This window comes from Nonomuraea sp. NEAU-A123, assembly GCF_018603905.1.
In the GTDB taxonomy this organism is placed as follows: Bacteria; Actinomycetota; Actinomycetes; order Streptosporangiales; family Streptosporangiaceae; genus Nonomuraea.
In genome coordinates this window covers 1-228,219 of the sequence record NZ_JAHFZZ010000004.1, presented here as the reverse complement: position 1 = coordinate 228,219, position 228,219 = coordinate 1, and the positions used below count along the sequence as shown (strand labels likewise).

Sequence of the window (228,219 nt, the reverse complement as noted above, 5' to 3'; positions counted from 1 at the left end):
TGGCCTGGCCCACGGACGCGACCACTGACCTGGTGGAAGATTTCATCGGCATCGTCCGCGGCCGGACCGCGAACAGCTCGCGGGGCCGTACCCCCGCCTTCCCTGCGGAGGAGCGGACACAGCGGCAGGCACAAAAACCACAGAAGCCACGAAAGCCCGCACAGAACACCTCCAGCCGCCGGGCCGTGCCGGCCAGCCGCAAGAAGAAGGGCAACCGGCCACGGTAACCGGGGACCCGGCAATATCCCGGCCTTTACGACCAGCGACCCAGATCAGGGGGCTTCGCTTCCGAACGGCGACGGACGTTCCCTCTGGATCCCAGAAAAGCGCCGCCACCCGCAGTGGGTGGCGGCGTTCATGGTTCACACGTCAGCCGCAGTGTTCGAAGGGGCTGTTGTAGGTGGCCGTACCGGCCTTGCCGCCCCACTTGACGCACTTGTCCGCCGCACTGGCGCGTACCGGACCCGCGTAGTAGGTGAAGTTGCCGGTGTCACTGGCCCGTGTCTTGCCCTTCACCTCCAGGTAGGCGCTGGCCGCGGTGGCCTTGCCGAGGGAGGTCGCCTTGATGGTGGCCACGCAGTTCTGGCCCTTGGCCGAGTTGAACAGCAGGTAGACCTTGCCCGCCGTGCCCAGGGCGGCCGAGTCGATCACCTTGTAGCCGCTGCCGCACACCGACGCGGCAGTGTGCGGGTTACCGCTGCCGCCTCCTCCGCAGTTCTTGGAGGTGAGCGTCTGGTTCGGGTAGCCGAACGTGGCCCCGTTGAAGACGGCCTTCTGGATGTTCGACGGGTAGCTGCTGCCCTTGCGGATCTCGAAGTGCAGGTGAGGCGAGATGCCGTTGCCCGGCTTGCTGGTGTTGCCGACCGCGCCGATCTTCTGGCCCTGAGTGACCTTGGCGCCGGCGGCGACGGCGCGCGAGTTCAGATGCGCGTAGAAGGACGTCCAGCCGCCCCCATGGTCGATCTTGACCAGGTTGCCGTAACCGTTGACCGAACCCTGGTGGGCCGAGATGACCACGGTGCCCGCGGCGGCGGCGACGACGGTGTCCCCGAGGTCGGCGTTCGCCGTGCTGCCCCGGTTGAAGTCGATCTCATATGACCGGTGAGCGCTGCTGCCGCTGTTGTTACCGTTCCACGACTGGCCGCAGGGGAAGGGGAGCTGGAAGCCCGGGGCGGCCAGGGTCGATACCTGCGGCCCCTCAACCTGGTTCGGGGGGTCGTTGTTGTCCGCCCCGGAGGTCGGCGTGGGGGTGGGTGTGACGGTCTTCGTGGCGGTCGGTGTAGCAGTCGGCGTCGGACCGGCCTCGGCCCCCGTCGTGCTCGCTAACGCGCCCTGACCGGACGCGAGGCAGACAAACAGGGCGAACCCAACCGTGAGTACCCCTTTGGGTCTCATACGAAATCCTTTCTACGTGTGCCGGGGACGAGGCTTGGCCGGCACCGTGCGTTGTCTATGAGGTCGTTCGAAACGTCTCTTGCTGGAGATCAAGAGTGTGGATGAGCCGTACAGAGAACATCCAAAACCTGCATAGAGGGCCAACCGCTTCGGACACCTATTGGTCACCGTCAGTCACCGGAGACCGGGAGATGAGGGGTTGACCTGCGGTTCGCGCTCACGCTGCGGAGCCGGTACGACCAGGCGGCACGCGGGCGAAAGATGTGCGCGGGGCCACCAGATCAGGCCATGATCAACGGCTTCCGGACGGTACCCCGGGCCGTGGTGGCGGCCTGAAACGACCAGAACCCCGCCATGTCGGGCGACCGCCCCCAGCGGGCCTCACGCGAGTGGCACGCCCGTACCGACGTACACGCCACTCCACCCGCGCCAGCCACTCACCAGGCGCCCTTCGAGATCATTTCGGAGCCGAGGCCCTCGCCAGAGGCTCTATCTATGGCGGCGCAGCAACACCATGGCAAGCCAAATGATGGTGGGCAGCAGAAGAAGCAACACGATGAGGCCAACCCCGAGAGCGATCTCAACGTCGGTCACCGGTCCACCCGAGAGATCATCGTCCACCCCGCGAGGCTATCCGCATCACGTCGATCGGGAACTCGTCAGGCCGCGCGATGCTCGGACAGCCGGCTCCGGGGCGCCGGGCTCTTTCGGCGGCGACGCGTCTGGAGGCGCCGAATCGGAACAGGACGAAATGTAACCAGAACCCGAGCAAATATAACCAGCGCATGGTTACATTTGCCTATGAGCCAGAGCGTGAACGAGTTGGTCGCACGTCTCCGCACGGCCGGAGGCGACTACGACGATGTCGAGGTCAAGTCGGCGGCAGGAGGGCTGCCGCAGTCGCTCGCCTCGACTCTGAGCGCGCTGGCAAACCATCCAGGCGGCGGGACGATCATCCTCGGCCTCGACGAGGCCACCGGCTTTCGTCCGATACAGCTTTCAGATCCGCAAGCTCTCAAGCAGGGCCTCGCCCACAAGGCTCGCTCGTTCTCGCCGCCTGTCCAGCTTACGATCAGTGACGCGGAAGTGGATGGGGCACCGGTCATCGTCGCCAGGGTGCATGAATGCGATCCGTCGGCCAAGCCGTGTCGGATCACGGCGTCGGGTACGGCATACATGCGGGGGTACGACGGGGACTTCCCACTGTCGGATTTGGAAGAGCAGGCATTCCTGGCCGCCCGGAAGCCGCCGCTCTTCGACCGGCAGCCCGTGACAGGCGCCACCCGCGAGGACCTTGATAGCGACCTTGTCGCAGCGTTCCTACGTTCGGTCCGCGAACGGGACCCCCACGGCCTGGGCCGTTTCCCTGACGATGCCGAGTTGCTGCGGCGGGCCGGAGTTACCCTGCCCGACGGCACTCCGACCGTCGCAGGAGTGTTGGCTTTGGGGGTTCATCCACAGGAGTGGTTTCCGCGCTTCGTCATCCAGGCTTCGGCAGAGCCATTGCCGACCGATCCCGTAGGATCGCGGGCTCGGAACCAGACAACGATCACTGGGGCCATTCCACGGATGCTGGAAGAGGCCCTGAACTGGGCACGGCGAACCTTTGACACCAGCGTCGTGTCAGCGCCGGACGGTACTGTTCGTGATCAGCCCGCCTATCCATACATCGCATTTCGCGAGATCATCGCGAACGCTCTTCTCCATCGCGACCTCGATCATTGGTCGGCTGGCATGGCCGTGGAGGTTCGGCTCCGTCGTGACCGGCTGATCGTCTCCAACCCGGGCGGCCTGTACGGCATCACGGTCGATCGGCTCGGCCGGGATGCCGTCACCTCAGCACGCAATGCGCGACTCGTTGCGATCTGTCAACACGCTCGCACACCAGAAACAGGCGCGCGAGTGATCGAGGCGCTGGCAACCGGCATTCCGATCGTGGCCGATGCCCTGGCAGAGGCCGGGCTTCCACCTGCGCGTTACATCGACGCCGCCATCCGATTCACTGTCGTCCTACGGCAGCAGGCGGTTCCCGTCATCCGCCCGGGCGACGACCTGAACGAGACGGAGCTACGCGTCTACGACACCTTGGCGGCCGGGACACGCAGTGTCGCTGACCTCAAGCAGGAACTAAACCTGTCCGCACCCAACATCCGCAAGGCACTCCGCGAACTGAGATCGAGAGGACTCGTCGAGCAACTGGGGGGCCAAGGACGGCCGACAACCTACCGGAAACTCTCGGAGTAGAGGGACGCTGATATCTTTGCACGCCGGTACGCCCAGCGAGACAAGATAGCCGCTGATGCCCAGTTGAACGACGACTGATCAGGTCAATCTCGTCGATGACGGCGAGCCTCTCATGTGCTCGCGTGCGCGAGCCAATGGCACGAGAGGCCCGTAGCGTGATCGCTGTGGGACTTCTTGATGCAGGTGGGCGGTACTGGTATCGAACCAGTGACCCCTCGCTTGTAAGGCGAGTGCTCTACCGCTGAGCTAACCGCCCCTGATCGGCACTACACCTTACGACACCAACGGCTCCGCTCGCACATCCATAACCCACCCGGCCCCCAGGTCGTCCCTGCCGGCCGCGCGCCAGCCCAGCAAGGCCGCGCCGAGCATGCCCGCGTCGACGCCCAAGGCGGCGGGCAGGAGGGGTGGGGCGTCGCGGAAGGCGAGGCGTTTGACGAGGCGGGTGCGGACGGGGTCGAAGAGGGCAGGGCCCGCCTCGGCCAGGCCGCCGCCCAGGACGATCATGGAGGGGTCCAGGAGCAGGGTGTACGTGGCCAGGGCCAGCGAGAGGGCCTCTACCGCCTCGTCCCACACCTCCACGGCCAGGGGGTCGTCCGAGGAGACGACCTGTTCGGCGCGGACGTCCTCGAGGCCGGAGCGGAGGCTGTAGCGTCTGCCGACCGAGGCCGCCGACGCGTACGTCTCCAGGCAGCCGAACTGGCCGCACGCGCACTGCTCGCCGTCCGGGAAGACCGGGATGTGGCCGATCTCGCCGCCCCAGCCGGAGGAGCCGCCGTACGGCTGACCGTGGACGATCATGGCGCCGGCGATGCCCGTGCCGATGGGCAGGAAGAGGAAGTCGGGTACGCCGCGGCCGGCGCCGAGAACGCTTTCCGCCAGGCCGCCGGTACGTACGTCGTGACCGAGCATGACCGGTACGTCGAGGGCGGTGAAGTCGGAGGCCGGCACGTCACGCCAGCCGAGGTTCGCCGCGTAGACGGCCACGTCTTCGGACACCAGCCCCGGCACCGCCAGGCCGACGCCTGCCGGGATGCCATCACCGGAGGCGGCCAGGTGGCTGATGAACTCCCGGATGGCGGCCACGACGGCTTCCGGGCCCTCGGCACGCGGGGTGGGGCAACGCTCGCTCAGGAGTACCGCGCCGGACTCGCTGACCAGACCGCCCTTCATGGACGTGCCACCGACGTCGAGCGCCACGACGAACGAACTCATTGCAGACACGCAGCAGACGATAGCGCAGCTCAGCAAATGTCCGGAAAGCTGAGACAGCCACCCCGGGTCAGGCCCGGCCGAGCACCCGATTCAGTGCCGCCTCGACCTCGGCCGACAGCCCGGGCGGGGCGCCCGACCCCGCCATCGCGTCCGATCCCACGAACGCGTCCGCCCGTGCCAGTCGTACGGACCCGCAGGCTCTGCACTCCACCTCGCCCAGCCGGCAGATCAGCGTCGTGGACCCGCACGTGCCGCAGGCCTCGAGGTCGAGGTCGTGCAGCCGTTGACAGTCCGGGCAGATGAGCACCTGGGTCTCACGGCGAACCCCCCGCTTCCACGGGCTGGCGCCACGGACGGGGTCCGTCTGCCGGGCCCCGCAGCGGTAGCAGGGCATCGTTTCCTCCGTTAAGAAATGTCGGCGAGTGCCTTGACATAGTCGGCGACGTCACGCGCCTTGCTGGCCGGATTGACCACCGACCACCGGATCACGCCCGCGCCGTCGATGATGAAGGTCCCCCGCAGAGAGACCCCCTTCTCGTCATCGAACACACCGTACGCCCGCGCGACCTGTCCATGTGGCCAGAAATCGGAGAGTAGAGGGAATTCGTAACCCTCCCGATCCGCCCAGGCACGATGCGTGTACAGGGAGTCGACCGAGACGGTGAGGAGCTGCGCGTCGACATGGAAATAACGCAGCGCCGACAGCTCCTGATGGCACACGCCGCTGAAGGCAAGCGGATAGAAGACCAGCACGACCTTCCTCCCCCGGAAGTCTGACAGCTTCACCGGAGTGCCGTGCTGGTCCCGCAGTTCGAAGTCTGGAGCAAGGGCGCCGACCTCGGCAGGACGTTCGTTCACACACGCCATCCTGCCGCATGGCAGGCGCTCAGGCTCCCTAGCGTCGGCCCTTCGGCGAGACCAATCTGGTCCCTGACCAATCAGGCGCGGCGGAGATGCTGCTGGTCTGCGAGAGACCCGCGGTAGCGGCATCCTCCCCGATGTCGCTCGGCTCCACATGGCCGTCGCGCCCGGCCTTGGGAGTCAGCAGCCAGATCTGGCCGGCTTCGGCGAGAGCTCGCATGGCGTTGGTGAGGACGTCGAAGAGATCCCCGTCGCCGTCGCGCCACCACAGCAGCACCACGTCGACGACGTCGTCGGTCTCCTCATCCAGCAACTCGTTACCGGTCAGGTCCTCGATGGAGTCGCGAAGCTCGTCGTCGACGTCCTCGTCCCAACCGATCTCCTGCACCACCTGACCCGGCTTGAGGCCGAGCCGTTCGGCCAGGCCGCGCTCACTTTGCGCCTGACCCGCGGTCGCGCTCACGTTTATCCCTCCTGCTTGAGTGGCCCCGCATATGCGGTTTATCGCTTCGGGACAGTCCACACGCTGTGACCCTTAGTCGTCAACGGTCGCCACGGGTACGGCCGCAGACGGCCTGAATCAATCTGACAAAAACGACAGGCGTACCTGGCGTTGCGGGTTGTCGACGTTGAGGTCGACGAGTGCGATGGACTGCCAGGTGCCCAGCGCCAGCCGCCCGCCAAGCACGGGGATGGTCGCGTACGGCGGAATGAGCGCGGGCATGACATGTGACCTGCCGTGACCGGGCGACCCGTGGGCGTGACGCCACCTGTCGTCGGCCGGTAGCAGGTCGCGCAAGGCGGCGACGAGATCGTCATCGCTGCCCGACCCCAGTTCGATCAGTGCGACCCCGGCGGTCGCGTGCGGGACGAAGACGTGCAGCAGCCCGTCTTCCCCCAGAGCCCGCACGAAGTCCGCGCATTCCGAGGTGATGTCGTGCACCGTCTCCCGTGAACCCGTGGCCACGGAGATGAGCTGAGATCTCACACACGAATCCTACTTAGGTACGACGACCGCATCGGGGCCGGGAAACACCAGGCCTGTGTGCCCGTCGTCGAACCGAACGATGTACGGGGGTCCGCCGTCGGATCCCTTGACCTCGATGATGATCCCGTTGCGGTCCCGCTCACCGACGGTGTTGCCGTGCACCAGGAGCCGATCGCCTATCGTCGCGTTCATACCTCCACACTCGTACGCGGACGCCCGTACGGAAAGAGGCATATCCGCCTCCCTCTGAAGGCGGAGGGAGAATCATGACCGAACCGTTACAGTGCACCCTCGCGCCCCCGCCCGATCGCCCCCGCGCGAGTGCCGCCATCTCCCGTCGGGGACACTCTCAAGACGTGCACGGCGAAATTTCGTAGCTTTTCCGTACTTGTTAAATTGGCCGCCGCCTGTAACCTTGGCCCGGGATTCGTCCTACCATCGGTGGTCTAGGCCACCGATCGTGACCCTGCCAGCAGGGACACCCTGGTTACCCGCCAGTAGAGATGCACTTTCTACGGCAAGCGACCAGGATGGAAGGCGACCCAGACCAGACATCAGTCATCCTCGGAAGGCGAGACCCAGTGGCTTCCGGACGCCAGCGATTCTCGATCATCAGCGACGGCCTACCCAGCCAACTGCCTGATGTCGACCCCAGTGAGACCAACGAGTGGCTCGAGTCCCTCGACAATGTGGTCAAGACGGAGGGCCGCAGCAGAGCCCGCTACCTCATGCTCCGCATGCTGGAGCGGGCTCGCGAGCACCAGGTCGGCGTGCCGGGCCTGCGCAGCACCGACTACATCAACACGATCCCGCCGGAGCGTGAGCCCTGGTTCCCCGGCGACGAGCACGTCGAGCGGCGGATCCGCGCCTACATCCGCTGGAACGCCGCGATCATGGTGTCCCGCGCCAACGCGCGCACCAACGTCGGCGGCCACATCGCCACCTACGCCTCGGCCGCGTCCCTGTACGAGGTGGGCTTCAACCACTTCTTCCGCGGCAAGGACCACGGCGAGTCGGGCGACCAGGTCTTCTTCCAGGGCCACGCCGCGCCGGGCATCTACGCCCGCGCCTACCTGGAGGGCCGCCTCAACGAGGCGCAGCTCGACGCGTTCCGGCAGGAGCTGTCGCACGGCTTCCACGGCCTGCCCTCCTACCCGCACCCGCGGCTCATGCCCGACTTCTGGGAGTTCCCGACCGTCTCGATGGGCCTGGGGCCGATCGGGGCGATCTACCAGGCGCGGTTCAACCGCTACCTGCTCAACCGCCAGCTCAAGGACACCAGCCGCAGCCATGTGTGGGCGTTCCTGGGCGACGGCGAGATGGACGAGCCCGAGTCGCTCGGCGCGATCGGCCTGGCCGCCCGCGAGGAGCTCGACAACCTCACGTTCGTCATCAACTGCAACCTGCAGCGGCTCGACGGCCCGGTACGCGGCAACGGCAAGATCATCCAGGAGCTGGAGTCCTACTTCCGCGGCGCCGGCTGGAACGTCATCAAGGTCGTCTGGGGCCGCGACTGGGACCCGCTGCTGGCGGCCGACGTCGACGGCGTGCTGGTCAACCAGATGAACACCACGCCCGACGGCCAGTTCCAGACCTACTCCGTGGAGTCCGGCGGCTACATCCGGGACAACTTCTTCGGCGGCGACCCGCGCCTGCGCAAGATGGTCGAGCACCTGTCCGACGACGACATCCGCAAGCTGTCGCGCGGCGGCCACGACTACCGCAAGGTCTACGCGGCGTTCAAGGCGGCCCGCGAGCACGTCGGCCAGCCAACGGTCATCCTGGCCCAGACCATCAAGGGCTGGACGCTCGGCAAGGACTTCGAGGCGCGCAACGCCACCCACCAGATGAAGAAGCTCACCAAGGCCGAGCTGAAGGAGTTCCGCGACCGGCTCTACCTGCCGATCCCCGACTCCGCGCTCGAAGGCGAGCTGCCCCCGTACTTCCATCCGGGCGAGAACGACCCCGAGATCGAGTACATGAAGGAGCGCCGCGCGGCCATGGGCGGCGTGCTGCCCAAGCGCGTCACGCGCGCCAAGCCGGTCAAGCTGCCCGCTGACAACGTCTACGAGCAGTTCGGCAAGGGATCGGGCAAGCAGCAGGTGGCCACCACGATGGCCTTCGTCCGCCTGCTGAAGGACCTGATGCGCGACAAGGAGATCGGCCACCGGTTCGTGCCGATCATCCCCGACGAGGCCCGTACGTTCGGCCTCGACGCGATGTTCCCGACGGCGAAGATCTACTCCCCGCACGGCCAGACGTACGAGGCCGTCGACAGGGAGCTGCTGCTGTCGTACAAAGAGGCCGTCCAGGGCCAGATCCTGCACGAGGGCATCACCGAGTCGGGCTCGATGGCCTCGGCGATCGCGGCGGGCACGGCCTACGCCACGCACGGCGAGCACATGATCCCGATCTACATCTTCTACTCGATGTTCGGCTGGCAGCGCACCGGCGACCAGATGTGGCAGATGGCCGACCAGATGGGCCGCGGCTTCCTGCTCGGCGCGACGGCCGGCCGCACCACGCTCAACGGCGAGGGCCTGCAGCATGAGGACGGCCACACGCCGCTCATCGCCTCGACGAACCCGGCCGCGGTCTCCTACGACCCGTCGTGGGCCTTCGAGGTCGCGCACATCGTCAAGGACGGCCTGCGCAGGATGTACGGCGAGGCGCAGGAGAACGTCTTCTACTACCTGACCATCTACAACGAGCCCTACACGCAGCCCCCGCAGCCCGCGGACCTCGACGTGCAGGGCCTGCTCAAGGGCCTCTACCGGTTCGCCGAGAGCCCGCGGACGCAGGGGCCGAAGGCCAACATCCTGTCGTCGGGCGTAGCGGGGCCGTGGGCCGTCGAGGCCCAGCGGCTGCTGGCCGAGGACTGGGGCGTGTCGGCCGACGTGTGGTCGGCGACCTCCTGGACCGAGCTGCGCCGCGACGCCCTGGAGTGCGAGGAGCACAACCTCCTCAACCCCGACGCCGAGCCGCGCGTGCCGTACGTCACCCAGGCCCTCTCGCAGGCCAGCGGCCCGTTCGTGGGCGTCAGCGACTACATGAAGGCCGTGCAGGACCAGATCGCGCAGTGGGTGCCGGGTGACTGGTCCTCGCTGGGCACCGACGGGTTCGGCCTGTCCGACACCCGGTCGGCGCTGCGCCGCCACTTCCACGTCGACGCCGCGTCGATCACGCTGGCCGTGCTGACCAGCCTGGTCAAGCGCGGTGAGCTCGACGGCGAGGTGCTGCGCGAGGCGATCGCCCGCTACCACCTCAAGAACGGCGTGACCGAGGCCGGTGGCGCGGAGAGCAACGACACCCAGTCGATGGGCGTCTGAGCGCACCACGACAACGACGGCGCCCTCGCGGAAGATCTTCCGCGAGGGCGTCGCCCTTTCTGGCCGACACGCTGGAGAGGGGTACGTGCCACCTCGCTCCGTTGGTACGGACTCGCGTATTGTGGGGAAAACTTCCCCCTGAGAGTCCGAGGGGGAGATGGAATTGCGACGCGTCCTAGCCGCTGTCACGCTGGCCACAACGGCCGCCGCCTGCATGAGCGCACCGGCGAAGCCGGCCGTCGACGGGGATGTCGGCGCCGCCCAGCAGATCGCCTGGGGACCGTGCACGGACATCAAACGACCCAACGGCCAGAAACCGGCCAGGCAGGACACCTCCGTGCGTTGCGGGAAGCTGGCCGTGCCCCTCGACTACGCCGAACCCAATGGCGACAAGATCGAGATCGCGCTCATCAAGCTCCCCGCCACCGACCAGAGCAAGCGGCTGGGCTCGCTGGTGTTCAACTTCGGCGGTCCGGGCGGCTCCGGCGTCGACACCCTCGACCAGGCCGCCAAGTCGCTCACCAGCCTGCGTACCCGCTATGACCTGGTCAGCTTCGACCCGCGCGGCGTCGAGCGGAGCTCGGGGGTGCGGTGCGGCGACGGCGCGGAAATGGACAAGTTCGTGTCCCTCGACACGCTGCCCGACACCGAGCAGGTCCGTGAGAAGGGCGACGCGGCCAACAAGGAGTTCGCCGAGCTCTGCGAGAAGGACTCCGGCAAGATCCTGCCGTACATCGGCACGGTCAACGCCGCCCGCGACATGGACCGGCTGCGCGCCGCGGTGGGCGACGCGAAGCTCAACTACTTCGGCATGTCGTACGGCACGCAGCTCGGCGCGGTCTACGCCACCGAGTTCCCCAAGAAGGTCGGCCGTACGGTGCTCGACGCGCCGCTCGACCCCACGGTCACGTTCGAGCAGCGCACGCTGGCCCAGACCCGCGGCTTCCAGCAGGCGTACGAGAGCTTCCTGAAGGACTGCGTCAAGGACAACTGCGAGGTCGGCAAGGACGTGGCGACGGCCAGCGCGAACGTCGACCGCCTGATGAGCAGGCTCGCCGCCAAGCCGCTCAAGGTCGGCGATCGGGACCTCACCCAGGGCCTGGCCTCCACCGGCGTCGCCGCCGCCCTCTACTCGCAGTTCGCCTGGCCGTTCCTGGGCAACGCGCTCGGCGCGGCGCTCAAGGGCCAGGGGCAGGCTCTGCTCTACCTGGCCGACTCCTACACCGGCAGGTCGCCGGAGGGCACGTACTCCACGCAGATGACCAGCTTCCCGGCGATCACCTGCGTCGACACCTCCGAGCGGCCCGACCAGGCCACGCTGCGGCGCACCGAGGACGCGGCCGTGAAGGTGTCGCCGCTGTTCGGCAGCGAGGGCGCGGGCGGGCTGTGCAGCGTCTGGCCGGTCAAGGGCAGCGATGAGGCCAGGCACGTCGACGCGACGGGCTCGGGGCCGATCGTGGTGGTGGGCGGCAAGGGCGACCCGGCCACCCCGTACGAGTGGGCGCCCAAGCTGACCGCGCAGCTCAAGACGGCCACGCTGGTCACCTACGAGGGCGAGGGGCACGGCTCGTACCTGTCGGGCAACAAGTGCGTCAAGCGGTTCGTCGACTCCTACCTGCTGGCCGGCAAGGTGCCCGAGAAGGGTGCCTCCTGCAAGGCGGTCTGATCTAGGCTCGGTCGCGTGACGGACTATTGCTCACAAATGGAGCTCGAGACCGCCCGGCTGGCCGAGCTGGCCACCGGCGCCGATCCCGGTACCCCGGTGCCGCCCTGCCCCGGCTGGACCCTGGCGGACCTGATCACGCACGTCGGCTCCCTGCACCGGTGGGTGGCCCACATCGTGGAGACGCGGCGGCAGGAGCCGATCTGGCCCCGCCAGGTGCCCAACGGCCTGGCCGAGGGGCAGCGCGGCGATCCGGCCTGGCTGGTGGCGGGCGCGCGGGAGCTGGTCGCCACGCTGCGGGCGACGGACCCGGACACGCCAGTCTGGACCTGGGGCGACGACCGGCGCGCGAGCTGGTGGGCCCGGCGGATGGTGCTCGAGCTGGTCGTCCACCGCTGTGACGCCGAGCTCGCGGCCCGCGTGGAGCCCGTCGTCGCCGCGCCGGTCGCAATCGACGGGATCGAGGAGCTCCTGGACTTCCTGCCGCACGCCTCCTGGGTCACCAAGCAGCTGGCGGAGCTCGGCGCGGAGGGGGCCACGATCCACCTCCACGCCGGCGACGCCGACGGCGAATGGACCCTCACCCAGGGCCCGGCGGGCCTGATCACCTGGGCGCGGGGCCACGCGAAGGGCGACGTCGCGGTCCAGGCCCCGGTGAGCGACCTGCTGCTCATGTTGTACGGCAGGCGCTCCCCCGACACGCTGACCGTCCACGGCGACCGCGCCTTCCTGGACCGCTGGCTGACGGCCGCCTCGCTATGACGGGTGAGGCCCTATGACGGAGTGAGGCCCTGGACGCGCCGCCACTCGGCGGTCGGCAGCGTGTCCAGGGCGGGTGACCGCTCGCCGGAGCGGCTCGCGCGCGTGCCCGGTCAGCGGGGAAGGTGCCTTCCTGGGTGCACGCTCGGCCGGGTCACCTGCGGTGGAAGATCCCGAAGAGGTTGCCCGAGCCGTCCTGAAGGTAGGCGAAGTCGGTGCCCGCGCCATCACCGATGACCTTCGTGACCACCTTGCCACCGAGCGACTCGGTCTCACGGCACTTCTGCTCCACGTCGGCCACCTGCACGTGGAAGATCGCGTGGCCGGGGAGCTCGCCCTTGGTGTTGTAGAGACCACCACCGGGCTGCTCACCACCGGGATAGCCGATCATCCGGTAGTCGATCGGGCCGCCCTCGGAAGCACCGAACGTCCAACCGAACAGCCCGCCGTAAAACTGCTGGGCACCTTCGGGGTCGTCGGTCGCGACCTCGAACCAGGTAACCGTGTTGTCCATAGTCGTCTCCCTTGTTTCTCGAACAGGACAACGATCTAACGGCCAGGCGACAACCCTATGTCGGTGTTTTCGATTGATTAATCGAGCATCGTGCCGTGCACGATCATCTCCGGAACGTCGGGGGCGAACCCTTCGAGCGGCCGGTCGGGGCAGCGCTCGGCGGTGACCGAGGCCGCGGCGATCCGGTCGAGCCGGAAGACCCGCACGTCATCGCGCAGGCGGCACCACGCCACGAGATACCAGAAACCGCCGCGACCGCCCAGGTAGACCCCGGGCTCGACGTCGCGCGAGGTCAGCGCCCCCTTCGCGTCGGCGTAGTCGAGCCTGAGCACGCGGCGGCGCAGCAGGGCCTCCTCGATCGCCCGGGAGATGCCCTCGGCGCCCAGCGGCTGGATCTCGGCACCCGGCTCGGGCGGCTCGGCGACCATCTGCACCCGTCGCGCCAGCTCCCTGGCCAGCTCGCCCTCCGGCCCCGGCATGGCCGCGACCACCTTGCGCAGCGCGCTGCGCGCCTGCCTGCCGAAGGGCTGGTCGCCCGCCCGGCTCAGCGCCACGGCGATGGCGACCGCCTCGGCCGGGGTGAAGTTGAGCGGGGGCAGCGACATCTTCTTGTCGATCGCGTAGCCGCCCTTGCGCCCCGGCTCGGCGTAGATCGGCACCCCTGACTCCTGCAGCGCGGTGATATCACGCTCGATCGTGCGCGCACTGACCTCGAACCGCTTGGCGAGCTCCCGGGCGGAACGGCAGCGTGGCGAGATCGCGCGCAGGTCCTCGACGAGCGCGTACAGCCGGTCGGTACGGTTCACACCCGCGACGTTACGCCGCGCCACCGACAATCGCGCGCCCCAAGCCCTTACCAGGCAGGCGATCCCGGTTCAAGCGTGACGCGCCGACAGAATTCAGGCGCGACGCGCCAGCAGATCGGCGAGCGGCCAGGTGTTGACGATCCGCGCCGTCTCGATGCCGCACCGGGCGGCGCGCTCGCAGCCGTGGCGCTGCCAGTCGAGCTGGCCGGGCGCGTGCGCGTCGGAGTCGATCGCGAAGTCGCAGCCCATCTCGTAGGCCAGCCGCAGCAGCCGTTTCGGCGGGTCGAGCCGGTCGGGCCGCGAGTTGATCTCGACCGCCACCCCGAACCGGCGGCACGCCTCGAAGACCAGCTCGGCGTCGAAGTCCGACTCCGGCCGGACCCGGCCCCGCCGGCCGCCCGCCTGCACGACCCGTCCCGTGCAGTGGCCGAGCACGTCCACGTGCGGGTTCGCGATCGCCGTCACCATCCGCCGCGTCATCTCATGGCCGCTCATCCGCAGCTTGGAGTGCACGCTGGCCACCACGACGTCGAGCCGTTCCAGCAGCTCGGGCTCCTGGTCGAGGGTGCCGTCGAGGTTGATGTCGACCTCGACGCCGGTCAGGATCCTGAACGGCGCGAACCGCTCGTTGAGCCGTTCCACCTGGTCGAGCTGCCTTCTGAGCCGGTCGGCTGACAGTCCGTTGGCCACGGTCAGGCGGGGCGAATGGTCGGTCAGCGCCCAGTACTCGTGGCCGAGCGCCGCGGCCGCCTCGGCCATCTCCTCGATCGGCGAGCCGCCGTCGGACCAGTCCGAGTGGCTGTGCAGGTCGCCCTTGAGCGCCGCCCTGAGCGCCGCGGTCTCGTCGTCGAGGTCGGCGCCCTCGGTGGCGCGCATCCGGCGCAGGTACGTGGGCACCTCCCCGTCCAGCGCCTCGGTGACCGCCAGGGCAGTGACCTTGCCGATGCCCGGCAGCTCGGTCAGGCCGCCCACGCGTGCCAGCCGTACCAGCTCGTCGTGGGGCAGCTCGGAGACGACGGCGGCGGCGTTGCGGAAGGCGCGTACGCGGTAGGTGGGCTCGCCGGCCCGTTCGAGCAGGAAGGCGATCTCGCGCAGCGCCTCGACCGGTGTCATGCGTTGATACGTACCCAACCCAATTGCAAGCCGCCGGTTGTAGACATTGAACCGGCAGGAGCTGCGCCGATAGGCTGTTCGGCCAATGAAAGCAGGAGCTTGATGGGATACTCGCCGCCCGTGCCGCCTCCCCCGCCGGAGGCCCCCAAGCGGTCGAAGGCGTCGAAGGTGATCACCCTGTCCGTCCTCGGCGTCGTGTCCGTCCTCTTGGTGGGCTACTGCTCGGCCCAGAACGACGACGACGTGACCGCCGACTGCGTCGACATGAACAACCAGCTGAGCGACGGCTCGTACGAGATCGTCGACGAGTCCCTCTGCGACGATGACGACAACGGCTCCACCCACTTCTACGGCGGTTCGCGCGGCGCGTACCACTGGTACTACGGCGGCACCAGGGTCGGCACGCGCGTGCGCGCCGGCACCAGCTACCGCCCCTCCGACGTGAACATCTCCAGCCGCAACGGCCACTCCATCCAGCGTGGCGGCTTCGGCAGCCGCTTCAGCGGCGGAGGCTGACGGTGCGGCGCGAACACGGCACTCCCAGGGACGGCTGGGAGAAGACGATCGAGAGCCAGGGCCTGGCCTACCACCGAGCCGCCCACCCGGATGGACTCACCCGGCCCTACTGGGACGAGTCCATCCACTACGTCTTCTCCCTGGAGGAGGTGGAGGAGCTGGAGGAGCAGGTCGAGGAGCTGCACGGGATGTGCCTGCGCGCCGTGGAGCACGTCGTCTCGACCGGGCGCTACGCCGACTTCGCCATCCCCACCTGGGCGGAGGAGGACGTGGCGCGCTCCTGGGAGCGGCGTGACCCCCACCTGTACGCCCGCTTCGACCTGCGCTACGACGGCACCGGCCCGGCCAAGCTGCTGGAGTACAACGCCGACACGCCCACCTCGCTGGTCGAGTCGTCGGTGGCGCAGTGGTTCTGGCTCAAGGACGTCCATCCCGACGGCGACCAGTGGAACTCCATCCACGAACGGCTCATCGACCGCTGGCGCGAGCTGACCCTGCCCACGGGGCCGATCCACTTCGCCTGGACGAACATGGACGAGACCGGCGAGGAGGCGATGACCCTGGCCTATCTCCAGGAGACCGCCGAGCAGGCCGGGCTGAGCACGGTCGCCGTCGCCATGGAGGACATCGGCTGGGACGCGCTCAACCGCCGCTTCGTCGACGTCGAGGAGCGGATGATCCGCTCGGCGTTCAAGCTCTACCCGTGGGAGTGGATGCTGGCCGACCCGTTCGGGCGGCACGCCGTACGGCACGCGACCTGGATCGAACCGCTGTGGAGGACACTGCTGTCGAACAAGGCGCTGCTGGCCGTCCTCTGGGAGCTCTACCCGGACCATCCCAACCTGCTGCCCGCCTACCTCGACGGCCCCCGCGACCTCGACTCCTACATCGCCAAGCCGCTCCTGGGCAGGGAGGGCGCGTCGATGCGCATCGTCACGCCGGACGGCACCCAGGAGACACCCGGCTCCTACGGCCAGGAGGGCTACGTCTTCCAGGGCTTCCACGCCCTGCCCGACTTCGAGGGCGAGCGGCCGGTGCTCGGCGCCTGGGTGATCGCCGACAATGCCGCCGGATTGGGTATCAGGGAGACTACAGGCCTGATCACCGACGACACCTCTTCCTTCGTACCTCACCGAATCGAGCACCCATGACCCTGCTGGAGACCCTCGCCCGCGGCGCGGGCGCCATCGCCGCCTACGCCGCCGTAGGCGTCGTGCTGCTGATCGTCGGCTTCTACGTGATCGACCTCGCCACGCCCGGCAAGCTGAGCTCGGTCATCCGCACCGAGCGCAACCCCAACGCCACGCTGCTGGCCACCTCGGCGCTGGCCGCGGTGGGCCTGATCGTCGCGGCCTCCATCTGGTCGTCGGGCGGCCGGCTCACCGAGGGCCTGGCCGGCACCGCCGTCTTCGGGCTGGTCGGCATCGTGGTGCAGACCGTGGCCATGCTCATCTTCGACAAGCTGGTCGGCATCTCGGTACGCGACCTGGTCAAGGAGCCCGAGCTGCAGCCGGGCGCCCGGCTGCTCGCCGTCACCCATGTGGCCATCGGGCTCATCACCGCGGTCGCGGTCATCTGATTCGACCTGGCACTCTAGGAGGCGTGACAGACCGGACCCGGGAGGACACCACGCGCAGGCTGGAGCGGGCCATGGGTTCGCTCGGCACGGCGGCCATGGCCCGCATGGACGATCAGCTTTCGTGGTTCCGCGCCCTCAGCGCCGAGGACCGCTCCTGGGTGGGCCTGGTGGCGCAGGCCGGCATCGCCGCGTTCGTGGAGTGGTTCCAGCACGCGGGCGAGAACCGGCCCACGCCCAGCATCGAGTTCTTCGGCACCGCGCCACGCGAGCTGAAGCGGTCGATCTCGCTCCAGCAGACCGTCGACATCGTCAGGATCGTCGTGGAGGTGGTCGAGGCGCAGACCGACGAACTGGCCGCGCCGGGCGGCGAGGACCAGCTCGAGCAGGCCATGCTCCGCTACACCCGCGACGTGGCCTTCGCCGCCGCCCACGTCTACGCCCGCGAGGCCGAGGCCAGGGGGGCGTGGGACGCCCGGCTGGAGGCGCTGATCGTCGACGCGCTGGTGCGCGGCGAGGTCGACGACGGGCTGCACTCCTGGGCCGCCGCGCTGGGCTGGACCTCCTCCCCCGTCGTCGTGATCGCGGGCCGCGCCCCCGAGGACGACCCGCGCGCGGTGATCGACGGGCTGCGCGAGAAGGGCCGCCGCATCGGCATGGACCTGCTCGCCGGGGTGCAGGCCGACCGGCTGATCGTGATCGTGGGCGGCGCCAACAGCGTGGACGCCGCGGCCAAGCAGGTCGTGGCCCGCTTCGGGGAGGGCTCGATCGTCATCGGCCCGGAGGTGCCCGACCTGCACGCCGCCGCCAGATCGGCCAAGGCGGCGCTGGCCGGGCTGAAGGCGTCGTCCGGCTGGCCCGACGCGCCCCGCCCGGTGCACGCCGAGGACCTGCTCGCCGAACGGGCGCTCGACGGCGACGACGACGCCAGGGAGCAGCTCATCGAGAACGTCTACTTGCCCCTCGCCGGCACGCCGCTTCTCGATACGCTGGCCACGTACCTGGAGCAGGGCACCTCGCTGGAGGCCACGGCCCGGCTGCTGTTCGTCCACCCCAACACCGTCCGCTACCGGCTCAAGAAGATCACCGAGCTGACCGGCTACCAGCCGACGGAAGGCAGATCGGCCTTCACCTTGCAGGTGGGGCTGATTCTCGGCAGGCTTTCGGAGAGCGCCGTTACCTGGCGGGCCCTAACGTAACAACGCCGAAACCCCCACTGTAGGATTCCTACAAATCTCCTTGGATAAAGTTCGTACGGATCCTTATCCGCGTGTCGGACTTCTACAGGGCAGTGTGGATTTTGTGCTTGTACTCGTCGCTCCGGGCCAAGGTGCCCAGACACCAGGCTTCCTGACACCCTGGCTCGAACTCCCCGGCCTCGCGGATCGACTGACCGCGTGGTCCGAGGTGGTGGGCCTCGATCTGATCACGTACGGGACCAAGGCCGACGCCGACGAGATCCGCGACACCGCGGTCGCCCAGCCCCTGCTCGTAGCCGCCGCGCTGGCCGCGGCCGAGGCGCTCGGCGCGACCCCCGACCTGCTGGCCGGCCACAGCGTCGGCGAGTTCGCCACGGCGGCGCTGGCCGGGGTGCTGACCCCCGAGCAGGCCCTGACGCTGGTACGCGAGCGCGCCCAGGCCATGGCCAAGGCCGCCGCCGTCACCGAGACCGGCATGACCGCGGTGCTCGGCGGCGTGGAGGCCGAGGTGCTGGCCGCCATCGACAAGCACGGCCTGACCCCCGCCAACGTCAACGGCGCCGGCCAGATCGTCGCCGGCGGCACGCTGGAGCAGCTCGCCGCCTTCAAGGCGGACGCGCCGGCCCGGGCCAGGCTGATCGCGCTCTCCGTCGCGGGCGCCTTCCACACCGAGCACATGGCCCCGGCCGTCGAGCACCTGCGCACGGCCGCCGAGGGCATCGCCCCCGCCGACCCGCGGGTCAAGCTGCTGTCCAACGCCGACGGCCAGGTCGTCACCGACGGCGCCCTGCTGATGCGGCGCCTGATCGACCAGGTCAGCAACCCCGTCCGATGGGACCGCTGCATGGCCACGATGGCCGACCTCGGTGTCACCAGGATGATCGAGCTGCTGCCGGGCGGCACGCTGACCGGCCTGGCCAAGCGCGGGCTGCGGGGCGTGCAGACCGTGGCGCTGAAGACCCCAGACGATCTCGACGCGGCCAGGGAGCTGACCAAATGAGGATTCCGGACATCGCCCCGGGCGCCAAGGTGCTGGCCCTCGGCCACTACCAGCCGTCCAATGTCGTCACCAACGACGACCTGGCCAAGACGATGGAGACCAACGACGAGTGGATCCAGTCGCGGGTCGGCATCAAGGAACGCCGGGTCGCCGGTCCGGCCGAGTCCGTCGAGGACATGGCGACGCAGGCCGGTGGCAAGGCCCTGGCCGCCAGCGGCCTGTCGGCCGCCGACATCGACCTGGTCATCGTCGCCACCTGCACGCTGGAGACGCAGATCCCCAACGCCGCGGCCGTCGTGGCGCACCGCCTCGGCATCCGGTCGCCCGGCGCGTTCGACGTGAACGCCGCCTGCGCGGGCTTCTGCTTCGCGCTCGGCGTCGCCAGCTCCGCGATCCGCGCCGGCTCGGCCAAGAACGTGCTCGTCATCGGCGCCGAGAAGCTGTCGCAGTGGATCGACTGGACCGACAGGTCCACCGCCGTGATCTTCGCCGACGGCGCGGGCGCCGCGGTGGTCGGCCCCTCCGACAAGCCCGGCATCGGGCCGGTAGTCTGGGGCAGCTCGGGCGACAAATCCGACGCGATCATCATCAACGACCGCCACGACTCCCTCCACCAGGAGGGTCAGACGGTGTTCCGCTGGGCCACCACCGCGCTGCACCCGGTGGCCAAGGAGGCGTGCGAGCGTGCCGGGGTCGACCCGTCGGAGCTGGCCGCCTTCGTGCCTCACCAGGCCAACCTGCGCATCATCGAGGCGATCGCGCGTAAGCTCGGCGCCGACCAGGCCGTCGTCGGGCGCGACATCGTGACCGCCGGCAACACCTCCGCCGCGTCCATCCCGCTCGCGCTCTCGCGCATGCTGGAGCGTGGCGAGGTGCGTTCGGGTGAGCTCGCGCTCATCCTGGGCTTCGGCGCCGGCCTGACCTATGCGGGTCAGGTCATCGAGATTCCGTAAGATCCGGTACGGCTCCGTTCCGTACTCATCAGAACTTGTACGGCGGTAGCCGTACAGAAACCAGATAAACCAAAGGAGAAATAGCGACATGGCTGCCACCGAGCAGGAGATCCTCGAGGGCCTCGGCAAGATCATCAACGAGATCACCGGGATTCCGGCGACCGACGTCACCCCCGAGAAGAACTTCGTGGACGACCTCGACATCGACTCCCTGTCCATGGTCGAGATCGCCGTGGCCGCCCAGGACGAGTTCGGCGTCGAGATCCCTGACGACCAGCTCAAGAACCTGAAGACGGTCAAGGACGTTCTCACCTTCATCCAGAACTGACCTCAGTCATCCACTGATCTCAGTTCCCAACTGATCGACAAGGAGCGCGAAACGTGAGTGCAAACCGGGTACGTGTCGTGGTCACCGGGCTCGGCGCGACGACGCCCGTCGGTGGAGACGTCACCTCGACCTGGTCGGCGCTCCTCGCCGGTCAGTCGGGAGTCAAGGCCCTCACCACGGACTGGATCGACACCGTCCCCGTGAAGTTCGCGGGGACGGCCGCGGTCGATCCGACTGAGGTGCTGCCCAGGCCCGAGGCCCGCCGCCTCGACCGCAGCGAGCAGTTCGCCATGGTCGCGGCTCGGGAGGCCTGGGCCGACGCGGGCGCCCCCGAGGTGGCGCCCGAGCGGCTCGGCGTCGTGGTGTCCTCCGGCATCGGCGGCATCACGACCACGCTGACCGCCTACGACACCTACAAGGAGCGGGGCTGGAACCGGCTCTCGCCCTTCACGGTGCCGATGCTGATGCCCAACGGCCCGGCCGCCTGGATCGGTCTCGATCGCGGCGCCCAGGCCGGCGTGCACGCCACCGTATCGGCCTGCGCGTCCGGCGCGGAGGCCATCGGCTACGCGATGGACATGATCAGGTCAGGCCGCGCCGACGTGGTGGTCGCGGGTGGCACCGAGGCGGCCATCCACGGCCTGAACGTGGCCGCCTTCGCCGCCGCGCGCGCCATGTCCACCCGCAACCACGACCCCGAGGGCGCCTCGCGGCCGTGGGACCGCGACCGTGACGGGTTCGTGCTGGGCGAGGGCGCGGGCATCATCGTGCTCGAGTCCGAGGAGTACGCCAAGGCGCGCGGCGCGCGGATCTACGCCTACGCGGCGGGCGTCGGCTACTCCGCCGACTCCCACCACATCACCCAGCCCGAGCCGGGGGGCCGGGGCATCAGCATGGCCATGACCCAGGCGCTCACCGACGCGGGCATCACCGGCCACGACGTCAAGCACGTCAACGCGCACGCCACCTCCACCCCGGCCGGCGACGTCATCGAGGTGCAGGCGGTGGCCAAGTCCATCGGCACCCACCCGCTGGTCACCTCGACCAAGTCCATGACCGGCCACCTGCTGGGTGGCGCGGGCGGCATCGAGTCCGTCTTCACGATCAAGGCACTCCAGGAGCGCCTCGTACCGGCCACCATCAATCTCGACAGTCTCGACGACGGCATCGAGGTGGACCTCGTCTACGGCGAGAACCGCCCGCTGCCGGAAGGCGACCTCGCCGCGGTCAACAACTCGTTCGGATTCGGCGGCCACAACGTGGCGGTCGTGTTTAAGGGGGCTTAAATGACCGTGCTCGACAATCGGGTCGTGACGCAGGGCTCCGATCAGGAGCCCGCCGACCCCCGCGATCCGGTCGTCCGGCTGACCGCGCTGCTCGACGAGGGCTCGGTTCGGCTGATCACTCCTGAGGACAGAAGCGGCGTACTCGCCGCCATGGGCCGCGTCGAGGGTGTCCCCGTCGTCGCCTTCTGCAGTGACGCCCGCTTCCAGGGCGGCGCGATGGGCAGCGAGGGCTGCGAGCACATCGTGCACGCCTACGACGTGGCCGTCCGTGAACGGGTGCCGGTCATCGGGATCTGGCACTCCGGCGGTGCGCGACTCGCCGAAGGCGTCGAGTCGCTGCACGCCGTCGGCCGGGTCTTCAGCGCGATGACCAAGGCCTCGGGCGTGGTGCCGCAGATCTCCGTGGTCGTCGGCCCCGCCGCCGGTGGCGCCGCCTACGGGCCGGCACTGACCGACCTGGTGATCCTGGCCGACTCGGGCCGCATCTTCGTCACCGGGCCCGACGTGGTCCGCAGCGTCACCGGCGAAGAGGTCACCAGCGCCGCGCTGGGCGGCCCCGAGCCGCACAGCAAGCGCAGCGGCGTCGTCCACATCATCACCAAGACCGAGACCGACGCTCTGCTGCGCGCGCGGCAGCTCGCCGTGCTGCTCGGCCACCAGGGCCGGGTCCGCACCACGGGCATCGACGAGGTCGACTTCTCCACGCTGCTGCCCGAATCGGCGCGGCGTGCCTACGACGTCAAGCCGCTGGTGAACGGCCTGCTCGACGAGCCGGGCATCGAGCTGCACCCCAAGTGGGCGCCGAACATCGTCACGTCGCTCGGCCGCCTCGGTGGCCGGACGGTCGGCGTGATCGCCAACAACCCCATGCGGCTGGGCGGCTGCCTCGACGCCACGTCCGCCGAGAAAGCTGCCCGCTTCGTTCGTATGTGTGACGCTTTCGGCGTCCCATTGGTTGTCCTGGTGGACGTGCCCGGTTATCTCCCGGGTGTCGGACAGGAGCACGACGGCGTGGTCCGCCGCGGCGCCAAGCTGCTGCACGCCTTCGCCGAGGCGTCGGTGCCGCGCATCACGCTGGTCACGCGCAAGGCGTACGGCGGCGCGTACATCGCCATGAACTCCCGCGCCCTGGGCGCCACCAAGGTGTTCGCCTGGCCGACGACTGAGATCGCGGTCATGGGCGCGGTCGCGGCGGTGCGCATCCTGAAGCGGCGCGAGCTGGCCGCCGCCCCCGACGAGGAGCGGGCCGAGCTGGAGCAGCGGCTGGCCGACGAGCACGAGAAGCTGGCGGGCGGGCTCGAGCGGGCGCAGCAGCTCGGCGTGATCGACGAGGTCATCAAGCCGGAGGAGACCCGGGGCGCGATCGCCAAGGTCCTCGCCCAGGCCACCCCGGCCAGGGGCGCCCACGGCAACATCCCCCTGTAGGCATGTGAAAAGGGGCCCCGCACCTGATGGGTGCGGGGCCCCTTTTTTACGTGGTCAGGCGGCGCGTGTCTCAGCTCCGCGTGTCTCAGCGTCTCAGCTCCGCGTGTCTCAGACGGCGGCGTGCAGCCAGCGGACCGGTGCGCCGTCGCCCGCGTACCTGAACGGCTCCAGCTCCTCGTCCCACGGCCGGCCGAGCAGCTTGTCCAGCTCGTCCTCCAGCACCGCGCGTCCCTGGGTGGCCATCAGCATCGCGGTGCGGAGCCGGTCCTCGGGGATCATGATGTCGCCCGCGGCCCCGACGACCGCGCTGAAGGCGCCGAGCGTCGGCGTATAGGCATGACGGGACCCGTCGACCCCCGCTGACGCGTCCTCGGTGACCTCGAACCGGATGCGCTGCCAGCCCATGAGGGAAGAGGTGATGGCCGCCGCGATGCCCGGGCGGCCTTCCCACTCCGCCTGCGCCCGCAGGACGTTGGGCGCGGCGGGTTGCGGCGTCCACGTAAGGTCCACGGGTACGCCAAGAACACCCGCGACCGCCCATTCGATATGAGGGCACAGCGCGGGCTGAGCTGAGTGGACGTAAAGCACGCCACAAGCAGACACCGGACCTCCCGATTCGGTACGAGGTGCGCCTTCCCCAACGGCCTCGCCCCGGGATGATCACAAGTGACTAGGGAGAGACTACCGTCGGTCGCAACCGGGCACCAGAGGGGGGCCATACCAACTTGGTGCGGCAGGGGCGTGTGACACACGGGTGAGCGCGGAAAGATACCCGCTCATGGACATCCAATCTGTCGGCGAGTCGCTCATCCGGCCAGGTCAGATACTGGCCGACCGCAGCGCGCTGTCCGTCGCGGCTCGCTGGACCCAGGCCGTCGCCGACGCCGACGGCGTCTGCGTGATCCATCTGTCGCCTGGCGTAGACCCCATCGAGATCACCATGGACTTGCGGGAGCACGGCTTCCGGGCCTCCCCCAACCATGTGCTCGCCGGACAGCCGTTGTTCTGGGGCGGGCCGGCGTCCCGGCCGTTCCCTTCGCCGCCCGTGCCGTACAAACCGGGCAGAGGGCGCTCGCCCGTCGTCGTGGGGCTGCTCGACACCGGGATCGCCGAGCACCCGTGGTGGGCCGACAGCGACTGGTACGAGGATCAGCCGAGGGATGACGCCGAGCTGCTCGAGGGCCGCCAGGCGGGCCACGGCACGTTCCTGGCCGGCCTGCTGCTGCGGCAGGCGCCGGGCGCGGGGCTGCGCGTGTGGCGGGTGCTCGACGGGGACGGCGTCGGCGACGAGGCGGGCGTGGTCCGCGCCCTGAACCGGCTGCGCGACAACCCACCCCCGATCCTGAACCTGTCCTTCGGCTGTCACACCTTCGATGACCGGCCGCCTCCCCTGCTGAACGACGCGCTGCGGGGCCTGCCGGACACCGTCGCGGTGGCCTGCGCGGGCAACACCGCGAGCGACCGGCCGTTCTGGCCGGCCGCGCTGCCCGACGTCGTGGGCGTGGCCGCGCTCGACGCGACGCAGGAGCACCGGGCGCCGTTCTCCGCCTACGGCTCCTGGGTCAACGCGTGCGCCCGTGGGGAGTGGCTGGCCAGCAGCTTCCTGGAGCGCGACGAGTTCGCCGGGTATGCCGTCTGGAGCGGCACCTCCTTCGCTACGGCCCTGGTCGCGGGCACGATCGCCGACGCCGCCAAGGACCTGCCGGCCAAGGAGGCCGCCGGGCGAGTCCTTGACCCTGAGACGACCCGGCAAATTCCCGATCTGGGAGTTCTCATCAGGTCGAGTCTGTAGAGTTTACGCTCAGTCCTCGGCCAATCACGAGGAGGCAGGGTGGCCTCCTCGTCCGTCACGGCGAAGGAGGCCGCATGCACGAGCCACGCGATCCGGCGGAGCTGCTCAAGGCCGCGGCCGAAGACGACCAGACGGCCTGGGACCAGCTTGAGTCCAGGTTCGGGCCGCGCATGTGGGCAGTCGCCCGCGCGTGCGGGCTGAACGCCACCGACGCGGCGGACGCGGTCCAGGGTGCCTGGCTGCGCCTGCTCGAAAACCTGCACACCATCAGGGAACCATCAGGCGTCGGCGCGTGGCTGGCGACGACCACGCGTCGTGAGGCGCTTCTGATCATCAGGAAGGAACCACCCGGATTTCCCTCCTTCGACGTCGTGCACGACCCTGATCCGGCGACTGTCGTCCTGGAGGCCGACGGCAGCCGCCTGCTGTGGAAGACGGTCTCCGCTTTGCACGAGCCTTGCCGCACCCTCCTCCAGCTGGTGGCGACGGATATGGGGAGCCAGCAGGTGGCGATGCGGCTCGGCATGCCCGTGGGCGCCGTGGGTCCAACCAGGATCCGGTGCCTGGAAAAACTGCGCACCCTGATCTCACTACAGGAGACGGTGCAATGATCAACGATGAGTATTTCCTGGCGGCTCTCCGGCTCGCCGCCGGGAGTGATCCGATCCCTGGGCATGTTTCCGCCGCCGCACGTGATGCCTTCGGACTCCGGGTCTCGCAAGCGGTGACCGCCGCGCCTGCCGACTGCGCCGCAACCCGTGGCGTACGAGGCGGCGACGGTCCCGGCATGGTCCGCTTCGTCGCGGCCGGCCTCACCTTCGATCTGGAGGTGACGGTGGGCGACGGGCTCATCGACGTCGCGGGACAAGTGTTCCCGCATCCTGGCGAGGGCAGCCACGTCGATGTGAGGACCCCGCATCTGACGCTCACCAGGCGTCTTGCGCGAACGGGCCAGTTCGCGGTCACCGGCCTGCCTCCGGGCTGGCTCAGTGTGGTCTGCCACCGGCCCGGTCTCGCACCCGTCCAAACCAGGTGGGTGCGCATCCGCCCATGATCACGCGGGAGCCAGGTACCGCGTCCCACCCCCTGGCTCCCACTCCTCCCCTACGAAGCCCAGGGCGCCATGATCGCAACACAGGACGACCGTTCCGCTCCCGACACCATCGGGCTTGGGGGCACGGCCGCTCCCGATCGCATCGTCCCCCGCGAGCCCGCCACACTCGGCGACCCGCTGGTGGTGGCGGCTGAGATGGCGGTGCTTCGTTCGGTGGTCGATCCCGAACAGGCCCTCCACGCCGGCCGCACCGTCCTGGCCGCCGCCCAGGCAGTGGGCTGCGTCGACGCCGCGGTGGTCGCCCTCAGAGCGATGGCGCTGGCCGCCCGCGAGCTCGGCGATCTCGAAGCCGCCGAAGCCCACCTCCGGCAGGCCATCGCCACCCCCGGCATCCCGCGCCAGCGCATGGCCCAGGCACGGCTCTCCCTGGTGACGGTACGCACCGAACGCGGCCATCCCCTGCAGGCGCTCCGGGTCGCCGCCCTGGCCTGGGCCGACCTCTCCCGGCTCGACCGGGCCAAGCTCGACACCCAGCGCGCCGTGGCGCTCGCCCACCTGGGCCGCTACCAGGAGGCCATCGCCTCGTGCGACCGCGCGCTCCAGGTGCTGGTGGTCGCGCCGGGCACCATCGACGACCGCCGCTTCCTGGCCGGCGGCCTGCTCAACCGCGGCCTCGTCCACGCCTACCGGGGCGATTGGGACGCCGCCACCCGCGACATCACCGCCTGCCTGGAGATCTCCCGCCACGCCCGGCTCGACCACCTGGCCCGCCTGGCCGCCGCCAACCTGCCCTTCCTCGCCGTACGCCGGGGCGACATCACCGGCGCCTTCGCCCACTACCGGGCGGCCGAGAACACCCTGTTCGGCTTCCCCGAGCGGCTGGCCACGATGCGGGCCGACTTCGCCGGGGCCTTGCTGGCCGCGCACCTCCCCGGCGAGGCGAGGGCGCTGCTCAGCCTGGCCGTACCCGATCTGGAGTCGTCCGCCGCGCTGGTGGCGCTGGCCGAGGCGCGGCTGAAACTGGCGCAGGTGGAGCTGCTCACCGGCGACGCCCGCCGCGCGCTGGCCGTGGCCGAGCAGGCGGCGGTCGAGCTGGCCGAGCAGGACCGCGTGTCATGGCTGCCGCTGGCCAGGGAGGTCGTGCTGCGTGCCCGCCTCGCGCTGGAGGGCTCCTCACCCGAGCTGCTCGAGGAGCTGATCGCGTGCGCCGACGACCTCGAGAACGGTCCCGCCTACCTGGCGGGCGCCGCCGCGCTGCGCCTGGTGGCGGCGGAGGCCGCGCTGGCGCTCGACGACCATCCGGCGGCGTCGGCGCAACTGGCCCGCCTCACCGCGCACGCGCAGCGCGGCGAGCGCTGGGTGCCCGCCGGGACCCAGCTCACGTCACTGGCCTCGGAGTTGCAGGCCAGACATCTCGCGCAGACGTCACAGATCCCGGTGCTGGTACGCCAGCACGCCCTCGCCTTGGAGTCCGCGCTGCAGGAGGACGTCACCCAGGCGTTCCGCGCGGTCCACGACGGGCTGACCGAGATGGGCGGCAGCATGGAGTCGTTCGACGACCCCTCGCTGCGGGCGCACGCGGCGCGGGCCGGTGAGCGGCTGGCGGCGTTCGGGCTGGAGATGGCGGTGCGTGACGGGTGTGCCGAGGAGGTGTTCGACTGGGCGGAACGCTGGCGGGCGGTGGCCGCTCCCGCGCACGCCTGCGGGCTGGCCGATCCCGGTTCCGTGCGGGCCGGGCTGGGCGGGGCGGCGCTGGTCGAGTTCGTCACCGACGGCTCCTCGCTGCTGGCCGTACTGATCACCGGGGAGCGGCTCACGCTGCGGCGGCTGGGCAATCTGCGGCCCATCCGTGAGGCGCTCATCCGCCTGCGCTACTCACTGCGCCGGGCCGGGTTCGGCGACGGCGCCGCCGCCGACGCCCAGGTCGAGCCCGCCGCGGCGGAGCTCGAACGCCTGCTGCTCCGGCCGCTCCAGACCGAGCTCGGCGACCGGCCGCTGATTGTGGTGCCCGCCGGTCCCCTGCACACGGTGCCGTGGACGGCCCTGCCGTGCCTGCGTGATCGTCCGGTGTCCGTGACCGCCAGCGCGTCCGCCTGGCTGGAGGCCGGGCAGCGCGCCGCCGTACCCGCCGAACGGCCCGTGATGATCGCCGCGGCCGGGCCCGGGCTCGCCCACGCGCGCGCGGAAGTCGAGCAGGTGCTCGCCTGCCATCCCGGCGCCCGCGAGGTGCCCGCCCGCTCCGGCGCCGTGCTCGCCGCGCTGACCAGCGCCGACGTGCTGCATCTCGCGGCGCACGGGGTGTTCCACGCGCGCAGCCCGCTGCTGTCGGGCATCACGCTCGCCGACGGGCAGCTCATGGCGTACGACCTGCTCGGGCTGTCCCGGACGGCCCGGCTCGTGGTGCTGTCGGCGTGCGACTCGGGAATGGCGCACACGCCCACGGACGGCGCCCCGCTCGGGCTGGCCGGGACGTTCCTGTCCAGGGGTACGGCCTGCGTCGTGGCGGGGATGGTGCCGGTGCGTGACGAGGAGGCGATGGCCGTGATGACCGCGTTCCACGGTCTCCTGGCCGACGGCCAGTCCCCCGCCTCGGCCTTGGCTTCGGCCTCGGCCAAGACGGGAGCGCTCGGCTTCGTCTGCTTCGGCGCGGGCGACCGGACTTACACACGGAAACGCGACCGACCACCGACCCCGTAATGCGGGGGTCATCTGGTCGGCGCGCCGATAGGGCGACGGGCCTGGCCCATCACTGATCCGGTCGGCGCGCCACTCAGGCAGCGGAGGCTTGGGCTGTCGCAGCCGGTCAGGTCACGAAGCGTCAGCCTGTGGCGATCGGTCGTGAGGGGTCGGCGACCCACTCGGACCACGAGCCCACGTAGAGTGCCGCGGGCAGGCCCGCCACCTCCAGGGCCAGCACCTCATGCGCGGCGGTGACGCCGGAGCCGCAGTACGCTCCGGCCGGCATGCCCTCGCCCACCCCGAGCGCGACGAACCTGTCGCGCAGCTCGGCCGCAGGGCGGAACCGGCCGCCGGGGCCGATGTTCTCCGTGGTCGGCGCGCTCACCGCACCGGGCACGTGCCCGGCGACGGGGTCGATGGGCTCCACCTCGCCCCGATAACGCTCACCCGCCCGCGCGTCCAGCAGCACCCCCGACCTAGCGAGCGCCCCTGCCTCGGCGGCGCTCAGCACCGGCATCCCACCCGGCCTGGCGACGAAGTCACCGGGCACCACCTCGGGCGTCTCCTTGACGATCGGCAGTCCCGCGTCGGCCCAGGCGGGCAGGCCGCCGTCCAGCACCCGGACGTCCTGATGCCCGAAGTAACGCAGCGCCCACCACGCCCGCGCCGCGGCGGTCGACCCCGTGTCGTCGTACACCACCACCGGCCGTCCCCCGGACACCCCCAGCCGCCGCATCGTGCTCTGGAAGTCGTCCGCTTCCGGGAGCGGATGCCGCCCGGCCGTTCCGGGCGGCGCGGCGAGGTCGGCGTCGAGGTCGCAGTAGACGGCGCCCGGCACGTGCCCCTCGCGGTACAGCTCGATCCCCGGAGGGCCACCGAGCCGCCACCGCACATCGAGCACGGTCACGCCGTCCAGCGCGGCGAGTTCTTCGGGCGTGATCAACGGACTCATCGGCCGCTCACCCCAACCCCAGCGGCGATCAACGAACTCATCGGGTGCTTACCTCCAAGAGCGGTACGTACTGTTCGGCGGTCGTCATCGAGCCGTGGTAGCCGGTGAACAGCGCCTCGATCGGATGCGCGCCCGGCGCCGTGATGGCCAGCCCGGAATACGGGACGGCCACGACGTCGCCGATGCGCCCCGCCCATTCCGGCCGCACCCGCGGCCCGAACCAGCCGGACTCGACCGCCTCCTGCCTCGACACCACCCAGGCCTTGCCCGCCAGGGTCTCACGCCATGCGTCGAGCACTTCGGAGGCGGCCCCCGGTTCGGCGTACACGTGCCTCGCCCTTGCCTCCCCGCCGAGCATCGCCACCCCCCGGCTCAGCGCGGGCTCGGTCTCGGCGTCGAGCTTCTCGGTCACGTTGACCATGCCGTGGTCGGCGGTGATGTAGAGGGCGGAACCCGGGGGCAGGTCCGCGGCCAGGCGTTCGGCCATCCGATCCACGATTTCGAGCTGACCCAGCCACTCCTCGCTGCCCCAGCCGGTCATGTGGCCCGTCGCGTCGAGGTCGCCGTAGTAGACGGTGACGTGGGCCCGCGGCTCGGCCATCGCCGTACGTACCCTGGCCACCCGCTCGTCGACGGTCTCGGCGGCCAGGTAACGCACGCCGCGGTAGACCGCCTCGGTCAGCCCGCTCCCCTCGAACTGGGCCGGCGCCACGTAACCTGCCGCGATGCCCGCGGCGGCGGCGCGCTGGTAGACGGTCTCGGCGGGCTGCCATTGGCCCGGCTCCATGAACGCCCCGCCGGGCAGCGTCCACCGCAGGCAGTTGAACAACTGCCCGGTCCCCGGCACGGCCAGCACCATCCCCAGCATGCCGTGCTCACCCGGCGGCACACCGGTGCCCAGCGAGCACAGACTGGTGACGGTGGTGGCGGGGAACCCGGCGGTGAGCGTGGTCTTGGCGGCGGCGGCGAGGAACGGCGCCCGGTCGGCGTGCGCGCGCAGCGCCTCGTCACCGAGCCCGTCCACGAGGAACAGACAGACGCGGTCGGCGGGGGCGAGCTGGAGGGGGTTCGGCTCGTCCATCCCCAGCACGGCCAGCAACGCATTCGGCAGCTCCGCCAACGACGCGGTGCCGTAACGGGGAATCAGTGGCGCGTTTCCACCCATGCCGCTCCATTCTGTTCGTCGCCCGAGAAGTTCGATCTTGTATGACGCTCCCGCCGTACGGCGCTGATCACCGCCAAACCCCTGAACCCCGACGATGTTGTACGGCACGGCCAAGTGAGCGCCACCCACCGCACGTGGCTGAGGGGCCTCCAGGAATACGGCCGCTGAACCCGCACGTGGCTGGGCGTCGTTACGTGCGTATTCTTGGCCGTCTTCTTCGCTTGATCGGCTGGGCGCCGCACATGCCGTGCGGGACCGTTCGTGGGGAATGTCCGGCCGGTGTGCCGGCACACACGCACGACCGCGGGGGCACCGTCGGGTCGGCGCTGCTGAGCTGGAAAGGTCGCGTGGGCACGGCCGCGTGAGAACGACCACGCGGGGGCGGTCCCGCCGATACCGCCGTGGGGACAGCGCAGAATGGGCGCGGTCGCGTGCAGACCGCCGCAGGAACACTTGCGCACCATCGGGCGGGCACCATGGCAGGGACACCACCGCACGAACACGATCACGTGGACACCACCACAGGGACGGTCTCACATGAGCACGGTCCCGCAGGCGCCGCCGAAGGGACAGTGCCGCTTGAGGCGTCTCCGGTGGGACACCGCCCCTTGAGCACAACCCCGTGGACACGGTCGCGTGGGCATGACCACAAGGACACCACCGCATGAGCACCACCGATTGCCACCTCAGGGGAGCACCGGTCTGTCGCAGAGGTGCCCTTGTGGGCGCGATGTCGTGGAGTTGGTGTGCCGGGGTTCGTGTTGTGTGCATGGGTCTTGACCTGGTGGCACCGAGAGGGTGGGCGCCTGGGAGTGGCCTGTCAGGTTGTGGCGCGGGCGGTGGCTTCCGAGAGGGATTTGGCGAAGGCGAGGACGTGGGTGACCGCTTCGGGGCCGTCGGCTGCCTCGCTCACCCGGAGCGAGAGGTCGTCCGCGGTGATGGCGCCCGTGTAGCCGTGGTCGGCCTCGCAGTTCTCGTCACCGCAGGTGGCCGGTTCGAGGTCGACGTGGGAGATCGCTCCCCAGCCGATCGTGAGCGTGGCCTCGGTGGGAGGGACGCCGGGGACGTAGGAGGCGGGGTCGGGGACGACGCGGGTGACCGCGACCGACTGGACGCGGCTCAGGCGTACGGCCTCCGTGGTCGTGGAGGCGTGCGAGGTCGAGACGCCTTCCACCGCAGGGTGTTCGTCGGTGTGGCAGACCAGCAACCTCGTCGTCGACAGCACTAGGACGGTGACGTGCCTGCGCACTTCCATCGCGGGATCGAAGGTGGCCTCATGGTGGACCACGAACGCGGTCACAGCCTCCTTGCCCAGCGCGGATTCGACCGCATCGGTGACGAGGTCGGGGTAGTAGCCGCTGCGCTCGATCGCTTCACGCAGGCCCGCGGCTGAGACTCGGGTTTCCCTCATGGGTCCATCCTGCCAGGACCGCGCAGTGCACTCACCCACCAGACATAACGCTCTATAACGTCTTTTATCCCGTTATCTACGTGCAGGGCCGTGTGCAATTCCCGGACGCTGCATTGCGCCTCATCAGTGCCGCTGTGCCGACATCTGGAGTGACAAATGGTGAAATTTCATAGAAATGAGGTTTAGCCAGCCGCCGAGACCCCCCCCTGCGGGGTGCGGGGTGCGGGGTGCGGGGTGCGGGGTGCGGGGTGCGGGGTGCGGGGTGCGGGGTGCCGGGGCTTACCTATTTGCCAATACGGCAAGGAACTTTGTCATTTCGGTGGATGCGGGGTGAGAGTACGAGGCATGACTACACAAAACCTGCAGTCCCCGGCCGCCGATTCCGTACGTCCGGAGCGGTGCTATGACGTCGTGGTGCTCGGGGGCGGAGCCGCTGGGCTGAGCGGGGCGCTGGCTCTGGTGCGGGCACGGCGTTCGGTGCTGGTGATCGACGCCGGGCACCCACGCAACGCCCCGGCGGCCGGTGTTCACAACTACCTGTCGCGTGAAGGCACTTCTCCCGCTGAGTTGCTGGCATCGGGGCGTGCGGAGGTGAGCGGGTACGGCGGGGAGTTCCTGGAGGGGACCGTCATGACCGCTGAACGCCTTATGGGCGGGGGCTTCCGTGTCGTCCTCGACGACGGGACCTCGGTCGTGGCGGATCGGCTGCTGGTGACCACGGGCCTGGTCGACGAGCTGCCCGAGGTGCCGGGAGTGGCCGAGCGGTGGGGGCGGGATGTGCTGCACTGCCCCTACTGCCACGGCTGGGAAGTACGTGATCAGGCGATCGGCATCCTGGCGACCGGGGTGATGGCGGTCCACGCGGCCTTGATGTGGCGGCAGTTGAGCGCGGACGTGACGCTGTTCTCGCACACCGCGCCCGAACCCAGCGACGAGGAACGCGAGCAGTTCGCCGCCCGCGGCATCTCCGTCGTCGAAGGCCAGGTGACCGGCCTGGAGGTCACCGGCGACCAGCTCACCGGCGTGAACCTGGCCGACGGGCGGGTGATCCCCCTCCAGGCGCTGGTGGTCACCCCGCGCTTCACCGCCCGCACCGACGTCCTCGTCGGGCTGGGCCTGGAGCCGGTCGAACTGGAGGTACGTGGTCACGTGATCGGCAGCCACATCGCCGCCGATGCGACGGGGGCGACCTCCGTGCCCGGGGTGTGGGTGGCGGGCAACGTCGCCGACCCGATGGCTCAGGTCATCGGCGCCGCCACGGCGGGGTTGAAGGCCGGAGCGGCGATCAATGCCGATCTGATCGCACAGGACACCGCTCGTGCCGTTACGGCGTACCGCGCCCGGAAGCCGGCCGCACACGATCCGTTCTCCGCCGAGGTGGAAGCAGAGCTGTGCGAACGCGTTCTCGGCGATCGCCGCCACGGCCTGTGACAACGGAGGCCGTGGCACGCCTCCACCGCCACGGCCTACGCCACCGCCGTACGCCTCCGCCGCCACTTCGCGGGCAGCGGACGGTGGGAGACCCTTGGCTGCGGGGGACCGCCGGGCGGCCGGACACTGTCGGATGGCTGGACACTGTCGGATAGCGGGGCAGGCCGGATGCGGGGCAGGCCGAGCGGGGGTTCTGGGTGGTCGGCGGGCTTACCGGATCGTCGCCAGGCCGATATTTCACTTTCTAGTGGGAATCATGCTCTTTCGGGAAGGGCCGGGTGTCAGGGGAGGCCATCATGCGCGACCGGACACGGACACGGGCGCTGGGCGTCTGTCTGGTGTCAGCGTTCATGGCCGGGCTGGACGTGAGCATCGTCAACGTGGCGCTGCCCTCGATCCGCGCGGGCCTGCGAGCCTCCGAGGACGGTCTCCAGTGGACGGTGTCCGGATACGCGCTCACGTTCGGGCTGCTGCTCGTGCCGGCCGGCCGGCTCGGTGACGCGCGCAGCCGCCGGGCGATCTTCATGGTCGGCGTCGCCCTGTTCACGGTGGCGAGCGCGGCGTGCGGGTTCGCGCCGAGCATCTCGGTGCTGCTGGTGTCCCGCCTGGTGCAGGGGATGGCGGCGGGGATGCTGAACCCGCAGGTGTCGGGGCTGATCCAGCAGATGTTCCGCGGCTCCGAACGAGGGCGGGCGTTCGGTGCGCTGGGCGCGACGATCGGCGTGTCCACGGCGCTCGGGCCGCTGATGGGCGGCGCGCTGGTCTCGGCCTTCGGGCCTGAGCACGGCTGGCGTTGGGTCTTCCTGGTGAACCTCCCGATCGGCATCGCTCTCCTCCCCCTGGCCTACAAATTCCTCCCCGCTCCGCGAACCGACCTGCCGCGGCGGCAGGAGAGCCTCGACCCGGTCGGCGTGCTCCTTCTGGGCACAGGCGTGGCCGCCCTGCTCCTGCCCTTCATCCAGCAGCACCAGTGGCCGGGTAACACCAAGTGGCTCCTGCTCCCGGCCGCGCTGCTCGTGCTGGCGGGATTCGTGATCTGGGAACGGACGTACCGCAAGGAACCGCTGGTCAACCTGGGGCTGTTCGCCAAGCGCTCGTACAGCCTCGGCACCGCCATAGCGCTCTTCTACTTCGCCGGATTCACCGGCATCTTCTTCATCTTCACCCTGTACCTGCAGAGCGGCCTCGGCTACAGCGCGCTCATGGCCGGGCTGTCGATCAGCCCCTTCGCGGTGGGCTCGGCGGGCGCGTCGGCGGCAGGCGGGCGCCTGGTCTCGCGAGCCGGTCGCCGCCTGGTGGCCATAGGGCTGGTCACCGTACTGGCCGGACTGGGGGCGACCATGGTCGCGACCATGCTGGTCCCAGGCGCGGGGGTGGGCGCGGCGACGGCGCTGCCTCTGCTGGTAGCCGGGGTGGGCAGCGGCTTGGTGATCGCTCCCAACCAGGCCATCAGCCTGTCGGAGGTCCCCCCGGAGCAGGGCGGGAGCGCGGCCGGAATCCTTCAAACGGGCCAGCGCCTCGGCTCGGCCATCGGCATCGCCGCCGCGGGGTCGGTGTTCTTCGGGGCGCTGGGGCAGGGCTGGCCGACCGCGTTCCGGCATGGCCTGGGAGTGGTGGCGCTGTCCGTCTCGATCGCGCTGGCGGCGGCGCTGTACGACCTGACCCGCGAGTACGCCGACCGCCGCAGGCTCCACTCCGCCCCATGACCGGCCACCGCGTCCCGCGCACGAAAGGAAACTTCCATGGGCCGATTCCGGGACGCCGGTGACCTGAATTCTTCTTGCCTGGCCTGGTGAGGGCCCCGATCCAGGAAAAGGGGTTTTCGCTAAGGATGTACTGGCGCGTTATATAGCGACCGGCCGGCATGGCGCTCGCCGCGACTCTGGTCCCGCTCTGTGCCGTTATTCGAGGGACGACCGTGCTCTGGTGCACCTACAGCGGTTTCGCGACCGTGTTCACCGGCGAAGTCGATTACGGCAGCACCGTGCGGAACGTGTCCTTCCAATTAGTGGGGTCGAGTTTCAGCAACCAGAACGTCTACAAGGAGCACTACGACAACCCCTGCAACTGTTCGCGCATGACCTCGGCCAGCCGGTCGAGGGCTTGTCGGGCACGATGAAGCCGGCCCCGCCCGTCAGCAGAAGTCTCATGATCCGATCGACACCCGGCTGTGGTCGCTCAGCAGCATCCGGTGGGTCGAGGGCCGCCCCGACGTCACGTAGGCGTTGCGCCCCACGATCGAGCCGTCGATGTCGCCGACCTCGTGGATCTCCGCGTCCTCCAGGAGGATGGAGTATCCGATCTCGCTCTTGTGGACGATGCAGCGAGGCCCGATCGACGTGTACGGGCCGACGTAGCTGCCGGACACCGTCGCGTCCGCCCCGATGATGATCGGGCCGACGAGCCGCGAACGGGACACCATGGCCCCGCGCTCGACGATGACCGGCCCGGTGATGGCGGTCTCGCCGTCGACCTGGCCGTCGATTCTGGTCTCGATGTCCTCCAGGAGCGCGGCGTTGCAATCCAGGAGGCTCTCCGGCCGTCCGGTGTCCTTCCAGTAGCCCGTGTGGACGTGCGCGCGCACGTCACGGCCGTCGGTGACGAGTTTCTGGATGGCGTCGGTGATCTCGCGCTCGTCGCGATGGCTCGGCTTGGTCGCGCGTACGGCATCGTGAATCGCCGGCGAGAACGCGTAGACGCCCACGATGGCCAGGTCGCTGCGCGGAGCGGGAGATTTCTCCTCCAGCCGGGTCACCCGGTCCTCGACGCCCAGCTCCGCGACGCCGTATTCACGCGGGTCGGCCACTTTCGACAGCATGACGGTGGCGTCGGCGCCGGACTCGCGGAACCTCCTGAGCACCTCGTCCAGCCCGCCGCGCACGATATTGTCCCCCAAATACATCAGGAAGTCGTCGGCGCCGAGATAATCGCCGGAAATCAGCACGGCATGGCCCAGGCCGAGCGGCGCAGGCTGCCGGATGTAGGTGATTCGCAGGTCAAAAGCCGAGCCGTCGCCGACCGACTCGCGGATCTGCGCCTCGTGATCGCCGACCACTATTCCGACATCGGTTATCCGGGCGTCGCGCATTGCCTCGAGGCCGTGCCAGAGAATTGGCCGGTTCGCCACCGGGAACAATTGTTTCGGAATCGCGTGGCTCAGCGGACGCAAGCGCGTCCCGTGGCCGCCCGCGAGCACGAGGCCTTTCACGAGCACTCCTCTATTCGATGGATTCCGAAGCACAGGATCGCCAATGGCGCTTGAAATTCGCTCGAAACTCACGCGACAGAGGGCTGCGGGCCGTCGTAACAGGCTTCACGCGCCGCTCTGGTTCGCGCTCCGTCTCCTGAGCGGTCAGGCCAGTCTGCGGGGGCCGCCGTCCGGGCGGGGGCCGGGTGGGGTGCGGATCGTGGCCCGGGCGCCCAGGATGATGACGCCCTCCCTGCCCACCAGCACCTGGTCGAGGTCGAGGCGGGCCACCTCCGGCAGGTCGTTGGCCAGGCGGCCCACCCTGACCAGGAGATCCTCCAGGGCGTCGACCGCCACGGGCGGGTAGCCGTACTCGCCGAACAGCAGCGGGGCCGCGCGGACGGAGCGCACCAGCCCGGCGGCGTCCTCGCCGGCGAGGGGCGCGAGCCGGAAGCCCTGGTCGAGGAGCAGCCGCGCCGTCACCTCGCCGAGTCCGAAGGAGACGATGGGCCCGAACGCCGGGTTCTCGGTGACGCTCACCACGGTGGGTACGGCGGGCTGCGGCGCCATCCGCTGGACCGCCAGCTCCACATCCTCCCCGAACTGCTCGGCGAACTCGGCGTAGGCATGCCGCACACTGTCGGGCCCCGCCAGCCCGAGGCGTACGGTGCCGGCCCGGCGGGCGGCCTCAGGACCGGCCACCTTGAGCACCACCGGCCAGCCCAGCCGTTCGGCGGCCGCGACCGCCTCGTCCGGGGACCGCACCGCCTCGGCCGGCCAGACGCTCAGCCCATAGCAGGAGAGCAGCTCCGCCACGTCGGCCGCCTCGGCCTCGACCGACGGCCCTGGCTCGGCGAAGAGGCTCCGAGCTGACGCCACAGCGGGAGATTCCACCGCGGAAGGCGCGTCGGCGGTGGCCTCCGGATGGAGGGCGCGGTGGATCAAGGCGCGGGCGCAGTGCGGGTCGATGTCCGGCAGTTCGGGCGGTGGCAGCGACGGTCGTGCGCGCCACCTGGCGTACCGGACCACGTGCGCCAGCGCCCTGACCGCCTCCTCCGGCGCCGCGTACGAGGGGATGGACCCCCGCGAGGGCACGGCGCCCACCCGCAGATCGGGGTGCATGCCGAGATGCCCCTGGAAGGTGGCGAGCACCGGCTTGGCCGAGCCCTGCGACACCCGCAGCAGCTCGGCCGCCACCTCCGCGTCCTCGCCCGGGATCGGCGGCATGTAGATCACCACCACCGCGTCCACCGACGACGAGCCGAGCCGGTCCGCGAGTGCCGCACCGAAGGAGGAGGCGCCGGCGCCGGCGCCCAGGTTCACCGGCGGCAGGGGCTCCAGGCCCGCGGCGACGCACGCGTCGGCGGCCAGCAGGCCCAGGGCGTCGGAGTTGGTGACCAGCCCGACCCGGGGACCGGCGGGCAGCGGCTGGTAGGCCAGGAGCTGGCCCACGTCGAAGAGCTGGATGAGGTCGTCCACCCGGATCAGCCCCGCCTGCGAGAACAGCGAGCTGATCGCCGAGTCGGGCAGCCCGAGCGCCTCGGCGGAGTGACTGTCGGGCGTCCCGCCGCTCTTGACCACCACGATCGGCTTGCTCCGCGCCAGGCGCCTGGCCAGCCGGGTGAACTTGCGAGGATTGCCCAGCGACTCCAGGTAGAGCAGGATCACCTCGGTCGAGGCGTCCTCCTCCCAGTACTGGAGCAGGTCGTTGCCCGACACGTCGGCCCGGTTGCCCGCCGAGACGAACGACGAGATGCCCATCCCCCGCTGCGCCACCCGCTGGAGCAGGGCGGTGCCGAGCGCGCCCGACTGGCTGAAGAAGCCGACCCGGCCCCGGCCGGGCACGGTCGCGGCGAGGGTGGCGTTGAGCTTGACGGCCGGGTCGGTGTTGGCGATGCCGAGGCAGTTGGGCCCGACGACGCGCAGGCCGTACGCACGCGCGATGCGCGCCAGCTCGTCCTGCCGCTCCCTGCCCTCGGTGCCCGTCTCGCCGAACCCGGAGGAGACCACGACCAGCCCGTGTACGCCCTTCTCTGCGCACTCCTTGACCACCTCGACGACGCCGGCGGCGGGCACGGCCACCACGGCCAGGTCCACCTGGTCGTCGATCGCCGTCACGCTCGGGTAGGTCCGTACGCCCGCCATCGCCCGTACCTCGCGGTGCACCGGGTAGACGGGGCCGCTGAAGTCGGCGGCGAGCAGGTTGCGCAGCACGGTGTGGCCGACGCCGCCCGGCTCGCGCGAGGCGCCGATGACCGCGACCGAGCCGGGCGCGAGCAGCCGGGCGATGGATCTGGCCTCGGCGCGGTGTTCGCGGGCGGTGGTGACCTCGGTCGAGGTGTCGGTGGGGGTGAGGTCGAGCGTCATGCGGACGACGCCGTCGGCGAAGCGGCTCTCGGCGGTGTATCCGGCCTGGCGCAGCACGCCCATCATCTTCATGTTGGCGGGGAGCACGTCGGCCACGAAGCGTTCGATGCCGCGTTCGCGGGCCGTGGCGGCCAGGTGCTCCAGGAGCACCGAGGCCACTCCCCTGCCCTGGTGGGCGTCCTCGACGAGGAAGGCCGTCTCGGCCTCGCCGGGGCCCGTCCGGTCGTAGCGGATCACGGCCACCATCTCGGTGCCGATGGTGGCGATCAGCGCGACCCGGTCGACGTAGTCGACGGTGGTGAACCAGGCGACCTCCTTGTCGGAGAGCCGTGGCCTCGGGCCGAAGAAGCGGAAATAAATGGATTCGTCGGAGAGCCGGGAGTAGAAGGCACGCAATCGGTCGGCGTCGGCGGGCTTGATGGGGCGCACGTGAGCGGTGCCGCCGTCGGCCAGGACGACGTCGGCCTCCCAGTGGGCGGGGTACTGAGCCTCCACAGTCCCGAGCGTAGACCGCATCCCGGATGACGAGCTCCGCAGGGCCTATTGGGCAACGCTTGTGCATCGACTGCCCCCCTGTGTCCGGGGTACGCCCCACGGGTAGCCCGGAAGCTGTTAGTTTTGCCGTGGCCAGGCTCGTTCTGAAGGCAGCAAGGTGGTGGCATCATGACGCGGGTCGTCGTGGTGGGCGATCTCATGACCGACGCGGTCGCGCGCGCCCGTTATGCACTCGCCAGGGCGAGCGACACTCCGGCGATCGTGACGATGCACGGCGGTGGATCAGGGGCGAACATCGCCTCCTGGCTGGCCGTCGAGGGTGCCGAGGTGGCCTTCATCGGCCGCCGGGGCGCCGACATCACCGGTCGAAACCGTGACATGGAGCTGATGGGCTACGGCGTGGACGCCCGGCTCGTCATGGACCCTGAGCGGCCGACCGGCACCTGCGTGGTGCTCGTCACGCACAAGGGTGAGCGGACGATGCTCTCCGACCCGGGCGCCAACGCGGCGCTCTCGCCGGAGGACCTGCCCCGCGATCTGTTCGGTGGGGGTCATCTGCATCTGTCCGGCTACACCCTGATCAACGAGGGGTCCCGCGACGCGGGGCTGGCCGCGCTCGACATGGCTCGCCGGTCCGGGATGTCGATCTCGGTCGACTGCTCGTCGTCCGCGCCGTTGGAGCGTACGGGTGCCGAGCCGTTCCTCGAGTGGACCAACGGGGCCAAGCTGCTGTTCGCCAACGTCGACCAGGCGAAGGTGCTGACCGGCCGCGACGATCCCGAGGCCGCCGCCAAGGTGCTCACCGCCTGGTTCCCGCAGGTCGTGATCAAGATGAACGACGAAGGCGCGCTCTGGTTCGGCAACAGCCGCTCCGAGCCGGTCCGGGTCGACGCCGAGCCGGTCGATCGGATCATCGACGGCACGGGAGCGGGCGACGCGTTCTGCGCCGGATTCCTGCCGCCGTGGCTGGAGGGCAAGCCGCCGTCCGAGGCGCTGACGGCTGGCTGCCACCTGGCGGCACAGGCGATCTCGCACCTGGGAGCGCGTCCGCGCCTCTAGTGCGATCTTTCCGGCGCCCTTTATCGTAGGAGTCCCGAAAAAGGACGATAAGGAGCCGGATGCTGGGCGTGCGTCCGTTACGGCCAGGCGACCCTGTGTCGGTTGGTTCCTACAAGGTCATCGGGTTCCTCGGCGAGGGTGGCCAGGGCAGCGTCTATCTGGGCACCTCACCGACCGGCGAGCGGGTGGCGATCAAGCTGCTGCACGCCAGGTTCGCCGACGACGAGCAGGCCGTACGACGCTTCCGCCGCGAGGCTGAGGCCGCTCGGCGGGTGGCCGAGTTCTGCACGGCGCGGGTGCTCGAAGTGGGCGCCGTCAACGACCAGCCGTACATCGTCGGCGAGTACGTGGACGGCCCGTCCCTCCAGCGCCAGGTGTCCGGGGAGGGCCCGCTGCGGGACCAGGCGCTGGTACGGCTGGCCATCGCGACCGCCACCGCGCTGGCCGCCATCCACCGGGCCGGGGTGATGCACCGCGACTTCAAGCCGAGCAACGTGCTGCTGGCTCCCGACGGGCCCCGGGTGATCGACTTCGGCATCGCGCGGGCGCTGGACGTCAGCCAGAGCCTGACGACCAGCGTGGTGGGCACGCCCGCGTACATGGCGCCGGAGCAGTTCCACGGCGAGCCGTCTCCGGCCAGCGACGTGTTCGCGTGGGCGGGGACGATGGTGTACGCGGCCACGGGGCACAGCGCGTTCGGGTTCGGGGCGCTTCCTGTGGTGATGCACCGGATCCTGAGCATGGATCCGGACCTGTCGGGGGTGCCGGAGCCGCTCAGGGCGCTGCTGTGGACCGCGCTGGGCAAGGATCCCCGGCGACGGCCCACGGCGGAGCAGGTGCTGGGCGAGCTCATCCGGTCGAGCGCCCCACCACCACCGGTCGCGGCGTACCCGCAGACCGCACCACCCGGCTCGGCCCACCCACAGCCCCCGGCACCCGGCTCGGTCTACCCGCAGCCCTCGGCACCCGGCGCGGTCTACCCGCAGGCCGGCTCACCGGCGGGGCCTCGCTGGGAGTCCGGGCCGCAGGCGCCTTCGCCGTACCGGCGACCCTCGGGGACGGACCCCGGCGGCGTCACGCCCGTGACCGCGCCGGGCGCCCGGCGGCGCGGTGTGCTGGTGTCGGTGGCGGCGGTGGCCACGGCGCTCATGGTGGGCCTCGGGGTGTGGCTGATCCCCCGCGTCATCTCCCTGACGGGACCGGGAGTGGGGCCGACAGACCCGGCCACCACGGCGCCCACCGGCTTCGACGCCGCGGTCACGGCGGTCGCGAACCCGTCCACCAAGACCGGCGGCACCCTCCGCCTGACCTCGGCCTACAGCCTGGACTCCACCGATCCGGGCAACACCTACTATCCCGACGTGATGAACGCCATCCGCCTCTACGGCCGGTCGCTGACGATGTTCAAGCCGGTCCCCGGCAAGGCGGGCACCGAACTCGTTCCCGACCTGGCCGAGTCTCTGGGGCAGGCGAACGACGGCGGCAGGACGTGGACCTACCGGCTGCGTAACGGCGTGAAGTTCCAGGACGGCACGCCGGTCACCTCGGCGGACGTGAAGTACGCGGTGCTGCGGAGCATGGACGACGCCTTCGACAACGGTCCCACCTATTTCGACACCATGCTCGACCTGCCCACCGGCTACGAGGGACCGTACAAGTCACCCAACGCGAACACGGACTCGGCCATCCAGACGCCGGACGACCGCACGATCGTGTTCCACCTCAAGAAGCCGTACGGCGCCTTCGACACCATCGTCCAGTTGCCCGAGACCGTCCCCGTGCCGCGGGCCAAGGACACCCACGACAAGTACCGGTACGCGGTGACCTCGTCGGGACCGTACATGTTCGACAGCGCGACCGACACCAAGATCGTCCTGGTACGCAACCCGAGCTGGGATCCCGCGACCGACCCGAACCGCAAGGCCCTCCCCGACCGGTACGAGCTCCAGTACGAGCTGCCCGCGGCCGACGCGCGCACCAAGCTGCTGAACGGCGACTCGGAAGTCGGCTCGCCGATCGCGGACCTGGACTCGGCCAACGTCTACGGCAGCCCGGCGGTCAAGAACCGCGCCGACGCCCCGGTCGGCACCAAGATCCACTATCTGGCGATCAACCCGCAGGTCCCGCCGTTCGACAAGGTCGACTGTCGCCGCGCCGTGATCCGCGCCCTGGACCTGACGACGATCAACCTGGCCTTCGTCGGAGGGCTGAACCAGGGCGGCCAGATACCCAACTCGCTCGTGCCGCCGTTGATCCCCGGCACGCACGCGCTCCTGCCGGACCTCACGCCGTCCGGCGACGGGGACGCGGCCAAGGAGTCACTCAACGCCTGCGGCAAGCCCGGCGGGTTCACCACCACCTACATCTACCGCGACACCTTCGGCGAGTCCGCCGCCGCGCAGGCCGTGCAGGCGTCCCTGGCCAAGGTCGGCATCAAGATCCAGATCCGGGGCTTCCCGCTCGTGGACTTCCACGCGAAGTACGGCGGCAATCCCGAATACCTCAAGCAGGCGAACGTCGGCCTGATCGCCAGGGCGTGGGTGCCCGACTGGCCGGACGTGGAGTCGTTCGTCACCCCGCTCGCGGACAGCAGGGAGATCCTGGAGAAGGGCCACTCGATCAACGTGAACGTCCGCCTGTCCGCGCTCGACGCCCTCATCGACACGGCCAGGCAGGAACCCGACGCCACCACACGCGCCCAGCGCTGGAGCGAGGTCGAGCAGAAGCTCGCCGACGAGGCCCTGCTGGTGCCGCTCTCCTGGGATCGCACGCTGCTCGTACGCGGCAAGAAGGCGACCAACGTGTGGGTCAACCCGGTCTACGCCGGCTATGACCTGCTGACGATGGGCGTCAGCTGACCGTCGCCAGGGCCAGCGGCAGCACGGCGGGGGCGCCCGCGTGCCGTACGAGGGCGGTGGCGAGCGTCATCGTCCAGCCGGTGTCGATGCGGTCGTCGATCAGCAGGACCGGACCACCGCACGCCGCGATGGCGGCGCCGACGTCCTTCGGCATGGCCAGCGTCGCCCTGACCGCCTGAACCCGCTTGGCGCTGTTGAACTGCTTGCCCGGCGAGCCGTCGCGGTAGCCGAGCTCGCCCAGGTAGGTCAGCCGTCCGACCTGCGCGAGCCGCTCGGCGAAGCCGCGCACGAGCAGCGGCCGCGACGCGGACGGCACGTTGACCACGGCGATGGGCCGCTCCCGCCAGTCCCAGGCGGACAGCACCTGGATCACGGCCTTGAACATGTCGTCGGCCATCGGCCCGTCGGCGCCGTTGAACAGCTCGCGCAGCCGGTTGCCCCAGCCGATGTCGGTGAGCCGCCCGAGCACCCGCCCCGGCTCGGCGCCGAGCTCCGGCTTGATCCGGCCGGACAGGTCGGACAGGCCGGTCGGCCACTGCCTGCGGGCGTCGACCTCGACGCCGGGCCTGGTCAGCCGCTCGCGGGCGCCCGCCACGGCCTGCTCGGCGATCTCCGGCGAGCGGTGGTCGCCGGTGCAGTTGTCGCACCTGCCGCAGGGGCCCGCCGTCTCGTCGTCGAGGTGGCCGCGCAGGTAGCGTTCGCGGCACTCGGTCGTGGTCAGGTAGCCCAGCATGGCCTCCTGCTCGGCCTTGCGCTCGCCGGCGATGCGGGCATAGCGCTCGGCGTCGTAGTCCCACGGCCGGCCGGTCGCCTCCCAGCCGCCCTTGACCCTGCGTACGGCGCCGTCGACGTCGAGGACCTTGAGCATCATCTCCAGCCGCCCCCGGCTGAGGTCGACGGCCGTCTCGAGCGCCGGGGTGGACAGCACGCCGCGCTCTTCGAGTGCCTGGAGCGTGGCCCGCACCACCGGCTCGGGCGGGAACGCCAGCGAGGTGAAATAAGCCCAGATATCACGGTCTTCGGTGCCGGGCAGCAGGATCACCTCGGCCCGCTCGACCCCGCGCCCCGCCCGGCCGACCTGCTGGTAGTAGGCGACGGGCGACTGCGGCGCCCCCACATGGACGACGAACCCGAGATCGGGCTTGTCGAACCCCATCCCGAGCGCGCTCGTCGCCACCAGCGCCTTGATCTTGTTGTTGAGCAGCGCCTCCTCGGCGGCCAGCCGCTCGGCGGGATCGGTCTGCCCGGAGTAGGCGGCCACCTCATAGCCCTGGTCGCGCAGATATCCGGCGATCTCGTGGGCGGCGGCCACGGTCAGCGTGTAGATGATCCCGGAGCCGGGCAGCTCCCGCAGCGCCTGGGACAGCCACGCCAGCCGCTGCTCGGCCGTCGGCAGCCGCACGACGCTCAGGTGCAGGCTCTCCCGCTCCAGCGGCCCGCGCAGGACCAGCGTGCCCTCGCCCATCTGCTCGGCCACGTCACGCGTCACCCGCGCGTTGGCGGTGGCGGTGGTGGCGAGCACCGGAATGCCGGGAGGCAGCTCGTTGAAGAGCGTGGCGAGCCTGCGGTAGTCGGGCCGGAAGTCGTGCCCCCAGTCGGAGATGCAGTGGGCCTCGTCGACCACGACCAGGCCCGCGCTCTCGGCGAGCTCGGGCAGCACGTTGTCGCGGAAGTCGGGGTTGTTGAGCCGCTCGGGGCTGACCAGCAGCACGTCGACCTGCCCCTCGGCCACCTGCGCGTAGATCTCCTCCCACGCCTCGGGATTGGCCGAGTTGATGGTGACGGCCCGGATCCCGGCCCGCTCGGCGGCGGCGATCTGGTTGCGCATCAGGGCGAGCAGCGGCGAGACGATGACGGTGGGCCCCTCGTCGAGCTGACGCAGCAGGGCGGTGGCCACGAAGTAGACGGCCGACTTGCCCCAGCCGGTGCGCTGGACGACGAGCACCCGGCTCCGGTCCACGACCAGCGCCTCGATGGCGGCCCACTGGTCATCACGCAGCCGAGCGTGGTCACCGGCCAGCGCTCGCAGCCGAGCCTCAGCCTCTTCACGCAACATCGCCGAATCGGGGGCGTCAATCATGTGGTCCTTGTTACCACCTCCCACCGACGTTTGGCGCCAACGGCACCGCACGGGGCTCTGCGGGCAAACCTCTTCTTTCTGTTACGGCACAGCCGCACCCACCGCCACCCGCCGCACATGGCGGGTGGCCTCCAGGAAAACGGCCGCTGAACCCGCGCGGGGTCGGACGCCGTTACGTGCGCATTCTCGGCCGGTGGCGGCCAGCGGCTCGGCCAGCGGCCACGAGTGTCGCCTGCCCCAACGCCGGGTTCAGCGGCCGTTTCCTGGAGGCCCTCAGCCACGTGCGGCGGGTCCGTAACGGAAACGAATCTATTGGTGTTCCGGGAAGGCGTTGATCGTGACGCGGTGCATGCGGCGGCGCTCGGTGTAGTCGGCGACCGCGTAGTGCTGCGTGGGGCGGTTGTCCCAGAACGCCAGCGTGCCCGGCCGCCAGCGGAGCCGGAGCTGATACTCGGGCGACCGGATGTGGTCGATCAGCAGGGGCAGCAGCGCCTCGTTCTCCCGGTCGGTCAGCCCGACCAGCCGGGTCGTCGACGCGCGGTTCACGAACAGCGCCTTGCGTCCGGTCTCGGGGTGTACGCGCACGACGGGACGTTCGAGCGGCGGCCACTTCGCCTGGACCTCCGCCAGGTCGAACGGATGCCCCTTGGAGATGGCCTTCTTCATCGACATCGTGATGTCGTGCACCGCCGTGAGCTCGTCGCAGAGCCGCTGGATCGACGGTGAGAGCGTCTCGTAGGCCAGGTAGGTGTTGGCCCAGCACGTGTCGCCGCCCACGCTCGGCAACTGGACGCAGCGCAGCAGCGACCCCATCGGCGGCGTCGGCTCGAAGGTGTTGTCGCTGTGCCACTCGTCGCCGCCCTCGCCCTTGGGGTCGGTCTGGTCGAGCACGTGGATCGGGCTGGCGCTGTCCTTCTTGAACGCCGGGTGGTTGAGCGTGCCGAAGTTCAGGGCGAACTGCAGGTGCTGCTCGTCGTCGAGTTCCGTGTCCCGGAAGAACAGCACGAGGTACTTGAGCCAGCCGGCCCGCAGGGTCTCGACCTGTTCCTGGGACAGCGGCTTGCGCAGGTCTACACCTGTCACTTCGGCGCCGATGTGCTTGGTCACGGGATGGAATTCGATCATGACGCCTCCGGAAGCGTGTGTGCCGCTTATTTCCGAACGTAACGCCCAAGCAATTGCTTGGTCAAGCACACTTGTTCCGACCGGCGCCCCCGATGCGTCGCGGGCACTCAACTTTCTTCGGCACAATGTTCGACATGGCCCGACGTACGACTGCACCCCCACCCGAGGACTTCGAGGAGCGGATCGTCGACATCGACGTCTCCTCGGAAATGCGCGCAAGCTATCTCGAGTACGCCTACTCGGTGATCTATCAGCGTGCGCTGCCCGACGCGCGCGACGGTCTCAAGCCCGTGCAGCGGCGCATCCTCTACTCGATGAGCGAGATGGGTCTGCGTCCTGAGCGCGGCCACGTCAAGTCCTCCCGGGTCGTCGGCGATGTGATGGGCAAGCTCCACCCGCACGGCGACGGCGCGATCTACGACGCCCTCGTCCGGCTGGCGCAGCCGTTCTCGATGCGCCTGCCCCTGGTCGACGGCCACGGCAACTTCGGCTCCCCGGACGACTCGCCGGCCGCCATGCGTTACACCGAGGCCAGACTGGCCCCCGCGGCCATGCTGATGGTCGAGTCGCTCGACGAGGACACGGTCGACTTCAAGCCCAACTACGACGGGCAGGAGACCGAGCCCACGGTCATGCCGTCGGCTTTCCCCAACCTGCTGGTCAACGGCACGACCGGCATCGCGGTCGGCATGGCCACCAACATGGCGCCGCACAACCTCGCCGAGGTCGTGGCCGCCGCCCGCCACCTGATCAAGAAGCCCGACGCGACGCTCGACGAGCTCATGCGCTACGTGCCCGGCCCCGACCTGCCCACGGGCGGCTCGATCATCGGCCTGCAGGGCATCCGCGACGCCTATGAGAGCGGCCGCGGCACGTTCCGCATGCGCGCCAAGTGCAGGGTCGACCAGATCACTCCGCGCCGCAAGGGTCTCGTCGTCACCGAGCTGCCCTACAACGTCGGCCCCGAGCGGGTCGTCGCCAAGATCAAAGAGCTGGTCACCAGCAAGAAGCTGCAGGGCATCGCCGACCTCAAGGACCTCACCGACCGGCACAAGGGCCTGCACCTGGTCATCGAGATCAAGAACGGCTTCATCCCCGAGGCCGTGCTCGAGGAGCTCTACCGGCTGACGCCGATGGAGGAGACCTTCGGCATCAACAACGTGGCGCTCGTCGACGGCGAGCCGCGCACGCTGGGCCTGCGTGAGCTGCTGAGCGTCTACGTCAACCACCGGCTCGAGGTCGTGCGCCGGCGCTCGGAGTTCCGCCGCCGCAAGCGCGAGGAGCGCCTGCACCTGGTCGACGGCCTCATCATCGCGCTGCTCAACATCGACGAGGTCATCCAGGTCATCCGCACCTCCGACGACTCGGCGCAGGCGCGCGCCCGGTTGATGGAGGTCTTCGACCTGAGCGACATCCAGGCCGCCTACATCCTCGACACGCCGCTGCGCCGCCTGACCCGCTTCGACAAGCTGGAGCTCGACCGCGAGAAGCAGACGCTGAGCGAAGAGATCGCCGAGCTGTCCGGGATCCTGTCGTCGGAGGCCCGCCTGCGCCAGGTGGTCTCGGGCGAGCTGGCCGACGTGGCCAAGAAGTACGGCACGCCGCGCCGGACCGTCCTGCTGGAGGCGTCGGGCGCGACCCGCACGGCGGCGGCGGTGGTGGACCTGCAGGTGGCCGACGACCCGTGCCTGGCGATGCTCTCCTCCACCGGGCTGCTGGCGCGCACCTCCGACGCCTCGCCGCTGTCGGGCGGCGACGAGCGCGCCGCGCACGACGTGCTGGTCTCCGTGGTCCGCACCACCGTCAGGGGCGAGGTCGGCGTGGTGACGTCGGCGGGCCGGTTGATCCGCGTCGCGGTGGTCGATCTGCCGACGCTGCCACCCTCCGCGAACCCGCCGTCGTTGTCGGGCGGCCATCCCGTCTCCGAGTTCGTCGCGCTCGAGCCGGACGAGACGGTCGTCGGGCTCGGCTCGCTCGACCCCGACGGCCCCGGCCTGGCCGTGGGCACCCTGCAGGGCGTGGTCAAGCGGGTGGTGCCCGACTATCCGGCCAACCGCGACGACTTCGAGGTGATCACCCTCAAGGAGGGCGACAGCGTGGTGGGCGCCGTGGAGCTCGAATCCGAGGAGCACGACCTGGTCTTCATCTCCTCCGACGCGCAGTTGCTGCGCTTCCCCGCCTCTCAGGTACGCCCACAGGGACGTCCGGCGGGCGGCATGGCCGGCATCCGGCTCGACGACGCGGCCCGGGTGGTCTGGTTCGGCGTGGTCGATCCGGCGCGGCCGTCCCAGGTGGTGACGGTGGCGGGCTCGTCCACCGCCCTGCCGGGGACTCAGGTCGGGGGCGGCAAGGTGTCGGACTACGCCGAATACCCCGCCAAGGGGCGGGCCACCGGCGGGGTCCGGGCCCAGCGCTTCCTCAAGGGCGAAGACGTGCTGCTGCTGGCCTGGGCGGGGCCCGCGCCGGCCAAGGCGGTGTCCTCGGTGGGCAAGCCGGTGCCGCTGCCGGACGAGATCGGGCGCCGCGACGGGTCGGGCGTCCGCCTCACCAACACCATCGGCGCCGTCGGCGGCGCCCTGGCCGCCGGCCCGGCCGACTCGTCCGACCAGAACGACTCCACCGACTCCGGCGCTCCGGCTCAGCCGGAGGAGGAGACGCCGCTGTTCTAATGTGCACCCGCCCGGCCCCCCGAAAGGGCCGGGCGGGGTTGTCATAAAACGCTCCCGTGACACGATCCCCTCTAGGAGAGAGCGCTCTCTCTGCTCTTGGGAGGAACCGTGTTCCGATTAAGGACCCCGCTATGGGCGGCGCTGGCCCTGGTAGCCGCTCTGGTCACCGCGCCTGCGGCCCAGGCCGCCGCCGAACCGCTGACCGTCACCGACTTCGAGGCCGCGACCCTGCCCGCCGGCGTCTCCGCCTGGGGCAACGACAGCGCCTCGACCCCGACCCTGGCCGTCGAGCCCGACGCGACCCGGCCCGGCGCCCCCGCGACCAACCGGGTGCTCAAGGCGGTCTACAACGTGAGCCAGTGGGGCGGCTGGTCCCACGACCTGACGACGGCTCAAGACTGGTCCGCCTATGAAGGCTTCTCCTTCTGGGTCAACGGCACCGGATCCGGGCAGAAGATCTTCTTCGAGATCAAGGACGGCGGTGGCGGAGCGGGCAGCGCCGAGCTGTTCGAGTCGTCCTTCACCGACGACACGGCCGGGTGGCGGCAGGTGCAGGTGCCGTTCTCCGGCTTCACCCGCCGCGCCGACTACCAGCCGGGCGGCGCCCCCACCGACGGCGAGCTCGACCTGGTCGCCATGTGGGGCTACTCGATGCGGCTCCCCGCCGCCTCGGGCACGCTGTTCTGGGACGACGTGCAGGTGTACGGCACGGCCCCGCCCCGGCCGGTACGGCTGGCCACGGACAAGCCGGTCTACCCGGTGAACGAGAAGGGCACGGCCGAGGTACGCGTCTCGGTCACCACGGCCACCGGCGGCCCGCTCCCCGCCGACCTGGCCGTCGGCTACCGCACCGGCACCGGCACGGCCACACCCGGCCAGGACTACACGCCGGTCGAGGGCACGCTGACCTTCCCCGCGGGCACCGCCTCCGGCTCGGCCAAGGCGTTCACGGTCAAGACGCTGGGCGACGGCACGGCCGAGGTGGCCGAGACCATCCCGATCGAGCTGTCCGGCACCGGCACCAGACCCCCGGCAGAGGCCCCGGCCATCGTGATCAACGCGCACGGCCTGCCGTACCTCGACGCCCGTAAGCCCGTCAAGCAGCGGGTCGCCGACCTGCTCGGCCGGATGAGCACCGCGGAGAAGGTCGGCCAGATGACGCAGGCCGAACGCCTCGCGCTCGGCTCGCCGAACGACATCGCCACCTACCTGCTCGGCTCGCTGCTGTCGGGCGGCGGCTCCACCCCGCCGTCGAACACGCCGAAGGCGTGGGCCGACATGATCGACGGCTTCCAGTTGCGCGCCCAGCAGACGCGGCTGCAGATCCCGCTCATCTACGGCGTCGACGCGGTCCACGGGCACAACAACGTGGTCGGCGCGACGATCTTCCCGCACAACGCCGGCCTGGGCGCCACCCGCGACGCCGCGCTGGTCGAGCAGGCGGGCAAGGTCACGGCGAAGGAGGTCAAGGCCACGGGCGTCCCGTGGGACTTCGCGCCGTGCCTGTGCGTGTCGCGTGACGACCGGTGGGGCCGCGCGTACGAGTCGTTCGGCGAGGACCCGGCGCTGGTGTCGCGGATGACCACGATCATCGACGGGCTGCAGGACAACGGAGTGCTGGCCACGGCCAAGCACTACGTCGGCGACGGCGGCACCACGTACGGCTCCTCGACCGGCAACTACAAGATCGACCAAGGCGTCACCCAGCTCACCAGGGAACAGCTCGCGGCCATCCACCTGGCGCCCTTCGCCGAGGCGGTCAAGCGCGGCGTGGGCAGCGTCATGCCGTCGTTCTCCAGCGTCGACTTCGGCGACGGGCCGCTCAAGATGCACGCGCACAAGGAGCTGATCACCGACGTGCTCAAGGGCCGGCTCGGCTTCAAGGGCTTCGTGATCAGTGACTGGCAGGCGATCGACCAGATCCCCGGCGACTACCCGAGCGACGTGCGCACCTCGATCAACGCCGGGCTCGACATGATCATGGTGCCGTACGCGTACCCGCTGTTCACCAGCACGCTCAAGGACGAGATCGCGGCCGGACGGGTGCCCACGGCGCGGATCGACGACGCGGTCGCCAGGATCCTGACGCAGAAGTTCCGGCTCGGCCTGTTCGAGCACCCGTACGCCGACCGTTCCGGCATCGGCGACGTCGGCTCGGCCGCGCACCGCGCGGTGGCCCGCACGGCCGCCGCGAAGTCCCAGGTGCTGCTGAAGAACGAGGACCGGCTGCTGCCGCTGCGCCGCGACGCCAAGGTGTACGTCGCCGGGTCCAACGCCGACGACATCGGCAACCAGACCGGCGGCTGGACGATCACCTGGCAGGGCTCGTCCGGGCCCATCACCCAGGGCACCACGATCCTGTCGGCGATCCGCGGCCGGGCGGCCTCCGTCACCTACTCGGCCGACGCCTCCGCGCCGCTGACCGGGCATGACGTGGGTGTCGTGGTGGTGGGCGAGAAGCCGTACGCCGAGGGCATGGGCGACGTGGGCGTCAACGGGCACACGCTCGACCTGTCGGCCGCCGACCGGGCGGCGATCGACCGGGTGTGCGCGGCGATGAAGTGCGCCGTGCTGGTCGTCTCCGGCCGCCCGCTGCTGATGGGCGACCTGTCGAAGGTCAAGGCGCTGGTGGCGTCGTGGCTGCCGGGCACCGAGGGCGCCGGGGTGGCCGACTCGCTGTTCGGGGCCGTGCCGTACACCGGGCGGCTGCCGTTCACCTGGTTCCGTACGGCGGAGCAGGTGCCGATCAACGTGGGCGACGCGAGCTACGACCCGCTCTACCCGTACGGCTGGGGCCTGCGCACCGACCGGGCCCGCGACCGGCTCAAGGCGGCCCACGACCGGCTCGGCGGCGGTGACGGGGCCTCCAGGGCGGCTTCGGCGGCGCTGCTGGTGGCGCTGCTGGACAACAACTGGAACGCCGACGGCTCGGTGCGGAACACCCGCGTCGTGCTGGGAGCGCTCGGCACGGCGGCCGCGCTGCTCGACCGTTCGACCACGGACGCCTACGCCCAGGACGACGCCGTCGTCTCGGTGGCCAGGGACATAGCCCAGGCCACCGGCAGGCGGCCCGACCTGCAGGCGTCGGCCGACCACGAACTGGCGGCCGGCGACGTACGGAAGGCGGTGGACCTGCTGACGCAGGCGGCTCGCTGAGACACGGACCGGCTCCTGGTGTCGGCGCGCCAGGAGCCGGAATCCGCCGTCAGTTGTCCCGGCAGAGGCAGAACGGGTGGCCTTCCGGGTCGAGGAAGACGCGGAAGGAGTCGTCCTCGCTCGGCTGGTGCTCGTGCTTGGTGGCGCCGATCTCCAGGACCGCGGCCTCGGCCTTGTCCATGTCGCCGACCGTCACGTCAATGTGCGCCTGCTGGGGACGCTCCGCACTGGGCCAGACCGGCGGCCGGTAGTCGGCGACCTGCTGGAAGGCCAGCCGTGCGGGCGCGCCGCCCTTGCTGACAACGGCCCACTCCTCGTCGGACCCCTCCAGGATGGGCCAGCCGAGCAGCCGCGAGTAGAACCCAGCCAGCTCCATCGGGTTGGCGCAGTCGAGGACCGTCGTGCGGAACTCTGCGATGCCGTTCATCTACCTACCTCCGGAAATCCCTTTAACTACCCCCCACCAACACGAAACCGTTCCCACGGTGAGGTACAGGCGACAATAGATGCCATGGCTGCCAACTCCTTCATGGTCCCCCTCGGTTCCCCAGCGCCCGATTTCCACCTGACCGCCATCAACGGCGGCAGCGTCTCCCTTGCGGATCTCAAGGACTCGCCCGCCATTCTCGTGGCGTTTCTGTCCAACCACTGCCCCTATGTGCGCCACATCGAGCAGGGCCTCGGCGTCCTGGCCACCGACTACGGATCCAGGCTGTCGATGGTCGCCATCTGCAGCAACGACAGCGTGAACTACCCCGACGACGACCCGACGCACCTGGCCGAACAGGCGAGGCGCGCGAACTTCACGTTCCCCTATCTGCTCGACGACACGCAGGAGACCGCCAAGGCGTACCGGGCGGCGTGCACGCCCGATTTCTTCCTGTACGACGGCGCGTTCCGGCTGGCCTACCGCGGTGAGTTCGACGACGCCCGGCCCGGTAACTCCGTACCGGTGACGGGCTCCTCGCTGCGCGCGGCGATCGACGCCCTGCTGGCGGGCGAGCCGGTGAGCGAGGAGCAGAACCCGTCGCTCGGCTGCGGCATCAAGTGGAAGCCGGGCAACGCCCCCGTCTGACGGTGGCAAGGCGGTCGGGCGGTCAGGCTGAGGTGGCGATGGCGGCCGGCAGGGCGAGCAGGAGTTCGTGGGGCTCGCCCTGCCAGCCCCGGATCAGCCGATAGCCGGCCTCTCCGGGGTCGAAGTCGTCGCAGCCCAGCGGACCGAAGCAGCCGGCCTGGTCGAGCAGCGTGAGGAGCGGGTCGTCGTCGGGGAGCCCGCTCGCGTAGGCGGCCGCGTCGAGGAGCGCCAGCGCGCACTTCGCGTTGCGGCCGTCGTCTCGGGTCTCCACACGGTCGAGGCGGCGCCGGGCATGGGTACGCAGGTACGCGGCGAGCGATTCGGACCTACTCACGACAACCTTCTTCGATCACGTTCTGGACTGTGTTCACACATAGGGCGTTCATACGGTGGGCTACGACATCATCACGCAAAGTGAGGGTCGCGCGTGGGACCTTGGGCTACTCCGGCCGTGTCGCCACCCCGGGAAACACCACGAAACGGGTATGAGGGATCATCTGTCCCATGAGTGCGTTCGACGACCTGATTGCCGGTAACGCGAAATATGCTGCGAAGTTCCGGAACTCCGAACTGACCGGCCGGGCGGCTCGTGGACTCGGCGTGGTGACCTGCATGGACTCCCGCATCGACCCTCTGGGACTGCTCGGCTTGAAGCCGGGCGACGCCAAGATCCTGCGGAACGCGGGCGCGCGCGTGACGGACGACGTCCTGCGCACCCTCGTCCTGGCCGTCTACCTGCTCGGCGTCGAACGGGTCCTGGTGATGCCCCACACCGACTGCGGCATGTCCAAGGTCACGGACGCCGACGTGCACGAACTCACCCAGCGGCACGGCGTCGACACCCGCAGCCTGGAGTTCCACACCGTTCCCGACCAGGACGCGGCCCTGCGCCACGACCTGATGCGGATCAACTCCTCACCCTTCCTGCCCGAGGGGCTGCCGGTGGGCGGTGCGATCTATGACGTGCACACGGGCAAGCTGATGCCGGTCGACCTGACCTGACCGTCCGTTTTACTCGATTACTCTGCGTTTTGTGATAAATATCGCACCAAAACGATCTCGCACTTTGCCGGACTGCCGCCTGTGATATTCCTGTGACCCGTCGGCGATCTTGTTCGCCGCGACAGAACGGGGACGTCATGTTAACGATCAATCCGGCACCGCCCAACGATCGGTGATCGTCGCCGGGGGTCAGACCCCCGCCGACGCCCTGAAGTCAGCGCATTCACGCGCTACTCCACATCCACCGATCGTTAGGACGTAGATTTGCGCAAGTCTCTCAACCGTTCCATGGGCCGTCTGGCCCTCGGACTGAGCGCCGTGACCGTACTCACCGGCGCCACAGCCTTCCCGGCCTCGGCCGCGGCTCCCACCGGCCAGAGCGCCGAGGAGATCGCCTTGGCCCAGGCCGCCGCGGACGGCCAGCCCGTACCCGTGCCGAGTCTGTCGGACGAGTCGAGCACCACCGTCGCCAACCCTGACGGCAGCCTCACCGCGACCATCACCTCGGGCCCCTCCCAGGTGCAGCAGAACGGCCAGTGGGTGCCCATCGACACCTCACTCGTCGCCGACGGCGCGGTCCTGAAGCCGCGCGCCTCGCGCGCCAAGGTGGAGGTCTCCAACGGCGGCGAGGGCACGCTGGCCAAGATGACCGACGACGACGGCCGCGTGTTCTCGCTCAAGTGGCCGACCGCGCTGCCCAAGCCGGTCGTCAAGGACAACGTCGCCACCTTCACCGACGCGGCGGGCCCGGGGGCCGACCTCGTCGTCACCGTCCTGCCCACGGGGTTCCGCCACGACGTGGTCCTGCGGGAGAAGCCGTCCGGCCCGCTGGAGCTGCGCATTCCGGTGCAGACCGAGGGCGTGGATCTGTCGGAGTCCGCCGAGGGTCGCCTGCTCCTGACCAGTACGGCCGACGACAAGGTGGTCGCTGCGGCGCCGCAGCCGGTGATGTGGGACTCCAAGGGGCACGGCAAGCCCCGCGGCGACTCGCTCTCGAAGATCGACACCACGGTCGAGACGCAGAACGGCACCAAGGTCCTGGTGCTCAAGCCGGACGCCAAGTTCCTGGCGGACCCGTCGCGCGTCTACCCGGTGACCGTCGACCCGGTGATCACGCTGCCCAGCGTGACCGACACCGACGTCGCCACCTCCTGGGCGTCGCACCCCGGTGACCCGATGATCATCGCGGGCACGATGCCGTGGGAGAACGGCCAGGGCGGCGACGTCATGCGCAGCCTGGTCAAGTTCGACACCCACAAGCTGACCGGCAAGCGGGTGCTCTTCGCCAACATGGCGATGTGGAACCTGGAGACGAACGCCTGCGGCCTCGTGGTGGGCTCCGGCCTCACCGCCCAGCGGGTCACCAGCTCTTGGGACGAGACCGACCTGAACTGGGACAACAAGCCCACGACCACCACAGAGGGCCAGGTGACGAACCGCCAGGGCCGCGGCCGCACCTGGACCGCCCCGTGCGCCGGGGGCGCCGGGTACCTGTCGTGGCCGGTGACCTCCATGGCCAAGGCGTGGGCCTCCGGCGCCGCCAACTACGGCGTCCAGCTGAAGGGCGCCAACGAGTCGGAGGCCACCAACTGGCGCGCCTTCGCCGCGTCGGAGAACAAGGACGAGGGCGTCAAGCCCCCGACCCTGACGGTCATCTACTGGCGCTGACCATCTGACGGTCAGCCACTGGCGCTGACCACCTGAAACACCGAAGGGGGCCGGGATTTCCCGGCCCCCTTTCGCGTGTCCGGACCTGGCCGGGTCAGCTCGACGGGCCGGCGCGCATCTGCTCGACCTCGTCGTGGAACACGGCCTGCGTCCGGCTCATGAAGTCGGTGATCACCTCAAGCTGCTCATCGCTGTATTCACTCAGCGATTCGCGCCAGGCCTTGAGCAGCGGCGTGAACACCGGCGCCACGTCCACCGCCGCCCGCTCCAGCACGAGCGTCACCACGACCTTCCGCCGGTCGGCGTCGTCCCGCTCCCGCCGTACATACCCCACGGACTCGAGCCGGTCGATGACCCCGGTGACGGACGCGGTGGTGATCCCCGCGCGCCGCGCCAGCTCGCTGGCGGTCAGCGGCCCTTCACTCAACAGGTTGAGGCAGTGGAGATCGGTGGTGTTGATGCCGATGCGGACCGCGGCCGCCTGACTCATAGAGACCGACAGCACGTTGGTCTTGCGCAGCGCTTCCAGCAACGCGGTCACCAACGCCGCACGTCTTGACATCGCCCACCAAACTCCTTAACGTTCCAAGTGTCTAGGAAAACTAGAGATATCTGTTTCTAGTTACTAGCCCACCGAAAGGATATACCGATGAAGGACGTCGTCATGCGCCTGTACGACGAGGTGCTCAACCAGGGCAGGCTGGACGTAGCCGACGAGATCATCGCCAGCACCCTCTCCACCGCTCCCGACGACCCACCTGGCCCGGAGCGCGTCAAGCAGATCTCCACCCACATCCGCTCAGCCCTCCCAGACATGCACTTCGACGTCCAGGACATGATCGCAGAAGACAACAGGGTTGCCACCCGATGGACCCTGACGGGCACCCACACCGGCACCTTCTTCGGCGTCCCGCCGACGAACCAGCCCGTGGAGATCAGGGCCTGCGTCATCTTCGAGTTCAAGGACGACCAGATCACCAACCTGTGGCCGGTCATCGACACCAGCGCCTTGCGCCCCGCCTAGTCTCGTGCCGGCAGAGGCCGGAGGAACGGACCGGCTTCTTCCCGACCCTCCGCCTCCGCGGTTACAGCTTCTGTCCAGCCTTGTCGACCACGCCGACGGCGGTGCGGGTGAACATCATCCAGACCGTCCCCTTCTCGATGCTCCACTCCACGTAAGGGGGCTCGGGAACCAGCTTGCCGTTCTTGACGGTGAACTGCTTCGTCCCCGGCTGCGGGTATCGCATCTCGTGATCCGCGATAGCGGTCTCGCGCCGGCCCCGGTAGGCGTAGGTCGCCGGGTCCAGCAGGATCTCGAACTTGCGCCACCCGTCAAGGACGCGGGAGACCGACAGCGCCGGACGGCCCTCGACGTCCAACGCCGACTCGTCCACCTTCACACCGGGGAGCTTGGCCATCGCCTGGAAGATGGCCGCCTCCTGGGCCGGGGGGACGATGTTCTGGTGCAGGGTCACCTCGAACCGCTCGAAGACCCAGCCATCCTGATCTTTGTCCTTCACGGCGTTGATCTTGCGGAATCTGGCCAGCAGTTTGTCGGGATCGGTGGGCAGCGCGGCCACCAGGGCGTAGGTGTTCTCCGGCGACCGGATTCTGGGGTTGGTGGTCATCAGCTTGCCCCCCACCATGTAGCCGACCCGCTTGCCGTCGGCTCGAGTCCAGAATTCGTCCACCGTGTTCTCCAATGGCGTCTGTGGAGTGAACCGCGTGCCCTGCTTGTAGTCCTTGCCGCGGCTCTGTGTGTGCAGTTCGGTGTAGATCCACTGATCGTCGCGCGGCGGCACGAAGTCCTTCTTCTGTACGGCCGCCGCGATCCTGGTGAGCACCACCTGCGCGTTGGCGGCGGGAAGCGTCGGCTCTCCCCCGCCCACAGACTGCACCAGGGTCGCTCCCGTCGCGATCACCACCGCCGATGCGGCCACCGCCAGCGCCCGCATCGCCCACCTGCGCTTGGGACGACGTCCGGCGGCACGCGCCATGAGCGCGGCCCTGGCCGCCGCCTGCGCGGCGGGCGAGGGAGGCTCCGGCCCGTCCCAGGCCTGGCGCAGCGTCTCCACATCGTTCATGACCTGTCCCCTCCCAGTGCGTCCTGGATCTTCTTACGGGCCCTGTGCAGCCGTGAGCGTGCCGTACCCGCCGGAATGCCGAGCGCCCGGCCCGCCTCCTCCGAGGTGAGTTCGGCCCAGGCGACCAGGAGCAGCACGTCCCTGTCGCCACCGGCGATCTTGGCCAGAGCTTGGGCGAGCGCCGGTCTGCGCGCGACCGCGTCCACCTCTCCGGCGACCCGGTCGGCGTGGTCCTCTTCGGGAGTCTCCGCGCCGGCCTTGGCCAGCGCCCGGTACTGGCGTTCCTCGGCGCGACGGCGCCGGGCGATCAGGTTGGAGGTTATGCCGTACAGCCAGGGCCGCGCGTCGGCGCGGGAGACGTCGTAACCGGCGCGCTTGTCGAAGGCGATCAGGAACGTCTCCGCGGCGACGTCGTCGGCCAGACCGCCGCCCAGCCTGCGTGAGGCGTAGCCGTGGATCTCGGAGTAGTAGCGGTCGAAGATGGCGGAGAAACGTTCGGGCTCCCGCCAGGACTGCTCGATGATCACGGCGTCCCCGGCTTGAGCGGGTAACGCCCGTGTCATCGCGGTCACCTCTCGGTCCTTGGGTTCACTACTTTCCTTCGCCGATGGACTGGGAAGTGTTCACGGCCGTACGGTCCACGCCCTGACAAAGTTGGCTGAGCGGTAAGTCACTCGACCGTCCTCACGCCAAGCACATCGGAGGAGAGCGCCCTGCTACGGCGTTCGGGGCTCACCGTGCGGACCGCAAGGAGAACCTCTGTTCGGCCCCCGGTCACGGCTACACGGCTACGGCGGAGATCCGTCCGTCCGGCAAGGAATGAGGTACACCGGAGTTTCCTGGACAGTTGATCAAGTGTGACTTCCTCCGCACCGCATCAATCCCCCCGTCCCCCGCGCGCTCGGATGCCGAGCGGCTGGTGGGGAACGCGCCGCATGACCATGGCCGTGACGTACGCGTCATCGCGGGGACCTGCAAGTGCGGCAGCCACTTTTACGAATTGCGCCAGGCGGGCGGCAGCACCCGAAACGGCCCGAACAATAGCGACCGATGGAATGCCAGGAAGGCGAATGCGCGTTGGAACGCCTTACTGCTCGGATTCCTCCGATGAGAGGAGTGCGTCGGCCGAAAATAGCAACGCTTGTTGCGTGTCGTGGGCAATACCCGCCGGCCGAGACCGATCCTCTTCCCGCATAAAACCGCAGGTCAAACCACTGGTCACAAATGGGTAGACGTTTCTCCTAGGCAAGCCCCAGCCCAATGAGCACCGCTCAACTTTCCAGGCACCACCACCGCCGCCCAGCCGTGATTACCCAGACAGTCAACGGTCGGGGTCAAAGGGCCCGGGAGTCCCTGGCGGAGACCAGCACTGAATTGTCACGCGCACAGCGCGCTCCAATGAGCGAACATGCCTGACATTGAGTTCACAGTGCAAGCCATAAAAGAACCCTGCACGGCCAACTCGCGAAAGCGCTCAGGCGTCGATGTGATCGCGGTCGACCTCGGCCGCGCTGTTGACGATGAACTCGCGACGCGGAGCCACATCACTCCCCATCAGCAGGCTGAAAATCCCCTCCGCCGTCACCGCGTCCTCGATCCGGACACGGCGCAGGATGCGGTGGCGGGGGTCCATGGTGGTCTCAGCCAGCTGGTCGGCGTCCATCTCGCCCAGACCCTTGTAGCGCTGCACAGGGTCCTTCCAGCGCCGGCCACGCCGCTCCAGGTCGCGCAGCACCTTGTGCAGCTCGGCGTCGGAGTAGCAGTAGATGTACTTCTCCTTGCCCCGGCCGGGGTTGGTGAGCTCGATGCGGTGCAGCGGCGGAACGGCGGCGAACACCCTGCCCGCCTCCACCATGGGCCGCATGTAGCGGTGGAACAGGGTCAGCAGCAGGCAGCGGATGTGGGCGCCGTCGACGTCGGCGTCGGCCATCAGGATGACCTTGCCGTAGCGGGCCGCCTCGATGTCGAAGGACCGGCCGGAACCCGCGCCGACCACCTGGATGATCGCGGCGCACTCGGCGTTCTTGAGCATGTCGCTCACGGACGCCTTCTGCACGTTGAGGATCTTGCCGCGGATCGGCAGCAGTGCCTGGAACTCCGAGTCGCGGGCCAGCTTGGCGGTGCCCAGGGCGGAGTCGCCCTCGACGATGAACAGCTCGCTGCGGTCGATGTCGTCGCTGCGGCAGTCGACGAGCTTGGCCGGGAGCGCGGAGTTTTCCAGGGCGCTCTTGCGGCGCTGGTTGTCGCGGTGCTCGCGGGCCGCGATGCGGGCCTTGGCCGCGGTGACGATCTTCTCCAGCACGGCGCGCAGGGGCTGCTTGTAGCCCCGCGGCGGGTTGGCGAACAGCTCCCTGAGCTCGCGGGAGACCACGTGCCCCACGATGCGGGTGGCCGCCGAGGTGCCCAGCACCTCCTTGGTCTGGCCCTCGAACTGCGGCTCCGGCACCCGGACCGTGACGACCCCGGTGAGGCCCTCGGAGATGTCCTCCTTGTTGACCGGGTCGTCGCCGTTCTTCAGTAGGCGGGACTCGCGCAGCAGCTCGTTGATCGTGCGGACCAGGCCGCGCTCGAAGCCGGTGAGGTGGGTGCCGCCCTTGGGGGTGGCGATGACGTTGACGAACGAGCGAACGGTCGAGTCGTAACCCTTGCCCCAGCGCACGGCCACGTCGACGGTGAGCTCGCGCTGCACCTCGGTGGAGGTCATGTGGCCCTGGTCGTCGAGCACCGGGACCGTCTCGTGGAAGTGACCGACCCCCTGCAGGCGCAGCACGTCGCAGACGGCCTCGTCGCGGGCCAGGAACTCGGTGAACTCGGAGATGCCACCGTCGAAGTGGAACTCCTCCTCGACCCGCTCCTCGTGCCTGCTGTCGATCACGGCCAGGGTCAGGCCGGGCACCAGGAAGGCGGTCTGGCGGAGCCGGACGTGGATCTCGTCGAGCGAGACCTCGGCGTCGGGCAGGAAGATCTGCTTGTCGGCCCAGAACCGCACCCTGGTGCCGGTGGCCCGCTTGGGCAGCTTGCCGCCGTCGCGCAGGCCGGACTTCTTCTTGAACTTGGCCTTCGGGCCGTCGCCGTCGAAGACGCCGGGCACGCCGCGGCGGAAGCTGATCTCGTGGATGCGGCCGTCGCGGTCGACCGAGACGTCGAGGCGCTCGGACAGGGCGTTGACCACGGAGGCGCCCACGCCGTGCAGACCGCCGGACGCGCCGTAGGAGCCGCCGCCGAACTTTCCGCCCGCGTGGAGCTTGGTGTAGACGAGCTCGACTCCGGCCAGGCCGCTCTTGGGCTCGACGTCGACGGGGATGCCGCGGCCGTCGTCGCGCACCTCGATGGAGCCGTCGGGATAGAGCTCGACCTCGATGCGGGAGCAGTGCCCGGCGAGCGCCTCGTCAACTCCGTTGTCGACGATCTCCCAGAGGCAGTGCATGAGCCCGCGGCTGTCGGTCGACCCGATGTACATGCCAGGACGCTTGCGGACCGCTTCCAGCCCCTCAAGCACCGACAGGTGGCGAGCCGTGTAACCCGCCTCCACTAGCGTCACTCCAACTCCCCTGGCCTAGGCATCGAACATGTGTGCGTAGCCTATCGTTCTTCCCCTACGCACGCGTACAAGCTTGCCATGACGGCAGGTTTGGTGTTACCAGGCGACTGCTCGTCATTACTTCCGGCCACATTCTGCTCTCGGCGTAGCGAGGCTGTGATTGGGAACGTCCACGTCCGGTTAGATGTTGTCCAAGTGACTGACGCCAGATCCTCGCTTCGGCGGGGGTGACCCGAAAGGCGATACGTGACTGGAGCTCTCGCCCCCGTTAAGCCGCTGACGGCCCTCGACCGCTGCGACCGTTGCGGCGCCCAGGCATACATTCGCGCGACCCTGCCCGTGGGTGGGGAGCTGCTGTTCTGCGCTCATCACGGGCGTCAGCACATTGCAGCGCTTCGCGAGAAGGGCGCCGACATCCTGGACGAGTCTGCTCGGCTCAGCGAAACCCCAGTAGTGGCCCCCAACGACGAGCGCTAACCCGCGCTGGTCGTGATGAGATAACAACATATTGCGCAACGCGGAACGGCGGTCCCGGTATGCCCGGGACCGCCGTTCCGTCATATCTCAGCCGATCTCATCCCGCGCGATCTCATCCCGCCCGAACTCATCTCCATGCGGTCTCATCTCGCGCGGTCCCATCCCGCCCGATCTGATCTCGCGCGGTCCCATCTCCATGCGGTCTCATCTCACCCGGTAGTGATAGCGGGCCCGCACCTCGAAGCCCTCGCTTCGATACAGGGCCTGAGCCGCCTCGTTGGGCGCCGTGGTCACCAGATAGGCCGACCGCGCTCCACCGCCCCGTACGAGGGCGCGCAGGACGCTTCTGGCCAGCCCACGGCGGCGCGCCTGCGGCAATGTGGCCATGCAGTAGATCCCGAGCGTCTCCCCCTGCGGCACGCCCCGCCCGACGGCGACGGCCCGGCCGTCCTCCTCGACCGCGGCATACAGGGCGGGCACCCCCTTGCAGATCCGCTCAGCCGCCTCCACGCCCTCGGCATACCGCCCGTCCACGGCCCACCAGGTCTCCAGCCACCCCGGCCAGGGCCGCTCCTCGACCCGCACCTGATGAACAGCCTCCAGCACCCCGCCCCCCACCATGATCACGGTCGGATCGACGACCCCATACCCGCGGGCGGCCAACTCGTCGTCAAGCCCCGGCATGGCCCCCACCCCAACGGAGAACACGCTCCGCTGCCCCTTCTCGGCGTAGAAAGCCTCGGCCGCCTCGATCGCACCGGCGAGATCGGCGGGCCGTTCCAGGGCGAGCACGGAGTTCGCCCGCTTGGTCACGCCGCCGGCGTAACGAAGGATCCAACCGTCGTGCGTCCGCTGCTCATAGGCCGGCCAGGCTTCATGAACAAGCAGGTCAAAGTCCATCCGCGCACCCTACCCAACCGGCTGGACCTGCCATGGAGGCGGCCAAGGACGCGTCGTATCGGCGGCCGGCCACGTGCGGGTTCAGCAGCCGTATTCCTGGAGGCCCCCGGCCCCGGACGGCGGGTGGCGGCCGGCCAGGCTGTGCCGTACAGGATGGGAAAAGAGCGGCGACAACACGGAGCGTGAACCCGCGCACGGCGGGCGTCGATCGCGACCGGCGGTTCTCGCCGCAGAGAGCGGGGGCCTTTCCGCGAGAGCGGGTGGCCTGGCCACCGCAGAAAGCGGGTCGCCACTCCGGCGAGAGCCGGTGGCCTTCTCGGAGAAGGGGCCGACGCCCGCGTTCCTGCACCTGTACGTGGACGGCGCCGACGCCGTGCACCGGCGGGCCGTCGCGGCGGGCAGCACCTCGGTGTCGGATGGTCCTCCCGAGGAGAGGGCAGGTCGGGCGGTCTCACGAGGGGTGCCGGGCATTCACTATGCTGGGGCGTGCTGATTTTGTTGCCGCCTTCGGAGGGGAAGGCCGGGGAAGGCAGTGGTCCCCCCTTGGGGGAGCTTTCGTTCCCCGCCCTGGACAGACCGCGCAAACGCGTGCTGACCGCGCTCATCAGAGCGTCCAAACGGCGTGACGCCCTCGACGTGCTCGGCCTGTCGCCTGGCCTGGCGGGCGAGCTGGCCAAAAACCTGGAACTCCAAACCGCTCCCGCCCTCCCTGCGTCCGATTTGTACACCGGTGTCCTGTACGAGAAGCTCGGTCTCGGCACCTTGACGGACGAGGCCAGGAAGCGGGCCGAGGAGTCGGTGCTCATCTTCTCCGGCCTTTGGGGCGTGTTGCGGATCATCGACCGCATCCCCCCGTACCGGCTGTCGATGGGGGTGAGCCTGCCGGCTCTCGGCGGGCTGGCCGCCTTCTGGCGGCCCAAGGTGTCCAAGGAGCTGGAGCGCCTGGACGGGCTGGTGGTCGACCTGCGTTCGGCCACGTACGCCGGAGCCTGGCAGGCCGGGGAGCGTTCTGTGGCGGTACGGGTGTTCCGTGAGGGCAAGGTGGTCAGCCACATGGCCAAGGCCACCCGTGGCGAGATCGCCCGCACCCTGTTGGAGATCGGGGCAGATCCCGCCACCCCCGGCGACCTGGCCGAGTTCCTCTCCGGCCAGGGCTACGCGGTCCACCTGATCGAGCCCGCCCGCCCCAACCGCCCCTGGACCCTGGACGTCAGCCTGTGAAGTCACCCACGTGGTCGGCCGCCCAGGTCGCGAACGTACGGCCGGGGCGGCCGATCAACCGCTCGAGGTCCGTGGTGATCTCGGCCGGGACCCCGTCGTTCGACTGCCACCAGTCCAGCAACGCGTCGGCGAAGGGTCCGGGGATGTAGTCGGCCATCTCCGCCTTCCACTCCTCGCGTGTGACGTTCTTGATGGCGATGTCTCTGCCGGTCACGTGGCTGAGGATGGCGATCTGCTCGGCGAAGGTGACCGATGCAGGCCCGGTCAGCCAGTACGGCCGGCCGCCCAGCGCCGGGTCGGTAAGCACGGCGGCGGCCGCCTCGGCGACGTCGGCCTCGTGGATGGGGTCGTTGGACGAGTTCGGGTACGGCAGGCTCACGGGGTTACCGGCCTTGACGGTCCAGGACCAGGCCTGCGCGTTGCCGGCGAACGTACCCGGGCGCAGCAGCGTGCTGCGGAAGGAGGCGGCGGTCAGTGCGCGCTCCACGTCCAGGTGGGACTTGGCCATGGGGCTGACCTCGGCGTCCGGGCCGAGTACGGACGAGGACGAGAGCAGCACGATGTGCTCGACTCCGGCCGCGGTCGCCTCCTTGACGAAGTCGTCGATGTGCGCCGGTTCGGCGTACAGGAAGACCGAGGTGACGCCTGCCAGAGCGGCGGGGAACGTCGCGGGGTCGGTGAGGTCGCACGTGGCGATCGACGGGTCGGCCGGCTGCCGGGAGGCCGGGCGGACGGGCAGGCCGCGTCGGCGCAGGAGGGCGATGAGCTCGGTGGCCACGGCGCCGCGAGCACCGGTAACGAGGGTGGTCATATCGGGGATGTGCCTTTCTTGATGATTGATCAGGGCTTGATGGTTTTTGTGCGGGAAGCTCAGCGGTGACGCTTTGTGAGAGCTTGTTCAGCGGCACGGCTGAGCTCCGTGCGAGCTGCTCAGCCGTGGTGGGGCTGGGCCTTGCGGGGCAGGAGCCACACCAGGCCGCAGCAGACGATCGTGGCGACGACCACGACGAGCAGGCTGCCGGTGGCGGCCTCCACCTGGTCGCCGGTACGGAAGTAGACGGTGGTCACGGCGGCGGCACCGATGGCGTTGGCCAGTTGCTGGGTCGCGGTGAGTGCCCCGCTGGCGCTGCCGGCCTCACGTGGGTCGATGTCGCCCAGGGTGACGTCATAGATGGTGCCGAAGCAGGTGCCCATGCCCAGCCCGATGACGAGCGCGGCGAGAACGAGGGGCCAGACGCCGCCCGCGACACCGCAGACGACGGCCAGCAGCCAGCCGGTGCCGACCAGCGCGATGGCCAGCCCGATGACGATCAGGGTCCGGCCGAGCCGGGCGATGAGCTTGTGACAGGCCACCGAGGCGATGACGATCCCCACCGCCACCGGGGCCAGGCCGAGCGCCGCCCGCACGGGCGTGAAGCGCAGGCCGTACTGCATGTACAGCACGAGCACGTACAGCAGGCCGGACACGGCGGCGAAGAAGACGACGCCCAGCACGAGTCCGGCGGTGAAGCCGCGGTTACGCAGCAGCGACGGTTCGATCAGCGGGTTGGCGGCGGTGCGCTGGCGTACGCAGAACAAGCCGAAGAACACCAGCCCACCGGCCAGGCACAGGATCGGGACGAGCGTCCACCCGTGAGCCGAGCCGTCGATCAGGCCGTACAGGAGGCCCACCATGGTCACCGCCAGCACCCCGGCACCCACACCGTCCACCGCCACCCCAGCCGCCCCAGAGCGGCCCTCAGGGCGGCTCCCAGAACGGTTTCCGGAGCGACCCTCGGAGCGATCCCGGTCGTCAGAGCCGGAAATCCGGTCAGCACTGGGGCCCACGCCGGAGCTGGGAGTCCCAACGGAGCGCGCGGCCCCGGTGGAGCGGGAGACGTCCGCAGGATGCGGGCCGTCGGCGGGACGCGGTCCGTCGGCGGGCAGGAGGCGGATGGCGGCCAGGAGTGCGGCGCCCCCGAGCACGATGTTGATCAGGAACATCGCCCGCCACCCCAGCCCACCCAGATCAGCCTCAATCAGAAAGCCGGCCAGCACCGGCCCCCCGACCGAAGAGACGCCGAGCCCAGGGGCGAACACGCTGAAGGCCTTGCCAAGCTGGTCCCGGGGAAAGACCGCGCCCAGAATCCCGAACCCCTGGGGGATCATCAGCGCCCCGAACCCGCCCTGCACCAGCCGGGCACCGATCAGCATGCCGGGGCCGACCGCCAGGCCACAGACGACGGAGGCGAGCGTGAAGCCGGTGATGCCGAGAAGGAAGAGCCGGCGCCGCCCGTAGCGGTCGCCGAGCCGCCCGCCGACCACCAGCAGGACCCCGAGTGCCAGCGCGTAGGCGGCGCCGAGCCACTGGATGAGGGCCGCTCCCCCGCCGAGGTCGGCCGCGATCGTGGGGGCGGCGACGTTGGTGATCGTCGCGTCGAGCAGGTCCAGGACGGCGGCGGCGAGGATGACGGCCAGGACCGCCCACCGCCGGTCCGCCTGGACGGGTGAGGCGCGGATGAGCGTGGACATGCGGATCCCCCCGATAGAATGCGTACGTGACACAAAGAGTGCGCCACGCAAAGATTGCGTGACGCAAGCAAATATGAGGCATGGAGCGACCTGGTGTCAACCCGAGCGGAAACGCTGAAGCAGATCATCGACGAGAGCCAGCGGCATTATGCGGCATATGTCCTGTTTAATCAGGCGCTGGCTGACCATTTGGGCATTCACTCCACCGACCTGCAGTGCGTGGCCCTGCTGGATGTGGAGTCCGGGCCGGTGAGCACCGGCGAGATCGCCCGGCTGACCGGCCTGACGCCCGGCTCCGCCACCCGCCTGGTGGACCGGCTGGAGAAGGCCGGTCTGGTCGTACGGCAGGCCGACCCGGCCGACCGCAGGCGGGCGCTGGTCGCCCTCGTTCCAACGGCCCGGGCCAGGATCGGGAAAGCCTGGGATACGCCGGGCAAGGCGTTCAGCGAGGTGCTGGACGCGTACACGGACGCGGAGCTGGCCGTGATCGCCGACTACCTGCGCCGGGCCACCGCCGTAGGCCGCGCCCAGGCGGAACGCCTCACGCAGGGGACGTAAAACACACAGGGGGGCTTAAACGCACCTGGCCCCGCACAGCGAGCGCTGTGCGGGGCCAGGGGTGAAGCGAGCTTGCGTTAGTCCAGGTAGTCGCGGAGCACCTGGGACCGGGACGGGTGACGCAGCTTGGACATCGTCTTCGACTCGATCTGCCGGATGCGCTCGCGCGTCACCCCGTAGACCTTGCCGATCTCGTCGAGTGTCTTCGGCTGCCCGTCCGTGAGACCGAATCGCATCGACACGACGCCCGCTTCCCGCTCCGACAAGGTGTCGAGAACGGAGTGCAGCTGCTCCTGGAGCAGCGTGAAGCTGACGGCGTCGGCCGGCACGATGGCCTCGGAGTCCTCGATGAGGTCACCGAACTCGCTGTCGCCCTCCTCGCCGAGGGGGGTGTGCAGCGAGATGGGCTCGCGACCGTACTTCTGGACCTCGACCACCTTCTCGGGGGTCATGTCCAGCTCGCGGGCCAGCTCTTCCGGCGTGGGCTCGCGGCCGAGGTCCTGCAGCATCTGCCGCTGAACCCGGGCCAGCTTGTTGATCACTTCGACCATGTGGACCGGGATGCGGATGGTCCGCGCCTGGTCGGCCATGGCCCTGGTGATCGCCTGCCGGATCCACCACGTGGCGTAGGTGGAGAACTTGTAGCCCTTGGTGTAGTCGAACTTCTCGACCGCGCGGATCAGGCCGAGGTTGCCCTCCTGGATCAGGTCCAGGAACAGCATGCCGCGACCGGTGTAGCGCTTGGCCAGCGAGACCACCAGGCGGAGGTTGGCCTCCAGCAGGTGGTTCTTGGCCCGGCGGCCGTCCTCGGCGATCCACTCGAGCTCGGCCCGGACGTCGACCGGCAGGACCTCGGTCTCGCCGCCGCCCAGCTGCTCCTCGGCGAACAGTCCCGCCTCGATGCGCTTGGCCAGCTCGACCTCCTGCTCGGCGTTGAGCAGGGGGACCTTTCCGATCTGCTTGAGGTAGTCCTTGACCGGGTCGGCGGTGGCGCCGGCGGCGGCCACCTGCGCGACCGGCGCGTCATCGTCGTCGTCGGAGAGGATGAGGACCTCGTCCTCGGTCTTCTCCGCGACGGCGACGGCTGCCACGTCGGCGGCCTTGGGCTCGTCCTCGGTGTCGTCGTCGGTTTCCGTAGCGTCCTCGGTCTCGGAGTCGTCCGCGGCGACGATCTCCTCGTCATCGACCACGATGTCTTCGAGGTCTTCGAGGTCGACATCCGCCTCGATCTCGATGTCCTCGTCGTCGTCGACGCCCTCAGGGCTCTTCGGCTTGGTCTCGGCAGGCCCAGCGCTCTCCGGCTTGGCCTTCTTGGCGGGCACGGCCGCCTTCTTCGCCGCCGGAGCGGCCTTCTTGGCGGGAGCCGCCTTCTTGGGGGCGGGCTCGGCTTCGGCGGCGCCCACGACCGCGGTCACGGTCTCAGGCTGCTGCTCTTTGGCGGCCGCTGCGGCCTTGGTCTTGACGGGGGCAGCGGTACGGCGCTTTGCTGGACCACGAGACTTTTTCGGCGCAGCCGAATCCGCGGCGGTCACCACCACGGTCACGCCCTCTTTACTGAGGTTCCGCAAAAATGCGGCGGCGTGAGACATGGGGATGTCCGCCTCCTCGAAGGCCTGACGGACATCCTCAGACTCGAGGAAACCCTGCGAGCGCCCACGCTCGAGCAGTCGCTGAATGACGGGCTCGTTCAGCTCTTGTGGCTTCGAGCGAGTCGAACTTGCAGGCGACACGAACACCTCTCGAACGAACGCGTGGCGACAATGGACCCAGATCCCCGCTGGGGGGCTGTTGCCTCTCTCGGAGAACGATGCGGCCGCGCGGATCGCGACGGACCTGTCCAGCATTCTGGCACGACCTCGCACTCCATACGGCCACCTCCCGGCGGTTGTCTTCCACCCTAGGCCGACCCAGACAGTAGTGCGTACGTAAGCGCGGCACTGATACCCGAAAGCAACCCTTATGACTGATTCATTCAGTCACTCTTCGTGGCGGGCGGCACGTGGATAGCCAGGGCGGTAACGTCATCATCCTGTTCATATCCAGACAGCATGCGGTCAACCAGGAAGTCCAGCAACATATGCGGGCTACTGACGACCTCAGGCGGCGCTTCGGTCACAACACTGCAAAGCTCTGCGAGTCCTGCGTCCAAACCGCGTTTCCGGTTCTCCACCATGCCGTCGGAGTAGAGCACGGCGGTGTGTCCGGGCGGCACCACGAACCGGAACTGCCGGCGGCTGGTCGGCCAGCCCAGCGGCGTGCCGGGCTCGGCGTCGCAGAGGATCGCCGTGCCCTGCGGAGAGACCAGGACGGGCGGCGGATGGCCGGCGAGCGCCAGCGTGCCCTCGCCGGTGACGGGCTCGACCACCATGTAGGCGAGGGTCGTGACCTGCTCTTCCTCTTCGGTGGCCTCGAAGACCCGGTCGAGACCGGTGAGGACGGCCGCGGGCGGCGGGTTGGTCAGCGCGAGGGCGCGCATGGCGTTGCGGATGCGCCCCATGCCCGCCGCGGCCTTCACGCCCTTGCCCATGACGTCGCCGACGACCGCCGCGACCCGGCCGTCCTGCAGCACGAACGCGTCGTACCAGTCGCCGCCGACCTGCACGTGACGGCTGCCCGAGCGGAACCGCTGGGCCAGCACCAGGCCCTTGACCACCGGCAGGCGGTCGGGCAGCAGGCTGCGCTGGAGCGTCTCGGCGGTCTTGTGCTCGCGCTCGAAGAGCGTGGCCCGCTCGACGGCGAGCGCGCACTGACCGGCGAGCGCCTCCAGGAAGACGCCGTCCTCCTGGGAGATCTTCTGCGGCCTCGTGAACGAGAACCGCAGCGCGCCCAGCGCCCGTCCGGCCGCCAGGAGCGGCAGTCCGACCCAGGCCTTCTCGTCACTGTGCGTGAGATAATTGCCCAGCACCTGTTCGTCGCCACCGGCTTCCAGAAGCTGGGACTTCAAGCTGTCAGGCGACTCGGCGAAGACCGGTCTGCGGCTGTTGACCGCCATGGTCATCACGCTGGAGGAGGAGAGCGGGATCTCCTCGCCGGACATGCCCGACGCTTCCGGGACGCCCTCGCCGTTGATCAGCTTGAGCGCGGCGCGGTCGGTGTCGAGCAGCGCGACCGCGGAGCGGTCGGCGGCCAGGGCGGTGCGGCCGACGTCGATGATGACCTGCACCACCTGCTCGACGGTGAGCGCCTCGGCCAGCATCGCGGTCGCGCCCTGCAGGCGCGCCGTGCGCAGGGCCGCGGCGCCGAGCTGGTCGGTCAGCCTGCCGCGCATCTCCTCGGCCTCGCGCTGCGGGGTCACGTCGGTGTTGGCGCCGACCCACTCCACGACCCTGCCATGCCTGATGATGGGGACGGCCCGCACCTCGAAGTGGCGGAAACCGCTGGCCCGGGTGCGCACACGGTAGTTCCACTCGAACATGGTCCGGCCGCGCAGCGCCTCCTTCCAGGCTTCCTCGGTCTGCTGGCGCTCCTCGGGATGGACGGCCTCCAGCCAGCCGACCGCGAGGTATTCCTCCAGCCCCTGCCCGGTGATCGCGCGCCACTGCGGCGCGTCCTCCACCACCGTGCCGGTCGGCGAGGTGATCCACACGAGCTGCGACTGCGCCTCGACCAGCGAGCGGTAGCGCTCCTCGCTGCGCCGCAGGTCCTCTTCGATCTGACGGCTCTCGGTCACGTCGAGGCCGATGAGCGCGATCGCCCGCAGCTCGCCCTCGTCGTCGTGGACCGGTGAGAACGACAGCGACCAGTGCCTGGTCTCGCCTTCGGACGACCGCACGCGTACGCGACTCTCGGTCACCGGAGCGTCGCTCTCGGTGACGGCCTGGACCGCATGGGTGATGAGCTGGCTGAGATCGGCCGTGAGCGTCTCGACGGGCGCGCGGCCGACGAGCCGCTCGGCGGGCACGCCGACGACGTCGGTGAACACGTCGTTGACCAGTTGCACGTGTCCGGCGGCATCGAAGAACGCGAAGGCGAACTCGGCCTCCGACAGCATGCCCTTGAAGAGGGCGGAGTCTGAGATGTCCACATCCGACTCCCGGGGACGGGGAACGGAGGTCTCGGCGCTCATGGTCGGCACCTCCGTCGCGTGCCAGGGTCTCCCACGCGGCACATCTCCATAACTGTGTATCGGCGTAGCGCAGCTCCGGGCGACCGGATTCTGCAGTACATCATCGGCGATGGGCAGGCGCGGACGGAAGCCCCGGCCGCCATACGGTCAACGCATCCTGTCAAAATCGCTCCACGTTGCGCAGCAAGATCAGGCTACTTGGCCTTGGCCGCGCGCTTGGCCTCCTGCTTGGCGGCCCGAACGCGACCCAGTGTGTCGGCGTCGACCACATCCGCTACCGAACGCAACGACCCCTCCTCGCCATAGGGTCCAGCCGCCTCGCGCCATCCTGGCGGTTGAACCCCCATTTGCTTGCCGAGCAATGCCAAAAATATCTGAGCCTTCTGCTTGCCGAAGCCGGGAAGTCCCAGGAGCCGGTTGAGCAGCTCTTTGCCGTCGGCGGCGTCACTCCAGACCCGTTCGGGCTTGCCGTCGTAGTGCTCCACGAGGTAGGCGGCCAACTGCTGGACCCTGTCGGCCATCGACTTCGGGTAGCGGTGCACGGCCGGTTTCGCGGCCAGCAGCGTGGCGAACTCCTCGGGGTCGAGGGCCGCGATCTCCTCCGCGGTGAGGTCATGTCCGAGCCGCTCGGAGATGGTGTGAGGCCCCGTGAACGCCCATTCCATCGGGATCTGCTGATCGAGCAGCATGCCGACGAGCAGGGCAAGCGGACTTCGGCCGAGAAGATCGTCGGCCTCCGTCCGCTGGGCGAGCTGGATGCGCATGGGAACAGCTTCGCACGAATGCGGTTCCGAAGAAGCGAACACAAGCGTTGTAGAGGCTTGACACTCAGCCGAGAAAAGATGAAATGGGAGCGCACGTCGCCCTGCAACCATTCCTGGGGGGTTTGCCCCAGGGCCTCCAGAGGAATCTCACATCTATGCTCGCTCTGGCCACACGCTTCCTCAGGGAGCCGGTCAGTCTCAGGCTGGCCGAAGAGTTCCTGACCATACCCGTGGACACCATCGACCGTTGCGTAGCCGACGTCTGCGCCTGCGCGCAGCATCTCGGCATCTCGCCGACGCCCGATGTCATCGAACGCATCGCCCGCGAACATCTGCTGGCGATCGTCAACTCCGCACCACCGCCCCGGACTCCCCGATAACATCGGGGTCACCAGGCCGCGTTCTACGCACCGTTTCAGCCTGGAATGCGAGAGAGTGAGGGCGTGCGCCGACACCGACGAGATCCCCGGGAGAGCACCCCGCCAGACGATGTGTTCAAGGAGATGGTGCAGGCGGCTCGCGAGCTGCTGGCCGTGCGCAGCCCCCTTGACGCCGAGCTGATGGTCTCCGACATGATCGGAGCCTGGTGGGGCAGGCGCGTCCGGGGTGGTGACGTCGAACAGGTGCTCGGCGAGGGCTTGGTCGACTACGCCGCCAAGGCCGGCACTCCGGCGTCGCTGACGCTGCTCATCTGCCTGGCCTATCTAGGCACGGCCCGCCAGGGCGCCAAGGCCGAGGGCGCGGCGCTGGCGATGATGGAGTCGGGCGTGGCCAGGCCCGGCTGGGCCGAGCGGGTCGGCGCGGTCAAGCCGACCGGCTGCTACGTCTCCCGCGACGCCTACGGCGACCAGGACACGGTGATCTGCACGTTCGGCTACCGCTGGAGCGACGGAGCCCCCGAGGAGCCGGCGGCCGGTGACGCGCCGCCGGTCGTCGAGCGGGAGCAGGACCGGCACGCGCTGGTCATGGTCGTCGATCACAACATGTCGGGCATGGCGCGCGACGCCTGGGTGTCCTCGCAGGTCGACACACTGCTGGACAAGGCCCGCGCCGAGGCGGCCGGCAACGCGATGCTGCTGTTCGAGGAGATCGAGCCCCAGCAGGCCAGGGCGCTGCTGGAGTCGGCCATGAAGGCCACCCGGGAGCCGAAGACCCCGCCGCCGGTCAGCGACAGCTACAGCGCCTTCCACGCCTTCGCCCGCGCCCGGCTCAAGGCCCTCCCGCCGGGCCGCAAGCGCCCCGCTCCCCTGCACATCGAGGCCCCCTACAGCCGCGAGCGGCGGGCGATGCTGGCCGCGGAGTTCCTCGCCTCCGACGCGGCCGAGCACCTGTCCGACCCGTCGGCGGCCTCGCGGTGCGCCGACCACATCATCGACTACGGCTGCGAGCAGGACTTCAACCGGCCGCTGCGGGTGAGCCCGACCAAGTGCGAGACGTTCCTGCTCGACTGGCTGCCGCGCAAGGTGATGTTAAGCGTGGCCGAACAGGAGGCCATGCCGCACGTGCTGTCCGCGTGGGTGCGCTTCGCCGCCCGCCGCACCGGCCTGCCGGAAAGAGGGCTCAAGGCCACGCTCGACGCGGTGTGGGAGGCGACCGGCAAGTTCCCGGAGTCATACCGGGATCCGACCTCGTTCGGCCTGGACCGGCCGCTGCTGGAGCGACTGCTGCCGGACGGCGACCTGTCGGCGCTGGCCAGACGGGCCTTCGCGTTCCCGTTCCTGCAGGGCGTGCACGGCGGTGTCGACCTCGACGCGCTCAACCCGGCCGACGAGGGCGACCGGCGCACGCTGCTGGAGATCGACCACGTCGGCGCCATCGACGAGGAGCACCTGGCCTGGCACGAGGAGATCGCCGCGCGGCTGTGGGACGGCGACCCGCCGCAGCTGTGGGAGGCGGCCCAGCGGCTGCTCGACCTCGGCCACGACCGCCACGACGTGCTGCACGTGCTCATCGAGATCGCCGAGCGCATCGGCGGCGACCCGGACGAGCTCGCCTCCGCCCTCGACGACATCGCCGACATCCCCGACGAGATCTAGTCCGGCGTCCGGCTCTGGCACTGTCCGTCGCGCCGAGGCGGCCGCTACCGCCATGATGGGGAGCATGGTGATCGACCTCAACGCTGATCTGGGCGAAGGCTTCGGCGTGTGGCGGCTGGGCGACGACCTGGCCCTGCTCGACATCGTCACGAGCGCGAACGTCGCCTGCGGATTCCACGCCGGCGACCCGGTGACGATCAGGCGCACCTGCGCGGCCGCCGTGGATCGCGGCGTGGCCATCGGGGCGCAGGTGTCCTACCGCGACCTGGCCCACTTCGGGCGCAGGGAGATGGACGTCGAGCCGGAGGAGCTCTGCGCCGAGGTGCTCTACCAGCTCGCGGCCGTCGACGGCATCGCGCGGGCGATGGGCGGCCGGGTCTCCTACGTCAAGCCGCACGGCGCGCTCTACAACCGCATCTGCCGCGACGAGGTCCAGGCGGCCGCGGTGATCGAGGCCGTGGCCGATTACGACACCTCGCTGCCGGTGCTGACGCTGCCCGGTTCGGTGGTGCACGGCGCCGCCGCCGCCGAGGGCGTGCCGACGATCACCGAGGCGTTCGCCGACCGCGCCTACACGGCCGCCGGGGCGCTGGTCTCGCGGCGCGAGCCCGGGGCGGTGATCCACGACGTCGCCGCGGTCTCCGCCCGCGCCGTGCGGATGGCCGTCGAGGGCCGGGTGACCGCCGTGGACGGCAGCCCGGTGGTGGTCTCCGCCCGGTCCATCTGCGTGCACGGCGACACGCCTGACGCGGTACGGCTGGCGCAGGCCGTACGCGATGGGCTGCTGGAGGCGGGAGTGGTCCTGCAGGCCTTCGCATGATCCGGGTGGCCGGCGAAGCCGGGCTGCTCGTCGAGACCGGGTCGCTGGCGGTGTCGCACCGGCTCGACGCGGCCCTGCGTGCCTCGCGGCCCGCGGGGGTGGTGGAGATCGTGCCGGGGCCCGAGACGGTGCTGGTGGTGGCGCCGGGGGCCGACCAGGGCCTGTTGCGGGCGCGGCTGGACGAGGTGCTCGGTGCGGTGCTCGAGTCGGGGCCGGAGAGCGGGGCTCCGCCCGGGGCTGAGCCGGAGGCCGTGGTCATTCCCGTCGTCTATGACGGGGAGGATCTCGATTCCGTGGCCGAGCTGGCCGGGATTCCGGTGGACGAGGTGATCGCGCGGCACACCGGGCGGGAGCTGGTGGTGGGCTGGCTGGGGTTCGCGCCGGGGTTCGCCTACCTGACCGGGCTGGATCCGGTGCTCCACCTGCCGCGGCTGGCGACGCCGCGCACGTCGGTGCCGGCCGGTTCGGTGGCGATCGCCGGGCCCTACTCCGCGATCTATCCCACCGCCTCGCCGGGTGGCTGGCGGCTGCTGGGCCGTACGTCGACGCGGATCTGGGACGTCGACGCCGACCCGCCGTCGCTGTTGCGGCCCGGCACCCGCGTACGGTTCGAGCCGGCATGATCGAGATTCTCGCGCCCGGCCCCTACGCGACCGTGCAGGACCTGGGCCGGCCCGGCTACGCGCACCTGGGCGTGCCCTGCTCCGGCGCGGCCGACGAGGCGAGCCTGCGGCTGGCCAACCGGCTCGTCGGCAACGCCAAGGAGGCGGCGGGGATCGAGCTGACGTACGGGCGGGCGCGGCTGGCCTTCCACGCGGGCGCCTGGGTCGCGGTCACGGGCGCGCCCTGCCCGCTGACCGTTCGGTCGGCTCTTCCCGTGGGCGCCGGGATGGGGGTGCCGTTCTGGGTGCCGGCCGGGGCCGAGGTGCGGTTCGGGGCGCCCGCGTGGGGGTTGCGGACCTACCTGGCCGTGCGGGGCGGGATCGCCGTCGAGCCGGTGCTCGGCAGCCGGTCCACGGACTCGCTCTCCGGGCTCGGCCCGGCGCCGCTGCGCCAGGGGAGCATGCTCCCGGTGGGTGACTCGGGGAGCCTGGTGGAGATCTCGGTGGATCTGGCGCCCGCCGGGAAGCCGCCGCCCGCCGTCCTGCGGATCGTGCCGGGGCCGCGCGACGACTGGTTCGCGCCGGGGGCGCTGGCCGAGCTCTGCGCGGAGCCGTACGAGGTGAGCCAGGACAGCAACCGCGTGGGGGTACGCCTGCGCGGCCGGGAGCCGGCCCGGGCGCGGGAGGGTGAGCTGCCCAGCGAGGGCATGGTGACGGGGGCGGTGCAGGTGCCGCCGAGCGGGCAGCCGATCATCTTCCTCGCCGACCACCCGCCGACCGGCGGCTACCCGGTGATCGGGGTGGTGCGGGCGGCGGACCTGCCGATCGCCGCGCAGCTCCGGCCGGGCGACCGGGTGCGGTTCACAGTTCGACCTGGCCGGTGACGCACGTGACGGTGGAGCCGCCCACCCAGACCGTCGGCTCCTGACCGCTTTCGGGGCTCTGGCCGGTGGTGACGTGGACGCGTCCGGCGCGGCCCAGCACGGTGCCCTGGCCGGCCACGTAGGGGGCGGTGACGCGGCCGGTGCGCAGCAGCCACTGGGCGACCGAGGCGTTCAGGCTGCCGGTCACCGGGTCCTCGGCCGTGGTGCCGTTGACCGGGAAGAACGCCCGCAGCTCGATCGCGAGCGGCGACCCCTGCGGATAGGGGCCCACCACGCCCAGGTCGATGTCGATCGGCCCGGGACGCAGCGCGAGCACGTCGTCGGCGCTCCGCAGCAGCACCGCCACCCAGCCGGGCCCGTTGTCGGCCCACTCGGCGTCGACGATCTCGTCGCGGCCGATGCCCAGCAGGCCGGCGACGCGCTCGACGAGCGGCTCGTCCACCGGCCCCGACCGCAGCAGCGGGGGCGCGGCGAACGCCAGCCCGCCGTCCGTCCTGCGCAGCGTCACCAGCCCGGCGCCGCACTCCTGCACGACCGACTCCGGCTCCTTCGGCACGCCTCCGGCCTCCAGCCAGGCGTGGCAGGTGCCCAGCGTCGGGTGCCCGGCGAAGGGCAGCTCGGTGGTCGGTGTGAAGATCCGCACCCGGTAGTCGGCGCCGGGCGTGGTGGGGGGCAGGACGAAGGTGGTTTCGGACAGGTTCGTCCAGTGGGCGAACCGCTGCATCGCCTCGGTGCTCAGGCCCTCGCCGTCGAGGACCACCGCGAGGGGGTTGCCCTGGTAGGGCGTGGCAGTGAAGACGTCAACTTGCCGGAATGGGCGCAACATGCGGTCAGTCTCTCAAAGCGGTCTTGGGGGTGGCGCGCATGCCGACGTACACGCACTCGGTGCCGTTGGTCAGGGTGGAGAAGACCACGGGCATGTAGTCCTCGCTGAAGGAGGGGCCCGCACCGGAGGCGGCGAAGACCGTCTCCGTGACCGGCTCCAGGGTCATCTCGAGGGGCGGGGAGAGGTCCTTCATGCCGTCGACGAACTCGTAGCGCATGTGCGCCCTGCCGTCGTCCTGGCGCGTGACGGTGATGACGACGCCCTCGCGCCGGTACGTGCCGAGCAGCGGCGCCAGGTCGATCGCGGGGGGCTCGGCGGCCGGGAGGAAGGGGGCGGGCATCCGCACTCCGGCGAGTTCGCCGAGCAGTTCCCGGAACAGCTCGGCGTACAACTGGCGGGCACCGCCGCCGTTGGTCAGCAGGACGACGGCCACGCCCGCGTGCGGGACGACGCGCAGGTAGGCGTACTGGCCGATGGCGGCGCCGTCGTGGCCGTAGCCGGGTATGCCGTCCCAGTCGTACAGGGTCCAGCCCAGGCCCCAGCCGTCGGCACTGACGGTCCACTTGTCGGGCACGTCCACCTCGCGGCGTTGCATGGCGGCGACGGCGTCGGCGGACAGCACGCCGTCGCCGCCGTTGAGGTGCATCTGGGCGAAGCGCACCATGTCGGCGGCGGAGCTGATGACCCGGCCGTAGGGGCCCGCCGAGCGCGGCATCAGGTCCCAGTCGGGCGCGGGCTCGGGGTCCTGTCCGGACTCGCCCAGGTGGCTCATCGCCGCACGGAACCGGAGCGCCTCCTCGGGCAGCGTCATCGAGTGGTCGAGCCCGAGCGGGGTGAAGATCCGGTCCTTGAGCGCCTGGTCCCAGGTCTGGCCGGTCAGCACCTCGATGACGCGGCCCAGCACGTTGTATCCGAGGCTGCCGTACGAGATCGCGGTGCCGGGCGGGCAGTCCAGCGGCACGTTCCGGGCGGCCTGGACATAGCGGGCCAGGCAGTCGTCACCACGGCCGGCGTCGTAGGTGAAGTCGTTGGTCACACCGCCGGTGTGGGAGAGCAACTGGCGGGGCGTGATGGTCTTGGTGGCCTCGGGGTCGGGGGTGGCGAACTCCGGCAGCACGTCCACCACCGGCGCGTCCAGGTCCAGCGCGCCGGAGTCGGCCAGTTGCATCACCAGCGTGGCGGTGTAGACCTTGGCGATCGAGCCGGACAGGAACACCGAGTCGGTCGTCGCCTCCACCCCGGTCCCCCGGTGCAGCACCCCGCTGGCCAGCTCGTGGATCCGGCCGTCGACCAGCACGGCCAGCGACGCGCCCGGCACGTGGTGGGCGGCGCGCAGCTCGTCCAGCCGCGCCTGCCAGCGGTTCACGTTCGTCGGCATCTGGCTTCTCCTCAAGTGTGCGTACACGGTGCCCTTGATGCGAACACTGTACGCATATGGGTTCGACGTACGCAACTTGGCTGAGCGGAAACGGTCCGGGCATAGTGTGGTTACGTCGGCTCAGTCCTGGCGACAGGGTGGCCTCGAGAGCCTGAGCCGGTGGAGCAGTCATGACTCAGGTGACATCGCAGGCTTCGGAACGTTCCGTGCACCAGGCCCGTCCTTACCTGGACGGGTCGAGCTTCGTCGGGCGCAGGCACGAGCTGGCCGCGGCCAGGAGGGGACTGTCGCAGGCCCGGTTGCTGACCTTGACCGGCACGGGCGGTGTCGGCAAGAGCCGGCTGGCGCTCAGGATCGCGGAAATCCTGCGGGACACCTACAAGGACGGCGTGGAGGTCATCGAACTGGCCTCCCTGGAGGCCGGTGACCTGCTCGAACCGATCGTCGCCGGAGCGCTGGGCCTGCGCGAGGCGGGGCCCGACCCCATGACCGTGCTGGTGGACTATCTGTCGGACAAGCGGATGCTGCTGGTCCTGGACAACTGCGAGCATCTGCTCGACGATTGCGCCCGTTTCGTGGCCCGGCTCCTGCACAGCGCTCCCAGGCTGCGGATCCTGGCGACCAGCAGGCAGACGCTGGGGGTCTACGGCGAGCAGGTGCTGCCGGTTCCGTCGCTGTCCGTGCCGGACCCCGGCCATCCTCTCCGCCGCATCGCCCGGCACGATTCGGTGCGTCTCTTCGTGGAACGGGCGGCGAGCGTGTCGCCCGGTTTCTCCCTGGACACGACTAACGCGGCCTGCGTGGCGCGGCTGGCCCGGCGTCTGGAGGGGATCCCGCTGGCGATCGAGCTGGCCGCCGTACAGCTACGTGCTCTGCCCTTGGAACAGTTGACGCGCGAGCTGGACGAGCGCTTCGAGGTGCTGTCGGCGGGCAGCCCGGCCGCGTCGCCACGCCATCAGACGCTGCGCGCGACCATGGACTGGAGCTTCCGCCTGTGCTCACCGGCGGAGCAGCGGCTGTGGGCCCGGCTGTCGATGTTTCCCGGCGGGGTCGACCTGGACACCGCCGAGGCGGTGTGCTCCGGCGCGGGGATCGCCCCCGCCGAGATGATCGATCTGGTGGCCGGGTTGGTGGACAAGTCGGTCCTGGTCGGCGAGCGCTGGGCGACCGGGCTCAGGTATCGCATGCTGGAGAGCATCCGCGCGTACGGGTGCGAGCAGTTGACGCCTTCCGAAGGACGGGCACTGCGCCAGCGCTTCGTCGACCACTACCGGGACCTGGCCGACCGGCACCGGATCGACGCGATGGTCCCCGACCAGTTCGAGCGGTATCTGCTCCTGCAACGAGAACTTCCCAACGTGCGCCTCGCGCTCGAGCTGTGCCTGGGTGACCCGGTCCTGGCTCTCGCGGGCCTCGAGACGGCGTCGGCGCTGTGGTCCTTCTGGCTCCTCGTCGGCTCCCCCACCGAGGGCCGCTACTGGCTGGAGCGCGCCCTGAGGCCGGTGCGGACGGCGAGCAGCGCTCGGGCGACGGCGCTCTGGGTGGACAGCATGCTCGCCCTCCGACAGGGCGACCTGGCGGAGGCCATGCCGAGACTTGAGGAATGTCACCGCATCGCACGGCAGCCGGGCAACGAAGGCATCCTGCCGTTCGTCATCCGGACCTCCGGTGTCGCGGCGTGCTCCGCCGGGGATGCCCAGCGTGGCCTCGCGCTCTTGGAGGAGTCGCTCGCCCTCTTCCGGGCCGCGGGAGACGACGACGGCGTCATGCCCAGTCTGTACTACGCGGCCGTGTACGGTTCGATCGAGGATCCCGGCCGGGCCGCCGGATTCGCCGCGGAGGCCCTGGCGATCTGCGAGGCTCATCATGCGCAGGTGTCGCGCGGGTACGCCCAGCTCGCGCTCGGCATCGCCGTGTGGAACCTGGGCGACTACCAGCGGGCCGACGCACTGGTGAGGGAGGCCGCCGAGTTCACCGGAGAGATCAACGACCGGTGGTGCCTGACGCAGTGCCTGGAGGTGCTGGCGTGGATCGCCGGTGCGCGCCAGGACCATGAAAAGGCCGCCCGGCTGCTGGGGGCGGCGCACTCGTTGTGGCAGGCGGTGGGCGCCTCACCCACTCGGCTGCCCTATCACGCGAGATGGCATGAGCGCTGCGTGGACCAGGCCCGCGACACCCTGGGGGATCGGATGTTCGCGGCGAGCTTCCGAGACGGGGCGAGTCTCGGGCTGGAACGCGTGCTCACCTGTGAGGTCGGTGGATGACCCCGGCCGGGCTCGTGGGGAGCTCGAACCAGACGGTCTTTCCCTCGGGTGTGGATTCGCTGCCCCAGCAGCAGGCCAGCAGGTTGATCATGTCCAGGCCGCGGCCTTGCTCGTCGCCCGGCTGGGCGTGGCGGACGTGGAGCGGCGCGGTGCCCGCGTCCTCGACCTCGCCGCGCAGCAGGCCGTCAGTGGCGTAGAGAGTCAGCCGGTACGGTCCTGGCGCATGGCGCAGCGCGTTGGTGACGATCTCGCTGACCAGCAGCTCCGCGACCTCAACCTGTTCGCGGTGGCCCCATGCGGCCAGCCAGGCACGGGTGAGACGTCGTACCCGCGGCACTGTGGACATACTTGGCGAAAGCCACCACGAGGCGAGCTGCTCGCCGTTTTCCTGGCCGGAGCCGGTGGCGAACTCTCCCAGGTGCCGGACGCCGGCCTTGAGCCGGTCCCAGAGCGAGGTGTGACCGTTCCAGGGCATGGCCGCGTCCCGCGAGTCGCCCTGCCGGGGTGCGCGCGTGTCCATGAGCGCGGCTCCGGAGTGATGGTTCATGCCGCCCGCCCGTAGTAGTCGTGGTTGGCTGCGACGCAGCGCCCGTCGGGCAGGATCTCGCCGTTGTCCTCGAAGACCACTACGCCATTGCACAGCAGGCCCCACCCCTGTTCCGGGTGGAAGGCCACCAGACGGGCGGAATCATGGTCGAAGGCGTATGCGGACGGGCACCGGGGCTGGTGCTGGCACATGATCGTTCCTCTATATCTTCGCCGGCATCCCGGCGTTTCTTTCTGACGGAACCAGCATGCACAGGCAAACAGCGGGTGTAGGACGGGATAAATGCCTATACGAACACCCACTTCTACCTACGTAGGTAGGTAGCAGCAGCCTCCGCCGCAGGTCAAGAGGGGCATGAGGCAAGCGGCTGTCCACACGGGCTCAGCGAACTCACCGGGCCGGGATGAGCTAGCCTGAAATTGTCATGGGGGCAATGACACGGCGGCATATGGGGAACCTGCCAGCCGAATTGACGAGTTTCGTTGGTCGTCGGCATGAGCTGGCCGAGACCAAGCGTCTGCTTGCCACTGAGCGGATGGTGACGCTGACCGGTGTCGGCGGAGTGGGCAAGACGCGGCTGGCGATGAGAGTCGCGGCGGAGATGTCCCGGGCCTTCCCTGACGGGATGTGGCTGATCGACCTGGCTCCGCTCACGGCCGAAGAGCTGCTCACGGAGACCATCGCTGAAACGATCGGCTGCCACCACCCGGATGTGGCCGCTCTCTGCGAACACCTGTCGAACAAGCGGCTGCTCTTGGTCCTGGACAACTGCGAGCACCTGCTGACCGAGTGCGCCATCCTGGCCGGCAAGCTGCTCTCCGCTGCGCCCGAGCTGCGCATTCTCGCGACCAGCCGGCAATCGCTGCAGGTGCCGAGCGAGCACCTGCTGGAGGTGCCGCCGTTGACGGTGCCCGGGGCGGACGAGGCGGTGCTCGCGGACGCCGAAGCGCGTTACGAGGCGGTGCGACTGTTCGCCGACCGGGTGGCGGCCGTCGTACCCGGGTTCACCGTCAACGAGGCCAACAGCGTGGCGGTGACGCAACTGTGCCGGCGGCTGGACGGGATTCCGCTGGCCATCGAGCTCGCGGCGGTGCGTATGCGGGCCTTGTCCGTGGAGCAGATCCTCGAGCGGCTGAACGACCGGTTCCAGTTGCTGTCGAGGGGACCCGTGGTCGCGGTGCCACGGCAGAGGACGTTGCAGACGCTGGTGGACTGGAGTCACCACCTGTGTTCGCCTGCGGAGCGGACGCTGTGGGAACGGTTGTCGGTCTTCTCCGGCGGTTGCGATCTCGAAGCCGTCGAAGAGGTGTGCTCGGGCGACGGGATCGCCCGGGAAGACGTCCTCCACGTGCTGACCGAGCTGGTCGACAAGTCGATCCTGCGGCGGAAGGCGCAAGGCTCCGGGATGCGTTACGAGATGCTGGAGACGCTCCGCCAGTACGGATGGGAACGGATCGCCGGCCCCCGGCAGAAGACGGCGCTTCGGCTGCGGCATCGCGACTGGTGCCGCAACCTGGCCGCGCGGGCGGAGGCCGAGTGGTTCGGCGAGCATCAGATGGAGTGGCTCGTCCGGATCCGCCAGGAGCAGGCCAACGTACGGGCGGCACTGGAATTCTGCTCGAGCGAGCCGGGCCAGGCTTGGGCCGCCCTCGAGATCGCCGCCGCGATGTGGAGCCACCGGCTTTCGTGGAGCTCCCCCAGCGAAGGCCACCACTGGCTGGAGCGGGGGCTGGCGCAGGAGCCCGGCCCCAGCGCCGCACGGGCCAAGGCCCTGTGGGTCGACGCCTGGCTCGTCCTGCTGCAAGGCGACCCCTTGGCCGCGCAACCGCTGTTGCGGGAGTCGCGCACGCTGGCCGAACGGCTGGGTGATGAGGCCCAGCTCGCCGGCACCGTCCACATCACCGGCTTCGCCGCGCTGCTGGCCGGAGACTTCGCACGAGCGTTCACCCTGCTGGAGGAGGCCGTGACCCGTCGCCGCGCCCTCGGCCATCCAGGCCACGCGTGGGTCGCGCTCTTCCAGCTGAGCATCGCCGCCGTCCTCTTGGGCGACGCCCGCTCAACGGCGCTCTGCCAGGAGGCCTTGGACTTGTCCCGGCGGGTGAACGCCGACTGGTCCGTCTCCTACGCGTTGTGGGTCACGGCCCTGGACCGGTGGCGGCGGGGCGATCCCGGCACCGCCCTCCCCATGATGCGCGACGCGCTGAGACTCAAGCTGCGCTGCAACGACCACCTGGGCATCGCCCAATGCCTTGAGGGACTCGCCTGGATCATGGCCGATCAGCAGCGGGACGAACGCGCCGCCCAGTTGCTGGGCGCCGCGCAGACGGTCTGGCGGTCGATCGAGACGTCGCTGTCCGGACTCGGGCACCTGGCCGGTCTGCACAGCCGTTGCGAGGCCCGGCTACGGGAGAGCCTCAGGGACGAAGCGTTCACCGCGGCCTTCACCTATGGCTCGGAGCTCACGCTCGACCAGGCCGTCGCCCATGCGCTGGAGGAGAAGCCGTCGAGAGACGCGCCAAGCCCCCAGCCCGAATCCGACGTCGCGTCCGTCCTGACCCGCAGGGAACGCCAGATCGCCGAGCTCGTGGCACAAGGGCTGAGCAACAAGCAGATCGCGGAGACCCTGGTCATCGCCCAGCGCACCGCCGAGGGCCATGTCGAGAACATCCTGCGCAAGCTGAGTTTCACCTCCAGGTCGCAGGTCGCCAAAGCCTGGAGCTCGCGACAGCGGGCCGGCAGACAGTGATCCCGGGCCGAGCATCGCGGGCCGCCTCCGAACCGCTTGTCCGCATCCGCGGAGTGAGCAAGCGGTTCGGCGGCACCTCCGCGCTGGAGGGGGTGGATCTCGACGTCCACCGTGGCGACGTCCTCGGCCTGCTCGGGCAGAACGGCGCCGGCAAGTCCACCCTGATCAAGATCCTGGCCGGGGTCTACCGCGCCGACGAGGGCGAGGTGGTGGTGGCCGGCCATCCGCTGGGCAGCCAGGCCGCCTCCCGCGGCATGTCCTTCATCCACCAGGACCTCGGCCTCGTCGAGTGGATGACCGTCGCCGAGAACATCGCCCTCGGCACCGGCTATCGCCGGCGTGGCGGTCTCATCTCCTGGCACCAGGTGCGCGAGCGCTGCGCGGAAGCCCTCCGGCTCGTCGCGATCCACCTCGACCCCGACGAGCGGATCTCCAACCTCACCCGCGCCGAGCGGTCACTCGTCGCCATCACCCGCGCGCTGGCCGCCGAGGCCGAGCTCATCGTGCTCGACGAGCCGACCGCGAGCCTGCCCGCACCCGACTGCGCCCGCCTGTTCGAGGTGCTGCGCGCGCTACGCGACCGGGGTCACGGCATCGTGTACGTGAGCCACCGGCTCGACGAGGTGCGGGCGATCGCCGACCGGGTCGCGGTCCTGCGCAACGGACGCCTGGTCAGCCAGGGACCCCTCACCGGCGGCTACCGCACCCGCCTCGTGCGCGACATCGTCGGGCACGAACCGACGCCCCACCAGCGCCCGCGTCGCGAAGCGGGACAGGTCGTGCTGAGCCTCGCCGGCGTGCGAACCGGGCAGGCCGGCCCGATCAGCCTCGACCTGCGGGCCGGCGAGGCGATCGGTCTGGTCGGTCTCATGGGCGCCGGTCACGCGGATCTCGGCCGCGCTCTGGCCGGCTCGCACCCCGTTCTCGCCGGCCGCGTACTGCTTGACGGGCGTCCGTACCAGCCCAGGTCGGTGTCGGCGGCCGTCGGCGCGGGTGTCGGTCTCGTGACGAGCGACCGGCAGGAGGAAGGCATCGCCCCGGACCTCAGCGTCCGGGAGAACTTCCTGGCGAACGCCAAGGCACACGGCCGGTCACCGCTGAGCTGGATCCGGCCGCGCCAGGAGCGCGCCGAAGCGGCGGCGCTCGTCGCGTGCTTCGGCGTCCACCCCGCGGACACCGAGGCGCCGCTGGCCACCCTGTCGGGCGGAAACCAGCAGAAGGTCGTCCTCGGCCGCTGGCTCGGCACCAACCGTCACCTCCTGATCCTCGAGGAGCTGACGGCCAGTGTCGACGTCGGCGCCAAACCCGAGATCTACCGGCTCCTCGACGACGCCGTGGCCGATGGCCTGGCCCTCCTGCTCAGCTCCGCCGACTTCGAAGAGGTCGTGAACGTGTGTGATCGCGCCCTCGTCTTCGTCCGGGGGACGGTGACCGCCGAGCTGGCCGGTGACGCCCTCACGGTCACCGCGCTCACCCGGGCCGCGTCGGCCGCGCCCGCCGCCACCGGGACGACCTGCCGATGACCACGGGGCTCCCGCGCCGGCGACGGCCCACCGCCGGCCACCTCATCGGCAGCTACGGACTGCTCGCGTTGACGGTCGTCCTGTTCATCGTGTTCGCGCTCGTCCTGCCGGACACCTTCCCCACGATGGCCAACCTGACGTCGATCCTGTCGACTCATTCGATCACCGCGATCCTGGCACTGGGCGCGATGATCCCCATCGTCACGGGAAAGTTCGACCTGTCCATCGGTTATGGCCTCGGGCTCTGGCACGTTCTGGCCCTGCAACTCATCATCACCGCCCGATGGCCATGGCCCCTGGCCTGCCTCGGCGTGATCATCGGCGGAGCGCTCACCGGCGTGATCAACGGTCTGCTCGTCGAGTTCGCGCGGATCGACTCGTTCATCGCCACCCTGGGCACCGGCAGCGTCATGTACGCCATCACGGGGTGGGTGACCAAGGGCGCCCGGATCGTGCCCGGCTCCGAAGGCCTGCCGGCGGAGTTCATCGGCATCTCCGACGCGAAGTTCCTGGGCCTGCCGGCTCCCGCGTTCTACGTCCTCGTCCTCGCCGCGGTGCTCTGGATCGTGCTCGAGCGCCTTCCCCTGGGCCGCTACCTCTACGTCATCGGCTCGAACCCGCGCGCAGCCGACCTGATCGGGATCCCGACCCGCCGGTACGTCGTCTACGCCTTCCTGGGCTCCGGGCTCGTCACCGGCTCCGCGGGCGTCCTGCTCGCCGCGCAGCAGGAGATCGGCAATCCGAGCGTCGGGCTCGACTACCTGCTGCCGGCGTTCGTCGCCGCCCTGCTCGGCTCCACCGCGATCAGAGCCGGGCGGCCCAACCCGCTCGGCACCGTCGTCGCCGTCGCCATTCTCGCGATCGGCCTGTCGGGCATCAGCCAGCTAGGGGCGGACTTCTGGGTAACGCCGCTGTTCAACGGCGTCACCCTGCTCATCGCGGTCGGACTGGTCGGCTACACGACCCGGCGCCGGCTGCGCACCGGGCCGGGCGCGCCGCGCCGCACGCCATCACCTCCGGCAGAGGAGACATCGGCCGAGTCCGCCGCCGCGCCGGCCGGCGGCCCGCCGCCGCCATGGACCGTTCCACCAGCCGAGTGAGGAGCCGAGCGTGAACCGCACCCGTAACCGCTTCTCGCGCACCGCGGCGGCGCTGGCGTTGGCCGCCGTGCTCGTCGGCGGCTGCTCGCGAGGCTTGTCCAGCCTGGCTCCCGGGTCCGACCCCGGGCGGCCGACGGGCACCTGCCCCGGCGTCCTGAACAAGGCCAGGCAGGCCGTCGCGCGGGCCGAGGACAGCGACGCCTGGGACGGCCCCACGAGCGGGCCACGCGCGGTCCGGGGCAAGAGCATCGTGTTCGTCGCGGAGACCATGACCAACCCCGGTGTCGCGGGCGCGGCCAAGGCGGTGGAGGACGCCGGGCGGTCCATCGGCTGGAACGTCCGGGTGATCGACGGCCAGGGCACTCCCGCCGGTGCACGGACGGCCTTCGGCCAGGCCATCGCCCTGCGCCCGTCGGGGATCGTCATCGGCGGCTTCGACCCGAACTCCACGGCCGAGCAGGTCAGGCAGGCCGATGACGCGCACATCCCGTTGATCGGGTGGCACGCGACGAGCCGGCCCGGGCCCAGCCAGAACCCGAAGCTCTTCACCAACGTCACCACCCGGGTGGAGGACGTCGCGCGGATCAGCGCGTACTGGATCATCGCCCAGTCGAACGGGAACGCCGGCGTCGTCATCTTCACCGACTCCTCGATCCCCTTCGCGGAGAACAAGTCACAACTGATCAAGAAGACCCTGCAGACCTGCTCCAGCGTCAAGCTGCTCTCCTACCAGAACATCCCGCTTCCTGACACGGGCAGCCGCACGCCTCAGGCGGTCTCCGCGCTCGTGTCGCGCTTCGGTGATCGATGGACCTACTCGGCCGCCATCAACGACCTCTATTTCGCCGACGCGGCGCCGGCCCTGCGCGCCGCGGGCAAGGCGGGCGGCGGGGCCCCCTTCTCGATCGGCGCGGGTGACGGCGACCCGTCGGCGTTCCAGCGCGTCCGAGACCGGCAGTTCCAGGCGGCGACCGTTCCCGAGCCGTTGAACGCGCAGGGCAGCCAGATCGTCGACGAGTTCAACCGCGCGTTCGCCGGTCAGCCCCCGAGCGGCTACGTCGCGCCCGTGCATCTGACCACGACACAGAACGTCGACGACACCACCTCGTGGGACCCCCGGGGCTTTCGCGCCGCCTACGAGCGGATCTGGAACGGCTGAGGTGCTTTCCGGCGATCTGCCTGGGTAGGGGACGCGGATGGCAACCCTCATGGATCGGGTGCGCGCGTATTTGCGCAGCCCCAAAGGCCGGCAGACCGTCGAGAAGGCCAAGCGCATGGCCAGAGACCCGAACAACCAGCGCAAGGCCCGCCAGTTCCTGGACCGGTTCCGCTCGAAGCGGCACTGAGACCCCGTCAGCGGGTGAAGCCGATGTCCTGGTAGCGGAGGTCGTAGAAGCCGCGGGCCCCCACGTTGGCCAGCGTCGCCCGAGCCGCGACATTCTGCGGCCGCTGGTACAGCGGCAGCACGTTGACCTCCTGCCAGATCAGCTTGTCCGCCGTGTTCGTGTCCGCGTGGGCCTGCCTCAGGTCCAGGTTCTGGCTGGCTCTGTTCATCGCCGCGTCGATCTCGGGCGACCCCACGCGGCCGAAATTGGCGTTCCAGGTCTGCCCGTTCGGGGAATTCGCGTAGATCCCATAACTACTCGAAACCGGAAAAGGCGTGCCAATGTACGCGAACGGGGTGATGTCAAAGTTCCCCGGAATGACGTACCTGGTGAAGAAGTCGTCGCTGGGCACGGCCTGAATGGTGAGCTTGACGCCGATCTGCGTGAGCATGTTCTGGGCCAGTTCGCCCTCCGACTTGCTGATCTGCACGCCCGACGGGACCACGAAGCGCAGGTCGAGCGACTTGCCGTCCTTCTGGCGGACGCCGCCGGCCGCCACCCGCCAGCCCGCCGCGTCGAGCAGCCGCTTGGCCTGGGCGAGGTCGTAGGCGCCCAGGGCGCCGGCGTTGTCCTGGTAGCCCTCCTGGGTGTTCATGAAGAAGTGGTTGTTCAGCAGCGTGATCGGCCAGTCGAGGCCCTGCAGGTCGGACTGGGCGATCGCCTGGCGGTTGATGCCGAGCTGGATGGCCTGCCTGACCCGCTGGTCCTTCAGCAGTTCGCTGGAGCCGTTGAAGGTGAAGTGGCGGAAGTCGGGGCCCGCCGCCTGACGTACGGCCGCGCCCGGGGTGGACTTGGCGCGGGCGTAGTCGGGCGCCGACGGGCCGACGTCGGTGATGTCGAGTTCGCCGTTGCTGAACGCGCCGACCAGCGAGTCCTGCTCGGAGGCGCGGTAGATGATCTGGTCGAGCTTGGCCCGGTCGCCCCACCAGCTGTCGTCGCGGACGATCGTGATCGTCTTCGCCGTCTGGTCGAAGCTCTTGAACTTGAACGGCCCGGCGGTCACCGGGATCTTGTTCAGCCAGGCGGTGTTGTAGGCCTCGGGCGTCCCGTTGGTGGAGGCCGGCAGCAGCGGGCCGAACAGCGACTTCCAGTCGCCGAAGGGCCGGGAGAAGGTCACCACGACCGAGTAGTCGTCGCGGCCCCGCCGTACGTCGGAGATGTCCTGGTAGCCGGTGGACGAGACGATGTGGAAGGCGGAATTCGTACCGTTGAGCGCCTTCCACTGGGCCTGGTAGTCGGCCCAGGTGATCGGCTTGCCGTCGGACCACTTGGCCTTGGGGTTGAGCGTGTAGGTGACGACCTGGTTCGGGTCGCGGTCGGTGACCTCGGCGCCGAGCAGGTAGTTGGGGTCGGGGGTGATGTCCGCCTTCTCGTCGGACCTGAACGGCGCGGGCAGCAGCGCGTTGCTGACCAGCGCGGCCACCGCGAGGTTGCCGTCGACGTGGTTGCGGTTCCACTGGGTGGGGAACTCGTTGATGCCCCAGCGCAGCGTGCCGCCGTCCTTGACCTTGTCACGCGGCTGCGGGTTGATGTCGTACGCCTTGAAGCCCATGTCGTCTCCCCGCAAGCCGCCCGCGGCGCCGCCGGCGTGGCTCCCGGGACCGCTGCCGCAGCCCGCCAGGCACAGCGAACCGGCCAGGGCGGCGGCCGCGATCAGACGTGATGCTTTCATCGAGCGAATCCTCCCGCTTAAGTGACTTTGAGCTTTTCGGCGTAGTGACAGGCCGCGCCCTGGTCCCGATCGAGCAGGCGCACCGAAGGCTCGACGGTCACGCACAAGGCGCGTTCGTCATCGGTCAGCGCGGCCCTGAACTTCGGGCACCGGGTCCGGAAGCGGCAGCCCGACGGGGGGTCGGCCGGGCTGGGGAGATCGCCTTCGAGCAGGATCCGCCGGCGTGAGCGCTCGCGGACCGGGTCGGGCAGCGGGATCGCCGAGAGCAGCGCCTGTGTGTACGGGTGCGCGGGGGCGCCGTAGACGGCGTCGACCTGCCCGATCTCGGCGATCCTGCCGAGGTACATGACGGCCACCCGGTCGGCGATGTAGCGCACCACGGCCAGGTCGTGCGCGACGAACAGGTAGGACAGCCCGAGCTCGGTCTTCAGCGCGTCGAGCAGGTTGATCACACCGGCCTGGATCGACACGTCGAGCGCGGAGACCGGCTCGTCGAGGGCCAGGAGCCTGGGTTCGAGCGCGAGCGCGCGGGCGATGCCGATGCGCTGCCGCTGCCCGCCGGAGAATTCCTGGGGGTAGCGGGCGGCGTGGGAGGCGTCGAGCCCGACCAGGTCGAGCAGCTCGGCCACCCGCATGCCCGGATTGCCCCTGCCGTGGGCGCGCAGCGGCTCGGCCAGGATGTCGTAGACGGTCATCCGCGGGTCGAGGGAGGCGAGCGGGTCCTGGAAGACGACCTGCATGTCGCGTCTGATCGCCATCCGGTCCGTGCCGCCGAGCCGCGCGGTGTCGTGCCCCAGCACGACGATGCGGCCTTCCTGCGGCTCGGTCAGCTCCAGGATCTCCATCAGCGTCGTGGTCTTGCCGCAGCCCGACTCGCCGACGAGCCCGAGCGTCTCGCCCTCGCGTACGTCGAAGCTGACGCCCGCCACCGCGTGGACGGTGCCGACCCTGCGCTTGAACACCGACCCCCGCAGCAGTGGGTACTGCTTGACCAGCCCGTCGACCTCCAGCACCACCTGCCGGTCCTGACGCGGCCGTAGCTCGCCGAGGTGGACGGGGACCGCGTGCCTGGCCGCGGCGCGCGGGCGTACCTCTTCCCAGCGGATGCACGCGGCCCGGTGCGCCGGGCCGACGTCGAACAGCGGCGGCTCGGCCGCGTCGCAGGCGTCGACCCGCATCGGGCAGCGCGGCGCGAACGGGCAGCCCGGCGGCAGCGCCGCGGGCGACGGCGGCGCGCCCTCGATGGGCACGAGCGGCTGCCGCCCGTCCCTGTCGACGCGCGGGATCGAGCTGAGCAGCCCCACGGTGTAGGGCATGCGCGGCCCGTAGTAGATGTCGTCCACGTCGCCCACCTCGACCGGCCGGCCCGCGTACATCACCAGCACCCGGTCGGCGAACCCGGCCACCACCCCGAGATCGTGCGTGATCATGACGATCGCGGCGCCCGTCTCCCGCTGCGCCTTCTTCAGCACCTCGAGCACCTGCGCCTGGATGGTGACGTCGAGCGCGGTGGTGGGCTCGTCGCAGATGATCACGTCGGGGTCGTTGGCGATGGCCATCGCGATCACCGCGCGCTGCCGCATGCCGCCGGAGAACTCGTGCGGGAAGGCCAGAGCGCGCTCCGCCGGGTTGGGGATGCCGACCAGGTCGAGGAGTTCGACGGCCTTGACCGCGGCCTGCTCCTTGGTCACCTTCTGGTGGATGCGCACGGCCTCGGCGATCTGGTCGCCCACCCGGTAGACGGGGGTGAGCGCGGACAGCGGGTCCTGGAAGACCATCGACATGGTCTTGCCGCGGAAGGCGGTCAGCTCCCGCTGCCGGGCGCCGATCAGCTCCCTGCCGTGCAGCCGCACCGAGCCGGTGACCTTGGCGCCCGGCGGCAGCAGGCCCATGACCGCGGCCGAGGTGACGGACTTGCCGGAGCCCGATTCGCCGACGATGCCGAGCACCTCGCCCTGGCGTACCGAATAGCCGACACCGCGTACGGCGAGCACGTCGCCGAAGGAGACGTTGAGGTCGGTGACCTCCAGGACGGGGGTCACCGCGGCCTCTGGGAGGCGGGGTCGAACGCGTCACGCAGCGCGTCGCCGATGAGGTTGACCGCGAGCACGGTGATCACCAGCAGCCCGGCGACGAACCAGAACGTCCACGGCGCGTAGATGGCGGTCCTGGAGCCGTCGGCGATGAGCGTGCCGAAGGAGACGTCGGGTGGCTGGATGCCGAAGCCGAAGTAGGACAGGGAGGTCTCGGTGAGGATGGCCGCGCTGACGTTGAGGGTGGCGTCGACGATCAGCAGCGACGACAGGTTGGGGATGATGTGCCGGAAGATGATGCGCACCGGCGAGACGCCCATGAACCGGGCGGCCTGGATGAACTCCCGCTGCTTCAGCGAGATCGTCATCCCTCTGACGATCTTCGAGGTGACCATCCAGAGGAACAGCGCCAGCATGATCACGAACAGCACCCACTGCCCCGCCCCGAACAGCGGCGACATGACGGCCAGGACCAGGAACGCGGGCAGCACCAGGAGCAGGTCGGTGCCCCAGGTGAGCACCCGGTCGGGCCAGCCGGGGAAGTAGCCGGCGAACGCCCCCACGACGGCGGCCAGCGCGGTGGACACGAGCGCCGCCAGCAGCCCGACGATCAGCGACTTGCGCATGCCGCGCAGCGTCACCGCGTAGACGTCGGCGCCGGTCTGCAGCGTGCCGAACCAGTGCTCGGCCGACGGCGGGCTGAGGAAGGCCGTGAAGTCCTTGTCTGTATAGGACCACAGGCTGAAGCCCGGCCCGGCGAAGGCCAGCAGGAACAGCAGCACGAGCACGGCGAAGCCGATCCGCCCCTGCGCGGACTGGAAGAACCGCCAGGCGACCACCCGCAGGCGTGAGGGCGCCCTGTGCGCGGTGAGCAGCGTCATCCGGCCCTCACCCGCGGGTCGAGGGCCGCGTGCAGCAGGTCGGCCGCCAGCGACGCGCACAGCACCGCGATGGCGGCGATGCAGGCGATGGCCGCCACGGTGTTGACGTCGTTGGTGAAGATGGAGTTGATCAGTTGTTCGCCCAGCCCGTGCCAGCCGAAGATCTTCTCGGTGAACGTCGCGCCGGTCAGCAGCGCGCCGAACGTGAACGCGAAGTAGGTCGCGACGGGGATCAGCGCGGTGCGCAGGGCGTGGTGGATGAGCGCCTGGCTCCTGCTCAGCCCCTTGGCCATCGCGGTGCGGACGAAGTCGGCGCCGAGCACGTCGAGCATGGTGTTGCGCTGGTAGCGGCTGAAGATCGCGATGAGCCCGAGCGACAGCGAGATCGTCGGCAGGATCAGGTGCCGCAGCCGGTCGCCCACCGACCCCCAGAAACCGGTGTCGAGCCCGTCACTGTATTCGCCGCTGACCAGGAAGAGCCGGTGGCCGAGCCGCTCGTTGGCCAGGGTGCCGAGCAGGATCAGCACGTTGGCCAGCACGACCACGGGCATCGCGAGCACCAGGAACGACAGCCCGGTCGACAGCCGGTCGAACCACCCGTACTGCTTGACCGCGGCGGCGGCCCCCACGACCACCCCCAGCAGGCTGCCGCAGATGAGCCCGAGCAGCACCAGCCGGAAGGTGACGCCCATGCGCCGTTTGAGGTCCTCGTTGACCGGCGAGCCCGTCACCGTACGGCCGAAGTCGCCCTGCACCACGCCGCCCGCCCACGTCGCGTAGCGCTGGAGCAGCGGCGTCCGGTCGTTGAGGTTGAGCTCGGTGAGCTGCGCGTCGACGACGGCCGGCGGCGGCTTGGGCGTCCGGTCGGCGTAGTTGGAGCGCGGATCGAGGGCGCTCGCCGCGAGCATGTAGGCGAGGCTGGCTGCGACGGCGACTAGCACCAGATAGTTGAGCAGCCTGCGGGCCAGGAACCCCGCCATCGCCCCCCCTTCGGCGCGCACGATGTGTAGTCATATTGCTACACCATGCGAGCATCGGGGCGCACGGAACTGCCAAACTGGAGTCTGGTTAACGTCCGGAAAGTTCGTCTACGGCCATGCGGACATCGTCGCTGGTGATGGTCGTCAGCTCGGCCGAGCTGGCCGACCCGCCGCCGCCCGCCAGCGCGGCGAGCCGTACGTCACGGCGCATGGCCGCGCGCTCGAACAGCGACCTGGCGAAGCGCCCGTTGCCCAGCCCGTCGATGAGCCGCTCGTCGCAGACCCAGGCGAAGACCTCGTCGAGGTCGCGCAGCGCGGCCTCGTCGAAGCGATCGCCCGATTTGTCGGCCAGCAGCACGGCGATCTCGGACAGCTCCCGCGCGGAGTAGCTGGGGAAGGCGACCCGCTGACTGAACCGGCTGGCCAGGCCGGGGTTGGTGGACAGGAAGGTGTCCATCTCGCGCTGGTAGCCGGCCAGCACGACGACGAGCCGGTCACGGTCGTCCTCGGCCCGTTTGAGCAGCGTCTGCACGGCCTCGGCGCCGAACGCGTCGCCGCCGGAGTAGCCGGTGTTGACCAGGCTGTAGGCCTCGTCGATGAACAGCACGCCGCCCAGCGCCCGGTCGACCAGCTCGTTGGTCTTGATCGCCGTCGCGCCGAGGTGCTGGCCGACCAGGTCGGCTCGCTGGGCCTCGACCACGTCGGGCCTGGCCAGCAGGCCGAGCGCGGCGAAGATGCGGCCGATGACCCTGGCCACCGTGGTCTTGCCGGTGCCCGGCGGGCCGGCGAACACGAAGTGGCGCATCTGCGGCGGCGTGGGCAGCCCGCGCTCCTGCCGCATCCGGGCGACCTGGAGCTGGGCGGCGATGGCGTGGACCTGCCGCTTGACCGGCGCGAGCCCGGCCATCCTGTCGAGGTCGGCCAGCGCCTCCTCGATCGTGGGGGTGTCCTCGTAGCCGCGGAAGCGGGCGGTCAGCTCGTCGAAGGCCTTGGTCACGTCGGCGGTCGTGGTGGTCACCAGGTCCTCGGTGGTCGGCGTGCCGCCCGCGCCCACGACGCGTACGTCACGGGCCGTCGCCGCGGCCTCGATGAGGCTGCGGACGAACCGGGCGTTGCCCAGCTCGTCGACGAGCCCGCGCCGCTGGACGTCCTCGAACAGGCCGAGCAGCGCGGCGCGCGCGTCGGGCGCCATCGTGTCGCCCCGGTGCCGCTGGAGCAGCTCGGTGATCTCCGACAGCTCGCCGGGCGAGTAGCTCGGGAAGCGCACCCGGGTGGCGAACCTGCTGGCCAGGCCGGGGTTGGTGGACAGGAACGAGGTCATCTCCTGCTCGTAGCCGGCCAGGATGATGATCAGCCGGTCGCGGTCGTCCTCGGCCCGTTTGAGCAGCGTCTGCACGGCCTCGGCACCGAACCTGTCGGGCTGGCCGTCGGAGGAGTTGATCAGGCCGTACGCCTCGTCGATGAACAGCACGCCGCCCAGCGCCCGGTCGACCAGCTCGTTGGTCTTGATCGCGGTCGCGCCGAGGAACTCGCCGACCAGGTCGGCCCGCTGCGCCTCGACCACGTAGGGGGTGTCGAGCAGGCCGAACGCGTAGAAGATCTTCGCCACCGTGCGGGCCACGCTGGTCTTGCCCGTGCCGGGCGGGCCGAGGAAGACGAAGTGCCTGGTCGGGCGCCCGGCCTTGTAGCCGGCCTCGGCCCGCAGCCGGGACGCCTCGATGGAGGCGGCGATCGAGCGGACCTGCTCCTTGACCGGGACGAGCCCGATCATGTTCTCCAGCTCGGCCAGCGCGTCCTCGACCGAGATGTCGGGCAGCCCGCCGGCCTTCTCGGCGGGCGGCTCCGGCCGGCCCTCGCGGGCCCTGACCCGGACCTGCTCCTCGGCGGTCAGCGCGCCCTTGGCCCGGCGGGCGGCGATGAAGCGGTGGACGAGGACCGCGGTGGCGGCGGCGTAGGCGACCCAGACCGCGACGGCGCCGGAGGCCGGCGAGACGGCCGCCGCCAGCGCCCCGGCGGGGACGAGCGCCATCAGCACGGTCAGCCACGGCGTCACCCAGCGGATCAGGTGCGCGGCGGCGGCGACGGGCACGGCCAGCAGCATCAGCAGCGTGGGGGCCATCGAGGGCGGCGGGAAGAGCGCGTAGAACACCGGCAGCAGCGCGCACCAGCCCGCGAGCACCAGCACGGTCGCGGCGGCGCGCGGAAAGCGCAGCGTCAGCGCGAGGAACGCGAGCACCAGCAGAGTGATGAGAAAGGTCTTGAAGAGGTCCCAGCCGAGCGCGGCGGCCACGCCGACGGTGGCGATGAGCACCACCACGTGCATCACCCGGCGCACCGCCGGGGGAAGCTGGAAATAGCGCAGCCGCACCTGTTCAAACAGATCCCGCGCCGCGGTCCGCCCTGCGGCCTGGGCCCTGCCGGACTCACGCATCACGCCTCCCCGGTCCGCCCCTGGTTATACCGCACCAGACCGACGATTGGGCGGACCTGACACGCTAGGTAGCGGTGACGAACTCCGCGATGTGGCGGCCGAGTTCGCCGCCCGCGTCCTCCTGGAGGAAGTGACCGGCGCCGGTGATCACCGGATGGGAGCGTCCCGCGGCGCCCGCGATCGACTTGATCAGGATCGGCGCCATACCTCCAGTTATCGGATCTCCGTCGGAGAATGCCACCAGAAAAGGGCGATCGAGCGTGGTGAGGACCTGCCAGGCGGCGCGGTTGGCGGGCGCGGCGGGGTCGTCGGGCGTGATCGGGACGAGCCCCGGCATGGCCTTCGCGGCGACCTTGTACGACTCGTCCGGGAAGGGGGCGTCATAGGCGGCGCGCACCGCCAAGGGGAGTTCGGTCTTGCAACCCGCCTGGACGAATCTGGCGATATCCAACGCGGGAGCATTCATCACCGCAGCTTTAAAGCGATGCCACACTTCGGGCATGGGAATGTCACCGGTGGGCAAGCCCGTGTTGGCCGCGACGATCGCGGCGACGCGCTCCGGGTGCTCGGCGGCGATCCGCAGCCCGATCAGGCCGCCCCAGTCCTGCCCGACCATGGTGACGCCGGTCAGCCCGAGCGCGTCGAACAGCAGCGCGCGAGTCCACTCGACATGCCTGGCGTAGGTGTGGTCGGCCCGTTCGGCCGGCTTGTCGGAGCGGCCGAACCCCACCAGGTCGACGGCGACGGCCCGCAGCCCGGCCGCCGCCAGCTCGCGCATGACGTGGCGGTAGAGGAACGACCAGGTCGGCTCGCCGTGCAGCAGCACCACCGGCGCCCCGTCGGCGGGGCCCGCCTCGACGTAGGCCATGCGCAGGCCGTCCGCCACTACGGCGTAGCGCGGCTCGTAGGGGAAATCGGGCAGGTCGGCGAAACGCTCTTCGGGGGTACGGAGAGTCCGCATAGAACGATATTCTAGCTAGCGCCGCTGGTGCCGCCCAGGGAACTCCCCCATGAGCACCTGCTTGGGGGTGACCCGCAGCAGGTCCGCATCGGCCACGGCGATGCCGCGCACCTCCACCCAGAACCTCCGCTGCAACGGATCGGCGGCGAACACCGCCACCCGCGGATCCGCCTCGACGGCCGCGCGGGCCTGCGGCTCGGGGACCAGCCGGAGCTCTCCCGACGGGGTGACGGTCGCCGCCGTGCCCACGACGCGCGGGCCGAGGGAGTCGCCGAAGGACAGGACGACGCTCCTGGCGTACGCGAACGCCTGCCGTATCTCCGGAGTGAGCGCGACCGATGGCGTGTCGCCGGTGGGCAGGTCGCACATGATCAGCGACGCGCGCCAGGGGCCGGGCCCGCCGCGCCACCAGGCGCGCGCGGCACGCAGCGCGAACACCACCACCGCCGCGCAGAGCGCGCCGAGCCCGGCCCGCCACGCCCAGACGAGCCCCAGCAGGCCGCCCGCCGCACAGGCCGCGGACGCCAGCACGACCAGGCCGGTCGCGACCGCCAGCCAGCCGTCCTCGCCGTAGCGGGCCCGCCGGTAAGAGGCCAGCATCGGGTACGGCACCGCCACCGCGAGCACGGCGGCCCGGGGCTCCACGGCCAGCGCCCCGCACACCAGGGGCACCAGCACCGACCACGTCCGGCCGAGCACGATCCAGAGCGCGACTCCCCCGTTCCGCCTGGCCGTGCGCTCGGCGGGCACCCGGGCGAACTGGGCCAGGGCCCGCAGCGGGCTGCCGCGCCATAACTCGGCCAGCACGCGGACGGCCGCCGACACCGGCCAGCCGAGCACCACGATGCCCGCCAGGGCGGCCCACAACGGGTCGAACGCCGACGGCATGCCGGGCAGCGCGCCCAGCGTCAGCCAGGCCGCGAACGCGGCCACCGACACGGCCGCCGACGCCAGGGCGGCGCCGAGCCAGGGGTCGCGGCCGAGCATGGCGGGCACGTAGGACCACACCGTGACCCGGCGCGCCTGCCTGAGCGTGATCGGCACGAGCAGGACCAGCACCACGAGGCCGCCGAGCCGGCCCTCGCGGCCCCGGTCGAAGGCGAGGGCGGCCACGACGACGGCGATCGTCGCGAGCGCGACCAGCAGGCGGGACTGGCGTGACCAGACCTCCAGCGCCCGTCTGGCCCGCCCGCTCTCGCGCGGGTCGATCGGCCAGGCGGGGTCGCGGTGGGCCGGGAAGCGGTCCCAGCGCAGCAGCGTCAGCCCGAGGTTGACGCGGGCCTGCGGATGCGCGGGATCCCGGTCGAGCGCGGTCAGGTAGGCGCGTTCGGCGGGGGCGTGCTCGGCGCGGAGCAGCGCCTGGTCGCCGTGCAGCACGTGGGGGTCGGCCTCCTCGGGGGCGTACCTGCGGGCCAGCGCCGCCTGCTCGACGGCCTCGGCCCAGCGCCCGGGGACGCGGCGCAGCGCGGTGCCCAGCCGCAGCCGCGCCGGCCAGGACCCCTGGGCGAGGCTCACCGCGTGCTCCGCGGGCGCGACCGCGTCGGCGTCGCGGCCCTGGCGCTCCAGCGCGAGGCTGATCAGGCGGTAGGCCCACTCGTTGGCCGGCTCCAGGTCGGCGGCCAGGCGAGCGGCCTCCAGAGCGGTGTCGGGGTGTCCCGTTCTCAGTCTGGCGACCGCCTCTTCGCACCATTCGCGGGGAGACCTGTCGGTCCTGTCGGCACTATCCGCGGTCCCCACGGAGTCCATGATCGGCTGACCGGACAGAGTTGGATAGGCAGGGACATATGGCTGTGTCTCTCTAGAGAGGTGGCGCAGTCCGTGGATCACCCGATACCGCTGTCCCGATCGCATGGCATGGCCTAAGCTGCCACGCAAGTTCATGTGGGCCTTGCGTGAGATCGGATCGGCCTGCAAGGAGGCCCATGACCGTCACTCAGGCCGCACCGGCTCTCCGGCGTGCGGTTCAGGAACATCGGGACAACCGCTGGTCCATCCTGGTGCTGCTCTGCCTGAGCCTGCTCCTGATCACCGTCGACGCGACCGTCCTGCACATCGCCGTGCCCGCGCTGACCGCGGCGCTGGAGCCGACGGCGGTGCAACTGCTCTGGATCATCGACGTCTACTCGCTGGTCGTGGCGCCGCTGCTGGTCATGTTCGGCACGCTCGGCGACCGCTACGGGCGCAAACGGCTGGTGCTCGCGGGTTTCGTGCTGTTCGGGGTGGCCTCGGCCGTCGCCGCCTTCTCCCCCACGGCCCTGGTCCTGATCCTGGCCAGGGCGCTACTCGGGGTGGGCGGGGCGATGATCATGCCGGCCACACTGTCACTGATCCGCCAGGTCTTCCCCGACCGGCGCGAACGGGCCATCGCGCTGGGCGTCTGGAGCGCGGTCGCCGCCGCGGGAGCCGCCGTGGGGCCGCTGATCGGCGGGGTGCTCGTCGGCATCTGGTGGGGCGCGGTCTTCCTGATCAACGTGCCCATCCTGCTCGTGCTGCTGCCCGCCGCCGCCCGGCTGCTGCCCGAGTCGCGGGAGCGTAGCGGGCAGCCGTGGGACGGTCTCAGCGCCGCGCTGTCCGTGTTGGGCATCCTGGCGCTGGCGTTCGGGCTGAAGGAGGCCGGGGCGGGCAGCCTGATCCCGTTCGGGGCCTCCGTCCTGGTCTTCCTCGCCGGGGTGGCACTGCTGGTCTGGTTCGTACGGCGGCAGGCCCGGCTGGCGTCGCCGCTGCTGGAGGTCGGGCTGTTCCGGCGGCGCGAGTTCACCACCGGCGTCGCCGGAGTGCTGCTGGGCGTGTTCGCGCTGGTGGGGCTACAGCTCATGCTGGCGCAATACCTGCAACTCGTGCTCGGCGACAGCCCGCTGCGCGCGGCCATCCGGATGCTGCCGCTGGTGATCTCGGCGATCTCCGGCGGGCTGGCCGCGGCGCACATCCTGCCCAAGATCGGCATGCGCGCCACCATGAGCGGCGGCCTCGGCCTCGTCGCGCTCGCGCTCACCCCCACGCTCACCTGGGGCGTCGAGGCGCACCCCGTGATGCTGGCGATCTGCTTCGTGGGCATCGGGTTCGGCGTGCAGGTGGCGCTGCTCGCCGCGTCCGACACGATCATGTCCTCGGCCCCCGAGTCCCATGCGGGCGGAGCGGCGGCCATCGAGGAGACCGCCTACGAGCTCGGCGCCGGGCTCGGGGTCGCCGTGCTCGGCACGATCACCACCATCGCCTACGCGCCCGCGCTGCCCGCCGTTCCCGGAGTGTCCGACGGCGGCATGGACGAGGCCAGGCAGTCTCTCGCCAGCGCCGCGCACGTGGCCGACGAGATCGGCGGTGGCGCCGGCGGCGCGCTGCTCGACGCCGCCCGGTGGGCCTTCGTCAATGCCCTGCACACGACCGTCGTCGTGAGCGTCGTCCTGCTCAGCCTGACCGCCGTCGCCGTGGCCACGCTGCTCCGCCGTGATTGAGGTGTGTGATGTCCCGATTAGGGCAGACAACAACCGTGAAACAGGCCTTTCGTGATCTTGCTTCGCTGGTCGCCCGCCTCGGTGTGGGCGGCATCTTCTTCGCGAACGGCTGGACCAAGCTCGAGGACGGCCTGAACGCCACGGGGGCGAAGTTCCTCGCGCAGGGCGCGCCCGCGCCGCGTGCGTGGGCCACAGTCACCATGCTGACCGAGCTGATCGGCGGGGCGTTATTGATCGCCGGGCTGATCGTGTCGGTGATGGGGCTGATCCTCTTCGCCGAGGCCCTCGCCGTCTTCCTGATCGCGCCGCCGCTCAATCCGATCAGCACGAACGAGCTGATCCTGCTGGGCGTGGCCGCGCTGCTGCTGGCCGTGGTGGGGGCCGGGCGGATATCGGTGGACCACCTGGTGGTGATCCGCCGTAGGGAATCGGCGGCGGCGAACGAGTTCGCCGCCGAGACGGAGGCCGACGAGGTCATCGCGGCGCTGCGCGACCCCGACTCCCCTGGGTTCCGCGTGCCTGCCCGGCCCAAGGGTGGCTCTTCGGGGTCCGCAGGTTCTGGTGGTTCGGGTTCTTCGGGCGGTTCGGGTGGTTCGGGTGGTTCTTCGGGCGGCAAGCCGTCGGGAGGCCGGTCATCGGGCTCGCGCTCCGGCTCGTCCGAGGGTGAGCCGGACGGACCCGGGCTGGAGGACACGGCCCCGCATGTCCGGCCGCGCCGGTCGGGGACCGAGCCCGCGGACGAGCCCACCTCCTCGGCCGCACCGGGCGACACGCTGGTGGCCGGACGCAAGAAACCGCCCGCCCGCGGCCGCCGCACGACCCCCGACGAGTGATCCCTGCCGAGTGATCGCCCGCCCGCGACCGCCGGGTCGCGGGGTGGCGGTCATCGGGTCACAGGTCGGCTGTCAGCCGGGCGATCACCCGCATCTTGTTCATCGCGTCCAGGGCGGCGACCTTGTAGGACTCGGCGAGCGTCGGATAGTTGAACACGGCGTTGACCAGGTAGTCGACCGTGCCGCCGCAGCCCATGACGGTCTGCCCGATGTGGACGAGCTCGGTGGCGCCCGTGCCGAACACGTGGACGCCGAGCAGCCGCCGGTCCTCGGAGGAGACTAGGAGCTTGAGCATCCCGTACGAGTCGCCGATGATCTGTCCCCGGGCCAGTTCGCGGTAACGCGAGATGCCCACCTCGAACGGGATCTTGTCGCGGGTCAGATCGTCCTCGGACTTACCGACGAAGCTGATCTCCGGGATGGTGTAGATGCCGATCGGCGGCAGTCCCTTCATCTCCGCGACCGGTTCGCCGCAGGCGTGCTGCGCGGCCAGCCGGCCCTGCTCCATCGAGGTGGCGGCCAGCGCGGGGAAGCCGATCACGTCGCCGACGGCGTAGATGTGCGGGACGGGCGTGGCGTAGTTCTCGTCCACCGCGATTCGGCCTCGGTCGTCGGCGGCGAGCCCGGCCGCTTCCAGGCACAGCTCGTTCGTCTTTCCCTGACGTCCGGCCGAGTACATGACGCAGTCGGCGGGGATCTTCTTCCCGCTCTCCAGCACGGTCAGCGCCCCGCGGGGCCGCCGCTCGACCGCGGCGACGTTCTCGCCGAACCTGAAGGTGACGGCGAGGTCCCGCAGGTGGTACTTCAGCGCCTCCACGATCTCCAGATCACAGAACTCCAGCATCCGGTCGCGCCGCTCGACCACGGTGACCTTGGTGCCCAGCGCCGCGAACATCGAGGCGTACTCGATGCCGATGACCCCGGCGCCGACGACGACGAGCGTCTCGGGCACCTGGTCGAGGTGGAGGATCGCGTCGGAGTCGATGACCGTCTTGTCGTCGAATTCGACCGTGGACGGGCGGGCCGGCGAGGTGCCCGTGGCGATCACGATCTTCTCGGCCGTGACCTTCTTCTCCTCCTTCTCCTCGTCGCTGGCGATCCCGATGGTGTGCGGGTCCAGGAAGCGCCCGGTTCCCTGCAGGACCGTCACGTGGTTGCGGCCGAGCTGGCTGCGGATCACCTGGATCTCGCGGCCGATCACGTGCTGGGTGCGCATGCCGAGGTCGGCGACCGTGATCTCTTCCTTCACCCGGTAGCTCGCCCCGTACAGCTCCCGCTGGTTGAGGCCCGTGAGATAGAGGACCGCCTCGCGCAGCGTCTTGGAGGGGATCGTCCCTGTGTTGATGCACACGCCGCCGAGCATGTGGGTCTTCTCCACGACAGCGACCCGCCGGCCGAGTTTCGCCGCGGCGATCGCGGCCTTCTGCCCGCCGGGGCCGCTGCCGAGCACGAGGACATCGAAGTCATACATGAGTGCCGCCGCCCATCAGGTGAGGGCGCGCGAGAACGGCGACCCGGCTGCCGGGCTGCGCGGCCATGATGGCCGCCTTCTGCCCGTCGGGTCCTGAACCTACGACAACAACGTCAAAATCGGCCACACATCAAGTGTCCACCTATCCGGACATCCCCGCCATGACACGATCGACGATTCCCTGGTTGCCCTCTTGGCGGGCGCAGTGGGCACAGCAGTACCAGTGCTCGCCCGACTGGACGCCGTGCCCGATCACCTTGGTGCCGCAGTGCTCGCAGATCGGCGCCATGGACTGGATCGCGCACTGGAAAGAGTCGAACGTGTGCACCGCGCCCTGGGCATGCACCTCGAAGGACATGTCGTAATCGTTGCCACACGCTTCGCAGACGGCCATGGCCCGGGGATACCCGGATGCCGGTCCTCGTTGTCTCATGGGACGGCTATTTCCGATGAAAATCCGTCAGGCGGAGGCGCCTCCGTCGACCACGAGGTCGGTGCCGACCGCGTACCCCGCCTCGGGTGAGGCCAGGTAGAGGACGGCGGCGGCGATCTCGTCGAGGGTGCCCACGCGGCCGCTCGGGTTGGTGGTCTTCAGCCGCTCGGTACGGTCGGCCTCGGTCTCGCCGGGACGCATCGACCTCGGGGTGTCGGACGGCCCCGGGCTGATGGCGTTGATCCGGATGCCCTCACCGATGTATTCGAGCGCGGCCGTCCTGGTCAGGGCGCTGACGGCGGCCTTGGAGGCGACATAGGCGCCCAGTCCTGGCTGGCGGCGGTGGGCGCCGAGGTTGGAGGAGGTGTTGATGATCACGCCGCCGCCCTGCTCGCGCATCTGGGCGATCTCGTACTTCATGGACAGCCAGACGCCGGTCAGGTTGACGGCCAGGACACCGTCCCAGATCTCGCGGTCGAGGTCGGCCACCTTGCCGGCGCTCACCATGCCCGCGTTGTTGAAGGCCACGTCGAGCCGGCCGTACCGCTCCACGACCTCGGCCACCATCCGGGCGGCGTCACCTTCGTCGGTGACGTCGGCCGTCACCGGGGCGGCCACACCACCGTCGGCCTCGATCAGCTTCACGGTCTCGGCCAGCGGCTCCGCGCCGCGGCCCGCGACCACGACGACGGCTCCCTCGCGGGCGAACGCCCGCGCGGTCGCCCGCCCGATCCCGGATCCGCCCCCGGTCACCAAGACCACCTGATCAAGGAATTTCACGCCCTGCCCCCTCAGCTGGAAACCCGGCTCAGTCTAGTCAGGGCCGTTCCGCGAGATAGCGGCCCACCAGGGGTACGGAAACCCGGCTCACTCCGTTCAGGGCCGCTCCGCGAGATAGCGGCCGACCAGGGGATTGGGAACCCGGCTCAGTCCGGTCAGGGTCGCTCGGCGAGATAGCGGCCCACCAGGGGTACGGCCAGGAGCCCCAGGGCGGCCAGTGCGCCCGGCAGGCCGAGCCAGCCCGTCAGGGCGGCCACGAGCAGCGGGCTGATGACGAAGCCCGTGTAGGAGATCGCGGAGACCGTGGACACCAGCACCCCGCTCGCGTCGTCGGCCGCCGCGCGGCTGAGCACGGCGGGCACCAGCGGCCCGAGCGCCAGCCCGGTCACCGCGAACCCCGCCATCGACGCCAGAACCGAGCCGCCGAGCCCCGCCAGCGCCATCCCCGCGAGTCCGCCCACCCCACCCACCAGGTAGAACGTCCGCAGCGTGAACCGGGGCAGCGCCTGCGCGGCGATCCGCCCCACCGTGAGCGCCGCCATGTAGACGGCCGGGGCCGCGCTCGACACCAGCGCCGAGGCCCCGCGGTGATCTTCGAGGAGCAGCACCGACCACTGTTCGATCGAGTTCTCGATGATCAGCGCGCACGCGGTCAGCGCACCGAGCACGATCGCGACCGTCCAGCGCCGCCTGCCGCCCGCTCCCCCGGTGGCGGGCAGGCCTCGGCCCAGACGCAGGGCCGGCAGCGACGCCGACGAGGCGAGCACGAAGGCCGCGGCCACCACCAGCACCGTGCCGGTGCCCAGGCCGAGCGAGCGGGCCAGCCCGGTGGCGGGGGCCGCGACGATCACGGCGAGCGGGAAGGCGGCGTGCACCTGCTGGAACAGCCTGCGCCCGTGCTCCCGCTCGGCGCGCCCGGTGGCCATGTTCAGCGCGACGTCGAGCGCGCCGCTGGTCATGCCGACCAGGAGCAGCGTCAGCCCGAGCGCCATCGGCGAGCCGACGGGCGCGATGGCCACGACGCTCAGCGCGAAGACCACGGTGACCGCGATCAACGCCGTGCGTTCCCTGCCCCCGGCCAGCCGCCCGGCCACCGCCATCGCCGGAATCGCCCCCACCGGCACCGCGCTCAGCGCCAGCCCCAGCTCAGCGGGGGACGCGCCGAGCTGCTCCTTGATCGCCGGCAGCAGCGCCGACCACGAGCCCCAGAACCCGCCCCAGGCCGCGCTGACCGCGATGAGCGGTATGCCGCGTTCCCCCACCAGCCCCCCTTGCCATGCATTACGGTTATGCACGGTAAAGATCTTTAATGTCCTTAATATCCCCAATCGAAGGGATTCACGTGCTCACGCGAACGGTCATCGCGGCCAGCTTGGCCGCCGCCGGGATCGCCGCCACCCCCGCCGCCGCCACTGCCACCCCCACCACCGCAACTTCCGCCGCCTCGTCCGTGACGGCCGCGCCCTACACGCCGGAGCGGGTCTGCGGACCCGGCTTCCGCAGGGTCACGGACGGTCACCGGGCGATGAGGACGCGCGAGGGCGCGGTGTTCGGGCACGTGTACCTGATGTACAACAAGCGCTCCGGCAAGAACTGCGTGGCCGCGATCAAGACGGCCTACCTCGGCACCAAGACCACCACGGGCGCCAGCATCGTGGTGCGGGGCGGCGGCCGGTCGGAGGACGTACAGAAGTACCGCTTCTACGCCGAGACCGGGCACGTCAACGGCAGTTGGAAGTGCGTGAAGTTCTGGGGCTGGACCCGCGATCCCAGCGGCCACGTCGAGGCCGGCGGCGGCCGCAACACCTGGGGCAACTGCGCCGGCTGACCCCGCCCAGGCCGCCCGACCGGAGCACCCGCGTGGACGGGCCGGGCCTGCGGGCCGGGCGGCTACCTCGGGTGGACGTCGAGATACGGGACGTCCTTGAAAGCGGCGTCCCGCTCCGCGACGGAGAGCGCGCGTCCGGCACGCCGGCAGACCGCGCCCCACGCGAACACCTCAGCGGCCGACCCGACCCGCTACCCCATGAACACCTCGGCGGTCGGCCCGGCCTGCTGCCCCGTGGACACCTTGGCAGGCGACCCGGCCCGCCGCCCCATGAACACCTCGGCGCCCGGCCCGGCCCGCCGCCCCGTGAACACCTCGGGCGCCATGGGGCTTCCCCGCCACCTCGACGGTCTTGGTCAGCGGCATGTCGAGCGTACGGGCGATGCCGAGGTCGATCACTCGCGGGCGGGCGGGGCCGAGCAGCACGTTGTCGGGCTTGAGGGCGCGGCGGATGACGCCCGCGTCGTGGATCGCGGTCACGACGACCGTGGCCGACCGATGCGGGTCGCCCCCGGTGAACCACCTTGATCGCCACCCGGTCGCCTTCGGTGTCGTACGCCTCGTGGACGACACCCTGCCCGCTGTGTCGCACGTCGGCGCCCTGCCCCGTCCTCGCCTTGTCGCGGCGAACACGGTGGAAATTCCCATGCCTCAGCGGCTCTGGTCCGTGGCCGCCTGGCGGGAGGCCACGCGCGGCTGAGTATTTCTACCGAAGGGAGGTCGCTCCCCCGGTAGAAATGCATGGAACGACCGGACGTCCTCCGGTTAGGTTGTGGCACATGGCGGCTGCAACCGCCCGCCAAGCCGCTGGCAAGCGGCGGCGCGCACAGTACAGGTACGAGCGCACGAGAGGGGGCAGACCATGAGACGCGTGCGGATCGTCAAGTCGGCGAAGCGGCGACAGGACCAGAACACGGGCCTGGACCTGCGTACCCCATCGGGCCGTCGGCTACCTTACTGAAACGATACTTACATCGAACTTACCGGGGTACCTGTAGATAACATAGGTAACAAGAACGTCACGGGGGGCTCACGATGAAGAGACTAGTGGTGGTGCCGCCACAAGTCGCCCGGCACAAGATCCGCGATATCCGGTCGGGGGACCGCCGCAGGCCGGTCGTGCACGATCACGACCCCAAGGTCGTCGATCTCCGAGCCTACAGCGGCCGTAACGTGATCCGGTTCCCCGGAGGCCCCACCCCCGCCGCCTGATCGCCCGCGGGTCAGCCGTAGAGCTTCTTGGCGTAGGTCTCGCCGTAGTAGTTCTCGAGCTGCTCGATGGTCTCTTCCACCTTCTGTACGTCCTTGACCAGGGTCGCGTGCGACGGCAGCGAATCGGCGGCCCAGCGGTCGGGCTTCCAGAGCGCCGAACGCAGGAAAGCCTTGGCGCAGTGGAAGAAGATCTGCTCGATCTCCACGACGAGCGCCAACTGCGGGCGGTGGCCCTTGACGATCATGTCGTCGAAGAACGGCGCCTCGCGGATCAGCCGGGCGCGGCCGTTGAGCCTGAGGGTCTCGTTCCGGCCGGGGATCAAGTAGATCAACCCCACATGCGGATTTGTCAGGATATTGCGGAAGCCGTCCGCCCGGCGGTTGCCCGGCCGGTCGGGGATGGCGATCGTGGCGTCGTCGATGACGTACGTGAAGCCGGCCGGGTCACCCTTGGGCGAGACGTCGCAGTTGCCGTCGGCGTCGGAGGTGGCGATCAGGCAGAACGGCGAGTTCGCCAGCCATTCCCGGTCGCGCTCGTGCAGCCGCGGCCGGTCCTTGGTGACCGCTCGCGGCATTACCTCACCCAGTAGTTCGCGTAGTTCTGCCTCCGAGCCGATCTCCGCCCAGCCCATGCTGTCTCCTTCCGGGGGTTACGCGTAATTCTGTCAGGGAATCGGGTGGAGCATCCGATGAGGGGTTCGCAATGCCTCGCTGACCGGATCGTCCCTGGTGCCCGCCAAACCCGGACCAGGCCGTACCTCCGCCTCCTCGATCGGGACCTGCACACCGCAGGTGGCACAACGGGCGGCGCCGTCGATGCGGGTGCCGCAGGTCAGGTGGTGGAAGACGCGGCGCGGTCCGGTGCTGGTCAGATGCCGCCCGCCCCATTCGGCCAGGGCCAGGACCGGCAGCCAGAGCTCATGGCCCATCGGGGTCAGGATGTACTCGTCGCGCGGCGGCGAATCGCGGTAGCGCCGCTTGTCGAGGACCCCCGCCTCGACGAGCGCGGCCAGCCGCTGTGAGAGCACCGCCCGGGGGATGTCGAGGTGGGCGAGGAAGTCGCCGTAGCGCCGTACGCCGTACATCGCATCGCGCACGACAAGCAGCGTCCAGCGCTCGCCGATCACCTCCAGAGCCTTGGCCAGCGAGCAGTCCTGGGCGTCGTAGTTCTTGCCTAGCGCCATGCCACCCCTTTGGGTTCATTCATTGAACCATGGTAGCTTGCCCGACATGAGTTCAATCACTGAACCTACTCGGGTGCTCGTGCCCGGTAGTCGAACGCTCGCCGTGGCGTCGTCGGCGCCCCTGCTCGTGCTGACGAACTACACGGTGCCGATGGTCACGCTGCCCCAGACAGCGCGGGAGCTCGGCGCGGGCCCGACCGGGCCGGTGTGGATTCTGGGCTCGATCGCGCTCGGCCTGTCGGCACTGCTGCTGGTCTCCGGCGGGCTGGCCGACGACTACGGGCGCAAGCGGGTGCTGGTGGCGGGCACGGCCGTGCTCGCGATCGCCAGCGTGGTGGCCGCGTTGAGCCCGGTCGTGGTGGTGTTCGTGGCGGCCCGGCTGGTGCAGGGCGGCGCGAGCGCGGCGATGCTGGCGGCGAGCCTGGGCATCGTGGGCCATGCCTTCCCCTCCGGGATCGAGCGGGTGCGGGCCACCGGTCGTTACGGCGCGATGATCGGGCTGGGCACCGCCGTGGGGCCGCTGCTGTCCGGGGTGCTGGCGGAGGTGACCGGCTGGCGGGCGGCGTACTGGCTGATGGCGGCGTGCGCGCTTGCCCTTGCCGTGGTGTCGGCGCGCACGCTGGAGGAGTCGCGCTCGGCCGTGCCCCGGCGGTTCGACGTACCCGGTGTGGTGCTGCTCAGCCTGGGTGTCGCCGCGCTGCTCGCCGGCGTGACCGAGGGGCGTCTCGGCTGGTCGCGGCCGGTGGTGCTGGTGGCGTTCGCGGCGGCGGTGGTGCTGGTGGCGGCCTTCGTGCTGGTGGAGCGGGGGCGGGAGGAGCCGTTGATCGACTTGGAGCTGTTCCGGCGGCCGGCGTTTCTGGTGGCTACGGGTGGGGCGCTGGTGGTCGGGGCGGCGGTGGTCGGGTTGATGAGTTATCTGCCGACCGTGCTGCAGACGGCGCATGGTCTGACGCCGCTCGCGACCGCGCTGCTGTTCATGCTGTGGTCCGGGCTGTCGTTCCTGGCCGCGCTGCTGTCCCGGCATCTGCGGCTGGCCACGGCGGCGCGGCTGGCGCTCGGGCTGGCGCTGACCGCGCTGGGCTTCGGCGGACTGCTGGGTCTGGGCGGGACGTTCGTGCCCGTTCTCGTGGTCGGCGGGCTGGCGGTGAGCGGGGCCGGGGCCGGGCTGATCAACTCCTCGATCACGCACCTGGCGATCGAGAGCGTGCCGGCGCACCGGGTCAGCATGGGGTCGGGGGCGAACAACACCGCCCGCTATGTGGGCAGCTCGCTGGGGGCGGCCGGGGTGGCGGGGGTCATCGGGGGGTTCGGGGCGCAGCAGGGGGTGGTGATCGCGGTGGCGGCCTGCATCGCACTGACGGGGGTCACGGCCGTGGCCGCCCTCGTCACCCGCCGCTGAACCGTGGCTGTCGGTCGGCGCTGAGGCGCGGCCGTCAGTCGGCGCTGAGCGGTGGTCGGCACCTGTCGCCGAGCGGTGCCCGTCAGCCGTCCTTGAGGCGGGTGCGGTGGAGGCGGACCTTTTCGCGGTTGCCGCATCTGCGCATGGAGCACCACTGACGCTTGCCCGCGTTGGACCGGTCGGTGAAGCGCAGGCCGCACGTGGGGCTGGCGCACACCCGGATGTGGTGCCGGTCGTCGCCGCCGAGCAGCGTCACGGCGTCGTACGCGATGTCGGCCAGCGCCGCGCCCGCCGGATCGGGGGGCGCCACCCGTACGAGAGAGAGGTCGGGAGCGAGCCGCACCACCGGCGCCCGGCGCCGCGCGGCCCAGGCGTTGACCACCTCCAGATCGACCGGATCCACGCCGGCGGAGCCCGCGAGGACGGCATCCACGCAGCGGCTGATCGCGTCCCGCAGATCGCGGGCCTGGCGCAGCAGCGCCTCGTCCGCCCGCACACCCGCGTAGCCCGCCACGTCGAGCCAGGCGGCCAGGTCGGCGGGCTCGCGCAGCATCTCCCGGCCGCCGGTCTTCCTGTCGCGGTACGTGTTGATCAGATCGAGACTCGACCGGCCCCCGTCCCACACCCAGTCCATGCCCTAACTATATGATGAGGTTACCGGTAACCTCATCATGGAGTTAGCAATGGCTGAATCAAGGATGGCCGAGCTCGACGGGCTCCGGATGCACTACCTGATCGAAGGCGACGGGCCGCTGCTCGTCCTGCTGCACGGCTGGCCCCAGACCGGCCACTGCTGGCGGCGGATCATGCCCGAGCTGGCCGAGCGCTACACGGTGGTCGCGCCCGACCTGCGGGGATACGGCCGGACGGACAAGCCGACCGCCGGCTTCGACAAGCGGACCATGGCCGCCGACATCCGCGCTCTGGCCCGCTCGCTCGGCCACTCGACATTGACGCTGGCCGGCCACGACCGAGGGGCGCGGGTCGCGCACCGCTACGCGCTGGACCACCCCGGCGAGGTCGAGCGGCTGATCGTCATGGACATCATCCCCACCAGGGAGATGTGGCGCCGCTTCGACATGCGGTCGGGGATGGCGCTGGGCACCTGGCACTGGACCTTCCACCTGCAGCCCGACCTGCCGGAGCTGCTCGCGGGGTCGAACGTGGCGGCCTATCTGGGCTACTTCTTCGAGAAATGGACAGTACGGCGGGCGGAGCTGGAGGTGGACGAGTACGTACGGGCCTTCTCCCAGCCCGGAGCGCTGCGGGCCGGGTTCGACGACTACCGGGCCTCCTTCCCGCACGACGCCGCCCACGACGACGCCGACTGGGACGCGGGCAAGCGCCTGGAGATGCCGGTACTGACCCTGTGGGGGTCGGCCGGGCTGCCGAGCCGGGTGCCGGTGCTCGACATCTGGCGCGAGTACGCCCGTGACGTGCGGGGTGCGGAGATCCCGGACTGCGGCCACTTCCTGGCCGAGGAACGCCCGGACATCGTGCTGTCACACCTGTGCGACTTCCTCACACCCGGCTGACCCTGGCGGGCGCGCGGCTGACGGGGTGGGCGGCGCGGGTGGCCCAGGTCCGGCTGAGCAGGCGGCGGTAGTGCGGTGCGGCGGGTCTCGTTCAGGCGGCTCACGTCCACGCCGCCGATGGTGACCGTCCCCGACGTGGGCGTGTCCAGACCGGCGGCGCAGTGCAGCAGCGTGCTCTTGCCGGACCCGGACGGCCCCATCACGGCCAGGAACCGGCCCCGCTCGAACTCCAGCGACACGTCGTCGAGTGCCACGAGCTCGCCGTATCTCTTGGTGACGCCGCTCAGCGTGACGACGCTCATGACCGGCGCCGCCGCACGTACATGGTGATCAGCGCTGCGCCGACGAGCAAGGCCACGATTCCGCAGGGGAGGTTGATCGCCAGGCTGAGCCCGGCTAAGGAAGAGACCGCGTTGCCCGCGACGCCCAAGACGAACAGGACCCAGAGGAGCCCTCTCAACAGCGTGTTGTTCATGGGGGTAACGCTAGAAAACCACCCTGACCAGCCGGAATCCCACCTGTCAACCGATCGGGGTACAGCAGGCTGTAGTGACCTACCAGCGCCGGGCCTGGGCCATGACGTCGAGCAGCGCGTCGCGTTCGGCGGCGAAGGCCGGGTCCGCGCCTTCGCGTTCGGCCCGCAGGTGCAGCATGGTCAGCTCGGTCGCCGCCTGCTGGTAGTCGCCCATCTCCCGTCCGAGCCCCACGCCCTTGGCCCACTTGCGCGCGGCCCGGCGGCCGGACAGCGTGCTCAGCATGGTGATGTCCGGCGGGGTGACGTGCCCGGTGGCCTGGTAGGCGGGCAGGTAGCCGCCCATCTTGGCGATCAGTTGCCGGCGCTCGCGTACGGTCACCAGAACGAGCCCGACGAGCGCCCCCATGATCACCAGGTAGGCCGCACCCAGCCAGCCGATCGACCGGAGCAAGGCGGCGCCGTTCCAGAGCCCGTGCAGCAGGACCGCGCCGAAGTAGCCGAGCGGGATGGCGGCGAACCTCGCGGGGCCGCGGCGGGTGAGCGCGTACGCGACGCCGAGCCCGGTCATCGCGGTGTACACGGGGTGGCCGAGCGGGTCGATCAGCCCTCTGATCACGAACAGTTGTACGGCCCCGCCCACGCCGTCCTCGGTGAAGGCGCTCAGGTAGTAGCCGACGTTCTCCACGACCGCGAAGCCCAGCCCGGCCATCGAGCCGTACACGATGCCGTCGGTGAGCCCGTCGATCTCCCGCCTTCTGATCAGGAGCAGCAGCAGCGCCGAGCCCTTGAGCGCCTCCTCGATCACCGGGGCCAGGTAGACCGTCCCCACCTCCTTGACGGTCTGCGTGCCGTAGCCGGCCCTGGCGAACATGGCCTGGCCGGCAATGGTCAGCACGACGCCCAGCACGATCGCCACGCCGGCGCCCCACGCGAACGCGAAGCCCAGGTGCAGCCGGGGCTCGGGCTCCAGCCGGTCGAGCGAGAGGACCGCCGCGAGCAGCAGCGGCAGGGGCGCCACCGCCAGCAGCATGGACAGGCCGAAACCGAGCGGACCGCCCTTCAGCAGCATGCCGACCAGCACGATCACCGCGAGGACGCTCGAGATCACCAGGCCGATCAGGAGTGCCTTGCTGGGTCGCTGCGGGAGCGAGGGAGGCCGGGTCCGTACGGTCATCGCCATACCTCTTTTCGGACAGAGTCCCACTATGGAGCGGACCCGTCGACAGACGCTTGACGATTACTTAATGACCTTGATCAACTCGCTTCCCGATAATAGGGATCGGCGACCCCGCCCTCGTACGAGTACACCTCGCGGCCGTCGACGAAGACCCGCAGCGCCCGGCTCATGATGTCCAGCGGGTCGCCGGACCAGATCACCACGTCGCCGTCGAGCCCCGGACGCAGCGCGCCCACGCGGTCGTCGAGGCCCATGATGTGGGCCGGGTTGACGGTGATGGACCGCAGCGCCACGTCCCGGTCCAGCCCCTCCTTGACCGCCAGCGTCGCCTGGTGGACCAGGAAGTGGATCGGCACCACGGGGTGGTCGGTGGTGATCGCCAACTCGACCCCGGCACGCGCGAGGATGCCCGGATTGCGCAGCGAGCGGTGCCGGAGCTCGACCTTGGAACGGCTGGTGAACAGCGGCCCGATGATGACCGGGACACCGCGCTCGGCCAGCACGTCGGCGATCAGGTGCCCCTCCGTGCCATGGTTGATCACCACCCGGTAGCCGAACTCGTCCGCCAGCCGCAGCGCGGTCGCGATGTCGTCGGCCCGGTGCGTGTGCTGGCACCAGGGCAGCTCCCCGTCGAGCACGCGGACGAGGATCTCCTGCGTGGGGTCGCGATCGAACGGCTTGCCCTCGTCGTAGGCGACGGACCGCCTGGCCTTGTAGTCCTGTGCCTTCATAAACGCGTCGCGGATCACCGCCGCCACGCCCTGGCGGGTGGACGGCAGCTTCTTCTGGTCGCCGTAGACGCGCTTGGGGTTCTCGCCGAGTGCGCTCTTCACGCTCACCGGCTCGCGGATCAGCATCTCGTCGACAGTCCGGCCCCAGCACTTGACCGCCACCGTCTGCCCGCCGATGGGATTGCCGGATCCCGGCTTGATCACCGCGGTGGTGACGCCGCCGGACAGCGCGTCGGCGAAGCCCAGGTCGGCGGGGTTGATGGCGTCGAGGGCGCGCAGACGGGCCCCGTTGGGGTCGGTCATCTCGTTGGTGTCCTGGCCGGCCCAGCCCTCAGCCTCCTCGTGCACGCCCAGGTGGCCGTGGGCCTCGACGAAGCCCGGCAGCACCCAGCCGCCGGCCGCGTCGACGACGGGGGTTCCCGGGGGTATCTCGATATCGCGGCCGACCGCGGCGATCTTCCCATCCTGGATCAGCACGGTGCCGCCATCGATGGGATCGCCGTCGACCGGGACGACATATCCGCTGGTGATCGCAAGATTCATGTCAGCAACCTACATTGGATGATATTTCGGCATAGGGCGGACACGGCGCTTCGCTCCTCTCCCTTCCCTTCGGTAAGGTTCCGACAACAGGGCAAAGGAGAATGAATTGGCCGAGGACCAGGCCGCCTACGGTCCCGGCGCGGGGCTCGGCCCCAGCGGCCTGCCGGACGAGGACCTGTCACACCTGCTCAGCAGGCAACGCTTCGGCGCGCTGGCGACGCGGGGCGGCAACGGCCACCCGCATGTGTCCACCGTCGTGTACGCCTGGGACCCCGCCCAGCGGGTGGTGCGCGTCGCAACGGTCGACGGCCGGCCGAAGGTGCGCCAACTGCACAAGGACCCACGAGCCGCACTGTACGTGGCCAGCGACGACTTCTGGTCGTACGCCGTGGCCGAGGGCCTGGCCGAGCTGTCACCGGTGAGCGTCGAACCCGGCGACGAGGTCGGCCGGGAACTGCTGGCCATGCAGTCGGGGGGCTACGCCGACCCGGGCGCCCAGGCCGCGTTCCTGGGGCAGGTGGTCGCGGACAAGCGGCTGGTGATCAGGCTCCGGGTGTCGCGGCTGTACGGGACGTCGCTGCCTGCTCCCTCCGCCGGATAGCGCGCCGCCTGTTGTAGTCGACCACCGCGACCACGGCGAGGATGAGCGCCAGGTCGATGGCGGCCGACGAGCGGATCGCGCCGATATGGTCGCCGGCCGCCGCGGCCGCGAAGTAGACCGCGCCGATCACGGCGACCCCGCCCGAGCCCCCGAACTGCTGGGCCGTACTGAGGAACCCCGAGCCGATGCCCGCCTGGTGCGGCGCGACCTCCACCAGGGCCGCCCCGATGAGCTGCGGGATCACCAGGCCGTTGCCGAGTCCCACGAGCACGAGCGAGGCCATGATCCACGGCAGCCCGGCCGGTGCCGTGCACAGCAGCAGCGTCAGGCCCGACGCGGTCACGGCTCCACCGATCATGACGACCTTCAGGCCGTACCTCCTGACCAGGCGGGTGCCCAGCAGCGAGCTGATCGTGAACAGCACGCCCATCGGCGCGAACGCCAGCCCGGCCTGGAACGCGGTGAGCCGCAGTCCGCCCTGGAGCAGCAGCGTGAGCGTGAACATGAACGACGCGAAGTACGCCATGAACGCGGTGATCGCGCCGACGCCCGCCAGATAGGAGTGCACCTTCAGCAGAGCCAGGTCCAGCACCGGCTGCCCGCCGCGCCTGCCGAGCACGTACTGCCAGCGACCGGTCAGAACGAGGACGGGCACGCTCGCGCCCATGCAGATCCACGTCCACGCGGGCCAGCCCGCGCTGTTGCCGAGGCCCAGCGGCACCAGGATCAGCGCCAGACCGGCCGCCAGACCGGCGGCGCCGAGCAGGTCCAGTCGCGACCGCCTAGCCGGCTCGACCCTGGGCAGCAGCCAGGCGGCCAGCGGGACCACGACCAGGCCGACGGGCAGGTTGATCAGGAAGATCACTCGCCAGCCGAGCCCGAACAGGTCGGCCGACAGCAGCAGCCCGCCCAGCACCTGCCCGGCGATCGAGCCGAGCCCGCCGGCCGCGCCGTACCAGCCCACGGCGCGGCGCCGCTCGTCCGGCGGGAAGGCCGCGGAGATCATGGCGAGCACCTGTGGCACCATCGCCGCGCCGGCCAGCCCCTGCAGCAGCCGGGCGGCCACGAGCTGGGCCGGGTTCAGCGCGATCCCGCAGAGTAACGACGCGATCGTGAACGCGATCACGCCGCCGATGAACATCCGCCGGTAGCCGTACCGGTCGCCGAGCCGCCCGCCGGTGATCATGCCCGCCGCGTAGGTGAAGGCGTAACCGCCCACGATGAGCTCCAGTGCCGCGGGGCTCGCGTGCAGTTCGCGTTCGAACGACGGGGCCGCCACGTTGACCACGAAGAAGTCGAACTGGGCCATGAACCACGCCGACAGAAGCACCGCCAGCGTCCCGCCGAATCTCATTCTGACCAGGCTAGGCCCTCAGAACCGGCGGACGCCGAGCGGGGCTGGCAGAGTGAGGGCATGGATCATCTCTCCCACTTCGGCCGCGAGATCCGCGCGTTCGAGGCGGCGGTCCGGGCCGCGGGATCCGGTCTGGTGCCGTCCTGCCCGGGCTGGGGCGTGCCCGATCTCGTCATGCATCTGGGCGGTGTGCACCGCTACCTCGCGTGGGTCATCGGCGACCGTCTCACCGAACAGCCGGACCCCTCGGACCTGTCCTTCCTCGGGCTGCCAGCCGAGTCAGCAGGCTGGCCGGATCCGGCGCACGCACCGGCGACCGGGCCGCTGCCGGCCGGTCTGGCCGACTGGTTCGCGGAGGGGGCCGCCAGGTTGGAGTCCCTGTTCGCCACCACCGATCCGAACATGCCGGTGTGGACGTGGTCCGGCGAGCAGCGTGTCCGGTTCTGGGTGCGCATGCAGAGCATCGAGGCGGCCGTCCACCGCTGGGACGCCGAGGGCGTAGCGGGGACCGCCGGGCCGATGGACGCCGAGCTGGCGGCCGACGCGGTGGGGCAGACGTTCGAGGTGATGGCCCCGGCCCGGCGTGCCTGGACCGCGGCGCCGCCCGGAGCGGGCGAGTCGTACGGCTTCCGGCAGACCGACGGCCCGGCACGGTGGACGGTCCGCTTCGACGGACCGGCCGTGAAGGTGACCCAGGAGAACGAGGAGGACGGCCGCGACGCCGAGGTGGCCGGCGCGGGGACCGGCGACTGCGACGTCGAGGTGGCCGGGACCGCGTCGGACCTCATGCTGTTCCTCTGGCAGCGTGTCCCGCCCGAGCGGATGGACGTGCGTGGCGACCGGGCCGTGCTCGACCGTTACTTCACCCTCGTCCCGCCCGTCTGACCGATCTTCGATCAGGTAGGTTCCACGCTGTCGCCCAGCGACTCCAGGAGCTCCCGGAGTTCGGCGGCCAGGGCGGCCTGCCGGGTCTCGGAGAGTGCGGCGAGCAGTCGGCGCTCGGTCTCGACGTGGTCGGGCAGCACCCGGTCGATCAGTTCCCGCCCTTCGTCGGTGAGGGCGACGTGCACGACGCGCCCGTCCTTCTCGCTGGGTGTACGGGACACCAGGCCGCGGGCCTGGAGGCGGTCCAGGCGCTGGGTGATGGCCCCCGAGGTGACCATGGCCGACTTCATGAGCTCGGCCGGGGTCAAGGACCGTCCATTGCGCCGCAACGTGGCGAGCACGTCGAACGACGCCGAGTCGAGCCCGTGGGCGCTGAACGTACGGCCCAGCTCCAGGCCGATCAGCCGCGACAGGCGGGACAACCGCCCGATCACCGCCATCGGCGACACCTCGACGTCAGGGCGCTGCGCGGCCCACTGCTCCAGCACGCGGTCAACATGATCTGCCACCCATTCATCTTAGCGGTGAGACAAATACCTTAGCGATGAGATACATTGTCTTAGTGCTAAGAAATCGACGTGCCATGATCATGGTGACCGCGCTGGCCCCGGCCATCTGGGGGACCACCTACCTCGTCACCACCGAACTGCTGCCACCCGGCCGCCCTCTCCTGGCGGCGGTCGTCCGCGCCCTCCCCGCCGGGCTGCTGCTCGTCGTGCTCACCCGGCGGCTGCCGAAGGGGGTGTGGTGGTGGCGCGCCCTGGTGCTCGGCGCGCTCAACATCGGGGTGTTCTTCGCGTTGCTGTTCATCGGCGCCTACCGGCTGCCCGGCGGGGTCGCCGCGACCATCGGCGCGGTGCAGCCCCTCCTGGTCGCCGGTCTGTCCGCCGGCCTGCTCGGCGAGCGCTTCTCCGCGCGTACGGCGATCGCCGCCGTGGCGGGTGTGGCCGGGGTCAGCCTGCTGGTCCTGCGGGCCGACGCCCGGCTGGACGCCATCGGCGTCGCCGCCGCCGCCGGGGGCGCGGTCGTCATGGCCACCGGAGTGGTCCTGAGCAAGCGGTGGACCTCACCCGCGCCCCTGCTCGCGACCACCGGCTGGCAGTTGGTGGCCGGTGGCCTGCTGCTGCTCCCGGTGGCGCTCCTCGTCGAGGGACCGCCGCCCGCCACACTGACCTCGGCGAACCTGACCGGGTACGCCTACCTCGCCATCATCGGCTCGGCCGTCGCCTATGCCCTGTGGTTCCGCGGCATCCGCGCCCTGTCCCCCACGCACGTCACCTTCCTCGGCCTGCTCAGCCCGCTGGTCGCCACCACGCTGGGCTGGCTCGCCCTCGGTCAGTCGCTCAGCGTGGCCCAGGTCGTCGGCGGGCTCGTCGTCGTGGCGGCCCTGATCACGGCCCAGACCCAGCGCCGCCGCCCGGCCAAGCAGTCGCGCCCGCTCGCTGACCGCCTGATCCCCGCTGACCAGCACTGATCCCTCTGACCCTCAAGGAGAAACCATGCGCATCACCGTGTTCGGAGCGGCGGGCAGCGTCGGCGCTAGGGTGGTCGCCGAGGCGCTGTCCCGCGGCCACGAGGTCACCGCCGTCGTCCGCGACCCGGCCCGTGTCCCTTCGCTGCACCCCGGCGCCCGTCCCCAGGTCGGCGACGCCGCGCAGGTCGAGGACGTGACCAGGCTCAGCACCGGTCAGGACCTCGTGATCAGCGCGACCCGCCCGGCCACCGGCCGCGAGCACGACCTCGTCACGACCGCCAAGGCGCTGCTGGCCGGGCTCGCGGGGACCGGCGTCCGGCTGCTGCTCGTCGGCGGGGCGGCCGGCCTGACCGTTCCCGGCTCCGGCGGCCGTACCGTGCTCGACGATCCGCGCTTCATGTCCGACGCCTACCGCGCCATCGCGCTGGCCTGCAACGGCCAGCTCGAAGCCTGCCGTGCGGAGGCCGGCGTGGACTGGGCGTACCTGAGCCCGGCCGCGCTGCTGGCGCCGGGCGGGCGTACCGGCGCCTACCGGCTGGGCACCGACGAGCTGCTCGTGGACGCCGACGGGCACTCGGCGATCTCCATGGAGGACCTCGCGGTGGTGCTGCTGGACGAGGCGGAACGGCCCAGGCATCACCGGGTCAGGTTCACCGCCGCGTACTGACGTCAGACGCGGATCCGGTCGTAGAACAGGGCGGCGTCGACGATGCGGCTGTTCTCCCATGGCGCCTCCTTGAGCGTCGAGGAGAACACCACCTTCTCCACCGCGTTGAGCCACTCGGAGAAGGACCGGTCCCGGGGGTCGGCCGCGTCGTCCTTGGCGACCGACGGCCAGAAGCCGCCGAATCCCTCATAGTTCTTGCGTCCGAGCAGGACCTGCGGCATCAGCGGCGAAGATCCCCGACCAGCCGCGTGGTCTCCTCGTCGGCCGGGAAGTACGCCTCGACGGCGACCCCTTCGAGCGTGATGTCGAACGCCGCGCCGAACGTCGTGATCGTGCTGAAGAAGCAGAGCTCGTCCCCGCGGTGCGTGATCCGTACGGGCAGCGCGATGTCGGCGGGGTCGGGCAGCGGCGCCTCCTCATCGTCTCCATAGGCCAGCAGTTCCTCGTAGAGCGCGCTCAGCTCCGGATCCCCCGTAGCGGCGACCTGCCTGGCGAGGCGTGGCAGCAAGAACGCGCGGACCTGCGCCAGGTTCTGAACCCGCGGCGCGAACCCGTCCGGATGCAGCCCCAGCCGCATCATGTTCACCGGCGGCTCCAGCAGGGCCGGGTCCACGTCGTCGAGGAAGACGTTCATGGCGTCGTTGGCCAGCAACAGGTTCCAGTGGCGGTCCAGGGCCAGCGCCGGATACGGCTCGTGCCCGCGCAGGATCTGCTGGAGCGCCTCGTACGCCTTACCCAGGTCGGGAGCGTCAAGCGGGCGTTCGGGATAGATGGGTGCGTACCCGGCCGCGATCAGCAGCCGGTTGCGTGCCCGCAGCGGGACGTCGAGCTGCTCGGCCAGCCGCAGCACCATGGACCGGCTGGGAATCGTCCGCCCGGTCTCGACGAAGCTGACGTGCCGCGCGGACACGTCGGCCTGGAGGGCCAGGGCAAGCTGGCTGAGCCCGCGCCGCTGCCGCCAGTCCCGCAGCGACTCCCCGACCGGCTGATCCATGTGCATATGGCAGGTTTAGCAAAGAACTCGTGCAATCGCCGAGGCGAGTGGAAGTCAGCCGGCGGTGTCGGAGGCGCCGGGCGGCCAGATGCCGACGTCCAGGAGCTTGTGGGCGTAGGAGTAGGCCACGAGCTGGCTCCGGTTGCTGCAGGCGAATCGGTCGAGGAGCTTGCTGATCCGCTCTGCCACCGTGTATCTGCTGAGGTTCATCTCGCGGGCGATTCTTGTCGTCGTATGTCCCCTGGCCAGCAGGATGATCAGCCACGTGTCGCGATCATTTGTCAGATCGTCGGAAACAAGATCCATAGCAAGTCCCGGTTCGGATCGCCTTGGCGGAGGCGCCCCTGGTGGAAGCGCCTCTGTGTGCAAGCTAGAAGCGTCTGCTTAATCAGCGGTATGGCCGGACCATACGACCGGTTATGGATCGGCCCTGGCGAGCTGCCCGTGGAAAATCTCCTCGTAGAGGTTCCTGAGTACGGGGCTGGGGTCCATGCCGAGTTCGGCCACGAGATGCCGGCGTACGGTCTCGAACTGCGAGAGCGCCTCCGGCGCACGGCCGCAACCGGCGAGAGCGGTCATCCTCGCCGCCACGAGCCGCTCACGCGCGGGGAAGAAGGGCACCAGGTCGTCGAGCCTGTTCAGCACCTCGATGTGGCTGCCCCGCTCGATCGCGAGTTCCGCCCAGTCCTCATTGACCGTGAGGTACAGGTCGGTGAATCTGCCGACCGCCTCATCGACCAGGGCGACCCCCGAGAACTCCGCGAGCGGCTGACCACCCCACAGGCGCAGGGCGTCATCGAGCACGGTCAACGCGGCATCGGCGTCGCCTCTGCGCCGCATGTCCCGGCCGGCGCCGGCCAGCCGCCGGAACTCGAGGAGATCGAGTTCGTCCGGCCCGGCGTCGAGACGGTATCCCCAGCCTTGGTAGGAGATCCGATCTCCGAACCTCCTCCGCAGCACCGAGACGTAGACCTGGAGGTTCTTGCGTGCCGAGGGGGGTGGTCGTTCTCCCCACAAGGAATCGATCAACTGGTCCGTCGGGACCACCTGATTCGGGCGGGAGAGCAGGATCGCGGCCAGAAGCCGGGCCTTCCTGGCGCTGACGTGCACGATCGTGCCGTCCACCCGCACCTCGAGCGCGCCGAGCACGCGGGCGTCCAAGCGCGGGGTCACGACTTTCGCCCGCTCGATCCGGTCGGTGCCCAGCGCCAGGAATCCGGCCAGATCGATCGTCGCCGAACCCGCCTTGGCCACCTGGCGGTGGAGCGTACGCACCGTGGAAAGCGTCGCGATGGAGACGTCGTCGACGCCGGCCTTCGCTTCGAACCACCGCCAGTCGCCGTCGCGATTGACTTCGAGGAAGACCGGTCCTTGCCTGGTCAGCAGGAAGTCGAAGGCGCCGTAGCGCAGACCCCAGATCCCGGCGAGCCGGTGCACCGCCTCCACCACGGCCTCCGGCGCCGCCACCGGAGAGACCGTGACCGACGCCGCGTCGCACCAGATCGCCTCGGGCGATGGCTTGCCGACGCGGAAGGCCCGGATCTCGCCGTCCACGAAGTAGACGCGCAGCTCCGCCCAGTGGTCGACGTATTCCTGGACGATCATGGGCGCGTCGCGCGCAGGCAGGCTGCTGGCCACGACGCCGTCCACGATCTCCGGGAAGACCCCGTGCAGGGTGCCCGGTTCGGTCTCGACGAAATGCCGGTCGAGGGCCTTGACGATGATCCGGTCGCTGGCCAGCGCCGCGCTCGCCGCCCCCACGTCGGTCGTGGCGATCGTTCGTGGGGTACGGACCCCTGCCTGTGCCGCGCCGTCCAATTGAACCAGCCGCCCCAGGTCACGGCCGCCGGGCAGCCGGGCGGCTGACAGCGACGACAACTGGTCGATGAAAGCGCCCCACGAGTCGGCCCGGAACAGGGACGGCGCCGAGCCGTTCCCTCCCTGCACGGCCCGCGGCGAGAAGTGCCGTACCCAGGTGACGGTGGGGATGATGCGGCGCCCGTTCAGTGTCAGCGAGCCGTCGTCGAGCTGGGTGATGATCCGCAGGCCGCTGATCGACCCGGCGTCGACCCGCACGCTCGGCACGCCGAGCGTGCGCAGCCCGCGCTGGAGCACCGCGAACTCGGCGAGCCCCGCACGATCCACGAGGACCACGCACGGCAGGGCGGTCGCGGGGTCGCTCTCCTCCGGGAGCTGCCAGGTCACGCCGGGACTGCCGGTAGGCATGCGCAGCGTGTACGGATCATGTGGCTTGGCGTTCACTCGACTACGAAATGCGCGACTGAACCGGTCCATGTGCCGATGATGATCACACTCTGCGTGGTCGCACAACGCGCCCTCTGTCGTTCGGCATACCGTCCCGGCTAGCCCACGTTTGTGGGGTTGTGTCACCTGCTGATCGCCGGTCCATACTCAACCTGCAACACATCTCCAGCGCCAGCAGAAACCGCCGCCTGCACGTTCGGTGGAGCGAGTCGAGGTGAAGGGTGGTGCCGTGTCGAGCGACGTGGTGACGGCCGTAGGGCTGACCAAGCGCTATCGGCGCAGCCAGAGACCGGCGGTGGACAATGTCTCGTTCGAGATCGCGCGGGGAGAGACCATCGGGCTCCTCGGGCCCAACGGCGCCGGGAAGACGACCCTGATCAAGATGATCTGCGGGGTCACCACCCCCACCTCCGGCCAGGTCCGTGTCTTCGACGCCGATCCGGTGCGTCAGCCCGTCGCCGCCAAGAGCGACATCGGGGCGATGCACCAGTCAGGCCCGTTCGACATGATGCTGCCGGCGCTCGACAACCTGCGGATCGCGGCCCGCTTCCGCGGTCTGAAGTGGCGTGCCGTGCGGCCGTGGGCGCTCGAACTGGCGGAGTTCCTCAGCTTGACGGAGGCCCTGCCGCGATTCTGCTTCCAGCTTTCGGGCGGTCAGCGGCAGCGGTTGCAACTCGTGCGGGCGCTGCTCACCATTCCGCGGCTGCTGGTCCTCGACGAGCCTTCCGCGGGACTGGACGTGGTGGGACGGCGCCACATCGAGCGCTTCGTGACCTGGCTACGCGAGGAGCACGGCGTGACCGTGCTGTGGACCAGCCACCACATCGACGAACTGGAACGCAACAGCCAGCGTGTCCTGGTCATCGACAAGGGACGGGTGCTGCGCTTCGCCAAACCGCGCGAACTGGTCGAGGAGTTCGGCACCACCCACTTGCTGGTGGCCCTCGATGATCCCGCGGCCGGCCTGGTGGTGCTGGCCTGGGCGGAGGCGGCCGGGCTCACGGCCACGGCCGAGGACTCCGACGTACGGATCCACGGTGCGCGGGCACAGGAGGTGCTGCCGGAGCTGTCGCGGCACTGCCTGGAGCACGACGTCGCGATCTCCGGTGTCTCGACCGTCTCGGACTCGCTGGAGCAGGTGTTCCTCCGGATGACGGAGGCCGAGGACTGACAAGGGGATAAATGTGGCCGCCAAGCTGACATTCAACAACACTCCTCCGACCGGGACCCCGAAGGCGGCCGACCTGTCCGCGGTGCTCTACCGCGAGTACGCGCTGCTCGCCCGCAACCGGGTGTATCTCGTCCTCGGACTGGCCCCGATGCTGATCTACCTGCTGCTCGTGAACACCTCGCTGGGCAACCTCCTCAAGGTCGTCGACTACAAGGGCATCCAGGTGCCGTTCGCGATCTTCCTGCTGCCCATGACGCTGGCGATGTCGGTCGTCAGCGCGGCGGGAACCTCCGGCATGGCGGTGTTCCAGGAGGAGATGAGCGGCGCGGCCACACAACTGTGGTCCTACCCGTTGCGCAGGTCGCGGTTCCTGCTCGGCAAGGTGATCGCGGGCGTCTCGCTCGTGCTGGGACAGGCCCTGCTCGCCCTGGGCGTGGCGGTGTTCGTCTTCGAGTTGCCCTTCGACCTGCAAGCCTGGGCCGGCCTGCTGTCGGTGCTCACGGTGGCCGCCCTTGCCTTCAACGGACTGTATCTGGCGACGGCGATCCTGATCACCGACTACCAGGTCTTCATGCTGCTGTCGAACGTGTCGATCCCCGTTCTCGTCTTCAGCGCCCCGTCGCTCTACCCGGTCGACAGCATGCCCACCGTGCTGCAGTGGGTATCGGTGATCAACCCGCTGACGTACGCGATCGACGGTATGCGGGACGCCGCGTTCTTCGGTTTCGCCGACGCGTGGCAGGACCTCCTGGTGCTGGCCGTCCTGGCGGCCATCAGCTACGCCGTGGGCGGCCGCGCCTTGATCAACCGCGCTCGCAACATCTGATCTCGTCAAGGACAAGGGACGATGCGGACAGACAACTCCCCTCTCTCGTGGCTCCTCTCGCAGTCCGACCGGTCCAAGGTCCGCTTACCGGGCACGGACAGAGCCCACGACCCGACGGCCACGCGGGCGATGGCCGACCGGGCGGCCCGGATGGTCGGGATCACCAGGGTCGCGGACATCACCCGGCTGGACACCATCGGAATCCCAACATTTCAGGCAATCCGGCCGACTGCCCGGACGCTCGCCGTGTCTCAGGGGAAAGGAATCACCCCCGAGCTGGCGCGGCTGTCCGCGATGATGGAAGCCGTTGAGCTCTGGCACGCCGAGCAGCCCATAACGACGGTGACGACGGCGCCCCCTCGCGACGTCATCGGGCACCTGGGCTATGACGTCCGCGATCTCCCGCTCTCCCCGCCGACCGTGCTGCACGACGGGCTGCCGCTGGACTGGGTCGCCGGCAGGTCGCTGACCGACGGCTCCGAGAGGCTGGTTCCCAAGGATTCGGTGGGATTCTCCCTCGTACGGAAGACCGGCTGGAACCCACCGGTGTTCTTCGAGTCGACGAACGGCCTGGCCAGCGGGAACACGGCGGCCGAGGCCGTCCTGCACGCGCTGTACGAGGTGATCGAGAGGGACGCCGTGACCACGGCGATGGCCGCCGGCGACAAGGGGGTCCTCGTCGACCCGGGGACTCTGGGGTCGCCGGTCGTCGACGAGTTGTGCGAGACGATGGCGCGGGCCCGGGTCACTCTCGAGGTCAGGTCCGTGCCGTCGCCCACCGGGTTGCCGTGCTTCCTGGCTCGGATCTCCTGCGCCGACTATCCACCGGCGTTCATGGGATTCGGCTGCCACCTCGGCTCGGAGATAGCGCTCACCCGTGCCGTCACCGAGGCCGCGCAGGCCAGGCTCGGCTACATCTCAGGCGCGAGAGACGACCTCGAGGCGGGCGTCCCCAACGGCCCGGGCGCGAGGCGCCGGCCCGTGCCCGCAGCGGACACCGGCGAGGCGATCCCGAGACAGACGGCTCACCAGAGCCTGGTCGATGATCTGGAGGACGTGGTCGAGCGGGCCGCGGTCGCGTTCTCCGCCGCCCCTCTCGTCATCGATCTGACGAGGGACGAGATCGGGGTCCCCGTGGTCAGAGTGGTGGCGCCGGGCAGCCGTGTCACCCCGGAGGTGTTCTAGTGAGCAGCCAGAAGACAGTCGTCTACGCCGGGCCGACGATCTCTCACGAGGAGGTCCTCGCCGTGCTTCCGGAGGCGCGGACGCGGCCGCCCGTGGCCCGGGGCGATCTCCTCAGGGAGGAGTGGGACCGGGACGACACCGCCGTCATCATCGACGGGTACTACCGGGAGCGGCTGTCCGTGGGCCACAAGGAGATTCTCTGGCTGCTCAACGAAGGCGTGAACGTCATCGGCGCGGCGAGCATGGGGGCGCTCCGGGCGGCGGAGCTGAGCCCGTACGGCATGCGTGGCGTCGGGTCCGTCTTCCGCATGTACGCGACCGGCGAGGTCGATGGGGATGACGAGGTGGCGGTCCTGCACGGGCCCGCGGAAAGGGGATACCCCACCGGCACGGTGGCCATGGTCAACATCCGCTACGGCTGCCAGGAGGGAGCCAGGACCGGCCTGGTTCCGGCGGCGGCGGGCGAGCGGATCGTCGATGCGGCGAAGACCAGGCCCTTCGTCCACCGGACCTGGCACGAGCTGGAAGAGGCCCTGGGCCCGGAGGCCGGCGACGCCCTGAGCACGCTCGAGCGGATGATCGGGACGGGCGAGTGGGATCTGAAGCGGCTGGACGCGGTGGCGGCCCTGAGCGCCGTCGGCGGGCACCGCGCCGAAGCGCCCAGCGCGTGGGCGGCCGACGTGGCCCTGACGGGGATCACCCACTACGAGGCGCTGGCCTGGCGGTCGATGCGGGAGTACGCGCCGGGCAGGTGGATGTCCGATCTCGATGTCCTGGACGCGGCGCGGCTGTTCGGCCAGGACTACCCGCGGCTGCACGAGCAGGTGCTGACCGGCCTCCTGAGGGACTTCGCCGGCGCGCGGGGCCTGGGGCTGGAGGCGTACACGCGGGCCAGGCTCGGGGTCGATGACCGTGCCGACGTACCGCCCAGCCTTGCGTCGTGGCTCTCCGAGACCGAGCGGGCCACCCTGCCCGCCGCCGAGCAGCTCCGATTGATCATGGTGCGGGTGTGGCCGGTCTGGCAGTCGGAGGATTGGCGGCCGATCGTCCTGGAACGGATCCGGGCATCGAGCCACTGGCCCGAGTGGTCCGATCTCGTCGCCCGTGCCGACGAGACCGCGGAACAGACGCGCGGCCGGCTGGTCGTCCCGGCACCGGCGATCTGCGGACGGATCTTCTCCCGCCACTGGAACGGACCCGGAACGTCAGCGGAGGTCGAGCTGGCGCGGCGCGGGTTCCTCAGCATGGCGGATCTCGGACAGACCGTCAGCAGGTTCTTCGCACTGGATGTGCAGAAGGCCAAGGGGTGATGAGCGCGACCGGGCTTGAGCGGTCGTTCGACCCGACCGGCTCGGCGCATCGCCGGGACCCGCACCCGCTCTTCCACCGCATGCGCGAGCGGGCGCCGGTCTACCGCCAGGCGAGCCCGGCGGCCGGTCACGCGTCCTGGTACCTGACCCGGTACGCCGACGTGCAGCGCGCCCTCCACGACCCGGGCCTGGGGCGTCAACTCGACCGGCTGCCCGACGAGCTCGCCGCCGTTCACCGCCGATGGGAGAACGACCCACTGGCGATGGTGCGGCGGAACATGTTCAACCTCGATCCGCCCGACCACACCCGGCTGCGGCGGCTGATGGCGCCCGCGTTCGGCCCTCGGACGGTGGCGGCGCTCGAGCGGCGCGTGCATCAGGTCGTCGGCGAGCTGGTCGACGGCGTGGCGGCCGCTGGAGACGGCGTCGACCTGATCGAGGCGCTGGCGCTGCCGCTGCCGATCCTGATCGTCGCCGAGCTGGTCGGCTTCCCGATCGACGACCGGGCCCGGCTCCGCGGGTGGAGCGACGACATGCTGCGCAGCCGGGACGCGGCACTGGTGCGCCGCGCCGGAATCGGGTTCGTCGCCTACGTCAACGAGAAGCTCGATGAGCGGCGGGCCCAGCCGGGTGAAGACCTGCTGTCCCAGCTCGTCCGGTCGACGGAGATCAGCCACGCCGAGCTGGTGTCCAGCGTGTTCCAGTTGCTGCTGGCCGGAGACGAGACGACGGTCAACCTCATCGGCAACGGAGTGCTGGAACTCCTGCGCCACCCCGATCAGCTCCAGCGCCTGCGCGCCCGGCCCCGGCTGATCGACTCCGCGGTGGAGGAGGTGCTGCGGTTCAACGGCCCGGTCGGGCACTCCCGGCCGCTGTACGCGCTGACCGACCTGGACATCGGGGAAACCGTGATCCCCCGCGGTGACATCGTCGTGCCGGTGCTGCTGGCCGCCAACCGCGACCCGGCGGTGTTCCACCAGCCGGATGTCTTCGACATCGGCCGCACCCCGAACCGGCACCTGGGCTTCGGACACGGAATCCACTTCTGTCTCGGTGCGGCGCTGGCCCGGCTGCAGGCCCGGGCGGCCATCGGCGCGCTGGTGCGCCGTTTCCCCGGCCTGGCCCTGGCCGTCGACCCCGCCGGCCTGGAATGGACGCCGGACCTGTTCCTGCATGGTGTACGCCGCCTGCCACTGCTGCTGGGGAAGGGTGCCAGCCTATGATCAACGGGTACGCGGAGCTGTCCCGGATGGCGTTCGGCTACGCCACCTCGCAAATCCTGTACACAGCCGTCCGCTTGGGCGTTCCCGACGCCCTTGCCGCCGGAGCCATGCCGATCGACGAACTGGCGCGCTCCATCGGGGCCGACCCGCGGGCGCTGGAGCGGCTGTCGCGGGCACTGGTGGTCCTGGGAGTGGTCGATGAGGTGGCGCCGGGACACCTCGCGCTGGCCGCGCTGGGTCAGCCGCTGCGTGCCGACCATCCATGGTCGATGCGCTCCAGCGTGCTGCTGCTCGGCGACCCCGCGACCTGGCAGGCGTGGGGGGCGTTGACCCACAGCGTACGAACGGGTGAGGCCGCCTTCGATCACGTGCACGACCAGCCGCTCTTCGACTACCTCGCCGGCCATCATGATCTTTCGAGGATCTTCAACACGGCCATGTGCGAGGGCACCGAGCGCGTCGCGCTCGAGGCCGCCAGGGCCTACGACTTCACCGGTGCCCGCACCGTGGTCGACATCGGGGGCGGAAACGGCACGCTGCTCGCCGCGATACTGGCGGCCACGCCCAGCGCCCAGGGCATCCTGTACGACACCGCCGACGGCGTGGCCGCCGCTGCCGGGACCTTCCAGCAGGCGGGGCTGTCCGATCGGTGTTCCGTCGAAGTGGGCGACTTCTTCGAGGCCGTGCCCGAAGGCGATCTCATGCTGCTGAAAGGCGTCCTGCATGATTGGGACGACCAGCGGTGCACCGCGCTGCTGCGGAACTGCCGCGCTTCGATCGCGACGGGCGGACGCCTGCTGATCCTGGAACCGGTGCTGCCGTCCAGGCTCGACACGCCGGAGGCGGCCGGCGTCGTCATGAGCGACATCGCCATGCTCATCTACACCGGCGGCTGGGAACGCAGCAGAGCCGAGTTCCACGACCTGCTCGCGGCCGGCGGGTTCGACCTGACCGACGTCACGCCGCCGCTACGGGGTTCGGCGATCCGGATCCTCGTCGCGGATCCGTCCTGAGTGCCGATCGCGCGGTCGCCGTTCCGACAACCGCGGCCACAGGCAGTCATGGGTACCTCTCACATGCGGGTGGCGGGCTTGAGTAACCCCGCTGCTCTGGCTGTCGGCAGGGCGGACGCGCATAGTGTGCCGGAAGAGCAACCGCGCTCAAACTCGGGTGGTCAGGTGGCACAACCGATGGAGTCCACCCCCGCGGGCGAGGCCATGCCCGCTCTGCGGGTCGTCGTGGGCGAGCCGGACCGGATGGTGCGCGCCAAGCTCAGAAGCGTGCTCCACATGGGCAATGGCATCTACGTGGTGGGCGAGGCCGGCGCCGCCGACCGGCTGGGCGATCTGGTCGTCCGGCACCGGCCGAGGGTGGCGGTCGTGAACGCGGCGCTGCGGCAGGCCGACGTCGTGGAATTCACCCGTATCGTCGCGGCGCAGGCGAGGAACCGGATGCGCGTGGTGGTGGTCTCGGAAACGCTGGACGAGGAGCTGCTCGGGCGCGCGTTACTCGGGGGCGCGGGCGGTTTTGTGCACCGGGCGTCGCTGTTCGAGGAGATCGTGCCCGCGATCCGGCTGGTCGCCGCCGGACACACGTTCATCTCCTGCTCGATGATCACGCGGCTACGTGATCGCATCGCCGCGGCGACCACCGGGGTCGATCACCGGCTCGCGGAGCTCACCCGCCGCGAGGCCGAGGTGCTGGCTCTCGTCGCGGCCGGCCTGTCGAACGCCGGCATCGCCGAGAAGCTCGGCATCGGCACCGGAACGGTCCGTTCGCACCTGGCTCGCATCCTCACCAAGCTCTCGGCGGTGAACCGGGCGCACGCGGTCGGCATCGCGTACGAATCCGGCTTCATCACCGTCGGCTCGGCGCACCGCCGGCGCGAACACGGGTAGCCGAGCGCGCATTCCACCATGCGTACAGCATGGGGTGCTGCTTGACGGCCTCCTCCGTGGTGAGAAGGGGATCCGGCTCCCCCGTCAGCGCCCGTACCACCGCCGAACCGTCTTTCACGGCCCGCGTGGACGTCAAGGTCTGCGCACCGAAGAATTCGGCGGCGAGCTGCGGGCTGCTCAGCAAGGCCCGAGTCCTGCGGGCGAGGATCTCGCGCTCGAACGCGGTCGCTTCCCGCCCGGCCGGTCCCCGGTCCTGCGCGACCGCCATCCGCCATGACACATCCGCCTGCGCCGTCATCGCCGCCTGCAACCCGGGGAAGGCGGACGGACCGATCCCGCGCCGCGTCAGCTCCCTGTCCAGCCTGAGCGCGCTCAGCGCGGCGACCGACATCCCGTGCGAGTGGACGGGGTTCACCGCGACGACCGCGTCGCCGATCGCGACGAAGCCGGCGGGCAGGCGTACGCGTTCGAAGAACCTCCGCCGGTTCGACGTGTCGCGATACGGCCGGATGCCGCCGAGCGGCGTGGCCGCCGCCATGAGCTCCGCCACGATCGGGTCGCGCAGCGAGCGCGCGAAGTCCGCGAAGCCCTGCTCGTCCACGGGCGGCTCACCGCCCCGGGTGCCCGTCAGGGTGATGATCCACCGGTCGCCCTCGATCGGGAACAACGTCGCCCCCTGGCCAGGCCGCCCGCTCGCCGGACGCGGGTGGATCATGATGGCCGGAGTCTCACAAGCAAGTTCGGGAGGCGCCTGATAGACCCGGGTGGAGTAGGCCAACCCGGAGGAGACGGTCACCTCCTCGATCTCCGCCACGCCGATCTCGGCCAGCCACCGTGGCGCCTTCGATCTCCGCCCGGTCGCGTCGACGACAAGATCCGCCTCGATGGTCTCCGACGGAGCACCCTCGCGCCTGACCGAGACCCCGGTGACCCGGCTCGCGTCTCCCACCAGGCCAAGCGCCTGCGTGCCCGTCCAGGTCGAGACGGCGCCCAGCGCCCGCCGGCGCACCACCTGGTCCAGGAGTCCCCGGCTGCACGAGATGAGGTACGCCTCGGTGTCCAGCCGCCGGAACCACCCCGCCGCGGCGAGGATCAGCGCGTCGCCGGGAAGGCGCCGGCGATGCGCGCCGCGGGCGAAGAGCGCCTCCAAAGTCCCCGGAAGCAACTCCTGCAGCGCCCGCGCGCCACCGGCCACGAGGACGTGGCTGTGCCGTGACTGGGGCAGCCCCCGCCGAGCACGGAGATCGGCCGGATAATGATCGTTCTCGATCACGATCACGTCGTCCACGTGCCTGGCGAGCACGGCGGCGGCCAGCACACCCGCGAAGCCCCCGCCGAGGACGACCGCTCTGGTCATGCAGGCCTCACGCCGGACGCTCTTCGATCAGACCCTGTTCGATCATGCTGCCGAGGAACTCCTGTACGTCCTTCAGGATGCGTACGCTCACTGCGATGTTGTCCCCGGCGAACTCATGCGACAGCTTCGAGACGATCGGCTCCCGCTCCCCGTCGCTCGCGACGAGCGCCCATATCCGGGAACCTGTCTCGTTCAAGGTGCGGAAATCCCCGGTTTCGGCGTGGTAGAGCGAGATGCCGCCCGAGGTCTCCTGCCATATCACAGCGTCACTGATCTGGAGTGACACACTCCACCTCCTCTATACCGGTGTTATGGGAAGCAGCTCGCCGACCTTGACCGCGTCGGCCGAGGGGAGAACGTAGGTCTTCCAGTCGTCGAAGACCGGATGGATGTCGTCGTTGGCGAGCAGGCGGGGCGTCTGCATCCCGGCGTCCTCGGCGAGCTCCGCGGGATCGACGCCGGATTCCAGCCAGAGCTGCGTGACGATGCCGTGCCGCAGGATCCTGCACTGATGGCGGCTGTTGCGCCGCAGGTCCTTGGACTCGGCCATGTGCGCGGCGCGGCAGCCCCCGCCGCAGGAGGACTTGATGTAGCACCTCGCGCAGTCGGCGTGGTAGTCGCCGCCGAACACGGAGCTCGTCCGCATGTCGTACAGGACCGGGCTGCCGAAGATCTCCGCCAGGGATTGCCGTCGCACGTTGCCCGCGAGGTGCGAGCGTCCCGTGACGAGCTTGCACGGGTAGACGTCGCCCAGCGAGTTGATGTAGATCTCGTTCCCGCCCATCCCGCAGTTGGCCTTCACGGAGCACAGCTTCAGCGTCTTGGGCCCGTCCGGCAGCAGCTTGCCGGCGACGGGTGAGGTCCAGGTGAGCTGCTGGATCTTCAGATGGTCCGCCCAGCCGAACTCGTACTCGTCGCTCTCTCCCCGGCCCAGGTTGTTGTGGTACATCAGCCGGATGCTGTCGACCTCGATCCCCTCCATGAACGAGGCGAAGTCCTCGAGCTCATCGACGTTCTCCGAGGTGACGATGTGGTTGATCATCGGCGTGACGCCCACGTCGTTGAGCAGCCGCAGGGCTCGGTGGGTCTTGGCGAAGGAGCCTTCGCCGCGGGTGCGGTCGTGCGTTTCGGCCGTGCCGCCGTCGACGCTCACCGTGACCGCGTTGAACAGCTCGGCGAACCGCTGCGCGATCGCCGGAGTCCTGATCATGGTGGCGTTGGTGATGATGTTCGACCTCAGGCCGCTCTGATTGGCATGCTCCACGATCTGGAACAGGTCTTTTCTGAGCATGGGCTCGCCGCCGGTGAAGACCACGGTCGAGGCGCCGAAATCGGCGATCTGAGAGACCAGGCCGAGCGACTCCTCGGTGTTGAGCTCACCCGGCAGGCACTTCTCCGAGGAGGCGTAGCAGTAGGGGCAGCGAAGGTTGCACCCGTCGGTGATGGCGTAGTAAGCCATGCGGAGCGGCGGCTCTTTCAGCGTGATCCGCGGACGGTTCCCGTTGTAGTAGACGATCCACGCCAGAATGAGTTTGGCGAGGACCCGATCGGTCTCATCGGTCTCTTCGAGCCGAGCGTAGGGTCGGGCCAAGGTCTGCAGGACACCGAACTCACGCGAATCGAGGACACACCGACCGCCGGAATGCGGGTTGACGACCAGGTAGGCCCCGTCGTGCATGAAATAGGTGAGGTCTTCTGGTACGTCGAACAGCGAGTGGTTCCGGGCCAGCTTCCCAGACATCCATTTCCCTTCACGCTCTCTGCGGCAGGCGCGACCCCGGCCCTGTCCGGCGACATGCGACCGGGGCCGCACCCGTGAGCCGTCGGACTAGGAGGCCGGCTTGGACGGCCCGCCGGACCCGGACCCGGACCAGGCTCCGCACAGGCACGACGCCTCGGCCTCGCCCTCGTTGTGCACCTCAACCTCGGGCCGCTCCCACTGCCCACCCGCCATCACCAGCGGCAGCGCGGCGGGCAGCTTGCCCTTGAGCGAGATGAGCAGGTCGGTTTCCTCTTTGGTCAGGGTGGCGAACGCCGCCTCGACTTCCGCGGCGATCGGGTCGTTCAGGACGCCGGCTTCACGCAGAGCTTCCTTCGGATCGAAGGCCATGCCTTCACCTCTCCGTCTTAGGGGGATGCGTTGCAGGTCGAGTATCGGCTGGCGATGCGGAGGTGACACAACCCCACAAACGTGGGCTCACCGGCTTTCACCTGGCAGAGCGCCGACCACACGAATGTGGGTGTCCTGATCTCTTGCGAACGCCGATGAGCCGTTTCAGGCTTGTGGTTCATGAACGGAACCGGATCGGGCGGGTTCGACGCACTGGCCACGCTGCGGGCGGCCGGGCATCCCATCGACCTGCTCGATGAGCGGCAGCGAAGGGTGTTCGCCGAGCTCACGGCGACCGAGGTCGCCGTACTGAACTCGATCAAGAAGCGTCTGGACGACCACGCCGGCGAGGTGGAAGGACAGGAGCTCAAGCTCGTATGAGCGACAGGGACCCGCGACCCACCCGTCGTCACATCGTGGTCCTGTTCATCGACATCGTCGGGTCGACGGAGCTCGCCGAGCGTCTCGACCCCGAACTGCTCCTGCGGATCCTCGATCGCTACTACGCCGCCTGCCGGACAGAGATCTTCGAGCACGGCGGCGCGGTGGAGAAGTACATAGGCGACGCGATCATGGCGGTGTTCGGCGTCCCGGTCAGCCGGGAGGACGACGCGCTCCGGGCGGTCCTCGCCGCGGACGCGGCGATGTCGGCCGTGCGCCGGCTCAGTGCCGAGCTGGCCCCCACCCACGGAGTCCGGCTGGACGCCCATTGCGGCATCGCCTTCGGCGAGGTGATGGTCGCCGACGGATCCGGCTCGAACGTGCGGGTGATCGGTGACGCGGTCAACACCGCGAGCCGGCTGCAGTCCGCAGCGGGAGCCGGCGAGATCCTCCTGGGGGACGAGGTGGCCCGCCTGGTCAGGCAGCACGCGCTGCTGGACGGCGTCCCCCCGCTCACGCTCAAGGGCAAGAGAGATCCGGTACGGGCGTGGCGGCTCATCGCCGTGGAGCCCGATCGCGGCGGTCCGGAGACCGACACGATCCCGTTGATCGGCCGGACCGAGGAACTGCACCAGTTGACGCGGTTCTATGACCGCTCCGCACGCGATCGGCAGTGCTGCATGGCGACCCTGCTCGGCGTTCCGGGCATCGGCAAGTCCCGGCTCGTCAGGGAGTTCCTGACGAGCCTGTCCGAGGACGTGACCGTGCTCACCGGCCGGTGCCCGTCCTATGGCATCGGCGCCACGTACCGGCCCATCACGGAGATGCTCGAGGCCCTCAACGGGGAGTGGCCCGCCATCGCCGAGGCCGTGGGCACGGAAGGCGCGCGGGCGTTGCGCGGGCTCGCCTGCCTCGGTGACGCGGACTACGAGGACACTCCCGGCGTCGCGGAGATCGCGCAGGCCGTACGGTCGCTGTTCGAGGTTCTCGCGCAGGACCGGCCGCTGGTGGTGGTGCTGGACAACCTGCAGTGGGCCGAGCCGACCCTCCTCGACCTGATCGAGGACTGCGCGGCGTGGCTCGCCGACGTGCCCGTGCTGCTCGTCTGCGTCGCCCGGCCCGAGCTCTACGAGGCCCGCCCCTCCTGGGGAGGAGGCATGACCTGCGCCATGTCGCTGGAGCTCGGCCCGATGAGCCCGCCGCATATGACCCGGCTGGTCGCCGAGCTCCGCGCCGAGCGGGCGGACGTCGTCGCCCACGACGACGACGGCACGTATCAGCGGGTGATACACGGTTCGGACGGCAACCCGCTCTTCGCCGAGCTGATGCTGGAGACCCTCGCCGAGGGCGCCGTCGCCCTCCCGCCCACCATCCAGGCGCTGCTCGGGGCCCGGCTGGATCGGCTGGGCGCGGCGGAGCGCCACACGCTCGAAAGGGCCGCGACCATCGGGCAGTCCTTCACGGTGGAGCAGTTGGAGTCCCTCTTCGACGGCGGGCCTCCCATGACGGCGACTCCGTTGCGGCGGTTACAGCGCGACCGCCTGATCCGGCGTGGCGCGCTCCCGGGATCGTACGAGTTCACCCAGACCCTCACCCGGGAGACCGTGTACGCGCTGACGAGCAAGGAGGTGCGTGCGGACTGGCACCGAAGGCTGGCCGACTGGTTCGGCGGCCGGGCCGCCGACGCCTCGGACGACGCCCCCTTCGCCGGATCGGCATCCGGAGACGTCAGCCGGCACCTGCTGGCGGCCTGCCGCCTCACCCGGCAGGTACGCCCCGGCGATCCCCTGTTGCCCGAGCTGACCGACCGGGCCGCGGACCGGCTCATCAGGGACGGCGGTCAGGCATTGCACCGCAGAGACCTGCCCGCGGCGATCGCGCTGCTTGAGCGGGGACGGGAGATGCTGCCCTCGGGCAGGGACGAGCATCGATCGCTGGCCGTTCGCATCAGCGACGCGGAGCTGGCCCGGGGGGAGGCCGTCGCGGCGGCCGCGGCCCTGGACCGCGCGGAAGAACTGCTGCCGGAAGACCCGCGGAACCAGCTCACCTGCGTGATCCAGCGGGAGGTCCTCGCCCTCCGCTCGGGCGCCCGCGCGCCGGAACTTGACTCCCTTCGCGGGCGGCTGGCCCTCGACCCCCGAGACGACCTGAGCTGGTGCCGGTTCCACCAGCTCCAAGCCCTGATCCACATCGAGGACGGCCGCTTCGGCGCCGCCGACCGGGCGCTTCGTGACGGGCTCGAGCGGGCCCGGCCGATGGGCGACCGCTACGAAGAGGACCGGCTGCTCGGCGGGCTGTGCGAGCTGGTGCAATGGTCCTCCACCCCGGTGCCGGAAGGGCTCGCGCTCTGCGCCGACCTGCTGGCCCGGTTCGCCGGCGATCGCGCCCTGCTGGTGCCGGTTCTCGTCACCAGGGCCCGCCTGCTCGCGCTCTCCGGCGACCTCGGCGGCGCCCGCGAGTCGCTCGACACGGCCGACCACTACGCGGCGGATCTGCACCTCGGCCTCTCGGCGATCGCCGTCGTCCAGGTGCGGGGGCTGGTGGAATCCCTGGACGGGAACCACGAGGCCGCGAGGGGCCTGTTCAGGCGGGCCGCCACCGCGCTCCGTACGGCGGGGCACGGGGGGTCCGCCGCCACCCTGGAGGTCTACGCGGCGCGGGAGACCCTCCGGCAGGGAGACGTCCGGCAGGCGGCAGAGGAGCTGGCGCGGAGCGAGGCGGGGGTGCCTCAGCTCCGCGGCGAGCTCACGGCCATCACGATGAGAGGCACGATCGCATCGGTCAACGGTGCGCACGCGGACGCGGTGAGCGCCGCGGAACACGCGACCGCGCTGCTCGAATCGACCGATGACCCTTGCCTCCGAGGGGACGTCCTGGTGGAGATCGCCCGGATCCAGCGGGCCGCCGGACGCGACCCGGCCGAAGCCGCCCGGCGCGCGCTCGACGCGTACCTGAGCAAGGGCGCGAGCCTGCCGGCGCGGCGAGTCCGTGACTGGATGAAGGGGCTGTCATGAGCACGCCGCCCTGGCGCCGGCACCAGCGGGCTCACTTCCCCGGGGTGCCCGCGTGGGGGCTGGCCACCACCCGGCAGGCCCCGGAGTCCTTCCAGGTCAGCCCCCTGGCGGAGGTGACCAGAGAGTGGGCATGGGGCGGGTCCGACGGCACGGGGGTACGCGTGTGCGTCGTCGACACGGGCGTGGCGGGAGACCATCCGAAGATCGGCGGCCTTGACCGGTCGGTCGAGGTCGTTCGCGGGGACGAGGGCGGGCTGAGCGTCGCCGAGTGCGCCCCCGTCGACCCCGCGGGGCACGGCACGGCCTGCGCCGGAGTGATCAGGTCGGTCGCCCCCGGAGCGGCGATCACCTCCGTCCGCGCGCTCACCGACGGAAAGTCCGGCACCGGCGACGCCCTCGTGACCGGGCTGCGCTGGGCCATCGACGAGGGGTTCGACCTGGTCAACCTCAGCCTCTCCAGCACGAAGTCGGCCCTGCGCGAATCCCTGCACGAGCTCGCCGACCGCGCGTACTTCCGGCGTTGTCTCCTGGTCGCCGCGGCGCACAACATGCCGGTGCTCAGCTTCCCGTGGACGTTCTCCTCGGTCGTCTCGGTGGCCAGCCACGACGAGGCGGACCCGATGACGTACTACTACAACCCGGCGCCGCCGGCGGAGTTCCTCGCGCGCGGGGTCAGGGTGCCGGTCGCCTGGCCCGGCGGCCGGGAGGTCCGCAGCACCGGCAACAGCTTCGCGGCACCGCACATCACCGGCATCTGCGCGCTCATCCTGGGCAAGCATCCGTGGCTGACGCCGTTCCAGCTCAAGACGGTCCTCTACCTGGCCGCGGACAACACCATGACGCAGAACGGAGAGGCCCATGTCCCCTGACTTCCCTGACTCTCCCGACTCCCTCGACGGCACCGAACACCGGCTGCTGCAGTCCATCGTCGAGGTGGCCCGCCACATGTTCGGCGCCGCCGCCGCGTCCATCTTCCTCGTGGATCCGGACACCGGTGACCTGGTCTTCGAAGCCGTGTCGGGCGCGGGCGAGAAAGAGCTGGTCGGGAGCCACTTTCCGGCCGGCACCGGGATCGCCGGCTGGGTCGCGGCGAGCGGGCAGCCGATGGTCGCGGACGACGTGTCGGCCGTGACGCAGTTCGCCCAGGACGCCGCGGAATCCACCGGTTACGTCCCGCGGACCATCATGGCCGCACCGCTCATCCGGTTCGAGGAATGCGTGGGCGTCCTGGAGGTGCTGGATCGCACGGCCTCCCGCAGCGATCTGGACGACGTGGAGCTCCTGGGCATGTTCGCCACGCAGGCCGCCTGCGCCCTGGAACTCCTGCTCCGCGTACGACAGAGCGATGGCCGGGAGCCGGACGGCGACCCGCACGCGCTCCTGCGGCGGATCGGCGAGCGGCTGCAGGGGAAGACCCGGTCGTCGGAGGCGGCGGCCGTACGCCTGCTCGCCATCGCCGACGACCTCCTCGCACCGTAACGGACCGCTCGGCGCGTTGATCTCTTCCGCGGCCAGGATTGACCCCCCTTGAGCGGGGGCTATTGGCGCGGTTGGCCGCTGCCACGTCCCCTTCCGGACACGCCTGTTTGAAGGGCGGCAAAGGGGAGAACCCTTCACATGTAGAAGATCAAGGACCTGCTTGAGTTTCAGGTGGAGGGACGCGGCACGAGGATCGCCGCTCGACTCATCTCCGGTCAGGGCACGACGTCGCAGTGTGACGACATCCGGAAGGAACGCCATGGCAGACAGCCATTCGCACGACGCACGCCCCGGGAACTTATGGCCACTCGTCGGGCGCGCCGCGGCGCTGCGCACGGTCATGGACGCGGCGACGCAGGCGGACGTCGGCGGTGTGATGATCGTAGGACCACCGGGTGTGGGCAGGACGCGCCTGGCCAAGGAGGCGGTCACGCGGCTCGCCGCGGCGGGCCACCCGACGGCCTGGGCGACCGGGACCCGTGCCGCCGGGGCGATCCCCTTGGGCTCATTGCTGCACCTCGCGCCCCCACACGATGTCGCGGGCCCCGTCACGGGGCACATCTTCGGCCAGATCGTGGAACGGTTCAGCGCTCCCACCGGGAAGCGGCCCGTATTCGTCGTGGACGACACCCATCTGCTCGACAACGTCTCGGCTGCGCTCGTCTACCAGCTCGCCGTGCATACCAGGACCTTCGTGCTGCTCACGGTACGGCAGGGGCAGACGGCGCCCGACGTGATGACGGCGTTGTGGAAGGAAGGGGTGGCCCGCCGCGTCGAACTGCGGCCGCTGAGCGACAGCGAGATGGACACGCTGCTGGAACGCGGCCTGGGCAGTCCGCTGGACGCCGTCACGCGACACACGTTCCGCCGCCTGTCCGCCGGCAACCCGCTCGTGCTGCGCGAGCTCGCACAGTCCGCATTGGAGGGATCCGCGCTGCTGCGGCTCGACGGCCTCTGGCACCTGGGCGGTCACCTGCAGATCACCGGCCGGCTCGGTGATCTGATCGAGGCGCAGATGCAGGTCGACGATCCGGCCGTGCTGGCCGTACTCGAGGTGCTCGCCTGCAAGGAGCCGCTCGGCCAGCCCGTGCTCGAGGACCTCGCCGGGCACTCCGCCGTGGTGCAGGCCGAACGGCAGGGGCTGGTGATGGTCGAGCCCTCCGGAGCGCGACACCAGACGCGACTGACGATACCCGCGTACGGGGAGGTCATCCGCGCGCGCATGCCACGCGCCCGAGCGCACGCGATCTGGGCGCGGCTGGCCGAGTCCCTCGCCGCATCGCCACGCCGGCGCGCGGACGACGCACTCGAGCTGGTCACGTGGCGGCTCACCGCGGGCCGCGACTCCTCCGGGCCGGAACTGCTGGCCGCCGCGGAACGCGCCGCCGAACGGTTGGAGCTCGAGGTCGCCGAGCGGCTGGCGACCGCGTCCGGTGCCGCCGACGGCGGGGTGGACGCGAAGCTGACCCTGGCCGAGGTGATGGCGTTGCAGGGCCGCTTCGTCGACGCGGCCGACGTACTCCCGGCTCCAGAGGAATGCGACAACGAAGAACGCGCCGACCGGCGGGCGATACTCAGGGAGAAGATCGAGTACTGGCAGCATGAAACCGCACCGGCTCAGGGGAATCCGACCGGCGAACGGGCGGCGGAGGCGGTGCGAGCCTGGACGATGCTGATCGAGGGACATGTCGCGGGATCCCTCTCCATCGGTACGGCACTGCTCACCCGGCCGGGACCGCGGCTGCCGGTGGAGGCGACGGCGCGGGCGGCCACGGCGGTCGTGATCGCCGCGGGTCTCATGGGAGACATCCGCCTCGTGGAACGAGCGAGCGCCACCGGTCTGGAGGTCGCCTCGGCGCACCGGATCGCCTCGCCTTGGACCCAGGCACAGGTCGGCGCCGCCAGGTGCCTCGCCCTCCTGCTGGCGGGCGCTCTCACCACCGCGGCCAAGGCCGTGGAGATCGCCTATCGAGAGGCCGTCGAGACGCAGTTGGCGGCACCCATGGTCGGCGTGTGGGCGATCGTGCGTGGCCTGGTGGCGAAGGCTCAGGGACGGGTGAAGCCGGCACAGCAGGCGCTGCGCGAGGCGGTCGTATTACTCAGCGAGCACGACCCGCTGCGACTGCGGGGTGTCTACCTGGCCGAGCTGGCCGGCGCGCACGCGATGGCAGGGGACACCGTCCAGGCGGATGCGTGGCTCAGCCGGATGGACGCCTGCCCACCACCACGGGGTGCGCTCTTCGACGCCTGGATCGAGCGCGACCGCGCCTGGGTCGCCGCCGCGGCGCTCGATCTCCCCAGCGCCGCCGGCCACGCCCTCAGGGCCGCGAAGACCGCGGGCAAGGCCGGAGCGCCGATGCTCGAGGCCCTGGCGTTGTTCGACGCCGCGCGATTCGGCGCCGCGAACGAGGTGTGCGACAGGCTGCACCAGGTCGCCAGGGACACCGGCGCACCTGCGACGGCGGCCTTCGCCACGATGGCCACCGCGCTCGCCACGGACGACGCCCACCTGCTCGCGGAGGCGGCCGAGAGGCTTCATCGCCTCGGCCATCTGCTGCCCGCCGCGGAGGCGGCCGCGACAGCCCACCGGCTGCATGCCGGGGCGCGTCGGCGTACGGCGGCCAAGGCCGCGCTCGTGTTCGCCCGTGAGCTGCTGACCCAGTGCGACGGCGCACGCACGCCGCTGACGGACCTGACGGGGAGCGAGGTGTCGCTGACTCCTCGAGAGCTCCAGGTGGCGAAACTGACCGCGGCGGGATTGCCCGGTCGCGCCGTCGCCGACCGCCTCGGCCTCTCGCTCCGAACCGTCAACAACCATCTGGGCCGGGTGTACGCCAAGCTCGGGGTGTCCGGGCGCGACGCCCTCGCGCAGGTGCTGGGCCAGCCGGACGGCGAGGAGCCCCAGCTCCTCCGGGGTGATGCCTGCCGAATCCGGCCCAACTAGCCCCCGCCATTACATGGCATGTAATCGACACCGCCTATCGGCCGGTGCCAGCGTTCTCTCATGACGAGCAGCAAAGAACGCATCATGTCCGGCTTCGCGGAGTTCGCCGCCGGCAACATCGAGGTCCTTGAGACGCTCCTGCGGGAGGACTTCATCGAGCACAGCCCGGGCAACCCGTCGGGCAGGCGGGCCTTCATCGACTTCATCAAGAACTCTCCCCTGGCCAGCTCGCGCCTTGAGCTCAAGCGGGTCGTCGCGGAAGGCGATCTCGTGGTGATGCACTATCACCTGATCCCGCAAGAGGGCGGGCGCGGCCTGGCGGTCGTGGACTTCTGGCGGCTCGAGGACGGGCTGATCGCGGAGCACTGGGATGTGGTCCAGCCGGTCCCCGAACCGGAGGAGGTGCCGCACGGCATGTTCTGACGGGTTCTACCCTCGATCACGTTCGCCGTAGGTCACAGCCAGTACGTGTCGTGCTCGCGGAAGAACTCCGCCCTCTCCTCCTCGCTCTTGCCCGCCAGGGTGAGCAGCCCCTCGAAGTATCCCTCTCGTGGCGCGCCCGGCGCGAAGTGCAGCAGCATCGACGCCGGCGCGCCCGATTCGTTACGGAACGCGTGTACGCCACCCTCCGGGACGTGCACGAAGTCACCCGGCGTCGTGTCGATCCAGCGCCGCCCGTCGTAGATGCGCACGCTGCCGGACAGGATGTAGAACGATTCAGAGATCGACCGGTGGAAGTGCGCCGCGGGGCCGCTGGGCTCTGGTCCCATTTCCCAGCGATAGAGCCCGAACTGTCCGTTGGTCGACGCGCCGGTCGCCAAGTAGTGCACCGTGTTGCCACTCGGGTAGATCAGCTCGGGCACCGCATCCGGGCGCCGGTACGTCGCCCCTGGCTCGCCGGTGTCCCCGTGGTAGGTCGGCGGTGGATAGGTCATGGCTGTCCTGTCTTCATCTGAATGGTGACGCGGAGATCCGGTCCTTAGCCGTCACACATGCACGACGACGATCCGTCGTTCCTTGGGACTGCCAGGGTCCTCCACCAAACGACTCATATCATCAGGATCGCCGGTCAGCAGCACAGCCGGGCGAGTCAGAGCCAGCGTGGTCGCGGCGACTATGGCGTCTATGGCGCAGCGGTGACCCGACAATCCGGTTTCGCCTTGCAGCTCACCAGCACGACGAGCGATCTCTTCCGTCACCGGCACTCTGGTCACTCGAGTCAGCACGCGGTGGACCAGAGCATCACGCGCCCCGCCACGCAGCACTTCGGCAAGAGTGATCGCGCTGACTGCGACTCTGGCGCCTCTGCTCCGGGCGACTTCCAGATAGGCCCGTACCCGTGCATCACCTACCGCGAGCTTGGACAGACCTTCACTGTCGAGGACCAGCGTGCCGCCAGTGGCTACCCGGCGTCCGGCCACGCCGCCTCCGCCTCCGCCACGAACTCCTCAGGAATGGCTCCATGATCGGCTTCGAGCAGGGAAGACAGCTCAGCCAGCAGATCCAGCTCTAGTTGGCGCGCCACAGCCGCGGTCACGTATTGGCTGAACTCACCTCGTCCCACACGCTGCTGCACGGCCGCGGTCAAATCCTCGGGCATGGAAACACTGATCTTGCGCGCCTTGGCCGAGCTCTCTGGGCGATCACCATGGGCGACCAGGGCATCCTCGAGACGTGCCGCCCTCTCCTGAAAGATCGGAGATGTCTTTCCCACGTCGTGCACAAACGCCAGCATGGCCGCGAGATCCGCAGGTGCGACGTTCATGGATGCGGACGAACTCATGAGGTCTCGTAGCCGGCGTTCAAACTCATGGTCTGGCTCAGCGCTCATAAAGCGATGCTACCACCGGTAGTAACCTCATCCGAGGTCGTCCGTGTGAGTCCTATTCCAGAGGTGCGGTATTCGGCGGCGGTTCGGACACTCTCCTGGTCAGCAGTGAGCCAAGGGCCCCGGCCAGGTTCGCGGCCGCGATCGCGTGGCCGCGCGCGTTGCAGTGAATACGGTCACTGGCGAAGATGCCGGGGTCGGCGGCAAGGGGATGGCTGTGGTTGTCGACATGAACCCCACCGTGGTCGGCCGCGATCCGGCCGGTGAGCACGTCCAGCCGGTCGAAACGCTCCGCCATCGGGCCGGCATAGGGCTCCGGTACGAGTCCGGAACGCGCGAGGTCGAAGAGCCCGATCGTGACGAGCTGCGCCCCCTGGGCGACGAGCGGCCTGACGATGGAGGTCAGCTCGTCGATGAAGCGTTCTTCGTCGAACGACCGTCGCAGAGCGTCGTTGCCCCCGGCCGCGACGATCACCAGATCAGGTCGCAGATCGAGTGCGGGTCCCAGTTGCCGTTCGCGGATCTCGGCCGTGCGCAGATCCCGCTCCCCAAGATTGCGATAGCTGAACGACGGGTGCGCCCCGGCGAGCGCCTCGGCAACGCGTGCCGCGGCATCCAGATCGCGGTAGCCGTCCAGCGGCTCCCGGATGCCGGCGGCGACGCTGTCGCCCAGCACGACCAGGCGTCTCCAGGGCGCGGAGCTCATCAGCGTCGCCGATCCGGACGGCCAGCGACAGTACGGATCGGATGTCTCGCGCAGGTGCACGACGTCGGCTTCCATGATCAGGCTCCTGAGTTGGTCACGAGGGTGAGGCGGGTGCCGACCGCTGCGGCGGCGAGGGCGGCAACGGCGCAGACGAGGTAGACGTGGGTGAAGTCGGCCACGCCGTCGGCGGGCGCGTGCCCGGCGAACAGAGCCACGAGAACGGCGACGCCAAGCGCGCCTCCCACCTGGCGGGCCGCGATGTTCAAGCCGGTGCCCGCGGCGAAACTCGGCGGCGGCACCGACAGGGCCGCCGCGCTGGAGACACCGACGCTCACCGCGCCCATCCCCGCACCGCTGATCAGCCCCGCTGGAAGCCAGACGCCGAGGAAGTCCGGCTCCGCGGGCAGCCACAGCGCGAGCGCCCCGCTGGTGGCGGCGAGCCCGAGCGCGCCGATCACCGTCAGGGTCCGCGGTGACGGCCGGCGCGCGATGCGGCCGACGATGAGTCCCACGACGGCCGACGCGACGGCGCCCGGGGTCATGGCCAGACCGGCCCGAAGCTCGGAGTAGTGCCACACCTCAGTAAGGAACAGCACGCCCAGCAGCAGCGACGCGTACAGTGCGACGCCGAAGAGCACCGAGACGACGTTCGCACCGGCGAAGGTACGGGTGCGCCAGAGGGTGATCTGCACCGCCGGCTCGGCATGCCGCGATGAGCGAACGAGTGAGGCGGCGACCGCCGCCGTGGCGCCGAGGAGGCACGCCAGCGTTCTGCCGTGCGTCCATCCCCAGCTCTGCCCCTGGGTCACGCCTAGGATCAGCAGGGCGACCCCGCCGGCCAGCAGCACGGTGCCGACCACGTCGGGCAGACGTCTACGGGTGGTCGCGACCGCGGGCATGCGCAGGGCGAGCAGCCAGAGGGCGACCCCTGCGGGAACGTTGACGAAGAAGAGCGAGCGCCAGCCGAAGGCGTCCACGAGCACTCCCCCGAGCGCCGGTCCCAGGGCCGCGGCGACCGAGGCGGCGGCGCTCCAGAGGCCGATCGCGCTCGCCCGCCGCGCCACGGGAGTGTCGGCCAGCACGAACGCCAGCGACGCGGGCATCAGCGCCGCGGCCCCCACGGCCTGTGCTCCGCGCGCCACCAGCAACAGCCCGAACGTCGGCGCGAGCACCGCCAGCAGTGACGCGACCGTGAACACCGCGACCCCCACGGCGAACAGGCGGCGGCGCCCGAGCACATCGGCCATCCGCCCGGCCGGGGCCAGCAGCGCGGCGAAAAGGATCGTATAGAGGGTCACCACCCAGGACAGCGACGTCAGGTCGACTCCGCCGAAGTCGACCGCCAGGGCGGGCACCGCGAGGTTGGTGATCGTCACATCGAGGAACGCCAGGAAGGAACCTCCGCAGGCCAGCAACAGAGGGAGCGGCCGCCAGGCGCCGATCGGCGGTTCCGCCTTCGAACGGGAGATGGTCATGGCGAGCAGTCCAGCAGCGGGCGGCCATCGTGGTCTGGCGAGTTTGCGACGACACCGCGCGCTGGACCGACATCATGGTCATGTCGGATTTCCGCCAGCCCCGATGGCCTGCCACAGGCGATGCTGGCGGAGTGCATGACGACGTGGAGCAGTGCATTCGGGCGGTCCGTTCCAAGGACGCCCGGTTCGACGGCTGGTTCTTCGGGGCGGTGATCACCACCGGGATCTACTGCCGGCCGAGCTGCCCCGTCGTGCCGCCCAAGGTCGAGAACATGCGCTTCTATCCCAGCGCCGCCGCGGCGCAGCAGGCCGGGTTCCGGGCGTGCAAGCGCTGCCGGCCCGACGCCAGTCCGGGCTCCCCCGAGTGGAACCAGCGCGCCGACGCGGTGGCGCGGGCGATGCGCATGATCGCCGATGGGGTCGTCGACCGCGATGGTGTGCCCGGCCTGGCGGCACAACTCGGCTACAGCACCCGGCAGATCGAACGGCAACTGCTCGCCGAGCTCGGAGCGGGCCCGCTCGCACTCGCGCGGGCGCAGCGGGCCCAGACCGCCCGGCTGCTGATCGAGACCACGGCCCTGCCGATGGGCGATGTCGCCTTCGCGGCCGGGTTCGCCAGTATCCGCACCTTCAACGAGACCGTCCGGGAGGTCTTCGCCCTGACGCCGACCCGGCTACGTGATCGCGTCGCCCGTGGACGTCCGGCCGACGCCCCGGGGGTGTTGTCGCTGCGGCTGCCGTTCCGGGCTCCGCTGTGCCCCGGCAACCTGTTCGGCCACCTCGCCGCCACCGCCGTACCAGGGGTGGAGGAGTGGCGCGACGGCGCCTATCGCCGTACCCTGCGCCTGCCCCACGGCCACGGCATCGCCACCCTGCGCCCGCGACCCGACCACATCGGCTGCCAGTTGTCCCTCACCGACCTGCGCGACCTGTCCACCGCGATCAGCCGGTGCCGGCGCCTTCTCGATCTCGACGCCGACCCGATCGCCGTCGACGATCTGCTCCGCGGTGACCCGGTGCTGGCTCCCGTCGTGGACAAGGACCCCGGCCGCCGGGTGCCGCGCACCGTCGACGCGTTCGAGTTCGCGGTACGCGCGGTGCTCGGGCAGCAGGTGTCCACCGCGGCCGCCCGTACCCACGCCGCCCGGCTGGTCACCGCCCACGGCGAGCCGATCACAGACCCCGCCGGAGGCCTCACCCACCTCTTCCCCGATCCGTCCGCGCTGGCCTGTCTGGACCCGGCGGCGCTCGCTCTCCCCCAGGCCCGTCGCACCACGCTCATCGGACTGATCACGGCTCTGGCCGCTGGCGAGATCGACCTCAGCGTCGGAGGCGACTGGCACCGAGCGCGGGCACAGCTCGCGGCCTTGCCGGGACTCGGGCCCTGGACGGTCGAGACCATCGCGATGCGCGCCCTCGGCGACCCTGACGCCTTCATCCCCACCGATCTCGGAATCCGCGCCGCCGCCCGCGAACTCGGGCTCCCTGCCACCCCCGCCGCTCTCACCCGCCGAGCCGCGGCCTGGCGGCCGTGGCGCGCGTACGCCGTCCAGTACCTGTGGGCCACCGGCGACCACCCCATCAACCACCTGCCCACCGACTCACGAAAGAACGCCCCATGACCCACAGGACGCACACCGTGGTGGACAGCCCTGTCGGCCCGCTCACCCTCGTCGCGGTCAACGGAACCCTCGCCGGCCTCTACATGCGGCGCCAGCGGCACCGACCTCCAGAGGAGACCTTCGGCGAACCCGACCCGGAGCCCTTCACCGAGGTCGCCAACCAGCTCCAGGCCTACTTCGACGGCCGGCGAACGGTCTTCGAGCTGCCCATGGTCTTCGCCGGCACCCCATTCCAGCAACGGGTCTGGGCGGCCCTGCGGGACATCCCCTACGGCGAGACGATCACCTACGGTCAGCTCGCCGACCGGATCGGGCAGCCGACGGCGGCCCGGGCCGTGGGCCTGGCCAACGGCAAGAATCCGATCGGCATCATCGTTCCCTGCCACCGCGTCGTCGGCTCCACCGGCCACCTCACCGGGTACGGCGGTGGCCTGGCGACGAAGCAGCATCTTCTCAGCTTCGAAAGAGGCGCCATCGGGGCCGCTCTCTTTTGAACTGAGGGCTGTCGGGTACGGATCAGTGGCGGGAAGCCGGGCTTCCCGCCGCTGATCTGCTGTTTCACGCCCTCAAGGAGCCTGGAACTATTCCTTGAGGAGCCTGGGACTAGCTGCAGCCGCTGGTGGAGCCGCAGCCCTCACAGACGTAGCAGCTGCCCGCCGGGCGCATCTTGGTGCCGCAGGTCATGCAGAGCGGCGCGTCGGCGGTGATGCGCTGGTGGCTCTCCAGCGTGAACTGCTCACTCACCGGCTCCTGCTCGGTCTTCGCCTCGATCGGCGCCGACTGGGCCAGCGCCTCACGGTCGACCGTCTCCTGCTGCGCGGCCGGGTCCTCGCCGCGCTGCTGCGCGGCGCGCTCAGCCGCCGAGAAGATGCCCAGCGCCGCCCGCTCGTCGTAGGGCAGGTGGTCGAGAGCCAGGCGGCGGAAGATGTAGTCCATCACCGAGGTGGCCATCCGGATGTCGGGGTCGTCCGTCATCCCGGCGGGCTCGAAGCGCATGTTGACGAACTTGCTCATGTACGTCTCGAGCGGCACGCCGTACTGGAGTCCTATCGAGATCGCCACCGAGAAGGCGTCCATGACGCCCGCCAGCGTCGAACCCTGCTTGGACATCTTCAGGAAGACCTCGCCGAGCCCGTCGTCGGGGTAGGACGAGGCGGTCATGTAGCCCTTGGCGCCGCCGACCGTGAAGCGGGTGGTCATGCTCGGCCGCTGGTTGGGCATCCGGCGCCTGGTGGGCCGGTTGACCTCGATGACCCGGACCTCCGGCTCGGCGACCTCGGCCGCCTTGTCGATCCGCTCGGCGTCCTTCTTGCTGCCGCCGGCGGACAGCGGCTGGCCGACCTTGCAGTTGTCGCGGTAGACCGCCAGCGCCTTGAGGCCGAGCTTCCAGCCCTCCAGGTAGACCTGCTCGATGTCGTCGATCGTGGCCGACTCCGGCAGGTTGACCGTCTTGGAGATCGCGCCCGACAGGAACGGCTGCGCGGCGGCCATCATGCGGACGTGGCCCATCGGGGCGATGGCCCGCTCGCCCATCGCGCAGTCGAACACCGAGTAGTGCTCCCTGCGCAGGCCGGGGGCGTCGACGACGTGGCCGTGCTCGGCGATGTACTCGACGATGGCCTCGATCTGCTCCTGCTGGTAGTTGAGCTGCCGGAGCGCGCGCGGGATCGTCTGGTTGACGATCTGCATGGAGCCGCCGCCGACGAGCTTCTTGAACTTGACCAGCGCCAGGTCCGGCTCGATGCCGGTGGTGTCGCAGTCCATCATCAGGCCGATGGTGCCCGTGGGCGCGAGCAGGCTGGCCTGGGCGTTGCGGTAGCCGAACTTCTCGCCGAGCTTGAGGCACTCCGACCACTGGCGGGACGCCTCGGCGTGGATCTTGGCGTCCGTCGAGCCGACCGTGCGCAGGTCGTCGTTGGCGGCGGCGTGCTTGCGCATGATCCGCTTGTGCGGCTCGGCGTTGCGGGCATAGCCGTCGTACGGGCCGACGACCCCGGCCAGCTCGGCGCTGCGCCGGTAGGACACACCGGTCATCAGCGACGTGATCGCCCCGGCGACCGCGCGGCCGCCGTCGGAGTCGTACGCGTGGCCGGTGGCCATGAGCAGCGCGCCCAGGTTCGCGTAGCCGATGCCGAGCTGGCGGTAGGCGCGGGTGGTCTCCCCGATCTTCTCGGTCGGGAAGTCGGCGAACGTGATCGACACGTCCATGGCCGTGATGATCAGCTCGGTCAGCTTGACGAAGTTGGCGACGTCGAAGGTGTCATCGTCCTTCAGGAACTTCAGCAGGTTGATGCTGGCCAGGTTGCAGGAGGAGTTGTCGAGGTGGACGTACTCGCTGCACGGGTTGCTGGCGGTGATGCGCCCGGTCTCGGGGGTGGTGTGCCAGTCGTTGATCGTGTCGTCGTACTGGACGCCGGGGTCGGCGCACTCCCAGGCGGCCTTGGCCATCTTGCGGAACAGGTCCCGCGCGTCGATCTTCTCGATCACCTCGCCGGTCAGGCGGCCGCGCAGGGCGAAGTCGTCACCCTTCTCCACCGCGTGCATGAACTCCTCGGAGACGCGCACCGAGTTGTTGGCGTTCTGGTATTGGACCGAGACGATGTCCTTGCCACCCAGGTCCATGTCGAACCCGGCGTCGCGCAGCGCGCGGACCTTGTCCTCTTCGCGGGCCTTGGTCTCCACGAACTCCACGATGTCGGGGTGGTCGACGTCGAGCACGACCATCTTGGCCGCCCGGCGGGTGGCGCCGCCGGACTTGATGGTGCCCGCGCTCGCGTCGGCGCCGCGCATGAACGAGACCGGGCCGCTGGCAGTGCCGCCGCTGGAGAGGAGCTCCTTCGAGGAGCGGATGCGGGAGAGGTTGACCCCCGAGCCCGAACCGCCCTTGAAGATCACACCCTCTTCCTTGTACCAGTCGAGGATCGACTCCATCGTGTCGTCCACGGCCAAGATGAAGCAGGCGCTCACTTGCTGCGGGCTCGCGGTGCCCACGTTGAACCACACCGGCGAGTTGAACGCGAACACCTGGTGCGTCAGCGCGTGCTTCAACTCATGGTCGAAGATCTCGGCGTCCTCGTCGGTGGCGAAGTAGCCGTGCTCGACCGCGGTCTTCGTGTAGACGCCGACGACCCGGTCGACCAGCTGCTTGAGGCTCCACTCGCGCTGCGGTGTGCCCACGGCGCCGCGGAAGTATTTGGTCGTGACGATGTTGGCGGCGTTGACCGACCAGAACTCGGGGAACTCGACGCCCCGCTGCTCGAAGTTGATCGAGCCGTCGCGCCAATTGGTCATGACGACGTCGCGGCGCTCCCACTTGATGTCGTCATATGGGTGCACACCAGGCTTAGTGAAGATCCGCTTCATCTTGAGCCCCTTGCGCGGACGCTTACCTCCGCGCGTGACTGAACCGCTGGCCGTCTCCGTCATGACTCCCCCTTCTCCGCCTTCAACTGTTCGATCTCGGCCTCGAAGTCCGCCAGGCTCTCGAAACCGCGATATACCGATGCGAACCGTAGGTAGGCCACCTCGTCCAACTCCCGCAACGGGCCCAGGATCGCCAGCCCCACCTCGTTGGAGGGGAGCTCGGCGGCACCCTTGGCCCGGATGGCCTCCTCGACACGCTGCCCCAACTGGGCCAGCGAATCTTCGCTCACCGGCCTGCCCTGGCAGGCCCGTCGCACGCCCGCGACGACCTTGTCGCGCGAGAACGGCTCCGTCACTCCACTGCGCTTGCTCACCATCAGCAGTACGGTCTCCTGCGTGGTGAATCGGCGCCCGCATTCCGGACAGGTACGGCGGCGCCGAATGGCCGCGCCGTCCTCTGTCGAGCGGCTGTCGATGACCCTCGTGTCGGGATGACGACAGAACGGACAATGCACGCTTTCGCCCTCCTCGACCACGTGGTCACCACAGGCGTAAAGCACTCGTCCGCGTACGCTCGCGCACGCACCACGGCTCGCCATGGTGCGGTCACAGAAACACAATTTGTGGTGAACTACATCGGTGTAACTACTAGATGTTGTGGTCCAACCGTAGAAGCGAGCGACCATGAACGCAAGTTGGGCGCGGCCTTCTCGCCGAAGTCGCTGATCAGCGCAGTCACCTTAGTCCGGTCCGGGCGTGTCGTCGTCAACACCGGGCTGGGAGGGCGTGTTCCTGGGCTCGTGCGTCACCTTGGTTCGCCGGTCTCACGTGGGTGAACACAGCTCACAGGCATCTCGTACGGCACAGCTGTCCGCACTCGTCTCCGAGGTTTCGGTTGGGGACGGACCGATTTCGGGCCGGCACGGCGCGGTGCCTCGGGGGTGCGCTGCCGGCGGGGACGCAGCACTCGGGAGACGTCATCGTGTACGGCCTTGCGGATGGTGTCCCGCCGACTTGGCAGAGCGAGCGATTTCAGGTCGCGGCTACTACCCGGGGCGGCGGCGGGCCCAAGGCGCGGGCGATCGCGGGGCGGCAACCCCGACTTCGACCCGACGTCCGCCTCCACCGACAGCCGTCGTCAGCTGACCGTGTCCACCACGGTGGCGGTCGCGCAGACCGTCCACCGTCGACCCGCCCATCAGGCAGGTAGCCGAAGCGGCCTTCTGCCCAGGTAAGTAGCCTTCGGTCCGTGTTTGTCGCTCAGCACTCGTTTCCCGGCTTATGGCAGGGCGCGGTCGCTCGGGACGTACAGGCGGGTGCCGGGGCGGATGAGCGAGTCGGGCAGGCCGTTCAGACGCTTGATCTCAGTCACGACCGCTCCGGGGTCATTCTCATCGGGCGCCACCGCGTCGGCGATCGTCCAGAGCGTGTCTCCCTCGTGGACGGTCACCCAGGGCAACCCGCGTGACTCGGTACGGCGGGCGCCACGTTCGCCAGACTGACCGCGCGGGTGCCGAGCCAGAAGCCGCCCAGGGACAGCAGAGCCATGGCCATCACCAGCACGGCCCGCCCCCGCCGCGTGAGCCGTACGGGAGGATTGCGCCGTCCTCGCCGCGGAACACCGGCCCGCCTCCTGGACAGCCGGGTCCGATCCGCGGGCAGGCCGCCCTTGCGTCGGGGGCGGCGGCCGTACGAGCCCTGCACCTCACGGGCCCCACCACCGGCGAAGGGACCACCGGAACGCCCGGCCCCTTCACGACTCCGACCTCCGACACGCCCACCAGCACCCCGAGACCGCGCATCGTTCTGGCCGCTCGCCCCACGCGACCGCCCCTCGGAACCGCCCGCCGCCCCACGGGACGGGTCCTCCACTCCTCCACGCGTCCGCGCCTCCGCATGGCTGTCCCGCACACGAAGCGACGAGTTCCCGGCCTCCGCCGATCGCCTAGCCCCCATTGAGCGTCCGGGGCCTGCCGAACGGCCAGGCTCCGCCGAACGGCCAAGTTCCGCCGAACGCCCGGGATCCGCTGAATGCCCGGGATCCGCTGAATGCCCGGGATTCGCTGAATGCCCGGGATTCGCTGAGCGTTCGGTTGCGCCCGTAGGCCGTACACCTTCGCCCGGCGGTGGCGTGTCGTCGGCGTCAGGGCGCGGCGCGGGCACGAGCCGTAGGAGCGGCCTACCCTGCGCCGCAGCCCGGGGGCGGACAGGCCCGCCTCCGGCCGATCCGCCCCCGGCACGCGCGCCGCCTCCCCTGGGACGGCCTCCGCTGCCGTATTCGGAATGACCTCCGCCCCCACGTTCAGGGCGTCCCCCGCCCTCTCTGCCGGAACGACCTCCGTCTCCACCCTCCCGAAGACGCCCGCCCCCACCCCGGAGACGCCCCCCATCCCCAGTCCCGGAACGGGCACCACCCTCGCCCCCGAGCCGACCTTCACCCCCCGGGCCAGCGGCTCTCAGACCTGCAGACCCTGGACCGACGGATCCCAGGCCAGCGGACCCCAGGCCAGCGGACCCCGGACCTGCGGATCCCGGGCCAGCGGACCCCAGGCCAGCGGACCCCGGACCAGCCGACTCCGGGCCAGCCGACTCCGGGCCAGCGGATCTCAGACGAGCGGGCCCAGGACCGACGGACCCCGAACCAGCGGACCCCGAACTGGCGGGTCCCGAACTGGCGGGTCCCGAACTGGTGGGCCCGAGACCTGACAGCGCCGCACCGGCGGACCCAGAACTAGTGGGCCCTGGACCTGACAGCCCCACACCTGCGGCGGATCCCCGACCCGGGGACCGAAGACCGGCAGGCCCCGACTCCCGATCGCTGGAGTGGTCATTGACGTTCGTACGTTCGAACCCCGGCCGGTCAACGGAATCGCCACCCCGACGGCCGTCCCCCCGCTCCTCATCCGCGTTTCCGGCCCGGGGCGCCGGTCGCCGGGTGGCGTCTGCCAGGAGGGTGAGGCGCTTGACGTCTTCGCTGGTGGCATCTGTGATGGTGGTCGCTCGCATGTTTGACCTCCCAGCCGTCCCGGCCCGAAAAAAAGACCCAATAAAGATCGGCAAATCGAACACGGTGTCGATCGAACTCCCGTACGATGTTGTACACCACGCTGCCAACAATTTCGAGGAAGACTCGAACAATTGTTTGAAGATGATCTTCAACAGCGATACGGTCGCTGTGTGCGACACGAAGACCACGGACCGGGAGATTCGCCGGTGAGGCGGGCCGCCGGGCGAGGAGGCAGATCATGAGCGATCGGGATGACGCCAACGGGGTCAGTGACCTCGCGGTGCGTCGGCGTGACTCTCTGGGCCTGACGCCCAGGCAACGCAAGATCCTCGAGGTGATTCGCGACTCGGTCCAACAGCGCGGATACCCACCGTCCATGCGCGAAATCGGCGAGGCCGTACAACTGACCAGCACGTCCAGCGTGTCGCACCAGTTGACGGCGTTGCAGCGCAAGGGCTACCTGAGACGTGACCCTCACCGGCCGCGCGCGCTCGAGGTGCGCCTGCCCGGCGAGCCGGTGCTCTGGGTCGACCCCGACGCCAGCGAGACCGACCCTCCGGTGAACAGGCCCACGGCCGCCTACGTGCCACTGGTCGGCCGGATCGCCGCCGGTGGTCCGATCCTCGCCGAGGAGAGCGTCGAAGACGTCTTCGCCCTGCCCAAGCAGCTGGTGGGCGAAGGCACCCTCTTCCTCCTGCAGGTCGCGGGTGACTCGATGATCGAGGCCGCCATCGCCGACGGCGACTGGGTCGTCGTTCGCCAGCAGCCGGTCGCGGAGAGCGGCGACATCGTGGCCGCCATGATCGATGGCGAGGCCACGGTAAAGACGTTCAAGCGCAAGGACGGCCACGTCTGGCTGGTGCCGCACAACTCCAACTACGACCCGATCCCCGGCGACGAGGCCAGCGTCCTGGGCAAGGTCGTGGCGGTCCTCCGCCGCCTCTAGCACCTGCGGACATTTCGGGCGTACGGCAGGGTGACGGGCCTGCCATACGCCGTCAGCAACGTACGCACGTCCCGTGGGCATGGCAGGAGAGCAACACTCCTGCCATGCCCTATGTCTATGTCAGGAGGCTGCAACTTCCGCCCCGGGAAGCTCGCGACGTGCGATCTCCAAGCACAACCTCCAGCAGGTCCTCAGCTTTCCAACTGCTCCAGAGCCCATCGGGCCCACTCACGCTGCGCCTCGTACTGGAAGATCCCGTACTGCAGCGCGAGCCGGCCGAAGCGCAGGCGGCCGCGCGGGTGCTCACCGGCGTCGGCGGCCTTGGCGACGGCTTTGAGCTCGGCCACCATCTGCTCGGCCGCCTCCAGATGTCCCCGCACGAGCTCGCTCGCCTCCGGCGGATGCAGGGCGGACAGCAGGCACATGCGCAGCCCATGCTCGTCGCGGACGGCGCGCGGCTTGGGCGGTGACAGCAGCCAGGCGCGCAGCTCCTCGCGGCCCGCGTCGGTGATCGCATAGGTACGGCTGCCGCGGGCCCCCTCCTCGGCGATGGCGATGAGGCCCTCCTCCGCCAGGCGCTTGAGTTCGGGGTAGATGTGGCTCTGTCGTGCCGTCCAGGTGTAGCGCTGCAGCGAGCGCTCGAAGCGGACGTTGAGGGCGTAGCCGCTGGCGGGCCCGTCCTCCAGCAAGCCGAGCAAGGCGTAACGCAGTGACATATCCCTATCTTGACATGTACAGATGGATAGGTCCTAATGTTGGCGTCATGACGGACGTGCTGATCGTGGGTGCGGGACCGACCGGCCTGACCCTCGCCTGTGACCTGGCCCGCCGAAGGGTCGCCTGCCGCATCATCGAGCAAGCCACGACGCCCGCGGCTGGCTCACGCGGCTTCACCCTCAAGCCGCGCACCCTGGAGGCGCTGGACGATCTCGGCGTCGCCGACCGCATCCTGGCGGCGGGCGACACCCGCGGCTGGCTCCGCTTCCACCTCGGCACCGACCACCTCTTCGACCTGCGCCTGCCGCCCGCCTCCGCCGACCCCTCGCGCCCGTACCCGAACACCGTGGCGCTGCCTCAGTGGCGCACGGAGTCGATCCTGCGCGACCGGCTCGCCGAGCTCGGCGGCAAGGTGGAGTTCGGGCGGCGGCTGATCGAATTCGACGCCGACGACGCAGGCGTGACCGCGACGCTGGAGGACGGCGAGCGTGTCCGGGCGCGCTACCTGGTCGCCGCCGACGGCGGTCGCAGCCTGGTCCGGCACACCCTCGGCCTGCCCTTCTCCGGCTCCACGACCGAGGATATGCGCGCGCTCATCGCCGACCTGCGCATCGAGGGCTTGGACCGCGCCAGCGGCACCCACCTATGGGTGACCGCCGACGGCCACATGCTGGCCGCCCGACCCATCCCGCATGCCGACACTTGGCAGGTCGTCACTTCGCTGGAGCCCGGTGATGAAGGCGACCTCGACACCGTGCGCCGCGCGCTCACGACCAGGACCGGCCGTGCCGACCTCCAGGCGTCCGACCCGACCTGGCTGTCGACCTGGCGCTACAACCTGCGGATGGTCGAACGCTACCGGGTGGGCCAGGTACTGCTTGCCGGAGACGCCGCCCATGTGCACAGCCCCTTCGGCGGCCACGGCATGAACACCGGCATCCAGGACGCCTACAACCTCGGCTGGAAGCTCGCCCTGGTCATCCAGAGCGCGGCCAGAGCCGAGCTGCTGGACACCTACGAGGCCGAGCGGCTGCCGGTCGCCCGGGAGATCCTGGCCGACAGCGACCGCCGGCTGAAGGGCATGGTCCCGCCGCGCGTCGTCCGCCCGCTGGTACGGCTGATCTTGAAGTCCGTCATGGCTCGCCAGCAGCGCCGTACTCGCAACGACCATCCCGTCTACCGCACCGGCCCGCTGACCCGGCACCTCACCGGCCGCCACGGCCGTGTCCGGGCCGGAGACGTGGCCCCCGACGCCCCCGTCATGCTCGATGGGGGCGAACACCGCCTGTCCGAGTTGCTCCGCGGCCCGCACTTCACCGCCCTGACCTTCGGCGTCGTCCCCGACCTCGCCGATCCCCGGGTCCGCGCCTACACCGTCGTCCACCCGGGCCGGGCCGGACTGGTCGACACGACCGGGCACCTGCACCGCATGTACGGCGGGCGCACGGGCACGACCGTGCTGATCCGCCCCGACGGCTACATCGGACTCATGGCCGACACTCCGGGCGTGCTGCCGGGCTACCTCAAGCGGCTCTAACGAGTCTCTGGGTGGTGCTACTGCTCGGCCCGATCGGCCCACGACCGGCAAACGCTGCTGCTAGTTACCAGCAAGACCAGCAGTGGGAACACTGGCGAACTCCTCAGCCGGTGAGCGGTCGGTGAGCCTACGGTGAGCCACCGCCATCACTGTTGAGCCATCGCCGGGTCCACCGAGGGCCCGGCCACTGAGCGAGGAGCAGAGATGGACGTTCTGGCAGGCAAGACGGCGTTGGTGACGGGCGGTTCGCGTGGCATCGGCCGGGCGGTGGCGCTGCGACTGGCCGCCGAGGGCGCGCTGGTCGCCGTCCACTACGGCAGCGACGAGGGGGCGGCCAAGGAGACTGTGGCGCGGATCGAGGAGGCAGGCGGCCGGGCGTTCACCGTGCAGGCCCGGTTCGGTGACGAGGGCGCGGTGGACCGGCTGTTCGAGGGCTTGACCGCGGGGCTGGCGGGACGCGGGCTGGACATCCTGGTCAACAACGCGGGCATCGGCTCGGGCAACCCGATCTCACAGGTCACTCCGGAGGAGTTCGGCAGGCTGCTCGCGATCAACGTCGCCACACCGTTCTTCGTGATCCAGTGCGCGCTGCCGCTGCTGAACGACGGCGGCCGCATCATCAACATGGGCTCGACGGCCAGCCGGTTCGCGGTCTCCACGCAGATCGGCTACACCGTGAGCAAGGCGGCGCTGGAGTCGATGGCTCCGTCACTGGCCAACGAGCTCGGCGGGCGAGGTATCACGGTGAACACGGTCGCGCCCGGCGCGGTGCGGACCGACCTGACCGCGGGCTTCACCTCCATCCCCGAGGTGGTCGCCGGGCTGGAGGCGATCACCGCGCTCGGCCGGCTCGGCGAGCCCGAGGACGTCGCCGACGTCATCGGCTTCCTGGCGGGACCGCAAGGCCGGTGGATAACCGGCCAGACCATCGACGCCTCGGGCGGCACCTACCTCGGCCCGATCGCCCCTCGCGCGTGACCGTCCCCACGTGACCGCCGCCGTGATCACCGCCGACATGCGGTTGAGACTCGCGGAACGCGCTCAAAGGCCGGCCCGCGCCCGCCTACCAGCTCCGGCGTCCCGGGGATGGGCTGGCAAAACCAAAGGTGGTTTCTAGAATGACCGCGCGACCGACATAAAGCGGGCAGAAGACCTCAAGGCAACACACAACGGATCAAGTGGCCGAACCGGGCCCTGCCGGGGCGGGTGGCTGCGGGCCGTCACGGGGACTTGGCCCGCAGTCGGGGAAGGGTCTATCGGATGGTGGCGGTCCACCGGCCGCGCGTGAGCGTGATCACCCCCTCAGGGCTGATGGCCGCCTGCGCGCCGCGGATCGGCAGTTCCCCGTAGGTCAGCCAGTGATCGCGCACCTGGTCCAGGAAGCCGTAGAGGCGGCGCTTCCCGCCCTGGTGGACGGTCACCTTGCCGTCTCGCTCCTCGGCGCGAGCCCACGACCCATCCTCATGAGCCATGAGCGCGACGCGGTCGCTGCTGTCGTCGCAGGTGATGAAGCGGTGCTCGATGCCGGGCGCGATGAGTGCCAGCATCGTACTGACATCCCACGCGTTGACCACGTCCATCACCGGGAAGGGGCTGGATTCGACCTGCTCACCCTCCTCGGTGCGGGCGTGCTCAAGGGAGTCCCAGTTACGGGCCGGATAGTCGTTGCCGTGCCGGGCACGCATGAACCCGGCACGGTCCCACTCGACCCTGCCGGCTGCGCCTCCGTCCTCCTGCTTGTCAGCCGTGATGATCAGGCTCGTGCCGGTGATCGTGGTCACCAGCCGGCCGCCCGGCTTCAACACGGCCAGCCAGCAGTGCGGGATCGGTTTGACCGCCACGGTGGCGATGATCCGGTCCCACTCCCCGGGCAGCGGGCCCGCCGTGGCGTCCGCGGTGAGGAGTTGCGGCCGGTAGCCGATCTCGTCCAGCCGCTTCTCGGCGGCCGCGGTGAGATACGGGTCCACGTCGATCGCCGTGACCCTCGGGTGGCCGAGCCGAGCGCACAGAAGAGCCGTGCCGTAGCCGGTGCCGGTGCCCACGTCCAGGACGATGGACCGGTTGTCGATCGAGGCGTGCCGGAACATCTGCACGAGCAAGCCGGGCAGCGTGCTCGACGACGTCGGGGACCCTTGCAGGAGAGCGTCGGGCCTGGCGTGGTCAACGTGGACGTCGCCCACTCGGGTGACGAGGGTCCAATCGCGGTATGCGGCGGCCAGCCACCGATCGTGGTCGCCGTCGCCGATGCGCACTTTCCAGCCCTCGGGCGTCTTCGCCCACCAACGGGGAACGAACGGGTGACGTTGGGTGTTGGCGACCAGGGCGCGCCACCGCGACCCGGGCGGGGCCACCGCGGCGGCGAGCTGGCGGGCGTGGTCCTTCCAGGAGTCCATGAGCAAGTATTCACTCGCCGGGTTCGGGTCGTTCACTGGTTTCCTGCCTTGCGGAGGTTGACGGCGGGGATGGGCAGGAGCAGTGCGTTGCCCTCGCACTCTGTAGAGGCGGGCGGGCAGTCGTTGCCGTCGTTCGCTGGCGGGCACTCCGATATCGGCGCGCAGGGCGGTTTGTCGCCGAGTCGGGGCACCAGCGGGAGCAGAGCGTTCCAGGCCGGGCCGTTGAGGATCTCGCCGAGCGGGGTGTCGCGCACGTTCCCGGCCGGGGGCAGGAACCGCGACATGACGCACATGGTGACGTCCCCGTCCGGATTGACGGCGGCGCGGCCGTTGCCGCACTGGCCGCACAGTTCGGCGCAGGTCGCCTCGATGCCCGTCCCCTCGGTGGCTCGGCCGATGCCACGCATCCGATCGACCGGGGCGAGGTTCGGGACGCCGAGGGCCATCATCTCGGCGTGCGCCTCGTAGGCGCGCTGGCCCTCGAACGTCTCAACGATCGCGACCTTGAGCGGGATGCCACATTCCAAAGCCTTGACGATCGCCGCCCGAGTCCGCGTGTGGGACCTGGGCTGACGGGTGACCCTGTCGTGCAGCTCCGCCACGTCGCTGTAGTAGCTGGTCGCCAGCGTGACGCGAGGCTTGGCGTACAGCTCCCACGACGACTGTTCCGGCAAGGTGGAGGCCGTCAAGGGTGCGGAAGGTGATTTCTTGCTCGGCTGAAGCCACCTACAGCAGCATACGGACGGCATTGGTCACCTGAAAGCGTTCGTGAGGGGAGGGCAGGAACTGAGGGGGTTTCTAGAATGACCGCGTGACCGACATAAAACGGGCAGAAGACCTCAAGGCAACACATGACGGGTTCAAGTGGGCCAAAGCCGCCCCCGGCGTCATCCCCGCCTGGATAGCCGACATGGACCTCCCCACCGCCCCAGAGGTCATCGACGCCCTCCAGCGCCGAGCCCACGGCGACCTCGGCTACCCCACCTGGCTGGACAGCCCCCACAGCGGCCCCCTGGCCGAGGCGTTCGTGGAGCGGATGGAGAGCCGGTACGGCTGGCGGCCGGATCTCGAGCATGTGCGCAGTTATACCGACATCAATCAGGCGCTCCAGGTGCTCCTCCACGTATGGACCCGCCCGGGCGACGGTGTGGCCGTGCACACTCCGGCCTATCCCCCGTTTCTCGGCACGCTGGAGAGCATGGATCGGCCGCTGCACCCGCTGCAGCTGAGCGCCGATGGGGATTCGTGGCGGTTCGAGGTGCCTGATCTGTCCAGGTGCAAGGTGCTGCTGCTGGTCAATCCGCACAACCCCACAGGCCGGGTCTTCACCCGCGAGGAGCTGACCGAGCTGGCCGAGCATGCCGAACGCCACGATCTCCTGGTCATCGCCGACGAGATCCACGCCGACCTCACGTATGCCCCGCACCAGCACATCCCGTTCGCCACCATCCTGCCCGAGCGGACCGTCACGCTCACCTCCGCGACCAAGGCGTTCAACCTCGGCGGCATCCGCTGCTCGGTCGCCCACATCGGCTCGCCGGAGCTGCGTAAGGTGCTCGGCGCGCAGCCGCCCTTCTTGTACGGCTCAGCCAACCTGTTCGGCGTGGAGGCGACGGTGGCGGCCTGGCGGCACGGTGACGCCTGGCTTCAGGAGACCCGTGCCCTGCTCGACCGGAACCGCAGGATGATCGCCGACCGCCTCCCCGAGGGAGTCGGGTACCGCATCCCAGAGGCCACCTATCTGGCCTGGCTCGACTACGGCCGCCCAGGCGTACCGGAGATGCTCGAACGCGACGCCAAGGTCATGCTGAGCGACGGCGCCACGTTCGGGCCCGGCGGCGCGCACTCCGTACGCCTGAACTTCGCCACCACCGAGCCCATCCTGACCGAGATCCTCGACCGCATCGCACAGGCGGAGACCAGCGGAAGCCAGGCCGCGGGGCGGTAGTCCAGGACGATGGCGCCCGTAGATCAGCAGGTCGCCGCCCTCCTCGGCCTTGAGCGCGGCGACCTCCTCGGCGACGTCTCCCTTGATCACGGTGGGTCCCGCGGGACCCACCACGACGTGCTGATCAGGCCGGGAGGGGCGGCAGGTCGGGAGGCATGGCCGCGGGGTTCTCGGTCAGGGCGGCGAGCGCGAGTTCGACCGCCTTCTCCAATTGCGGATCGCGGCCGGCCACCCGGTCCTGCGGCGTGATGATCACCTCGATGTCGGGGTCGACGCCGTAGTTCTCCACGCCCCAGCCCTGACCCGCCAGCCAGAACGAGTAGCGGGGCTGGGTCACCAGGGTCCCGTCCACCAGCGAGTACCGCGAGTCGATGCCGATCACCCCGCCCCACGTCCGGGTGCCCACCAGCGGACCGATCCGCAGGTTCTTGATGCCCGCGCTGACGATGTCGCCGTCCGAGCCCGCGAACTCGTCGGTGACGGCCACGATCGGGCCGCGCGGCGAGTCCTCCGGGTAGCGCATCGGCTCGTAGCCGCGCGCGTGCGCCCAGCCGGAGACCCGGCGGGACAGCTTCTCCAGGACGAGCTCGGAGGTGTGCCCGCCGCCGTTCTCGCGTACGTCCACGACCAGCCCTTCGCGGGCCATCTCCGTACGCAGGTCACGGTGGAACTGCGCCCACCCGGAGGCCACCATGTCGGGTACGTGCAGGTAGCCGAGCCGGCCGTCCGACGCCTCCCTGACGTAGGCCCGGCGGCCCTCCACCCAGTCGTGGTAGCGCAGCTGCGTCTCGTCCGAGATCGGGGTGACCACCACCCGGCGTGTCTCGCCGCCCGACGCCGGTCGTACGGTCAGCTCGATGGGCTGGCCGGCCGTGCCGGACAGGGCGGCCAGCGGACCGCGTACGGGATCGACGGGCCGGCCGCCCACCGCCACGATCGCGTCGCCCACGCGCACGGCGACGCCCGGCGCGAGCAGCGGCGAGCGCGCGTCGTGGTCGGACGACTCGCCGGGCAGGATCCGCTCGACGCGCCAGACGCCTTCCGGGTCGCGGGTGATGTCGGCGCCGAGGAGGCCCTGGCGGCGGCGCGGGTCGTAGGATCCGCCGCTGGCGCGGGCGTAGGCGTGCGAGGTGCCCAGCTCGCCCTGTACCTCCCAGAGCAGGTCGATGAGCTCGGAGTAGGCGCCGATCCGTTCGACCAGCGGCGCGTAGCGGTCGAGCGCGCCCTGCCAGTCGACGCCGTTCATGTCGGCGCGCCAGAAGTGGTCGCGCATCAGCCGCCCGGCCTCGGCGTAGCCCTGCCGCCACTCGGCGATCGGGTCGATCTGGACCGTGATCCGGTCGAGGTCGATGGTGACGACCTCGTCGCCCTCACCGCTGGCGCGGGTCTGCAGGCCGTTCTTGCCGTTGAGGACGAGCCTGGTGCCGTCGCCGCTCACCTCGAAGGCGCGCGTCTCCTTGCCGAGCTCAGACTTGGCGCGCTTCTTGAGGTCGTAGCGTTCGAGGACGGTCTCGGCCGCCGCGTCGGTGCCGTCGCCGAGCTGACCGGCGACGGGGTGGCGCAGCCAGATCAGGGCGTCCTTGGCGGTACGCAGGTTGCGATAGTGCGCCGCCGGGACAGGCACGGGCACCACCCGCGAGGCCAGCCCCTCGGCGTCCACCTCGGTACGCGGCGGCTCGGCGTCCTTCTTCTCCGAGCCCTTCTTCTCCTCCGAGGCCGAGGCCGAGGCGGGCTTGTCGTCCTCGCCGTTGAACCCGCGCCCCTGCAGGCTCGGGTCGAAGGGTGAGGGCGTCGTCGCCTGCAAGGGCACGATGTACGGCCGGCAGCCGGCCGGGAACGACAGGTCGAACACGTGCGCGTCGTAGATCGGGTCGAACGTCCGCACCGACAGGAACGCCAGATGCTTGCCGTCCCTGGTGAACACCGGGTCATAGTCGGCGAACCGCAGCGGCGTCACGTCGATGACGGAGGTCCCGTCGAGGCGGCCCATCCTGATCTGCGACAGCCGCTCGTCGTGCGGGTGCACCCAGGCCAGCCAGGACGAGTCCGGCGAGAACGTCAGCCCGCTGACGTCGCCCTGCGTCGTGCGATCCAATTCCCGGACATTTCCGGATTCGAGGTCGATGACCAGCAGCCGCCCGTCGTGCGTGGCGGCGGCCACGTGCTTGCCGTCCGGCGAGGCGGCCAACTGGAGCACCCGGCCCAGCTCTCCTGCCGCCAGGGTGCGGATCTCGCCGCCGGGCGTGCCGATCTCCAGGCCGTCCTCGCCGGTGGCGTCCGACACCCAGACCGCCCGGCCGTCGGCGTCGAGCACGCGCGGCAGCCGTACCCGGACCCCGGGCTCCACCCGCAACGCGCCCGCGGGCCCGTCGCGGTGGGTCACCCAGTGGGCGGTGCCGCGGATCTCGACCGCGCTCGCCCGGCCGGTCTCGTCCGGCGAGAACCCGCCGACGCGAGCCGGCGCCGGTCGCCGCGCGCGAGCCGGGCGCGGCCCGCCGAGCTTGACCTCCAGCTTGTACGGCTCGCCGTCGAGACTGTCCAGCAGCCACAGATCGCCGGCATGGCTGTAGACCACCCGCTCCCCGTCGGTCGAGGCGTGGCGGGCGTAGAACTCGTCGTGCCCCGTGTGCTTGCGCAGGCCGGACCCGTCGGGCAGGGCCGAGTACACGTTGCCGGTGCCGTCGACGTCGGCCAGGAAGGCGACGCGGTCGCCCACCCACATGGCCGACCAGTGCTGTGCGTCGCTGTCGGCGAACAGCCGGGCGAACTCACCGCTCCCGTCGGCGTCGACCCAGAGCTTGCCCGCCGTACCGCCCCGGTAGCGCTTCCACTGTGACGGCTCGCGCCAGATCGAGGAGACGGTCGCGACCCGGTCCCCGCTGACGGCGGCGTCGCTCACCCACCCGTACGGCAGGCGCACCGCCTGGCCGCCGTCGAGCGGCACCGCGTACGCCCAGGTCCTGGTGCGCCCGCCCTCGCCCGCCGCGCTGACCGCGAGCACATCCCCACCGGCGGTCCAGCCGCGCGAGCCGGTCGTCGCGCTGCCCCAGTGGGTCAGCCGCTCGCCCTCGGCCCCGTCGAGCTCGGCGGCGAACACTTCGGGCAGTCCCTCACGATGGCTGGTCCACGCGATGCGGGCGCCGTCGGGCGAGAACCTGGGGAACGACACGGGCGTGCGGTCGGCGGTGAACCGCCATGCCCGTCCGCCCGCGACGGGTGCCAGCCAGACATCGTCGTCGGCGACGAAGGTGACCAGGTCACCGTGCAGATGTGGATATCTCAGGTATGCGCCAGTTGTCACAGCAGCACACTAGTGCGCGTCCGGCCGTGAGGGCGGCCCTTGAAGTCTTGGTCAAGGCCGGTCACCGGACGCGTGTGATGGATGGTAAGGGGCAAGACCCGAACGCGACTTCGGTTTCGGGAGGAATCATGAAGATCTTCGCCCGCGCCTATCAGTGGCCGCCTCGCGTGGCCGCAGGGGTGTACATCCTGAACTCCGGGCTGTCCAAGGCCAAAGCCGATCGGGAGACCGCGACCGGCGTGCACGGCATGGCGGCCACGGCCTTCCCGTTCCTGGGCGAGCACGACCCCGAGACGTTCGTGGGGCTGTTCTCGAAGGCGGAGATCGCCGTGGGGGCCGCGCTGCTGATCCCGATGGTGCCGTCGCTGGTCGCGGGGGCGGCGCTCACCGCGTTCGCCGGCGGGCTGCTCGGCTTCTACCTCAAGATGCCGGGGCTGCGCGAAGAGGGCAGTCTGCGCCCCTCGGAGCAGGGGATCGGCATCGCCAAGGACATCTGGCTGCTGGGCATCGGGCTGGGCCTGGTGGTGGATGAGCTGACCCAACGTTGAAGTTAACGTCCGCGAACCCGGGTAGGCGGCACACCATGGCAGAAATCGGATACACCCTGATGTGCGAGCAGACTCCGGCCCGGCAACTCGTGGACGACGCGGCCGCGGCCGAGCGAACCGGATTCGACTACGCGGTCATCTCCGACCACTACTTCCCCTGGGTCGAGGAGCAGGGGCACGCGGCCTACGCCTGGTCGGTCCTGGGCGCCGTGGCGAACGCCACCGAGCGGCTGCCCTTCATGACCTATGTGACGTGCCCGATCATGCGGTACCACCCGGCCGTGGTCGCGCAGAAGGCCGCCACGATGGGCGTGCTCAGCGATGGCCGGTTCACGCTGGGGCTGGGCGCCGGCGAGAACCTGAACGAGCACGTGATCGGCGAGGGCTGGCCCCCGGTCAACACCCGGCACCGGATGTTCCGCGAGGCCGTCCAGATCATCAAGGAGCTGTTCTCCGGCGACTATGTCACCTACCAGGGCGAGTTCTACAACGTGGACTCGGCCAAGCTCTACGACCTGCCCGAGCGCCCGGTGCCGATCGGCATCGCGGCCTCCGGCGGTCAGTCGGCGGACCTCGCCGCCGAGCTCGGCGACCTGCTGATCATCAATGAGCCGCTGCCGGAGGTGGTGGATCAGTTCACCGCGCTCGGCGGGTCGGGCAAGCCGGTGTACGGGCAGCTCGCCATCGCGTACGACACCGACGCGGAGGCGGCCAAGGAGCGGGCCCACCGGCTGTGGCGCTGGTCGGCGGCCGGGTGGAAGGTCATGGCCGAGCTACCGGGGCCGGTCAACTTCGCCGCCTACGCCGACTATGTACGGCCCGAGGACGTCGCCGCCAGCGTGCCGTGCGGCGACGACGTGGACGCGGTGGTCGAGGCGGTCAAGAAGTACACCGACGCCGGCTACACGCACGTCGCGCTCGTACAGATCGGCCACGACCAGCAGCAGCCCTTCTTCGGCTGGGCCGAGAAGGAACTGCTGCCCGCGTTGCGCCGCCTCTGAGCCGCGCCCCGCGTCGCGCGCGTCGCCGCTGAGTCCGGCTCGTCAGGGGACGATGTTGACCAGCTTCGGCGCCCGCACGATCACCTTGCGCGGCTCGCCCGTCAGGTAGGGGCGGACCTTCTCCGAATCCAGGGCCAGCGCCCTCAGGTCGGCCTCCGAGATGCCGGGCGACACCTCCAGGCGGTCGCGCACCTTGCCGGCCACCTGGACGACGGCGGTCACCGACTCCTGCACCAGCAGCGCGGGATCGGCGGTGGGCCAGCCGGCCCGGCCGACGCCGGCGCCACCCTTGTGGCCCAGGCGCTCCCAGCCCTCCTCGGCGGTGTAGGGGGCCACCAGCGACAGCATGACGGCCAGCGTCTCGGCCGCCTCGCGGACCGCGGGGTCGGCGGCACCGGGACCCGAGTCGATGGCCTTACGGGCCGCCGACGTCAGCTCCATCATGCGCGCGATCGCCACGTTGAAGCGCTGGGACTCGACCAGCCTGGTGACCTCGTCGATCGTGTGGTGGGTGACCTTGCGCAGCTCGACGTCGCCGCCCTCGAACGGCACGCCGGGCTCACTGGCCACCTCGGTCATCACGCGGAAGGCGCGGGCCAGGAACTTCTGTGACGCGGCCGGCGACATGTCGGCCCAGTCGATGTCCTCCTCGGGCGGACCGGCGAACACCATGGTCAGGCGGACCGCGTCGACGCCGAAGTCGTCGATCTGCTTGCCCAGGTCCACGCCGTTGCCCAGGGACTTCGACATGGCTTTGCCGCCGTTGATCACCTGGCCCTGGTTCAGCATGCGCAGGAACGGCTCGGTGAAGTCGAGCATGCCCATGTCGTGCAGCACCTTGGTGAAGAACCGTGAGTACAGCAGGTGCAGCACCGCGTGCTCGATGCCGCCGACGTACTGGTCGATCGGGCCCCACTTGCGGACCTGCTCGACGTCGAACGGGCCCTCGGTGTAGCCGGGTGAGGTGTAGCGCAGGAAATACCAGGACGAGTCGACGAAGGTGTCCATCGTGTCGGTGTCGCGCTGGGCGGGACCGCCGCACTTGGGGCACTCGACGTTGACCCAGTCGGTGGCGCTGGCCAGCGGAGACACGCCCTTCGGCGACAGGGCCTCGCCGCGCAGGTCGGGCAGCGTGATCGGCAGCTGATCGTCGGGGACGGGCACCTCGCCGCAGTCGGGGCAGTGGATGATCGGGATCGGCGTGCCCCAGTAGCGCTGCCGGGACAGCAGCCAGTCGCGCAGCCGGAAGTTGATCGCGCCCGTGCCCCTGCCGTCGGCCTCCAGCACTTCGATGATCTTGGAGATGGCTTCGGTCTTGGTCAGCCCGTCCAGCGGACCGGAGTTGACCAGCTTGCCCTCGCCCGGCGTGGCCTGGCCGGTCTCGCCCGGGTCGGCCAGTCCGGTGTGCACGACGACCTTCACCGGCAGCCCGAACTTCAGCGCGAAGTCCAGGTCGCGCTGGTCGTGGGCGGGCACGGCCATGATGGCGCCGTGGCCGTAGTCGGACAGCACGTAGTCGGCCGCCCAGACCTGGATGCGCTCGCCGTTGACCGGGTTGATCGCGTAGCGGCCCAGGAAGACGCCGCTCTTCTCCTTGTCGGTGGACAGCCGCTCGATGTCGCTCAGCTTGGCCGACTCGGTGCGGTACGCCTCGAACGCCGCGCGCTGCTCGTCCGTGACGATCTCGTCGGCCAGCGGCGCGTCGACGGCCACGACGAAGAACGTCGCGCCGAACAGCGTGTCGGGCCGCGTGGTGTAGACGTGGACCGGCTCCTCGCGACCCTCGATCTCGAAGAGCACATCGGCGCCCTCGGACCGGCCGATCCAGTTGCGCTGCATGGTCAGCAGGCGCTCCGGCCAGCCGTCCAGCTGCTGCATGTCGTCCAGCAGCCGCTGCGCGTAGTCAGTGATCTTGAAGTACCACTGGGTCAGCTCACGGCGGATCACGTCGGCGCCGCAGCGCTCGCACTTGCCCGCCACGACCTGCTCGTTGGCCAGCACGGTCTGGTCGTTGGGGCACCAGTTGACCAGGCCGCCCTTGCGGTAGGCCAGGCCGCGCTCGAAGAAGCGGATGAACAGCCACTGGTTCCAGCGGTAGTAGTCGGGGTCGCTGGTGTGCAGGCGGCGCGACCAGTCGAAGGAGATGCCGTAGCGCTTGAACGAGTTGGCCTGCGTCTCGATGTTGGCGTAAGTCCATTCGGCGGGGTGCGCGTTCCGCTTGATGGCGGCGTTCTCGGCCGGCAGGCCGAAGGAGTCCCAGCCGATCGGGTGCAGGACGTTGTAGCCCTGCTGGAACCAGAAGCGCGCGACCACGTCGGCGATCGCGAACACCTCGGCATGGCCCATGTGGAGGTCACCGGAAGGGTAGGGGAACATGTCCAGCATGTAGCGCCGCTCACGCGTGTCGGCGGCGTCCTCGCTGGCCCGGAACGGGTCCTGCTCCTCCCATCGCTGCTGCCACTTGGCCTGCAGCGCCTGCGGGTTGTACTCACTCACGGCGGTTGTCCTTTTGGATTGTGTCGGACCCATAAGAAAACCCCTCGTGCGCACAACGAGGGGCAGCCGCGACGGCGAGATGTCAGAGCCGTCGCGGCCCGCTAAGAAGCAGGGTCGCGGAACGCATAGGTCAAGCCTAGCGCACCTCTTCGGCTGAATGCGGGCCATCGATCCGGCCTAGTGGGCACAATGGACTCTTCTGGTCTGGTGAGACCCGATGGTGATCTATCCGTTGTGACCTCTAATGTCCCATTAGAATACTGTCGTCGCCGTGGTGTACCTAGTTGAGCCAGAACATCCAGAAGGTGGCCTGCCCATGCAGGACCCACCGACGGATCCGCACGGCTTCGCGCGTTTTACTGCGAAACCCCTGGTCTCGCGTGAGATCATGCCGGATGCGTCAAATCCGGACATAACCTCGGGAGGTACGGCAGCAATGGCAACGGAGAATTCCGGAGCACCCCATCTGCCACCGTCCTGGCCCGAGGCGCCACAGCCGGAGGTGCCGACATCCTGGCCCGAGGCGCCTCGGCAGGACACGTCATGGCCCGACTCCTCACGGAGCGGAGCCGGTCAGTCACCATGGCCGGACCCGGCACAGTCGCAGCCTTCGTGGCCCGACCCCGCGCAATCCGCGCCGTCGTGGCCCGATCCATCACAGTCGGCGCCGTCCTGGCCCGACCCCGCGCAGTCGGCGCCCTCTTGGCCCGACCCCGCGCAATCCGCACCGTCGTGGCCCGACCCCTCGCGGCAGGGCTTCCCGCCGCCGCAGGGGCCGCCGCAGTCCCGGCCGGACGCCGGCGCTCCCGCCTGGTCCGAGGCGCCACCTGCGTCAAACGCCTGGTCGAACCTCGGACATCCCGACTCCCGGCCCCAGCCGCGTCCCGGTGACCCGCTGGAGCGCACGGTCTCCTATGGCCAGGGCTCTCCGGACAACCAGCCCACGGCGTACCACCAGTTCCCGAATCCTCTCGGCGAGCGCGCGTACCCACCCCAGGACGACCGGGGCAACCCACGGCCCGGCACGCCGCTCGACGACCGGGGGGCGCCACGCGGCGACTTCGACCACCGCGGTGGACCGCGCCCCGGCTTCGACGACCGGGGGGCACCCCGGTCCGACTTCGACCACCGCGGCGGGCCGCAGCCCGGTTTCGACGACCGCGGCGGGCCGCAGCCTGGCTTCGACGACCGCGGCGGGCCCCGCTCCGGCTCCCCGCTGGACGGCCCGCGGGGCAACGTCACTCCGCTGGACAGCCGGCGGGGCGGCACTCCCCTGGACGAGCGTGCGGTGCCGCGTTCCGCGCCCGCCCCGGACGACCGCTTGGTCGCCTTCGGTCAGGCGCCGGGCCAGGCGCCGCCTCAGGCGCCGGGCGCCGAGAACCACCAGGCCGAGCACGGCAGGCCGGGCGCCAACCTGAGCCGCGACCCGTCCGACCCGGAACACCGGTTCGTGACGGCCGGCCAGATCAGCGGCTCCCGCACCCCGCCGCCCGAGCGCCAGCAGGAGCTCTGGAACACCGTCTTCGGCGACGACTACCAGGGGATGGGCGAACCGGAGTCACTGGACGACAGCCCCGGCAAGCCCATCTGGATCTACGCCCTCGCGGGCTCGGTGGCCATCGCCTTGGTCGGCGCCGTCCTCTGGGCGTTCCTCGCCGGCCCCCTGGCCGCCGACAAGCCGACCGCCAGCAGCAGCGCGGCCGCCAACGCCAAGTCCAGCTCGTCGCCCAGCTCCGCCCCCACCAAGACGACGAGCTCGATCCCCCGCCTGCCGCGGTGGTCCGGCAAGGCCGCCCCCGTGCTGGGCACGGTCGCCAACCCCACGGCCGGCATCACGGTCCCGCGCCTCGGCGGCACCTGGCAGCAGGACCAGCGCGCCACCGTCAAGACCACGTACGGCTTCGACACCCGCCAGTACGTCGTGACGGGCACCAACACCTCCGCCCAGATCCTCACGGGTCCGCTCCCGGCCAAGATGGCGTCCTCGTTCACCAGCGAGGACGACCTGGAGCCGGTGATCAAGCAGGTGGTGCTGAACGCCCGCAAGCGCTTCTTCCCGGCGGACAACAAGGTCCGCAAGATCGCCCAGCAGCCGCTCAAGATCGGCCAGTCCTCGGGCCGCGTCATCGCCTACGCCCTCACCTCGGGCACCGAGAAGGCCACCATCATCACGGCCGCGATCAACACGGGCAAGGACGTACCGGCGATCGTCTACATGTCGATCCCGTCGACCAGCAAGCAGCTCCTGCCCGACGTCAACACGATCATCAAGCAGCTCAAGGTCACCCCCACGTCCTGACCCCCGGATCCCGGGGACCGGGACGTGACTAGAAGGTGCACTCCAGGCGCTTGATGCCGTTGATGAAGCTGGAGTACAGGCGGTCCGGCTTGCCCGCCTCGATGTCCGGCACCCGGCGGAGCAGTTCGCGGTACATCACCGTGATCTCCCGCCGGGCCAGGTGCGCCCCCAGGCAGAAGTGTGGCCCCGGCCCGCCGAATCCCACGTGCGGGTTGGGCGAGCGGGTGATGTCGAACCGCTCGGGGTCCTCGAAGACGGACGCGTCGCGGTTGGCCGACCAGTAGAACATCACCACCTTCTCCCCCTCCCGGTACAGGTGGCCGTTCATCTCGAAGTCCCTGGTCACCTTGCGGCGCATGAAGTTCACCGGCGAGCCGAGCCGGACGATCTCCTCCACGGCCCCCGGCGCCCGGCCCTCGATGTCCGCCAGCCAGAGCGCGCGCTGGTCGGGGTTGTTGGTGAGCAGGCGCAGGCCGTACGAGATGGCGTTGCGGGTGGTCTCGTTGCCCGCCACCACCAGCAGGATGAAGAACGACCCGAGCTCCTGCAACGTCAGCCGTTCGCCGTCGATGTTGGCGTTGACCAGGGAGGACGTCAGGTCGTTCGTGGGGTGGTCGGCGCGGTAGGAGGCCAGGTCCTGGACGAGTTGCTGGAGTTCCGCGCCGGCGTTGAGCAGGCGCGGGACCACCTGACTGACGTCGCCGCCGGTGTATTCGGGGTCGAAGCCGCCCAGGATGAGATTCGAGCGGTCGTAGACGAACTGGTAGTCGCGCTCGGCGATGCCCATCATGTCGCAGATGATCTTCAGGGGCAGGCGGGCGGCGACCTCGGCGACGAAGTCGCAGCCCGGACCCGTGACCAGCAGGTCGTCCACGATCTTGGCGGCCGCGGTGTCCACGTCCGCCTCGAACTGCTTGATCATCTTGGGGGTGAAGGCCCGGGAGACGATCCGGCGGAGGCGGGCGTGCCGGGGGTCGTCCATGTTGATCATCGAGCCGAAGTACTCGGCGAACTCGGCGGGCATGTCGAGGATGTTCGTGGCGCCGCCGCTGCCCGAGGAGAAGACCTCCGGATTGCGGCTGGCCTCCAGGATGTCTGCATGCTTGACCAGCGCGTAGTAGCCGGGGCCCTGCGGGGCGAAGTCGACCACGGGCTCGGCGAAGAAGGCCGGTGTATCTCGCGCCCGCAGCCGGTCGAAGGCCTCCTTCCGCTCCGCCATCGGCTTGGCCCAGAACTCACGGTCCGACAGGTCGAAGTCAAGCACGTCCATGAACACCATCATTCGGATAGCGGCCTACACACGTCAACGTGATCGAAGTACACCGTACGTCTGCGGCGGCGGGCGCGCGCGGAAAATCAGTCGCCTCGGCAGGCGGTTGATCTATAGCGTGAGCTCATGACGTTCTTCTTCTTCCTGCGCTAGCGACCCGCCGGCGGGTCGCGGATGACCCACCGCCGGTGATGCGGGACGGCCGGCCGCCGTCCCGGGTCGCGACGTGGGAGAAGGACACGTGCATACGCTTGCCGTGGCCAGGGCGGTGCGTGGCATCGAGCCCCTGGTGGCCGCGGAGATCCGACGTGCCGGGCTCGGGGTGGTGCGCGGGGTGCGCCACCGTGAGGTGTGGTTCGAGCCGGCCGATCCGGGGCCCGAGCTGCTCGAGCTGCGGATGGCCGACGACGTGCTGCTGGTGGCGGCCGTCGTGGAGGGGGCCGGACGCGACAAGGAGTCCCTGACGCGCCTGACACGGGCCGCTCGCGAGCTCGACGCCGAGAGCCTGACGAAACTCGCCCAGCGGATCACCGGGAGTCCGTACGGAGTGCGGGACGGCGGGGTGGAGGTGTCGGCGTCGTTCGTCGGGCGGCGGAACTACAGCCGGTTCGACATCGAGGACGCCGTCGGGGCCGAACTCGCCCGGCCGGCGGGCCTGGCGTACCACTCGCGCCGCGACGGCCGGGTGCCGCCCGAGGGCTCGATGGCCTGGCGGGTCACGGTGGAGGGCGAGCAGGCGGTCATCGCGCTGCGCGTGCCCGCAAGGCCGCTGCACCGCAGGTCGTACAAGACGGAGTCGATCCCGGGCACGCTGCATCCACCGGTGGCCGCCGCCATGGCCGGGCTGGCGCGGCTCGACCGCGCCGCCACGGTGCTCGACCCCTGCTGCGGAGCCGGTACGACGCTCATCGAGGCACGCGCGCTCGCGCCGCGCACCCGCCTCCTAGGCCTCGACCACGACCCGCACGCCGTCCACATCGCCGCCGCCAACGCCGCCCGAGACGCGGCGCTCGGCTTGGCCGCCCGGGGCGTGGCGCGCGCCATCGCCTGGAGTGTGGCCGACGCGGGCCGGATTCCCCTGCCGGGTGGCAGCGTGGACCGGGTCCTGGTGAACCCGCCCTGGGACCGTCAGGTGGCCCCTACCGGCCGCCTCCGCCGCGACCCCGCCCGCCTGTGGCGCGAGATCCACCGCGTCCTGGCCGTCGGCGGCATCGTCGTGGCGCTCCTTCCGGAGCCCTGGCAGCCGCCCGGATTCACGGTGAACAGGATGGTTCACCTCACCCTTTCAGGGCGTCATCCGGTCATCGCGGTCCTCAGGAGGTCAGCCAGTCGAGGATGAGCCGGTTGACCTCCGCGGGCTGTTCGAGGTGAAGGAAGTGGCCCGCGCCGGCCACCAGCTCGGTCCGCGATCCGTCGGGCAGGTGGCTCTGCGCGTCCTTGACCAGGTCGGCCGAGAGGCAGCCGTCCAGTGTCCCGTGCAGGTAGAGGATCGGCCCGGTGGTCGCGGGCTCCGGCGCCGGGTAGCGGCCGGTGGGCGGGGTGGTGCCGAGCATCGCCCGGTAGTAGCCGATGGCCGCGGCCAGGTTCGCCGGTTCGCCGATGCTCTGGCGGACGAACTCCAGGTCCTGCTGGGCGTCGTAACCGGGCGACCAGTCGCGCCAGAGCCCCTCCAGGAAGCCGGGGGCGGCGGCCGCCGTCTCGGCCAGGCCGGTCTGGAAGAGGAAGACGTAGAACGAGCGCTTGAGCTGCTCGTACTCCAGGAACCCGGCTCCCAGGGCGGCGGCCGGCGGCACGGCCATGGCCACGGACTTGCGGAAGCGGTCGGCGGTCGCGTAGACGGGGAACGCGCCCCAGTCGTGGCCGACGAGCACCGCGGCGGAGTCGCCGCCCAGCTCCTCGTGCAGGGCCCGGACGTCGGCGACGAGCGCGCCGCCCTCGTAGGCGCCGTCGGCGGGGATCTCGGTCGGAGCGTAGCCGCGCATGAACGGCGCGACCGCGCGGTAGCCACGCTCGGCCAGGGCCGGCAGGAGGTGGCGCCAGGTGTGGGCCGTGTCGGGGAAGCCGTGCAGGCACAGGGCCAGGGGCCCCTCCCCTACGGTCAGATACGCGAACTCCACCCCGTTGGCGTGGACAGTTCTGATCTCCATGACTGCGAAACCTAGCATTCGGCTCTCGGTTGGAGTACCACTTCACCTATGCGACGAGGTTGGGTGTTAGCGCTCGCTTCTCTCACTATCGTGCTCGTGGTCGTCGACCTGACGGCTGTGACGATCGCCCTGCCCGCCATCCGCTCCGATCTGGGGGCGAGCCTGCCTGAGGTGCAGTGGGTGGTCGACGCCTACGCGCTCACGCTGGCCGCCGTCCTGCTGCCGGCCGGAGTCCTGGCGGACCGGTACGGCCGGCGCAAACTGCTGGCGATCGGCGTGACCATCTTCACCCTGGCCTCCCTGGCGTGCGCCCTGGCCCCGAGCGCGCCACTGCTCGACCTGGCCAGGGGCGTGCAGGGCCTGGGCGCTTCGGCCCTCTACGGCACGACGACGCCGCTGATCGCCTCGGTCTATCCGGAGGGCCCGGAACGCGGCAAGGCGCTCGGCATCTTCAGCGCGGTGTCGGGGCTGGCGATGACGCTGGGCCCGGTGGTGGGCGGCGCGTTGACTGCGGGGTTCGGCTGGCGGGCCATCTTCCTGATCAACCTGCCCATCGGCGTGTTCGTACTGGTCGCGTTGCGGCAGCGGGTCGAGGAGTCGCGGGGCGCGGGCCATCTCGATCCGCTGGGCATCGTGCTGATCAGCGCGGCGCTGTTCGCGATCATCCCGGCGCTCATCCACGACCTGCCGTGGCTGCTGGTGGCGGGGCTGGTGCTGCTGGCCGCGTTCGTGCTCGTGGAGCTGCGGCTGCGTAACCCGATGGTCGACTTCGGGCTCTTCAGGAACCGGGTGTTCGCGGTCGGGTCGGGCACGACACTGCTCATGCTGGCCGCGCTGCTCGGCGCGTTCACCTATCTCACGTTGTACGTCCAAGGGCCGCTCGAGGCGACGCCCGTAGAGGCGGGAGTGCGGTTCCTGGCCTTCAGCGTGGCGGCCGTCATCGGGCCGGTGGCGATCGGCCGGGTGCTGCACCGCTGGCCGATGGGCGTGCTCATCGCGACCGGCCCGGCGCTGATCGCGGGCGCGCTGCTCGTGATGGCGATACCGGCCGCGAACCGGTGGACACCGATCATGTTCGGGCTGCGCTGCTGCCGGTGGCACTGGCCGGCCCGCTGATCAGCCGGTCTCCTCGACCCCCCGCAGCAGACAGCGCAGCCCGAACTCGAACTGATCGGTGAAGTCCAGGTCGTCGGCCTCCACCACGCTCCTGGCGAACTCCGGATAGTCACCGCTCGCGACGACCTCCCGGATGTACGGCGCGATGCTCGCCCGCCACTCCTGCTCGGTCATCCCCGTACGGCGGCTCGCCTCCTGCTCGGCCAGCTCCCTGGCCACGGCCCCCAGCACATAGTCGCTGATCAGCGCCATGACCGCGGAGGCCCGCGTGATGTCGGGGGTCAGGGCACCGGCGGCCCGCAGCGCCGCGTCGAAGCGGCGTAGCGAGTTGGGGCCGAGCGAGGGCCTGCTCGTCATCAGCGCGCCGAGCCAGCCGTGGCGCAGCAGCGTCGACCGCTGCCGGCGCGCCACCTCGGCCAGATCGGCTCGCCAGTCACCGCTGACCTCCTGCGGCGGGTCCTCACCCCACACCGCGTCGGCCATCAGGTCGAGCAGTTCGTCGCGGTTGGCGACGTAGCGGTAGAGGGAGGTGGTGCCCGACTTCAGCTCGGCCGCCACCCTGCGCATCGACAGGGCGTCGAGGCCCTCCGCGTCGGCGATCCCGATCGCGGTACGCACCACGCGCTCGACGCTCATCGCCTGCCGCTTGGGCGAGTACGGCTCGCGATTCCACACCAGAGACATCCGGCCACCCCCTCTGGACGCCATCGTACGGCAGTGGCTACAGTGTTCCCATCAACGGGAACACTGTTCCCACAACCGAGAGGGGAAGCGCCATGCACGACGTCATCATCGCCGGAGGCGGCACGGTGGGCCTGAGCGCGGCGGTGTTCCTGGCGCACCACGGCGTCCGCGCCCTGGTGGTCGAGCGCCGGCCGGGACCGCAGATCCATCCGCGCGCCACCGGCCTGGGCATGCGCACCGCCGAACTACTGCGCGAGGTCGGCCTGGAGGAGGCCGTCAACGAGGTGGCGGTCAACATGACCGGCAGGACCCTCGGCAAGATCACCGTTGACACGCTCGCGGGAGCCGACCTGGCCGCCCTGGCCGAGACCGTCCCCACCCGCGCCCAGACCGTCGCGAAAATGGACTACACGCCGGCCCGGATCCGCGGCACCTGCCCGCAGAACCGGCTGGACGCGGTGCTCCTCGACGCGGCCCGCGACCTGGGCGTGACCGTGCGCTACGGGGCCGACGTGGTCGCGGTCGAGCAGGACGGCGAGGGTGTGACCGCGCGGCTGTCCGACGGGGCCGAGCTGCGGGCCCGCTACCTGGTCGCCGCCGACGGCGCCCGCAGCAAGGTGCGCGCGGAGCTCGGCATCGGTCTGTCGGGCCCCGGCGTGCTCGGTCCTTCCATGAACAACATCCTGTTCCGCGCCGATCTGAGCGGGCTCACCGGCGAGTACACCTTCGGCCTCTGCGAGATCACCAACCCGGCGGCGCCCGGCATGATCATCACGATCGACGGCAAGAGCGAGTGGGTGTTCCACACCGGCCAGGAGCCCACCGCCGACCTGATCAGGACCGCGATCGGCGACCCCGGCCTGGAGGTCGAGATCCTCAGCGTGCTGTCCTGGCGGGGCCGCGCCCAGGTGGCGGACCGGCTGTCGCTGGGCCGGGTGTTCCTGGTCGGGGACGCGGCGCACGCCGTACCGCCCACGGGGGCGTTCGGCCTCAACACCGGCATCGCGGACGCCCACAACCTGGCGTGGAAGCTCGCCTGGGTGCTGTCGGGCAGGGCCGCGCCCGGCCTGCTCGACACCTACCACGACGAGCGGCGCCCGGTGGCGGTGCTGGTGATGGAGCAGTCGCTGCTGCGGACGCGCGACCTGAGGCTGCACTTCGACGGCGGCCCGGACGCGCCCCGGCTGCGCGCCGAGGCGGGGGCGGTGAACGCGCCCATCGTCCACCTGGGCTACCGCTACGGCGCCACGATCGACGAGCTGCCCTCGACCGAGGACGTGACGCTCACGCTGGACGGCTCGCCCGGCTCGCGGCTGCCGCACGTCTGGGTCGGCGAGCGCTCCACGCTCGACCTGGTCGGCTCGACGTTCTGCGTGTTCGCCGCGGAGCCGGTGACCGGGCTCGACGTGCCGGTGCACGTGGTCGACGGCTGGCCGTACGGGACACTGCTCGTACGACCGGACGGGTTCGTGGCCTGGCGCGGCGAGGAAGGGCTCGCCGAGGCGCTCAGAAGGTGTACTTCAGGTGCTTGATCCCGTTGATGAAGTTGGACAGCAGGAAGTCGGGCTCCCCCTCCGACCTGATGCCCGGCAGGCGGGTGAACAGCTCGCGGAACATCACGGTCATCTCCCTGCGCGCCAGGTGGGCGCCCAGGCAGTAGTGCGGGCCCGGGCCGCCGAAGCCGACGTGCGGGTTCGGATCGCGAGTGATGTCGAACGCGTCAGGGTCCCGGAACACCGTCTCGTCGCGGTTGGCCGAGTTGTAGAAGAGCAGCACCTTGTCGCCCTTCTTGTAGCTCATGCCGTTCATCTCGTGGTCCCGGGTGAGCGTGCGGCGGAACTGGATCACCGGCGTGGAGTAGCGCACGATCTCGTCGCACGCCTTGGTGACGCGGCCGTCGAAGTCGTCCAGGAGCAGCTCCCGCTGGTCCGGGTGGTCGGTGAAGAGCTTGAGCCCGTAGGCGATCGCGTTCCGGGTCGTCTCACTGCCGGCCACCACGAGCAGGATGAAGAACGAGCCCAGCTCCTGCGAGGTGAGCCGCTCCTCGCCGTTGACCAGCAGGCTGACCAGGTCGCCCGTGGGATGCCTGCGCCGCTCGTCGCCCAGGCGGGCGGCGAGCCGGTTCAGGGAGAAGCCCGCGTGCAGCAGCTTGGCCAGGCCGCGGGCCACGTTGACGCGGCTGAACTCGGGGTCGATGCCGGTGTACTCGGGGTCGGCGTTGCCGAGGATCACGTTGGTCCGGCGAAGCACCATGTCATGAAATGTCGCCGGGATCCCCATCATGTCGCAGATGACGCGGACGGGGAGCCGGGCGGCGATCTGCGCCACGAAGTCGCCCGGACCCTCCTCGATCGCCTGGTCCACGATCTCGGCGGCGGCCGTGGCCAGGTCCTCTTCCATCTTGGACAGGATGCGCGGGGTGAACGCCCGGGACACGATCCTGCGCAGCCGCGCGTGCCGCGGGTCGTCCATGTTGATCATCGACCCGAAGTACACGGCCAGCCAGCGGGGCATGTCCGGCACGCTGTTCGAGCACGGCTCGCTGCTGAACACCGCCGCGTTCCTGCTGGCCTCGGACACGTCCGCGTGGCGCACGAGGGCGTAGTAGCCGGGGCCGCCCTTGATGAACGGCACAGCCTGCTCCGCCAGGAACACCGGCTGGTCGAGCTGCCGCAACCGGCGGAAGACGGCCATGCGCTCGGCCTGGGGCAGCCCCCAGAACATGAGCTGCGAGATGTCCAGGTCACTGGAGATCGTCATGAACCAAGCCTTCTGCAAGCGCTCACTTACGTCAAGAGCGCTTGGCGATGAGCTCGGCCCCCTTCTCGCCGATCATGATGGCCGGGGCGTGCGTGTGCCCGCGGTTGAGGGTCGGCATGATCGACACGTCCACGACCCTGAGCCCGTCGAGGCCGCGTACCTTGAGCGACGGGTCGACGACCGACTCCGCGTCGGTGCCCATGCGGCAGGTGCCGACCGGGTGGTAGAGGGTCTCGCCGCGCTCGCGGATCCACTGGGCGAGGTCGGCGTCGCTCTCCGGGCCCGTGTAGGGGGCCATCGGCCCGCCCGCGTACTCCTTCATCGCGGCGGTGGCGAAGACCTGCTTGGCCGTCTTCAGCCCGGCGATGAGCCGCTTGACGTCGGCCTCCTTGCTCAGGTAGCCGGGGTCGATCACCACCTCGCGGCCGTTCAGCCCGATCCGGCCGCGGCTCTCCGGCTGCAGCAGTACCACGCCGACGGTCAGTCCGTGGCCGGTCGGCGGCGTGAGGCCGTGGTCGATGAACGGGCCGGGCGCGAAGATCAGCTCGATGTCGGGGGCGGGCTCCTCCGGCGAGGTCCTGATGAACGCCACCGCCTCACCCACGTTCGTGGTGAGCATGCCGGAGCGCAGCACGATGTAGCGGAGCAGGTTGCCGATCGACTCCGCCTTGGTCAGCGTGACCGGCTGCTTGGACTGCACGTACACGCCGGTCGACAGGTGGTCCTGCAGGTTCTTGCCGACTTCCGGCAGGTCTCGCACGATCGTGACGCCCGCGTCGCGCAACTCGTCGGCCGCGCCGACCCCTGAGCGCATGAGCAGGTACGGCGAGCCGATCGCGCCCGCCGACAGGATGACCTCCCGCTTGGCCTTGACCTGCGCGCCGCCGTCGTGCTCGATGCCGACGGCCCGCGCGCCGTCGAACACCACCCGGTCCACGGTCGCGCCGGTGATCACGGTCAGGTTGGGCCGCTTCAGCGCCGGGCGCAGGTAGGCGTCGGCGGAGCTCCACCTCCGGCCGCGGTTCTGCGTGACGGGCGTGGCGCTGAAGCCTTCGTTGGAGCGGCCGTTGAGCTCGTCGAGCCGTGCTAATCCGAGCTCTTCGCAGGCTTTGAGGAAGGCCGCGGTGGTGACGTTGGGGCTGCGCAGCTCGGAGATGAACAGCGGGCCCGTCGAGCCGTAGACGCCGCCGCCGTTGCTGCCGACGCGGTGCTCGGCCTTGGTGAAGTACGGCAGGACGTCGTCGTACGTCCAGCCGGGGATCCCCCACTGGTCGTAGTCCTGCTGGCAGCCGCGCACCCACATCTGCGCGTTGATCGAGGAGGAGCCGCCGATCACCCTGCCCCTGGGCCAGTAGAGCTCCCGGCCGGACATCTCGCTCTGCTTGGCGGTCGTGTAGTTCCAGTCGTAGTCGGTCTTGAACAGCTTGGCGAAGCCCGCGGGCATGCGGATCTCCAGCTTGTCGTCCTGCCCGCCCGACTCGACCAGCGCCACGGACACCCCGGGATCGGCCGACAGCCGGTTGGCCAGGACGCACCCCGCCGACCCGGCCCCGACGATCACATAGTCGTACTCCATCGCGCCCCTCCCAGGGGTAAGTAATCTGGTACTTGCTTACTCCAGGCGGACTACGGCGTCCATACAAGCATGGTGGGCGGCGTCCAGCGGAGTTCCGCAGGTTATGTAGTTTGCACCTACCGGTCGGTATGTCCTTCCTGCGATGATGGCGCCGCAAGCCGCATACAGGGAGGAAGGCGCTCATGCTCAACCTGTCGATCGTCCTGGAGGACAGCGCCAGGAACACCCCCGACGGCACCGCCCTCGTCTTCGGCGACATGCGGCTGCCGTACTCGATGATCGACACAGTGGCGAACCAGGTGGCGAACCTGCTCGTCTCGCGTGGCATCGCCAAGGGCGACAAGGTCGCTCTCGCCTGCCCGAACCTGCCGTACTTCCCCTTCGTCTACTACGGCATCCTCAAGGCCGGGGCTACGGTGGTGCCGCTCAACGTGCTGCTGCAGTCGCGGGAGATCGCCTACCACCTCGACGACAGCGACGCCAAGGCGCTGTTCTGCTTCGAGGGCACGCCCGAGCTGCCGCTGGGCGAGCGGGGCAAGGCCGGGTTCGAGGGGTCCGAGGGCTGCGAGCACTTCTTCGTGCTGCCCGCCACGCCGCTGGCGACCGAGTCGGAGTACGGCGAGTCGATCTGGGCGGCACTCGGTGGCATGCCCGGCGAGTTCGAGACCGTGCAGACGGCCCCCGACGACACCGCCGTGATCCTCTACACCTCCGGCACCACCGGCCAGCCCAAGGGCGCTGAGCTCAGCCACCAGAACATGCTGCTGAACGCCATGGCCGGCGACAAGATGTTCCCGCGCAGCGACGGGGGCGACACCTATCTGGCGGTGCTGCCGCTGTTCCACTCCTTCGGCCAGACCGTCGTCATGAACACCGGCTTCCTGCGCGGCGCCACCGTCGTGCTGATGCCCCGCTTCGAGCCGGGCGAGGCGGTCGCCCTCATGCGCAAGGAGGGCGTCACGTTCTTCGCCGGGGTGCCGACGATGTACTGGGGCATGCTCACCAAGATCCACGCCGAGGGCGCCGAGGTACCGACCACGCTGCGGGTCGCCGTGGCGGGCGGGGCGTCCTCGCCCGTCGAGGTGCTGAAGGACTTCCAGCAGACGTTCGGCCTCGACATCCTGGAGGGGTACGGCCTGTCGGAGACCTCCCCGGTGGCCAGCTTCAACCAGCTCGGCCGGCCCACCAAGCCGGGCACGGTCGGCACCCCGATCTGGGGCGTCGAGATGAAGCTGATCGACGGCGACTGGAAGACCATCGAGGGCGAGGGGCCCGGCGAGATCGCGATCCGCGGCCACAACATCATGAAGGGCTACTACGGGCGCCCTGAGGCGACGGCCGACGTGCTGCGGGACGGCTGGTTCCGTACGGGCGACATCGCCACCCGCGACGCCGACGGCTACTACTCGATCATCGACCGCTCCAAGGACATGATCATCCGCGGCGGGTTCAACGTGTACCCGCGCGAGCTCGAAGAGGTCCTCATGACGCACGAGGCGGTCTCGCTGGCGGCCGTCGTGGGCGTGCCGCACGACTCGCACGGCGAGGAGATCAAGGCGTACGTGATCCGCACCGCCGGGTCGACCACGACCGAGGAGGAGCTGATCGCCTGGGCCAAGGAGAACATGGCGGCCTACAAGTACCCGCGCGTCGTGGAGTTCCGCGACGCGCTGCCGATGACCGCCACGGGCAAGATCCTGAAGCGCGAGCTCAGGTAGCCCTGTTCTCCAGCCTGGCTCCCGCCTATCGGGACCGCTGCGCGACGACGGCCCGGCCCATCGCCGGGTCGTCGCAGAACGCGCCGTCCACGCCCAGGTCGAGCAGCCTGGTCAGCCAGCCCATCACGTCGCCGGTGGCGCGCGGGAAGGCGGGGCTGGCCGGGTTGCCCAGCCGGTAGTCGAGGGGGAGCTGGGAGTTCTCGTTGCGGATGGTCCAGACGTGCACATCCAGCCGCCTGCGGTGGGCGTCCTCGACGAGCGTGGTGGGCTCCACCAGCTTGCCGTCCGCGCCCACCGGCACGACGCGACGGGTGTCCACGCCGATCCCGCTCGCGTACGAGGCCACCTCGCGCAGCCCCTCGGGCTTCACCATGTCGTCATAAGTACGCTGATCGCCGGCCGCGACCCAGTCGTACGGCGCCCCGCCGAACGTGATGAGCTGGATCAGCGGCAGCCTGGTCTTCTTACGCAGCTCCCGCAGGTTCGCGGTCTCGAACGACTGGATGTACGCCTTGCGCACGTGGTTGGCGTTCAGGATGTCGAGCAGCGGCTCCTCCAGCGACAGGCCGATGGAGTCGAAGTACGTCGGATGCTTGGTCTCGGGATAGACGCCCACGCCGTGGCGCTGCGCGAGCCGCACGACCTCCTCGAACGTCGGGATCTCCGCCACCCCGTCGAAGGCCGTGTTGTCGGGCCGCAGGTCGGGCACGCGTTCTTTGGCCCGCAGCGTCTTCAGCTCGGCGAGCGTGAAGTCCTCGGTGAACCAGCCGGTGATCGGCCGCCCGTCGACCGTCTTGGTGGTGCGCCGGTCGGCGAACTCCGGATGCGCCGCCACGTCGGTGGTGCCGGTGATGTCGTTCTCGTGCCTGGCCACCAGGATGTGGTCCTTGGTGGAGACCAGGTCGGGCTCGATGTAGTCGGCGCCCATCGCTATGGCCGCCTCGTACGAGAGCAGCGTGTGCTCGGGACGATGGGCGCTGGCACCGCGGTGACCGATGACGACGGGGGCCTGGCCGCGGCGCTCGGCCGTGGCGGCGTGGGGCTGGAGCAGCACGACGGCGACCGTACCACCGGTCAGAACGGCCAGGGCACTCGCGAATAATCTGCGCGTCAGCATGCCGCGTACGATAAACCGGCAAGGTGGCCGGTGAGTGACGACCGGGTGATCACCTGTTCTGGAGAAGACGGCCGCACGCCATCGAACATCTGTATGATCCCGAGGCGTGCTGGCACTCTTCGACCTCGACAACACCCTGATCGACCGCCTGGACGCCTTCCGGCGCTGGGCCGCCGAGTTCGCCGCCGACAGAGGGCTGGGCTCGGCGGACGTGGCCTGGATGATCGAGCTGGACGCCGACGGCTCCCTGCCGATGAGCACCTTCTTCACCCACGTCCGCGAGCGGTTCGCGCTCGCCGAGTCGGCCGACTCGCTGTGGCGCGGCTACCGGGATCGCCTGCCGCACCTCGTCACCTGCCGCCCCGCCGTACTCGAGTCCCTCGATCGGCTGCGCCTGTCCGGCTGGAGGGTGGGCATCGTGACGAACGGCATGACCGACAACCAATCCGGCAAGATCCACCACAGCGGCTTGGTGGACCGGGTGGACGGCTGGGCCATCTCGGACGCCGAGGGCTTCAGCAAACCGGCTGCCGAACTGTTCGAGATCGCGGCCCAACGCTGCGGCACCACGCTGGCGGACGGCGGCTGGATGGTGGGCGACGACGTGGAGAAGGACGTGGCGGGCGGGCGGGGCGCGGGTCTCCGCACGATCTGGATCGACCGCGGCCAGTCGGCGGGGCGATCCCCGGGGGCCGACCATGAGGTGACCGACGTCCTGGACGCGATCACTATGCTGGATGCCGACCTTTAGATCACCCTGAAAGGCCGTTGCCGAGCAGGGCGTCGAGAGCGCCGGGCTCGGCTACGCCGCCTGCCGCCAGGACGACGCCCCGCCGGTCGGTCAGCACGGCGTACGGCGGCCAGGGGATGCCGTGACGGTCGAACACCCCGGGATCGATGACCAGGGGCAACTCGACCTCGTGCGCGGCGAGGTAGTCGCGGACCTGCCCCTCCTCCGCGGCGCTCACCAGGACGACGTCCACCCGCTCTACCGCGACGAAGGCGGGCAGCATGGCGCTGCAGACGCCGCACGCCGGCCCTATCAGCGCGTACAGGACGCCGAGCTTTTCCGGGGTGAGGGCCGCGGCCTGTGGGGTCACGTCCCAGCGGGTGCCGGGGCGGGGGCCGATGCGACCGCGCTCCACGGCTCCGATCAGCCGGACCGGCAAGAAGGTCAGCGCGAGGTACGCCGCTCCCACCAGCAGGTGGACGAAGGTGAACGGGGAAGCTCCCGCGACGGCGGCCATGACCGCCAGCACCGCGAGCAGGCCGGTACGGGTCACGGTGGCGGGGCCGACGAGGTCGTGGTCGCCGAAGCAGCCGCAGCCGACGCTCAGCCCGCGCCGCAGCACGGACGCCATCGCGGCGAGGAAGGCGGCGAACAGCGCCGCCGCGAGGAGTGCGCCCCAGCGCCGGGTGGCCGGCGCGGTGAGCAGCCCGGCCGCCACCAGCTCCGCACCCACCACCGTGACGGCGGCGGCGGTCGTGAGCCGCTGCGGGATCAGCCGGTAACCCGCGATATCGGCGGCGAATCCTGGCAGGTCACGCGCCTTGCTCACGGCCGCGTACAGCAGGACCGCGATCAGAGCCGCATAGGCCGACGCCAGAATGATCACCGGATCACCTCGGAGAGGCTCTCGGGAACATCGCGCCAGGAGGTCATGTGACCGCTTCCCGGTAGGCCTGGGCCTGGAGGGTGTACATGTCGGCGTAGGGGCCGCCGCTTTCCATCAGCTCGGCATGCGTGCCCTGCTGGGCCACCCGCCCATGGTCGAGGACGTAGATGCGGTCGGCGTACCGGACGCTGGCGAGCCGGTGCGTGATGAGGACGATGGAGCGGCCGTCGGCGTGCTTGCGGATGCGCTCGAACAGGGCGTGTTCGGCGCGTGCGTCCAGCGCGGAGGTCGGCTCGTCGAAGATCACCAGGGCGGCGTCGCGATAGAAGCCACGGGCCACGGCGATCCGCTGCCACTGCCCGCCCGACAGGTCGTGGCCGCCGCGGAAGCGCTGGTCGAGCAGCGAGTCGTACCCTTGCGACAGCCCGGCCACCACCTCGTCTGCCCCGGCGGCGGCCGCGGCGGCGGCCAGGCGCTCTTCGTCCAGCGGGCGGCCCATGAGGATGTTCTCGCGCAGGGTCAGCGGCCACCGGGTGTGGTCCTGGGCGATCACCGAGATGAGCCCGCGCGTGTCGAGGTCGGCCAGGTCGGCGCCGTCCCAGCGGATCGTCCCCGAGTCCGGCCGGTACAGCCCGGCGAGCAGCTTGGCCAGCGTGGTCTTGCCGGAGCCGTTCTCGCCGACCAGGGCGATGACCTCGCCGAACCCCACCGAGACGCTGATCCCGGTGAGCGCGGGGCGGCTCGCCCCCGGGTAGCTGAACGTCACCCGGTCGGCGGTCAGCCGCCCGGACGGTTCCGGCGCCGCCGTACCGGATGGCTGTCGTACGCGCGAGGCGGCCAGCGCGCGGAACGACAGGTAGTCGCCGAAGTAGAGGCCCGCCTCGTACAACCGGTTCATCATCTGCACCAGCCCGGCAAGCGACAGCTGGCCGGCGCGGATGGCCAGCACGGCCGCGCCCGCCACCGCGAGCGGGATGACGCCGACGGCCAGCAGCCCGGCGAGCGCGGCGTAGACGGCGACGGTCGCGGCGCCGGTCAGCAGGTCGCCGGCGGCCTTGGTGACTGCACGGCGGCGCGCGACGTCGAGTTGCACGTCCTGTTCGAGGTCGGCGACGTTCCCGTACTCGCCGAGCAGGAAGTCGCGCAGCGCGAACGCGCGCACCTCGGCGGCGGGCAACCGCTCGGCCATCAGGTCCGAGAGCATGAACTTGCGCCGCCGCGCGGCCGACAGCCGGTAGTACGCCTGATACTGCAGGCGTGCCGCCCGTATCGCGGCCCAGCCCGCGGGCACGACCGTGACCAGCAACAGCGGCGTCAGGAGCGGGTGCATGAGGCCGAGCGCCACGGCCGAGGCCAGCACGCCGACGGCTCCGCCGATCACGGCGACCGTCGCCTCGACCACGCCCGCGGCGTCGGGCACGCCGCTGTCGCGGGCTCTGCGCATCGCGTTGTGGAACTCGTCGTCGTCGAACGCGGTCAGCTCCACCTGGGTGGTCAGCTCGAAGAGCCGCGTCTCGGCCAGCCGTTCGACCTGTACCTTGAGCCGCGCCTGGGCCCAGGTGGCGGCGGTCAGCAGCGTCCCGCGCAGCCCGGCGGCGGCCGCGACCAGCGCCAGCGAGGGCAGCGCCGCCCGGATGCGCTCGGGCGTCGGCCCGCCGGCGAACAGCGAGGCGAGCACGTCGGAGGTCGCGACCAGGCCGTAGACGGTGAAGACGCCGGCCGCCAGGTTTCCGGCCAGCGCGATGATCGTGTCGCGGCGGTGGGCCTCCCATGCCATCCGCAACGCGGACATCACCAGGTACGGCAGGCGGCGCGCGATCTTCGACAGGCTCGCCGTCAAGAGTTCGTCGTCATGACTTTCCCAGTAGGCGACCGCCAGCCCCGACCTGTCCGCCGGAACGTCCGGGGGTCGCTTCTTCCAGAACGACTTCATGCGGGTGACCAGATCACCTAGCCAATCTAGGTGACCAATGTGTCAGCGTAAAGCCCTGGTGTAAATGACTTGTCCCGGAGGTGATGCGGCCTGGCCCTTCTTGAGAGGCGCCTGGACATGGTTGCGAAAATATGCACATAATGCGTCCGTTTGGCCGCGACAGGCGATTCCTATCGCGGTCAGGGCGCGGGTAACGGCACCTACCCGGTGCCGTCCCGAGGCTCGAATCCACCATCGGCCACCCAACCGGTGGCCAAGGAAGGAGCCCTCATGTCCGTTCTTACACTTGAGCCCCGCGACGCAGGCGCTCTGGAGTACGAGGACCTCGCCATCGACTTCGAAGGCGAGCTCACCGCGCTGCTCCACGGCCCGCAGGCCTGCGTCAACACCTGCAAGCGCACCGTGTGCTCGACATTCCCCTGCTGCCCTTCGATCGTGTAATCGCGCGGTAACGCGTTCGGCGTCTGCGGCGACGCACGACTTGTTCCGTAACGCGGTGGAAAGGCCATCGGCGCACTTCCGGTGGCCTTTCTTGGAGCATCCGGCCGCCCCGGCGCAGAAGGGTTTTCCCGTTGACAGTAAATGTGATTGTCACTCTTACCCATTTTGCCGAGTCGAATAGTAGGGAAATCTACGAAGGCGACACCTGGGTCAGTGTTCACGACCCGCGTGCGACGACGCCCAACCAGGGCTGGAAGCTGCACGTCTCCGCCCGTCCCGGCACCCTGGCCGCCACGCTCGACCGGGTCCTGCCCGTCCTGGCCGGTGTGTCCTGCGACTTCAAGGTCGCCCGCTCGCCCGACAAGCTCGCGGAACTCAACTCCGGAGACCTCGACCCGGGCGCGGTCGGCAAGGCCATCACCGTCTACCCGCAGCCGGACGAGGTCGTCCCCCTCGGTCACCGGCTGGCCGAGGCACTGGCGGGGCTGGCCGCGCCGCGCATCGTCAGCGATCGCCGGGTGCGCCCCGACGCGCCGGTCTATTACCGGTACGCCCCCTTCGCCCCCCAGTACCGCGTAGACGAGAACGGCGACTTCGAACTGATCATTGTCGGCCCCGACGGCGAGCACCTGCCGGGCGCGGCAGGACCCGAGTTCGACTGCCCGCCGTGGGCGACCGACCCGTTCCGCCCGCAGGGCAGCGTCCCCGGCCCGTCCCGGGAGAGCACCGATGGGCAGGGCACCGGCGAGACGCCCGCCAAGCTGATCGGCAACCGGTACCGCCTCACGTCCGGCGTCGCGCGCGGCCCGCGCGGCAACGTCTACCGGGCCGAGGACGCCGACGGCAGGCCGGTCGTGGTCAAGGAGTCCCGCGCCTACGTGGGCGAGAACGCCGAAGGCTGGGACCTGCGCATGTACCTGCGCAACGAGCTGCGCATCCTCAAGGCCCTGGACGGCGTCGCGGGCGTCCCCACGCCGATCGACCACTTCCGGCACGGCGACGACGAGTTCCTCGTCATGACCGACGCCGGCAGCCTGGACCTCAACCGGTTCGTCGGCGAGCGTGGCCGCTTCACCGAGGACAGCGACTTCACCGAGACCAGCGGCGGCAGGGACCTCGCCGCGCTGGCGGGCCGGTTGCTGGAGGTGCTGGACGCCGTGCACGCGCGCGGCGTCGTCGTCAGGGACTTCTCCCCCAAGAACGTGGTGCTCGGCGAGGACGGCGCCTGCACGCTGATCGACTTCGGCAACAGCAGGTACGAGGGGCTGCAGCTTCCCGGATGGAGCCGCGGCTACAGCGTGCCCGGCCAGCAGGAGGATCGTCCCTCCGAGCCCGCCGACGACTACTTCTCGCTCGGGGCGACGCTGTTCTTCGCGGCGACCGGGATGAACCCCATCATGATCGACTCCGACCAGGCCCGGAACGTCGAACGGACGGTGATGTGCCTGGCCCGGATGTTCCCCGGCGTCACGACGGGCGTCATCGGGCTGGTTCCCCGCCTGCTCAGCCTCGACGCCGAGGAGCGCGTGGCGGCCGCGGCCGACATGAGGGCCGGAGCCGGACGGCCGGGCCGTGCGGTGTCGCGGCCTGACGGGGTGCGGTTCAGCGGTGATCTGCTGTCGCGGGTCCTCGACCACACCACCCGCGCGTGCGTACGTTTCGCCGAGGGCCTGATGGACGGCCCGGCGGACCGCACGGCGAGCCCGCCGGTCACGAACGTCTACGGCGGGTCGGCCGGGATCGGCATGGAACTGCTGCACCACCCCGAGGCCAAGGCCGTCGCCGCCGACCTGGCCCGCTGGACGGCCCGCGTCATGCCGCCCACCGCGCTCCCCCCGGCGCTCTACTTCGGCCGGACCGGAACGGCGCTGTTCCTCACCGCCGCGCGACTGACCGCCGTCCCCGAGCTGCCAGACCCCGGGCCGATCGTCCTGGCGGGCGAACAGCGCGCGGACCAGGCGCACGGCGTCGCCGGGATCGGCGCGGGGCACCTCTCGCTGGCCGCGCTGGAACAGGATCCCCGTCACCTGGAAGTAGCCGCCGAATGCGCCAGACTGCTCATCTCCGGCGAGGTGACGGACTCCAAGGACGCGGTGGCACCGGCCCAGGCCGGTTCGGGGGTGAACGTGGAGATGGCTTTCGCCCACGGCGCCGCCGGCTGCGCGGAGTTCCTGCTCTCCTACCACGAGGCCACCGGCGACCCCGACGCCGGCCAGGCGGCCAGGGAACGCTTCGAGTCGCTGGCCACCGCCACCGAGGCCATGCTCGGCGAGCTCACCGGACCGGACGCCAAGGCCATGGGCGCGTCCTGGTGCCAGGGCGTCTCCGGCATCCTCGGCCCGCTGGCACACGCGGCCACCGCGTACGGCGAGGACCGCTACCTCGATCTCGCGGAGCGCGGCGCCCGCGCGAGCCTGGCCATCGCGCCGCAGGCGTGGGTCGTGTCCCAGTGCTGCGGTCTGTCGGGCATCGGCGAAGCACTGATCGACCTGGCGATGGCCACCGGCGACGACGCATACTGGCGGGGCGCCGAGGAGGTCGTCGAGCTGATGCTGATGCGCGCGGGCGGCGAGTTCTCCGCACCGGTCTTCACCGGCAACGACCTCGACAAGCCCGGCTACACCTGGGCGACCGGCGCGTCCGGCGTCCTGTCATTCCTCCGCCGCCTCGACCGCCGCACCGGCCCCCGCCTGTGGACGGCGAACTGGCGCCTCCCCTAATGGATGACCAGCGTTTGCCTCATGACATGGCAGAGCTCCTGGCGGACGGGTTGATCACCACAACCATCACCGTCAACACCAGAAGCTCTTTGTCGCGTTCAACGCTGAACTACGTGGCCGGGCTGATCAGCCGGCCAGCTAGTAGACGACGTAGCAGTTGACGCCATCCGACTCTCTGTAGCACTTCGCCGTCTCCGCGCCATTGATCTTGGTGTAGACGTTGGCGCCCAGTCTGCGCCACGATCCATGGAAGTTCAGCCAGTACGCCTCGTACTGGACGGTGAACGCATCGGTGTCCGACCAGATCGCCCAGCTGTAGGTGTGGCCGTTCATGCTTCTGGTGTCACAGTTCCCGCCGGGGTTCACTGGATTCCAGACGTTGCCGCCGCCCCAGTTCCAGATGTTGCAGTTCGACCCCTTGCCGACGTTGGTGGCGTTGATGTTCGCCGCGACGACGAGGTTCTGGATGCTGTCGTAGCGGACGACCAGACCGCAACACTCGACAAGGACCGTCGCCGCGGTGGAACCTTCGACGCTGGGTGTCGCGTTGGGGGTGGGCTGTAGTGGAGTGAGGCCGGTGGGCTTCGGTGCGAGATTCGTCGGCTTGCCGTCGTCTCCGATCGTCGGCTGGACCTGGACCTGGACCTGGACTTGGGCGCTGGGCGCGTCGTCCGCGCTCGCCGCGGTGGGAGCCGGTAAGCCGACCGCCGCTACGGCCACCGCGAATAGGATCGCGATGTGGCGGAGCCCCCGGGACTTGCCTGATGCCATGAGATGTCCTAACTCGTGGTCTGGCGTATGGCGATGACGTTTGAGCGCCGGCGCGTACCGGCCACTCCATCCCCGATGCGTGCAGACTCACAGATCCCTCGTCCCAGCGCTACATGCCGACGCGTCCCTGGGACGCTGGGAGCAAAACCGGCCTCTGAGCTGCGCCGACGTACGACCATGGGACGGATGTCCCCGGTGACTCACACCGTCGCCGACCACGACCGACGCCAGGTGGTTCCTCTCCGGCGGTGGGTTGTCACGTGCCGTCATTGCCGCTTGGCACGCTGGCCAGGAGTAGGCCACAATGTCCCGGGCGTCCGGGACCATGGGATGTCATCTGGGCTCTGACATGCAACGGTTCGGCCGTCTGGGACGGTCCTGGCGCGGTCTGAAGGGCTGGCACGGTGAGTGACGGCGCGCATCAGAGACGGCTCGGTGAGCTCCTCACCGAGCTCAAAGACCGCAGCGGTTACAGCTACGCGGCAATCGGCCGTAAGGCGAACGTCAGCAAGTCGGCGGTGCACCGCTACTGCGTGGGCCTGTCGGTACCACAGACCTTCGGCGCGATCGAGAGCATCGCGCGGGCGTGCGGCGCCGACTGGGCCACCATGAACCGGCTGTACGCCGAGTGGGCCGTCGCATCCGAGGCGGCGGAGCCCGCGCCGCCCAAGGAGGAAGAGGAGCCCGCGCCGCCCAAGGAGGTAGAAGAGACGCCCCCGCCCGAAGCGCCGGCCGAGCGACCCGGACCGATCCGCCGACACGCCCGTGCCCTCGCCGCGACGGCTGTCGTCTTCTCCATCGTGCTGACCGCGACCGTCATCGTGCTGCGCTCGCCGGCGCAGCCCGCACCGGCGCAAAGCGGCGGCCCCGGCATCGAGCAGCAGATCAGCGGCCCGGCCTGGGCGCTGCCGCCGGAGCCAGTGCCACGCACGCTGTTCGGGGCCACGTTGAACAGTTCGAGCGGCGCCATGCCCGACTTCGACCTCGGGGCGGTCCGGTTCTGGGACAGCGAGACGCGCTGGTCCCAAGTCGAACCGCAACGCGGCGTCTTCGATTGGCGAACGCTCGACAGCCTGGTGGCGGGCGCGCAGCGGGCCGGCCTGCCCGCGCTGTACGTCGCCGGCGGCACCCCGGCGTGGGCGGCGCCCGATGGCGCTCACTCGGTCTATCCCGAGGGCGCCCGCTCGGCCCCACCGGACGACCTCGCCGAATGGGACCGCTTCATCCGGGCGCTGGCGCACCGGTATCGCGGCCGGATCAATGCCTACGAGTTGTGGGTCCTGGCCAGCGACAAGCGGATGTACACCGGAACGCCGGAGACGCTGGTAGTGATGACCCGGCGGGCCAGCGCGATCATCCGTTCGATCGACCCGAAGGCCACAATCGTGTGCCCCGGGATGGGCAACCTCTGGACGGCCGAGGGCCGGCAAATACTGCAACGCTTCGCCGAACTGGGCGGATACGACCACTGTGACGTCGCGGGCATCAAGCTGTACCAGCAGGCCGCGACCGACCCGCCCGAGACGATGCTCGACCTACTGGGTGCCGTCGACCGCCTCTTCCATGAGGCTGGGGTCCACCCCAGGTTGTGGAACACCGGGACGACGTACACGATCGCGCTGCAGCAGCCGTTGGATCAGGCCATGGCACGGAACTACGCGGTCCGCTTCTTCCTCGTCGGCATGTACGCCCGCAACTATCACTTGGAACGGATGTACTTCTACAACTGGGGCGGTACGAAGATCCCCATCGTGCTGCAGGCGGAGGGCGGGAAGCCGACGGCAGCCGCCCGCGCGGTGGAGACGCTGCAGAGCTGGCTCGCCTCGGCGCAGAGCCGTTCCTGCGGGCACGGGCTCTCAGCCGGGTTACCCAGCAACGCCTGGCAGTGCGAGTTCACCATCGGCTCCGGCGCAGCCGCTCATCCTGCGGCTGTCCAGTGGACCCAGTCCGGCGCCGCGGCGATCCGTGCGAACGCCGCCGTCATCTCCGTACGCCATTTGGACGGCCGGGTCGACCACCCGAGTCCGGGCGAAACCCTGCACATCACTGGGGAGCCGATCCTCATCGAGTACGCCTGACGGCAGCGGATCGCGGGTAAACGTTCACTGAAATGAGCTGGTTTGGCGATAAGCCATTAGCCTGTGGGCGAGGCAATATGCACGAACGCGGGTGGCGTCTTCAGATCCGCCCATACGACTCGGTGGCCGGCCGCGGTGACGTACGTTCCCCAGCGGCCCTCGGATAGCACGCCAAGCCTCGAGTTCACGGAGGGGGTGGAGAGGTTTCTCGGCCTCAAAGGCGAGCTCATCCGGCTCTGGCCCTTGGTGACCAAGACGGCGAGCCCCGCGTGGTTCCGCGAGTGGCCGAAGATCGAGGGCGAGGCGTGCACCCTGCGGACCTGGCAGCCCCTGGTCATCCCTGGGCTTCTCCAGACCAGGGGATATGCCCGGGCTGTTCTGCAGGGGCAACCAGGCATTACTGAGGATCAGGTCAACGAGGCACTTGAGGCTCGATTGGCACGACAGGTGATCTTCACACGCTCCGCTCCCCCCATCTACTCAGCCATCATCGACGAGGTCGTTCTCTCGAGACCCATCGGCGGGCCAGAGGTGATGAAGGAACAGCTCGAGCATCTGGTGAAGCTGTTGAGCCATCCATGCATCACGTTGCAGGTGGTTCCGATGGCCGCAGTACCGACGATCGGCCTGCTGGGCGGGTTCGTCATCGCGTCACCGCTCAAAGGCGGAGACACCATCTACCTGGACTCAGCCGCGGATGGTGAGGTGACCGATCGCGAAGACAAGGTGCGGACGGTTAGTGTCAGATACGACGCGATCCGGTCATGGGCCCGACCGGTGAACGAGACGGAAGACGCGATACGCGAGAAGATGGTGACCTATGAACGTCCATGACGAGTTGGCCGCCGCCATCTGGCGCAAAGCCGCCAAATCCGGCGCCAATGGTGGAGACTGCATCGAGGTGGCCTCTCTGAGCGGCGGCCGTGTCGCCTTCAGAGACACCGAGCGGCCCGACTTGGCGCCATACGTAGTGAGCGGGTCGGTCTGGGCAGCCTTTATGGACGGCGCCAAAAACGGCGAATTCGACTTCTAACCGAAGCCGACCGCGTCATTCACCCTGGGCACCCCGAAGCTTCGGCACCGCCACCCTCGCCGCCCGCTTGCTCACAGCGGAATCGAACCTCGCCAAGAACCCGCCGCTTCTTCGCGTGGGCCGACTCAGCGTCCAGCGGTGGCGCCCATGGCGGAAGGTGCGGCTACTCGTGATCCTCGTGGCATCACCGACGTGGAGCGCTACCGCAAGCTGGTCATGTTGCCGGGCTCAGGGGAGGTGCCAGTCGGCACCCGGGTGAAGCTCGCACGATACGCCCGGGGAGTGAGCCCGACCCGGCCGACCATGTGCTTGCGAAGGGAATCCGCACTGCCCAGACCGCTCTTATCTGCCACCTGATCCATGGGCAGCTCGGTGGTCTCCAGCAGCTCTCTGGCCCGGTCGATGCGCCGATGCAGCAGCCACTGGAGCGGGCTCAGCCCGGTCTCCGCGTGGAAGCGTCTGGTCAGGGTCCGCACGCTCGTCTTGGCTTGACCGGCCAGCTCGGCCAGGGTGAGTGGGCGATCGAGGTGCGCGAGCGCCCAGGCCCGGGTGGGGGCGAGTGAGGTGCCGCGCTCAGGAGGCAGGGGGGTCTCGATGAACTGGGCCTGTCCGCCCGGCCGCACGGGAGGGACGACTGCGAGCCGCGCGGCCGTGTTGGCGACCGCCGCGCCGTAGTCGATCCTGACCAGATGCAGGCACAGGTCGATGGCGGCTGCGGCGCCCGCCGAGGTGAAGATGCCGCCGTCCTCGACGAAAAGGAGGTTGGGCTGGACATCGATCGATGGGAAGCGGGTGGCGAGGTCACCGGCCAGCCCCCAGTGGGTGGTGGCGCGGCGCCCGTCGAGCAGGCCGGCCTGGGCCAGTACGAACGCGCCCGTACACAGGGAGGCGATTCGTGCGCCGCTGTCCGCGGCTTTCCTCAAGGTGTCGAGGACCTCCGGGGGAGCCGGTTCGCCGCCGCTGCCGACGGCGATCACCGTGTCGGCATCCTGCACCGTGTCCAGGCCATCCGTCACCACGATGTCGGGGCCCCCGACGGTCGGCACCGGGCCGGGCCGCGCCGTACAGACGCGCACGTCATAGTCGGGAACGCTGTTGAACACCATGAGGGGGATCGAGACGTCGAAGCTCAGCACGGGGGGCACGATGACGGCGGCGACACGGTGCATGGCCAGATCCTCCGGATAGTCGGCATTCCGGCCACTATGCTACGAGGCCGCCAGTCGGCACCGTTGTCCTCATGACATTTCATGTGATCGTGGGTCGCGGGGCCACCGCGTCGAAGACCGCTCTGCTGCTGGCCGAGGACGGCGAGCGGGTGCGAATGATCAGCCGTACTGGTGGAGGGCCCGAGCATCCGCTCATCGACAAGGTCGCCGCGGACGCGACCGACGCCGATCGGCTCACCGAGTTGACGGAGGGGGCGGACACGCTGTTCACCACCGCCGCGCCGCCGTACCACACCTGGCCCGAGCAGTTTCCGATCTTGTCGGCGTCACTGCTCACCGCAGTGAAGCGGACCGGGGTCGCCTACGTCATGCTCGGCAACCTCTACGCCTACGGGCCGGTGGACGGGCCGATCAGGCCGGACTTCCCGCTGGCCGCGACCGGGCCCAAGGGGCGGACCAGGGCGCTTGTCTGGGAGGAAGCCGCCGCTTCAGGGGTGAAGGTCACCGAGGTGCGGGCCGCTCAGTTCTACGGCGCCGGCGCCTTCTCGGTGTTCAGTCTCATGGTGCAGCGGCAAGTCCTTGAAGGCAGGCTTGCCGTGGTGCCGCAGGAACTCGACATACCGCACAGCTACTCGGCGATCGGCGACACCGCACGCACGCTGGTCGCCGCGAGCCGCAACGAGCAGGCGTACGGCCGGGCCTGGCACGCACCCACCTCGACCCTGTCGGTGCGGGAACTGGCCGGGCGACTCGCCGGACTCGCGGGGGCACCGGCGCCACGGGTGGAAGAGATGACCGAACGCGATCTGACCCTGCTCGCGTTCACTGAGCCGTTCTGGGCAGAACTGCACGAAGTGCTCACCAAGCCCGGCCACCCGTTCGTCATCGACTACTCCGAGACCGAGAAGATTCTCGGCGTGGGCGCCACACCGGTCGACGACGTGCTCCAGGAAGTGATCTGATGCTGTGACGAGGGACGTTCGCCGTGCGCCCAGCTCCCGAACGTGCCACCCCGGGCAGGTTCGCGGCGAGCCACCTCTGAGCCCACGGTGGACACCAGCCTGATCGGGTGACGCAAACGGGAACTCAGTCGATGGCGTCGGTGAGTCGGGCGGCGAGGTCTCGGATGTGCGCGATCAGTTCGGGTGGCTGGTGTATCCGGAAGCGGAAGCCGAACAGCGCGACGTAAACGGCGATCTCGTCGAGTGAGTTGGATCCCGTATGGAGCAGGCAGCTGTGCGGGTCGACGGCCTCGATGACACCGATGGTGGGCGGGATCCGTTCGGCGGCGGTCTCGGCCGGCGCGTACAGGGTGATCCGGGCCTGGTAGCGGTAGGCGGCGGTGGAGACGCCGTGCGCGAGGTAGCCGGCGAGGTCGACGTCGGGGGCCTGCCGGGGGGTGAAGCGAGGGCCGGTGGGGATGCGGGGACGGATCCGGTCGGCCCGGTAGGTGCGCCAGTCGCGCCGGTCGGTGTCCCAGCCCACCAGGTACCAGCGCCGGCCCGTGTGGACCAGCCGGTGAGGTTCGGTGTCGCGTACCGAGTCGGTGCCGTCGTGGTTCCGATAGTCGAAGCGGAGCCGTTCGTGCTCGCGGCAGGCGGCCGCGAGCACGGTCAGCACGTCCGGGTCCACGGTGGGACCGCCGGTGGGGACCGTGACGGTGACCGAGTGCAGCAGGTTGACCCGGTGCCGTACGCGTGACGGCAGTACCTGTTCGAGCTTGGCCAGTGCGCGTAGCGAGGTTTCCTCGATGCCACTGACCGTACCGCTGGCGGCGGTGCGCAGCCCGATGGCGACGGCCACGGCCTCCTCGTCGTCGAGCAGCAGCGGCGGGAGCTTCGTTCCGGCGCCGAGCCGATAGCCGGCCGCGCCAGGGGTGGCGTGCACCGGGTAGCCGAGGTCACGGAGTTTCTGGATGTCGCGGCGCACGGTCCGCACATCGACCTCGAGGCGCTGCGCCAGGTCGGCGCCGGTCCAATCGCGCGGGGTCTGCAGCAGCGAGAGCAACTGCAGCAACCGGGCGGACGTTTCCAACATGTTCCGCAGATTACTCGTCCTAGGGCAGAAGCTGTCCTAGCCTGCTCATAGCGTGGCTGTCATGAGCGAAGAGATCACCGCATTTCTGATCAAGATCCCTCAGGATCGCCTCGACGACCTGCGTCACCGGCTCGCCCAAACCCGTTGGCCGGACGAACTGCCCGGCGCCGGCTGGGAGGCCGGGGTGCCGCTGGGCTACCTGAAGGATTTGGCCGACTACTGGCGCACCGGTTACGACTGGCGCGCCCACGAGGCGCGGCTGAACGAGTTTCCGCAGTTCACCACCGACATCGACGGACAGATCGTGCACTTCCTGCACGTCCGTTCGCCGGAGCCGGGAGCGCTGCCGCTCGTCATCACCCATGGCTGGCCGGGCTCGGTCGTGGAGTTCATGAAGATCATCGGCCCGTTGACCGACCCTGCGAGCCATGGCGGGGACCCCGCCGACGCCTTCCACGTGGTAGCCCCGTCGCTGCCGGGCTTCGGCTTCTCCAGCCCACTCGCCGCCGCGGGCTGGAACACCAGCCGGGTGGCCCGCGCCTGGGCCGAGCTGATGCAACGCCTCGGCTACCACCGCTACGGCGCGCAGGGCGGGGACACCGGGGCGATCGTCTCCCCCGAACTCGGCCGCATCGACCCCGATCACGTGATCGGCGTGCACGTCAACAACCTGGGCACCTTCCCCTCCGGTGATCCGGCCGAGCTGGCCGGCCTCACCGAGGCCGACCAGGCCCGCCTCGGGCTCATGACGACCTGGGGCCGCGACATGTCCGGTTATGCCATCGTCCAGTCGACCCGGCCGCAGACGATCTCCTACGCCCTCACCGACTCACCCGTGGGCCAGCTCGCGTGGATCGTCGAGAAGTTCAAGGAATGGACCGATCCGAGCGCCGGCCTGCCCGAAGACGCCATCGACCGCGACCAGATCCTCACCGACGTTTCGGTGTACTGGCTGACCGGCACAGCCGGATCCGCGGCCCGCATCTACTACGAAGGCGCCCGCACCTGGGGTCAGGCCCAGGCGCGGTCTCCGGTGCCGACCGCGGTGGCGGTGTTCCCCAATGACCTCACCCTTCGGCCCCTCGCCGAACGCGACCACAACGTCGTGCGCTGGACCGAGTTCAGCCGCGGCGGCCACTTCGCCGCCATGGAGGCACCCGACCTCCTGGTCAACGATGTGCGGGAGTTCTTCCGCCAGTACCGCTGACAGCAATCGGGCCCTCCCGGACACGCGCGGCTCGATCGGACCGGCGAACGCGTTTTCAGGGAGCGCCGAACCAGCCGGAGCGCGCCTCTCTCAGCGCGGGCGCGGCGGTGTCGGCGGGTTCGTCGATGGTCGCAGCCCAGCCGCCAAGCTTCTGAGCCTGTACATACACAGAGGTCAGCTCACCCGCCACCTCACATCGGCGGGTGCTGTCTCGTCACTGGGGTATGAACACGACGAAACTCCGGTACGCCAGTCTCGGCCTCTTGGCCGTGTCCGCGCTGTACACAGGTATCTGGGCCTATTTCTCGCCGGAGGGATGGCATGCGAACTTCCCCGGCTTCGGACGGAGCTGGCTGCCCCAACTGGGCCCCTACAACGAGCACCTCGCCAAGGACGCCGGGGCGATGTTCCTGGCGATGGCCGTCTTGACGATCATCACCCTGCGCTACGTACGCAACGACCGGGTCGTGCGGACGACGGGTGCGGTGTGGCTGGTCTTCAACCTGCTGCACCTGATCTACCACATGCAGCATCTCCACATGTACGAGCCGAGCGACCAGATACTCAACGTCGTCGCCCTGTCCTCGCTGGCGGTGCTGTCGGCCGTGCTTCTGGTGCCGTCACTCCCCGGACGGCGACACGACACACGATGACGGACAGGAACATAGGGGCGAGGGGAGGCGCGGCATGCGGGTAGCGGTGGCAGGCGGGACCGGGCTGGTCGGCCGGTACGTGGTCGAGGAGCTGGCCGCGGCCGGGCAGGAGCCGGTGGTGCTGGCCAGATCACGGGGCGTGGACCTCGTGACAGGCGCGGGGCTGGATGCGGCCATGACGGGCGTGGCGGCGGTCGTCGACGTGAGCAACGTGACGACCATGAGCGGCAGGAAGGCGCGGTCGTTCTTCGACAGCGTCGGCCGCAACCTCCTGAACGCCGGCGAGCGGGCCGGGGTGAAGCACCACGTCACGCTGTCGATCGTCGGCATCGATCGAGTCGAATCCGGCTACTACCAGGGCAAACTCCGCCAGGAGGAAACGGTCAAGGCCGGGCGGACGCCGTGGACGGTGCTGCGGGCCACCCAGTTCCACGAGTTCGCGCAGCAGGTCCTCGACCGGGTGGCGAAGCCTCTCGCGGTGGTGCCCCGGATGCGTACCCAGCCGATCGCGGCCCGCGAGGTGGCCCAGCACCTCGTGGGACTCGTCCTGTCCCCGGCGCAGGGCATGGCACCGGAGCTCGCCGGACCGCGCGTCGAGCAGCTCGTCGGCATGGTGCACCGGCTGCTCCGAGCCCGAAACCAGCGTCGGCTCCTGCTGCCGGTGAAGTATCCCGGCGCCACGGGCGCCGCCATGACGGGCGACGGCCAGTTGCCGACCGGACGGGGACCCCGCGGCAGCCAGACCTTCGACGAATGGCTCGCCCGCAGCCTCGCCCAGGAAGGATGAGCAAGCCGTGTCCACGCCACCCGGGCCCGCCCAGGACCCCAGCCTCGGCTCCCTCATGGTCGAACGCCGCAGACTGCTCAATCTCGGCTACCGCATGCTCGGGTCCGTGCAGGACGCCGAGGACGTCGTCCAGGAGACCTACGCCCGCTGGTACGCCCTGTCCGAGGAAGGGCAGCGGGAGATCGACGTGCCGCTGGCATGGCTGACCCGGGTCGCCTCGCGGATCTGCCTCGACCACCTCGCCTCAGCGCGGGTCCGCCGCGAGCGTTACACCGGTGAATGGCTGCCCGAGCCCGTCCGGGACGGCACGCTGTGGACCAGCACGGGCAGCCAAGGCGGAGACGACCCGGCCGACCGGATCACCCTCGACGAATCCGTCAGCATGGGCATGCTCGTACTCCTGGACTCCATCACTCCCGCGGAACGCGTCGCCTTCGTCCTGCACGACGTCTTCGGCACACCGTTCACCGAAATTGCCGAGACGGTGGGCCGTACCCCCGCGGCCTGCCGCCAGCTCGCCGCCTCCGCCCGCCGACGCCTCGCCCAGCGGCGACCCGGCAGCCATCCGGCGCACGAGCACCAGCAGGTCGTCTCCGCCTTCCGCGAAGCGTGCCAGAGCGGCGACCTCGACGCCCTCGTCTCCCTCCTCGATCCCGACGTCGAATCGCGCAGCGACGGAGGCGGCAAGGTGCGGGCGGCCCTGCGCCCGGTCATCGGCCGGGACAAGGTGGCCCGTCTCCTTCTCGGCCTCATGCGCAAGGTACCCGGGCTGGAACTTGTCGAGGACGACGTCAACGGCACCCCCGGCCTGACGATCCGCATCGCCGGCGCCACCGTCGCCGTACTCGCCATGGACGTGCACGACGGCCTGATCACCGACGTGTGGCTGGTACTCAACCCGGACAAGCTCCACACCTGGACCGGCGACGATGCCCAATGACGCCAGCCATCGATCACCACCGCCGGCCGGGACGGAAACTGTCGCCGCCGTTGGCCATGCTGAGCTCTGCCGGCAAGAGTTCGGAAGGGGTGTCCTCGTGCCGATCCGGATCGCCAGCCGTCGTCGTTCGACGGCCTCGCTCGCCAAGGCCTTTCCCGGAGCTTAGATCGTCGACGTGACCTCCAAGGCAGCTGAGCCATGGGTGCGGCTGAGCCCGTTCTATCCGCACGGCGGCATTCCGGTGCCGCGGTCGCCCGGCGTCACCGGTCAGTCGGTCGAAGGAATCTGGCAGGCACTCAAGGTCTTCGAAAGCACCGACGTCGACCTCACCAAGCTGGACATCACTACCATGACCGGTCTCAAGCGCACCGTCCGCAGATACGGCCAAGTGCAGGGCCACCGCGACGGCTTACGTGGAGAGCGGTTGCTGGGCTATGAGACGGCAAGACGTCGCATCTACCTGCCCGCCTACCGATGGGTCCTGGAGAACAAGACCACCGACCTGATCGAACGCCTTCGCGACCTCGCCGGTGCGCAGGAGGTTCTGCTGCTCGACTACACCACCAACGGCGACGTCGCGGACCCCACGACGCCGCTCTCCCACGCCGCGCTCGTACGCCGCTACGTCCATGACGAATGGCCTGACGAGGACGATCAATCGAATCGCACTGCCTGAGACGGGTAATTCGCTGGTCGTCCCCGGCCGGCAGCCCGACGGCGGTGGCTGGCCTCGACGATGGCGTGCCTGAGATCTTCTGCCTGTGCCCGCAGACGAGCCTTCGTAGAACCACTGCACGTTCACTCCGCTCAGCGGGCGGGGTTACGGCTTGCGGCCGACGCCCCCGTAAAGCCATCGTGTGGCCTCGGGGGCCGGGTCGTCCGGATCGGGGTGCCAGGTGTCGATGGTGACCAGGCCGGGAGGCACCAGCTCGAATCCCTCGAAGAAGGGCGCGACCTCCGCGTGCTCGCGGAAGTAGATCGGCGTCGGCGTGGCCGCGTAAACAGCCTCGATCGCGGCCACCGCATCCGCCGGGTGGCCGTCGCGGCTGACGTGGGTCAACGTGAGGTAGCTGCCGGACGGCAGGGAGTCGCGCAGCGGGTCATGACCGTGCCCCGCTCATCCATGGTCAGGAAGTGCACCATAGCGATCATCAGGACGCCGACCGGCCGGCTGAAGTCGAGGATCTTGACGGTTTGCGGGTGTTCGAGGACCTCGGAGGGGCGCCGCATGTCGGCGGTGAGCGTGGCCGGTGTGCTGAGAAGTCCACCTACGACTTCAACGAGTTCCACTACACCGTCCAGCACAAGGTCAAGGGCATCTGGTCGACCGTCGACATCGTCGATGTCGGCAACACCGCCAGCGAATCGGCGCACGACTACCGCCTCACCGGCCTGGAGACCTTCGACGGTCCCCAAACGCTTGAATATCCGCCATCGCAGGGCCCAGCGGTTCAGTGAGCCCACCCCCGGCTCTGTCAGCGTGAAGTAGCACGACAGGTCAACAGCTTCAAGACCAACCCATGGTCGGTATTACCCATATCTCGGGACCGCCCCTATCCGGCCAGTCGGCGAAGCCGGGCCGTGCGCCGTTCGATTTCCTTTTCACCCGCTCCCGCGAAGGCCAGGATGTCGGCCAGCCGGAAGACGCGACCGCTGCCGCCCCAGTTGCCGTCGATGATCTCGTTGATAATCACCCAGACGCGGAAGCCGTCCTCGGGCGCGGGGTCCCTCCCGTTCAGTTCGGCGCGCAGAACCTGTTCGGTCACCTCCGCGATCAGGCCCGCCTTGGCGTCGTCGTCGAGTGTGGCCTGAGGTACCCCCACCACGACCCGGTAGCGGGGTTGCTGCGTGGGGCGGCCTGCGACCGTAACGAGCGTCGGCTCGTGCAGGAAGGTCCAGGCGATCGACTCGGCCGCCTTGTTGCCGGGTTTCGCGCCCTCCCATTTCAGGAGGGTGCGGGTGAGCGTCGCCATGAGCTCAGCCTTGGCGTGGTCTGTGAGGGTGCCGCTCGGCATCGTGAGGTCGATCATGGGCATGGCTGCCTCCCGGAGGTAAGTTCACTAGAGCAACTGACGCTAGCTACGTCAGTTCAATAAAGCAACTAAACTGGGTGCCGTGCGCAGAACCCGCTTCGACGCCTGGCCTTGCTCGATCGCCCGCACTGTCGATCTCGTCGGCGACTGGTGGACGCCCCTTGTCATGCGCGAGGCCTTTTACGGTGCCCGCCGTTTCGAGGAGTTCCAACAGCGGCTGGGGGTGAGCCGGAACGTCCTCACCCAGCGCCTTGAGCGCCTCGTCGAGGAGAACATGCTGAAACGCCTGCCCTACCAGGAACGGCCGGTGCGTCACGAATATCGGCTCACTGAGAAGGGCCGTGACTTCTTCACCGTGCTCGCCGCGATGATTCGCTGGGGAGATCGCTGGCTGGCGGAGTCTGACGGGCCACCCGTCGAACTGCGTGACTCTGAAACGGGCCTGTCGGTCGAGCTGGAAGTGATCGACGTGAGAACGGGCCGGCCGGTCGATGTGCGACGGATCGTTCCGGTGCCCGGCCCAGGATTTCCCAAGGATCTCACCGAACGCCACCCTTACCCGGGCGCTTTCGAGGGGTCGTCGCAACACAGGTGATCGTTTGCTGGCGGCAGTCAGCATAGCGAGGTGATCACCGCTGGGCGTCCCGAGGGCGGCCAGTCCGTCCGGGAAGGACATGCACCATGTCTGGTCCGGGAATCTTCTGGTCCGGCCTGAGAACCAACCCACGAACCTGATCATCACACCACGCATGAGGTCATTTCAACGAGCGAGCGCGTGGCTGGCCACGTTCGTCATCGGCCTGCCCGCGCTGGGTTTGGTCGCGGTGATCGTCGCGCTGCGGGGGCGGTCGTGGGTGCTGTTCTCGGTGCCGTACCTGGTGCTGTTCGTACTGGCCTACCTCGCAGGCCTTATTTTGCTCGCCCTGCTGCGCTTCCGGCCGGACTGGCTGCGCGCGCTGGTGGCGGCCGTGGCCGTGTACGCGATCGCGTCGGTCACGCCGTTGGTCGACACGATGACCCATTATCCGTACCACGTGGTCAGATGCGGCGGCCTGCCCGTCGTCGCCAGCGGCTTCGCGGCCGGCATGAGCTACAACGTCCCCGGGGACGAGGACTACGCGGTGACGCCGTTCGACGAAACGTTCTTCTGCACAGAGAAGGAGGCCAAGACCGCCGACTACCACCACTACGACTTCTGACCCGGATCCCGGGCCCGACAATGTTCGGGGCAGAATTGCGATGTCGTCCCGCAACCGGCGGGGCGTCGAGCCTGAAGCCTTTGGGCGATGCCGCAGGACCGCCTCCTGCCAGGTCAGGCGCAGGCCGCCAAGAGCTCTGCGAGGCGCTTCGCAGGGGTGTCCCAGCCGAGCGTCTTGCGAGGTCGGGAGTTCAGCTCGGCAGCGGCGTCGAGCTGCTCGCGTGTGTGAACCGACGGGTCGGTTCCCTTTGGGAAGTACTGGCGCAGCAGCCCGTTGGTGTTCTCGTTGGAGCCGCGCTGCCACGGGCTGGCCGGGTCGCAGAAGTAGACTGGCATGTTGGCGGCGACGGAGAACTCATGGTGGCGGCCCATCTCGCTCCCCTGGTCCCCAGGTAAGAGATCGCCGAAGCTGGGCCGGTAGCGTTGCGATGGTGTCCAGCAGGGGCATCGCGCATGCTTACCGCGCTGTGGTCGTGCGGCAGGTGGACCAGCATGACGTAGCGGGTGGTGCGCTCGACCAGGGTTCCGATGGCGGACACCTGGTTCTTGCCGATGATGAGGTCGCCTTCCCAGTGGCCGGGAACGGCGCGGTCGTCGGCCTCGGCGGGCCGCTCGCTGAGCATGACCATGGGCGCGGCGTATCGGGGCTGCCGTTGCTGGGCGACGAGGCGCGGCTTGCGCCTCGCGCGGCCGGTGCGCAGCGCCTTGGTCAGCTCGCGGCGCAGCTCGCCGCGGCCTTGGACATAGAGTGCCTGGTAGATCGTCTCGTGGCACACGTGCATCTCCGGCCGGTCAGGGAAGCTCCTGCGCAGGCTCTGGGAGATCTGCTCGGGACTCCAGCGCTTGTGCAGGTGGTCCTGGATGTATGCCCATAACTCCGGGTTCTGCCCGATCTTGCTGGGCTTGGGGCGGGGCCGGCGCGTGTCGGCGCGGGCCTGGGCCGCGTGCGGCCGGTACTGCCCGTTGGCAGGGTGCCGGTTGCGGCGGATCTCCCGGCTGATGGTGGAGGGCGCACGGCCGAGCTCGCGCGCGATCTCACGGATCGACACCTTCTCTCGCACCCGGTCCGCGATATAGATCCGCTCGTCCTCTCGCAGGTAGCGGGACGCATCAGAAGGGGGCACCGTCGGTCGTCTGACCGGCGGTGCCCCCTTCTTTTTTGCCTTGTTCGGCGCCGAGCCGTTGCGCCACCGCTTCCCGGTGCGCCGGTTGATTCCGACGATCCGACACGCCTCCTGGCTACTGAACCCTTGATCCATAAGGCGGAAGTATGCCTCCCGCTCTCGGGTCAGCTTCTTCCGTCCCTGAGAGGTCCGAACCTTGCGGATCTCGAACTCCATCGCACTCCCCAAGCTGGGGTGTTGCGACGACCGCTAGAACGGAAGCCGGCGAGCGGGGGGCCTTAACGCCGGGGGCCTGTTGGCCGGAACTCGGGAGAAGCGGGTCTCGCGGTCGGGGGTTACTGGTCACTGGCGTGCTGGGTGCGACGACACCTGATTACGCGAGGTCGCCAGTGCTGGACCCGACGAGGAAGCCCAGAGTCCCAAGTCTCCAGCTCGGTATCCATGTGATCTTGGCCTACGCATCCATCCAGCCCGGCGAAGCGTTCAGGAAGGGGGTCCGAGCGTAGCGAGGTCCTTCAGGGGGCGGGCGTCAGCCCGCCTGGGAGGACGTCCGGAGCGGAGCGGAGGGCCGTTGTGGGCGGGCGGGCATCAGATGGTTAACCACCCAAACGGGTAAGGGGTGGGAAAAGAAGGGCGTCCGGAGCGAAGCGGAGGCCCTTTAGGACGGGCCGTAGGTGTGAGGGGCCAGCCTGACCCCTCACACCGGAAGCTCTAGGGCCAGTCGGTAGACGGTCGCAGCGGCACTCCGGCGCGCCCCTCCGAGTCGAGTTTGACCCCCAGCACCTGGTGCAGCTGCACCTTGTTGCGTTCGAAGCCCACGATGCAGCCCGCCATGTACAGCGCCCAGACGCGGGCAGTGCCCATGCCCACCTCCTGCACCGCATCGGCCCAGTTGGCGTCGAGGTTGTCGCACCAGTGCCGGAGCGTCTTGGCGTAGTGCTCGCGGAGGTTCTCCTCGTGGCGGATCTCGAAGCCGAGGTCCTCCATCTGCCTGACCAGGTAGCCGACCGACTCCAGCTCGCCGTCGGGGAAGACGTAGCGGTTGATGAAGCCGCCCTTGTTGAACGTCTTCTCGGTGCCGGTCGGCCGGGTGATGCAGTGGTTGAGCAGGCGGCCGCCCGCCTTGAGCTTGCTGTACAGGAACGAGAAGTAGGACGGGAGGTTGTGCTTGCCGATGTGCTCGGTGAGACCGATGGAGCTGACCGCGTCGAAGCCCGACTCGACCACATCGCGGTAGTCCATGAAGCGGACCTCGGCCAGGTCCTGGAGACCGGCGTCGATGATCGCCTTCTGGGCCCATTCGGCCTGCTGCTTGCTGAGGGTGACCCCGAGGGCCTTGACGCCGTAGTGCTTGGCGGCGTGCATGACCATGCCGCCCCAGCCGCAGCCGACGTCGAGCAGCCGCATGCCGGGCTCGAGGCCGAGCTTGCGGGCCACCAGGTCGAACTTGGCGTATTGCGCTTCCTCCAGCGTCGACTCCTCCGAAGGGAAGACGGCGCAGGTATAGGCCATGGACGGGCCCAGGACCCACTCGTAGAAGCGGTTGGAGACGTCGTAGTGGTGGTGGATCGCCTCGGCGTCACGCTGCTTGGCGTGCCGGGAGCCGAGCCTGGCCAGGGTGCTCTGCCGGATCTCCTGCGGCGGCGCCGGGACGCGCATGAGGAGCGGCTTCAGCCCCAGCGAACGGACGGCCGCGAGCTTCTCCGAGGTCGTCAGGTCGTTGGTGGTGATGTTCCACATGCGGTCGAGCAGGGTGTACATGTCGCCGTGGATGTCGATGTGGCCGGAGATGTAGGCCCTGGCCAGGCCGAGCTCTCCGGGCGCCTGGGCGAGGTAGGCGACCGCTATCGGGGACTTGACCTCCAGGGCGAGGTCCGCGCCGTCGGGTCCCGCCTTGCTGCCGTCGTAGGCCATGAACGCGATGTTGGCTTCCGAGCCAACGATCTTCTCAAAGATGGATGCGAGAGCCATCTGCTCACCTTCCCCGTACACACTTGTCGTACAGGTCAAGCATTCGGCCGTTCGGGTCGTATTCCTGCTTGACCGGCCAGTAAGCATCGCCGTTGTACAGCTGCCAGAACTGCTCACGGGCGTAGAAAGAGGTCGAGTAAAGCGACTTGTGCCCGTCGAGTTCGTGCACCGAGTTTTCGATGAGACGGTTGTAGTAGCCGTCGAACTGCCCCCGAGGCAGCGGCACCATTCCCCAGAAGCCGAAGTTGACGTACAGCTTGCCGGGCTCCATCGGGTAGATCGGCCAGCGGGACGAGGCCCGCAGCGGGCACATCCACACCGGCGTCATGCCGACCTTGTCGTGGAAGAACTCCAGGAACTCCGCGCCCCGCTCGACCGGGATCTCGACGTCCTGGATGACCGATTCCTGGACGGGCTGCCCGCGCCATCGGTCGACGCGCGCGACCACGCCGTATTTCCGGTCGAGCGCGACCAGCCGCCGGTAGACGTCGGAACGCATCCAGCGGCGCGGCATCAGCGAGCGGACCACCGACTGCTGGACGCCGAAGGCGCGCGAGCACCAGAACCAGTCGGTGTCCCAGCGCCAGAGGTAGTCGCGGATCGTCAGCCAGTCACGGTTGCGCTGCCTGATCGACTGGTAGTAGATGCGCATGCCGGTGTAGTCGGAGGTGTAGGGGGCGCGCTCGGCGAAGCGGCCGACCGTGATGTAGAGCTCCCCCGGCTCGAAGAAGACGCCGTCGACGAAGTCGACCGGCTCCCCGTCGAGCTCCATGCTCTCGCAGATCTCCTGCAGAGCCAGCATGCACTTGTCGGCGTCGGTGAACTTGACGTGCGTCAGCTTGACGTACGGCTCGACCTTCCTGAGCTTGATCCTGATGCGCAGGGCGTAGCCGAGCGTGCCGTAGGAGTTGGGGAAGGCCCGGAACAGCTCGCGGTGCTCGTTGTCGTCGCGGGCGATGACGACGCGGCCGTCGCCGGTGAGGATCTCGAGCTCCTCGACCGACTCGTGCGGCAGGCCGTCTCTGAAGCTGGTCGACTCGATCCCGAGCCCCGTCACCGCGCCGCCCAGCGTGATCGTCTTGAGCTGGGGCACCACGTACGGCATGAGCCCGTGCGGCAGCGTGGCATCGACCAGGTGCTCGTAGGTCGTCATGCCCTGGACCTCGGCCGTCATCGTCACCGGGTCGACACTGATGACCTCGTCGAGCTCCCTGGCGGAGAGCTTGGCGGTCTTGCCCGAGTCGCGGAATCTGAAGAGGTTGGACGTGGCCTTGGACAGTCGGGGCGAAGCGTCCCCCGGGAGCTCCGCGTACGACTGCCTGATGTGCTCTACTGCCCGTTGGTGTGTCGACATCGACGTCGCCACTGAAGCACCCCCTTGAGCCGGTAGAGATCGTCCTGAAGAAGGTATCTCCCTGGACTGACATCGACCAGACCGGGGTCGTTAAAGACTCGAAAACTGTTTATCGTGCCAGGTCGTATGCCTACGCGGTGGACGAACCATTAAACTTCCGGCGGATGACCGGAGATATACCATTTATCACGTTTGCCACCGCGCGACCGTCCAGCGCCGCCGTGAGGTTCGCCATAGTGGACGTGAGCAGGCGTCCTGTGGACTCCGGCGTCACCCCGGCGACGTGTGGCGACAGCAGCACCCCGTCGAGCTCGCGCAGCGGGTCGCCGTCGGGCAGCGGCTCGACGTCGAACACGTCGAGCGCGACGCCGCCGAGATGCCCGCCGGTGAGCGCATCGGTCAGCGCCGCCTGGTCGACGACCCCGCCTCGGGCCGCGTTGACCAGTAACGCGCCCTCCTTCAGCCGCCGAGGGTCGATGAGGCCGCGGGTCTCGTCGGACAGCGCGATCACCACGACGACCACGTCGGAGGTGGACAGCAGCGGCTCCAGCTCCTGGTAGCCGGGCTCCTCACGGGGTGTGCGGGTCCAGTAGGACACCTGGCAGCCGAACGCCCGGAACAGCCGCGCGCAGGCCGCGCCGATCGGGCCGAAGCCCACGATGCCGACCTGCCGGCCGTGCAGTTCGCGGGGCTGGAGGCTCTGCTGCGGCCAGTGGCCCGCGCGGACGGCGGCGTCGGCTTCGGCGAGCTTGCGTGACAGGGACAGGGCGGCGGCCAGGCACCACTCGGACACCGCGACGGCGCTGACGCCCGCCGTGTTGGCCAGCGGCACGCCCGCGGCGGCCAGGGCGGTCAGGTCGTGGCCGTCGACGCCGACCGAGGGCTGCTGGACGAAGGCCAGCCGGGGCGCGGCGGCCACCGCCTCCGCGTCGAGCGCCAACCGCGCCGTCCAGTCGCCGAGCACGATCTCCGCCTCGGCCAGCGAGGCGAGGAGCGCGGCGCGGTCACGGGCCGGCGGCACCCGCACGGCCACCCGGTCGCCGAGCGGCGCGAGCAGCCGCCGCAGCGGCTCCTCGGGGAGCGGCGGCAGTGCGAGGAGGTCCCAGGGCGTCATGCGATCACCGGCGAAATCGAACTCATGCGGCCACCGTAAAGCTGGCGATCACCTGCCGCATCAACCCCTGGTCTCGTTTCCACTGGGCCTCGGTGGCCGTCCACGACACGATGTAGGCGGTGTCGCCGATCGCCACCGCCCGCTGCATCTCGTGATACTTCGTGCCCTGCGTGCTCCACGGCGCGTCGCCGGTCGCCCCCGCCGTGTAGGTGAACTCCCATTCCACGGCCCTGGTCCCCTGGTGCGTGACGGCCCTGCGGCGCAGGATCTGCAGGTCCGTGGCGTTCTGCTTGAAGGTCTCCTGCGAGTCGCGGACGAGCTGGTTCGGGTCGAGGTTGACGTAGACGGCCTCGACGCCCAGGTGCGCGGCCCGGTCCCGGCGGGTCCACTCGGTGTACGCCTCTTTGCGCGCGCCCTTCCAGCCGACGGGCCGCATGATCGACCAGCCGTCGGGCGACGTCCAGGCCCGTACCGTCGCCACGACCCTGGTGCGGGTGGGCGTCGGGGTGGGAGTGGGCGTCGCGCTGCTCTCGGCGCTGGGCGGCTCCGTGCTCGGCGCGGCGCTGACCGCCGCCACCGGGCTCTGCGTGACGACCGGCGCCCCTTCGGCCGCCCCGCTGAGCTTGAAGAAGGCGAACCCGCCGCCCGCGACCACCAGCGCCGCCGCCGCGGCTGCCGCGACGAGGGTACGACCGCCGCGGCGCTGTTTCGGCTCGACCACGACCCGGTCGTTGTTCGGCTGCTTGGCGGCGACGACGGCGGCCAGCAGCGCGTCGGCCTGCTCGGCGTTGACCCGTTCGTGCGGCTCCTTGCGCAGCAGCCCTTGCAGGGCCGGGTGCATGATCGGCGGGATCCGGCGGTAGTCCGGCTCGTCGCTCAGCAGCGCGTTCAGCGTGGCCATGGGATCGCCGCGCTCGAACGGCGACCGGCCGACCAGCGTGGCGTAGAGCGTGGCGCCGAGCGACCACAGGTCGGAGGCGGGCCCGGACTCGGCCGCGCGTACCCGCTCGGGAGCCAGGAAGCTCGGCGAGCCGGTCACCATCCCGGTCTGGGTGAGCGACGCGTCGCCCTCGGCGGTGGCGATGCCGAAGTCGGTGAGCACGGCCCGGCCGTCGTCGGTGAGCAGGATGTTGCTCGGCTTGACGTCGCGGTGCAGGATCCCCACCTCGTGCGCGGCCCGCAGCGCCGACAGGACCTGCCGGCCCACGTCGGCCGCCTGCCGCACCGGAAGGGCTCCGGACGTGGCAACGACCTCCTCCACGGACGGGTACCGCACCAGCTCCATGATGATCCACGGCCGGCCGTCCTCCTCGACCACGTCGTAGATCGCGACGACCGACGGGTGGTTCAGCCGCGCCGCCATGCGCGCCTCGCGGGCGGTGCGGAGCAACTGCCGTTCCTGGTCCGCCCGAGGCAGACCCGCGGGGAGGAGCACTTCCTTCACGGCGATCTGCCGGTTGAGCAGTGTGTCGCGGCCCTCCCAGACCACGCCCATACCGCCGCGCCCCAGTTCGCGCAGTAACTGGTAGCGCTTGGCGACCAGCCGGTTGCTATCCGAAACCATGTCCAACCCCTATAGACCCACCCGAACAGTCGGCAAGTTTCCCATACCTCGCGTATGTCTGCCTGAAGGTCGGGAAGGCGTCTTGCCACAGGTCACCGAATGTTGTTCTACTGGGGCCAGCCGAGTCGTAGGAGATGCCGATGTCTGAAGGCCGTCAGGGCCCGCTCTCCGGGGTCCGGGTGCTGGAGCTCGCGGGGCTCGCGCCGGGGCCGTTCGCCGGGATGATGCTCGCCGACCACGGCGCTGACGTGCTGCGCGTCGATCGCGTGGCCGCCGTGTCCGACGAGCCGCGCAAGGACGTCATGGACCGCGGCAAGCACACCATCGGCCTGGACCTGAAGTCGCCCGAGGGCGTCGCCGCGTTCAAGGAGCTGGCCGGACACGCCGACGTGGTGATCGAGGTGTTCCGGCCCGGTGTGGCCGAACGGCTCGGCATCGGCCCCGACGACCTCCACGCGGTGAACGAACGGCTGATCTACGGCCGGATGACCGGCTGGGGACAGGACGGCCCGCTCGCCACCACCGCGGGCCACGACATCGACTACATCGCGATCTCCGGCATCCTGTCGATGCTCGGCCGCGAGGGCGGCAAGCCGACGCCGCCGATCAACATCCTGGGCGACTTCGCCGGCGGCGGTCTCATGCTCGCGTACGGCGTCCTGCTCGCCCTGTTCGAGCGGGAACGCACCGGCAAGGGCCGGGTGATCGACGCGGCCATGGTCGACGGCGCCTCGATCCTGTTCGCGATGTTCTACCACGGCGTGCAGAGCGGCTACTGGGGCGCGCGCGGCACGAACCTGCTGGACACGGGCGCGCCCCAGTACGACACCTATGAGACGGCCGACGGGGAGTTCCTGGCGGTCGGCTCGCTGGAGCCGCAGTTCTGGGAGGCGATGGTGACGCGGATGGGGCTGTCGGACCTGCCGGACCGCGGCGACCGGAAGCAGTGGCCCGCGCTCAGGGCCCGTCTGGCCGAGGAGTTCAGGTCGCGGACGCGGGCGGAGTGGGAGGCGGTGTTCGAGGGCTCCGACGCGTGCGTGTCGCCGGTCCTGTCCATGGCGGAGGCGGTACGGCATCCGCACAACGTGGCCAGGGGCGCCTTCGCCGACGTCGGCGGGCTCAGCCAGCCGGTCCCCGCCCCGCGCCTGCTCGGCGTGCCGGGCCAGGACCTCTCGCCCGCCACCCGGCTCGCCGATCTGTCCGCCTGGGGTCTGAGCGCCGAGGCGGCGGAGAAGCTGCGCTCCCAGGGAGTGCTCGCCTGACCTGAACCCCCGAGGAGCTGAGATGAACCCCGACCTGCTCGACGGAGCCCTGTACGCGGGCGACCCCGCACCCGTCTATGCCTGGCTGCGCGCCCACTCCCCCGTCCACCACGACGCCGCGAACGGGCTGTGGGGCATCTCCCGCCACGCCGACATCTCGGCCATCGAGCGCGATCCCGGGCTGTGGACCAGCACCGGCGGCTACCGCCCCCAATTACCGTCCGACCCGTCGATGATCGGCATGGACGACCCCGAGCACGCCGAGCACCGCCGCCTCGTCTACCGCCGCTTCACCCCACGCCACGTCCACGAGCGCTACGCCGGCCGCGTCCGCGAGGTCGTCACCGAGCTGATCGACCAGGCCCTGGAGGCCGGCACCGTGGACGCGGTGCCCGCCCTGGCCGCGCCGCTGCCCGCCCGCATGATCGGCTGGCTGCTCGGCTTCCCCGACGCGGACTGGCCGCGGCTCAAGCACTGGTCGGAGACCACGATCGTGGCGGGCGGCGGCCTGCGTTACGTCACCCATGAGGCCGCGGTCGCCGCGGGTGAGTTCGGCGAGGCCGTGCTGGCCCTGGCCGCGGAGCGCCGCGCGTGCCCGGCCGACGACCTGGTGACCCTCTGGTCCGGCCGGGCCGCCTACGACGACGACCACCTGGCGAACGAGGCGCTGCTGCTGCTCGACGGCGGCGCGGAGACCACCCGCACGGTCATCGCGACCGCGATCGACGCGCTGATCCGCCACCCGGACCAATGGCGGCTGTTGCGCGAGGACCCGGGCCGGATCGAGAACGCGGTCGAGGAGTTCATCCGCTGGACCACGCCGGTCCTCAACATGTGCCGCTCGGCCACCCGCGACACCGACCTGCACGGACAGCACATCGGCCGCGGCCAGCAGGTCCTGCTCATGTACGGCTCGGCGAACCGGGACGAGGCGGTGTTCGACCGCCCGGACGTCTTCGACGTGACGCGGAAGCCGGGCGGGCACATCGCGTTCGGCCTGGGCACCCACTTCTGCCTGGGCGCGGCGCTGGCCCGGCTGGAGTTGCGGATCTTCTTCGAGGAGTGGATCGACCGGGTGGGCTCGGCCGCCTGGGCCGACGACGCCGGTCCGCGCATCCTGCCCAACGCGTTCGTCCGCGGCGTCACGTCGTTTCCCGTCGTGCTCTCGCCGCGCGGGTGAACTGGTCGTCGAAGCGGCGGGGGAACGGGACCATCCGGTGCTTGTGCCGGTACGGTGCGGCCTGCCGGACCACGTTGAAACCGGCGGCGGACACGATGCGGCCGGCCATGTCGAACAGCGGCCAGGCCGGGCAGACGGCGAGATGCGCGACCTCGGCCGGCAGGCCGGGCGGCGCGGCGGGCGAGACGAGCACGAGACGCGGGCTGAGCCCTTCCAGGGCGGCGCTCTCCCGCGCGTACGCCACCAGCTCCAGGACCTCTTCGGGCGGCCCGGAGTGCACGATCAGCCAGTCCCCGGGAACCGCCGCGGGCAATGGGCCCGGCAGGTCCTCAGGAGCCGTCGCAGACGGGCCCGGCGGGTCCCGGAGCGACAGGGGGTCGATCCGATCCGAGACCGAGCGCAGGTACGCCAGGTGTGGCCCGCTGACCGGCTCGGCCAGCCACGTATGGGCGAAGCGGAGCGGCCGGTCCGGGATCAGCGGCCGGTAGGCGTCCCAGCGCAGCAGCCTGGCCAGGTGCACGACCCGCGCCCCCGGCGGCACGCCCGCCGCGTCCAGCTCGCCGTCGAGCCCGGCGGGGAAGGCGTCCACCACGATCTCGTCGGCCCGCGAGAGCGCGGCCGGATCGCCCGGCCACTCGGTGAGTACCGTCGCCGCGGCGCCCGGATGGACCGTGTGCAGGTAGGCCCCGACCCGGGTGAGGTGGCCGAGCCCGCCGCCCCGGGCATAGCAGACGATCATGCGCTGTCGTGGAACACCCGCAGGTAGCCCTCTGTCTCGGCGGCCACCGTGAAGTCCCTGCGTACTCGCTCGGCCGCCGCGGTGCCCAGCTTGGCGAGCTGCTCGTCCGTGGCCCGCGCGGCCCGGTCGAGCGCCGCCCGGCACTCGTGCGAGTCTCCGGCGGCGAAGCGGAAGCCGATCTCGTCGTCGACCAGGTCGGCCAGGCCGCCCGCGTCGGAGGCGAGCAGCGGGACGCCGAGCGCCGCGGCCTCCAGGGCCACGTTCGGCAGCCCGTCGTAGAAGGACGGCAGCGCGACCAGGTCGCAGGCGGCGTAGAGCGCGGGCAGCTCGTAGCGGTCGAGGAACGGCAGCCGCGTGTGCCCGGCGGGCACGGCCAACTGCTCCTCCAACTCCCCGACGAGCAGCAGGTGGAACAGGTCGGCGTGCCCCGAGGCGGCCAGTGCGTCGAGCAGGAAGCCGGCGCCTTTCTTGTTCTTGAGCTGCCCGATGAGCCCGATCGTGCGCCGGCCCGCGGCGGCCCGCCTGGCCAGGCCCGCCGCGCGTTCGGAGGGCAGGATCTGCCAGCTCGACGTGTCGATGCCGTTGGCCACCCACCGCACCCGCGCCTCCGGAACCAGCGCGGACACCAGCGGGGCGTGCCCGGAGGCCACCACGCACACCGTCGCCGAGGCGCGTAACGCGTCGAGCAGAGCGCCCCTGCGGCGCAGCGAGAACACGCCGGTGTCGAAGTCGTTGCCACGCAGCAGCGTCACCAGCGGGGCGCCGAGCCACGCGGCCAGGATCGGGGCGCCGAGCATCGCGTACGTGCCGCCGAACGCCACCACGTGCGTGTACGACTCCCCGCGCAGCGTCGTCCACAACCGGCGCAGCGCGTGCTCGGGATTGTCCTCCAGCGGCACGGTCAGCAGCCGCCCGCCCCGCTCGCCGCCGATCTGCCACGGCCGGTCGCGCCTGGTCAGGTGCGCGACGTCGATCTCCACGCCCGCCTCGCGCAGTCCCCTGACGATCCGGTCGCAGGACTCGGCCATGCCGCCCCGGCTCGGCGGGTAGTGCTCGGTGAGCCACAGCAGCCGCATCAGCTGTCCACGAAGTCGCGGTCGTCGCCGTCGCCGAAGTCGCCGAAGTCGCCCTGGTCCTCGGGGTCGAAGGCGCCTCTGTCGTAGTCGTCGAACGAGCCGTACCAGCCGGGGTCCGAGTACGTGGTCGAGCTGCTGTAGTAGTGGTGGCGGCGGAAGCCGCTGGTCCACAGCGGGTCGTACGGGGAGCTGTACCCCTGGGCGGCCGCGCACTCGGGACAGACGCCGCCGGGACCGGCGTGCCGGTCGCAGATCGGCCTGCCGCACCGGCCGCAGGCGGCCACCGGCGCGCGGCCACAGCGGCCGAGCACGAAGAATCCGGTGCTCACCATGCACGGGGTCACGCGGCCCGCCTCCTCTGCGTCCATCTGAACGGCTCGGTCGCCGCCGTCATGATCACCCCGAGCTGGTCGCGGTCGGCCGGCAGCGGCACCTTGGCGGCGGCCCTGATCACGGTCTTCCCGCCTGGACGGACCTTCACCTGGATCCACCACGGCGGTGGGCTGCCCGGCCGCACCGGCGTCTGGCCCTTGGCCAGCGAGCGGCTGGTCTGGATCCGCTGTACGCCCTTCGTCTTGGTCTTGCTCTTGCGCTTGCCCCGCGGGTTGACCTTGACGATGTGGCGGTACCTGACCACGTCGGTGACGGCGAGCGTGAGCACGCTGCCGTCACGCAGCTCCGAGCGGGCGCTGAGCCACGCATCGGTCACCCACCACTGCTCGGCCCGGCGCACCGGCCGTACGGCGGGCAGGGCCTGGCGCGGCCCCGTCTTGCCGGGGACGCCGTGGCCGCGCAGGTCGGCGGTGATGCCGACCATGCCGCGCCCGACGTCTTCGCAGAGCACCCTGATCAGCGGCACCAGCACGCTCTCCGTGCGCGCGGGCAGCCGCCACTTGCGCCTGCGGACGAGCGCGTCATGCCGGGCGAGGCTGGCCAGCAGCGCCGCCCACTCCGTCTTGGGCATCGTGGCTGACAGCGTGTGCTCCCAGATGAGGGTCTGGTGCAGCGGGTGGAACCCGGCGATAGCCGCGCGCGTCTTCCGCCAGAACATGGTGCGAAGCATTACACACGGCTATAGACCTCGGCGAGCTTTGCCCGGGAATCGGCCCAGGTGGGCACCCTGCCGCCGGCCCGCGCCGCCATCGCCCGCGCCTGCTCGGGATACTCCAGGAGGATCCGGATCGCGCGGGCCAGCTCGGCGGGCCGGTCGGGCGCGACCAGCCGGCCGTCGTCCCCCAGGATCTCCCGTACGGCCGGCAGGTCGGAGGCGACGACCGGCGTGCCGGCGGCCATCGACTCCAGGATCTTGAGCGGGGCGCAGCCCTGGTCGAGGTTGCGCGGGCAGGCGGTGAGCGGGGCGGCGGACACGGCCGCGCCGGCCAGCCAGCCGGCCACCTCGTCGTGGGGCAGCGTGAAGCGCCACACGATCCGCTCGGCCACGCCCAGGCGGTCGGCGAGGCGTTGGAGCGGTTTGGCGCGGCGTTCCGGGACGGAGGAGCAGACGACCAGGCGCAGGTCGGTCAGGTCGGCCAGCCTGGCGAAGGCGCGGAGCAGCACGTCCACGCCCTGCCAGCGCTGGAGGGCGCCCACGTAGATGATGTAGTGCTCCGGCGCGCCGGGCGGCCTGGCGCGCGGCGCCGCCGACGCGCCGACCGTCGCCGTCGCCGTCGCCGTCGCCGTCGCCAGCGTCGGGGCCGGGGCCGGGGCGACAGGGTCGGCGGCGTTCGGTACGAGGAACACTTTTTCCGGATTTATCCCCATTTTGCGGATGGCATCGCCGATGACGCTCGATGGCACGACAACCGCGTCCGCCTGTTCCAGGCAGTGCGCCTCCAGCCGCCGCAACTTGGCCACCGTGGCGGGGGCCGCCTGTGGCCAGGTGTGCGGCAGCTCGATGGACGGCAGCCCGTTCACCTCGTACACCACCTTGTGCCGGTGGCCGAGCACCGGCAGCGCGCTCCACGGGTCACGCACGTGGACCAGCTCCAGCGTCTCCAGGTGCGGCGCGAGATGGCGGGCGACCCAGTGCGAGTACGCCTCGGCCCGGTCGATCAGGTTGGGGATCTGCTCGTCGAACCTGGCGATCTCGACGTCGCCCTCTCGCTGGTAACGCGGCAGCCCGCCCCCGCCCAGCACCCCCAGCAGCCCGCCGCCGAACCGGTCGAACAGCTCCGCCGCCATCTGCCCGATGTGCACCGCCGACCCCTTGCTCGAAGGGAACCGGTCGAAGGCGAAATAGGCGGCACGCACGGCGCGCAGTCTATTCGCGGCTTCCCGCCGGATATCTACCGGCGCACGCTCTCGTACGCCGAGTAGTCCTTCAACGCGATCGAGTCGTGCAGCCGCAGGCCCTTGCTGCCGAGCTTGGTCGCGGCCTTGGTCACCGCGACCGGCAGGTGGCCGATCAGCCGCGCGCCCTGGGTGAGGGTCCACAGGTCGAACCGGCTGCCGGGCACGATCCGCTTGGCCGCCCCGACCGCGAACGCGCGGCTGCGCCGTACGTACTCGCCGATCTCGGCCTCGTAGGCGGGGAAGGCGCGCTCGTGGTCACCGTGCGCGGCGGCCAGCTCGCCGGCGAGGATGTACGCCCCGACGACGGCCAGGCTGGTGCTGCCGCCCACGGCCGGCCCCGGGCAGTAGCCCGCGTCGCCGACCAGCGTCACCCGGCCGCGCGACCAGGTGTCCAGGCGTAGCTGGGTGATCGAGTCGAAGTAGAAGGCCGGGGTGCGGTCGAGCTCCGCCAAGAGCCGGGGGATCTCCCAGCCCATGCCCGCGAACCGCTCGCGCAGCAGTTCCTTCTGCCGGGCGACGTCGCGGTGGTGGTACTGGAGCTGCTCCGGCGTCCTGAACATGAACAACGCCCGCGCGTCGGCCATGTGCGCCGCGCCGTACATCCCGCTCATCCGCCCGATGCCGGACAGGCCCTCCATGCGGCCGTCGAGGCCCAGGTAGTTGGGCACCGAGAAGACGGCCAGGTAGGCGCCGATCCAGGTGGAGAAGCGCGACTCCGGGCCGAAGACCAGGCCGCGCACGTTCGAGTGCAGCCCGTCGGCGCCGACGACCAGGTCGAACCGCCTGGCCGCCCCGCGCTCGAACGTCACCGTGCCGTCCTCGCCGATGGCGGTGATGGAGTCGTCGAAGACGTACTCGACGTCGTCGCGGGTGGCGTCGTAGAAGATCTCGCTGAGGTCGTCGCGCATGATCTCGACGTGCCGGTCCGACACGGCCGTGAACACGCGCCGGAGGTCCACCTCCACGGCTCCCTCCGCGCCCTCGCGGTACATGGTGAGCCAGTTCGTGCCGGTCTTCTTGGCCATGATCGGGTCGACCAGGCCCATCTTCTCGACGATGTCCATCGCGGGCCTGAACAGGTCGATCGCGTGCCCGCCCGTCTTGCGGAGCGACGGGGCGCGCTCCACGACGGTGACGTCGAAGCCGTACCTGTTGAGCCAGTACGCCAGGGCAGGTCCGGCGACGCTCGCGCCGGAGATCAGGATCTGCATGGTGACACCTCCTTACTTAACGGATGGTAAGCCAGCCGGAGCGACAGGCGCAAGGGCTTACTTAACGATAGGTAAGGGATAGTCTTGGACCATGGCGAGGCCCAGTGACACCAAGGCGCGCATCCAGGCGGTGGCGCGCGAGTTGTTCGTCGAGCAGGGAGTGCAGAACACCAGTCTGCGGCAGATCTCCGACCGGCTGGGCATCACCAAGCCCGCCCTCTACTACCACTTCGCCTCACGCGACGAGCTGGTCAGGAGCATCATTCAGCCGCTGGTCGAGGACATGGAGCGGTTCGTGGCCACGCGCGAGTCCGGTGAGGCGCGCGAGCTGCTCGAAGAGTACTTCGACATGATCTGGCGGCATCGCGACATCACCGTCATGATCGTGCGGGAGATGTCCACGCTGGGCTATCTCGACCTGGGCCAGCGCATGTTCGACTGGCGGCGGCGGCTCATCACGCTGCTGCTCGGCCCGGACCCCACCCCCGCCCGGCACATCCACGCGACCGTGGCGATCGGCGGGATGTCCGACTGTTCGGTGGAGTACGCCCACCTGCCCCTCGACGAGGTCAAATCGGCGGCGGTCGATGCCGCCGCCGCCGCGCTCGGCCTCTGAACCCATGAGCGGCCCATGACCCGAGCCCGATCGGGCTCGGGCGCGGGAAACGGCTAGTAAACGGCGACGTAGAGGTCGGCGCCACCGGGGTGGTGCACCTCAAGGTCCGTCGTGAACGCCCGCGGAGGCGTGCCGCCCGACTCGGTGTGCTTCCACACCTGCTGCCAGGCGTCGACGATCGCCTGCGGCATCTGGCCGCGCGCCTCCACCCGCAGGGCCGTGCCCGCGGGCACGCGGACAGCGACCATGCCCTCGGGCAGCCTGGGGACCGTCCGGACGCCGATGCCGACGATCTGCGTGTAGGCGCCGTGATGGTCGCTCTCGTAATCGGTCATGACCGCGTAAAGGTTCTCGTCGACGCGTCCCGGGACGTGCGCGAACGCCCCGGGGGCGCCCGCTCGTTGCCACAGCACGGGCAGCTTCGCCCTGGCGGGGTCGATCTCGTCGGCGTTCGACGTGCGAACGGCGATACCGACGACAGTCAGTTCGTTTCTCTCAGTGACCTCCACAGGCCCTCCATCCCCCTAAGTTTCCTGGCCGATCATATGGCCACGAGACAGGGAAAACCCCTCGTTAGCAGTCACCGCCTAGGATGGACGAACGTGAAGTTCCTTAACGGCCTCGCGCCGCAATACGACTTGACGTACAGCGACGTGTTCATGGTCCCGTCGCGTTCCTCGGTCGGTTCCCGGCTCGCGGTCGACCTCTCGACGAACGACGGCACGGGCACCACCATCCCCATCGTCGTGGCCAACATGACCGCGGTCGCCGGCCGGCGCATGGCCGAGACCATCGCCCGCCGGGGCGGCATCACCGTGATCCCGCAGGACATTCCCATCGACGTCGTGACAGAGGTCGTCGACTGGGTCAAGAAACGCGACCTGGTCCACGACACGCCGCTCACGCTGACACCGCACGACACCGTCGGCGAGGCCATGCAACTGCTGCCCAAGCGCGCCCACGGCGCGGTCATCGTCGTCGACTGGGACAACCGTCCGGTCGGCGTGGTGACCGAAGCCGACTGCCAGGGCGTCGACATGTACACGCAGCTCTCGCAGGTGATGTCGAGCGAGCTGCTGACGCTGCCGGCCGGGCTGGAGCCGCGCGCCGCCTTCGACCGGCTGCACGGGGGCCGCCACCGCCTGGCGCCCATCGTCGACCCCGAGGGCCGCCTGGTCGGCATCCTGACCCGCACGGGCGCCCTGCGCGCCACGCTCTACCAGCCCGCGCTCGACGCCGCGGGCAGGCTGCGCATCGCGGCCGCCGTCGGCGTGAACGGCGACGTCGCGGCCAAGGCCAAGGAACTGCTCGATGCCGGGATCGACTGCCTGGTGGTCGACACCGCGCACGGGCACCAGGAGAAGATGGTCTCCGCCCTGCGCGCGGTCCGGGCGCTCGACCCGGGCGTGCCGGTGGCGGCGGGCAACGTGGTGACCGCCGAGGGCGTGCGCGACCTGGTGGACGCGGGGGCGGACATCCTCAAGGTGGGCGTCGGCCCCGGCGCCATGTGCACGACGCGGATGATGACCGGGGTGGGACGCCCGCAGTTCTCGGCCGTGCTCGAATGCGCGGCGGAGGCGCGCCGGCTCGGCCGGTACGTGTGGGCCGACGGCGGCGTCCGGCACCCGCGTGACGTGGCGCTCGCCCTGGCCGCGGGCGCGGCGAACGTGATGATCGGCTCCTGGTTCGCCGGGACGTACGAGTCTCCCGGCGACGCGCGCACCGACGCCGACGGGCGCAAGTACAAGGAGAACTTCGGCATGGCCTCGGCACGGGCCGTGCGGCTGCGCACGGCGGAGGACAGCGCGTTCGATCGGGCCAGGAAATCGCTGTTCGAGGAGGGGATCTCGACCTCGCGGATGTACCTGGATCCGCGGCGGCCGAGCGTGGAGGACCAGATCGACGCGATCGTGGCCGGGTTGCGGTCGTCGTGCACGTACGCGGGCGCTGCGAACCTGGAGGAGCTCCACGAGCGCGCGGTGGTCGGCATCCAGAGCGCCTCCGGCTACACCGAGGGCATGCCGCTCCACCAGAGCTGGTAGCCCGGAGCCTCAGGTGCGGCGCCAGCCGCCCGCCGCGTGGATCCCGCCGTCGACGTGCACCGTCGTGCCGGTTACGAACCTGGCCAGATCGCTGGCCAGGAACACCGCCGCGCCCGCCGCGTCGGCCGGCTCCCCGAGGTGGCCGAGCGGCGGCAGCCGTACCGGCTCGAAGGGCCCGTCCGTCATCCGCTCCCGCACCTCGGCCTCGCCGTCGGTGGGCAGCCCGTCGGGCGCGATCGCGTTCACCCTGATGCCCAGGGGCGCGAACTCCAGCGCGAGCGACTTCGTCAGGCTCTCCACCCCCGCCTTCATCGCGGCGTAGACGGCGAAGCCCGGCGCCGCCTGATGCGCTTCGCTGGAGGTCACGTTGATGATCGACGCCCCGGCCCCCATCATCGGCAGCAGCCGCCGGATCATGCCGGTGACCTGCGTGAAGTTCTCCTCGATCAGGGTCCGCTCGCCGCGGACCGTCGTGTCGGCGAACGCGGCGTGGAACGTCCCGCCCGCGTTGTTCACCAGCACGTCCACCCGCCCCCACCGCTCCCGCACGGCCTGCGCGAACACCTCGACGGCGACCGGATCCCGCACGTCCAGCGTCATCGCGAACTCGCTGCTGTAAGGGACCTTGTCCCGGTCGCAGATCACGACCAGAGCCCCGAATGCCGCGAACGTCTCCGCGATCGCCCGTCCGATCCCCCGCGCCGCCCCGGTGATCACGGCGACGCGCCCGGTGAGCAGGATCGCATCAGGAGAAAGGGCGGCCATGAACGCTGACCTTATCCCGACCGCATAGAGTCGTCGGGTTCATTCCTGATCGCCAATTCTCGTCAACAGGAGTAATTCGTGGCACTCGAGAAGCCGGAAATCGACTTCCCGGAGGGCAACCCGCCCGCCGACCTGGAGATCGTCGACATCGTCGAGGGTGACGGCCCCGAGGCCAAGCCCGGCCAGAGCGTCAGCGTCCACTACGTGGGCGTCGCGTTCTCGACCGGCGAGGAGTTCGACGCGTCGTGGAACCGCGGCAACGCGTTCGAGTTCCCGCTCGGCGGCGGGCGCGTCATCGCCGGCTGGGACCAGGGCGTGGCCGGCATGAAGGTGGGTGGCCGCCGCAAGCTGGTCATCCCGCCGCACCTCGGCTACGGCAGCAGCGGCGCCGGCGCCCGCATCAAGCCGGGAGAGACGCTCATCTTCGTCGTCGACCTCCTGGCCGTCCGCTAACACGCTGGGGCGGGCGCCAAGCCCGCCCCGCCCCTTCGGGGGCCCAACACCGGACAAAATGCTGGTCTAAGCGCGGCGGAATTGTCGGCGAAGTACGGCAACATAGGGCATGTGCTGTTGATCGACGTGGTGCGGGTTTCTGAGGCGGTGACACGCACGTCGGCCCGGCTCGGCAAGGTCGGCCATCTGGCGGAGCTGCTCGGCAGGGTCGGCGCCGATGAGGCGGAGATCGCCATCTCCTACCTGTCGGGTGAGCTGCCGCAGCGCCAGGTGGGCGTGGGCTGGCGCACCCTGCAGGACCTGCCCGCCGCCAAGCTGGCCGCCACCGCCACCCTCACCGACGTCGACGCGCTGCTGTCGAGGATCAAGTCGGTCTCCGGCCAGGGTTCGCAGGCGGCGCGCAAGACGCTGGTCACCCAGTTGTTCGCCGGGCTGACCAGCCAGGAGCAGGCGTTCATGCTCAAGCTGCTCGGCGGCGAGCTGCGCCAGGGCGCCCTCGACGGGGTGATGATCGAGGCGATCGCCAAGGCGTCGGGCGCGCCGTCCGCCGACGTGCGGCGGGCGCTGACGCTGCGCGGCTGGCTGCCCGCCGTGGGCGCGGCGGCGCTGGCCGGTGGCGTGGCGGCGCTGCACGCGTTCAAGCTGGAGGTGGGGCGGGCGGTCTCGCCGATGCTCGCCGGCAGCGCACCCAACGTCGCCGCCGCGCTGGAGAAGGCGGGCGTCCCGGCCGCGCTGGAGTGGAAGCTCGACGGCGTACGCGTGCAGGCGCACCGCTCCGGCGACCAGGTCCGGGTGTTCACCCGCACGCTCGACGACATCACCGCCCAGGTGCCCGAACTCGTGGAGGCCGTGCTCGGCCTGGCCTCCGACGACCTCGTGCTCGACGGCGAGGTGATCGCGCTGCGGCCCGACGGGCGGCCGCACCCCTTCCAGGTGACGGCGAGCCGGGCGACGAGCAAGACCGACGTGCCGCGGCTGCGGGAGGAGACGCCACTGAACGTGTTCTTCTTCGACGCGCTGCGGGTGAACGGGACCGACCTGCTCGACCTGCCCTACTCCCTGCGCCAGGAGATCCTCGCCGAAACCGTCATACCCGGCCTGCTCACGCCGCGGCTCGTCACGGGCGACGTCTCGGAGGCGGAGAAGTACTTCACCGACGTGATCAAGGCCGGCCATGAGGGTCTGGTCGTCAAGTCGCTGGCCTCCCCCTACGCGGCCGGCCGCCGGGGGGCTGGGTGGATCAAGGTCAAGCCGCGTCACACCCTCGATCTCGTCGTGCTCGCGGCCGAATGGGGCCATGGCCGCCGCGAAGGCAAGCTGTCCAACCTGCACCTCGGCGCCCGTGACCCGGAGAGCGGCGGGTTCGTGATGCTGGGCAAGACGTTCAAGGGGCTGACCGACGAGTTGCTCGCCTGGCAGACCGAACGCTTCCTGGAGCTGGCCGAAGGGCCCGCCGACGAGTGGACGGTCAAGCTCCGTCCCGAGCTGGTGGTGGAGATCGCGTTCGACGGGGTGCAGCGGTCGCCGCGCTACCCCGGGGGGATGGCGCTGCGGTTCGCGCGGGTGCTGCGCTACCGGCCCGACAAGCAGGCGGCGGACGCGGACACGGTGGAGACGGTCCGCTCGCTCATGTTCTGACCCTCTTTGGTACGGCGGGTTAGTTCGGCATGCCTCAAGGCGCCCTCAACCTATCCCCAAGGTGACAGAGTCCGCGTTCCCCGGATGTCCCAAGATCCCCGGCGTACGCTCGACGTCCTGGTCAACTTATCACCAAAGTGATATATGTCACTGAACGTCCCATTAAGTTGTCTTTACTTGTTGTTTGTCGCATATGTTCGTCCACGTTCGCCGGGCACCCGCCCTGCGTATGGGATTGGCCGACGCGCACCCCCGATCTGCCCCCGACCTGGCCTTTCCCTGTCCTGTCCCCTAGCTAGGACTGTGGTTTACCTTGGGCCAGCACTCCGCCAAGCCGAGCAGCCGTCCGAACCCGGAGCGTCAGGCTCCGAACAAGCGCCGTTGGGTCACCGTCGCGGCCGGCGCGGCCGTCGTAGCCGCCGCCTCGACCACCGCCTGGGCCGCCGTCGCCAACGACGACGCCCCCAAGATCACCACGGCACTGGACGTGGCGCCGTCGCCCACGTACACGAGGTCCGACACTCCGTCGAAGGCCGCCAAGACCCCGCAGCCGAACAAGCCCAGCTCGGCCGCCCCCAAACCCACTGCCCTCCCGAAGGCCGCAGCGGCCCAGCCGGAGACCAAGCCGGTCCAGAAGGCGAAGACCGTGCCCGTCCGCAAGGCGAAGACCGAGGCCGCCAAGCCGAAGACCCGCGTCATCAGTTCGGGCACCTGCGGCGCCTCCTTCTACGACGAAGGGCAGATGACCGCCAGCGGCGAACGCTTCAACCCGTCCGCCTTGACCGCCGCCCACAAGACGCTCCCGCTGGGCAGCAGGGTCCGCGTCACCAACCCGGCCAACGGCGATTCGGTCACGGTCCGCATCAACGACCGCGGTCCGTACGTGGGCGGTCGCTGCCTCGACCTCTCGGCAGCCGCCTTCTCCGCCATCGGCAACACGGGCTCCGGCGTCATGAGGGTCAAGTACGAGGTCCTGGGCCGCTCCTGACGCCGCGACCCGCGGTGCGTTAACCTCCACTCATGCCACACCTGTGTGACTGATCAGCAGCCGCCCGGCGCTTGACCCGCCGGGCATCCCGCGAAGCGATCCCCCTTCGCCCGTCCGGCCTTTCCGGTCGGACGGCTCGGCTGCTTGGAGTCACCAGGTGTCACCCGTTCCTTCCCGCCTGCCCGGAATCGCGCTGCTCGCCCTGCTGCGCGGCAACCCCGACTTCCGCCGGCTCTTCCTCGCCTCGGCCCTCAGCCTGACCGGCGACTGGTTCGCCTTCGTCGCCCTGAACGCCTTCGTCTACCACCGCACCGGCTCGGCCGGGCTGACGGCTCTGCTGTTCGCCGTCGAGTCGCTGCCCGGCATCCTGCTGATGCCGCTCATCGGCTCGCTGACCGACCGCCTGGACCGCCGCCGCCTGCGCATCGCCTGCGACCTCGCCGCCATCGTCCCCCTCGCGGGCCTGCTGGCCGCCTTCCATCTGGGATCGGTCCCCATGGCGCTGGTCTCGCTGGCCGTGCTGTCGGTGTCGGCCGCGATGTCGAGCCCGATCCCCGAGGTCGTCCTCCCCAACCTCGTCGCCCCCGACCGGCTGCCCATCGCGCAGGCCACGCTCGGCAGCCTCTACTCCTCCAGCCTGCTGCTCGGCGCGGGACTCGGCGGCCTGGTCACGGCCGCCTGGGGCAGCACGGCCACCCTGCTGATCGACGCCGCCTCCTTCGCCGCGTCCGCCGTCCTCATCGCCCGCATCCGCCGTCCGTTCTCCACCGCTCCGGCGACCCGCCGCATGCGCGTGCGTACCGACACTTCCGAACTGTGGCGCTTCATCCGTGGCACCCCCACCGTGGCGGCCCTGCTCTGGCTGACGGCGGCGCTGCGCCTGTGTTACGGCATTGTCGGCCTCCTGCCCGTCTACGCGCTCGAACGGTTCGGCGCCACCGACGCCGGAGTCGGCGTCCTATACCTGGCGCAGGGGGCCGGCTCCATGCTCGGGCCGTTCCTGGGCCGGCGACTGGTCGGCGCGTCGCCGACGCGAAGGCTGCTCGTGCCGGGCGGCGCTCTCGCGGTGTTCGGGCTGGGTTACCTCGCCCTGGCCCAGGCCGGCAGCCTGTGGTCGGGCATACCCGCCGCCATGGCCGGTCACCTCGGGGTGGGCGCGTGCGCGATCCTGGCCATCAACGGGCTACAGGTGGCCAGCCCCGACCACATCCGCGGGCGCGTGATGGTCGCGGCGTTCGGGGTGTCGTCGGGGTTGCAAGGGGTGTCGTCGCTGGCGGTGGCTCCGCTGACCGTCGCGGTGGGCATGACGGGTGCTACGCGCCTGCTCGGCGTGCTCGCCGTCGGCTTCGCCCTGGTGTGGCTCCTGTACGCGCTCCGGCTGCGCAAACCGACCGGTGAGATCGGCCCGCCCGCACCCGATCGATGAGGCCCGTGTGACGTGCCCGCATCCCGCTATAAAGTGGCATACGGGCGTATATATGACGCCCGCCACCGCCCCGAGGAGTCCCCTGGGCTCGTCGCCGATGCCAAGGGGGGCATCCTGACCAGGTCTGATTCGTCAGCGACGATCCCGCGGGCGCTCGCGGGCGGGTTCGAGTAGTCGTGCCCGCGAATGGCGTCGTCCGGATTCTGCTCGCGGAGGACATGCACATCCTTCGCGAAGCGCTGGTCGAGTTGCTGTCGCTCGAGGACGACCTCGCGGTGGTCGCGGACGTCGCCTCGGGTCCGGAGATCGTGCCCGCCGCGCTGGAGCACCGCCCCGACGTGGCCGTGATCGACATCGATCTGCCGGGGCTGGACGGCATCGCCGCGGCTGCCGAGCTACGCGATCTTCTGCCCGAATGCCGCGTCCTGATCTTGACGGCGCTGGCCAAGCCGGGCACCCTGCGCAGGGCACTCGGCGTGCAGGTCGCTGGATTCGTGCCGAAAGACATCCGTCCGGTCGAACTGGCCGCGGCGATCAGGACCGTCGCCGCCGGCGGACGGGTGGTGGACCCGGCTCTGGCCTTGGTGGCGTTGGAGGCGCCGGAGAACCCGCTCTCCCAGCGGGAGACCGAGGTGTTGCGCATGTCGGCGAGCGGGGCCCAGCCCGCCGAGATCGCCGAGCGGCTCTTCCTGACCTACGGCACGATCCGTAACTACCTCGCCTCAGCCGTCACCAAGCTGGGAGCCCGCAACCGGGTGGACGCCATCCGGATCGCCACCGAGTCCGGCTGGATCTGAGCTGAACTCGGCGACCACCTCGAACCGTCCGCCGGGGTGACGCACCGCCGCCAATCGCCCGCCGGTGCGCTGCGCGAGACTGTCGAGCCCGGACCCGTGCCGCCCCGGCTCCGCCTCCGTGAACGATACGGACAGGGCGCCGTCGTTGACGACGCGCAACCGGACGAGCTCGTCAGTGCCGGAGATGGTCATCTCGCAGGTACGGGCCTGGCTGTGCCGCAGGACGTTGGTGATGGTCTCGCGGAGCGCGGTGGCCACCGCCGTGTCGACCTCGGCCGGCAGCGGTCCCGTCTCGACCTGTGCCGCAGCCTCGATGCCGGCGGCCGTCAGCACCTCACACGCCGCGTCGAGCTCGGCCGCCAGCCGCAGTTCGACCCGGTCGCCGGCGATGGACTCCAGCTCCACCAGCGCCTGCTCGACCAGCGCCACGAGCGAGGCGAGCTCGGCCCTGGCCCGGCCGGGGTCCGCCTCCAGCAGCCGTTCGGCCAGCTCGCCCTTGAGAGCGACCGCCGACAGGCTGAACCCGAGTACGTCGTGCAGGTCACGCGCGACCCGGGTCCGTTCTCGCCGTACCGCGGCCTGGGCGAGCTCGTGCCGGGCCCGGTCCAGCACGGTGATCAGCCCGGTGAGGCGCCCCAG

210 protein-coding genes, 1 tRNA gene and 2 pseudogenes (1 of these 213 only partly in view) are annotated in these 228,219 nt (G+C 70.0%); 105 read left to right on the top strand and 108 right to left on the bottom strand.

Annotated features, from left to right (window positions below; genetic code table 11):
• Positions 1-227 carry the final stretch of a LysR family substrate-binding domain-containing protein gene (locus KLK06_RS13295; protein ID WP_308168224.1) on the top strand. It extends 520 nt beyond the left edge of the window, so the window shows 227 of its 747 coding nt (coding positions 521-747); its start codon lies beyond the left edge, outside the window; it ends in the stop codon at positions 225-227.
• A gap of 142 nt (positions 228-369) precedes the next feature.
• Here KLK06_RS13295 and KLK06_RS13290 read toward each other — a convergent pair whose 3' ends face one another.
• Together KLK06_RS13290 and KLK06_RS61415 are read right to left on the bottom strand one after the other, a co-directional pair.
• The gene (locus KLK06_RS13290) at positions 370-1,395 is read right to left on the bottom strand and encodes a M23 family metallopeptidase (protein WP_214635726.1); all 1,026 of its coding nucleotides are present in this window, start codon (positions 1,393-1,395) and stop codon (positions 370-372) included.
• Positions 1,396-1,884: 489 nt separating this feature from the next.
• Positions 1,885-2,016, bottom strand: a complete 132-nt coding sequence (locus KLK06_RS61415) for a hypothetical protein (RefSeq protein ID WP_284734978.1) — start codon at positions 2,014-2,016, stop codon at positions 1,885-1,887.
• Between the two features lie 192 nt (positions 2,017-2,208).
• Between KLK06_RS61415 and KLK06_RS13285 the strand changes: the two genes are divergently transcribed.
• Positions 2,209-3,639 (top strand): ATP-binding protein, encoded by a 1,431-nt coding sequence (locus KLK06_RS13285; protein ID WP_308168223.1) that lies wholly within the window; start codon positions 2,209-2,211, stop codon positions 3,637-3,639.
• A gap of 184 nt (positions 3,640-3,823) precedes the next feature.
• On the opposite strand, the gene KLK06_RS13280 is transcribed toward KLK06_RS13285, so the two are convergent.
• The 7 genes from KLK06_RS13280 to KLK06_RS13250 all read right to left on the bottom strand — a co-directional run bounded on the left by KLK06_RS13280 (position 3,824) and on the right by KLK06_RS13250 (position 6,895).
• Positions 3,824-3,895, bottom strand: a tRNA-Val gene (locus KLK06_RS13280).
• Positions 3,896-3,912: 17 nt separating this feature from the next.
• Entirely contained in the window at positions 3,913-4,854 is a 942-nt protein-coding gene (locus tag KLK06_RS13275) for an ROK family protein (protein WP_214636157.1), read from the bottom strand.
• Between the two features lie 67 nt (positions 4,855-4,921).
• A complete protein-coding gene (locus KLK06_RS13270) occupies positions 4,922-5,248 on the bottom strand; it encodes a hypothetical protein (protein WP_214635724.1) in 327 nt (108 codons plus the stop codon).
• 11 nt (positions 5,249-5,259) lie between these two features.
• Positions 5,260-5,712 (bottom strand): peroxiredoxin, encoded by a 453-nt coding sequence (locus KLK06_RS13265; protein ID WP_308168222.1) that lies wholly within the window; start codon positions 5,710-5,712, stop codon positions 5,260-5,262.
• 37 nt (positions 5,713-5,749) lie between these two features.
• Entirely contained in the window at positions 5,750-6,178 is a 429-nt protein-coding gene (locus KLK06_RS13260; RefSeq protein WP_214635722.1) for a DUF3052 domain-containing protein, read from the bottom strand.
• A gap of 117 nt (positions 6,179-6,295) precedes the next feature.
• Complete coding sequence (locus KLK06_RS13255) at positions 6,296-6,703, bottom strand: secondary thiamine-phosphate synthase enzyme YjbQ (protein ID WP_214635721.1); 408 nt, start codon at positions 6,701-6,703, stop codon at positions 6,296-6,298.
• A gap of 9 nt (positions 6,704-6,712) precedes the next feature.
• The gene (locus tag KLK06_RS13250) at positions 6,713-6,895 is read right to left on the bottom strand and encodes a DUF1918 domain-containing protein (RefSeq protein ID WP_214635720.1); all 183 of its coding nucleotides are present in this window, start codon (positions 6,893-6,895) and stop codon (positions 6,713-6,715) included.
• Positions 6,896-7,284: 389 nt separating this feature from the next.
• Here KLK06_RS13250 and aceE point away from each other — a divergent pair, with 389 nt between their 5' ends.
• The 3 genes from aceE to KLK06_RS13235 all read left to right on the top strand — a co-directional run bounded on the left by aceE (position 7,285) and on the right by KLK06_RS13235 (position 12,457).
• Positions 7,285-10,032: a pyruvate dehydrogenase (acetyl-transferring), homodimeric type gene (gene aceE, locus KLK06_RS13245; protein ID WP_214635719.1), complete on the top strand. Its 2,748-nt coding sequence runs from the start codon at positions 7,285-7,287 to the stop codon at positions 10,030-10,032.
• A gap of 163 nt (positions 10,033-10,195) precedes the next feature.
• The gene (locus KLK06_RS13240) at positions 10,196-11,698 is read left to right on the top strand and encodes an alpha/beta hydrolase (RefSeq protein WP_214635718.1); all 1,503 of its coding nucleotides are present in this window, start codon (positions 10,196-10,198) and stop codon (positions 11,696-11,698) included.
• A 36-nt stretch (positions 11,699-11,734) separates the two neighbouring features.
• Positions 11,735-12,457 (top strand): maleylpyruvate isomerase family mycothiol-dependent enzyme, encoded by a 723-nt coding sequence (locus tag KLK06_RS13235; protein ID WP_214635717.1) that lies wholly within the window; start codon positions 11,735-11,737, stop codon positions 12,455-12,457.
• A gap of 151 nt (positions 12,458-12,608) precedes the next feature.
• Here KLK06_RS13235 and KLK06_RS13230 read toward each other — a convergent pair whose 3' ends face one another.
• The 3 genes from KLK06_RS13230 to KLK06_RS13220 form a co-directional block, all read right to left on the bottom strand.
• Positions 12,609-12,968, bottom strand: a complete 360-nt coding sequence (locus tag KLK06_RS13230) for a VOC family protein (RefSeq protein WP_214635716.1) — start codon at positions 12,966-12,968, stop codon at positions 12,609-12,611.
• A gap of 77 nt (positions 12,969-13,045) precedes the next feature.
• The gene (locus KLK06_RS13225) at positions 13,046-13,774 is read right to left on the bottom strand and encodes a YafY family protein (protein WP_214635715.1); all 729 of its coding nucleotides are present in this window, start codon (positions 13,772-13,774) and stop codon (positions 13,046-13,048) included.
• 93 nt (positions 13,775-13,867) lie between these two features.
• The gene (locus KLK06_RS13220; protein WP_214635714.1) at positions 13,868-14,887 is read right to left on the bottom strand and encodes a PHP domain-containing protein; all 1,020 of its coding nucleotides are present in this window, start codon (positions 14,885-14,887) and stop codon (positions 13,868-13,870) included.
• A gap of 102 nt (positions 14,888-14,989) precedes the next feature.
• On the opposite strand from KLK06_RS13220, the gene KLK06_RS13215 reads away from it, so the two are divergent.
• From KLK06_RS13215 to KLK06_RS13175, 9 genes are all read left to right on the top strand, one after another.
• On the top strand, positions 14,990-15,403 hold the full coding sequence (locus KLK06_RS13215) for a hypothetical protein (protein WP_214635713.1): 414 nt from the start codon (positions 14,990-14,992) through the stop codon (positions 15,401-15,403).
• A 2-nt stretch (positions 15,404-15,405) separates the two neighbouring features.
• The gene (locus KLK06_RS13210; protein WP_214635712.1) at positions 15,406-16,554 is read left to right on the top strand and encodes a glutathionylspermidine synthase family protein; all 1,149 of its coding nucleotides are present in this window, start codon (positions 15,406-15,408) and stop codon (positions 16,552-16,554) included.
• A complete protein-coding gene (locus KLK06_RS13205) occupies positions 16,551-16,982 on the top strand; it encodes a DUF350 domain-containing protein (RefSeq protein ID WP_214635711.1) in 432 nt (143 codons plus the stop codon). The genes KLK06_RS13210 and KLK06_RS13205 overlap by 4 nt, the downstream gene beginning before the upstream one ends.
• A gap of 71 nt (positions 16,983-17,053) precedes the next feature.
• Positions 17,054-18,178, top strand: coding sequence for a CdaR family transcriptional regulator (locus KLK06_RS13200; RefSeq protein ID WP_214636156.1), 1,125 nt, complete (start codon positions 17,054-17,056; stop codon positions 18,176-18,178).
• A gap of 103 nt (positions 18,179-18,281) precedes the next feature.
• Positions 18,282-19,178: an ACP S-malonyltransferase gene (locus tag KLK06_RS13195; RefSeq protein ID WP_214635710.1), complete on the top strand. Its 897-nt coding sequence runs from the start codon at positions 18,282-18,284 to the stop codon at positions 19,176-19,178.
• Positions 19,175-20,131 (top strand): beta-ketoacyl-ACP synthase III, encoded by a 957-nt coding sequence (locus KLK06_RS13190; RefSeq protein ID WP_214635709.1) that lies wholly within the window; start codon positions 19,175-19,177, stop codon positions 20,129-20,131. Before KLK06_RS13195 ends, KLK06_RS13190 begins: the two co-directional genes overlap by 4 nt.
• Before the next feature lie 88 nt (positions 20,132-20,219).
• The gene (locus tag KLK06_RS13185; protein ID WP_214635708.1) at positions 20,220-20,459 is read left to right on the top strand and encodes an acyl carrier protein; all 240 of its coding nucleotides are present in this window, start codon (positions 20,220-20,222) and stop codon (positions 20,457-20,459) included.
• A gap of 53 nt (positions 20,460-20,512) precedes the next feature.
• Positions 20,513-21,745, top strand: coding sequence for a beta-ketoacyl synthase (locus tag KLK06_RS13180; RefSeq protein ID WP_214635707.1), 1,233 nt, complete (start codon positions 20,513-20,515; stop codon positions 21,743-21,745).
• Positions 21,746-23,170 (top strand): acyl-CoA carboxylase subunit beta, encoded by a 1,425-nt coding sequence (locus KLK06_RS13175; protein WP_214635706.1) that lies wholly within the window; start codon positions 21,746-21,748, stop codon positions 23,168-23,170.
• 108 nt (positions 23,171-23,278) lie between these two features.
• On the opposite strand, the gene KLK06_RS13170 is transcribed toward KLK06_RS13175, so the two are convergent.
• Positions 23,279-23,773, bottom strand: a complete 495-nt coding sequence (locus KLK06_RS13170) for a DUF3145 domain-containing protein (protein WP_214635705.1) — start codon at positions 23,771-23,773, stop codon at positions 23,279-23,281.
• 175 nt (positions 23,774-23,948) lie between these two features.
• Between KLK06_RS13170 and KLK06_RS13165 the strand changes: the two genes are divergently transcribed.
• The 4 genes from KLK06_RS13165 to KLK06_RS13150 all read left to right on the top strand — a co-directional run bounded on the left by KLK06_RS13165 (position 23,949) and on the right by KLK06_RS13150 (position 28,713).
• Positions 23,949-24,962 (top strand): S8/S53 family peptidase, encoded by a 1,014-nt coding sequence (locus tag KLK06_RS13165; RefSeq protein ID WP_214635704.1) that lies wholly within the window; start codon positions 23,949-23,951, stop codon positions 24,960-24,962.
• A gap of 74 nt (positions 24,963-25,036) precedes the next feature.
• The gene (locus KLK06_RS13160) at positions 25,037-25,573 is read left to right on the top strand and encodes an RNA polymerase sigma factor (protein WP_214635703.1); all 537 of its coding nucleotides are present in this window, start codon (positions 25,037-25,039) and stop codon (positions 25,571-25,573) included.
• On the top strand, positions 25,570-26,016 hold the full coding sequence (locus KLK06_RS13155) for a hypothetical protein (RefSeq protein ID WP_214635702.1): 447 nt from the start codon (positions 25,570-25,572) through the stop codon (positions 26,014-26,016). Before KLK06_RS13160 ends, KLK06_RS13155 begins: the two co-directional genes overlap by 4 nt.
• A 69-nt stretch (positions 26,017-26,085) precedes the next feature.
• Entirely contained in the window at positions 26,086-28,713 is a 2,628-nt protein-coding gene (locus KLK06_RS13150) for a CHAT domain-containing protein (RefSeq protein ID WP_214635701.1), read from the top strand.
• 121 nt (positions 28,714-28,834) lie between these two features.
• On the opposite strand, the gene KLK06_RS13145 is transcribed toward KLK06_RS13150, so the two are convergent.
• From KLK06_RS13145 to KLK06_RS13135, 3 genes are all read right to left on the bottom strand, one after another.
• The gene (locus KLK06_RS13145; protein WP_214635700.1) at positions 28,835-29,647 is read right to left on the bottom strand and encodes a sulfurtransferase; all 813 of its coding nucleotides are present in this window, start codon (positions 29,645-29,647) and stop codon (positions 28,835-28,837) included.
• Between the two features lie 37 nt (positions 29,648-29,684).
• Positions 29,685-30,812, bottom strand: coding sequence for an alkaline phosphatase family protein (locus KLK06_RS13140; RefSeq protein WP_214635699.1), 1,128 nt, complete (start codon positions 30,810-30,812; stop codon positions 29,685-29,687).
• 820 nt (positions 30,813-31,632) lie between these two features.
• Positions 31,633-32,223, bottom strand: coding sequence for a DUF5998 family protein (locus KLK06_RS13135; protein ID WP_214635698.1), 591 nt, complete (start codon positions 32,221-32,223; stop codon positions 31,633-31,635).
• 345 nt (positions 32,224-32,568) lie between these two features.
• Here KLK06_RS13135 and KLK06_RS13130 point away from each other — a divergent pair, with 345 nt between their 5' ends.
• The gene (locus KLK06_RS13130) at positions 32,569-33,654 is read left to right on the top strand and encodes an NAD(P)/FAD-dependent oxidoreductase (RefSeq protein ID WP_214635697.1); all 1,086 of its coding nucleotides are present in this window, start codon (positions 32,569-32,571) and stop codon (positions 33,652-33,654) included.
• A 296-nt stretch (positions 33,655-33,950) separates the two neighbouring features.
• Positions 33,951-35,360: an MFS transporter gene (locus KLK06_RS13125; RefSeq protein WP_214635696.1), complete on the top strand. Its 1,410-nt coding sequence runs from the start codon at positions 33,951-33,953 to the stop codon at positions 35,358-35,360.
• Between the two features lie 440 nt (positions 35,361-35,800).
• Here KLK06_RS13125 and KLK06_RS13120 read toward each other — a convergent pair whose 3' ends face one another.
• Both KLK06_RS13120 and KLK06_RS13115 read right to left on the bottom strand, forming a co-directional pair.
• Complete coding sequence (locus KLK06_RS13120; RefSeq protein WP_214635695.1) at positions 35,801-36,862, bottom strand: glucose-1-phosphate thymidylyltransferase; 1,062 nt, start codon at positions 36,860-36,862, stop codon at positions 35,801-35,803.
• 144 nt (positions 36,863-37,006) lie between these two features.
• The gene (locus KLK06_RS13115) at positions 37,007-39,724 is read right to left on the bottom strand and encodes a bifunctional GNAT family N-acetyltransferase/acetate--CoA ligase family protein (protein WP_214635694.1); all 2,718 of its coding nucleotides are present in this window, start codon (positions 39,722-39,724) and stop codon (positions 37,007-37,009) included.
• A gap of 147 nt (positions 39,725-39,871) precedes the next feature.
• Here KLK06_RS13115 and KLK06_RS13110 point away from each other — a divergent pair, with 147 nt between their 5' ends.
• Positions 39,872-40,762 carry a carbohydrate kinase family protein gene (locus KLK06_RS13110; protein WP_214635693.1) on the top strand — a complete coding sequence of 297 codons (891 nt, stop codon included), beginning with the start codon at positions 39,872-39,874 and terminating at the stop codon, positions 40,760-40,762.
• A gap of 95 nt (positions 40,763-40,857) precedes the next feature.
• On the top strand, positions 40,858-43,620 hold the full coding sequence (locus KLK06_RS13105) for an ABC transporter substrate-binding protein (RefSeq protein WP_214635692.1): 2,763 nt from the start codon (positions 40,858-40,860) through the stop codon (positions 43,618-43,620).
• Here KLK06_RS13105 and KLK06_RS13100 read toward each other — a convergent pair.
• Both KLK06_RS13100 and KLK06_RS13095 read right to left on the bottom strand, forming a co-directional pair.
• Complete coding sequence (locus KLK06_RS13100; protein ID WP_250905352.1) at positions 43,613-45,700, bottom strand: RecQ family ATP-dependent DNA helicase; 2,088 nt, start codon at positions 45,698-45,700, stop codon at positions 43,613-43,615. The genes KLK06_RS13105 and KLK06_RS13100 overlap by 8 nt on opposite strands.
• Positions 45,701-46,009: 309 nt before the next feature.
• Positions 46,010-46,825 (bottom strand): TauD/TfdA family dioxygenase, encoded by an 816-nt coding sequence (locus KLK06_RS13095; protein ID WP_214635691.1) that lies wholly within the window; start codon positions 46,823-46,825, stop codon positions 46,010-46,012.
• Positions 46,826-46,950: 125 nt separating this feature from the next.
• Between KLK06_RS13095 and KLK06_RS13090 the strand changes: the two genes are divergently transcribed.
• Together KLK06_RS13090 and KLK06_RS13085 are read left to right on the top strand one after the other, a co-directional pair.
• The gene (locus tag KLK06_RS13090; protein ID WP_214635690.1) at positions 46,951-49,494 is read left to right on the top strand and encodes a DNA topoisomerase (ATP-hydrolyzing) subunit A; all 2,544 of its coding nucleotides are present in this window, start codon (positions 46,951-46,953) and stop codon (positions 49,492-49,494) included.
• A gap of 108 nt (positions 49,495-49,602) precedes the next feature.
• On the top strand, positions 49,603-52,650 hold the full coding sequence (locus tag KLK06_RS13085; RefSeq protein WP_308168221.1) for a glycoside hydrolase family 3 N-terminal domain-containing protein: 3,048 nt from the start codon (positions 49,603-49,605) through the stop codon (positions 52,648-52,650).
• Positions 52,651-52,699: 49 nt separating this feature from the next.
• On the opposite strand, the gene KLK06_RS13080 is transcribed toward KLK06_RS13085, so the two are convergent.
• The gene (locus KLK06_RS13080; protein ID WP_214635689.1) at positions 52,700-53,077 is read right to left on the bottom strand and encodes a VOC family protein; all 378 of its coding nucleotides are present in this window, start codon (positions 53,075-53,077) and stop codon (positions 52,700-52,702) included.
• A gap of 84 nt (positions 53,078-53,161) precedes the next feature.
• Here KLK06_RS13080 and KLK06_RS13075 point away from each other — a divergent pair, with 84 nt between their 5' ends.
• Positions 53,162-53,725 (top strand): thioredoxin family protein, encoded by a 564-nt coding sequence (locus KLK06_RS13075; RefSeq protein ID WP_214635688.1) that lies wholly within the window; start codon positions 53,162-53,164, stop codon positions 53,723-53,725.
• Positions 53,726-53,747: 22 nt separating this feature from the next.
• Here KLK06_RS13075 and KLK06_RS13070 read toward each other — a convergent pair whose 3' ends face one another.
• Positions 53,748-54,059 (bottom strand): hypothetical protein, encoded by a 312-nt coding sequence (locus tag KLK06_RS13070; protein WP_214635687.1) that lies wholly within the window; start codon positions 54,057-54,059, stop codon positions 53,748-53,750.
• 170 nt (positions 54,060-54,229) lie between these two features.
• Between KLK06_RS13070 and KLK06_RS13065 the strand changes: the two genes are divergently transcribed.
• Entirely contained in the window at positions 54,230-54,727 is a 498-nt protein-coding gene (locus KLK06_RS13065; protein WP_214635686.1) for a carbonic anhydrase, read from the top strand.
• Between the two features lie 288 nt (positions 54,728-55,015).
• Positions 55,016-56,395 carry a DNRLRE domain-containing protein gene (locus KLK06_RS13060; protein WP_214635685.1) on the top strand — a complete coding sequence of 460 codons (1,380 nt, stop codon included), beginning with the start codon at positions 55,016-55,018 and terminating at the stop codon, positions 56,393-56,395.
• Positions 56,396-56,489: 94 nt separating this feature from the next.
• Here KLK06_RS13060 and KLK06_RS13055 read toward each other — a convergent pair whose 3' ends face one another.
• A complete protein-coding gene (locus tag KLK06_RS13055) occupies positions 56,490-56,957 on the bottom strand; it encodes a MarR family winged helix-turn-helix transcriptional regulator (RefSeq protein ID WP_214635684.1) in 468 nt (155 codons plus the stop codon).
• 87 nt (positions 56,958-57,044) lie between these two features.
• Here KLK06_RS13055 and KLK06_RS13050 point away from each other — a divergent pair, with 87 nt between their 5' ends.
• A complete protein-coding gene (locus KLK06_RS13050) occupies positions 57,045-57,419 on the top strand; it encodes an ester cyclase (protein WP_214635683.1) in 375 nt (124 codons plus the stop codon).
• 61 nt (positions 57,420-57,480) lie between these two features.
• Here KLK06_RS13050 and KLK06_RS13045 read toward each other — a convergent pair whose 3' ends face one another.
• From KLK06_RS13045 to KLK06_RS13035, 3 genes are all read right to left on the bottom strand, one after another.
• Complete coding sequence (locus KLK06_RS13045; RefSeq protein WP_214635682.1) at positions 57,481-58,479, bottom strand: CU044_5270 family protein; 999 nt, start codon at positions 58,477-58,479, stop codon at positions 57,481-57,483.
• Positions 58,476-59,042, bottom strand: coding sequence for an RNA polymerase sigma factor (locus KLK06_RS13040; RefSeq protein ID WP_214636153.1), 567 nt, complete (start codon positions 59,040-59,042; stop codon positions 58,476-58,478). The genes KLK06_RS13045 and KLK06_RS13040 overlap by 4 nt, the downstream gene beginning before the upstream one ends.
• Positions 59,043-59,953: 911 nt before the next feature.
• Positions 59,954-62,020: a type IIA DNA topoisomerase subunit B gene (locus KLK06_RS13035; protein ID WP_214635681.1), complete on the bottom strand. Its 2,067-nt coding sequence runs from the start codon at positions 62,018-62,020 to the stop codon at positions 59,954-59,956.
• Positions 62,021-62,266: 246 nt separating this feature from the next.
• Between KLK06_RS13035 and KLK06_RS59805 the strand changes: the two genes are divergently transcribed.
• A complete protein-coding gene (locus tag KLK06_RS59805) occupies positions 62,267-62,497 on the top strand; it encodes a hypothetical protein (protein ID WP_308127153.1) in 231 nt (76 codons plus the stop codon).
• A 204-nt stretch (positions 62,498-62,701) separates the two neighbouring features.
• Here KLK06_RS59805 and KLK06_RS13030 read toward each other — a convergent pair whose 3' ends face one another.
• Positions 62,702-63,397 (bottom strand): N-acetyltransferase, encoded by a 696-nt coding sequence (locus KLK06_RS13030; protein ID WP_214635680.1) that lies wholly within the window; start codon positions 63,395-63,397, stop codon positions 62,702-62,704.
• A 307-nt stretch (positions 63,398-63,704) separates the two neighbouring features.
• Between KLK06_RS13030 and KLK06_RS13025 the strand changes: the two genes are divergently transcribed.
• Together KLK06_RS13025 and KLK06_RS13020 are read left to right on the top strand one after the other, a co-directional pair.
• Complete coding sequence (locus tag KLK06_RS13025) at positions 63,705-63,890, top strand: hypothetical protein (RefSeq protein ID WP_214635679.1); 186 nt, start codon at positions 63,705-63,707, stop codon at positions 63,888-63,890.
• The gene (locus tag KLK06_RS13020; RefSeq protein WP_214635678.1) at positions 63,884-64,618 is read left to right on the top strand and encodes a peroxide stress protein YaaA; all 735 of its coding nucleotides are present in this window, start codon (positions 63,884-63,886) and stop codon (positions 64,616-64,618) included. The genes KLK06_RS13025 and KLK06_RS13020 overlap by 7 nt, the downstream gene beginning before the upstream one ends.
• Here KLK06_RS13020 and KLK06_RS13015 read toward each other — a convergent pair.
• Complete coding sequence (locus KLK06_RS13015; RefSeq protein ID WP_214635677.1) at positions 64,608-65,429, bottom strand: NAD(P)H-binding protein; 822 nt, start codon at positions 65,427-65,429, stop codon at positions 64,608-64,610. The genes KLK06_RS13020 and KLK06_RS13015 overlap by 11 nt on opposite strands.
• Before the next feature lie 119 nt (positions 65,430-65,548).
• Entirely contained in the window at positions 65,549-67,129 is a 1,581-nt protein-coding gene (locus tag KLK06_RS13010) for an MFS transporter (protein WP_250905350.1), read from the bottom strand.
• A 93-nt stretch (positions 67,130-67,222) separates the two neighbouring features.
• On the opposite strand from KLK06_RS13010, the gene KLK06_RS13005 reads away from it, so the two are divergent.
• Positions 67,223-67,687 (top strand): MarR family transcriptional regulator, encoded by a 465-nt coding sequence (locus KLK06_RS13005; protein ID WP_308168220.1) that lies wholly within the window; start codon positions 67,223-67,225, stop codon positions 67,685-67,687.
• Positions 67,688-67,764: 77 nt separating this feature from the next.
• Here the strand turns inward: KLK06_RS13005 and KLK06_RS13000 are convergent, their stop codons facing one another.
• From KLK06_RS13000 to KLK06_RS12990, 3 genes are all read right to left on the bottom strand, one after another.
• Positions 67,765-69,417 (bottom strand): RNA polymerase sigma factor, encoded by a 1,653-nt coding sequence (locus tag KLK06_RS13000; RefSeq protein ID WP_214635676.1) that lies wholly within the window; start codon positions 69,415-69,417, stop codon positions 67,765-67,767.
• A 242-nt stretch (positions 69,418-69,659) separates the two neighbouring features.
• Positions 69,660-71,753: a SpoIIE family protein phosphatase gene (locus KLK06_RS12995; protein ID WP_214635675.1), complete on the bottom strand. Its 2,094-nt coding sequence runs from the start codon at positions 71,751-71,753 to the stop codon at positions 69,660-69,662.
• A 194-nt stretch (positions 71,754-71,947) separates the two neighbouring features.
• Complete coding sequence (locus KLK06_RS12990) at positions 71,948-72,517, bottom strand: HhH-GPD-type base excision DNA repair protein (RefSeq protein ID WP_214635674.1); 570 nt, start codon at positions 72,515-72,517, stop codon at positions 71,948-71,950.
• A 155-nt stretch (positions 72,518-72,672) separates the two neighbouring features.
• Between KLK06_RS12990 and KLK06_RS12985 the strand changes: the two genes are divergently transcribed.
• From KLK06_RS12985 to KLK06_RS12965, 5 genes are all read left to right on the top strand, one after another.
• Entirely contained in the window at positions 72,673-72,897 is a 225-nt protein-coding gene (locus KLK06_RS12985) for a hypothetical protein (protein ID WP_214635673.1), read from the top strand.
• Between the two features lie 123 nt (positions 72,898-73,020).
• Positions 73,021-74,553, top strand: a complete 1,533-nt coding sequence (locus tag KLK06_RS12980; protein WP_214636150.1) for a hypothetical protein — start codon at positions 73,021-73,023, stop codon at positions 74,551-74,553.
• Positions 74,554-74,617: 64 nt separating this feature from the next.
• Complete coding sequence (locus KLK06_RS12975; protein WP_214635672.1) at positions 74,618-75,373, top strand: LamB/YcsF family protein; 756 nt, start codon at positions 74,618-74,620, stop codon at positions 75,371-75,373.
• Positions 75,370-75,996, top strand: coding sequence for an allophanate hydrolase subunit 1 (locus KLK06_RS12970; protein WP_214635671.1), 627 nt, complete (start codon positions 75,370-75,372; stop codon positions 75,994-75,996). The genes KLK06_RS12975 and KLK06_RS12970 overlap by 4 nt, the downstream gene beginning before the upstream one ends.
• A complete protein-coding gene (locus KLK06_RS12965; protein WP_214635670.1) occupies positions 75,993-76,859 on the top strand; it encodes a biotin-dependent carboxyltransferase family protein in 867 nt (288 codons plus the stop codon). Before KLK06_RS12970 ends, KLK06_RS12965 begins: the two co-directional genes overlap by 4 nt.
• Here the strand turns inward: KLK06_RS12965 and KLK06_RS12960 are convergent.
• Entirely contained in the window at positions 76,837-77,685 is an 849-nt protein-coding gene (locus tag KLK06_RS12960; protein WP_214635669.1) for a PhzF family phenazine biosynthesis protein, read from the bottom strand. The genes KLK06_RS12965 and KLK06_RS12960 overlap by 23 nt on opposite strands.
• 4 nt (positions 77,686-77,689) lie before the next feature.
• The gene (locus KLK06_RS12955) at positions 77,690-79,063 is read right to left on the bottom strand and encodes a serine hydrolase (RefSeq protein WP_214635668.1); all 1,374 of its coding nucleotides are present in this window, start codon (positions 79,061-79,063) and stop codon (positions 77,690-77,692) included.
• Between the two features lie 170 nt (positions 79,064-79,233).
• Between KLK06_RS12955 and KLK06_RS12950 the strand changes: the two genes are divergently transcribed.
• Entirely contained in the window at positions 79,234-81,327 is a 2,094-nt protein-coding gene (locus tag KLK06_RS12950) for a LuxR family transcriptional regulator (RefSeq protein WP_214635667.1), read from the top strand.
• On the opposite strand, the gene KLK06_RS12945 is transcribed toward KLK06_RS12950, so the two are convergent.
• Positions 81,305-81,847, bottom strand: a complete 543-nt coding sequence (locus tag KLK06_RS12945) for an ATP-binding protein (protein ID WP_214635666.1) — start codon at positions 81,845-81,847, stop codon at positions 81,305-81,307. The genes KLK06_RS12950 and KLK06_RS12945 overlap by 23 nt on opposite strands.
• A 23-nt stretch (positions 81,848-81,870) precedes the next feature.
• Positions 81,871-82,065, bottom strand: coding sequence for a DUF5999 family protein (locus KLK06_RS12940; protein WP_214635665.1), 195 nt, complete (start codon positions 82,063-82,065; stop codon positions 81,871-81,873).
• 278 nt (positions 82,066-82,343) lie between these two features.
• On the opposite strand from KLK06_RS12940, the gene KLK06_RS12935 reads away from it, so the two are divergent.
• From KLK06_RS12935 to KLK06_RS12915, 5 genes are read left to right on the top strand one after another with little or no spacing between them, the layout of a single operon-like run.
• Positions 82,344-84,620, top strand: coding sequence for a LuxR C-terminal-related transcriptional regulator (locus tag KLK06_RS12935; protein WP_250905349.1), 2,277 nt, complete (start codon positions 82,344-82,346; stop codon positions 84,618-84,620).
• A 53-nt stretch (positions 84,621-84,673) separates the two neighbouring features.
• Entirely contained in the window at positions 84,674-86,143 is a 1,470-nt protein-coding gene (locus tag KLK06_RS12930; protein ID WP_214635663.1) for a sugar ABC transporter ATP-binding protein, read from the top strand.
• Entirely contained in the window at positions 86,140-87,243 is a 1,104-nt protein-coding gene (locus KLK06_RS12925; protein ID WP_214635662.1) for an ABC transporter permease, read from the top strand. The genes KLK06_RS12930 and KLK06_RS12925 overlap by 4 nt, the downstream gene beginning before the upstream one ends.
• A gap of 10 nt (positions 87,244-87,253) precedes the next feature.
• Positions 87,254-88,402, top strand: coding sequence for a substrate-binding domain-containing protein (locus tag KLK06_RS12920; RefSeq protein ID WP_214635661.1), 1,149 nt, complete (start codon positions 87,254-87,256; stop codon positions 88,400-88,402).
• 37 nt (positions 88,403-88,439) lie between these two features.
• Positions 88,440-88,589: a hypothetical protein gene (locus KLK06_RS12915; RefSeq protein WP_214635660.1), complete on the top strand. Its 150-nt coding sequence runs from the start codon at positions 88,440-88,442 to the stop codon at positions 88,587-88,589.
• Between the two features lie 7 nt (positions 88,590-88,596).
• On the opposite strand, the gene KLK06_RS12910 is transcribed toward KLK06_RS12915, so the two are convergent.
• From KLK06_RS12910 to KLK06_RS12880, 7 genes are all read right to left on the bottom strand, one after another.
• Positions 88,597-90,300 (bottom strand): ABC transporter family substrate-binding protein, encoded by a 1,704-nt coding sequence (locus tag KLK06_RS12910; protein ID WP_250905348.1) that lies wholly within the window; start codon positions 90,298-90,300, stop codon positions 88,597-88,599.
• A 17-nt stretch (positions 90,301-90,317) separates the two neighbouring features.
• The gene (locus tag KLK06_RS12905) at positions 90,318-92,342 is read right to left on the bottom strand and encodes an ABC transporter ATP-binding protein (RefSeq protein ID WP_214635659.1); all 2,025 of its coding nucleotides are present in this window, start codon (positions 92,340-92,342) and stop codon (positions 90,318-90,320) included.
• On the bottom strand, positions 92,339-93,214 hold the full coding sequence (locus KLK06_RS12900; protein ID WP_214635658.1) for an ABC transporter permease: 876 nt from the start codon (positions 93,212-93,214) through the stop codon (positions 92,339-92,341). The genes KLK06_RS12905 and KLK06_RS12900 overlap by 4 nt, the downstream gene beginning before the upstream one ends.
• Positions 93,211-94,194 carry an ABC transporter permease gene (locus tag KLK06_RS12895; protein ID WP_214636148.1) on the bottom strand — a complete coding sequence of 328 codons (984 nt, stop codon included), beginning with the start codon at positions 94,192-94,194 and terminating at the stop codon, positions 93,211-93,213. Before KLK06_RS12895 ends, KLK06_RS12900 begins: the two co-directional genes overlap by 4 nt.
• A gap of 88 nt (positions 94,195-94,282) precedes the next feature.
• Positions 94,283-96,625: an AAA family ATPase gene (locus KLK06_RS12890; RefSeq protein WP_214635657.1), complete on the bottom strand. Its 2,343-nt coding sequence runs from the start codon at positions 96,623-96,625 to the stop codon at positions 94,283-94,285.
• Positions 96,626-96,689: 64 nt separating this feature from the next.
• Positions 96,690-97,586: a haloalkane dehalogenase gene (locus KLK06_RS12885; protein ID WP_214635656.1), complete on the bottom strand. Its 897-nt coding sequence runs from the start codon at positions 97,584-97,586 to the stop codon at positions 96,690-96,692.
• Between the two features lie 15 nt (positions 97,587-97,601).
• Positions 97,602-99,332: a hypothetical protein gene (locus KLK06_RS12880; RefSeq protein WP_214635655.1), complete on the bottom strand. Its 1,731-nt coding sequence runs from the start codon at positions 99,330-99,332 to the stop codon at positions 97,602-97,604.
• Between the two features lie 176 nt (positions 99,333-99,508).
• Here KLK06_RS12880 and KLK06_RS12875 point away from each other — a divergent pair, with 176 nt between their 5' ends.
• Together KLK06_RS12875 and KLK06_RS12870 are read left to right on the top strand one after the other, a co-directional pair.
• The gene (locus KLK06_RS12875) at positions 99,509-101,038 is read left to right on the top strand and encodes an MFS transporter (protein WP_214635654.1); all 1,530 of its coding nucleotides are present in this window, start codon (positions 99,509-99,511) and stop codon (positions 101,036-101,038) included.
• Between the two features lie 35 nt (positions 101,039-101,073).
• On the top strand, positions 101,074-101,871 hold the full coding sequence (locus tag KLK06_RS12870; protein ID WP_214635653.1) for a DoxX family protein: 798 nt from the start codon (positions 101,074-101,076) through the stop codon (positions 101,869-101,871).
• Positions 101,872-101,929: 58 nt separating this feature from the next.
• Here the strand turns inward: KLK06_RS12870 and sthA are convergent, their stop codons facing one another.
• The 5 genes from sthA to KLK06_RS12845 all read right to left on the bottom strand — a co-directional run bounded on the left by sthA (position 101,930) and on the right by KLK06_RS12845 (position 105,817).
• Positions 101,930-103,342 (bottom strand): Si-specific NAD(P)(+) transhydrogenase, encoded by a 1,413-nt coding sequence (gene sthA / locus KLK06_RS12865; protein WP_214635652.1) that lies wholly within the window; start codon positions 103,340-103,342, stop codon positions 101,930-101,932.
• Positions 103,335-103,469, bottom strand: a complete 135-nt coding sequence (locus KLK06_RS63045) for an FAD-dependent oxidoreductase (protein WP_214635651.1) — start codon at positions 103,467-103,469, stop codon at positions 103,335-103,337. The genes sthA and KLK06_RS63045 overlap by 8 nt, the downstream gene beginning before the upstream one ends.
• Positions 103,470-103,484: 15 nt before the next feature.
• A complete protein-coding gene (locus KLK06_RS12855) occupies positions 103,485-103,736 on the bottom strand; it encodes a hypothetical protein (protein ID WP_214635650.1) in 252 nt (83 codons plus the stop codon).
• A gap of 66 nt (positions 103,737-103,802) precedes the next feature.
• On the bottom strand, positions 103,803-104,555 hold the full coding sequence (locus KLK06_RS12850; RefSeq protein ID WP_214635649.1) for an SDR family NAD(P)-dependent oxidoreductase: 753 nt from the start codon (positions 104,553-104,555) through the stop codon (positions 103,803-103,805).
• 155 nt (positions 104,556-104,710) lie between these two features.
• A complete protein-coding gene (locus tag KLK06_RS12845) occupies positions 104,711-105,817 on the bottom strand; it encodes an MFS transporter (protein ID WP_214635648.1) in 1,107 nt (368 codons plus the stop codon).
• A gap of 80 nt (positions 105,818-105,897) precedes the next feature.
• Here KLK06_RS12845 and KLK06_RS12840 point away from each other — a divergent pair, with 80 nt between their 5' ends.
• Positions 105,898-106,383: a hypothetical protein gene (locus KLK06_RS12840; protein ID WP_214635647.1), complete on the top strand. Its 486-nt coding sequence runs from the start codon at positions 105,898-105,900 to the stop codon at positions 106,381-106,383.
• Between the two features lie 191 nt (positions 106,384-106,574).
• Here the strand turns inward: KLK06_RS12840 and KLK06_RS61410 are convergent, their stop codons facing one another.
• A complete protein-coding gene (locus KLK06_RS61410) occupies positions 106,575-106,709 on the bottom strand; it encodes a hypothetical protein (RefSeq protein ID WP_284735016.1) in 135 nt (44 codons plus the stop codon).
• 125 nt (positions 106,710-106,834) lie between these two features.
• Here KLK06_RS61410 and KLK06_RS12835 point away from each other — a divergent pair, with 125 nt between their 5' ends.
• Together KLK06_RS12835 and KLK06_RS12830 are read left to right on the top strand one after the other, a co-directional pair.
• Positions 106,835-107,083 carry a hypothetical protein gene (locus KLK06_RS12835; RefSeq protein WP_214635646.1) on the top strand — a complete coding sequence of 83 codons (249 nt, stop codon included), beginning with the start codon at positions 106,835-106,837 and terminating at the stop codon, positions 107,081-107,083.
• Positions 107,084-107,418: 335 nt separating this feature from the next.
• Positions 107,419-107,595 carry a hypothetical protein gene (locus KLK06_RS12830; RefSeq protein WP_214635645.1) on the top strand — a complete coding sequence of 59 codons (177 nt, stop codon included), beginning with the start codon at positions 107,419-107,421 and terminating at the stop codon, positions 107,593-107,595.
• A gap of 11 nt (positions 107,596-107,606) precedes the next feature.
• Here the strand turns inward: KLK06_RS12830 and KLK06_RS12825 are convergent, their stop codons facing one another.
• Together KLK06_RS12825 and KLK06_RS12820 are read right to left on the bottom strand one after the other, a co-directional pair.
• On the bottom strand, positions 107,607-108,227 hold the full coding sequence (locus tag KLK06_RS12825) for a pyridoxamine 5'-phosphate oxidase family protein (protein WP_214635644.1): 621 nt from the start codon (positions 108,225-108,227) through the stop codon (positions 107,607-107,609).
• A gap of 33 nt (positions 108,228-108,260) precedes the next feature.
• Positions 108,261-108,779: a helix-turn-helix domain-containing protein gene (locus tag KLK06_RS12820; RefSeq protein ID WP_214635643.1), complete on the bottom strand. Its 519-nt coding sequence runs from the start codon at positions 108,777-108,779 to the stop codon at positions 108,261-108,263.
• Between the two features lie 46 nt (positions 108,780-108,825).
• Here KLK06_RS12820 and KLK06_RS12815 point away from each other — a divergent pair, with 46 nt between their 5' ends.
• Positions 108,826-110,178, top strand: a complete 1,353-nt coding sequence (locus tag KLK06_RS12815; protein WP_214635642.1) for an MFS transporter — start codon at positions 108,826-108,828, stop codon at positions 110,176-110,178.
• 82 nt (positions 110,179-110,260) lie between these two features.
• Here the strand turns inward: KLK06_RS12815 and KLK06_RS12810 are convergent, their stop codons facing one another.
• Positions 110,261-110,812 carry an ABATE domain-containing protein gene (locus tag KLK06_RS12810; protein ID WP_214635641.1) on the bottom strand — a complete coding sequence of 184 codons (552 nt, stop codon included), beginning with the start codon at positions 110,810-110,812 and terminating at the stop codon, positions 110,261-110,263.
• A gap of 49 nt (positions 110,813-110,861) precedes the next feature.
• On the opposite strand from KLK06_RS12810, the gene KLK06_RS12805 reads away from it, so the two are divergent.
• On the top strand, positions 110,862-111,713 hold the full coding sequence (locus KLK06_RS12805) for an alpha/beta fold hydrolase (protein ID WP_214635640.1): 852 nt from the start codon (positions 110,862-110,864) through the stop codon (positions 111,711-111,713).
• Between the two features lie 101 nt (positions 111,714-111,814).
• Here KLK06_RS12805 and KLK06_RS12800 read toward each other — a convergent pair.
• From KLK06_RS12800 to KLK06_RS12785, 4 genes and pseudogenes are all read right to left on the bottom strand, one after another.
• Positions 111,815-112,015: pseudogene (locus KLK06_RS12800) on the bottom strand (ATP-binding cassette domain-containing protein); the annotation flags it as partial.
• Entirely contained in the window at positions 112,012-112,188 is a 177-nt protein-coding gene (locus KLK06_RS12795) for a hypothetical protein (protein WP_214635639.1), read from the bottom strand. The pseudogene KLK06_RS12800 and the gene KLK06_RS12795, both read right to left, overlap by 4 nt.
• Positions 112,189-112,267: 79 nt before the next feature.
• Positions 112,268-113,362: a PrsW family intramembrane metalloprotease gene (locus KLK06_RS12790; RefSeq protein WP_214635638.1), complete on the bottom strand. Its 1,095-nt coding sequence runs from the start codon at positions 113,360-113,362 to the stop codon at positions 112,268-112,270.
• An 80-nt stretch (positions 113,363-113,442) separates the two neighbouring features.
• The gene (locus KLK06_RS12785; protein ID WP_214635637.1) at positions 113,443-114,639 is read right to left on the bottom strand and encodes an amidohydrolase; all 1,197 of its coding nucleotides are present in this window, start codon (positions 114,637-114,639) and stop codon (positions 113,443-113,445) included.
• Between the two features lie 106 nt (positions 114,640-114,745).
• Between KLK06_RS12785 and KLK06_RS12780 the strand changes: the two genes are divergently transcribed.
• Positions 114,746-115,240, top strand: coding sequence for a pyridoxamine 5'-phosphate oxidase family protein (locus KLK06_RS12780; protein ID WP_214635636.1), 495 nt, complete (start codon positions 114,746-114,748; stop codon positions 115,238-115,240).
• Here KLK06_RS12780 and KLK06_RS12775 read toward each other — a convergent pair.
• Positions 115,182-116,594: an MFS transporter gene (locus KLK06_RS12775; RefSeq protein ID WP_214635635.1), complete on the bottom strand. Its 1,413-nt coding sequence runs from the start codon at positions 116,592-116,594 to the stop codon at positions 115,182-115,184. The two genes, KLK06_RS12780 and KLK06_RS12775, sit on opposite strands and share 59 nt — an antisense overlap.
• A gap of 60 nt (positions 116,595-116,654) precedes the next feature.
• Here KLK06_RS12775 and KLK06_RS12770 point away from each other — a divergent pair, with 60 nt between their 5' ends.
• Positions 116,655-117,479 carry a maleylpyruvate isomerase family mycothiol-dependent enzyme gene (locus KLK06_RS12770; protein WP_214635634.1) on the top strand — a complete coding sequence of 275 codons (825 nt, stop codon included), beginning with the start codon at positions 116,655-116,657 and terminating at the stop codon, positions 117,477-117,479.
• An 11-nt stretch (positions 117,480-117,490) separates the two neighbouring features.
• Here the strand turns inward: KLK06_RS12770 and KLK06_RS12765 are convergent, their stop codons facing one another.
• On the bottom strand, positions 117,491-117,988 hold the full coding sequence (locus KLK06_RS12765) for a MarR family winged helix-turn-helix transcriptional regulator (protein ID WP_214635633.1): 498 nt from the start codon (positions 117,986-117,988) through the stop codon (positions 117,491-117,493).
• Positions 117,989-118,062: 74 nt separating this feature from the next.
• Here KLK06_RS12765 and KLK06_RS12760 point away from each other — a divergent pair, with 74 nt between their 5' ends.
• Complete coding sequence (locus KLK06_RS12760; protein ID WP_250905345.1) at positions 118,063-118,953, top strand: EamA family transporter; 891 nt, start codon at positions 118,063-118,065, stop codon at positions 118,951-118,953.
• A 25-nt stretch (positions 118,954-118,978) separates the two neighbouring features.
• On the top strand, positions 118,979-119,620 hold the full coding sequence (locus KLK06_RS12755; RefSeq protein ID WP_214635631.1) for an NAD(P)-dependent oxidoreductase: 642 nt from the start codon (positions 118,979-118,981) through the stop codon (positions 119,618-119,620).
• A gap of 2 nt (positions 119,621-119,622) precedes the next feature.
• On the opposite strand, the gene KLK06_RS12750 is transcribed toward KLK06_RS12755, so the two are convergent.
• From KLK06_RS12750 to KLK06_RS62275, 4 genes are all read right to left on the bottom strand, one after another.
• Entirely contained in the window at positions 119,623-119,841 is a 219-nt protein-coding gene (locus tag KLK06_RS12750) for a hypothetical protein (protein WP_214635630.1), read from the bottom strand.
• Positions 119,841-120,614: a helix-turn-helix transcriptional regulator gene (locus tag KLK06_RS12745; RefSeq protein ID WP_308168219.1), complete on the bottom strand. Its 774-nt coding sequence runs from the start codon at positions 120,612-120,614 to the stop codon at positions 119,841-119,843. Before KLK06_RS12745 ends, KLK06_RS12750 begins: the two co-directional genes overlap by 1 nt.
• Positions 120,615-120,668: 54 nt before the next feature.
• A complete protein-coding gene (locus KLK06_RS12740; RefSeq protein ID WP_214635628.1) occupies positions 120,669-120,920 on the bottom strand; it encodes a LuxR C-terminal-related transcriptional regulator in 252 nt (83 codons plus the stop codon).
• A gap of 111 nt (positions 120,921-121,031) precedes the next feature.
• Positions 121,032-122,876: a BTAD domain-containing putative transcriptional regulator gene (locus KLK06_RS62275; protein WP_214635627.1), complete on the bottom strand. Its 1,845-nt coding sequence runs from the start codon at positions 122,874-122,876 to the stop codon at positions 121,032-121,034.
• Between the two features lie 232 nt (positions 122,877-123,108).
• Here KLK06_RS62275 and KLK06_RS12730 point away from each other — a divergent pair, with 232 nt between their 5' ends.
• The 7 genes from KLK06_RS12730 (at position 123,109) to KLK06_RS12700 (ending at position 130,492) form a co-directional block, all read left to right on the top strand.
• Positions 123,109-124,050, top strand: a complete 942-nt coding sequence (locus KLK06_RS12730) for an ABC transporter ATP-binding protein (RefSeq protein ID WP_214635626.1) — start codon at positions 123,109-123,111, stop codon at positions 124,048-124,050.
• A 13-nt stretch (positions 124,051-124,063) separates the two neighbouring features.
• On the top strand, positions 124,064-124,876 hold the full coding sequence (locus KLK06_RS12725) for an ABC transporter permease (RefSeq protein WP_214635625.1): 813 nt from the start codon (positions 124,064-124,066) through the stop codon (positions 124,874-124,876).
• Positions 124,877-124,897: 21 nt separating this feature from the next.
• Entirely contained in the window at positions 124,898-126,061 is a 1,164-nt protein-coding gene (locus KLK06_RS12720; RefSeq protein ID WP_214635624.1) for a YcaO-like family protein, read from the top strand.
• Positions 126,061-127,371 (top strand): TfuA-like protein, encoded by a 1,311-nt coding sequence (locus KLK06_RS12715; protein ID WP_214635623.1) that lies wholly within the window; start codon positions 126,061-126,063, stop codon positions 127,369-127,371. Before KLK06_RS12720 ends, KLK06_RS12715 begins: the two co-directional genes overlap by 1 nt.
• On the top strand, positions 127,371-128,594 hold the full coding sequence (locus KLK06_RS12710) for a cytochrome P450 (protein WP_214635622.1): 1,224 nt from the start codon (positions 127,371-127,373) through the stop codon (positions 128,592-128,594). Before KLK06_RS12715 ends, KLK06_RS12710 begins: the two co-directional genes overlap by 1 nt.
• Complete coding sequence (locus KLK06_RS12705) at positions 128,591-129,607, top strand: methyltransferase (protein ID WP_214635621.1); 1,017 nt, start codon at positions 128,591-128,593, stop codon at positions 129,605-129,607. Before KLK06_RS12710 ends, KLK06_RS12705 begins: the two co-directional genes overlap by 4 nt.
• A gap of 177 nt (positions 129,608-129,784) precedes the next feature.
• On the top strand, positions 129,785-130,492 hold the full coding sequence (locus KLK06_RS12700; protein WP_214635620.1) for a response regulator transcription factor: 708 nt from the start codon (positions 129,785-129,787) through the stop codon (positions 130,490-130,492).
• Here the strand turns inward: KLK06_RS12700 and KLK06_RS12695 are convergent.
• The 4 genes from KLK06_RS12695 to KLK06_RS12680 all read right to left on the bottom strand — a co-directional run bounded on the left by KLK06_RS12695 (position 130,452) and on the right by KLK06_RS12680 (position 133,959).
• Complete coding sequence (locus KLK06_RS12695) at positions 130,452-131,849, bottom strand: NAD(P)/FAD-dependent oxidoreductase (RefSeq protein WP_214635619.1); 1,398 nt, start codon at positions 131,847-131,849, stop codon at positions 130,452-130,454. The two genes, KLK06_RS12700 and KLK06_RS12695, sit on opposite strands and share 41 nt — an antisense overlap.
• A 7-nt stretch (positions 131,850-131,856) precedes the next feature.
• Entirely contained in the window at positions 131,857-132,135 is a 279-nt protein-coding gene (locus KLK06_RS12690) for a PqqD family protein (protein ID WP_214635618.1), read from the bottom strand.
• 12 nt (positions 132,136-132,147) lie between these two features.
• A complete protein-coding gene (gene stsB / locus KLK06_RS12685) occupies positions 132,148-133,590 on the bottom strand; it encodes a StsB family radical SAM/SPASM domain sactipeptide maturase (RefSeq protein ID WP_214635617.1) in 1,443 nt (480 codons plus the stop codon).
• Positions 133,591-133,677: 87 nt separating this feature from the next.
• Positions 133,678-133,959 carry a StsA-related sactipeptide RiPP gene (locus KLK06_RS12680; protein WP_214635616.1) on the bottom strand — a complete coding sequence of 94 codons (282 nt, stop codon included), beginning with the start codon at positions 133,957-133,959 and terminating at the stop codon, positions 133,678-133,680.
• 180 nt (positions 133,960-134,139) lie between these two features.
• Between KLK06_RS12680 and KLK06_RS12675 the strand changes: the two genes are divergently transcribed.
• The 6 genes from KLK06_RS12675 to KLK06_RS12650 all read left to right on the top strand — a co-directional run bounded on the left by KLK06_RS12675 (position 134,140) and on the right by KLK06_RS12650 (position 142,200).
• A complete protein-coding gene (locus KLK06_RS12675; protein ID WP_214635615.1) occupies positions 134,140-134,340 on the top strand; it encodes an aroma-sacti cluster domain-containing protein in 201 nt (66 codons plus the stop codon).
• Positions 134,337-137,354 carry an AAA family ATPase gene (locus tag KLK06_RS12670; protein WP_214635614.1) on the top strand — a complete coding sequence of 1,006 codons (3,018 nt, stop codon included), beginning with the start codon at positions 134,337-134,339 and terminating at the stop codon, positions 137,352-137,354. The genes KLK06_RS12675 and KLK06_RS12670 overlap by 4 nt, the downstream gene beginning before the upstream one ends.
• Positions 137,351-138,223: a S8 family serine peptidase gene (locus KLK06_RS12665; protein ID WP_214635613.1), complete on the top strand. Its 873-nt coding sequence runs from the start codon at positions 137,351-137,353 to the stop codon at positions 138,221-138,223. The genes KLK06_RS12670 and KLK06_RS12665 overlap by 4 nt, the downstream gene beginning before the upstream one ends.
• On the top strand, positions 138,213-138,833 hold the full coding sequence (locus KLK06_RS12660) for a GAF domain-containing protein (RefSeq protein WP_214635612.1): 621 nt from the start codon (positions 138,213-138,215) through the stop codon (positions 138,831-138,833). Before KLK06_RS12665 ends, KLK06_RS12660 begins: the two co-directional genes overlap by 11 nt.
• A 259-nt stretch (positions 138,834-139,092) precedes the next feature.
• Positions 139,093-141,777, top strand: a complete 2,685-nt coding sequence (locus KLK06_RS12655) for a LuxR family transcriptional regulator (RefSeq protein WP_214635611.1) — start codon at positions 139,093-139,095, stop codon at positions 141,775-141,777.
• 60 nt (positions 141,778-141,837) lie between these two features.
• Positions 141,838-142,200: a nuclear transport factor 2 family protein gene (locus tag KLK06_RS12650; protein ID WP_214635610.1), complete on the top strand. Its 363-nt coding sequence runs from the start codon at positions 141,838-141,840 to the stop codon at positions 142,198-142,200.
• Between the two features lie 32 nt (positions 142,201-142,232).
• Here the strand turns inward: KLK06_RS12650 and KLK06_RS12645 are convergent, their stop codons facing one another.
• The 5 genes from KLK06_RS12645 to KLK06_RS12625 are packed head-to-tail and all read right to left on the bottom strand — an operon-like array spanning position 142,233 to position 145,786.
• On the bottom strand, positions 142,233-142,712 hold the full coding sequence (locus KLK06_RS12645) for a cupin domain-containing protein (protein WP_214635609.1): 480 nt from the start codon (positions 142,710-142,712) through the stop codon (positions 142,233-142,235).
• A 51-nt stretch (positions 142,713-142,763) separates the two neighbouring features.
• The gene (locus KLK06_RS12640; RefSeq protein ID WP_214635608.1) at positions 142,764-143,198 is read right to left on the bottom strand and encodes a type II toxin-antitoxin system VapC family toxin; all 435 of its coding nucleotides are present in this window, start codon (positions 143,196-143,198) and stop codon (positions 142,764-142,766) included.
• Positions 143,180-143,608 carry an HD domain-containing protein gene (locus tag KLK06_RS12635; RefSeq protein ID WP_250905344.1) on the bottom strand — a complete coding sequence of 143 codons (429 nt, stop codon included), beginning with the start codon at positions 143,606-143,608 and terminating at the stop codon, positions 143,180-143,182. The genes KLK06_RS12640 and KLK06_RS12635 overlap by 19 nt, the downstream gene beginning before the upstream one ends.
• 52 nt (positions 143,609-143,660) lie before the next feature.
• A complete protein-coding gene (locus KLK06_RS12630) occupies positions 143,661-144,386 on the bottom strand; it encodes an SGNH/GDSL hydrolase family protein (RefSeq protein ID WP_214635607.1) in 726 nt (241 codons plus the stop codon).
• A 2-nt stretch (positions 144,387-144,388) separates the two neighbouring features.
• A complete protein-coding gene (locus KLK06_RS12625; RefSeq protein ID WP_214635606.1) occupies positions 144,389-145,786 on the bottom strand; it encodes a DHA2 family efflux MFS transporter permease subunit in 1,398 nt (465 codons plus the stop codon).
• Positions 145,787-145,917: 131 nt separating this feature from the next.
• On the opposite strand from KLK06_RS12625, the gene KLK06_RS12620 reads away from it, so the two are divergent.
• Positions 145,918-147,408 carry an AlkA N-terminal domain-containing protein gene (locus KLK06_RS12620; RefSeq protein WP_214635605.1) on the top strand — a complete coding sequence of 497 codons (1,491 nt, stop codon included), beginning with the start codon at positions 145,918-145,920 and terminating at the stop codon, positions 147,406-147,408.
• Positions 147,405-147,902 (top strand): methylated-DNA--[protein]-cysteine S-methyltransferase, encoded by a 498-nt coding sequence (locus tag KLK06_RS12615; protein WP_214635604.1) that lies wholly within the window; start codon positions 147,405-147,407, stop codon positions 147,900-147,902. Before KLK06_RS12620 ends, KLK06_RS12615 begins: the two co-directional genes overlap by 4 nt.
• Positions 147,903-148,011: 109 nt before the next feature.
• Here the strand turns inward: KLK06_RS12615 and KLK06_RS12610 are convergent, their stop codons facing one another.
• The 4 genes from KLK06_RS12610 to KLK06_RS12595 all read right to left on the bottom strand — a co-directional run bounded on the left by KLK06_RS12610 (position 148,012) and on the right by KLK06_RS12595 (position 152,475).
• Positions 148,012-150,834, bottom strand: a complete 2,823-nt coding sequence (locus tag KLK06_RS12610) for a vitamin B12-dependent ribonucleotide reductase (RefSeq protein WP_214635603.1) — start codon at positions 150,832-150,834, stop codon at positions 148,012-148,014.
• A complete protein-coding gene (nrdR, locus tag KLK06_RS12605; protein WP_214636146.1) occupies positions 150,831-151,286 on the bottom strand; it encodes a transcriptional regulator NrdR in 456 nt (151 codons plus the stop codon). Before nrdR ends, KLK06_RS12610 begins: the two co-directional genes overlap by 4 nt.
• 764 nt (positions 151,287-152,050) lie before the next feature.
• On the bottom strand, positions 152,051-152,221 hold the full coding sequence (locus KLK06_RS12600; RefSeq protein ID WP_214635602.1) for a LysM peptidoglycan-binding domain-containing protein: 171 nt from the start codon (positions 152,219-152,221) through the stop codon (positions 152,051-152,053).
• Entirely contained in the window at positions 152,218-152,475 is a 258-nt protein-coding gene (locus KLK06_RS12595) for a hypothetical protein (RefSeq protein WP_214635601.1), read from the bottom strand. The genes KLK06_RS12600 and KLK06_RS12595 overlap by 4 nt, the downstream gene beginning before the upstream one ends.
• A 1,258-nt stretch (positions 152,476-153,733) precedes the next feature.
• On the opposite strand from KLK06_RS12595, the gene KLK06_RS12590 reads away from it, so the two are divergent.
• The gene (locus KLK06_RS12590; protein WP_214635600.1) at positions 153,734-153,988 is read left to right on the top strand and encodes a hypothetical protein; all 255 of its coding nucleotides are present in this window, start codon (positions 153,734-153,736) and stop codon (positions 153,986-153,988) included.
• A gap of 28 nt (positions 153,989-154,016) precedes the next feature.
• Complete coding sequence (gene lexA / locus KLK06_RS12585; protein ID WP_214635599.1) at positions 154,017-154,724, top strand: transcriptional repressor LexA; 708 nt, start codon at positions 154,017-154,019, stop codon at positions 154,722-154,724.
• Positions 154,725-154,915: 191 nt separating this feature from the next.
• Here lexA and KLK06_RS12580 read toward each other — a convergent pair whose 3' ends face one another.
• Entirely contained in the window at positions 154,916-155,440 is a 525-nt protein-coding gene (locus KLK06_RS12580; RefSeq protein WP_214635598.1) for a PadR family transcriptional regulator, read from the bottom strand.
• Between the two features lie 47 nt (positions 155,441-155,487).
• On the opposite strand from KLK06_RS12580, the gene KLK06_RS12575 reads away from it, so the two are divergent.
• A complete protein-coding gene (locus KLK06_RS12575; RefSeq protein ID WP_214635597.1) occupies positions 155,488-156,978 on the top strand; it encodes an FAD-dependent monooxygenase in 1,491 nt (496 codons plus the stop codon).
• A gap of 204 nt (positions 156,979-157,182) precedes the next feature.
• On the top strand, positions 157,183-157,956 hold the full coding sequence (locus KLK06_RS12570) for an SDR family NAD(P)-dependent oxidoreductase (RefSeq protein WP_214635596.1): 774 nt from the start codon (positions 157,183-157,185) through the stop codon (positions 157,954-157,956).
• Positions 157,957-158,231: 275 nt separating this feature from the next.
• Here the strand turns inward: KLK06_RS12570 and KLK06_RS12565 are convergent, their stop codons facing one another.
• Together KLK06_RS12565 and KLK06_RS12560 are read right to left on the bottom strand one after the other, a co-directional pair.
• Positions 158,232-159,371, bottom strand: coding sequence for a methyltransferase domain-containing protein (locus KLK06_RS12565; RefSeq protein ID WP_214635595.1), 1,140 nt, complete (start codon positions 159,369-159,371; stop codon positions 158,232-158,234).
• 32 nt (positions 159,372-159,403) lie between these two features.
• The gene (locus tag KLK06_RS12560; RefSeq protein ID WP_214635594.1) at positions 159,404-160,060 is read right to left on the bottom strand and encodes an SPASM domain-containing protein; all 657 of its coding nucleotides are present in this window, start codon (positions 160,058-160,060) and stop codon (positions 159,404-159,406) included.
• 122 nt (positions 160,061-160,182) lie between these two features.
• Between KLK06_RS12560 and KLK06_RS12555 the strand changes: the two genes are divergently transcribed.
• Entirely contained in the window at positions 160,183-161,319 is a 1,137-nt protein-coding gene (locus KLK06_RS12555) for an aminotransferase class I/II-fold pyridoxal phosphate-dependent enzyme (protein ID WP_308168218.1), read from the top strand.
• Between the two features lie 124 nt (positions 161,320-161,443).
• Here the strand turns inward: KLK06_RS12555 and KLK06_RS12550 are convergent, their stop codons facing one another.
• Positions 161,444-164,620: a S41 family peptidase gene (locus KLK06_RS12550; protein ID WP_214635593.1), complete on the bottom strand. Its 3,177-nt coding sequence runs from the start codon at positions 164,618-164,620 to the stop codon at positions 161,444-161,446.
• Between the two features lie 128 nt (positions 164,621-164,748).
• Between KLK06_RS12550 and KLK06_RS12545 the strand changes: the two genes are divergently transcribed.
• Positions 164,749-165,168 carry a hypothetical protein gene (locus tag KLK06_RS12545; protein ID WP_214635592.1) on the top strand — a complete coding sequence of 140 codons (420 nt, stop codon included), beginning with the start codon at positions 164,749-164,751 and terminating at the stop codon, positions 165,166-165,168.
• A 35-nt stretch (positions 165,169-165,203) separates the two neighbouring features.
• Positions 165,204-166,169, top strand: coding sequence for a TIGR03557 family F420-dependent LLM class oxidoreductase (locus tag KLK06_RS12540; protein WP_214635591.1), 966 nt, complete (start codon positions 165,204-165,206; stop codon positions 166,167-166,169).
• 42 nt (positions 166,170-166,211) lie between these two features.
• Here the strand turns inward: KLK06_RS12540 and leuS are convergent, their stop codons facing one another.
• On the bottom strand, positions 166,212-168,698 hold the full coding sequence (gene leuS / locus KLK06_RS12535) for a leucine--tRNA ligase (RefSeq protein ID WP_214635590.1): 2,487 nt from the start codon (positions 168,696-168,698) through the stop codon (positions 166,212-166,214).
• 403 nt (positions 168,699-169,101) lie between these two features.
• Between leuS and KLK06_RS12530 the strand changes: the two genes are divergently transcribed.
• Positions 169,102-170,964 (top strand): hypothetical protein, encoded by a 1,863-nt coding sequence (locus tag KLK06_RS12530; RefSeq protein ID WP_214635589.1) that lies wholly within the window; start codon positions 169,102-169,104, stop codon positions 170,962-170,964.
• 28 nt (positions 170,965-170,992) lie between these two features.
• On the opposite strand, the gene KLK06_RS12525 is transcribed toward KLK06_RS12530, so the two are convergent.
• Positions 170,993-172,234 carry a cytochrome P450 gene (locus KLK06_RS12525; RefSeq protein WP_214635588.1) on the bottom strand — a complete coding sequence of 414 codons (1,242 nt, stop codon included), beginning with the start codon at positions 172,232-172,234 and terminating at the stop codon, positions 170,993-170,995.
• Between the two features lie 241 nt (positions 172,235-172,475).
• Here KLK06_RS12525 and KLK06_RS12520 point away from each other — a divergent pair, with 241 nt between their 5' ends.
• Positions 172,476-173,573, top strand: a complete 1,098-nt coding sequence (locus tag KLK06_RS12520; protein WP_308168217.1) for a methyltransferase domain-containing protein — start codon at positions 172,476-172,478, stop codon at positions 173,571-173,573.
• Here KLK06_RS12520 and KLK06_RS12515 read toward each other — a convergent pair.
• On the bottom strand, positions 173,548-174,381 hold the full coding sequence (locus KLK06_RS12515) for an alpha/beta fold hydrolase (RefSeq protein WP_214635587.1): 834 nt from the start codon (positions 174,379-174,381) through the stop codon (positions 173,548-173,550). The genes KLK06_RS12520 and KLK06_RS12515 overlap by 26 nt on opposite strands.
• A 90-nt stretch (positions 174,382-174,471) precedes the next feature.
• On the opposite strand from KLK06_RS12515, the gene KLK06_RS12510 reads away from it, so the two are divergent.
• A complete protein-coding gene (locus KLK06_RS12510) occupies positions 174,472-175,497 on the top strand; it encodes an MFS transporter (RefSeq protein ID WP_214635586.1) in 1,026 nt (341 codons plus the stop codon).
• On the opposite strand, the gene KLK06_RS12505 is transcribed toward KLK06_RS12510, so the two are convergent.
• On the bottom strand, positions 175,498-176,181 hold the full coding sequence (locus KLK06_RS12505) for a TetR/AcrR family transcriptional regulator (protein WP_214635585.1): 684 nt from the start codon (positions 176,179-176,181) through the stop codon (positions 175,498-175,500). It lies immediately after the preceding gene.
• A gap of 92 nt (positions 176,182-176,273) precedes the next feature.
• Here KLK06_RS12505 and KLK06_RS12500 point away from each other — a divergent pair, with 92 nt between their 5' ends.
• A complete protein-coding gene (locus tag KLK06_RS12500; protein ID WP_214635584.1) occupies positions 176,274-177,713 on the top strand; it encodes an FAD-dependent oxidoreductase in 1,440 nt (479 codons plus the stop codon).
• Here KLK06_RS12500 and KLK06_RS12495 read toward each other — a convergent pair.
• On the bottom strand, positions 177,688-178,941 hold the full coding sequence (locus KLK06_RS12495) for a cytochrome P450 (protein WP_214635583.1): 1,254 nt from the start codon (positions 178,939-178,941) through the stop codon (positions 177,688-177,690). The two genes, KLK06_RS12500 and KLK06_RS12495, sit on opposite strands and share 26 nt — an antisense overlap.
• Before the next feature lie 31 nt (positions 178,942-178,972).
• Complete coding sequence (locus tag KLK06_RS12490; protein WP_214635582.1) at positions 178,973-180,517, bottom strand: GMC family oxidoreductase; 1,545 nt, start codon at positions 180,515-180,517, stop codon at positions 178,973-178,975.
• 182 nt (positions 180,518-180,699) lie between these two features.
• Here KLK06_RS12490 and KLK06_RS12485 point away from each other — a divergent pair, with 182 nt between their 5' ends.
• Positions 180,700-182,235, top strand: a complete 1,536-nt coding sequence (locus KLK06_RS12485) for a long-chain fatty acid--CoA ligase (RefSeq protein ID WP_214635581.1) — start codon at positions 180,700-180,702, stop codon at positions 182,233-182,235.
• A gap of 25 nt (positions 182,236-182,260) precedes the next feature.
• Here the strand turns inward: KLK06_RS12485 and KLK06_RS12480 are convergent, their stop codons facing one another.
• Entirely contained in the window at positions 182,261-183,352 is a 1,092-nt protein-coding gene (locus KLK06_RS12480; RefSeq protein WP_214635580.1) for a glycerophosphodiester phosphodiesterase, read from the bottom strand.
• Between the two features lie 106 nt (positions 183,353-183,458).
• On the opposite strand from KLK06_RS12480, the gene KLK06_RS12475 reads away from it, so the two are divergent.
• The gene (locus tag KLK06_RS12475; RefSeq protein WP_214635579.1) at positions 183,459-184,103 is read left to right on the top strand and encodes an HAD family hydrolase; all 645 of its coding nucleotides are present in this window, start codon (positions 183,459-183,461) and stop codon (positions 184,101-184,103) included.
• Position 184,104: 1 nt separating this feature from the next.
• Here the strand turns inward: KLK06_RS12475 and KLK06_RS12470 are convergent, their stop codons facing one another.
• Both KLK06_RS12470 and KLK06_RS12465 read right to left on the bottom strand, forming a co-directional pair.
• A complete protein-coding gene (locus KLK06_RS12470; protein ID WP_214635578.1) occupies positions 184,105-184,968 on the bottom strand; it encodes a MauE/DoxX family redox-associated membrane protein in 864 nt (287 codons plus the stop codon).
• Positions 184,969-185,011: 43 nt separating this feature from the next.
• On the bottom strand, positions 185,012-186,901 hold the full coding sequence (locus KLK06_RS12465; protein ID WP_214635577.1) for an ABC transporter ATP-binding protein: 1,890 nt from the start codon (positions 186,899-186,901) through the stop codon (positions 185,012-185,014).
• A gap of 270 nt (positions 186,902-187,171) precedes the next feature.
• Here KLK06_RS12465 and KLK06_RS12460 point away from each other — a divergent pair, with 270 nt between their 5' ends.
• Positions 187,172-187,342, top strand: coding sequence for an SflA family class IV lanthipeptide (locus KLK06_RS12460; RefSeq protein ID WP_214635576.1), 171 nt, complete (start codon positions 187,172-187,174; stop codon positions 187,340-187,342).
• A gap of 143 nt (positions 187,343-187,485) precedes the next feature.
• Positions 187,486-190,062, top strand: a complete 2,577-nt coding sequence (lanL, locus tag KLK06_RS12455; protein ID WP_214635575.1) for a class IV lanthionine synthetase LanL — start codon at positions 187,486-187,488, stop codon at positions 190,060-190,062.
• Between the two features lie 138 nt (positions 190,063-190,200).
• Here lanL and KLK06_RS12450 read toward each other — a convergent pair whose 3' ends face one another.
• Positions 190,201-190,833: a hypothetical protein gene (locus KLK06_RS12450; RefSeq protein WP_214635574.1), complete on the bottom strand. Its 633-nt coding sequence runs from the start codon at positions 190,831-190,833 to the stop codon at positions 190,201-190,203.
• Between the two features lie 404 nt (positions 190,834-191,237).
• Here KLK06_RS12450 and KLK06_RS12445 point away from each other — a divergent pair, with 404 nt between their 5' ends.
• From KLK06_RS12445 to KLK06_RS12435, 3 genes are all read left to right on the top strand, one after another.
• Complete coding sequence (locus tag KLK06_RS12445) at positions 191,238-192,911, top strand: helix-turn-helix domain-containing protein (RefSeq protein ID WP_214635573.1); 1,674 nt, start codon at positions 191,238-191,240, stop codon at positions 192,909-192,911.
• A gap of 135 nt (positions 192,912-193,046) precedes the next feature.
• Positions 193,047-193,745 (top strand): DUF5753 domain-containing protein, encoded by a 699-nt coding sequence (locus tag KLK06_RS12440; protein ID WP_214635572.1) that lies wholly within the window; start codon positions 193,047-193,049, stop codon positions 193,743-193,745.
• Positions 193,732-193,944, top strand: a complete 213-nt coding sequence (locus tag KLK06_RS12435; RefSeq protein WP_214635571.1) for a DUF397 domain-containing protein — start codon at positions 193,732-193,734, stop codon at positions 193,942-193,944. The genes KLK06_RS12440 and KLK06_RS12435 overlap by 14 nt, the downstream gene beginning before the upstream one ends.
• A gap of 200 nt (positions 193,945-194,144) precedes the next feature.
• On the opposite strand, the gene KLK06_RS12430 is transcribed toward KLK06_RS12435, so the two are convergent.
• A complete protein-coding gene (locus KLK06_RS12430; RefSeq protein ID WP_214635570.1) occupies positions 194,145-195,113 on the bottom strand; it encodes a GlxA family transcriptional regulator in 969 nt (322 codons plus the stop codon).
• Between the two features lie 71 nt (positions 195,114-195,184).
• Between KLK06_RS12430 and KLK06_RS12425 the strand changes: the two genes are divergently transcribed.
• A complete protein-coding gene (locus KLK06_RS12425) occupies positions 195,185-196,075 on the top strand; it encodes an NAD-dependent epimerase/dehydratase family protein (RefSeq protein WP_214635569.1) in 891 nt (296 codons plus the stop codon).
• 124 nt (positions 196,076-196,199) lie between these two features.
• Here the strand turns inward: KLK06_RS12425 and KLK06_RS12420 are convergent, their stop codons facing one another.
• Positions 196,200-197,150 carry a YafY family protein gene (locus tag KLK06_RS12420; protein ID WP_214635568.1) on the bottom strand — a complete coding sequence of 317 codons (951 nt, stop codon included), beginning with the start codon at positions 197,148-197,150 and terminating at the stop codon, positions 196,200-196,202.
• Between the two features lie 61 nt (positions 197,151-197,211).
• On the opposite strand from KLK06_RS12420, the gene KLK06_RS12415 reads away from it, so the two are divergent.
• The 5 genes from KLK06_RS12415 (at position 197,212) to KLK06_RS12395 (ending at position 201,413) form a co-directional block, all read left to right on the top strand.
• Positions 197,212-198,357: an epoxide hydrolase family protein gene (locus tag KLK06_RS12415; protein ID WP_214635567.1), complete on the top strand. Its 1,146-nt coding sequence runs from the start codon at positions 197,212-197,214 to the stop codon at positions 198,355-198,357.
• A gap of 224 nt (positions 198,358-198,581) precedes the next feature.
• Positions 198,582-199,010 (top strand): hypothetical protein, encoded by a 429-nt coding sequence (locus KLK06_RS12410; protein WP_214635566.1) that lies wholly within the window; start codon positions 198,582-198,584, stop codon positions 199,008-199,010.
• A gap of 34 nt (positions 199,011-199,044) precedes the next feature.
• Entirely contained in the window at positions 199,045-199,797 is a 753-nt protein-coding gene (locus KLK06_RS12405; protein ID WP_214635565.1) for an SDR family oxidoreductase, read from the top strand.
• 7 nt (positions 199,798-199,804) lie between these two features.
• Positions 199,805-200,737, top strand: coding sequence for an RNA polymerase sigma factor SigJ (gene sigJ / locus KLK06_RS12400; RefSeq protein WP_308168216.1), 933 nt, complete (start codon positions 199,805-199,807; stop codon positions 200,735-200,737).
• Between the two features lie 175 nt (positions 200,738-200,912).
• Positions 200,913-201,413 carry a hypothetical protein gene (locus KLK06_RS12395; protein ID WP_374197110.1) on the top strand — a complete coding sequence of 167 codons (501 nt, stop codon included), beginning with the start codon at positions 200,913-200,915 and terminating at the stop codon, positions 201,411-201,413.
• Positions 201,414-201,557: 144 nt separating this feature from the next.
• On the opposite strand, the gene KLK06_RS12390 is transcribed toward KLK06_RS12395, so the two are convergent.
• Both KLK06_RS12390 and KLK06_RS63040 read right to left on the bottom strand, forming a co-directional pair.
• A complete protein-coding gene (locus tag KLK06_RS12390) occupies positions 201,558-201,821 on the bottom strand; it encodes an SAM-dependent methyltransferase (protein WP_284734987.1) in 264 nt (87 codons plus the stop codon).
• Positions 201,794-201,922, bottom strand: coding sequence for a hypothetical protein (locus KLK06_RS63040; protein ID WP_374197116.1), 129 nt, complete (start codon positions 201,920-201,922; stop codon positions 201,794-201,796). Before KLK06_RS63040 ends, KLK06_RS12390 begins: the two co-directional genes overlap by 28 nt.
• On the opposite strand from KLK06_RS63040, the gene KLK06_RS59790 reads away from it, so the two are divergent.
• Positions 201,872-202,195 carry a hypothetical protein gene (locus tag KLK06_RS59790; RefSeq protein WP_250905339.1) on the top strand — a complete coding sequence of 108 codons (324 nt, stop codon included), beginning with the start codon at positions 201,872-201,874 and terminating at the stop codon, positions 202,193-202,195. The two genes, KLK06_RS63040 and KLK06_RS59790, sit on opposite strands and share 51 nt — an antisense overlap.
• Before the next feature lie 95 nt (positions 202,196-202,290).
• Here KLK06_RS59790 and KLK06_RS12380 read toward each other — a convergent pair whose 3' ends face one another.
• Positions 202,291-202,773 carry a hypothetical protein gene (locus KLK06_RS12380; protein WP_214635562.1) on the bottom strand — a complete coding sequence of 161 codons (483 nt, stop codon included), beginning with the start codon at positions 202,771-202,773 and terminating at the stop codon, positions 202,291-202,293.
• Between the two features lie 79 nt (positions 202,774-202,852).
• Between KLK06_RS12380 and KLK06_RS12375 the strand changes: the two genes are divergently transcribed.
• On the top strand, positions 202,853-203,365 hold the full coding sequence (locus KLK06_RS12375; protein ID WP_214635561.1) for a helix-turn-helix domain-containing protein: 513 nt from the start codon (positions 202,853-202,855) through the stop codon (positions 203,363-203,365).
• 154 nt (positions 203,366-203,519) lie between these two features.
• A complete protein-coding gene (locus tag KLK06_RS12370; RefSeq protein WP_214635560.1) occupies positions 203,520-203,969 on the top strand; it encodes a hypothetical protein in 450 nt (149 codons plus the stop codon).
• 113 nt (positions 203,970-204,082) lie between these two features.
• On the opposite strand, the pseudogene KLK06_RS12365 reads toward KLK06_RS12370, so the two are convergent.
• From KLK06_RS12365 to KLK06_RS12345, 5 genes and pseudogenes are all read right to left on the bottom strand, one after another.
• Positions 204,083-205,308: pseudogene (locus KLK06_RS12365) on the bottom strand (IS30 family transposase).
• A gap of 495 nt (positions 205,309-205,803) precedes the next feature.
• Positions 205,804-207,063 (bottom strand): cyclopropane-fatty-acyl-phospholipid synthase family protein, encoded by a 1,260-nt coding sequence (locus tag KLK06_RS12360; protein ID WP_214635559.1) that lies wholly within the window; start codon positions 207,061-207,063, stop codon positions 205,804-205,806.
• Positions 207,064-207,067: 4 nt separating this feature from the next.
• The gene (locus KLK06_RS12355) at positions 207,068-208,417 is read right to left on the bottom strand and encodes an FAD-binding oxidoreductase (RefSeq protein ID WP_214635558.1); all 1,350 of its coding nucleotides are present in this window, start codon (positions 208,415-208,417) and stop codon (positions 207,068-207,070) included.
• Between the two features lie 130 nt (positions 208,418-208,547).
• Entirely contained in the window at positions 208,548-209,531 is a 984-nt protein-coding gene (locus tag KLK06_RS12350; RefSeq protein WP_214635557.1) for a D-isomer specific 2-hydroxyacid dehydrogenase family protein, read from the bottom strand.
• 22 nt (positions 209,532-209,553) lie between these two features.
• Complete coding sequence (locus KLK06_RS12345; protein ID WP_214635556.1) at positions 209,554-211,095, bottom strand: serine/threonine-protein kinase; 1,542 nt, start codon at positions 211,093-211,095, stop codon at positions 209,554-209,556.
• A 140-nt stretch (positions 211,096-211,235) separates the two neighbouring features.
• On the opposite strand from KLK06_RS12345, the gene KLK06_RS12340 reads away from it, so the two are divergent.
• Positions 211,236-212,357, top strand: coding sequence for a CaiB/BaiF CoA-transferase family protein (locus KLK06_RS12340; protein ID WP_214635555.1), 1,122 nt, complete (start codon positions 211,236-211,238; stop codon positions 212,355-212,357).
• A 22-nt stretch (positions 212,358-212,379) separates the two neighbouring features.
• Entirely contained in the window at positions 212,380-213,537 is a 1,158-nt protein-coding gene (locus KLK06_RS12335) for a cytochrome P450 (protein WP_214635554.1), read from the top strand.
• Here KLK06_RS12335 and KLK06_RS12330 read toward each other — a convergent pair.
• Genes KLK06_RS12330 through KLK06_RS12305 form a run of 6 tightly spaced genes read right to left on the bottom strand, consistent with a single transcriptional unit; the run spans position 213,500 to position 218,855 of the window.
• Positions 213,500-214,276 carry a hypothetical protein gene (locus KLK06_RS12330; protein ID WP_214635553.1) on the bottom strand — a complete coding sequence of 259 codons (777 nt, stop codon included), beginning with the start codon at positions 214,274-214,276 and terminating at the stop codon, positions 213,500-213,502. The genes KLK06_RS12335 and KLK06_RS12330 overlap by 38 nt on opposite strands.
• Entirely contained in the window at positions 214,273-215,352 is a 1,080-nt protein-coding gene (locus KLK06_RS12325) for a glycosyltransferase family 4 protein (protein WP_250905338.1), read from the bottom strand. Before KLK06_RS12325 ends, KLK06_RS12330 begins: the two co-directional genes overlap by 4 nt.
• Positions 215,352-215,696: a hypothetical protein gene (locus tag KLK06_RS12320; RefSeq protein WP_308168215.1), complete on the bottom strand. Its 345-nt coding sequence runs from the start codon at positions 215,694-215,696 to the stop codon at positions 215,352-215,354. The genes KLK06_RS12325 and KLK06_RS12320 overlap by 1 nt, the downstream gene beginning before the upstream one ends.
• A complete protein-coding gene (locus KLK06_RS12315; RefSeq protein ID WP_214635551.1) occupies positions 215,693-216,403 on the bottom strand; it encodes a hypothetical protein in 711 nt (236 codons plus the stop codon). Before KLK06_RS12315 ends, KLK06_RS12320 begins: the two co-directional genes overlap by 4 nt.
• Positions 216,404-216,414: 11 nt before the next feature.
• On the bottom strand, positions 216,415-217,602 hold the full coding sequence (locus tag KLK06_RS12310) for a glycosyltransferase (protein ID WP_308168214.1): 1,188 nt from the start codon (positions 217,600-217,602) through the stop codon (positions 216,415-216,417).
• Between the two features lie 35 nt (positions 217,603-217,637).
• Positions 217,638-218,855: an FAD-dependent monooxygenase gene (locus tag KLK06_RS12305; RefSeq protein ID WP_214635550.1), complete on the bottom strand. Its 1,218-nt coding sequence runs from the start codon at positions 218,853-218,855 to the stop codon at positions 217,638-217,640.
• A gap of 91 nt (positions 218,856-218,946) precedes the next feature.
• Between KLK06_RS12305 and KLK06_RS12300 the strand changes: the two genes are divergently transcribed.
• Positions 218,947-219,471, top strand: a complete 525-nt coding sequence (locus KLK06_RS12300) for a TetR/AcrR family transcriptional regulator (protein WP_214635549.1) — start codon at positions 218,947-218,949, stop codon at positions 219,469-219,471.
• 53 nt (positions 219,472-219,524) lie between these two features.
• On the opposite strand, the gene KLK06_RS12295 is transcribed toward KLK06_RS12300, so the two are convergent.
• A complete protein-coding gene (locus KLK06_RS12295) occupies positions 219,525-219,980 on the bottom strand; it encodes a GyrI-like domain-containing protein (protein WP_214635548.1) in 456 nt (151 codons plus the stop codon).
• A gap of 93 nt (positions 219,981-220,073) precedes the next feature.
• Here KLK06_RS12295 and KLK06_RS12290 point away from each other — a divergent pair, with 93 nt between their 5' ends.
• A complete protein-coding gene (locus KLK06_RS12290) occupies positions 220,074-221,513 on the top strand; it encodes a GuaB1 family IMP dehydrogenase-related protein (RefSeq protein WP_214635547.1) in 1,440 nt (479 codons plus the stop codon).
• Positions 221,514-221,522: 9 nt separating this feature from the next.
• On the opposite strand, the gene KLK06_RS12285 is transcribed toward KLK06_RS12290, so the two are convergent.
• Positions 221,523-222,278, bottom strand: a complete 756-nt coding sequence (locus KLK06_RS12285) for an SDR family NAD(P)-dependent oxidoreductase (RefSeq protein ID WP_214635546.1) — start codon at positions 222,276-222,278, stop codon at positions 221,523-221,525.
• 78 nt (positions 222,279-222,356) lie between these two features.
• Between KLK06_RS12285 and KLK06_RS12280 the strand changes: the two genes are divergently transcribed.
• The 5 genes from KLK06_RS12280 (at position 222,357) to KLK06_RS12260 (ending at position 227,580) form a co-directional block, all read left to right on the top strand.
• A complete protein-coding gene (locus KLK06_RS12280; RefSeq protein ID WP_214635545.1) occupies positions 222,357-222,731 on the top strand; it encodes an FKBP-type peptidyl-prolyl cis-trans isomerase in 375 nt (124 codons plus the stop codon).
• A 111-nt stretch (positions 222,732-222,842) separates the two neighbouring features.
• The gene (locus tag KLK06_RS12275; RefSeq protein WP_214635544.1) at positions 222,843-224,369 is read left to right on the top strand and encodes an ATP-dependent DNA ligase; all 1,527 of its coding nucleotides are present in this window, start codon (positions 222,843-222,845) and stop codon (positions 224,367-224,369) included.
• 313 nt (positions 224,370-224,682) lie between these two features.
• Entirely contained in the window at positions 224,683-225,357 is a 675-nt protein-coding gene (locus tag KLK06_RS61400; protein WP_214635543.1) for a septal ring lytic transglycosylase RlpA family protein, read from the top strand.
• Positions 225,358-225,514: 157 nt separating this feature from the next.
• Positions 225,515-226,783: an MFS transporter gene (locus KLK06_RS12265; RefSeq protein WP_214635542.1), complete on the top strand. Its 1,269-nt coding sequence runs from the start codon at positions 225,515-225,517 to the stop codon at positions 226,781-226,783.
• A 176-nt stretch (positions 226,784-226,959) separates the two neighbouring features.
• Entirely contained in the window at positions 226,960-227,580 is a 621-nt protein-coding gene (locus KLK06_RS12260; RefSeq protein ID WP_308168213.1) for a response regulator transcription factor, read from the top strand.
• Here KLK06_RS12260 and KLK06_RS12255 read toward each other — a convergent pair.
• Positions 227,506-228,219 (bottom strand): sensor histidine kinase (locus KLK06_RS12255; RefSeq protein ID WP_250905336.1); only part of this gene is annotated, 714 nt, incomplete at its 5' end. The two genes, KLK06_RS12260 and KLK06_RS12255, sit on opposite strands and share 75 nt — an antisense overlap.

Coding starts and splice junctions, on each gene's coding strand:
- KLK06_RS13290 (WP_214635726.1), bottom strand. CDS start 1,395: ATGAGACCCAAAGGGGTACTCACGGTTGGGTTCGCCCTGTTTGTCTGC.
- KLK06_RS13275 (WP_214636157.1), bottom strand. CDS start 4,854: ATGAGTTCGTTCGTCGTGGCGCTCGACGTCGGTGGCACGTCCATGAAG.
- KLK06_RS13270 (WP_214635724.1), bottom strand. CDS start 5,248: ATGCCCTGCTACCGCTGCGGGGCCCGGCAGACGGACCCCGTCCGTGGC.
- KLK06_RS13250 (WP_214635720.1), bottom strand. CDS start 6,895: ATGAACGCGACGATAGGCGATCGGCTCCTGGTGCACGGCAACACCGTC.
- KLK06_RS13235 (WP_214635717.1), top strand. CDS start 11,735: ATGGAGCTCGAGACCGCCCGGCTGGCCGAGCTGGCCACCGGCGCCGAT.
- KLK06_RS13230 (WP_214635716.1), bottom strand. CDS start 12,968: ATGGACAACACGGTTACCTGGTTCGAGGTCGCGACCGACGACCCCGAA.
- KLK06_RS13220 (WP_214635714.1), bottom strand. CDS start 14,887: ATGACACCGGTCGAGGCGCTGCGCGAGATCGCCTTCCTGCTCGAACGG.
- KLK06_RS13215 (WP_214635713.1), top strand. CDS start 14,990: ATGGGATACTCGCCGCCCGTGCCGCCTCCCCCGCCGGAGGCCCCCAAG.
- KLK06_RS13205 (WP_214635711.1), top strand. CDS start 16,551: ATGACCCTGCTGGAGACCCTCGCCCGCGGCGCGGGCGCCATCGCCGCC.
- KLK06_RS13200 (WP_214636156.1), top strand. CDS start 17,054: ATGGGTTCGCTCGGCACGGCGGCCATGGCCCGCATGGACGATCAGCTT.
- KLK06_RS13190 (WP_214635709.1), top strand. CDS start 19,175: ATGAGGATTCCGGACATCGCCCCGGGCGCCAAGGTGCTGGCCCTCGGC.
- KLK06_RS13185 (WP_214635708.1), top strand. CDS start 20,220: ATGGCTGCCACCGAGCAGGAGATCCTCGAGGGCCTCGGCAAGATCATC.
- KLK06_RS13175 (WP_214635706.1), top strand. CDS start 21,746: ATGACCGTGCTCGACAATCGGGTCGTGACGCAGGGCTCCGATCAGGAG.
- KLK06_RS13165 (WP_214635704.1), top strand. CDS start 23,949: ATGGACATCCAATCTGTCGGCGAGTCGCTCATCCGGCCAGGTCAGATA.
- KLK06_RS13160 (WP_214635703.1), top strand. CDS start 25,037: ATGCACGAGCCACGCGATCCGGCGGAGCTGCTCAAGGCCGCGGCCGAA.
- KLK06_RS13155 (WP_214635702.1), top strand. CDS start 25,570: ATGATCAACGATGAGTATTTCCTGGCGGCTCTCCGGCTCGCCGCCGGG.
- KLK06_RS13150 (WP_214635701.1), top strand. CDS start 26,086: ATGATCGCAACACAGGACGACCGTTCCGCTCCCGACACCATCGGGCTT.
- KLK06_RS13145 (WP_214635700.1), bottom strand. CDS start 29,647: ATGAGTCCGTTGATCACGCCCGAAGAACTCGCCGCGCTGGACGGCGTG.
- KLK06_RS13140 (WP_214635699.1), bottom strand. CDS start 30,812: ATGGGTGGAAACGCGCCACTGATTCCCCGTTACGGCACCGCGTCGTTG.
- KLK06_RS13135 (WP_214635698.1), bottom strand. CDS start 32,223: ATGAGGGAAACCCGAGTCTCAGCCGCGGGCCTGCGTGAAGCGATCGAG.
- KLK06_RS13130 (WP_214635697.1), top strand. CDS start 32,569: ATGACTACACAAAACCTGCAGTCCCCGGCCGCCGATTCCGTACGTCCG.
- KLK06_RS13125 (WP_214635696.1), top strand. CDS start 33,951: ATGCGCGACCGGACACGGACACGGGCGCTGGGCGTCTGTCTGGTGTCA.
- KLK06_RS13115 (WP_214635694.1), bottom strand. CDS start 39,724: ATGCGGTCTACGCTCGGGACTGTGGAGGCTCAGTACCCCGCCCACTGG.
- KLK06_RS13110 (WP_214635693.1), top strand. CDS start 39,872: ATGACGCGGGTCGTCGTGGTGGGCGATCTCATGACCGACGCGGTCGCG.
- KLK06_RS13100 (WP_250905352.1), bottom strand. CDS start 45,700: ATGATTGACGCCCCCGATTCGGCGATGTTGCGTGAAGAGGCTGAGGCT.
- KLK06_RS13095 (WP_214635691.1), bottom strand. CDS start 46,825: ATGATCGAATTCCATCCCGTGACCAAGCACATCGGCGCCGAAGTGACA.
- KLK06_RS13090 (WP_214635690.1), top strand. CDS start 46,951: ATGTTCGACATGGCCCGACGTACGACTGCACCCCCACCCGAGGACTTC.
- KLK06_RS13080 (WP_214635689.1), bottom strand. CDS start 53,077: ATGAACGGCATCGCAGAGTTCCGCACGACGGTCCTCGACTGCGCCAAC.
- KLK06_RS13075 (WP_214635688.1), top strand. CDS start 53,162: ATGGCTGCCAACTCCTTCATGGTCCCCCTCGGTTCCCCAGCGCCCGAT.
- KLK06_RS13065 (WP_214635686.1), top strand. CDS start 54,230: ATGAGTGCGTTCGACGACCTGATTGCCGGTAACGCGAAATATGCTGCG.
- KLK06_RS13060 (WP_214635685.1), top strand. CDS start 55,016: ATGGGCCGTCTGGCCCTCGGACTGAGCGCCGTGACCGTACTCACCGGC.
- KLK06_RS13055 (WP_214635684.1), bottom strand. CDS start 56,957: ATGTCAAGACGTGCGGCGTTGGTGACCGCGTTGCTGGAAGCGCTGCGC.
- KLK06_RS13050 (WP_214635683.1), top strand. CDS start 57,045: ATGAAGGACGTCGTCATGCGCCTGTACGACGAGGTGCTCAACCAGGGC.
- KLK06_RS13045 (WP_214635682.1), bottom strand. CDS start 58,479: ATGAACGATGTGGAGACGCTGCGCCAGGCCTGGGACGGGCCGGAGCCT.
- KLK06_RS13040 (WP_214636153.1), bottom strand. CDS start 59,042: ATGACACGGGCGTTACCCGCTCAAGCCGGGGACGCCGTGATCATCGAG.
- KLK06_RS13030 (WP_214635680.1), bottom strand. CDS start 63,397: ATGGACTTTGACCTGCTTGTTCATGAAGCCTGGCCGGCCTATGAGCAG.
- KLK06_RS13015 (WP_214635677.1), bottom strand. CDS start 65,429: ATGACCACCCTCGTTACCGGTGCTCGCGGCGCCGTGGCCACCGAGCTC.
- KLK06_RS13010 (WP_250905350.1), bottom strand. CDS start 67,129: ATGTCCACGCTCATCCGCGCCTCACCCGTCCAGGCGGACCGGCGGTGG.
- KLK06_RS12995 (WP_214635675.1), bottom strand. CDS start 71,753: ATGAGCGCCGAGACCTCCGTTCCCCGTCCCCGGGAGTCGGATGTGGAC.
- KLK06_RS12990 (WP_214635674.1), bottom strand. CDS start 72,517: ATGCGCATCCAGCTCGCCCAGCGGACGGAGGCCGACGATCTTCTCGGC.
- KLK06_RS12985 (WP_214635673.1), top strand. CDS start 72,673: ATGCTCGCTCTGGCCACACGCTTCCTCAGGGAGCCGGTCAGTCTCAGG.
- KLK06_RS12980 (WP_214636150.1), top strand. CDS start 73,021: ATGGTGCAGGCGGCTCGCGAGCTGCTGGCCGTGCGCAGCCCCCTTGAC.
- KLK06_RS12975 (WP_214635672.1), top strand. CDS start 74,618: ATGGTGATCGACCTCAACGCTGATCTGGGCGAAGGCTTCGGCGTGTGG.
- KLK06_RS12970 (WP_214635671.1), top strand. CDS start 75,370: ATGATCCGGGTGGCCGGCGAAGCCGGGCTGCTCGTCGAGACCGGGTCG.
- KLK06_RS12965 (WP_214635670.1), top strand. CDS start 75,993: ATGATCGAGATTCTCGCGCCCGGCCCCTACGCGACCGTGCAGGACCTG.
- KLK06_RS12960 (WP_214635669.1), bottom strand. CDS start 77,685: ATGTTGCGCCCATTCCGGCAAGTTGACGTCTTCACTGCCACGCCCTAC.
- KLK06_RS12955 (WP_214635668.1), bottom strand. CDS start 79,063: ATGCCGACGAACGTGAACCGCTGGCAGGCGCGGCTGGACGAGCTGCGC.
- KLK06_RS12950 (WP_214635667.1), top strand. CDS start 79,234: ATGACTCAGGTGACATCGCAGGCTTCGGAACGTTCCGTGCACCAGGCC.
- KLK06_RS12945 (WP_214635666.1), bottom strand. CDS start 81,847: ATGGACACGCGCGCACCCCGGCAGGGCGACTCGCGGGACGCGGCCATG.
- KLK06_RS12940 (WP_214635665.1), bottom strand. CDS start 82,065: ATGTGCCAGCACCAGCCCCGGTGCCCGTCCGCATACGCCTTCGACCAT.
- KLK06_RS12925 (WP_214635662.1), top strand. CDS start 86,140: ATGACCACGGGGCTCCCGCGCCGGCGACGGCCCACCGCCGGCCACCTC.
- KLK06_RS12915 (WP_214635660.1), top strand. CDS start 88,440: ATGGCAACCCTCATGGATCGGGTGCGCGCGTATTTGCGCAGCCCCAAA.
- KLK06_RS12910 (WP_250905348.1), bottom strand. CDS start 90,300: ATGAAAGCATCACGTCTGATCGCGGCCGCCGCCCTGGCCGGTTCGCTG.
- KLK06_RS12900 (WP_214635658.1), bottom strand. CDS start 93,214: ATGACGCTGCTCACCGCGCACAGGGCGCCCTCACGCCTGCGGGTGGTC.
- KLK06_RS12895 (WP_214636148.1), bottom strand. CDS start 94,194: ATGGCGGGGTTCCTGGCCCGCAGGCTGCTCAACTATCTGGTGCTAGTC.
- KLK06_RS12890 (WP_214635657.1), bottom strand. CDS start 96,625: ATGCGTGAGTCCGGCAGGGCCCAGGCCGCAGGGCGGACCGCGGCGCGG.
- KLK06_RS12885 (WP_214635656.1), bottom strand. CDS start 97,586: ATGCGGACTCTCCGTACCCCCGAAGAGCGTTTCGCCGACCTGCCCGAT.
- KLK06_RS12880 (WP_214635655.1), bottom strand. CDS start 99,332: ATGGACTCCGTGGGGACCGCGGATAGTGCCGACAGGACCGACAGGTCT.
- KLK06_RS12875 (WP_214635654.1), top strand. CDS start 99,509: ATGACCGTCACTCAGGCCGCACCGGCTCTCCGGCGTGCGGTTCAGGAA.
- sthA (WP_214635652.1), bottom strand. CDS start 103,342: ATGTATGACTTCGATGTCCTCGTGCTCGGCAGCGGCCCCGGCGGGCAG.
- KLK06_RS12855 (WP_214635650.1), bottom strand. CDS start 103,736: ATGGCCGTCTGCGAAGCGTGTGGCAACGATTACGACATGTCCTTCGAG.
- KLK06_RS61410 (WP_284735016.1), bottom strand. CDS start 106,709: ATGGCGCCCGAGGTGTTCACGGGGCGGCGGGCCGGGCCGGGCGCCGAG.
- KLK06_RS12835 (WP_214635646.1), top strand. CDS start 106,835: ATGACGCCCGCGTCGTGGATCGCGGTCACGACGACCGTGGCCGACCGA.
- KLK06_RS12830 (WP_214635645.1), top strand. CDS start 107,419: ATGAAGAGACTAGTGGTGGTGCCGCCACAAGTCGCCCGGCACAAGATC.
- KLK06_RS12825 (WP_214635644.1), bottom strand. CDS start 108,227: ATGGGCTGGGCGGAGATCGGCTCGGAGGCAGAACTACGCGAACTACTG.
- KLK06_RS12820 (WP_214635643.1), bottom strand. CDS start 108,779: ATGGCGCTAGGCAAGAACTACGACGCCCAGGACTGCTCGCTGGCCAAG.
- KLK06_RS12815 (WP_214635642.1), top strand. CDS start 108,826: ATGAGTTCAATCACTGAACCTACTCGGGTGCTCGTGCCCGGTAGTCGA.
- KLK06_RS12810 (WP_214635641.1), bottom strand. CDS start 110,812: ATGGACTGGGTGTGGGACGGGGGCCGGTCGAGTCTCGATCTGATCAAC.
- KLK06_RS12805 (WP_214635640.1), top strand. CDS start 110,862: ATGGCTGAATCAAGGATGGCCGAGCTCGACGGGCTCCGGATGCACTAC.
- KLK06_RS12795 (WP_214635639.1), bottom strand. CDS start 112,188: ATGAACAACACGCTGTTGAGAGGGCTCCTCTGGGTCCTGTTCGTCTTG.
- KLK06_RS12790 (WP_214635638.1), bottom strand. CDS start 113,362: ATGACCGTACGGACCCGGCCTCCCTCGCTCCCGCAGCGACCCAGCAAG.
- KLK06_RS12785 (WP_214635637.1), bottom strand. CDS start 114,639: ATGAATCTTGCGATCACCAGCGGATATGTCGTCCCGGTCGACGGCGAT.
- KLK06_RS12775 (WP_214635635.1), bottom strand. CDS start 116,594: ATGAGATTCGGCGGGACGCTGGCGGTGCTTCTGTCGGCGTGGTTCATG.
- KLK06_RS12770 (WP_214635634.1), top strand. CDS start 116,655: ATGGATCATCTCTCCCACTTCGGCCGCGAGATCCGCGCGTTCGAGGCG.
- KLK06_RS12760 (WP_250905345.1), top strand. CDS start 118,063: ATGATCATGGTGACCGCGCTGGCCCCGGCCATCTGGGGGACCACCTAC.
- KLK06_RS12755 (WP_214635631.1), top strand. CDS start 118,979: ATGCGCATCACCGTGTTCGGAGCGGCGGGCAGCGTCGGCGCTAGGGTG.
- KLK06_RS12750 (WP_214635630.1), bottom strand. CDS start 119,841: ATGCCGCAGGTCCTGCTCGGACGCAAGAACTATGAGGGATTCGGCGGC.
- KLK06_RS12745 (WP_308168219.1), bottom strand. CDS start 120,614: ATGGATCAGCCGGTCGGGGAGTCGCTGCGGGACTGGCGGCAGCGGCGC.
- KLK06_RS12740 (WP_214635628.1), bottom strand. CDS start 120,920: ATGGATCTTGTTTCCGACGATCTGACAAATGATCGCGACACGTGGCTG.
- KLK06_RS12720 (WP_214635624.1), top strand. CDS start 124,898: ATGCGGACAGACAACTCCCCTCTCTCGTGGCTCCTCTCGCAGTCCGAC.
- KLK06_RS12710 (WP_214635622.1), top strand. CDS start 127,371: ATGAGCGCGACCGGGCTTGAGCGGTCGTTCGACCCGACCGGCTCGGCG.
- KLK06_RS12705 (WP_214635621.1), top strand. CDS start 128,591: ATGATCAACGGGTACGCGGAGCTGTCCCGGATGGCGTTCGGCTACGCC.
- KLK06_RS12700 (WP_214635620.1), top strand. CDS start 129,785: ATGGAGTCCACCCCCGCGGGCGAGGCCATGCCCGCTCTGCGGGTCGTC.
- KLK06_RS12695 (WP_214635619.1), bottom strand. CDS start 131,849: ATGACCAGAGCGGTCGTCCTCGGCGGGGGCTTCGCGGGTGTGCTGGCC.
- stsB (WP_214635617.1), bottom strand. CDS start 133,590: ATGTCTGGGAAGCTGGCCCGGAACCACTCGCTGTTCGACGTACCAGAA.
- KLK06_RS12680 (WP_214635616.1), bottom strand. CDS start 133,959: ATGGCCTTCGATCCGAAGGAAGCTCTGCGTGAAGCCGGCGTCCTGAAC.
- KLK06_RS12675 (WP_214635615.1), top strand. CDS start 134,140: ATGAACGGAACCGGATCGGGCGGGTTCGACGCACTGGCCACGCTGCGG.
- KLK06_RS12670 (WP_214635614.1), top strand. CDS start 134,337: ATGAGCGACAGGGACCCGCGACCCACCCGTCGTCACATCGTGGTCCTG.
- KLK06_RS12665 (WP_214635613.1), top strand. CDS start 137,351: ATGAGCACGCCGCCCTGGCGCCGGCACCAGCGGGCTCACTTCCCCGGG.
- KLK06_RS12660 (WP_214635612.1), top strand. CDS start 138,213: ATGTCCCCTGACTTCCCTGACTCTCCCGACTCCCTCGACGGCACCGAA.
- KLK06_RS12655 (WP_214635611.1), top strand. CDS start 139,093: ATGGCAGACAGCCATTCGCACGACGCACGCCCCGGGAACTTATGGCCA.
- KLK06_RS12650 (WP_214635610.1), top strand. CDS start 141,838: ATGACGAGCAGCAAAGAACGCATCATGTCCGGCTTCGCGGAGTTCGCC.
- KLK06_RS12645 (WP_214635609.1), bottom strand. CDS start 142,712: ATGACCTATCCACCGCCGACCTACCACGGGGACACCGGCGAGCCAGGG.
- KLK06_RS12635 (WP_250905344.1), bottom strand. CDS start 143,608: ATGAGCGCTGAGCCAGACCATGAGTTTGAACGCCGGCTACGAGACCTC.
- KLK06_RS12630 (WP_214635607.1), bottom strand. CDS start 144,386: ATGGAAGCCGACGTCGTGCACCTGCGCGAGACATCCGATCCGTACTGT.
- KLK06_RS12625 (WP_214635606.1), bottom strand. CDS start 145,786: ATGACCATCTCCCGTTCGAAGGCGGAACCGCCGATCGGCGCCTGGCGG.
- KLK06_RS12615 (WP_214635604.1), top strand. CDS start 147,405: ATGACCCACAGGACGCACACCGTGGTGGACAGCCCTGTCGGCCCGCTC.
- KLK06_RS12610 (WP_214635603.1), bottom strand. CDS start 150,834: ATGACGGAGACGGCCAGCGGTTCAGTCACGCGCGGAGGTAAGCGTCCG.
- lexA (WP_214635599.1), top strand. CDS start 154,017: ATGAGCGATCGGGATGACGCCAACGGGGTCAGTGACCTCGCGGTGCGT.
- KLK06_RS12580 (WP_214635598.1), bottom strand. CDS start 155,440: ATGTCACTGCGTTACGCCTTGCTCGGCTTGCTGGAGGACGGGCCCGCC.
- KLK06_RS12575 (WP_214635597.1), top strand. CDS start 155,488: ATGACGGACGTGCTGATCGTGGGTGCGGGACCGACCGGCCTGACCCTC.
- KLK06_RS12570 (WP_214635596.1), top strand. CDS start 157,183: ATGGACGTTCTGGCAGGCAAGACGGCGTTGGTGACGGGCGGTTCGCGT.
- KLK06_RS12565 (WP_214635595.1), bottom strand. CDS start 159,371: ATGGACTCCTGGAAGGACCACGCCCGCCAGCTCGCCGCCGCGGTGGCC.
- KLK06_RS12545 (WP_214635592.1), top strand. CDS start 164,749: ATGAAGATCTTCGCCCGCGCCTATCAGTGGCCGCCTCGCGTGGCCGCA.
- KLK06_RS12540 (WP_214635591.1), top strand. CDS start 165,204: ATGGCAGAAATCGGATACACCCTGATGTGCGAGCAGACTCCGGCCCGG.
- leuS (WP_214635590.1), bottom strand. CDS start 168,698: ATGGGTCCGACACAATCCAAAAGGACAACCGCCGTGAGTGAGTACAAC.
- KLK06_RS12530 (WP_214635589.1), top strand. CDS start 169,102: ATGGCAACGGAGAATTCCGGAGCACCCCATCTGCCACCGTCCTGGCCC.
- KLK06_RS12525 (WP_214635588.1), bottom strand. CDS start 172,234: ATGGACGTGCTTGACTTCGACCTGTCGGACCGTGAGTTCTGGGCCAAG.
- KLK06_RS12515 (WP_214635587.1), bottom strand. CDS start 174,381: ATGGAGATCAGAACTGTCCACGCCAACGGGGTGGAGTTCGCGTATCTG.
- KLK06_RS12505 (WP_214635585.1), bottom strand. CDS start 176,181: ATGTCTCTGGTGTGGAATCGCGAGCCGTACTCGCCCAAGCGGCAGGCG.
- KLK06_RS12500 (WP_214635584.1), top strand. CDS start 176,274: ATGCACGACGTCATCATCGCCGGAGGCGGCACGGTGGGCCTGAGCGCG.
- KLK06_RS12495 (WP_214635583.1), bottom strand. CDS start 178,941: ATGACGATCTCCAGTGACCTGGACATCTCGCAGCTCATGTTCTGGGGG.
- KLK06_RS12490 (WP_214635582.1), bottom strand. CDS start 180,517: ATGGAGTACGACTATGTGATCGTCGGGGCCGGGTCGGCGGGGTGCGTC.
- KLK06_RS12485 (WP_214635581.1), top strand. CDS start 180,700: ATGCTCAACCTGTCGATCGTCCTGGAGGACAGCGCCAGGAACACCCCC.
- KLK06_RS12480 (WP_214635580.1), bottom strand. CDS start 183,352: ATGCTGACGCGCAGATTATTCGCGAGTGCCCTGGCCGTTCTGACCGGT.
- KLK06_RS12465 (WP_214635577.1), bottom strand. CDS start 186,901: ATGAAGTCGTTCTGGAAGAAGCGACCCCCGGACGTTCCGGCGGACAGG.
- KLK06_RS12460 (WP_214635576.1), top strand. CDS start 187,172: ATGTCCGTTCTTACACTTGAGCCCCGCGACGCAGGCGCTCTGGAGTAC.
- KLK06_RS12450 (WP_214635574.1), bottom strand. CDS start 190,833: ATGGCATCAGGCAAGTCCCGGGGGCTCCGCCACATCGCGATCCTATTC.
- KLK06_RS12435 (WP_214635571.1), top strand. CDS start 193,732: ATGAACGTCCATGACGAGTTGGCCGCCGCCATCTGGCGCAAAGCCGCC.
- KLK06_RS12430 (WP_214635570.1), bottom strand. CDS start 195,113: ATGCACCGTGTCGCCGCCGTCATCGTGCCCCCCGTGCTGAGCTTCGAC.
- KLK06_RS12425 (WP_214635569.1), top strand. CDS start 195,185: ATGACATTTCATGTGATCGTGGGTCGCGGGGCCACCGCGTCGAAGACC.
- KLK06_RS12420 (WP_214635568.1), bottom strand. CDS start 197,150: ATGTTGGAAACGTCCGCCCGGTTGCTGCAGTTGCTCTCGCTGCTGCAG.
- KLK06_RS12415 (WP_214635567.1), top strand. CDS start 197,212: ATGAGCGAAGAGATCACCGCATTTCTGATCAAGATCCCTCAGGATCGC.
- KLK06_RS12410 (WP_214635566.1), top strand. CDS start 198,582: ATGAACACGACGAAACTCCGGTACGCCAGTCTCGGCCTCTTGGCCGTG.
- KLK06_RS12405 (WP_214635565.1), top strand. CDS start 199,045: ATGCGGGTAGCGGTGGCAGGCGGGACCGGGCTGGTCGGCCGGTACGTG.
- KLK06_RS12380 (WP_214635562.1), bottom strand. CDS start 202,773: ATGCCCATGATCGACCTCACGATGCCGAGCGGCACCCTCACAGACCAC.
- KLK06_RS12370 (WP_214635560.1), top strand. CDS start 203,520: ATGAGGTCATTTCAACGAGCGAGCGCGTGGCTGGCCACGTTCGTCATC.
- KLK06_RS12360 (WP_214635559.1), bottom strand. CDS start 207,063: ATGGCTCTCGCATCCATCTTTGAGAAGATCGTTGGCTCGGAAGCCAAC.
- KLK06_RS12355 (WP_214635558.1), bottom strand. CDS start 208,417: ATGTCGACACACCAACGGGCAGTAGAGCACATCAGGCAGTCGTACGCG.
- KLK06_RS12350 (WP_214635557.1), bottom strand. CDS start 209,531: ATGACGCCCTGGGACCTCCTCGCACTGCCGCCGCTCCCCGAGGAGCCG.
- KLK06_RS12345 (WP_214635556.1), bottom strand. CDS start 211,095: ATGGTTTCGGATAGCAACCGGCTGGTCGCCAAGCGCTACCAGTTACTG.
- KLK06_RS12340 (WP_214635555.1), top strand. CDS start 211,236: ATGTCTGAAGGCCGTCAGGGCCCGCTCTCCGGGGTCCGGGTGCTGGAG.
- KLK06_RS12335 (WP_214635554.1), top strand. CDS start 212,380: ATGAACCCCGACCTGCTCGACGGAGCCCTGTACGCGGGCGACCCCGCA.
- KLK06_RS12330 (WP_214635553.1), bottom strand. CDS start 214,276: ATGATCGTCTGCTATGCCCGGGGCGGCGGGCTCGGCCACCTCACCCGG.
- KLK06_RS12325 (WP_250905338.1), bottom strand. CDS start 215,352: ATGCGGCTGCTGTGGCTCACCGAGCACTACCCGCCGAGCCGGGGCGGC.
- KLK06_RS12315 (WP_214635551.1), bottom strand. CDS start 216,403: ATGTTCTGGCGGAAGACGCGCGCGGCTATCGCCGGGTTCCACCCGCTG.
- KLK06_RS12305 (WP_214635550.1), bottom strand. CDS start 218,855: ATGCAGATCCTGATCTCCGGCGCGAGCGTCGCCGGACCTGCCCTGGCG.
- KLK06_RS12300 (WP_214635549.1), top strand. CDS start 218,947: ATGGCGAGGCCCAGTGACACCAAGGCGCGCATCCAGGCGGTGGCGCGC.
- KLK06_RS12285 (WP_214635546.1), bottom strand. CDS start 222,278: ATGGCCGCCCTTTCTCCTGATGCGATCCTGCTCACCGGGCGCGTCGCC.